Here is a 230,686-nt window from a genome sequence, read left to right as displayed (position 1 = left end):
CGGAAACAGGTTAATTATCCCTAAGTTCACGCTAATAAGCGCAAGAAACGGCAGGTAATAAACAACCCCGAGTTCCGCTGTCATCCCAGCCCCCTTGGCGATAGAGATCGGCCCACTGAGGTTGTTCAGTTTCACATCACCGGTGATCAATTTTCCCAGCATACTGACCGTCAGCTTCATCAACTGCCACGTTTTGTCCGTGGCTTCGACGATGGCGTTGAACGGCCCATACTGGCGTACAACTTTATACTCATCAGGCAAAGGAATGACTTTCGGCTCAATACCGACAAAACCAATCGCTTTACCATTACCCGGTTTACTCTCCGGGATTAATGTCAAAGACAAGGGACTCCCCTGCCTTTCGATTTCTAACGCTAAGGATTTACCCGGGTTATCCCGGACAAGCATCACAAAGGTCACCCACTGCGTTAAGGGCTGACCATCGACTTTAACGATCCTGTCGCCTGCTTGCAAACCTGCCTTGCTTGCCGCCGAGTTTGGCTGCACATTTTCCAGTACAGGTTCAATTTGCGGCCCACGAGGACGAATCCCCAGCGAAGTTACCGGATCTTCTTTATCAGGCTCAAACGCCCAGTGACGTAAATCGAGCTTTACATCTTGCCGTTGGTCGCTGCCAAATGGCGCTACCGTAATGGTGGTGCTTTCATCGCCAATTTTATCGACCAACTGCAAACGCACGGCATCCCAATCAGGCGTTTCGATACCATCTACGGCTTTTAGTTCCGTACCTGGTGCAATTTGTGCTTCCGCAGCTATCGAATTGGCTGCTATTTCGCCAACCACCGGACGTACGCCAGGCACACCAATAATAAAAACCAGCCAGTAGGCAAAGATAGCAAAAATGAAGTTTGCAACCGGACCTGCGGCAATAATCGCCGCTCGTTGGCCGACAGATTTATTATTGAAGGCATGGTGGCGGAGTTCCGGAAGGACCGGTTCTGCGCGCTCATCCAGCATTTTGACATAACCGCCCAACGGGATCAGGGCGATAACATATTCGGTGCCGAGCTTATCAGTTCGCCGCCAGAGCGCCTTACCAAACCCTATTGAGAAACGCTCAACGCGAACACCACAACGCCGGGCAACCCAGAAATGACCAAATTCATGCACGGTGATAAGTACACCCAGTGCAACGATGAACGAAGCCAAATCCCAGAGAAAACTCAGCATATTACCTTCCGTTAAAGCGTCCTGAATACCAGTAACAACAAGCAAGCAAAGACCGGTACCGCAGCCGTCAGGCTATCAATACGATCTAAAATACCACCGTGTCCTGGAATTAAATGACCGCTGTCCTTAATTCCTGCTTCACGCTTAAACATACTTTCGGTCAGATCGCCGAGCACTGAGGCTAACGCTGCGACAATAGAGCAAATGAGTAAGGTGACGGGAGCGACGTCGAGATTCGCCCACATGCCATAACCCCATGAGATTACCGCTGCAGTCGCGAGTCCACCTATAAAGCCTTGCCAGGTTTTACCCGGAGAAACCTTCGGTGCCAGCTTATGTTTACCAAACAATTTGCCAAACATATATGCGCCAGAGTCAGCGCCCCATACCAGGATCATGACATAGAGCAGCCATATTGCGCCACTGTAATGATTCTCGTCGTAGTGCCAGGCCCGTAACGCCAGCATGCCCCAGAAGAAGGGAACAATGGTTAGCACGCCAAAAATAAGGCGCAATGTTTTAGAGTTACGCCAGATTGCTGCGGAACCTGGGTAAAACAGCACCAGCAATAGCGCGACAATCCACCAACCCAGCGAAGCCCAAAGTGAGATTTCAACCAGCGGTTGATGAATATTTCGGTGATATTCCGGCAACAGAAAAAGCATCAGCGCCAACAATAACCCGCATAACACCGCCAACCATACTCGCTGCGAGCGAGTGGTAAAACCGCTAAGCTGTCCCCATTCCCACGCTGCCAGCATGCAGACCACCAGCGTTACAATGGCGAACCCCACCGGCGGCAACAGAAACAACGCCGCGATGACGACGGGTATTAACACAAAAGCAGATATCAGGCGATACTTCAGCAAAAGCGACCCCCATCAGGCTGTTTCATCACCGGGCTCGGTACCGCCGAAACGACGCTCTCGATTAGCAAAGGCATTTAACGCCCCTTCAAAGTCTTGTTCATCGAAATCGGGCCAGAGAACATCTGTAAAGTAAAGTTCGGCATAGGCAATTTGCCAAAGCAAAAAGTTACTAATGCGATGCTCCCCCCCAGTCCTAATTACTAAATCTACAGGGGCCAGTTCATGCATACAGACATGCTGGTTTAGCATCTCTTCATCTATCTGATCTGGTTGCAGGTTTCCTTGCTGCACCTTTTCAGCCAGTTGCCTGACTCCCTGGACTATATCCCAACGTCCACCGTAGTTCGCCGCAATATTCAGCGTCAGACCGGTATTCCCGGCTGTTAGCGCTTCAGATTTACGAATACGTTCTTGCAAACGCGAGTTAAAGCGACTGGTATCGCCAATAATACGCAGACGCACGTTATGTCGGTGCAGACTCTTTACTTCGCTATCAAGCGCCCACACAAACAGTTCCATTAACGCACTGACTTCCTGCGCTGGTCGGTTCCAGTTTTCACTACTAAAGGCATACAGAGTTAACGCCTCAATACCGTTGTTGGCCGCAAAAGAGACAGCCCGGCGGACGGATTTTGCCCCGGCTTTATGCCCAAAGGCACGAATCTTCCCTTGCTTTTTTGCCCAGCGACCATTGCCGTCCATAATGATCGCAACATGACGACAGCCATGCGCTGGCAATTTTTCGCTAAGTGGTTGAGTAGCAGACAACATCACGCGTTTTTTATTCCCTGACAGGGTTTACGGTACTCAGGAATACTGAAGCCTATACAAAAAAAAGCCGTGTAAAACCACGGCATACCTGACCTTATAAAGCCAACTACTTACGATCAGATGGCGCAGACTATATCACTGAAGCCCTACGCTAACAAATAGCGCGACTCTCTGTAGCCGGATTATCCTCAGCTTGCGAGACGCATCACCTCTTTTCTGGCGACTTCACGCGCGTTCGCATCAACAGATAACACATCGTCCACACATTGTGGTTCGCGCATATCCATTTTTTCCAGTACGGATAAATTCAACGCGGCGATATCCGTAAAGCGGATTTGTTGCGCAAGAAAAGCAGCAACGGTGATTTCGTTTGCGGCATTCAATGCTGTCGTCGCTGCCTGGCCTTGTTCGAACGCCTCCATCGCCAGTTTCAGGCATGGATAACGATCATAATCCGGTGCGGCAAATGTCAACGCACTTAGTTTGCAAAAATCGAGCGGCTTCACGCCAGAGTTCACGCGATTCGGCCATGCCATGGTGTGGGCAATTGGCGTACGCATATCCGGTTCCCCCAGCTGCGCCAGAACACTGCCGTCCTGATAGCGCACCATTGAGTGAATCACTGACTGCGGGTGAATCAGCACTTCCATCTGGCTGGCGCTGGCGTTAAACAGCCAACGCGCTTCAATGTATTCCAGACCTTTGTTCATCATGGTAGCCGAATCGACAGAAATTTTACGCCCCATCGACCAGTTCGGATGACGGCAGGCTTGATCCGGCGTCATTGTTGCCAAATCGCGCAATGGCGTCTCACGGAAAGGGCCACCAGACCCGGTAAGTAAAATGGACACCACGCCATTTTGCTCAAGGTCAGCGTATCCCAGATTATGCTGGATAGGTTGCGGTAAACTCTGAAAAATGGCGTTATGTTCGCTATCGACCGGTAACAATTGCGCTTTGCTCTGCTTTACGGCGTCCATAAACAGACGTCCGCAGGTAACCAGTGATTCTTTATTGGCCAGCAAAATGGTTTTACCCGCGCGGATCGCAGCAAGCGTAGGTAACAGCCCAGCAGCGCCAACAATGGCTGCCATCACCTGATCAACATCCTCAAGCGCTGCCATATCGCAAGCGGCTTGTTGCCCACTTAAGACTTCGGTGCGGCTACCCTGTTGCTGTAGCATCGTTTTAAGAAGTTTCGCACTCGCTTCATCGTCCATTACGGCATAGCGGGGAGAGAATTCCAGGCACTGTTCTACCATGCGAGTGACATTTTTGCCTGCCACCAGCGCAACTACGCGGAAGTGTTCGGGATTATGGCGCACCACGTCCAGCGTGCTGCAACCAATCGAGCCGGTCGAGCCCAGAATGGTGAGTTGCTTCATGAAACATCCAGAGTTGAGACAGAATAAAAAGCAAAACGCCGCCAGCCGATCCGCAAGGATCTACTGAGCGGCGTTTTTGTCGTTCAAGAAATCAGAACTGCATCAGTTCTGCTTCTTTGTCTGCCAGCGCCGCTTCAATTTTCTTGATTGCAGCATCAGTCAGTTTCTGTACATCGTCCTGAGAACGGCGATCGTCGTCTTCGCTGATCTCTTTATCTTTCAACAGTGCTTTCACTTTGTCGTTCGCGTCACGACGCACGTTACGTACTGCAACACGCGCTTGTTCTGCTTCACCACGAACGATTTTGGTCAGATCTTTACGACGTTCTTCCGTCAGCGGCGGCAGCGGAACACGGATGTCGCTACCCGCAGAGTTCGGGTTCAGGCCAAGATCGGACGCCATAATCGCTTTTTCAACGGCCGGAGACATTGAACGATCAAACACGTTGATTTTCAGAGTACGGGAATCTTCTACCGTTACGCTTGCCAGCTGACGCAGCGGCGTCGGCGTGCCGTAATATTCCACGACAATGCCATCCAGCAGGCTGGGAGAAGCACGACCCGTGCGTATTTTGCTGATTTGGGTTTTGAACGCTTCTACGCATTTGTCCATGCGTACTTCAGCATCTTTTCTGATATCGCTAATCACGTTACGAATCCTTGAAAACTTGTCTCAGTCAGACCAGACAGTCACACACAGTGGAAGTGTGCTAAGTATAGCCCTGATTAAACATATTACGGGTAATCGTCTGGATTATTAGGCTATTTTATTTGCCATTTTGGCCCCGGGCAGTGCTCGCCATCCTCACGTACTTGTGTACGCTCCGGTTGCTGCGCGCTGGCCGTGACCAAACTGCCTGCAACAATAACGCCTTATAACCAGACTTACGCCCCCGCGATACTTACGCGGAATCTTACCCTTATTTATCCATCACGGGAATTATTCCGTGATTAAAGTCCCTTCTTTTTCACCCATTACCACACGGCGCAGCGCACCCGGTTTGTTCATGTTGAAAACACGAATCGGTAATTTATGGTCACGAGCCAGCGTGAAGGCCGCCAGGTCCATGACTTTCAGCTCTTTTTCCAGCACTTCGCTGTAAGTCAGTTGCTCGTACATGGTTGCAGTTGGATCTTTCGCCGGATCAGCAGTAAACACACCGTCAACTTTGGTTGCTTTCAGCACCACATCGGCTTCAATTTCGATACCACGCAGGCACGCTGCTGAGTCGGTGGTAAAGAACGGGTTACCTGTACCGGCGGAGAGGATCACCACACGGTTGTTGCGCAACAGGCTGATAGCTTCTGCCCAGCTGTAGCTGTCGCACACGCCATTCAATGGAATAGCGGACATCAGACGAGCGTTCACATAGGCGCGGTGCAGTGCATCACGCATTGCCAGGCCGTTCATTACGGTCGCCAGCATCCCCATGTGGTCGCCCACAACGCGGTTCATACCCGCTTTCGCCAGACCAGCGCCACGGAACAGGTTACCCCCACCAATCACCACACCAACCTGAATACCCAGTTCAACCAGTTCTTTGATTTCCTGAGCCATGCGATCCAGTATGCTTGCATCAATACCGAAGCCTTCAGTGCCCTGCAGAGCTTCGCCACTCAACTTAAGCAGAATGCGTTTATAGACGGGTTTTGCATTGGTAGCCATGTTTCTTTCCTGAGACTGTCAACGATTGAAATGAATTAATACTAGCGACATTGTACGTCGCTTTTCAGCGCAGCCCCACAAGGGTTAGCTGAATTTACAAGATGGGCACAAAAAGAAGCCGCCCTCAGGCGGCTCCTTTTCGATAATTAAGACTGCTTGGACATCGCAGCAACTTCTGCTGCAAAGTCAGTCTCAACTTTCTCGATGCCTTCACCCACTTCGAAGCGGATGAAGCCAGTCACTTCAGCGTTATGCTCTTTCAGCAGCTGACCAACAGTTTTGCTTGGTTCCATAACGAACGGCTGACCGGTCAGAGAAACTTCGCCGGTGAATTTCTTCATGCGGCCTTCAACCATTTTCTCTGCGATTTCTTTCGGCTTACCAGACTGCATCGCGATATCCAGCTGTACCTGGTATTCTTTTTCTACCACTTCAGCGGATACGTCTTCTGGTTTGATGAATTCTGGCTTGCTTGCAGCAACGTGCATAGCGATGTGTTTAACCAGCTCTTCGTCAGCGCCTTTAGCAGCAACCAGAACACCGATACGCGCACCGTGCTGATAAGAACCCAGAACGTCGCCTTCCAGCGCAGCAACGCGGCGAATGTTGATGTTTTCACCAATTTTCGCTACCAGCGCAACACGTTCTTCTTCGAACTGTGCTTTCAGAACTTCAACGTCAGTGATTTTGCCAGCAACAGCTGCGTCCAGAACTTTGTCTGCGAACGCCTGGAAACCAGCGTCTTTTGCAACGAAGTCAGTCTGGCAGTTAACTTCCAGAATGATGCCGTAGTTGCCGTCGATTTTGGTTTTGATCACGCCGTCAGCAGCAACGTTGCCTGCTTTTTTCGCTGCTTTAATAGCACCAGACTTACGCATGTTTTCGATTGCCAGCTCGATGTCGCCGTTAGCTTCAGTCAGTGCTTTTTTGCAATCCATCATGCCTGCGCCAGTACGCTCACGCAGCTCTTTTACCAGGGATGCGGTAATTTCAGCCATTCTAAAATCCTCGGAGATGTGATCTGCCCGGCATTAAACCGCACAGATATAAAAGTGAAAAAGGGGGCCATATGCAGGCCCCCTAACCAAACGTGTACTACCTGGTCTATAAGGGCTCTCCCCCTTCATATTTCGCGCCGCAGATGCGTTATCTTCGCTCGCTCATCCCGGTCACTTACTGATGTAAGCTCCCGGGAATTCTCGAGCTTGCCGCCTTTCTGCAACTCGAACTATTTTGGGGGAGTTATCAAGCCTTATTACTCAGCTTCTACGAAGCTTTCTTCCGCCTGGGAAGCCAGATCCTGAGAACGGCCTTCACGTACGGTTGCAGCAACAGCGCCCAGGTACAGGGTCACAGCACGGATTGCGTCGTCGTTACCCGGGATAACGAAGTCAACACCGTCCGGATCAGAGTTGGTATCAACGATAGCAAATACCGGAATACCCAGGTTGTTTGCTTCTTTGATAGCAATGTGTTCGTGGTCAGCATCGATTACAAACAGAGCGTCCGGCAGACCGCCCATGTCTTTGATACCGCCCAGGCTGTTTTCCAGTTTCTCCAGCTCACGAGTGCGCATCAGCGCTTCTTTCTTGGTCAGCTTGTCGAAAGTACCGTCCTGAGACTGAGTTTCCAGGTCTTTCAGACGTTTGATGGACTGACGAACGGTTTTCCAGTTAGTCAGCATACCGCCCAGCCAGCGATGGTTCACGAAGAACTGGTCGCAGCTCAGAGCAGCGTCTTTCACCGCTTCGCTTGCAGCGCGTTTAGTACCAACGAAAAGGATTTTACCTTTGCGAGAAGCAATCTTGTTCAGTTCAGCCAGAGCTTCGTTGAACATCGGTACAGTTTTCTCAAGGTTGATGATGTGAACTTTGTTACGCGCACCGAAGATGAACGGCTTCATTTTCGGGTTCCAGTAACGGGTCTGGTGACCGAAGTGAACACCAGCCTTGAGCATGTCGCGCATGGAAACAGTTGCCATGATTAAAACCTCTATATAAAAGTTGGGGTTATGCCTCCACGTATCCCATATTACCGACCCCAAAGGGCACCCCGGAATATGTGTCGATACGTGTGTGTTGTTACACAAAGTGAGATTGTCGCTTCCGTCCAGTCTGTGTATACGAAATGGATCGGAAGTCCGGCGCGCTTTATACCACAAATACGTCGCGGACACCAATAATTGTTGGCGCTGTGTACAGCATCAGACGTTGAATTTTCTATTATAGAAAACCTTCAGTGGCACGTTTGGCGAAATTCAGAATGATTCTCAATTTGCCCGGGTGTGATACCATTGACGGCACTTACATATATATTGTCGGTATCACCGACGCTGATGGACAGAATTAATGGCTATCTCAATCAAGACCCCAGAAGATATCGAAAAAATGCGCGTCGCTGGCCGACTGGCTGCCGAAGTGCTGGAGATGATCGAACCGTATGTTAAACCGGGCGTCAGCACCGGCGAGCTGGATCGCATCTGTAATGATTACATTGTTAATGAACAACACGCGGTTTCTGCCTGCCTCGGCTATCACGGCTATCCGAAATCCGTTTGCATTTCTATTAATGAAGTGGTGTGCCACGGTATCCCGGACGACGCCAAGCTGCTGAAAGATGGCGATATCGTTAACATTGATGTCACCGTAATCAAAGATGGTTTCCACGGCGATACCTCGAAAATGTTTATCGTCGGTAAGCCGACCATCATGGGCGAACGTCTGTGCCGCATCACGCAAGAAAGCCTGTACCTGGCGCTGCGCATGGTAAAACCTGGCATTAATCTGCGCGAAATCGGTGCGGCAATTCAGAAGTTTGTCGAAGCAGAAGGCTTCTCCGTCGTTCGTGAATATTGTGGACACGGTATTGGTCGCGGCTTCCATGAAGAACCGCAGGTGCTGCACTATGACTCCCGTGAAACCAACGTCGTGCTGAAACCGGGGATGACCTTCACCATCGAGCCAATGGTCAACGCGGGTAAAAAAGAGATCCGCACCATGAAAGATGGCTGGACGGTAAAAACCAAAGATCGCAGCTTGTCTGCACAATACGAGCATACTATTGTGGTGACTGATAACGGCTGCGAAATTTTGACGCTACGCAAGGATGACACCATCCCGGCGATAATCTCGCACGACGAATAAGATGAAGCCGGCGAATGCCGGCTTTTTTAATGCGATAATTTAATCTTATGGGTGGCGCACAATGAATACCCTTCCAGAACAGTACGCAAACACCGCTCTCCCCACCCTGCCCGGTCAACCGCAAAATCCATGCGCCTGGCCCCGTGATGAATTAACCGTCTGTGGGATAAAAGCCCATATCGATACTTTCCAGCGTTGGCTGGGTGATGCCTTTGACAATGGGATCTCCGCAGAACAGTTGATTGAGGCACGTACCGAGTTCATAGACCAGCTCCTGCAACGATTATGGATTGAAGCGGGATTCAGCCAGATTGCCGACCTGGCATTGGTTGCCGTCGGTGGTTATGGTCGTGGCGAGCTGCATCCACTTTCCGACATCGATTTACTGATTTTAAGCCGTAAAAAGCTCCCGGATGATCAGGCGCAAAAAGTGGGCGAGCTGTTAACGCTGCTCTGGGATGTGAAGCTGGAAGTCGGTCATAGCGTGCGCACGCTTGAAGAGTGCATGCTGGAAGGGTTATCGGATTTAACCGTCGCCACCAATTTAATCGAATCCCGCTTATTAATTGGCGATGTTGCGCTGTTCCTCGAACTGCAAAAACATATTTTCAGCGAAGGATTCTGGCCTTCCGACAAGTTCTACGCAGCGAAAGTTGAAGAACAGAACCAACGCCATCAGCGTTACCACGGCACCAGCTACAACCTTGAGCCAGACATCAAAAGTAGCCCCGGCGGCTTGCGCGATATCCACACGCTGCAATGGGTGGCCCGCCGTCATTTTGGCGCAACATCGTTGGATGAAATGGTCGGGTTTGGCTTCTTAACCTCAGCGGAGCGAGCGGAATTAAACGAATGTCTGCATATATTGTGGCGTATTCGCTTTGCCCTGCATCTTGTCGTCAGCCGTTACGATAATCGCCTGTTATTCGATCGCCAGCTTAGCGTCGCCCAGCGTTTGAATTACAGTGGCGAAGGTAACGAACCGGTCGAGCGGATGATGAAGGATTACTTCCGCGTTACACGCCGCGTCAGCGAACTCAACCAGATGCTGCTGCAACTGTTCGATGAAGCCATCCTCGCCCTGCCCGCCGACGAAAAACCACGTCCAATCGACGATGAGTTTCAGCTACGCGGTACGCTGATCGACCTGCGTGATGAAACACTATTTATGCGCCAGCCGGAAGCCATCTTGCGTATGTTCTACACCATGGTGCGCAACAGTGCGATCACTGGCATTTACTCTACCACGCTGCGCCAGTTACGCCACGCCCGTCGCCATTTGCAACAACCGCTGTGTAATATTCCGGAAGCGCGAAAACTGTTTTTGAGCATTCTGCGTCACCCTGGTGCGGTGCGTCGCGGACTATTACCGATGCATCGTCATAGCGTGCTCGGCGCGTATATGCCCCAATGGTCGCATATCGTCGGGCAGATGCAGTTTGACCTGTTCCACGCCTACACGGTGGATGAACATACTATTCGCGTGATGCTGAAACTGGAGAGTTTTGCCAGTGAAGAAACACGCCAGCGCCATCCGTTGTGTGTGGACGTCTGGCCGCGCCTGCCGTCAACTGAGCTGATTTTCATCGCCGCGCTGTTTCACGATATCGCCAAAGGGCGTGGCGGCGACCACTCCATTCTCGGTGCACAAGACGTGGTGCATTTTGCCGAACTCCACGGGCTTAACTCGCGCGAAACACAGCTGGTGGCGTGGCTGGTTCGCCAGCACCTGTTGATGTCGGTGACCGCCCAACGCCGCGATATTCAGGACCCGGAAGTGATCAAGCAGTTTGCCGAAGAAGTGCAAACAGAAAACCGACTTCGTTATCTGGTATGCCTGACAGTGGCCGATATATGCGCCACCAACGAAACGCTGTGGAATAGCTGGAAGCAAAGTCTGTTGCGCGAACTCTATTTCGCCACCGAAAAGCAGCTACGACGCGGAATGCAAAACACGCCGGATATGCGCGAACGGGTTCGCCATCACCAACTCCAGGCGCTGGCACTACTGCGCATGGATAACATCGACGAAGAGGCGCTGCACCAAATTTGGTCACGCTGTCGTGCTAACTATTTTGTCCGCCATAGCCCAAATCAACTGGCCTGGCATGCGCGCCATTTATTACAGCATGATTTAAGCAAACCGCTGGTATTGCTTAGTCCGCAGGCTACGCGTGGAGGCACCGAGATTTTTATCTGGAGCCCGGACCGCCCCTATCTGTTTGCCGCCGTCTGTGCCGAATTAGACCGCCGCAATTTAAGTGTTCACGACGCACAAATTTTCACCACTCGCGACGGTATGGCGATGGATACCTTCATCGTGCTGGAACCCGATGGCAGCCCGCTATCCGCAGATCGTCATGAGGTTATTCGGTTTGGTCTGGAGCAAGTACTGACACAAAGTAGCTGGCAGCCACCACAGCCGCGTCGTCAACCGGCTAAACTACGTCACTTTACTGTTGAAACCGAAGTGACGTTTTTGCCAACCCATACCGACCGCAAATCGTTCCTTGAGCTTATCGCGCTCGACCAGCCAGGACTGCTGGCGAGAGTCGGGAAAATTTTTGCCGATCTGGGAATTTCGCTTCATGGCGCCCGAATTACAACCATTGGCGAGCGAGTAGAAGATTTATTCATAATTGCCACCGCTGACCGGCGTGCGCTTAATAACGAGTTGCAGCAGGAAGTGCATCAGCGGTTGACAGAGGCCCTCAATCCAAACGATAAAGGGTGATGTGTTTACTGATATGAAAAGAGTTTAACAATGCAGCAGTTACAGAACATTATTGAAACCGCTTTTGAACGCCGTGCCGAGATCACGCCAGCCAATGCAGACACCGTTACCCGCGAAGCGGTAAATCAGGTGATCGCCCTGCTGGATTCCGGCGCACTGCGTGTAGCGGAAAAAATTGACGGTCAGTGGGTGACGCATCAGTGGTTGAAAAAAGCGGTGCTGCTCTCTTTCCGTATTAATGATAATCAGGTGATCGAAGGGGCAGAAAGCCGCTACTTCGACAAAGTGCCGATGAAATTCGCTAACTACGATGAAGCACGTTTCCAGAAAGAAGGCTTCCGCGTCGTGCCACCAGCGGCAGTGCGTCAGGGCGCGTTCATTGCCCGTAACACCGTGCTGATGCCGTCTTACGTCAACATCGGCGCATATGTTGATGAAGGCACGATGGTTGATACCTGGGCGACCGTCGGTTCCTGTGCGCAGATTGGTAAAAACGTCCACCTTTCCGGTGGCGTGGGTATCGGCGGCGTGCTGGAGCCGCTGCAGGCTAACCCGACCATTATTGAAGATAACTGCTTCATCGGCGCGCGCTCTGAAGTGGTTGAAGGGGTGATTGTCGAAGAAGGTTCCGTCATCTCTATGGGCGTATACATTGGTCAGAGCACCCGTATTTACGACCGTGAAACCGGCGAAATCCACTACGGTCGCGTTCCGGCGGGATCTGTGGTTGTTTCAGGCAATCTGCCGTCGAAAGATGGCAAATACAGTCTTTACTGTGCGGTTATCGTTAAGAAAGTTGACGCGAAAACTCGCGGCAAAGTCGGCATTAACGAACTGCTGCGTACCATCGACTAAAAGTATGCACACGGGCAGCACGACGCTGCCCGATTGCTTTCTGGTTCAGAATAATTCGTCCTACTCATTCTTCTTCCCCTTTTTTAAATACTTTTTCAGCTTGTTTCGGACTGTCATGTAATTCGCAAAACAAAGATAAATGTGCTAATCCATCCCATGGAATATCGCCACAATAAAGCAGGTAATTTTTTGATTTTTACGCCATGATAGAAGTCTGGAAGAAAAAGGCTTTCTGCGATCACAGTCGAGCCGGGCGGGCCAGGCCAAATGCTAAAATAAGCACAATTTACTGACTCATTTTGAGGTAACGCTATGTACGACAATCTGAAAAGTCTGGGTATTACCAATCCTGAAGAAATTGATCGTTACAGCCTCCGGCAGGAAGCCAACAACGATATTCTGAAAATCTATTTCCAGAAAGACAAAGGCGAGTTTTTCGCCAAGAGCGTGAAGTTTAAATATCCGCGTCAGCGTAAAACGGTGGTCGCTGATGGTGTGGGTCAGGGTTATAAAGAAGTACAGGAGATTAGCCCTAATCTTCGCTATATCATTGATGAGTTAGATCAAATCTGCCAGCGTGACCGCAGCGAAGTTGATCTTAAGCGTAAGATCCTCGACGACTTACGTCACCTGGAGTCAGTTGTAACCAATAAGATCAGCGAGATTGAAGCCGATCTGGAAAAACTAACGCGTAAATAATGCCATTCTGTGGGCCGGGTAAAGTCTCACCCGGCTGTAATTTTGTAATCGACCTACCGCTCTTCATCCAGTTGCAACGCGACATACAGCAGCAACCTGTCATCAAAATTGCCCAAATCCAGCCCGGTCAGTTCCGATATACGATTAAGCCGATACTCCAGAGTATTACGATGAATAAACAGCGCCTTTGACGTAGCCAGCGGTTGCACATTGTGGCGAAACCACGCCGCCAGCGTTCGTCGCAGCAAGCCGTTATTGTCCATCGCTTTCAGCCGCGCCAGCGGTCGCGCCAGTTCGTTGGCCTGCCAGTCGCCACGCAAACTGTCGAGTAACACAGGCAACATCAGATCCTGATAAAAATAGCAGCGACTTTCTGGCATTCGCTGTTTACCCACCACCATCGTCGTTTTCGCCGTACGATAAGAGCGGGCAATACTGCCCGGTCCGGTAAAATAGTTACCCAGCGAAACGCGAAAACGCAGCTGGCCGTACTCTTTCATGCGGGTAATCAGTTGTTCAACTCGCTTACGATGATCTTCTGCATCCCAGCGCCCAAAAGAGTTCAACGCCGGTTTCAACACCACCATTTCGGTCAGCGAAACAATTGCCACCAGATTATTACGCTCAGGCGTAGTCAGCGCGTTTTGCAGTTGCTGTAACTCCGCCATTGCGCTGTCCACGCCAAGCTGACCGCTGTCGACCTCAACAATAGCCACCACTCGCGGTTGATTGAGATCGATCCCCAGCCGTTGCGCCCATTCCGTAAGTGCGGGAGTATTCTCCTCAGCCTGAATCAGGTTCATCACCAGTTCTTCCCGCAAACGGCTATCCTGCGCCAACAGGTGCATCAACCGCGACTGTTCCAGCATCATTTCAGCCGTCATGCAGACCAGTTCGCCATATTTACGCAGGTTCTCTGGTTCACCAGTCAGGCCAATAACGCCGACAATTTCACCTTCCAGCCGTAACGGCAGATTAATCCCCTGCCGCACACCGTGCAGATGACGTGCCACCGCGTCATCGATATCGACGACTCGTCCCTGTGAAAGTACCAGCAATGCTCCTTCGTGCAATTCACCAATACGCTCACGATCGCCGCTGCCGATAATTCGCCCGCGGGCATCCATTACGTTGATATTAGTATCGATGATGCGCATGGTACGTGCCACGATATCCTGCGCCATTTTGGTATCAAGATGCCAGCCAGCCATAAGTCCTCCATTATGCACGGCTTAGCATAAGGAAGTACGTAACGTACGGCATTGTGCAAATGCCCAAAGGATGATGAAGATGTATGGAGTTGTGGCGAAGTTCACAGATTGTAAGGAGAACCCCTTCCCGTATTCAGGAAGGGGTTGAGGGAGATTACTGCATTAACAGGTAGATGGTGCTGTCGCCGCGCTGAATGTTCAGTGCCAGCACAGACGGTTTGCTGTCGAGAACTTTACGCAGTTCAGCGATGTTTTTCACTGCCTGCTGGTTCGCGCCAATAATCACATCACCTTTTTTCAGGCCGATCTGCGCAGCCGGAGTGCCCGTTTTCACGTTGTTCACTACCACGCCCTGATCTTTGCCTTTGTTGCTCATCTCAGCGCCTTCAATGCCGTTGAAGATGGAGCTGGAATCAACCTGATTCTGGCTGCTCTGCTGCAGTTCCAGGTTCACGTTAACCTGCTTACCGTCGCGCAGTAAGCCCAGGGTCAGTTTGCTGCCCACCGGCATAGTACCCACCTGAGCACGCAGTGCGGCAAAGCTGCTGATCGGCTTACCGTTCAGTGAGGTGATCACATCACCCGCTTTAATGCCCGCTTTTGCAGCGGAGGAGTTAGGCAGAACCTGGCTTACGAAAGCACCGCGCTGGGCGTCAACTTTCATCGCTTTCGCCAGTTCGGAGTTCAGCTCAGTCCCCATAATACCCAGCTCACCGCGTTTCACCTGGCCGTATTCCACCATCTGCGAGGTCAGGTTTTTCACCATGTTACTCGGGATAGCAAAACCGATACCGATGTTGCCGCCGTCCGGTGCGAGGATCGCGGTGTTGATACCGATCAGTTCGCCGTTCAGGTTAACCAGCGCACCACCGGAGTTACCACGGTTGATCGCTGCATCGGTCTGGATGAAGTTTTCGTAGTTTTCAGCATTCAGGCCGCTACGCCCCAGCGCAGAGACAATCCCGGAAGTTACCGTCTCGCCCAGACCAAACGGGTTACCAATTGCTACGGTGTAATCACCCACGCGCAGTGCATCAGAATCCGCCATCTTAATTGCGGTCAGATTTTTCGGGTTCTGGATCTGGATCAGCGCGATATCAGAGCGCGGATCTTTGCCAACCATCTTCGCGTCGAACTTACGACCATCGCTCAGCTGGACTTTAATCACCGTCACGTTATCAACAACGTGGTTGTTGGTGACGACATAGCCTTTATCGGCATCAATGATGACGCCGGAACCCAGCGCCATGAATTTCTGTTGCTGGCCGCCGCCATTACCGCCCTGGCCCCCCTGGCAGAACGGAGAGCTCTGGAACGGAGAACCTTCCTGGCAGAACGGAGAATCATCACCGAAGAACTGCTGGAAATTACGCGGCATACGCGGCGTATTAACGGTTGTGCTACCTTCTACGTTAATGCTGACCACTGAAGGCATCACCTTTTCGAGCATCGGTGCAAGGCTTGGCATCTGCTGGGCTGTCGTTGCTGAAGAAGTCTCAGCCGCCGTTGCAGAGAGCGGAGATAACGCCAAACCTAAACTCAGAGCCAGTGCACTCAGTGCTAATGTGGTTTTTTTCATGTATTTCAGTCTCGATTAACAGATAACGCAAAATTGCTGTGTTCTTCAGATTCGTTTTATAGCGCGAAGTTCCGAACTAAAGTTTCTGCAAAAGGTAAAAATTTATTGTTCGTCTTTACAAAAGCCTGGTTATTGTTCTACGGCCATCAGACGTCGGTATTCATCCCAGGCATAGAGGTCGGTCATACCGCTGATATAATCCTGCAGCAGGCGGCAACGGTAATAATATTCCCATAGCGGAAACTCAGGAGAATCTGACGGTAATTTACTGACAGCCTCGACATAGGCCAGCCGATGGCGCGTCGAGAGTTTGTTGAATAAGCGCGATTCAATAGGGAAACGTTTCACCCGTTCTTTTTCTACCAGTTCAGTAAAGTCTGATAACGACAGGCTTAATAAAGGGCGATAAATCTCTAATAATCCGCTAATGACCCGATAGCCCTGCAATTCAAGCTGCTCGACATCTGGATGGCTAAACACATGTTTTACAGCGACATTTTTATATAACTTTAGAAGATCGCTGCATTCGCTGGCATCTTCCAATAATGCATGATTAAACGTTCCGGCGAAAATCGCAGGCAGATTATCAATAAATCGTTGTGCCGCGTAGGGTACCAGTTTATTTAGGGTGTTTACCCGTAAATACATAAAAAACTGATCTTCCGTACTGCGGCTTAAACTATTTGAGCGTGATTTTTCCCAGGCATTTTCAACCACCAGCGAAAAGAGCGAACCTTTCTCATGCTGGCCCCACGCCTCGTGCAAATGATGATAAAGCTGCTCAACGGTAAATATTCTTTTCTCTACCGCATCTTCAAGATCTGCCACACAATAGGAGATGTCGTCGGCAGCTTCCATAATCCACGTTAATGGAAAACGACTGTAAAGCGCCAAATTAAGTTCTTTACGCAACCGGGCAATATAGGCTTCCTCAGAAAGATAATAACCCGGCTTTTTCATTAAATAGTGATGTGTCTCAGGCGTTTCACCACGCCACCACGCCGGACGAGTATATTTTAAAATACCGCCAACCTGTGCCCAGGTGAGATTCATCCGCATCAATGTATGCACCAGACGAATGCCTTGTGCATTCCCCTCAAAATGACATAAGTCCTGACGTATTTTGCGCCGCAGCTCGTTAAGCGGTTCTTCCCCGTCCCGTAAACGTAGTGCTGCCACGCTGCAGCGATCGTCAGTCAGAGGCTGGCTTTCGGCATCTTCCGGGTGTAAACGTTGGCGAAACCAGTCATTTATCGCTGCTTCGCCAAAATGACCAAACGGCGGATTGCCGATATCGTGCATCAGGCATGACATCTCAACAATGCTTTCAAAAGGTCCGGTCAGTTCATCCAGACCGTATGCTTCCAGCAATTTAAGCTCTTTCAGACGGCTTAAAATTTCTTTGGCGATGTAGCGCCCCACCTGCTGGACTTCCATCGAGTGGGTAAGACGCGTGCGCACGGCGGCATTGCGCTCCAGTGGAAAAACCTGGGTCTTTTGTTGCAGACGACGAATTGCCGGAGAGTTGATGATACGCCCGCGATCGCTCTCGAAGATTCGCAGGATCTCATGTTCGGTTTTAACGCCCTGTGGTGAACGGTAACGACGATGCCAGTTTATTTTTTTTCGGAAATCAATCTGTGCCATGTCCTCTCCCGCGTGAGAAATACGCTTCCCCGTAAGCGCATGGTAAACTATGCCTTCAAATCGGGCTTATCGCGAGTAAATCTATGAAAATCGGCATCATTGGTGCAATGGAAGAAGAAGTTACGCTGCTGCGTGACAAAATCGAAAACCGTCAAACTATCAGTCTCGGCGGTTGCGAAATCTATACCGGCCAACTGAATGGAACCGAGGTTGCGCTTCTGAAATCGGGCATCGGTAAAGTCGCTGCGGCGCTGGGTGCCACTCTGCTGTTGGAACACTGCAAGCCAGATGTGATTATTAACACCGGTTCTGCCGGTGGCCTGGCACCAACGCTGAAAGTGGGCGATATCGTTGTCTCGGACGAAGCACGTTATCACGACGCGGATGTCACGGCATTTGGTTATGAATACGGTCAGTTACCAGGCTGTCCGGCAGGCTTTAAAGCTGACGATAAACTGATCGCTGCCGCTGAGGCCTGCATTGCCGAACTGAATCTTAACGCTGTACGTGGCCTGATTGTTAGCGGCGACGCATTCATCAACGGTTCTGTTGGTCTGGCGAAAATCCGCCACAACTTCCCACAGGCCATTGCTGTAGAGATGGAAGCGACGGCAATCGCCCATGTCTGCCACAATTTCAACGTCCCGTTTGTCGTAGTACGCGCCATCTCCGACGTGGCCGATCAACAGTCTCATCTTAGCTTCGATGAGTTCCTGGCTGTTGCCGCTAAACAGTCCAGCCTGATGGTTGAGTCACTGGTGCAGAAACTGGCACATGGCTAAGTCACTGTTCAGGGCGCTGGTCGCCCTGTCTTTTCTTGCGCCACTGTGGCTCAACGCCGCGCCGCGCGTCATCACGCTTTCTCCCGCCAACACTGAACTTGCCTTTGCCGCCGGGATCACGCCGGTTGGGGTCAGCAGCTATTCCGACTATCCTCCACAAGCGCAAAAGATTGAGCAGGTTTCCACCTGGCAGGGGATGAATCTGGAACGCATTGTGGCGCTGAAACCCGATCTGGTGATTGCCTGGCGTGGAGGTAATGCCGAGCGGCAGGTTGACCAGCTGGCTTCGCTGGGAATAAAAGTGATGTGGGTCGATGCGACAAGCATTGAACAAATTGCCAATGCGTTACGTCAACTGGCCCCCTGGAGTCCGCAACCAGACAAGGCCGAACAAGCCGCGCAATCCCTGCTGGACCAGTACGCGCAATTGAAAGCGCAATATGCTGATAAACCTAAAAAACGTGTTTTTCTGCAATTCGGCATTAATCCGCCATTTACCAGTGGAAAAGAGTCGATTCAGAACCAGGTACTCGAAGTTTGTGGCGGAGAAAACATCTTTAAAGATAGCCGGGTTCCCTGGCCGCAAGTTAGCCGCGAACAGGTGTTAGCACGCGCGCCACAGGCGATAGTCATTACAGGCGGACCGGACCAAATTCCTAAAATCAAACAATACTGGGGTGAACAGCTCAAAATTCCCGTTATTCCTCTCACGAGTGACTGGTTTGAACGTGCAAGCCCACGTATTATCCTCGCTGCACAACAGCTCTGTAATGCGCTTTCACAGGTAGATTAGCGCCTGACCTTTTCAGGTGCTCAGTGGGGATTGAACAATGCTCGTCTATTGGCTGGATATAGTCGGCACAGCGGTATTTGCTATCTCTGGCGTTTTGTTAGCCGGAAAATTGCGTATGGACCCTTTTGGTGTTCTGGTACTGGGCGTGGTTACCGCAGTAGGCGGCGGAACAATTCGCGACATGGCGCTGGATCACGGCCCGGTATTTTGGGTGAAAGATCCCACCGATCTGGTCGTTGCAATGGTAACCAGCATGCTGACCATCGTGCTGGTGCGCCAGCCAAGACGCTTACCAAAATGGATGTTGCCGGTGCTGGACGCCGTTGGTCTGGCGGTGTTTGTCGGCATTGGCGTGAATAAAGCCTTTAATGCGGAAGCCGGTCCGTTAATCGCGGTTTGTATGGGCGTCATTACTGGCGTTGGCGGCGGGATCATTCGTGATGTACTGGCCCGCGAAATCCCCATGATTTTACGTACAGAAATCTACGCAACAGCCTGTATTATCGGCGGTATTGTCCACGCTACGGCTTATTACACATTTTCCGTACCACTGGAAACAGCCAGTATGATGGGCATGGTCGTGACGCTATTGATTCGGCTGGCGGCTATTCGTTGGCATCTTAAGCTACCGACGTTTGCGCTGGATGAGAATGGGCGTTGAAGAGAGAAGATGTGCCGGATAGTTTATCCGGCACATGAACAACAGATTAGATGCTAAAGGAAGAACCGCAACCGCAGGTGCTTTTCGCGTTCGGGTTGGTCACGATGAAACGAGAACCTTCCAGACCTTCGGTATAGTCAACGGAACCGCCGACCAGATATTGCAGGCTCATCGGATCAACCACCAGGCCAACGCCCTGTTTTTCGATGGTCATATCGCCTTCGTTCACCTGATCATCAAAGGTGAAACCATACTGGAAGCCGCTGCAACCGCCACCGGTGATATACACGCGTAATTTCAGATTCGGGTTATCTTCGTCAGCGATCAGGCTTTTAACTTTGTTGGCTGCTGCGTCGGTAAACTCCAGCGGCAGTGCTACGTCATCACTCATATTTTGCTCCAAACGACATCGGCAATTGGGCAAATTCTAACCCAATAATAATCGCCATTATCTAATACCCTGGTATTTCGTTCAAGTATTCTCGCTGGCTGATGCGGCCTTGCTTCGCGCCAGTTGCTCAGCTTCCTGTTTTGCCAGCGTGCGCGCAAGAATCGCCGAGTATAGCGGTTTCCCGCCGGTAAATTGCGCTAATAGTGTTGCGCCAAGACCGGTAATAATCATAGGCAAAATGAGCTGGTAGTTATCGGTCATCTCCAGAACCAGAATGATCCCCGTTAACGGCGCGCGAATAGATGCCGCCAGTAATGCCCCCATTCCGGCAATAGCAAACGTCCCCGCCTCAAGGTGGTATTGCGGAAACAGCTCAACGGCAACCATTCCGAAAGCGGTTCCCAGCACAGTACCCAGCGCCAGCATCGGGGCAAAAATACCGCCCGGCGCGCCGGAAGAGAAGCAGAGTAAGGTGGTAATGACCCGAGCGACGAAGATAAACACCAGCATTCCCATGCTGAAATTCCCCGCGGTAGCGATAGGAATCAGGTTAAAACCGCCGCCCGACGTTGCTGGTGCCACAAACCCCAGCAATCCACACAGACCGCCAATCGCACCGCCCATCAGTACCCATTTGGTAATATTGCCACCGTGCACACGGTGCAGCAAATCCTGCATCCCCAGCACCCATTTATTAAAAATAGGGCCGAAAATGCCAAAAATAATACCGAGGATCAGATAAAGCCACAGCGTATTAAGCGGCGCATCAGAAAGTTTACCGACGTCAATCAACGCAACTTCATGATTAAAAATCCGGTACATAATGGTCGACATAATGACGCCAATAAATACCGCTTTAATCGAAATTAACGTATAGCGAAACTGCGGACGCATCTCTTCGATAATAAACAAAATACCCGCCAGCGGGGCGTTAAAGGCCGCAGCCAGCCCCGCCGCAGCACCGGTTGCCAGCAGCGTATGGCGCGCTTCATCACCTTTCAGGCGGAAAATATCAAGCACCATGCGACCGATATTGCCGCCGATCTGTACGGTTGGCCCTTCGCGCCCCAGCACCATGCCTCCGCCGAGTGTTCCCAGCCCGCCAAAGAATTTCACCGGCAACACACGCCACCAGCGAACGGGACGTTGATCTTCCAGCGCCCCTTCAATTTCCGGGATCCCCGAACCACCTGCTTCCGGCGCGTATTTGCGCACCAAAAAGTAGCCGAACATCGCCAGCACCGCCGAACAGAGAAAAGCGACAGTTAACAGAAGCGGATAATTATCAGCAGTATGTACCAGCGCCCCCATACGCTGGTTCTGCAACCAGGCGACACCTTTGTCAAAAGCAACCGCAGCCAGCCCGACAAGCGTGCCGACGACTGCCGCCATAAACAAAATGGCTAACGGGGTTTTATCGCGCTCAAGAAGTTGGCGAATCAGTTGTCTGCGTCGCAGGCGCGCGGCCTGCGGTGTTTCTAAAGAGGGAGTATCAGTTTTCATCCAATGATCACTTATTGGTCATACAAATAAGATGACGGCATTTTACTCGCACGTTCCATGAAAATCCTTTGCAAAGCGTAATGTTTCAAATGCACAAAACTTTTATACTCTAAGAAATCAGGATTGCACCAGTACAAGCAGCCTGATGTTTGACGAGTATTTAACTTGTTATGAATAACATAGAATAGCAGCCATTCACTTTTTCTACGAATCAGGAACCCTCCATGAGTAAGTCTGAAAATCTTTACAGCGCAGCGCGCGAGCTGATCCCTGGCGGTGTGAACTCCCCTGTTCGCGCCTTTACTGGCGTGGGCGGCACTCCACTGTTTATCGAAAAAGCGGACGGCGCTTATCTGTACGATGTTGATGGCAAAGCCTATATCGATTATGTCGGTTCCTGGGGGCCGATGGTGCTGGGCCATAACCATCCGGCGATCCGCAATGCCGTGATTGAAGCCGCCGAGCGTGGTTTAAGCTTTGGTGCACCAACCGAAATGGAAGTGAAAATGGCGCAACTGGTGACCGAACTGGTCCCGACCATGGATATGGTGCGCATGGTGAACTCCGGCACTGAAGCGACAATGAGCGCCATCCGCCTGGCCCGTGGTTTTACCGGTCGCGATAAAATTATTAAATTTGAAGGTTGTTACCACGGTCACGCTGACTGCCTGCTGGTGAAAGCCGGTTCTGGCGCACTCACGTTAGGCCAGCCAAACTCGCCGGGCGTTCCGGCAGATTTCGCCAAACATACCTTAACCTGTACTTATAACGATCTGGCCTCTGTACGCGCCGCGTTTGAGCAATACCCGCAAGAGATTGCCTGTATTATCGTCGAGCCGGTGGCAGGCAATATGAACTGCGTTCCACCGCTGCCAGAGTTCCTGCCAGGTCTGCGCGCGCTGTGCGACGAATTTGGCGCGTTGCTGATCATCGATGAAGTGATGACCGGTTTCCGCGTAGCGCTAGCTGGCGCACAGGATTATTACGGTGTGGAACCGGATCTCACCTGCCTCGGCAAAATCATCGGCGGTGGAATGCCGGTAGGCGCATTCGGTGGTCGTCGTGATGTAATGGATGCGCTGGCCCCGACCGGTCCGGTCTATCAGGCGGGTACGCTTTCCGGTAACCCGATTGCGATGGCTGCTGGTTTCGCCTGTCTGAATGAAGTCGCGCAGCCGGGCGTTCACGAAACGCTGGATGAGCTGACAACACGTCTGGCAGAAGGTCTGCTGGAAGCGGCAGAAGAAGCCGGAATTCCGCTGGTGGTAAACCACGTTGGCGGCATGTTCGGTATTTTCTTTACCGACGCCGAGTCCGTGACGTGCTATCAGGATGTGATGGCCTGTGACGTGGAACGCTTTAAGCGTTTCTTCCATATGATGCTGGACGAAGGTGTTTATCTGGCACCGTCAGCGTTTGAAGCGGGCTTTATGTCTGTGGCGCACAGCATGGAAGATATCAATAACACCATCGATGCTGCACGTCGGGTGTTTGCGAAGTTGTGATGATTTTGCCTCGCCCACCGGGCGAGGCATTCAATTAACGGCTCTGCTTTCTCAACAAATAGATAAAATATGGCGCGCCGATAAAGGTCGACAGCAGCCCCGCTGGGATCTGGAATGGAAACAGCACCATCCGCCCACACCAGTCAGCGAACACCAGCAGTAATCCTCCCACCAGCGCCGAAATTACGATGTGTGGCATCGTCCGTCGAAAGCCCATCATCCGCGCAATATGCGGTGCCATTAAACCAACAAAACTCAACGGTCCAATGGTCATTGTCGCAGTCGCTGTCAGGCAAGCCGCTAACAGCAGCAGCGCAATTCGCGTCGGCGTCAGCGTCATCCCCACGGCTCGTGCGGTATCACCTCCCAGCGGTAAAATGGTCAGCCAGCGGCGGCACAGCGGGGTAATCGCCAGCAAAATCACCATCACAATTCCGGTACGCCAGACCTGCGCATCGGTCGCGTTGTAGGTCGAACCGGAAATCCAGGTCAGCACTTGCGCCATTCGCGGGTCACCACTTGCCTGCAACATCATCAAAAGCATGGTGAACGCGGTACTTAACGCCATCCCCGCCAGTAACATGCGGTGTGGGGAAAATCCACCGCGGCCGGCGGCGATCATAATGATCAACAGCGTCACCGCCGCGCCGAGACTGCCTGCAGGTAACAGCCAGCCAAAGGCATTACCCGGCACCAGAAACAGCATCAACACCACGCCAAACGCCGCGCCGGAGCTAATCCCCAGCACTTCCGGGCTTGCCATCGGGTTGCCGGCCAGCCGCTGAATAATACAGCCCGCCACCGCCAGCATGACGCCCGCAAACAGCGCCGCCATAATTCGCGGCCAGCGCCAGGGCATCAAATCCTCGAGCAACGCCCCGCTCGCCCACGTCCAGCCGTGCGCATCACGGCCAAACGACAGCGCCACCACCACTGCCATCAACAGCAGCACGCCGCCCGCGAGGGCAAACGCCAGCACATGTTGGCGTTCAGCAGCGACACGATCGTTGACCTTCATATCCGGCGCGCTAATGCTGCGTAAACGCGGCAGCAGCCAAAGTAGCAGCGGCGCACCTATCAACGCAGTGACCGAACCGGTAGAAACTTCCATCCACACGCGAGTCAGCCAGAGGATGATTTGATCAGAAAGCCACAGAATTAACGCCCCAATCAGCGACGCCAGCATCAATCGTGGCAACAAACGCCGCGCCCCCAGCATTTTTGCCAGCAGCGGCGCGAACAACCCGATAAAGCCGATAATCCCCACCGCATTCACCAGCAGCGCACTGATGACTATCGCCAGCGTCAGCGCCGCCAGACGCGCGAGCGACAAGGCCAGCCCGAGGTTGCGCGCCACGCCATCATCAAGCCCCATCAGGGTTAACGGACGAAGTAGCAGTAACGTCAGCATCACGCCGCCCAGCAACTGCGGCCATAAACGCTCAACGCCGCCCCAGTCGGTTTGCGTCAGCGTTCCGGTGCTCCACAGGAACATGCTTTGCAACTGGTCATGATGGAAGATAACCAGTAACTGATTGATTGCCCCACAATAAAGGCTCACTACCAGCCCCGCGAGGATCAGCGTTACCGGCGACAGCCGTTTCCCCCACGCGACGCCAAAGACAATTAAGCCAACAACGCAAGCCCCTGCCAGCGCAGCAAACTGGCTCGCCATAGCACCTGGGATCGCCCAGAGCGTAGTGACGGTAATCCCCAGTTGCGCGCCTGTTGCAACGCCCAACGTCGTCGGTTCCGCCAGCGGGTTACGCAGCACTTGCTGAAACAGCACGCCCACCAGCCCCAGGCCCGCGCCCACCAGCAGCGAAATCGCCAGACGCGGCAACAAGCTGTAGTGAAAAATCATCTGCTCGATGACGTCAATATCCGGCGACCAGGCGGCCTGCGCCCACTGGCTGCGCGGCAGCGCTTGCGAAAAGTTCATCCAGGTGAGCGCCGCTGCGACAATCACCAGCAGCGCCAGCAATAACGCCGGGAAAAGCGCAATTCGTTTACTCACGCTTTACCTCCGATGGCGTTATCCAGAATACGCACAAAGTGCATTGCCGAGAGCGTCGCACCATAAAACCAGACTGCAGGTACGCGCTGAAAGCGTCCGGCGCGGACAAACGGCATAGCCTGCCACAGCGGCGTCGCCATTAGGGCGTCCATGTCTTTGCTGTTGTCGTGATCAAAGCAGAGCACATCAACGTCTTTATACGCTGCCAGACGATCAATACTGACGGCGGTACTGCCCCAGAAGTTGGTTTCCCCTTGCCAGGCATTTGGGATGCCGTACTCATCAAGAATTTCCTGGAACAAGCTGTTTGGACCGAAGACCAGCATATGGCGCGGATCGATAAGCGTCGTCAGCAATAACGGGCGCGCTCCACGCTTCACAAAGCGGGGTTTCATGCTGCGGATAAAGTCTTCATATTGCGCTAAATGTGTTTCCGCTGCCCTTTGCAGGTTAAGTAAATCTGCCATTTCCGTCAGCGATTTACGCGCCATCGCCAGCGGCTGTTTGCCGTCACTGAAGTTAAATCCGCGACCCGGCGCAATACGTGCCAGCATTTCTGGTGAAGGGCCATATCCTGCCGACCAGACCATAAACGATGGTTTCATTTCGGTCAGCAGTTCAAGGTTAGGTTCTGTGCGCAAACCGACGTCGATCACTGAGTCCGGCAATGGTGGTTCGCTGACCCACAGGCGATAGTTGATGGTATCCGCCACGCCGTAAGGCACGATGCCGAGCGCCAGCAGTAATTCCACCGGCAACCACTCCAGCGCCACAATACGATTGGGATCAATAGCCGCCGCGTGGGCAGTATTCATCTGCCATAACAACGGAGAAAGCGCCATCGCCGTTAACAGTCGACGGCGCGAAATAAGAGGTAAGCCGCTCATCAATAAACAAAACTCACAGGTGCAGCACCCGCCGGATGCGGCAGAATACCCATCGGGATGCCATAAATCATTTCGAGGGTTTCGCCGCGCATAATTTCCGCAGGCGTTCCCTGAGCAATCATTTCACCGCCGCGCAGGGCGACCAGATAATCACAGTAGCGCGCCGCCATATTAATATCGTGCAGCACGGCAATGACCGTCAGACCACGTTCCTGACTTAAACGATGCACCAGCGCCAGCACGTCAACCTGGTGGGCGATATCCAGCGCCGAGGTCGGTTCGTCGAGCAACAGACAACGGCTATCCTGCGCCACCAGCATGGCGATCCACGCCCGCTGACGTTCGCCGCCAGAGAGACTATCGACCAGCCGATGCGCCAGCGGTTTTAAGCCAACCAGCGAGATAGCTTCCTCGACCTTTTCGCGATCTGCCGCACCAAAGCGCCCTAGTGCGCCATGCCACGGGTAACGACCAATCGCCACCAGTTCACGCACCGTCATCCCTTCTGCCGGAGGAAGCTGCTGCGGCAAATAAGCCACTTTGCGGGCAAACGCTTTGCTGCTCCAGCTTTCCAGCGGTTGGGCATCAAGAAGAATCTCCCCTTCCGACGGTGGCTGGTGACGACCAAGCATTTTGAGCAGAGTGGATTTACCAGAACCGTTGTGACCAATCAGACCGGTCACTTTCCCGGCAGGAAAGGTTAACGACAGCGGATGCAAAAGCGTGCGCCCGGGCACACGAAAGGAGATATTACGCAGTGCAAAAGTGGTATCGGAATGATTCGTGTATTCCTGCATAACAGCCAACTTGTGAAACGGGCACGGAAATCCGTGCCCCAAAAGAGAAATTAGAAACGGAAGGTTGCGGTTGCAACGACCTGACGTTCTGCGCCCCAGAAGCAGCCATAGGTGTTAAAGCAGCTGGCGACGTATTCACGATCGAACAGGTTGTTGACATGCAGCGCCACGTTGGAGCCAGCCATGCCGACTCGTGCCAGATCATAACGCACTAACGCATCCACGACCGTATAACTTCCCACTTTAAAGGAGTTAGCCGGATCACCATAGCTGGAGCCAGTATAACGACCACCGGTGCCCAGCGTCAGACCTGAAAGCGGACCGTCAAAGAAGGTATAGTCAGCCCACAGCGAAGCCATGTGTTTTGGCACCTGTGCAGGCGTATTGCCTTTGTAGGTAGTATCGGTAGTGTATTCCGCATCGGTATAGGTATAAGAACCAACCACGTTAACACTCGCCGACAGCGCCGCTTTTGCTTCCAGTTCTACACCACGAGCGCGAATCTCACCGCCTTCAATCGAGAAATTGGGATTATTCGGATCCGCCATCAGGTTGTTGGTTTTGGTAAGCTGATACAGTGCGCCCGTCAGCACAATTGGGCGATCTTCCGGCACATATTTCACACCAACTTCATACTGTTTGCCTTTCGAAGGTGCAAACAGATCACCGTTTGCATCTGTCAAAGATGCTGGCTCAAACGACTCACTGTAGCTGAAGTAAGGCGTTACCCCGTTGTCGAACAGGTAGTTTACGCCACCACGCCAGGTGAACTGTTTGTCATCACGATCGGATTTATTACCGTAATCACGGTTGAAAGATGACTGTTCCGCCCAGTCATAGCGACCACCCAGAGTCACCAGCACCTTATCCCACTGCGCCTGATCCTGAACATACAGACCGGTTTGTTTCTGTTTAAGCAAAACGCGGTATGGGCCCGACGGATCCGGGTGAGCACCAAAATCAAAGTCACTACGGTCTAAATTATAGATATCAGACGGTGCAACGGAACCGGCGTAACCGAACCAGGAGTCAATATCATTACGCATACGCATAAAGTCAACGCCGGTCAGCAGAGTGTGTTCAACCGAGCCGGTTGCGAATTTACTTTGCAACTGAGTATCAACAGAGAAGTTTTCTAATTTCTCATTATCGATAACGTACTGACGAGTCAGTGTATGATTCCATTCTGACTGCGGGATACTTAAACATGGACTCGCCTTGAGTGCATCGTCGTCTTTGGTATACAGCGGATCCGAGCACATGCCGTAGCCATATACGCTCTTTTGCGAGACTTTATTTTGCGCAAAGCGCAGGTTCTGACGCACAGTAAAGGTGTCGTTAAATTCGTGATCGAAGCTGTAGCCCACCATCTTCTCATTACGTGAATAGGTGTTGTTCTTCGCCCCTTCATTAAAGTCTGTCGGCAGACGCTTACCGTTCGGCAGCGGCTCAACGGTTCCCTCTTTCGGCAACCAGCCGTAATAACCGGTTTCCGGTTCGTTCTGGAAGTAAGAAAGGAAAGTGAAATTGGTTTTATCATCCGGGCGCCAGGTGAACGCTGGAGCAATAGCATAACGCTGCTCTTCTGCCCCCTTCTGCTGAGCATTGGCTGAACGCGCAATACCAGTCAGACGATAAGAGTAAACGCCGTCATCATCCAGCGCATCACTGAAATCAAAACCAGTCTGGAACAGGCTGTCAGTACCGGCTTTAAACTGAATTTCTTTCAGCGGTTCTGTAGTCGGGCGCTTGCTGACCATGTTCAACAGGCCGCCAGGGCTGCTTTTCCCGTACAGCACGGATACCGGACCACGCATGATTTCGGCGCGCTCCAGCATATACGGATCGATAACTGCATCGTTATAGAAGTTGCCCTGCATCTTCAGGCCATTCAGATAGTTGTTCTGGCTTTGGCCGTCAGCGGCGAATCCGCGGATGATCAGGTAATCGTAAGTGTTGGATGCGCCACGAGTTCCCACGGCAACGCCAGGAGTGTAGCTAAGAGCTTCTTTTACCGACTTCGGCTGATGCAGCGCCATCTCTTCGGCGGTCACAACAGAAATAGACTGTGGCACTTTTTGAATCGGCGTATCGGTTTTAGTGCCGGTAGCTGACTGTCGCGCCGCAATAGTTGCAGCTGGCCCCCATGCGCTTTCTTGCGGCGCAGGTGCAGCGGTAACGGTGATAGTGTCTTCTTTCGGTTCAACCGCTGCCTGTGCATAAACAGACATGCCGCTAACCGCTGTGGCTACTACAACTGCGATTTTACGCAGTGAGTGTTTTGGCTGAGCAGTTTTGGAACGCGCCATTGGTATATCTCTGATGTAAAGTGAATGATAACGTAAACGAGAATGATTATTATAAAGATAAGATAATATTCGAAACGCTGGCGGGTTCGCAAGCGGTACGCAATCTGAGCGTTCCTGAAGGGTTAATAAACAACCAGATGAAAAGAAAGGGTTAATACTTTGGGTGGGATGTTATTTTACCGGATGGCTACTCGCCATCCGGTATGTCACGCTTAGACGTTAATTACTACCAAACATATCCTTGATCCAACCGGCTACACCGTCGCTGTCTTTCTGCTCTTGCTGAGCAGGTTGCTGTTGCGGCTGTTGCTGCGGCTGAGAAGACTGATCAAACGGATTGCCTGACGGCTGCTGCTGCATCTCACTCTGCTGGCACAGCGATTGCGGATCGCTGGTCCAGACCGGCAAGACACGCATGCCACCGCTGCAAACAAAGTTGCCGTCGTAGTCCACGCCCATATCTGCAATATCTTCTGGCGGAACAAGATTCAGCGGCGTTGGCGTCTGGTTAGCCAGATAACGCTGATAAATCGACATTGCCCCGCTGGCACCATACAGCTTGGTCGGCTGGTTGTTATCACGGCCTACCCAGGTGATGGTCACCGTGCTGCCGTCAATGCCCGCAAACCAGGTATCTACGTTATTGTTGGTAGTCCCTGTTTTCCCTGCCAGATGCAGGTTCGGGTATTTCGCCCCAAGCTGACGCCCCGTACCACGTTGTACCACCTGCTGCATGGTCCATAGTGTCAGATACGCCGCCTGCGCCGGAACCGCGCGTTCCGCCTGCGGGAAGCTCTGATACAGCACCTTGCCATCTTCCGCGATTACCGAACGCAGTGCAGAAAGCGGTGCACGGTTACCACCGCTGGCGATGGTCTGGAATGCCTGCGCCACTTCGATTGGCGTTAAGTTCAACGCCCCCAGCAGCATTGCCGGAACCGGATGCAGCTGATCTTTCGGTACGCCCAGTTTAATCCAGGTCTCCGTAACCGCAGGCAGCCCCAGCGCCATCCCCAGATTCACCGTCGGCACGTTCATCGAACGGGTCAACGCATCCACCAGCATCACTCTGCCACTTTCGCTATAACGACGGTCATCATTCTGCGGTGACCAGACCTGGCCATTCGGCTGACGCAGCGCGATTGGCGCATCGGCAATCCACGTATTCAAACGATAGATTTTCGGCTGGCTTAAGGCCGTCAGATAAGTCGCTGGTTTTGCAAGGGAACCAATCGAACGACGCGCCTGCATCGCACGGTTGTAGCCCGCAAACTGCGGCTCAGAACCACCGACCATCGCACGAACTTCACCGCTAAAGCGGTCAACAACCACAATCGCGGTTTCAAGATCGCTCAACTTACGCTGTTTCTTCAGTGCCGGAATGCCTTCCACGGCGGCTTTTTCTGCCGCGTCCTGGGCCACCGAGTCAAAGGTAGTGAAGATCTTCACGCCGGAGAGATCTTTTACCTTATCGCCCAGTTTTGCCTGCAGCTCCTGACGCACCAGCTGCATAAAGGCTGGCTGTGGAGAGATTACCCCACCGCGCGGCTGAACGCCCAGCGGACGTGCACTCAACATGTCATAGAGTTCTTGATCAATAATCTGTTGCTGTTGCAGCAGACGCAGTACCAGATTACGTCGCTCCAGCGCCAGTTTCGGGTTACGCCACGGGTTGTAGATGGACGCCCCTTTCACCATACCGACTAACAGCGCCTGCTGGTCGAGGCTTAGCTCTTCTACCGGGCGACCAAAGTAATACAAGCTTGCCAGCGGGAAGCCGCGGATTTCGTTGTCGCCGCTCTGACCGAGATACACCTCGTTCATATACAGCTCAAGAATACGGTCTTTGCTGTAACGCGCGTCCATGATCAGCGCCATGTAAGCTTCGTTCGCTTTACGCCAGTAAGAGCGCTCGCTGGAGAGGAACAGGTTTTTCACCAGCTGTTGCGTCAGCGTACTCGCACCCTGCACCGTGCGTCCGGCTGTCAGGTTTGCCAGCACCGCACGTCCGATGGAGTAGAGACTGATCCCATCATGCTCGTAGAAATGACGGTCTTCTGTCGCCAGCAAAGTATCCACCAGCAAATCAGGGAAACCACTGCGCGGCACAAACAGACGCTGCTCACCGTTTGGCGAAGAGATCATGGTGATCAGACGCGGATCAAGACGGAAGAAACCGAACTGACGGTTGTTCTCCATATTGACGATCGTTGCCAGATGATCGCCATCAAAGGTCAGACGCGCGCGCACCTGCCCTTCTTTGCTGTCCGGGAAATCAAACGGACGGCGGATCATCTCAATGCTGTTGGCCTGCACGGTAAATTCGCCAGGACGGGTCATTTTCGACACCTGACGATACTGGGTCGCCTCCAGCAGCTTCACCATCTCGTTCTTGCTGATGGTCATGTCTGGCTCAAGGTTGACCATCCGGCCATAAACTGCCGCGGGCAATTGCCAGACCTTGCCATCAATACGGCTGCGAATTTTTTGATCGAGATAAACGCCGTAAATGGCGATCAGCACGGCAAAAACGATAGCCAGTTTTAGCAGCAGCCATAGCCAGCCGCGTTTGCCACGAGGCTTACGCCCTTTGCCTTTGCCCTTACCTTTGCGCGGCATCGGTTCTTCATCCTCATAGTCATCATAATCGTCGTAATCATCGTCATCTTCGTAACGACGACGGCTTACCTTTTGTTTGACCGGACGCGTCGGTTTCCCTTTGCGTCCAATTGGCTCGCGGTCATTCCCGGCCATGCTTTTTCTCCGCAATATTCAGGCGCAAAAGCCCGATTTTCTGTTCTTCTGTTGCAAGACAGAAGAAGATATCTCTCAAATTTACTTTGATCTTCACGAATACTTTTTCGTTCGTCGCGTTGGTGCTGTGTTTGCCGGGTCGTCCGGCCAGACATGTTTGGGATAACGCCCTTTCATCTCTTTTTGCACCTCACGGTACGCTCCTTTCCAGAAGGCGCTCAAATCACGCGTGATTTGCAGCGGCCTTTGGGCAGGGGAAAGCAACTCCAGCACCAGCGGCACGCGCCCCTGGGCGATCGTCGGATTGGTGGCCTCACCAAACATCTCCTGCATTCTCACCGCCAGCGCGGGCGGATTATCTTCATGATAACGAATGGCGATCCGGCTTCCCGTCGGCACAGTGTAATGCGCAGGCAATTCACTATCCAGACGTTGCTGCATTCCCCAATCAAGTAATCCGCGTAGTGCCTGATAAATGTCGAGTGATTTCAGGCCGCGTAGTGAATGCACGCCGCTCATATGCGGCAGTAGCCACGTTTCCAGCGTCGCCAACAAACTCTCATCATCAACCGCTGGCCAGTCATATTCCGGCAACCACTTTGCGGCGCATAACAAACGCAAGCGTAGCTGTTCCGCTTCCGCCGTCCAGTTGAGCACGCTTAAACCTTTATCACGAATGCCGTTAAGCATCGCCTGATGCAACTCGTCTTCTGACGGTTTCGCCAGTGGCTGCACTTTCACCGTCAACTGACCGATTTGCAGCCGACGCCAGGCTTTCAGCGTACCTTGCGCGTCATCCCATTCCACGGTGTCAGACTGCTGTACCAGCTGCGGGCAGCGTTGTACTAACTCATCAATATCGACCGGCAGCGCCAGTAAAATCCGCGCATCCGGCGAGGCGCTGCCCTGCAATAATAACGGTGCGATCAACCATTCGTGGCGGCTTAGCGCATCGTCGGCATCGAGCATCGCCCCCATGCCGTTTGCCAGTTGATAGCGTCCATCTTGCCCACGGCGACGAGCAATGCGATCGGCATACGCCCCGGCAAGTAGCGGCGCGATAAGAGAACTGTCTGCCTCACCGCCGCGTACGTTTAAACGTTTTAACAGTTGCTGACTACGTTGCTGCCAGGCTGGTTGATTGCGCGAAAACGCCACGCCCAGGTCACTATTGCCCATCCGTGGCGGCTCTTCGAGAATAGCGGCAATTTTTGCCGCGGTAGCAGCTTCGTCGTCGCTCTTCGCGCTAACCAGCATTGCCGCTAAACGCGGATCGTTACCCAGCGCCGCCATTTTTTGCCCTTGCGCGCTTAGCCGTTCGCCATCCAGCGCCCCCAGCATCCGTAACAGGCGTTTCGCGGCCTGTAAATTCACTGCTGGCGGTTGATCCAGCCAGCTCATCTGCGCCGGATCGCTGCATCCCCATTGCAGTAATTCCATCAGCAAACCGGAAAGATCGCTTTGTAATATCTCCGGTTCACTTTGCGCGGCAGCGCGTTCTGCTTGTTCTTTGGCGATTAAATGCAGGCAGATACCCGGCTCCAGACGCCCGGCGCGCCCGGCACGCTGCGTCATGGATGCCTGACTAACGCGTTGAGTAATCAACCGCGTAAGCCCCGTGCGCGGATCAAAACGCGCCACACGCTCCTGGGCACAATCCACCACCAGACGAATACCTTCGATGGTTAAACTTGTTTCAGCAATATTGGTCGCCAGCACCACTTTGCGCATTCCTTGCGGTGCCGGAAGGATCGCTTTTCGCTGATCGTTCAGCGACAACGCGCCATACAGCGGGCAGAGCAACACATCACTGCCGATGCGCGAAGCCAGTTGTTCCTGCACACGCTGAATTTCTCCGACGCCAGGTAAAAATAACAGTAATGATCCGCTTTCCTGACGCAGCATTTCGGCGGTGGCTACCGCAACGGCTTCGTCAAAACGCTGATGCGTGGGCAGTGGTAAATAACGGCGTTCAACCGGAAACGAGCGCCCTTCTGAGATGATGACGGGCGCTTCTGGCAGCATTTGCTGCAAGCGGTCGTTGTCCAGCGTAGCCGACATAATCAGCAGTTTAAGGTCATCACGCAGACCTTGTTGCACATCGAGTAACAGCGCCAACGCCAAATCCGCCTGCAAGCTGCGCTCATGAAACTCATCGAGGATCACCAATCCAACACCGCTCAGTTCCGGGTCACGCTGGATCATGCGCGTCAGCACGCCTTCGGTAACCACTTCCAGGCGGGTATTCGGCCCGACGCAGTTTTGCGCACGCATCCGGTAGCCAACGGTATCGCCTGGCTTTTCGTTAAGCAGCTCCGCCAGCCGTTGCGCAACGTTACGCGCCGCCAAACGACGCGGCTCCAGGAGGATAATTTTCCCGTTAATGCCGGGATGCGCCAGCAGTTGCAGCGGCAGCCAGGTTGATTTCCCGGCCCCGGTCGGCGCAGTTAATAACACCTGCGGTGCACCATCGAGGGCAGCAAGTAACTCAGGTAAGACGGCAGCAACGGGCAACGACGACACAAAACGCTCCAGAGGGTTAACATTCTTCGCGCCACATTGTAGCATCGCGGTAATTCATAACCGAGTGCCTCACATGTCTGAACCGCAACGGCTGTTCTTTGCTATCGACTTACCTGCAGAAATCCGCGAACAGATTATCCACTGGCGCGCCACACACTTCCCACCTGACGCGGGACGTCCGGTCGCCGCCGATAATTTGCATCTGACTCTGGCATTTTTAGGCGAAGTGAGCGCCGAGAAAGAGAAGGCGCTTTCTCTTTTAGCCGGGCGGATTCGTCAACCGGGTTTCACACTCACGCTTGATGACGCCGGTCAATGGCTGCGTTCGCGTGTGGTGTGGTTAGGGATGCGTCAGCCGCCACGCGGCTTAATCCAGCTGGCGAATATGCTCCGTTCACAGGCTGCCCACAGCGGTTGTTTTCAAAGCAATCGTCCGTTTCATCCACATATTACCTTATTGCGCGACGCCAGCGAGGCGGTGACAATCCCGCCGCCAGGTTTTAACTGGTCGTATACGGTGACGGAGTTCACCCTTTACGCCTCCTCGTTTGCGCGTGGACGCACACGCTACACGCCGCTAAAACGCTGGGCGCTAACGCAATAACAAGGATTGTCGTAATGGAATTTTCTCCCCCTCTACAGCGCGCGACGCTAATTCAGCGTTACAAACGTTTTTTAGCCGATGTGATCACACCCGATGGTCGCGAATTAACGCTACACTGCCCGAATACGGGTGCGATGACCGGTTGTGCAACGCCTGGCGATACCGTCTGGTATTCGACTTCAGACAACACCAAACGGAAATACCCACACACCTGGGAATTGACTCAAAGCCAGAGCGGCGCAATTATTTGCGTCAATACGCTTTGGGCTAACAGGTTGACGAAAGAGGCTATCCTTAATGAATCAATTTCAGAACTGTCAGGCTATAGCTCGCTGAAAAGCGAAGTTAAATACGGCGCAGAACGCAGCCGTATTGACTTTATGTTGCAGGCGGATTCGCGTCCAGACTGCTATATTGAAGTGAAATCGGTTACGTTAGCGGAAAACGAACAGGGATATTTTCCCGATGCGGTCACTGAACGAGGTCAGAAACACCTTCGGGAGTTGATGAGCGTAGCGGCTGAAGGCCAGCGTGCGGTTATCTTTTTTGCCGTGCTGCATTCAGCCATTACACGGTTTTCACCCGCGCGCCACATCGATGAGAAATACGCGCAACTATTGTCAGAAGCTCAACAGAGGGGGGTAGAAATTCTGGCTTACAAAGCGGAACTTTCTGCCGAAGGCATGGCTCTTAAAAAATCACTACCGGTTACATTGTAGTAGAGTAAGTAACTGGTTAATTTACATTCTGGTCGCGTGCGCAAATACGCTTTTCCTCACACAGTTGTCAAGTGTTACGTTTAGATAATTGCTATCCGGAAAAGCATCTGCTATTTATAGCGGCCTCATTTTTCCCCCGAACATGGGGATCGATAGTGCGTGTTAAGGAGAAGCAACATGCAAGAAGGGCAAAACCGTAAAACATCGTCCCTGAGTATTCTCGCCATCGCTGGGGTGGAACCATATCAGGAGAAGCCGGGCGAAGAGTATATGAATGAAGCCCAGCTGGCGCACTTCCGTCGTATTCTGGAAGCATGGCGTAATCAACTCAGGGATGAAGTCGATCGCACCGTTACACATATGCAGGATGAAGCAGCCAACTTCCCGGACCCGGTAGACCGTGCAGCCCAGGAAGAAGAGTTCAGCCTCGAACTGCGTAACCGCGATCGCGAGCGTAAGCTGATCAAAAAGATCGAGAAAACGCTGAAAAAAGTGGAAGACGAAGATTTCGGCTACTGCGAATCCTGCGGTGTTGAAATTGGTATTCGCCGTCTGGAAGCGCGCCCGACAGCCGATCTGTGCATCGACTGCAAAACGCTGGCTGAAATTCGCGAAAAACAGATGGCTGGCTAATTACAGCCGTTCCATCACGTTTACCACAGGCGGGAAATGCTCCCGCCTTATTTTTTGTTCAACGAGATGACAGACACACACTATATTGGCCGCTTTGCCCCCTCTCCTTCCGGCGAGCTTCATTTTGGCTCTCTGATTGCCGCGCTTGGCAGCTATTTACAGGCTCGCGCCCGGCACGGTCGCTGGCTGGTACGCATTGAAGATATCGACCCGCCTCGTGAAGTTCCCGGTGCCGCAGATACTATCCTGCGCCAGCTGGAACATTACGGCCTGCACTGGGACGGCGATGTTCTCTGGCAATCGCAACGTCACCACGCCTATCGCGAAGCACTCGCCTGGTTACATGAGCAAGGATTAAGTTATTACTGCACCTGCACGCGTGCGCGTATTCAAAGCATTGGCGGTATTTACGACGGCCATTGCCGGGAATTGCATCATGGACCAGACAACGCCGCAGTACGTATCCGCCAGCAGCATCCGGTCACCCAGTTTACTGACCTGCTGCGAGGCATTATTCACGCCGACGAAAAACTGGCACGGGAAGATTTTATTATTCATCGCCGTGATGGTTTGTTTGCCTATAACCTGGCGGTGGTGGTGGATGATCACTTCCAGGGCGTGAGCGAAATTGTCCGGGGGGCAGATTTGATCGAACCGACAGTGCGGCAAATCTCGCTGTACCAGCTTTTTGGCTGGAAAGTGCCAGATTACATCCATTTACCGCTGGCGCTTAATCCACAAGGCGCTAAACTTTCCAAGCAGAATCATGCGCCTGCGTTGCCGAAAGGCGATCCACGCCCGGTGTTAATCGCGGCACTTCATTTTCTGGGTCAGCAGGTAGAAACACACTGGCAGGATTTCAGCGTCGAGCAAATCCTTCAGTCAGCCGTCAAAAACTGGCGGCTCACCGCAGTGCCTGAGTCGGCAATTGTAAATTCAACATTCTCAAATGCGTCATGCTGAGCTATGATTAGCCGCTATTTTTTTGTCCTGAATGATGTTTGACACTACCGAGGTGTACTATTTTTACCCGAGTCGCTAATTTTTGCCGCAAGGTGCTAAGCCGCGAGGAAAGCGAGGCTGAACAGGCAGTCGCCCGTCCACAGGTGACGGTGATCCCGCGTGAGCAGCATGCTATTTCCCGCAAAGATATCAGTGAAAATGCCCTGAAGGTAATGTACAGGCTCAATAAAGCGGGATACGAAGCCTGGCTGGTTGGCGGCGGCGTGCGCGACCTGTTACTTGGCAAAAAGCCGAAAGATTTTGACGTAACCACTAACGCCACGCCTGAACAGGTACGTAAACTGTTCCGTAACTGCCGCCTGGTGGGTCGCCGTTTCCGTCTGGCTCATGTGATGTTTGGCCCGGAGATTATCGAAGTTGCGACCTTCCGTGGACATCACGAAGGTAACGTCAGCGACCGCACGACCTCCCAACGCGGGCAAAACGGTATGTTGCTGCGCGACAACATTTTCGGCTCCATCGAAGAAGACGCCCAGCGCCGCGATTTCACTATCAACAGCCTGTATTACAGCGTAGCGGATTTTACCGTCCGTGATTACGTTGGCGGCATGAAGGATCTGAAAGACGGCGTTATCCGTCTGATTGGTAACCCGGAAACGCGCTACCGTGAAGATCCGGTACGGATGCTGCGCGCGGTACGTTTTGCCGCCAAATTGGGTATGCGTATCAGTCCTGAAACCGCAGAACCGATCCCTCGCCTCGCTACCCTGCTGAACGATATTCCACCGGCACGTCTGTTTGAAGAATCTTTGAAACTGCTGCAAGCGGGCTACGGTTACGAAACCTATAATCTGCTGTGTGAATATCACCTGTTCCAGCCGCTGTTCCCGACCATTACCCGCTACTTCACGGAAAATGGCGACAGCCCGATGGAGCGGATCATTGAACAGGTGCTGAAGAATACCGATACGCGTATCCATAACGATATGCGCGTGAACCCGGCGTTCCTGTTTGCCGCCATGTTCTGGTACCCACTGCTGGAGACGGCACAGAAGATCGCCCAGGAAAGCGGCCTGACCTATCACGACGCTTTCGCGCTGGCGATGAACGACGTGCTGGACGAAGCCTGCCGTTCTCTGGCGATCCCGAAACGTCTGACGACGTTAACCCGCGATATCTGGCAGTTGCAGTTGCGTATGTCCCGACGTCAGGGTAAACGCGCCTGGAAACTGCTGGAGCATCCTAAGTTCCGTGCTGCTTATGACCTGTTGGCCTTGCGAGCTGAAGTTGAACGTAACGCTGAACTGCAGCGTCTTGTGAAATGGTGGGGGGAGTTCCAGGTTTCCGCGCCACCAGATCAAAAAGGGATGCTCAACGAGCTGGATGAAGAGCCGTCACCGCGTCGCCGTTCTCGTCGTCCACGCAAACGCGCACCGCGTCGTGAGGGTACCGCATGACAGTGGCGTATATTGCCATAGGCAGCAATCTGGCCTCTCCGCTGGAGCAGGTCAATGCTGCCCTGAAAGCATTAGGCGATATCCCTGAAAGCCACATTCTTGCCGTTTCTTCGTTTTACCGCACTCCACCGCTGGGGCCGCAAGATCAACCCGATTACTTAAACGCAGCCGTGGCGCTGGAAACCTCTCTTGCACCTGAAGAGTTACTCAACCACACACAACGTATTGAGTTACAACAAGGTCGCGTCCGTAAAGCGGAACGCTGGGGGCCGCGCACACTGGATCTCGACATCATGCTATTTGGTAATGAAGTAATAAATACCGAACGCCTGACCGTTCCGCACTACGATATGAAGAATCGTGGATTTATGCTGTGGCCGCTGTTTGAAATTGCGCCGGAGCTGGTGTTTCCTGATGGAACAGTATTAGGAAATTTATTAAAAATAAATAAATTTCATGAATTAAACAAATGGTGATTTAATGATTTCATGAATATAAATAAATTCCGAAAAATAGCCTTACCCCATTGCAATTAATATATTCCCTAAGCTACAACCATAATTAATATTATATACCCCGTTAACACCTTCCGCCTCACATACAATATTTTTCCCGCTTTGTACATTAAGTTTTACTTAAAGATGAATTAAGTGGATATATAAATTTAAATATGCACAATATCCCACTTGGTGATGAACAGATGTTACATTCAGTAAATCTTCACATTCATCATTAACAAAACAATCTATTTTTCTCTATCGGGGTTCTTTGTCTGAAAGCACCCGATTGTAGTTAAACTCATGGAATATAATTCAAGGATTATTATGTCTAAAAAATTAGGTTTTGCCCTGTCTGGTCTTATGCTGGCAATGGTTGCAGGTACTGCTTCTGCTGATATGGACGGTGGTCAGATTAACATCAGTGGCTTGGTTAGCGATAACACCTGTGAAACAAAAGTTGATGGCGGCAAGCAAGATGGCCTGGTTCTTCTGCAAACTGCAACGGTTGCTGAAATTACCGCTGGTGTATCTGAAACTGCTGTCGGTGCCAAAGCGAAACCGTTTAGCATTACTGTAGACTGCAGCAAAGCGACTCCGGGAGGCCAACCGACTCTGACATTCGGTTCAGTTTTCTTTGGTAACAGTCGTGGCACTTTGAATAACGATATGTCCATCACCACCCCGTCATCTGGTGTGAATATCGCCCTGCACAACATTGACGGCACCACTGTTAAACAAGTCAAAATTAATAATGCATCTGATGCTTACACTAAAGCATTAACCAATAATGTTGCAGTCTTTGACTTCAAAGCCTCCTATGTTCGTGAAGACGACTCAACACCAGCAACGGCTGGTTATGTAAGAACCAACACAGCTTACACCATCACCTACAATTAAGTTATTCGTTGGTGATTTAAATTACTACAAGGGTGCGACACCTATTGTCGCCCCCTTGTCTTGAAAACAATTCATGTCATGGATGGTATATTTTGTTAAATAAAAAGAATATTGTCGCATTATGTGTTGCCAGTAGTATGGCATTTAGTATGCCTGTTATGGCTGATATTGTTATTTCCGGTACACGCGTCATTTATAAAAGTGATCAAAAAAGCGTTAGCGTACGCCTGGAGAATAAAGGCAATAGCCATCTGTTAGTACAAAGCTGGCTGGATACCGGTGACGATAACGCTGAGCCGGGAAGCATTAATGTACCATTTACGGCAACACCTCCCGTTTCACGTATTGATGCTAAACGCGGTCAAACCATCAAATTGATGTATACCGGCAGCACCGTACTCCCCAGCGACAAAGAAAGCGTATTCTGGTTTAACGTGCTGGAAGTGCCCCCAAAACCAGATGCTTCAAAAGTAGAGAATCAGAGCCTGTTACAACTGGCTTTCCGTACCCGTATCAAGCTGTTCTATCGTCCGGCAGGATTAAACGGTAACCCGTCTGAAGCACCATTAGCCCTGAAATGGAAATGGGCTGAAGGGAAGTCTGGCCTGAGTGTATATAACCCAACATCTTATTACGTCTCTTTCAACAGTGCAGAGTTAATCGCTGGCGGTAAGTCGAACCCGCTCAATGTAAAAATGGTTGCACCGAAAAGCGAAGAGATTTTCACCATAAGCGGTTCAGGCGGGAAAGCAACGTCAGGAAAGGTACATTTCTCCGCGATTAATGATTTTGGCGGCGCAATTGAAGGCGATGTCAATTTGTAAGACCAGGGACCTTATGCAGCAGGAAGCCAATGTAATGAAAACAAAGACATCGACTAAACGCCATAATCTTACGCGTATCGCAATGTATTGCTCAATCATGTATAGCGGCGCTACCATCGGAGCCGAAAGTGTTGAGTATGACCCTACCTTTTTAATGGGTGGCAACGCTTCCAGTATTGATGTTAGCCGCTATAGCGATGGCAACCCGACTTTGCCTGGTGTTTACGATGTTAGCATCTATGTTAACGAGCAACCTGTTGCTAACCTGGAGATCCCCTTTATCGCGATCCCCGATAAAAAGAATGCTCAAGCCTGTATTACCCTGAAAAATCTACTACAACTGCATATCAAGACACCCCCGGCAGACGAGGAAAATACTATCCTTCTTCCACGGGATGAAACGCTTGGCAACTGTCTTGACCTGTCGTTAGCCATACCTAAATCCTCAGTGAACTATGACCCCTCTGAACAACGTCTGGATATCAATGTTCCCCAGGCATGGGTGATGAAGAATTATCAAAACTATGTGGACCCATCACTTTGGGAAAATGGCATTAACGCGGCTACGCTGTCTTATAACATCAACGCTTATCGCAGTGAAAATTCAAATTATACAAATGATAGCGTTTATACATCGTTCAATGGTGGCGTCAATTTAGGGGCCTGGCGTCTGCGTAGCAGCGGTAACTATAGCTGGAGAAACGACGCGGGAAGCAATGTTGAGTTTATGAATCGCTACGTCCAGCGCGACATTACCGCTATCCGCTCGCAGCTCATTATGGGGGAATCCTACACCACAGGTGAAACGTTCGACTCCGTTAGTATCCGCGGCATTCGCTTATACAGCGACAGCCGAATGCTGCCGCCTGTATTGGCAAACTTCGCCCCGACAATTCGTGGTGTAGCAAATACTAACGCCAAAGTCAGCATCACCCAGAGTGGATACAAAATTTATGAAACCACTGTTCCACCGGGACCTTTTGTCATTGATGATCTCAGCCCGTCAGGGTATGGCAGCGATCTTATCGTAACCATTGAAGAAGCTGATGGCAGCAAGCGTACATTTTCTCAGCCATTTTCTTCAGTAATTCAAATGCTGCGCCCGGGTGTTTCTCGCTGGGATATCAGCGGCGGGCAAATTAATAAAGACGACTTGCATCATGAACCAAACTTACTACAAGCGACCTATTACCGTGGTTTAAGTAACCTGTTCACTGGCTATACTGGTTTTCAGGTCACAGATAATCATTATGCTGCAGGTTTACTTGGCATTGGGATGAATACTTCAGTCGGCGCAATTTCCTTCGATGTCACCCACTCCAGTGTCGATATACCGGATGATAAAAGGTACCAGGGGCAAAGCTATCGCATCTCCTGGAACAAATTTTTTGACCTGACAGATACATCATTAAACATCGCGGCTTACCGCTACTCCACGCAGGACTATCTGGGCCTGAATGATGCATTAACACTTATTGATGAAGTTGAACATCCCACTCAGGATCTTGATCCCAAAACTATGCGCAACTACGGGCGCATGAAAAACCAGTTCACCGTAAGCATTAACCAACCGCTACGCTTTGGGAAGGATGATTATGGCTCGTTCTATACCTCTGGAAGCTGGTCTGATTACTGGGGGGGCAGTAAGAGCCGTAGCAACTATTCGGTCGGCTACAGTAACAGCGCTTCATGGGGAAGCTACAGTATCAGCGCTCAACGATCCTGGGATGAGTACAGCCAAACAGAAAACAGTATTTACCTCAGCTTTTCGATACCTATCGAAAAGCTGATGGGTACGGAGCACCGTGATTCCGGTTTCCAAAGTATTGATACACAACTTAGTACCAATATGGATGGTAATAATCAGTTCAACATGAGCAGTAGCGGTTATAGCAACGATAACCGCGTGAGCTATAGCGTGAACGCGGGTTATGGGATGAATAAAACCGGCAAAGATCTCAGCAACATCGGGGGTTATGCCAGCTATGAATCGCCATGGGGAACGCTAGCTGGGTCAGTCTCTGCTACCAGCGATAATAACCGCCAGTACTCCGTTAATACAGATGGTGGATTTGTGTTGCACAGCGGAGGACTGACGTTCAGCAACGACAGTTTCAGTGATAATGACACCATTGCTTTGGTTAAAGCACCGGGTGCAAAAGGGGCGCGTATTAACTACGGCAACAATACCGTTGACCGTTGGGGATATGGCGTAACCAGTGCTCTTTCACCATACCAGGAAAACAAAATTGCTCTGGACACTGAAAACCTGGAAAACGACATCGAAATGAAGAGCACCAGTACGGTTGCCGTACCACGCCAGGGCTCGGTTATCTTTGCTGGTTTTGAAACCAATCAGGGACAATCTGCGATTATGAATATCAAACGCAGTGACGGAAAAGGTATCCCCTTCGCCGCCGATATTCATGATGAAACAAATGCAATCATTGGCAACGTTGGGCAGGGCGGGCAGGCATTTGTTCGCGGTATTCAGCAGCAGGGCACGATAAAAATCACCTGGCTGGAAGCCAGCATGCCCAAAACCTGTATTGCGCAGTACCAGCAACCCAATGTGACATCGGAGAAAATCCAGCAAACGATTATTCTCAATAATATTCTTTGCCAGCTCCAATAATACGAAAGAGAGATGACAATGATAAAAAACACACGGTATAAAATAGTACTCCTGGCAGGCATTTTTTTACTGCCCGGCGCACTGGCACAAGATATTAATGTTGATTTTGTTGCCACAATCAAAGGCACGACATGTAATATCACTCTGGAAGGGACACGCGTCACCGCTGATGGCAATAATCAGTACACGCTACGGATATTAAATGTTGCTCTGGATAAAATCATAAACAAGATGCCAGAAGCACAAGCCGACTTTAAACTGGTCGCTAATTGTGATGGTAACATAGGCAAGATTACGACATCGCTGGCAGGGAATCCTTCAGTAGAGTTACCCTATTTAATTTCTCCATTAACTTCAGATAATTCATCCACCACAGAATATATTGCTATGGGGATTAAACTTCGAAATGCCTCTGACACTGAATTTATTCCCCCAGATGGTTCTAAAAAGATTTCCTGGGGAGAGGGATTAACAAAACCGGAACTTGAGATGACGGTAGCACTTCGCGAAACCCGACCAGGTTCAGGAAGAGCAGGTAATTTTAAAGCACTTGCGACATTCAATTTCACCTACGAATAAAAGGATAATAATAATGCAGATGAAATCATTACATTATGGGATATTTGCAAGCATTACTCTGAGCTTATTATTATTCAGCACGTTTTCTATAGCCATCACGGATAACATTGGCCTAAACGTTATGACCACTGTTGAAAACAGAACTTGTCAAAGCGAAATCAGCAACCAGGGGTTGGTTAACCTTGGCACTGTTGGAGTGGGATATTTTGCCAGTAATGTTAGTGCGGAAGATAATTATCCAGGCGGAAAGACCTTTACTGTGACAGTAAAAGATTGCCCCTCCGCTGGCACAACATCAAGCCAGTTGCATATAGAATTTAAACCTGTCAGTGGTGTAATGGCCACTGGTAGCCAACAGATATTCGCCAATAATCATGTCGGCGGTGCACAAAATGTAGGAATCGTGATTTTTAGCCAAAATAATCAGTCATCGGACACAGTGAATGTGCTGTCACCAACAGGGCAGTTTCGCACAGTCTGGCCAGTTGCCTCTGCAAACATGAATAATTCATCGTGGCAATTTTATACACGAATGCAAAAAATTGATCCGTTACTTCCCGTTGGTGCAGGATTTGTCACCAGCAATGTATTAGTTGATATTTATTATCAATAAATGCCAGACATAACGCATCTACAAATATTATTTTTTCAAAGGAGTGATAAGATGAAGTCAGCGTTCCGATACTTTCTTTTTTTATGGATTATCACAGCCAGCATTAATAATGTAAATGCTGAAAATCTTACTTTTATGGTCGGTGACGATGCTGGCGTAGGAAACCTTAATGGCCCATCAGGCGATAAACTAATATCATTTTCCTATCCGGTTGGTGGAGTAAACAATATTGTATTTTATAATCCAACATCCACCACACCGACCAATGCAAAAATAAAATTATATTGGAGTGAACTGGACACATCAAGTAGCCGTGGGTTTGTATATTGTACTTCAAAAAATAATTCCAGCGGTATGCCAATTACTGTCCGGCATAACATGGTTGACTCAGGAAAAATGGCAGATGGGCACAGATTATATGAAACTAATGTAACCGGTCTATATTATACGTTAATGCTCAATAGATTCTGGTCGTATGAACTTCGCTCAAGCTCTCCAGATATATACGTTGGAGACGATGGCTGGCACACTGTACAATTTTCTATTACGGGTGATTATATACGAGGTCAATGTAATACTTCCAGGTATCAAGCAGTCGGAGGTCTTTTGCACGATGCCACGGTGGAATTCTATACCGACAGCAGTTTTAACCCTGCTCCAAATACTAACGTGCAATTAAAACATACTGGTGATTATTTGTATTCATTCGCAAATGAAGGGCCAGGGGTTCCAAATGTAAGTGCATCTAAGATGCTAAAAATCAATTTTAATTTAACAGACATCAATATCCAACTGCCAACATGCTTTACGTCTATCCTTTTGGGTGAGAGCGTAACGCGATCAACCGTAAATCTCGGGGAATATACTGTTGGACAGATCACCTCAGATTCTGCAACACCTGTTAATTTTCAGATCTCGCTACAAAATTGTGTTCGTATAAGCAGTATTAAAACAAAACTAAAATCTAATGTAGTAGGAGTGAATAATCCTCTGTTGCTTGGTAATACTTTGACAGGAACCGATGATGCAAAAGGTGCCGGAGTACTTATTGAAGGGTTACCCAACAGCAAAAATTCACAAAATTTCACGCTTAAGCCAAATGATGAGACATCAAGCTATAACGATGCTGAAGATGATCCTGGAGAAAACAATGGAATTTATAACCCAGATTATCCTAATGCCAACGGTCGTACTACAACCCAGGACCTGAAATTTCAGGCAACATTAAAACGCGATGGTAATGCAACTGTGAAACCCGGCGGATTTAAGGCTACCAGTACATTCCAGGTCACCTACGAGTAACAGGTTTAACCGCACCGCCATCATCTGGCGGTGCTGTAATTGATAAATCATTGCCCCCACCAATGTGACTGATAAAATGCCAGACAGCACGACATTACTTATCAGGATACGTTATGAAACCAACCACTATTGCTTCATTGCAAAAATGCAAACAAGAAAAAAAACGTTTCGCGACCATCACCGCTTACGACTATAGCTTCGCAAAACTGTTTGCCGATGAAGGGCTTAACGTCATGCTGGTTGGCGATTCACTGGGCATGACGGTTCAGGGGCATGACTCAACTCTGCCAGTTACCGTTGCCGATATCGCCTACCACACTGCTGCTGTACGTCGCGGTGCGCCAAACTGTCTGCTGCTGGCTGATCTGCCGTTTATGGCGTATGCCACACCAGAACAAGCCTTTGAAAACGCCGCGACTGTCATGCGTGCCGGTGCCAACATGGTCAAAATTGAGGGCGGTGAGTGGCTGGTAGAAACCGTACAAATGCTGACCGAACGTGCCGTTCCTGTTTGTGGTCACTTAGGTTTAACCCCACAGTCAGTGAATATTTTCGGTGGCTACAAAGTCCAGGGGCGCGGCGATGAAGCGGCCGATCGACTGCTCAGCGATGCATTAGCTTTAGAAGCTGCTGGGGCACAACTGCTGGTACTGGAGTGCGTGCCGGTTGAACTGGCAAAACGTATTACCGAAGCACTGGCGATCCCGGTTATTGGCATTGGCGCAGGCAACGTCACTGACGGGCAAATTCTCGTGATGCACGACGCATTCGGCATTACCGGCGGTCATATTCCTAAATTCGCCAAAAATTTCCTCGCCGAAACGGGCGACATCCGCGCGGCTGTGCGGCAGTATATGGCTGAAGTGGAGTCCGGCGTTTATCCGGGCGAAGAACACAGTTTCCATTAAGGAGTGACGTTGTGTTAATTATCGAAACCCTGCCGCTGCTGCGTCAGCAAATCCGCCGCCTGCGTATGGAAGGTAAGCGCGTGGCGCTGGTGCCCACCATGGGTAACCTGCACGACGGCCATATGAAGCTGGTCGACGAAGCCAAAGCCCGCGCCGATGTGGTCGTCGTCAGTATTTTCGTTAACCCGATGCAGTTCGACCGCCCGGAAGATCTGGCACGTTATCCACGGACCTTGCAAGAGGACTGCGAAAAGCTGAACAAGCGCAAAGTGGATTTAGTTTTCGCCCCTTCGGTAAAAGAGATCTACCCGAACGGTACAGAAACCCACACCTATGTTGATGTTCCCGGTCTTTCTACCATGCTGGAAGGTGCCAGCCGTCCGGGACATTTTCGCGGCGTTTCGACTATCGTCAGCAAGCTGTTCAATCTGGTCCAGCCGGACATCGCCTGCTTCGGTGAAAAAGATTTTCAGCAACTGGCGCTGATCCGCAAAATGGTTGCTGATATGGGCTTTGATATTGAGATTGTCGGTGTGCCAATTATGCGCGCCAAAGACGGTCTGGCGCTGAGTTCCCGTAACGGTTATCTGACGGCGGAACAACGCAAAATTGCGCCTGGTCTGTACAAGGTTTTAAGTTCGATTGCCGACAAATTGCAGGCTGGCGAACGGGATCTCGATGAAATTATTACTATTGCCGGGCAAGAACTGAATGAAAAAGGCTTCCGCGCCGATGATATTCAGATTCGTGATGCCGACACCTTGCTGGAGGTCTCTGAAAACAGCAAACGTGCAGTGATTCTGGTAGCCGCCTGGCTTGGCGATGCCCGCCTGATCGACAACAAAATAGTCGAGCTGGTGTAATACTTAACTGGCGCTACGGCTGATGGCGCCAGTTATTCATTGCCATGTTATCTGTAAGCGATAATTCATAACGCAGACAACTTAGTTAGAGTTAATTAGCTTATCAACCTCTGTAAGAGATAAAGTTGCCATCTCTGCAACGTCTTCCCGAGACATTCCTTTACTCAGAAGACGCTGTGCCAGCCTTACCTTCCGGAGTCCCTCTTTATATCCCTTCTGAAATCCCTTCTGAAATCCCTTCTCTTCAAACCACTGCGCCAACGTCTGCCTGGTTTCTCTCCGTGTCTTTATTTCCATAGGTTCCCTTAATTATCTGGTCAGTTAACAATAACAATTATCTGGCTATAACTGATGATGCAGACAACTTAGTTAATCAGCTTATCAATCTCGGCAAGGGGTAAATTTGCCATCTCTGCAACGTCTTCCCGAGACATTCCTTTACTCAGAAGACGCTGGGCGAATTCCTGACTTACTTCCTGTGTTACTTCCTGTATTACCTCTTGTCTTACCTCTTGTCTTACCTCTTGTCTTACCTCCTGTCTTCCTTCCTGTCTTCCCCTCTCTTCAAACCACTGCGCCAGCGTCATCATAGACTCCCCTCCCGTTTCCCTGTCTCTCAGCACACCATAAAACAAATCCGCTTGTTCAGTATGACCGCGTTGCAGCATATAGTTTTGCATGGCAACTAACTGACTTCCGCTAGTGTACCCTTCGTCAATCAGCGTGACCAGTTGCTCCAGCAATAACATTAAGTCGCGCTGGCGAATATGTTTTTGCAGTAGTTCGAGAATCGCAATCCGCCGATGCTGCATGATTTCGTCATCCGGTGTGATGGTGATATCCACCAGCGGGAAAGGGTTGTTGTAAACGCGTCGCGCCAGCTCCGGCGAGTAAAACATATCAAACCAGCACATTGAGAGCGGATAAGGTGTGGCCTCGCCCTGATAAAACAGAATCGGCACCACCAGCGGCAGCTTATCGTGATCCGCCTCCAGATGCCGGTGCATGGCAGCAATAGAATAACGCATCATGCGAAAGGCCATTTTCTTATCCGGCTTGCTTTGATGTTCAATCACCACATGCAAATAACCGGGATTACCCTGCATTTGCACGGAATAGAGCACGTCAGTGCTGTGCCCTTTCAGGCTTTCTTCAATAAAACTCCCCGACTCAAGATGCAGCGTGTCGAGGTCACACAGTTCGCGTAGTTCCGCTGGCAAATGGATATCCAGAAAGTCACGAGCCGTTTCCGCATGCATTAAAAATTGTTTAAATACCGCGTCATGCGGTGTGGTACTCGGTGCATCCATCTTCCCTGCCTTCCGTGTTGTCTTGCGTGAAGGCAGTATCCAGTCAAGGCGCGCCGTCGTCAGCCGCCTCTTTATTGTTTACCGAGCAGCGTTCAGAGAAATTTCAATTGGTTACAGGCGTTACATGGCACGCTTCGGCACGGTACGCAAACTGCTGATGCAAATGCCGTCAGATGAGTAGACACTAAACAAAAATCGGGCAATACTGCGTGAGAATTTCCTCAAAGCAGGCATCGCCTGCTTCGTTAACGACAGGGTAGAAAGGTAGAAGTTATGATTCGCACGATGCTGCAGGGCAAACTCCACCGCGTGAAAGTGACTCATGCGGACCTGCACTATGAAGGTTCTTGCGCCATTGACCAGGATTTTCTTGACGCAGCCGGTATTCTCGAAAACGAAGCCATTGATATCTGGAATGTCACCAACGGCAAGCGTTTCTCCACTTATGCCATCGCGGCAGAACGCGGTTCGAGAATTATTTCCGTTAACGGTGCGGCGGCCCACTGCGCCAGCGTCGGCGATATTGTCATCATCGCCAGCTTCGTTACCATGCCAGATGAAGAAGCTCGCACCTGGCGGCCCAACGTCGCCTATTTTGAAGGCGACAACGAAATGAAACGTACCGCGAAAGCCATTCCGGTACAGGTTGCCTGATAATCACCCCTGCGGCTGGTTACTCACCAGCCGCGACATTGTCTCCAGCGAATCCGTTCTTAAGATATAAAGTCGTTTTAGTAACAACGGATTATCCCCCGGTTTTACTTTGCCTTTCATGGTTGTCACCGCCAGGTGAAATCCGGCTTCTTTTGCTGCCTTCACGGCTTTGTCATTAAATCCGCCAAACGGATACGAAAGATACCAGACATGCGGATTAAATTGCGCCAGAGCGCGGCGTGAACGTGCAAAATCAAACAGGATATTGTGCTCACTACGGCTCAGTAATATGGGTCGGCGATAACCATCCACCCGATGCAAAAAATGGGTATGTGACTGGAAATCAAATACATCGCGAATTTCGTTAAGTTCAGAAACGCTCATAAATTGCAGCGATTTTGGGTCCCACTTCTGCGGGTGACGTTTGATGCGCGAGGTAACAATAAACGCCGTCGCCTTCATGCCATATTGTTTCAACACAGGATACGCATAGCGGCTCACCGACTTTAGGCCATCATCAAAGGTAATCACCACCGCTCGCGCAGGGAGATTGATCTTATTCTTCACGTAACCTTCCAGTTGCGCCATGCTCAGTGTCACGTATCCCCTGTCGCGCAGCCAGGCCATCTGGTTATTGAAAGCGCGTACCGAGGTGGTCGTCGAAGTATGGCGAAAACGGGTATTTTCTTCGTCGCGCAGAATATGGTGATAGGTTAGCACCGGCAGGCCATTATCGGGTTGGGCATCCAGCGCGCTGATATAGGCCAGTCGATCGCCAATACGGATCTGATACCAGGTTTGATTTAACCTGTCTTTCAGTTTATGCAAAATTGGGTAGCGCAAATTGTCCGCCAGTACCCCAAACGGCGCACTGCCCGCACTCGGCGCGTTGAAGACCGGCGTATCTTTCCAGGTTATTAAGTTCTGATTACTCAGCGGCTTGTTGAGGTCACCCAAACCATCTTCAACTTTTTGTCGCCCCTGAACCGGCTCGAGATGACCTTTATCGATAAACCCTTTACCAAAGCCAAAATTAAATGCGTAATAACTTGCGGCAGTGGGCTCCACGGCAATGATTTGTCCGGCCCGAATATTCCCCACCGTCACCATCTTGTCGCCAATTTGCGCCCAGACCGCAGCATTTTCGATGGTTTGCATATAACGGGCAGGTAACGCGGCACTGACACTTGCGGTAAACAGCATCAGCAGGAGAATAACAGCTTGTTTGTACATGAAAAAATAACCGAGGGTGAAACAACGCTTTTATTGTAGCAAAAGCGTCATCAGAATCGCGGGTTAATACTCATACAAATTATGTTTGAGGACGAAAGGCGGATTTTTTTGTTGCTGGTGCCAAAGACTACTCACCTCCGGCGCACCCAGTTCGACAATACGCTCGCGAAACTCTGCGCTGGATAACGTTTCACGGTAGACCAGCATCTGTTCAATTAACGGTAACGTGACGCCAGAAATCACTTCGCAACGGGAGTGTTTGTGGCTTAATAATGAAGCCACGCGATACGGTGGCGCTCCGGCTATATCGGTTAAGAAGATGACACCCTCACCAGAGTCCGCTTCATGCAGAGCATCGCACATCATGCGGCTGAGCATATTAGAGCTTAATCCGCGCCAAAAATTCACGGCCCGGCACTGAAGAAGCACCCCATGTTTTTTCTCCAGCGCATCCAGTATCTCTTGCGCCCGGTCATCGTGACAGGTAATTACCCAACCTAACATCGCCTTCCTCCTTAGCCGAAAATCAGTCTACCCTGACCATTGTTGATAAAGGGTGATAGCCGTCAAAACTCCTCTCCCCCAAATCCAGAGGAGAGGAAATAGCCTTAGCTACGCAAACCACGTCCACGTTGGATCAGCGACCAACAGATCAAATAAAACGCCACAATAAAGACCACCAGTACGCCAAAGGTAGTGACCAGCGGAACATCATTGATACCGAGGAAGCCGTAGCGGAAACCACTGATCATATAAACGATTGGGTTCAGGTGCGACAGCCCTTGCCAGAACGGCGGCAACAAAGTCAGTGAGTAAAACACCCCGCCCAAATACGTAAGTGGCGTTAACACAAAGGTTGGCACCAGGCTGATGTCATCGAACGTTTTGGCAAACACGCCGTTCAGCAAACCCGCAAGGGAGAACAACACCGCCGTGAGCACCAGCGTTAAAGCGACAAATACCCACGAATGCACCTGAAACGGCACAAAAAACAGTGAAATTGCCGTGACCAGAATGCCAACAAACAGACCACGCGCCACGCCACCGCCGACATATCCGGCAATAATGACGTGAGTCGGAACCGGCGCTACCAGCAGCTCTTCAATATTACGCTGGAACTTGGCACCAAAAAATGATGACGCGACGTTAGCGTAGGCGTTGGTAATCACCGACATCATGATCAGCCCCGGTACAATGAACTGCATGTAGCTGAAGCCATGCATATCGCCAATACGCGAACCAATCAGGTTACCGAAGATAATAAAGTAAAGGGTCATGGTGATGACTGGCGGCACCAGCGTCTGCACCCAGATACGCATAAAGCGATGGATCTCTTTCGCCCAGATGCTTTTTAGTGCCACCCAGTAAAGATGCATCATGCGCGATCTCCTTGTTTTTCATTAACCAGTGAAACAAACAGCTCTTCCAGACGGTTAGCTTTGTTACGCATACTTAATACCTGAATGCCCTGCTCACTTAACTGCGTAAATACGCTGTTGATCCCCTGCTCACGCAGCACTTCAACTTCCAGCGTCGCGGTATCGACCAGTCGATACTGATAGCCATCGAGCTTCGGTAACGGGCTTTTCGGTGCGAGATCGAGAATAAAGGTTTCCGATTTCAGCTTCGCCAGCAGCGCCTTCATCGAAGTATTTTCTACCAGCTCACCGTGCTGAATAATGCCGATATTGCGGCACAGCATTTCTGCTTCTTCCAGGTAGTGTGTGGTGAGAATGATGGTGGTGCCTTTGTCGTTTAAATCCTTCAAAAAGCCCCACATTGAGCGGCGAAGTTCGATATCCACGCCTGCGGTCGGTTCGTCGAGAATCAGTAGTTTAGGTTCATGCATTAACGCACGGGCAATCATTAAACGGCGCTTCATCCCGCCAGATAACATGCGCGCACGTTCGTTGCGTTTCCCCCATAGATCGAGCTGTTTAAGATACTTTTCGCTGCGGATGTACGCTTCTTTGCGCTCCACACCGTAGTACCCTGCCTGATTCACCACAATTTGCTGTACGGTTTCAAACGGGTTGAAGTTAAATTCCTGCGGCACCAGTCCCAACTGACGTTTAGCGTTCACGACATCCTTCTCGAGATCGTAACCAAATACGCTGACCCGCCCGGAGGTTTTATTTACCAGAGAGCTGATAATACCGATAGTGGTCGATTTCCCGGCCCCGTTCGGCCCGAGAAGCGCATAAAAATCACCCGCTTCGACCTGCAAATCTATTCCACGAAGCGCCTGAACGCCGCCTGGATAGGTTTTTTTAAGCTGTTGAAGTTCCAGTGCAATGGTCATAAATTTTTACTTACCTTACGTTCTTACACTTTATCTGTGGTTTAAATCGTCCCGGAGTTGCCCTATATTAGCCAAACGTAATTATTTGGTTACAGGTCGTTAACCTCCATGAAAGACATAGATACACTCATCAGCAACAATGCACTATGGTCAAAAATGCTGGTGGAAGAGGATCCCGGGTTTTTTGAGAAACTGGCACAAGCGCAAAAACCGCGCTTTCTATGGATTGGATGTTCCGACAGTCGCGTTCCTGCAGAACGTTTAACCGGTCTTGAGCCGGGCGAACTCTTTGTTCACCGTAATGTTGCTAACCTGGTCATTCACACCGACCTGAACTGCCTTTCCGTGGTTCAGTATGCAGTGGATGTACTCGAAGTTGAACACATTATTATCTGTGGTCACTACGGTTGCGGCGGCGTACAAGCCGCAGTTGAAAACCCGGAACTGGGGCTTATCAACAACTGGCTGCTGCATATCCGCGATATCTGGTTCAAACATAGCTCATTGCTCGGCGAAATGCCGCAAGAGCGCCGTCTGGATACCTTGTGTGAACTGAACGTCATGGAACAGGTGTATAACCTGGGCCACTCCACCATTATGCAATCAGCGTGGAAACGCGGGCAGAAAGTCACCATTCACGGCTGGGCCTACGGCATTCACGACGGCTTGCTGCGTGATCTGGATGTCACAGCGACCAACCGCGAAACTCTTGAGCAACGTTACCGTCACGGGATTTCCAATCTCAAGCTGAAACACGCCAACCACAAATAAAAATGCCATGCCGGATGCAACACATCCGGCAACTTCACACTTACTCGTCCAGCAGAATCACTTTGCCGATATACGGCAGATGACGGTAACGCTGTGCGTAATCAATGCCGTAACCCACCACAAACTCATCCGGGATCGAGAAACCGATGAATTCTACCGGGACGTTCACTTCACGACGGGACGGTTTATCCAGCAGCGTACAAATCGCCAACGACTTCGGTTCGCGCAGGCTTAAGATCTCACGCACTTTCGACAGTGTATTACCCGAGTCGATGATATCTTCAACAATCAGCACGTCCTTGCCACGGATATCTTCATCCAGATCTTTGAGGATTTTCACATCACGGGTGGTGGACATGCCGCTACCGTAGCTGGAGGCGGTCATAAAATCGACTTCATGAGATACCTGAACTTCACGACACAGGTCCGCCATAAACATAAATGAGCCACGCAGCAGACCCACCAGCACCATATCGCTGCCGCTGTCTTTGTAACGCTCAGTAATCTGACGACCCAGTTCGGCGATACGCGCTTTAATCTCCGCTTCGGGGATCATTACTTCTACAGTATGTTTCATATCTCTAACCATATGATTTAAAAACAAATCACTTCGCACGGGCAGGTTTTGGCACCGCAACAAAGCGCAAGACACGCAGTATACCAGTAAAACTATTCATTCGCGGAATCTGTTAATAAAGCTCGAATTGTGATGACGATCACACATGTTAAAACCTATAATTAATTGCTACTAAAATATTAATGAATTGAAATGGTGTCTCTTTATGGCAATTAACAATACAGGCTCGCGACGATTACTCGTCACGCTAACAGCCCTTTTTGCAGCGCTTTGCGGGCTGTATCTACTCATTGGCGGAGGCTGGCTGGTCGCGATTGGCGGCTCCTGGTACTACCCTATCGCTGGCCTTGTGATGCTCGGCGTCGCCTGGATGCTGTGGCGCAGTAAACGCGCCGCGCTTTGGCTATACGCCGCCCTGCTGCTCGGCACCATGATTTGGGGCGTCTGGGAAGTTGGTTTCGACTTCTGGGCGCTGACTCCGCGCAGCGACATTCTGGTCTTCTTCGGCATCTGGCTGATCCTGCCGTTTGTCTGGCGTCGCCTGGTCATTCCTGCCAGCGGCGCAGTTGCCGCTCTGGTGGTGGCGTTGCTGATTAGTGGCGGAATCCTCACCTGGGCGGGATTTAACGATCCGCAGGAAATCAACGGCACCTTAAGCGCCGATGCCACACCTGCCGAAGCAATCTCCCCCGTTGCCGATCAGGACTGGCCTGCCTATGGTCGTAATCAGGAAGGTCAACGCTTTTCACCTCTGAAACAAATTAACGCCGATAACGTTCACAAGCTGAAAGAAGCCTGGGTGTTCCGTACTGGCGATGTGAAGCAGCCGAACGATCCGGGTGAAATCACCAATGAAGTGACGCCAATTAAAGTGGGCGACACCCTTTACCTGTGTACTGCGCACCAGCGCCTGTTTGCGCTCGATGCCGCCAGCGGTAAAGAGAAATGGCATTACGATCCTGAGCTGAAAACCAACGAGTCCTTCCAGCATGTAACCTGTCGTGGCGTCTCTTATCATGAAGCCAAAGCAGAAACTGCCTCGCCAGAAGTGATGGCGGATTGCCCGCGTCGTATCATTCTTCCGGTGAATGATGGTCGTCTGATTGCGATTAACGCTGAAAACGGCAAGCTGTGCGAAACCTTCGCTAATAAAGGCGTGCTCAATCTGCAAAGCAATATGCCGGACACCAAGCCGGGTCTGTATGAGCCGACTTCGCCGCCGATTATCACCGATAAAACCATCGTGATGGCCGGTTCAGTCACCGACAACTTCTCAACCCGCGAAACGTCTGGCGTGATCCGTGGTTTTGATGTCAACACCGGGGAGCTGTTGTGGGCTTTTGATCCTGGTGCGAAAGATCCTAACGCAATCCCGTCTGACGAACACACCTTTACCTTTAACTCGCCAAACTCGTGGGCACCAGCGGCCTATGATGCGAAGCTGGATCTGGTGTATCTGCCGATGGGCGTGACCACGCCGGATATCTGGGGCGGTAATCGCACACCGGAACAGGAACGTTATGCCAGCTCGATTCTGGCGCTGAATGCCACTACCGGGAAACTGGCGTGGAGCTACCAGACCGTTCACCACGACCTGTGGGATATGGATCTTCCGGCACAGCCGACGCTGGCGGACATCACCGTTAACGGTCAAAAGGTTCCGGTCATTTATGCTCCAGCGAAAACCGGCAACATTTTTGTGCTCGATCGTCGTAATGGTGAACTGGTGGTTCCGGCCCCGGAAAAACCGGTTCCCCAAGGTGCAGCGAAAGGCGATTACGTCACCCCGACCCAACCGTTCTCTGAACTGAGCTTCCGTCCGACGAAAGATTTAAGCGGTGCGGATATGTGGGGAGCCACCATGTTTGACCAGCTGGTGTGCCGCGTGATGTTCCACCAGATGCGCTATGAAGGCATTTTCACCCCGCCATCTGAACAGGGTACGCTGGTCTTCCCTGGTAACCTGGGGATGTTCGAATGGGGCGGGATTTCCGTTGATCCGAATCGTGAAGTGGCAATTGCCAACCCAATGGCACTGCCGTTTGTTTCGAAACTGATCCCACGCGGTCCTGGTAACCCGATGGAGCAGCCGAAAGACGCCAAAGGCACGGGTACGGAATCCGGCATTCAGCCGCAGTACGGTGTACCGTATGGCGTCACGCTCAATCCGTTCCTCTCACCTTTTGGTCTGCCGTGTAAACAGCCAGCATGGGGCTATATTTCGGCGCTGGATCTGAAAACCAACGAAGTGGTGTGGAAGAAACGCATTGGTACTCCGCAGGACAGTATGCCGTTCCCGATGCCGGTTCCGGTGCCGTTCAATATGGGGATGCCGATGCTGGGCGGGCCAATCTCCACGGCGGGTAACGTGCTGTTTATCGCCGCTACGGCAGACAACTACCTGCGCGCTTACAACATGAGCAACGGTGAAAAACTGTGGCAGGGTCGTTTACCAGCGGGTGGTCAGGCTACGCCAATGACCTATGAAGTGAATGGTAAGCAGTATGTGGTGATCTCCGCAGGCGGTCACGGTTCATTTGGTACGAAGATGGGCGACTATATTGTGGCTTATGCGCTGCCGGATGATGTGAAGTAACCATAATGCCCGGAGAGATCCGGGCATATTTCCGAATACGGTCTTTTTATACCGTAAACCCTAACATCATCCCCGTATCTTCATGCTCCAGCAGATGGCAGTGCGCCATATAAGCATGTTCTTTCGGTGCCTCGTGATTAAACTTCACCAGCACTTCGCTGACATTACCTTCTACCTTAACGGTATCTTTCCAGCCCGCGCGATGAGTCGCTGGCGGTTTGCCATTTTCTGACAAGATACGGAACTGCGTACCGTGGATATGGAACGGATGCAGCATCATGTCGCCCACGCCAGAGATAACCCAACGTTCGTATTGCCCTTTCGCCGCCGCAAACATCGGCTTGTTCATATCAAACGCCTGACCGTTGATTTTATTGGCATGGTGGAAATCGAACTTCCCGCCGTGGTTCATATGATTCATATTGCCGTGCCCCATATGGCCCATCATCTGGCTGTGATCCATTCCGGCCATCGCCTGATCGCCATATTTCTCCATTAGCATCTGCATCCCCATCATATCGAGCATCGGGTCCATAGAAAGTTGCAGCTTGCGTACCGTCAGCCCTTCCAGCGAAGGTAACGCAGGCAGGCTACTTAATGTGTCTGGCAAAGCACCGGAGGCACTAATAGCAATCGGCTGAATCCGCATTACCGGATGCGGCTTGTCAAACGGTGCAATCGCCATCCCCATCTGGCTGACCGGCAGCGTCACCAGGTCAAAGGGTTTGTTGTCGTTAACCTCCACCAGCACTTCAAAACGCTCGCCCATCAGCACCGGCAGTTCGCTCACCTTCACCGGTTCAGGTAGCAGACCACCGTCGCTGGCAATCACATAAAGCGGGCGATTGTCGCTGGTGGCGAAATTGAGCGAGCGGGCGTTACAGCCATTGAGCAAACGCAGGCGCAGCCAACCACGCGGGGCAGCGTGTTGTGGGTAGATTGCACCGTTGGTCAGCAACGTATCGCCAAACCAGCCCACGGCGGCGGTCATCACATCCAGTTGATAATCAATCTGCCCGTCAGCGCTAAATTTCTTATCCTGAACGATCACCGGAACATCATCGATACCCCACTGTTTTGGCAGCATTAATTTCAGGATCTCGTCATCTTCAATCACCACCAAACCAGCCAGCCCCATCGCCACCTGACGTCCGGTCTTGCCGTGCTGATGCGGATGGAACCAGCAGGTAGCGGCAGGTTGATCAACGTTCAACGTCACCGAGCGCTTGCCACCTGGCGGAATAATTCCCTGCGGGCCGCCGTCCACTTCACCCGGTACTTCCAGCCCGTGCCAGTGCAACGTCGTCTCTTCCGTCAGTTGGTTATAGATATCAACCGTTACTGCTTTGCCGCGCTGTAATTTCACCGCCGGCCCCAGCAGATTGCCGTTATAGCCCCAGGTAGTTGCGGTTTTCCCGCTAAAGGTGGACTGGCCTGCGCCAATAGTTAACTGAATGCGATTACGGGCATCGGTCGTGAGCAAATCAGGGATCGGTAACGTTGGGCGTTCTGCCGCAAATACTGCGCGGCTCCACAGCGGCAAAGCCGAAGCCACGCCCAGCGCGACGGAATATTTTAAGAAATCACGACGTTGCATAGTTATTTCCTTATTCTTAAGCAGGTGAAACAAAATCAAACGTTGAGCATAGTCCTTCCCCTTACGGGAAGGTCAAGCCGCAGACACAATTTAATCGACAATAATGGTCGTCGCCTCGCTCGCAGTGTGCTAACGTTTATCTTCTTTAAGCCCCTGGTAGAAGCAATGAAGACGTTTTTCAGAACAGTGTTATTCGGCAGCCTGATGGCCGTCTGCGCAAACAGTTACGCGCTCAGCGAGTCTGAAGCCGAAGATATGGCCGATTTAACGGCAGTTTTTGTCTTTCTGAAGAACGATTGTGGTTACCAGAACTTACCTAACGGGCAAATTCGTCGCGCACTGGTCTTTTTCGCCCAGCAAAACCAGTGGGATCTCAGTAATTACGACACCTTCGACATGAAAGCCCTCGGTGAAGACAGCTACCGCGATCTCAGCGGCATTGGCATTCCCGTCGCTAAAAAGTGCAAAGCCCTGGCTCGCGATTCCTTAAGCCTGCTTGCCTACGTCAAATAATCCCTGATACCTTTTTGTAGAAATATTGACCGTGCATCCGCGGTCAATGTTAGCTATTATGTTGCGCCCTTTTTTTACGGGTGTTAACAAAGGAGGTATCAACCCATGGCCGAAAAAAAACAGTGGCATGAAACGCTACACGACCAGTTTGGGCAGTACTTTGCGGTAGATAACGTTCTGTATCATGAAAAGACCGATCACCAGGATCTGATCATTTTTGAGAACGCCGCATTTGGCCGCGTAATGGCGCTGGATGGCGTAGTACAAACCACCGAGCGCGACGAGTTTATCTATCATGAGATGATGACCCATGTTCCGCTACTGGCCCACGGTCACGCGAAACATGTGCTGATTATCGGCGGCGGCGACGGTGCCATGCTGCGTGAAGTAACCCGACATAAAAACGTTGAGTCAATCACGATGGTGGAAATCGATGCGGGTGTCGTGTCGTTCTGCCGTCAGTATCTACCCAACCATAACGCCGGTAGCTACGACGATCCGCGCTTTAAACTGGTGATCGACGATGGCGTCAATTTCGTTAATCAAACCAGCCAGACCTTTGATGTCATTATCTCCGACTGCACCGATCCTATCGGTCCCGGCGAAAGTCTGTTCACCTCAGCATTTTATGAAGGCTGCAAACGTTGCCTGAATCCTGGCGGTATCTTCGTCGCACAAAACGGCGTCTGCTTTTTACAGCAGGAAGAGGCTATCGACAGTCATCGCAAACTCAGCCATTACTTCAGCGACGTTGGCTTTTATCAGGCGGCGATCCCGACCTATTACGGCGGCATCATGACCTTTGCATGGGCGACAGATAACGACGCCTTACGCCATCTCTCAACCGAAATTATTCAGGCGCGTTTTCTCGCTTCTGGCCTGAAATGCCGTTATTACAATCCGGCAGTCCATACGGCAGCTTTTGCCTTACCCCAGTATCTGCAAGACGCACTGGCTTCACAGCCGTCCTAAGGAGAAGATAAGAAATTGAAAAAACTGAAACTGCATGGCTTTAATAATCTGACCAAAAGTCTGAGTTTTTGTATTTACGATATCTGCTACGCCAAAACTGCCGAAGAACGCGACGGTTATATTGCTTATATCGATGAACTCTATAATGCCAACCGTCTGACCGAAATCCTGTCAGAAACCTGTTCCATTATCGGGGCCAATATTCTTAACATCGCCCGCCAGGATTACGAACCACAGGGTGCCAGCGTCACTATTCTGGTGAGTGAAGAACCGGTCGATCCGAAACTTATCGACAAAACAGAACACCCCGGACCACTGCCAGAAACGGTCGTTGCCCATCTCGATAAAAGTCATATTTGCGTACATACCTACCCGGAAAGTCATCCTGAAGGTGGTTTATGTACCTTCCGCGCCGATATTGAAGTCTCTACCTGCGGCGTGATTTCTCCGCTGAAGGCGCTGAATTACCTGATCCACCAGCTTGAGTCCGATATCGTAACCATTGATTATCGCGTGCGCGGTTTTACTCGCGACATTAACGGTATGAAGCACTTTATCGACCATGAGATTAATTCGATTCAGAACTTTATGTCTGACGATATGAAGGCGCTGTATGACATGGTGGATGTAAACGTCTATCAGGAAAATATCTTCCATACCAAGATGTTGCTTAAAGAGTTCGACCTTAAGCACTACATGTTCCACACCAAACCGGAAGATTTAACCGACAGCGAGCGCCAGGAAATTACCGCTGCGCTGTGGAAAGAAATGCGCGAGATTTATTACGGGCGCAATATGCCAGCTGTTTAACGGCTCTGGCGGAGCTCCCAGGCTCCGCCAGATTTATTTACTTCTGCTGCACGAAATTGCGGTAAGCCGCCACGACCTGCAGAAAATCCTCAACGCCGCATAGCGACAGGCTTTCTTCGTCGTAGTAGTTCATCCCCTCTTCCATTTCATCGCCAGCGAATTCCAGTTGATTGGCGCGAACCATCACCTCTTCACCGTCCATCCACAGGGTGTATTCATGCCCTGCCCGTTGCCAGGACCGTTCGCTACCTTTCAGTGCGTGCGCTGCTTGTTCCACTTCATCAAGCAAGGCCAGGTTTTCTTTCACCTCTTCATTAAACCAGTGCCCGACCACTTCATGCCCCATGGACATACGCACCTTTACCACTCCGGTAATATCACGCAGAAATTCGTAATCCATAGTGTGTTCCTCTGCTCCCGGCAATGCGCCATTACTGCATTGCACCTTAGGTTTAATTATCGCAGCACTATGCAAGATTAAAAGGTGGAAAAGAATAAGGAATAAAAATAAACCCCCTTTCCTTGAGCAGAAAGGGGGTTTAAAGAAGTGTTACTTGTCAGGTATTCAGGAGAACACCTGAGCTATTTTCAGGCTGTTACACCGCAGTCTGGAAAATCACCCCGTCCGCTTTTTCGGTGTACTGAGAAAGCTGGTTGAAGTTCAGGTAACGGTAAGTATCAACGGCAGTTTTATCCACCTGTGCCACGTAGGTCTGGTACTCTTCCGGCGTCGGTAGTTTGCCAATCAGCGCCGCAACAGCAGCCAGTTCCGCAGAAGCCAGGAAGACATTCGCGCCAGTACCCAGACGGTTCGGGAAGTTACGGGTAGAGGTGGAAACCACCGTCGCACCGTCTGCTACACGCGCCTGGTTACCCATACACAGGGAACAGCCAGGGATCTCGATACGCGCACCGCTCTTACCGAAGACGCTGTAGTAGCCTTCTTCGGTCAACTGCGCGGCGTCCATACGGGTTGGCGGTGCCACCCACAGGCGGGTCGGCAACTGGCCTTTATGCGCATCCAGCAGTTTACCCGCAGCACGGAAGTGACCGATGTTGGTCATGCAGGAACCGATAAACACTTCGTCGATCTTCTCACCCTGTACCGCAGACAGCGGACGTGCGTCATCCGGATCGTTCGGAGCACACAGGATTGGCTCTTTAATATCCGCCAGATCGATGTCGATCACTGCCGCGTATTCCGCATCTGCATCGGCTTCCAGCAGCTCAGGATTCGCCAGCCATTTTTCCATGCCCTGAATACGACGTTCCAGGGTACGACGATCGCCGTAACCTTCCGCGATCATCCACTTCAGCAGGACGATGTTGGAGTTCAGGTATTCGATGATCGGTTCTTTGTTCAGCTTGATAGTACAACCAGCGGCAGAACGCTCGGCGGACGCATCGGTCAGCTCAAAGGCCTGCTCAACTTTCAGATCCGGCAGACCTTCAATTTCCAGAATGCGACCAGAGAAGATGTTTTTCTTGCCTTTCTTCTCAACGGTCAGCAGACCTTGTTTGATCGCATACAGCGGAATAGCGTGTACCAGATCGCGCAGGGTGATGCCCGGCTGCATTTTGCCTTTGAAGCGCACCAGAACGGATTCCGGCATATCCAGCGGCATTACGCCTGTTGCGGCTGCAAATGCCACCAGACCAGAACCCGCCGGGAAAGAAATGCCGATCGGGAAACGGGTATGGGAGTCACCACCGGTACCGACGGTATCCGGCAGCAGCATACGGTTCAGCCAGGAGTGGATTACGCCGTCACCCGGACGCAGCGACACACCACCACGGTTCATAATGAAGTCCGGCAGCGTGTGGTGCGTGTTCACGTCAACTGGCTTCGGATACGCCGCGGTGTGGCAGAAAGACTGCATCACCAGGTCAGCCGAGAAGCCCAGGCACGCCAGGTCTTTCAGTTCATCACGGGTCATCGGGCCGGTGGTGTCCTGGGAACCTACAGAAGTCATTTTCGGTTCGCAGTACGCGCCCGGACGAATGCCTTTCACGCCGCAGGCACGACCTACCATTTTCTGCGCCAGCGAGAAGCCGCGGTCGCTCTCAGCGACATCTTTCGCCTGACGGAACACATCGCTGTGCGGCAGACCAAGTGCTTCACGCGCTTTGGTGGTCAGGCCACGCCCGATAATCAGCGGAATACGACCACCGGCACGCACTTCATCAATCAGCACGTCGGTTTTCAGTTCGAAGGTCGCCAGCAGTTCGCCGGTTTCGTGGTTACGCACTTCACCTTTGTACGGGTAAACGTCAATTACGTCACCCATGTTCAGGTTAGAGACGTCCACTTCAATTGGCAGTGCACCCGCATCTTCCATCGTGTTAAAGAAGATGGGTGCAATTTTACCGCCGAGGCACAAACCACCGCCGCGTTTGTTCGGCACATGTGGAATATCATCGCCCATAAACCACAGAACGGAGTTCGTGGCGGATTTACGCGATGAACCCGTACCCACAACGTCACCGACGTACGCCAGCGGGAAACCTTTCTGTTGCAGAGCTTCAATCTGTTTGATCGGACCAACAACACCAGGCTGATCTGGCTCAATACCTTCACGGGCGTTTTTCAGCATCGCCAGCGCGTGCAGTGGGATATCCGGGCGTGACCACGCATCCGGTGCCGGAGAAAGGTCATCGGTGTTGGTTTCGCCTGTGACTTTGAAGACGGTAACGGTCAGTTTTTCAGCCAGTGCCGGGCGATTCAGGAACCATTCGGCATCCGCCCAGGACTGCATTACCTGCTTCGCATATTCGTTGCCTGCTTTGGCTTTCTCTTCTACGTCATAGAAGTTATCGAACATCAGCAGCGTGTGAGAAAGTGCTTTGGCAGCGATCGGTGCCAGTTTGGCATCATCCAGCGCGTCGATCAGCGGATGAATGTTGTAACCACCCTGCATAGTGCCCAGCAGTTCGATGGCTTTTTCCGGAGTCAGCAGTGGGGATTTGGCTTCGCCTTTCGCGACAGCAGCCAGGAAGCCTGCTTTGACATAGGCGGCTTCATCGACGCCAGGGGGAACACGGTTGGTTAACAGATCTAACAGGAATTCTTCTTCGCCCGCGGGCGGGTTTTTCAGCAGCTCTACAAGTGCGGCCATTTGGTTTGCATCCAGGGGTTTGGGCGCAATCCCCTCAGCGGCACGCTCAGCTACGTGCTTACGGTATTCTTCTAGCACGACGGTTCTCCTCGCTCTCATTGTCATAGTGCGGCAGGCGATTCTCTTCACGCTCCTGTGAGACAGCAGTTTGTAGGGTAAATGCCCAGTACCGCAACGGGCAGAATAGCAGGATTTTGACGATGTGTTAATCTGTTTACAAAAAAGCAACATAAAAAAGTGGCTGAATCGTTAAGGATGGTCTAGAGATTGTTTCCCTCCGTAAAAACTTCGTTAATTCGCATGGTGATAATCACCTTTCTCAACGAATCCCAAGATTAGTCAAAATTTAAACTACCGCCTCTTTATACTCGGATTCTCAGCACCTGCGGGTGGCAGTTCGCCGACCATTGCGATTTCCTTGAGATCCGAATTATGAAAATGACTTTGCCGTTTAAACCCCATGTGCTGGCGCTAATTTGCAGTGCCGGGCTTTGTGCCGCCTCTGCCGGGCTATATATAAAAAGCCGCACAGTGGAAGCGCCTGTGGAAGCGCAATCGACACAACAGAATGCGCCTGACATCTCCGCAGTTACGCTTCCTGCAACGGTTTCCGCACCTCCCGTAACACCCGCCGTCGTCAAATCTGCATTCAGCACTGCACAAATAGATCAATGGGTCGCGCCCGTCGCGCTGTATCCCGACGCCCTACTTTCGCAGGTGCTGATGGCATCAACCTATCCGACAAACGTTGCTCAAGCAGTGCAATGGTCGCACGATAATCCACTTAAACAAGGCGATGCTGCTATTCAGGCGGTATCTGACCAGCCCTGGGACGCCAGCGTCAAATCACTGGTGGCCTTTCCACAGTTGATGGCATTGATGGGCGAAAACCCGCAATGGGTGCAAAACCTGGGCGATGCTTTTCTGGCGCAGCCGCAGGACGTGATGGACTCGGTACAGCGATTGCGGCAACTGGCGCAACAAACCGGCTCGCTGAAGTCATCAACTGAACAAAAGATCATCACGACAACGAAAAAAGTCGTACCGGTAAATCAGCCCGCCAACGCCCCTGTCACACAATCAAATACCGTTTCTACGTCCAGCCCCGTCGTCGCAGAACCTGCACCGACCGTAATAACCATTGAGCCAGCCAATCCGGATGTGGTTTATATTCCGAACTACAACCCAAACGTGGTTTACGGCAGTTGGGCCAATACCGCTTATCCGCCAGTTTATCTGCCACCACCAGCCGGAGAACCGTTTGTTGACAGCTTTGTGCGCGGATTCGGCTATAGCATGGGCGTTGCTACCACGTACGCGCTATTCAGCAGCATCGACTGGGATGACGACGATCATGACCATCATCATCATGACGATGATGATTATCACCACCACGATGGCGGTCATCGTGACGGTAATGGCTGGCAACACAACGGCGACAACATCAATATCGACGTAAACAATTTCAACCGTATCACCGGTGAGCATCTTACTGATAACAATATGGCATGGCGGCACAATCCAAACTACCGTGATGGTGTGCCCTATCATGATCAGGATATGGCAAAGCGGTTTCACCAAACCGATGTCAACGGCGGCATGAGCGCCACGCAGTTACCTGCTCTATCGCGCGACAGTCAGCGTCAGGCAGCAGCAAGTCAGTTTCAGCAACGAACACACACTGCGCCAGTCATTACGCGAGATACTCAACGTCAGGCTGCGGCACAGCGATTTAATGAAGCGGAACATTATGGGAGCTATGACGACTTCCGCGAGTTCAGCCGTCGCCAACCACTGACCCAGCAACAAAAGGACGCCGCTCGTCAGCGTTATCAGTCGGCCTCTCCTGAGCAGCGCCAGGCAGTCCGCGAGAAAATGCAGACTAACCCGCAGATCCAGCAGCGAAGAGAGGCAGCGCGTGAGCGTATTCAGTCCGCCTCGCCTGAGCAGCGCCAGGCGGTTCGCGAGAAAATGCAGACTAACCCGCAGAACCAGCAGCGAAAAGAGGCAGCGCGTGAGCGTATTCAGTCCGCATCACCAGAGCAGCGCCAGGTGTTTAAGGAAAAAGTACAGCAGCGCCCACTGAACCAACAGCAACGTGATAACGCCCGCCAGCGTGTTCAATCAGCATCACCTGAGCAACGTCAGGTTTTTCGGAAGAAAGTTCAGGAGAGCCGCCCGCAACGTCTAAACGACAGTAACCGTACTGCCAGGCTGAATAACGAGCAACGGTCAGCGATACGGGAACGGTTGTCTGAGCGTGGAGCAAGGAGAATGGAAAGGTAAAATGCAGGCGTAAAAAAAGCGGCGTGGTTAGCCGCTTTTTTAATTGCCGGATGTTCCGGCAAACGAAAAATTACTTCTTCTTCGCTTTCGGGTTCGGCAGGTCGGTAATGCTACCTTCGAACACTTCTGCCGCCAGGCCCACAGACTCGTGCAGAGTCGGGTGCGCATGGATGGTCAGTGCGATGTCTTCAGCATCACAACCCATTTCGATTGCCAGGCCGATTTCACCCAGCAGCTCGCCGCCGTTAGTACCGACAATCGCACCACCGATCACACGGTGAGATTCTTTGTCGAAAATCAGCTTGGTCATACCGTCTGCGCAGTCGGAAGCGATCGCACGACCAGAAGCAGCCCACGGGAAGGTGGCAGTTTCATAGCTGATGCCTTTCTCTTTCGCTTCTTTCTCGGTCAGACCCACCCATGCAACTTCTGGTTCGGTATAGGCGATGGACGGGATAACTTTCGGATCGAAGTAGTGTTTCTTACCGGCGATAACTTCAGCGGCAACGTGACCTTCGTGAACACCTTTGTGTGCCAGCATCGGCTGACCGACAATATCGCCGATAGCAAAGATGTGCGGTACGTTAGTGCGCAGCTGTTTGTCAACGCGGATGAAACCACGGTCGTCCACTTCCACGCCAGCTTTGCCTGCGTCGAGGTTTTTACCGTTCGGCACACGACCAATCGCTACCAGCACGGCGTCGTAACGCTGCGGTTCAGCGGGTGCTTTTTTGCCTTCCATCGTCACATAAATACCGTCTTCTTTCGCTTCAACGGCGGTAACTTTGGTTTCCAGCATCAGGTTGAATTTCTTGCTGATACGCTTGGTGAAGACTTTAACGATGTCTTTGTCAGCTGCCGGGATAACCTGGTCGAACATTTCAACCACGTCAATCTGTGAACCCAGCGCGTGGTATACGGTCCCCATTTCCAGACCGATGATACCGCCACCCATTACCAGCAGGCGTTCTGGTACTTCTTTCAGTTCCAGCGCGTCAGTGGAGTCCCAGATACGCGGATCTTCATGCGGAATAAACGGCAGTTGGATCGGGCGAGAACCCGCTGCAATGATCGCGTTGTCGAAGTTGATCACGGTTTTGCCGTTCTCACCTTCAACTTCCAGGGTGTTAGCCCCGGTAAATTTACCCAGACCGTTGACCACTTTGACTTTGCGGCCTTTCGCCATACCAGCCAGACCACCGGTCAGCTGATTGATCACTTTCTCTTTCCAGGTACGAATCTTGTCAATATCGGTTTTCGGTTCGCCGAAGACGATACCGTGTTCAGCAAGCGCTTTGGCTTCTTCGATAACTTTTGCTACGTGCAGCAGTGCTTTAGAAGGGATACAGCCGACGTTCAGGCAAACACCGCCAAGGGTGTTGTAACGTTCTACGATTACGGTTTCCAGACCTAAATCAGCGCAACGGAAGGCAGCGGAGTAACCTGCGGGGCCTGCCCCAAGTACCACGACCTGAGTTTTGATTTCAGTACTCATCATGACCTCTATATATTTATCTCCGGCGGGTCTGACGTTTTTTTTATGACGCCCATTATCCACCGGGTCGTTCTATCCGTCGGTATTTTACAAAATTGTTAACAATTTTTAAACAACAAACGGCAACCGATTTGTCTATTCGCTAATAACCTCAATACATTCATGAGATTACCAGAAAAAAGCCGGCCGTTGGGCCGGCTCTTTTACTTACATCACCAGACGGCGAATGTCAGACAGCGTGTTGTTAATGATGGTAATGAAACGGGCACCATCAGCACCGTCGATCACGCGGTGGTCGAAGGAGAGAGAAATCGGCAGCATCAGACGCGGCACGAACTCTTTACCATTCCACACCGGCTCCATCGCGGACTTGGAAACGCCGAGGATAGCCACTTCCGGCGCGTTCACAATCGGCGCGAAGTGGGTAGTACCCAGGCCGCCGATGCTGGAGATGGTGAAGCAACCGCCCTGCATTTCGCCCGCAGTCAGCTTACCGTCACGCGCTTTCTTAGAAATAGTCATCAGCTCGCGAGACAGCTCGATGATGCCTTTCTTGTTGACGTCTTTGAATACCGGAACAACCAGACCGTTCGGGGTATCCACCGCCACACCGATGTTGATGTATTTCTTCAGGGTCAGACGCTGACCGTCTTCCGACAGCGAACTGTTGAAGCGAGGCATCTGCTCAAGAGCTGCAGCAACCGCTTTCATGATGAAGACAACTGGGGTTATCTTCACATCCAGCTTACGTTTCGCCGCTTCTTCGTTCTGCTGTTTACGGAACGCTTCCAGCTCGGTGATATCGGTTTTGTCGAAGTGAGTAACATGCGGGATCATCACCCAGTTACGGCTCAGGTTCGCACCAGAAATTTTCTGGATACGGCCCAGTTCCACTTCTTCGATTTCACCAAACTTGCTGAAGTCCACCTTCGGCCACGGCAGCATGCCTGGGATACCGCCGCCAGTCGCCGCCGGAGCCGCTTCTGCACGTTTGATAGCTTCTTTCACGTAAGCCTGAACGTCTTCGCGCAGGATACGACCTTTACGGCCAGTGCCCTTCACTTTCGCCAGGTTAACGCCAAACTCGCGTGCCAGACGGCGGATCAGCGGAGTCGCGTGAACGTAAGCGTCGTTTTCAGCAAATTCAGATTTGCCTTCCGCTTTCGCAGCCGGTGCTGCTGCCGGAGCTTCAGCTTTTGCTGCCGGAGCCGGCGCTGCCGCTTCCTGTTTCGCAGGAGCTGCCGCAGGCGCTGCGCCTTCAACTTCGAAGATCATAATCAGCGAGCCAGTTTTCACTTTATCGCCAACGTTGACTTTCAGTTCCTTCACGACGCCTGCAAACGGAGCCGGGACTTCCATAGAAGCTTTATCGCCTTCTACGGTGATCAGTGACTGTTCAGCGGCAACTTTGTCGCCCACTTTCACCATCACTTCGGTCACTTCAACTTCGTCACCGCCGATATCCGGAACGTTAACTTCTTTCACGCCAGCTGCTGATGCAGGGGCCGCTGCCGGAGCTGCTTCCTGTTTAGCCGCCGGAGCTGCCGCGCCTGCTTCACCCGCGACTTCGAAGACCATAATCAGCGAGCCGGTAGACACTTTGTCACCCACGTTCACTTTGATCTCTTTCACGGTGCCTGCAAACGGAGCCGGAACTTCCATAGAAGCCTTGTCGCCTTCTACGGTGATCAGCGACTGTTCAGCTTCAACTTTATCGCCAACTTTCACCAGGATTTCGGTCACTTCGACTTCGTCGCTGCCGATATCCGGAACGTTAACGTCTTTTGCCGCCGCAGCCGCTGGTGCTGCTGCCGGAGCTGCTTCTTTCTTCTCTTCTGCCTGAGCAGGTGCAGCGTCAGCTGCACCGTCGGCGGAATCGAAAATCATAATCAGTGCGCCGGTCTGGGTTTTATCGCCAACAGAGACTTTGATCTCTTTAACGATACCCGCCTGCGGAGATGGTACTTCCATAGAGGCTTTGTCGCCTTCTACGGTGATCAGCGACTGTTCGGCTTCAACTTTGTCGCCCACTTTGACCAGGATCTCGGTGATTTCAACTTCATCAGCCCCGATGTCCGGTACTTTGATTTCGATAGCCATTATTCTTTTACCTCTTAAGCCAGACGCGGGTTAACTTTATCTGCATCGATGTTGAATTTGGCGATTGCGTCAGCAACCACTTTCTTATCGATTTCGCCACGTTTAGCCAGTTCGCCCAGCGCCGCAACCACGACATAAGAAGCATCAACTTCGAAGTGGTGACGCAGGTTCTCACGGCTGTCGGAACGACCGAAGCCATCAGTACCCAGTACGCGATAGTCGTCAGCCGGTACGTAAGTACGGACCTGCTCAGCGAACAGTTTCATATAGTCGGTAGATGCCACTGCCGGAGCGTCATTCATCACCTGAGCGATATACGGAACGCGCGGTGTTTCCAGCGGGTGCAGCATGTTCCAGCGTTCACAATCCTGACCATCACGCGCCAGCTCGGTGAAGGAGGTCACGCTATAAACGTCAGAACCTACGCCGTAATCTTTCGCCAGGATCTCTGCCGCTTCACGGACGTGACGCAGGATAGAACCGGAGCCCAGCAGCTGAACTTTACCTTTGCTACCTTCAATGGTTTCGAGTTTGTAGATACCTTTACGGATACCTTCCTCAGCACCTTCCGGCATTGCCGGCATGTGGTAGTTTTCGTTCAGCGTAGTGATGTAGTAGTAAACGTTCTCTTGTTTTTCACCGTACATACGCTCCAGACCGTCATGCATGATGACAGCAACTTCGTAAGCGTAAGCCGGGTCGTAAGAGATACAGTTCGGGATAGTCAGCGACTGAATGTGGCTGTGACCATCTTCGTGCTGCAGACCTTCGCCGTTCAGGGTGGTACGACCGGAAGTACCGCCGATCAGGAAGCCACGCGCTTGCTGGTCGCCAGCCGCCCAGCACAGATCGCCGATACGCTGGAAGCCGAACATCGAGTAATAGATGTAGAACGGAATCATCGGCAGATTGTTGGTGCTGTAAGAGGTCGCCGCTGCCAGCCAGGAACACCCTGCGCCCAGCTCGTTGATCCCTTCCTGCAGAATCTGACCTTTCTCGTCTTCTTTATAGTAAGCAACCTGCTCGCGGTCCTGCGGGGTGTACTGCTGACCGTTCGGGCTGTAAATACCAATCTGACGGAACAGACCTTCCATACCGAAAGTACGCGCTTCGTCGGCGATGATCGGTACCAGACGATCTTTGATCGACTTGTTCTTCAGCATCACGTTCAGAGCACGAACGAAAGCGATAGTGGTAGAGATCTCTTTGCTCTGCTCTTCCAGCAGCGCGCCGAAGTCTTGCAGGCTCGGCAGCTCAAGCTTCTCGGTGAAGTTCGGCTGACGGCTTGGCAGATAACCGTGCAGTTTCTGACGCTGAGCGTGCAGATAGGTATGCTCTTCAGAACCTTCCGGGAAGGTGATGTACGGCAGTTTTTCGATATCTGCATCAGACACCGGCACATTGAAACGGTCGCGGATATGACGCACGCCGTCCATGTTCATTTTCTTAACCTGGTGCGCGATGTTTTTACCTTCAGCCGCGTCGCCCATGCCGTAACCTTTAATGGTATGAGCAAGGATTACCGTCGCTTTGCCTTTGGTTTCCTGCGCTTTCTTGAATGCAGCGTAGATTTTCTTCGGATCGTGACCGCCACGGTTCAGCGCCCAGATCTGCTCGTCAGTCCAGTCTGCAACCAGAGCTGCGGTTTCCGGATATTTACCGAAGAAGTGTTCACGAACGTACGCACCATCTTTCGATTTGAAGGTCTGGTAGTCGCCGTCAACGGTTTCGTTCATCAGCTGGATCAGTTTACCGCTGGTATCTTTACGCAGCAGTTCATCCCAACGGCTACCCCACATCACTTTGATCACGTTCCAGCCAGCACCTTCGAAGATGCCTTCCAGTTCGTTGATGATCTTGCCGTTACCGGTGACCGGGCCGTCAAGACGCTGCAGGTTACAGTTGATAACGAAGACCAGGTTATCCAGTTTTTCACGGGTAGCGATGGTGATCGCACCTTTGGATTCCGGTTCGTCCATTTCACCGTCGCCGAGGAAGGCGTAAACGGTCTGTTTAGAGGTATCTTTCAGGCCACGGTGTTCCAAATATTTCAGGAATTTAGCCTGGTAAATAGCACCAATCGGACCCAGACCCATAGATACGGTCGGGAACTGCCAGAATTCCGGCATCAGTTTCGGGTGCGGATAGGAAGAGAGGCCATTGCCGTGAACTTCCTGACGGAAGTTATCCAGCTGCTCCTGAGTCAGACGACCTTCCAGGAAAGCACGAGCGTAAACGCCCGGGGAGATGTGGCCCTGGAAGTAAACCAGATCGCCGCCATCCTGCTCGTTGCGTGCACGGAAGAAGTGGTTAAAGCACACATCATAAATGGTTGCGGAAGACTGGAAGGACGCCATGTGGCCGCCCAGTTCGAGGTCTTTTTTCGACGCACGCAGAACCGTCATGATGGCGTTCCAGCGGATAGCTGAACGAATACGGCGTTCCAGTTCCAGATTACCCGGATACTCCGGTTGTTCTTCAACGGGGATGGTGTTGATGTAGTTGCTGATACCGGTGCCTGCGGCTACGTTGACACCGCCTTTGCGGGCTTCAGCAAGCAGTTGGTCGATCAGATACTGAGCACGCTCAACACCTTCTTCACGGATGACCGATTCGATCGCCTGGAGCCAGTCGCGAGTTTCGATCGGATCCACGTCATTTGGGAAACGTTCTGACATGGGTTATTCCTTATCTATCTAATAACGTTGAGTTTTCTGGAACCTGTCCCATTGAACTCTCGCCGGAAAGCTCAATAAGACAGGTTCTACGTTTAGTTGCCGCGCTTTTATATGCGCTTGATTTACAACATCTTCTGGATAATTTTTACCAGAAAAATCACTAATTCTTTCGTTGCTCCAGACGACGCAGAGAACGCTCACGGCGACTCTCTTCGCGGCTTCTGTCGAGCAAAATTTCTTCGATAAAGGCCAGATGGCGATGCGATGCTTCGCGCGCTTCTTCCGGCTTACCGGCCATAATCGCTTCAAATATGCGGGTGCGGTGACTACTCACCAGCGGCAGCATCTCGCGACGCGAATAGAGCAATTCGAAGTTCTGGCGGACATTCTGGGCCAACATCGGCTCCATACACCTTAGCAGATGAAGCAGAACCACATTGTGGGCCGCTTCGGTGACGGCAATCTGATACTGGAGTACGGCATTTGATTCCGCGTCCAGATCGCCAGACTGCTGCGCCAGCTCTATGGCGTGGTGGAGTTCACGGATGCGTTCCTTGTCTTCATCGGTACTACGCAGCGCGGCGTAATAAGCGGCGATACCTTCCAGGGCGTGTCGTGTTTCGAGCAAGTCATACTGTGATTCAGGATGGTCGGAGAGCAGCTCCACCAGCGGATCGCTGAAGCTTTGCCATAGGCTGCTCTGGACAAAAGTGCCGCCACCCTGGCGACGAAGCAACAAGCCCTTCGCTTCGAGACGTTGAATCGCCTCACGCAAGGAGGGACGGGAGACGTCGAACTGTTTCGCCAGTTCGCGTTCCGGTGGGAGTTTTTCGCCCGGGCGGAGTGTGCCTTCGAGGATCAAAAACTCCAGTTGCTGCTCAATCACATCGGAGAGTTTTGGTTGGCGGATTTTGCTGTAGGCCATGAGTTCCTGTCTTAAGCCACTTGCCGAAGTCAATTGGTCTTACCAATTTCATGTCTGTGACGCTAAAGTAACAAAGTATTCACCTTATGTCCATATAGGTTTTGATTGAAATCATGAAACTGTGCACATTTTAACAACTTGACATATATAACGTTTCAAAGTTGTAACTATGCACAAATGTAGACTTTACGTAGGAAAGGGGTTTTTTAACGATTATTAAACTATAAAAATCCGAATTGAACCGATTCACTTACCAATTTTGTGATTTTTAATTCAATTAAAACGAATTTAAATTCATTATACATATTGAGAGGGGTTGAGGCTGAGCTTTACAAACGGTTTCTTTTTAAGCAACTCATCTTCAACCATGCATAAAGCGGGTGCATTCGCTGCCGCATACCATTATTCTTGATCTGACGGAAGTCCTTTTGTAACAATTCAAACTTCTTTGATGTAAACAAATCAATACAACAAACGGAATTGAAAACTTACACACGCATCACTGCGTAGATCAAAAAAACAATCACCGCACGAGGTTTCATGATGGAAGGTCAACAGCACGGCGAGCAGCTAAAGCGCGGCCTTAAAAACCGCCACATACAGCTTATCGCGCTGGGAGGCGCGATAGGGACAGGGCTATTCCTGGGTAGCGCCTCCGTAATACAGTCCGCAGGGCCAGGGATTATCCTGGGTTACGCCATTGCTGGTTTTATCGCCTTTCTGATCATGCGTCAGCTAGGTGAAATGGTGGTCGAGGAACCTGTCGCAGGCTCCTTTAGCCACTTTGCTTATAAATACTGGGGCAGTTTTGCCGGTTTCGCCTCTGGCTGGAACTACTGGGTACTGTACGTTTTAGTTGCCATGGCTGAGCTGACTGCCGTGGGTAAATACATTCAGTTCTGGTATCCGGAAATCCCCACCTGGGTTTCTGCCGCCGTGTTCTTTGTGGTGATCAACGCCATCAACCTGACAAACGTAAAAGTGTTTGGCGAGATGGAGTTCTGGTTTGCCATTATCAAAGTTATCGCGGTGGTAGCGATGATCATCTTCGGCGGCTGGCTGCTATTCAGCGGCAACGGCGGCCCGCAGGCGAGCGTTAGCAACCTGTGGGATCAGGGTGGTTTCCTGCCGCACGGCTTCACCGGGCTGGTGATGATGATGGCGATTATCATGTTCTCTTTCGGTGGTCTGGAACTGGTGGGCATCACCGCAGCAGAAGCAGATAACCCGGAGCAAAGTATTCCAAAAGCGACTAACCAGGTTATCTACCGCATCCTGATTTTCTATATTGGTTCGTTAGCCGTTCTGCTCTCGCTGATGCCGTGGACCCGCGTTACTGCTGATACCAGTCCGTTTGTACTGATCTTCCACGAATTGGGCGATACCTTTGTGGCTAATGCGCTGAACATCGTGGTACTGACTGCTGCGCTCTCCGTGTACAACAGCTGCGTATATTGCAACAGCCGTATGCTGTTTGGTCTGGCACAACAGGGCAACGCGCCAAAAGCGCTGGCGTCTGTCGACAAACGCGGTGTACCGGTTAACACTATTCTGGTGTCTGCGCTGGTTACGGCATTGTGCGTACTGATTAACTATCTTGCTCCGGAATCCGCATTTGGCCTGTTAATGGCGCTGGTGGTATCTGCACTGGTAATCAACTGGGCGATGATTAGCCTGGCGCATATGAAATTCCGTCGCGCCAAGCAGGAACAAGGCGTGGTAACTCGCTTCCCTGCTCTGCTTTATCCGCTGGGTAACTGGATCTGCCTGCTGTTTATGGCGGCGGTACTGGTGATTATGCTGATGACCCCAGGAATGGCGATTTCGGTATACCTGATCCCGGTATGGCTGATCGTGTTAGGTATCGGCTATCTGTTTAAAGAGAAAACCGCCAAAGCCGTAAAAGCGCATTAATCTCTCTACGCCCTCACCCGTGCAGGGTGAGGGCAATAATCTTTACACCAACGCCCCGTAAATCGTCAGTAGCGCAATTACCACCACGACCACGAACGAGGTTTTCTTCGCCATGGAAACCGCTGCCTTCGGCGTCTCCACCTTATCGACATGCGGTTCACGCGCCAGAGAGAACTGTGCCAGACGCGTTAATACCTGATATTGCGAAGTATGGAAATCACCCAGCGAAGCAAACCAGGCCGGTAACGCTTTCTCACCATGACCGATCAAGGCATATACCACACCCGCAAGACGAACCGGCACCCAATCCAGTACATGAAGCACGGCATCAATGCCGGACTGTAAACGATGATGCGGCGTCTGGTAACGCGCCAGCCAGTATTGCCATGCACGCAAAAACGCATACCCCATCAGCGTAACGGGTCCCCAGGTTCCCCCCACAATCAGCCAGAACAGCGGTGCAAGATAAAAACGAAAGTTAATCCACAGCAATGCATTTTGCAGCTCACGCAAATACTCACGTTCATCGCAGCCTGCCGGGACGCCGTGAATCATGGTGAGTTCGCCAGCCATCGTGGCACGGGCATGGCTATCATTACGTGAAGCAGCTGTCAGATAAGCATGATAATGAAGACGAACTTTACCTGCGCCAATACACAGCAAACCAATCAGCAGCCACACCAGCAGCGTGGGAACGTTGAACAATACTCCCTGCAATGCGCGTAACAGTAAAAAAGTCACGCCCATCGCAATAATGGTCATGCCTAATGTGCGCCCGAGAGAAAAATGTTTCACCCGCCGAAAGAACGCTTCAAGACGATGATCAAGCTGCCAGTGCTCGCCCAACTTAAACAGGCGCTCGAAAATTAACACCAGTAAGGTTGTAAATAGCGTCATGTTGTCTCCTTGCTGACCAGTGCACGAAACCGTGCCCAATCAAATGCAGGACCGGGATCGGTTTTCCGATCCGGCGCGATATCACAATGGCCCGTCATGTTATTAGCGATATCTGGATAGCGATCAATCAGTGCCCGCGTAACCGCCGCAAGCTGTTGATACTGCGCATCGGTATACGCCAGCGTATCGGTGCCTTCCAGCTCAATCCCAATAGAAAAATCATTGCAGCGTTCGCGCCCCTGATACTGAGAGACTCCGGCATGCCAGGCACGTTTATCGAAAGGAACATACTGGACTATTTCACCATCGCGGCGAATCAAACAGTGAGCGGAGACGCGCAAATGGGCGATCTCAGCAAAGAAAGGATGTGCCTGCGGATCAATAGTTCCAGTGAATAATGCGTCGATCCACGGACCGCCAAACTCGCCTGGCGGCAGGCTAATATTGTGCACCACCAGCAGGGTGGGTGTTTCGTCATCCGGGCGGCAATCGTAATGTGGTGAGGGAACGCGGCGCGCGCCAACCAGCCACCCCTGTTCTAACAACATGCAGGATCTCCTTATATGTGGTGCTAATACCCGGTTCAGAGTAGCATGTTTCTACCTTATGATTCGTTAGCTATCTGGAGTTTTAACATGCCGCCTCGCCGCTATAACCCTGACACCCGACGTGACGAGCTGCTGGAACGCATTAATCTCGATATCCCCGGCGCGGTGGCCCAGGCGCTGCGGGAAGATTTAGGCGGAACAGTCGATGCCAACAATGACATTACGGCAAAACTTTTACCGGAAAACTCTCGCTCTCATGCCACAGTGATCACCCGCGAGAATGGCGTATTTTGCGGCAAACGCTGGGTTGAAGAGGTGTTTATTCAACTGGCAGGCGACGATGTCACCATAATCTGGCATGTGGATGACGGCGATGTCATCAACGCCAATCAACCCTTGTTCGAACTTGAAGGCCCATCCCGCGTGCTGTTAACGGGCGAACGCACTGCGCTTAATTTTGTGCAAACCCTTTCAGGGGTTGCCAGTAAGGTACGCCACTATGTCGAATTACTGGAGGGCACCAACACGCAGTTGTTGGATACGCGCAAAACCTTACCCGGCCTGCGTTCAGCTCTGAAATACGCGGTACTTTGCGGCGGCGGAGCGAATCACCGTCTGGGGCTTTCTGATGCCTTTCTGATCAAAGAAAACCATATTATTGCCTCCGGCTCAGTGCGCCAGGCGGTCGAAAAAGCATCCTGGCTGCACCCGGATGCGCCAGTAGAAGTCGAAGTAGAGAATCTGGAAGAACTTGATGAAGCCCTGAAAGCAGGTGCCGATATCATCATGCTGGATAACTTCGAAACAGAACAGATGCGCGAAGCCGTCAAACGCACCAACGGCAAGGCGCTACTGGAAGTGTCTGGCAACGTCACTGACAAAACACTGCGCGAATTTGCCGAAACGGGCGTGGACTTTATCTCCGTCGGTGCGCTAACTAAACACGTACAGGCACTCGACCTATCAATGCGTTTTTGCTGATTGCTGACAGATTTATCCGCTCCATCGCGGGCGGATAATCTCCCCTTTCCCAACTTTCTTCGTAACGCCTCGCAAATTTCTTGTCTTTCGCTGCAACATAATAAAAAACTCCGGAAGCTGCTTTCCCGTTTCGTTTTTTGCCCCTCGCTTGTGCTGATGGCGTTTGCCAAAGTAGCGCCAACCAAATCAAGGAGCGAAACAAATGGACAAGCAACGCGGTTTTACACTTATCGAACTGATGGTGGTTATTGGCATCATTGCCATTTTAAGCGCCATTGGTATTCCCGCTTATCAAAACTACCTGCGCAAAGCCGCACTCACCGACATGCTACAAACCTTTGTGCCTTACCGTACCGCCGTAGAGTTGTGCGCGCTGGAACATGGTGGATTAGATACCTGCGACGGTGGCAGTAATGGCATCCCCTCGCCTACCACCACCCGCTATGTTTCAGCCATGAGTGTGGCAAAGGGCGTGGTGTCGCTGACCGGGCAAGAAAGTCTCAATGGGCTAAGCGTCGTCATGACGCCGGGTTGGGATAACGCAAACGGCGTCACCGGTTGGACGCGCAACTGCAATATTCAAAGTGACAGCGCATTGCAGCAAGCCTGCGAAGATGTCTTCCGCTTTGATGACGCCAACTAAGGAGCGGCAATGAATATTCCACAGCTCACCGCCCTGTGTCTGCGTTATCAGGGAGTCTTGCTGGATGCCAGCGAAGAGGTGGTTCATGTTGCGGTGGTCGATGCCCCTTCGCATGAGCTACTAGACGCATTGCATTTCGCTACCACCAAACGTATTGAGATCACCTGCTGGACGCGCCAACAAATGGAAGGTCACGCCAGTCGCACACAACAGACATTGCCCGTAGCTATTCATGAGAAGCATCAGCCCAAAGCAGAGTTGCTGACTCGAACGCTACAATCTGCGCTGGAACAACGCGCGTCTGATATTCATATCGAACCAGCGGACAATGCCTACCGCATCCGCTTGCGTATCGACGGCGTATTGCATCCTTTACCGGATGTTTCACCGGATGTCGGAGTCGCATTAACCGCCAGATTAAAAGTGCTGGGCAACCTGGATATTGCGGAACATCGCCTGCCGCAGGACGGGCAATTCACTGTCGAACTGGCAGGAAACGCCGTCTCATTTCGTATTGCGACCTTACCATGTCGGGGTGGTGAAAAGGTGGTATTAAGGTTGTTACAGCAGGTGAGTCAGGCACTGGATGTCAACACGCTTGGAATGCAGCCGTTACAACTGGCGGACTTTGCTCATGCCTTGCAACAACCACAGGGACTGGTGCTGGTAACAGGCCCTACAGGCAGCGGCAAAACGGTCACGCTTTATAGTGCCCTGCAAACGCTGAATACCGCTGACATTAATATTTGTAGCGTCGAAGATCCGGTTGAGATCCCCATAGCCGGACTAAACCAGACGCAAATCCATCCGCGTGCCGGACTCACCTTTCAGGGCGTTTTGCGTGCGTTATTGCGCCAGGACCCTGACGTCATTATGATCGGAGAGATCCGCGATGGCGAAACAGCAGAGATCGCTATTAAAGCGGCGCAAACCGGTCACCTGGTGTTGTCTACCCTACACACCAATTCCACCACTGAAACGCTGGTACGTTTACAGCAAATGGGAGTCGCCCGCTGGATGCTCTCATCAGCGCTTACACTGGTAATAGCCCAGCGTCTGGTACGCAAACTTTGCCCACATTGTCGCCTGCAGCAAGGGGAGTCCATCCATATTCCAGACAATGTATGGTCGTCGCCGCTGCCCCGCTGGCAAGCACCCGGTTGTGTACATTGCTACCACGGTTTTTATGGTCGTACGGCCTTATTTGAAGTTCTACCCATAACACCGGTCATACGCCAGCTTATTTCCGCTAATACCGACGTTGAATCGCTGGAAACGCACGCCCGACAGGCGGGTATGCGTACGCTTTTTGAAAACGGCTGCCTGGCCGTGGAGCAAGGCTTAACCACCTTTGAAGAGTTAATCCGCGTATTGGGGATGCCGCATGGCGAGTAAGCAACTCTGGCGCTGGCGTGGCATAACCGGCGACGGCAATGCGCAAGATGGGATGCTATGGGCAGAGAGCCGTGCTTTGCTGCTTATGGCACTACAGCAACAGATGGTTACCCCACTAAGCCTGAAGCGAATCGCCATCAATTCTGCGCAGTGGCGAGGAGATAAAAGCGCGGAAGTCATTCATCAACTGGCGACGCTACTCAAAGCCGGGTTAACGCTTTCTGAAGGGCTGGCACTGCTGGCGGAACAGCATCCCAGTAAGCAATGGCAAGCGTTGCTGCAATCGCTGGCGCACGATCTCGAACAGGGCATTGCTTTTTCCAATGCCTTATTACCCTGGTCAGAGGTATTTCCGCCGCTCTATCAGGCGATGATCCGCACGGGTGAACTGACCGGTAAGCTGGATGAATGCTGCTTTGAACTGGCGCGTCAGCAAAAAGCCCAGCGTCAGTTGACCGACAAAGTGAAATCAGCGTTGCGTTATCCCATCATCATTTTAGCGATGGCAATCATGGTGGTTGTGGCAATGCTGCATTTTGTGCTGCCGGAGTTTGCTGCTATTTATAAGACCTTCAACACCCCACTACCGGTACTAACGCAGGGGATCATGACGCTGGCAGACTTTAGTGGCGAATGGGGCTGGCTGCTGGTGTTATTCGGCTTTCTGCTGGCGATAGCCAATAAGTTGCTGATGCGCCGCCCGACCTGGCTTATCGCGCGGCAGAAATTGCTGTTACGCATCCCGATTATGGGTTCACTGATGCGGGGACAAAAACTCACGCAGATCTTTACGATTCTGGCGCTGACTCAAAGTGCAGGCATTACTTTTTTACAGGGCGTAGAGAGCGTCAGAGAAACAATGCGCTGCCCGTACTGGGTGCAACTTCTGACACAAATCCAGCACGATATCAGTAACGGTCAACCCATCTGGCTGGCGCTAAAAAATGCCGGTGAGTTTAGCCCACTCTGTTTGCAATTAGTGAGAACAGGAGAGGCATCCGGCTCGCTGGATCTCATGTTAGACAACCTCGCCCATCATCATCGGGATAACACAATGGCGCTGGCGGATAACCTCGCAGCCTTACTGGAACCGGCGTTGCTGATCATAACGGGAGGAATTATCGGTACGCTGGTGGTGGCAATGTATCTGCCCATTTTCCATTTAGGCGATGCGATGAGTGGAATGGGATAACGCTGGCGTGTTGCTCCACGCCAGCGTTGGGAGATTACAGGTTGTTGAAGATGCGGTTTTCTTGTTCCAGCACACGGATAAATGTGGTGCGCTTGGTCAGCTCTTTCAGGCGTGAAGCCCCAACGTATGTACAAGCTGAACGCAGGCCGCCCAAAATATCACGCGCGGTATTTTCAACCGGGCCTCGCAGCGGCAGCTTAACGGTTTTACCTTCTGCTGCGCGGTATTCCGCAACGCCGCCAACGTGACGTTTCATCGCAGACTCGGAGCTCATGCCGTAGAACAGCATAAATTTCTCGCCGTTCTCCTCAACGATGCGACCGCCGCTCTCTTCGTGGCCCGCCAGCATGCCGCCAAGCATGACGAAATCGGCACCGCCGCCAAAGGCTTTCGCGACATCGCCCGGCGTGGTGCAGCCACCGTCGCTGACGATCATTCCGCCCAGACCGTGCGCAGCATCGGCACATTCGATCACCGCAGAAAGTTGCGGATAACCGACGCCTGTTTTGACGCGAGTTGTACAAACAGAACCTGGGCCAATGCCAACTTTAACGATATCAGCACCGGAGAGGATAAGCTCCTCACACATTTCACCAGTCACTACGTTGCCAGCACAAATGGTTTTGGTCGGCCACGCTTCACGCGCTTTCGCAACGAACTGCACGAAGTGTTCGGAATAACCATTCGCCACATCAATACAAACGAAGTTTAATGCCGGGTTCAGGTCGAGAATCTGTTTAGTTTTTTCGAAATCCGCATCAGACGTGCCAGTAGAAACCATCACATGTTTCAGCACATCAGCGGAAGAATTGTTGATAAACGCTTGCCACTCTTCGACAGAATAGTGTTTATGCACAGCAGTCAAAATATCAAAAGAAGCCAGCGCAGAGGCCATAGAAAATGTGCCTACGGTGTCCATATTTGCGGCTATAATCGGCACGCCGGACCAGCTCTGACCTGAATGTTTGAAGGTGAATTGACGTTCCAGTTCAACATCGGAACGGCTTTTAAGAGTGGAGCGTTTAGGGCGGATGAGAACGTCTTTAAAACCTAACTTCAGATCTTCTTCAATACGCATGTGCGGATTCCTGGGGTTAATGGCTATAAGGGTAAGAGCGCAACTCCAGTGACGCTATCATACGCACTAATCAATGCGGCGCAAGACTGCGAAATTGTCTTTTTTTACGCTACAATCCCATAAATTTACCTGGTAAATAGTGAGCGAACGTTTCATCAATTTCGCTTTCGTGCGCTCATTTTTAACGTTTTGATAATCATGATGAATTCCCGGGAATATAAATTATGAGGTATATAGTTGCCTTAACGGGAGGCATTGGCAGTGGCAAGAGTACCGTTGCCAATGCGTTTGCTGATCTCGGAATTAACGTCATTGATGCCGATATTATTGCGCGTCAGGTGGTTGAACCAGGTGCACCTGCGCTACATGCCATTGCTGATCACTTTGGCGCTAACATGATTGCTGCTGATGGAACATTGCAGCGCCGGGCCTTGCGCGAGCGGATCTTCGCCAACCCGGAAGAGAAAAACTGGCTTAACGCCCTGCTGCATCCGCTGATTCAGCAAGAGACGCAACACCAGATCCAGCAAGCAACTTCCCCCTATGTACTGTGGGTTGTGCCATTGCTGGTAGAAAACTCACTGTATAAAAAAGCGAATCGAGTGCTGGTGGTGGATGCCAGCCCAGAAACGCAACTTAAGCGCACCATGCAGCGCGATGATGTAACTCGCGAGCATGTCGAACAAATCCTTGCTGCTCAGGCACCGCGCGAAGCTCGCCTTGCCGTGGCAGATGACGTCATTGATAATAACGGCGCACCGGATGCTATCGCATCGGATGTTGCCCGCCTGCACGCACACTATTTGCAGCTTGCGTCGCAGTTTGTCTCACAGGAAAAACCGTAATGCAGACCCAGGTCCTTTTTGAACATCCACTAAATGAAAAAATGCGTACGTGGCTGCGCATTGAGTTTTTGATTCAGCAACTCACCGTTAATTTACCCATCGCTGACCACGCTGGCGCACTGCATTTCTTCCGTAATGTCAGTGAATTACTGGATGTTTTCGAGCGTGGCGAAGTCCGCACTGAGCTGTTGAAAGAACTTGACCGGCAGCAACGTAAACTCCAGACCTGGATTGGCGTGCCTGGCGTGGACCAGAGCCGTATTGAAGCATTAATTCAGCAGTTAAAAGCGGCGGGGAGCGTATTAATTTCCGCGCCGCGTATCGGGCAATTTCTGCGTGAAGATCGTTTGATTGCTCTGGTGCGTCAGCGACTGAGCATCCCAGGCGGCTGTTGCAGCTTTGATTTACCTTCATTGCACATTTGGCTGCATCTACCCCAGGCGCAGCGCGACAGCCAGGTAGAAACCTGGATTGCCAGCCTGAACCCGCTCACCCAGGCACTTACCATGGTGCTGGATTTAATTCGCCAGTCGGCCCCCTTCCGTAAACAAACCAGCCTGAATGGTTTTTATCAGGATAACGGTGGCGATGCCGACTTGCTGCGCCTGAATCTGTCGCTCGATTCACAGCTTTATCCGCAAATTTCCGGTCATAAGAGCCGTTTTGCCATTCGTTTTATGCCGCTGGACAGTGAAAACGGACAGGTACCGGAACGTCTGGATTTCGAATTGGCCTGTTGCTAAGGAGTAAAAATGTCAGAAACTATTACGGTGAATTGCCCAACCTGCGGGAAAACGGTGGTATGGGGTGAAATCAGCCCGTTTCGGCCATTTTGCTCCAAACGTTGTCAGCTGATCGACCTCGGAGAATGGGCTGCTGAAGAAAAACGAATCCCCAGCAGTGGCGATCTTTCCGAAAGCGATGACTGGAGCGAAGAGCCAAAGCAGTGACATTTTGTCTGATGCGACGCTGGCCTGATAAGACGCGCCAGCGTCGCATCGGGCATCTTGTGCAAATGTTGGATGCGGCATAAACACCTATCCGACATACACACGCTTAAGCTTCGCAATTACCGGTTCATTGGCTGGCGGAAAATCATCGGCAATCAGACCGACCAGCGACATCCACTCACCGGGTTGCCCTTCTTTACCCCACGGCTCCCCTTCCCAGCTTTCGACCAGCCAGAACCACAGAGTTATATGCCTGTCCGGGAATTCATATTCCAGTTTTTCAAATAGCGAAAAATGTTGTGGGGTAATCCCGACCTCTTCCTGAAGTTCACGCACCACCGCCTGTTCCGGCGTTTCGCTCATTTCAATTTTACCGCCGGGAAACTCCAGTTTATTCGCCATGTGCGCATCTGCTGCGCGACGGGTTATAAAGATTTCATTGTTCTCGTTGCGAATAATACCTACCGCAATTTGCAGCTTTTTCATTGTCTTAAACCTATAAAAAAGGCGCAGAATCCTGCGCCTTTTACTTCAACTGTTAGCTTTTATTGCAGGCGACCATGGCACTGCTTGTATTTTTTACCAGAACCGCACGGGCAAGGATCGTTACGTCCTACTTTGCGTTCACCGGTTTGCGCCGCCAGTGCAGCTGCGGCTGCAGAGTCGTCATCCTGATGGCTAAGCTGCTGCATTTGCGCTAAACGCTCGGCTTCCATACGACGCTGTTGTTCCAGCTCCTCAACCTCTTCAGGCATACGTACCTGAACTTTGCTCAGCGTGCTGATAACTTCATATTTCAACGACTCCAGCATCGCTGCAAACATGGAGAACGATTCACGTTTGTATTCCTGCTTCGGATCTTTCTGTGCATAGCCACGCAGGTGGATACCCTGACGCAGATAGTCCATCGCTGCCAGGTGCTCTTTCCACAGAGAGTCGAGAGTTTGCAGCATGACGCCTTTTTCGAAGTGACGCATCATCTCAGCACCAACCACTTCTTCTTTACGCTGATACACTTCGATGGACTGCGCCAGAATGCGCTCACGCAGCGTCTCTTCATGCAGTTCTGGTTCTTTATCCAGCCACTCGGCAATTGGCAAATCGAGGTCGAAATCGTTCTTCAGACGTTCCTGCAGCCCCGGAATATCCCACATTTCTTCCAGCGACTGTGGCGGAATGTAGGCATCAATGGTCGCTTTGAACACATCTTCACGAATGCTGTTGATGGTTTCGCTCACATCGCTGACATCCAGCAGTTCGTTACGCTGGGAGTAAATGGCGCGACGCTGATCGTTAGCCACGTCATCATATTCCAGCAGTTGCTTACGAATGTCGAAGTTACGACTTTCAACTTTACGCTGGGCATTGGCAATCGCTTTAGTCACCCACGGGTGTTCAATGGCTTCGCCTGGCTTCATACCCAGTTTACGCATCATGCCGGATACTCGGTCGGAAGCAAAAATACGCATCAGCGCATCTTCCATCGACAGGTAGAAACGGGAAGAACCAGCATCCCCCTGACGACCAGAACGACCGCGCAACTGGTTATCGATACGACGGGATTCGTGACGCTCGGTACCGATGATATGCAGGCCACCTGCTGCCAGTACCGCATCGTGACGTACCTGCCAGTCGGCTTTAATTTTTTCAATTTGCTCTGCGGTCGGATTTTCCAGCGCGGCAACTTCTGCCTGCCAGCTACCACCGAGCACAATATCTGTACCACGACCCGCCATGTTGGTCGCGATAGTCACCGCAGCCGGATAACCTGCCTGAGCAACAATCGCCGCTTCGTTGGCGTGGAATTTGGCGTTCAGGACGTTGTGCTTAATACCGGCTTTGGTCAGTTCGTTTGATACCAGCTCCGATTTTTCGATGGAGATAGTACCCACCAGCACCGGCTGGCCTTTCGCAGTACGTTCTTTGATATCTTCAATGATCGCCTGAATTTTTTCCGCTTCAGTCATGTAGACCAGGTCCGGCAGATCTTTACGAATCATTGGACGGTTGGTCGGAACAACGACGGTATCCAGCTTGTAGATGGAGCTGAATTCGAAAGCTTCGGTATCAGCAGTACCGGTCATCCCCGCCAGTTTTTCATACAGACGGAAGTAGTTCTGGAAGGTGATCGACGCCAGCGTCTGGTTTTCGTTCTGGATCTGTACACCTTCTTTCGCTTCCACTGCCTGATGCAGGCCATCGGACCAACGACGTCCCTGCATGGTACGACCGGTGTGTTCGTCAACGATGATAACTTCACCATCTTTAACGATGTAGTCGACGTCTCGGGTAAACAGCGCATGAGCGCGCAGCGCCGCCGTTACGTGGTGCATCAGCATGATGTTGGCCGGAGAGTACAGAGACTCCCCTTCATCCATGATGCCTTCTTTCACCAGCAGTTCTTCAATCAGCACCAGACCACGTTCGGTCAGGTTCACCTGGCGAGATTTTTCGTCCACCGAGAAGTGGCCTTCGCCCTGGAAGGTTTCGGAGTCTTCTTTTTCCTGACGGATCAGGTGCGGAATAATTTTATTCACGCGTTTATACATTTCCGAGCTGTCTTCTGCCGGGCCGGAAATGATCAGCGGTGTACGAGCTTCATCGATCAGGATGGAGTCCACTTCGTCCACCAGCGCATAGTGCAGTTTACGCTGTACACGTTCTTCAGGGCTGAACGCCATGTTATCGCGCAGGTAGTCAAAGCCGTATTCGTTGTTCGTACCGTAAGTGATGTCAGCTGCGTAAGCTTCACGCTTCGCCGGTGCTGGCATGCCCGGCAGGTTGATACCGACAGTCAGGCCAAGGAATTCAAACAGCGGACGGTTGTTTTCGGCGTCACGTTGCGCCAGGTAGTCGTTGACGGTAACAACGTGTACGCCCTTACCGGTTAATGCGTTCAGGTAAGCAGGCAGCGTTGCGGTCAGGGTTTTACCTTCACCGGTACGCATTTCGGCGATGCAGCGTTCGTTAAGAACCATACCGCCGAGTAACTGAACGTCGAAGTGACGCATACCAAAGACGCGCTTACTTGCCTCACGCACCACGGCGAACGCTTCCGGGATCAGATTTTCCAGCACTTCGCCTTTTTCCAGACGCGCACGAAACTCTGCGGTTTTCCCTTTCAGTTCTTCGTCGGAGAGTTTTTCCATCTCCGGTTCCATGGCATTGATGATGTTGACCACTTTGCGCATCCGGCGCAGGGTGCGATCGTTACGACTACCGAAAACTTTAGTTAATAATTTGATTAGCATAATAAAATCTCAAACGCCCCGCGTTGCGGAGTCAATAAAATGAAGTAAAGGTTTATTGTTGTTAGCTGAGGCGTTGAGGGCCAGCACGGATGCCTTGCGCCTGGCTTATCCAGACGGGCGTGCTGAATTTTGCTTGCGGGGTAAAATGCGCATAATCAATGCGATAACCCTTTTCAGACGGCGTGCCTTCCTGGGTCAACAGCGCGCTGAGCGTATCCAGTAATGCAAGATGTTGCGCCTGAAGAGGCAAAGATTCTTCAGCAACGGGCAGCGTTTGCGGTGCCATTGCGAAGGAAAGATGACGGATTACCGTGCGAATGGCATGTTGATGCCAGTAATCAACGGAATAGTTCGAATTCGGGCGGCGCGTGTTCGCTTCCAGCAAGGCCAATTGACCAAAGTTAACTTTGGCTGAAGGCTCGTGGTTGCGGGTTGTCGCTTTTGCGGGCGCGTTTGGTTCGGCGGCGTTGCTGAGCGCAGGCAAACCTAAACTCGCCGCGACCATCCCTAATAAGAGATGCGGCCAGAAGTAGCGTTTACCAAACTGTCGCCAGCGCGTCAGTATTCCACTCACGTTATTGCCATCCCGATCGTATTCAAACGTATTTAGCGCACAAATCTTATCATTAAAGCCTGAAGTCCACAGCACGAATGAAGATAAGTTGTGCGTAAAAGTGCTTAAGAAAACAGCGTTCGCACCGTTTTTTATCGTTCTTATAAAATTCAAAAAAAAACGACTGGTTCACCTGGCCGGAGAGAGTGCCAGATTTGCCAGTCGAATTTTATACGACAGTATAAATGTCGTTATGCCAGTACGGCTGAAGGCGCTTTGAAGGCCAACGGCAGTTCTGCGTCGTCCTGGAAGGTCACATATTCCCAGGCTTCCTGTTTTGCAAGGACAGCCTGCAGCAGTTTGTTATTCAGTGCATGACCGGATTTATAAGCGGTAAATGCACCAATAATATTGTGACCACACATGAACAAGTCACCGATCGCATCGAGCATTTTGTGACGCACAAATTCGTCTTCAAAACGCAGGCCGTCTTCGTTCAGTACGCGATAATCGTCAACAACGATGGCACAATCGAAGCTACCGCCCAGGCACAAACCACGGGACTGCAGATATTCGATATCACGCATGAAACCGAACGTACGCGCACGGCTGATCTGGCGCATAAACGCATCAGCGGAGAAGTTCATCGCATAGCGCTGGTTGCTGGAATCAATAGCCGGATGGTTAAAATCGATGGTGAAATCCAGCGAAAAACCATTGTACGGCTTAAATTCAGCCCACTTATCGCCATCTTCGACACGAACAGTCTCTTTGATGCGAACAAATTTCTTGGCGCAGTTCAACTCGTCGATACCGGCGTCAAGCAGCAGGTATACAAACGGAGCGGCGCTGCCGTCCATGATCGGGATTTCCGGCGCGTTAACTTCGATAACAATGTTATCGATGCCCAGGCCCGCGAGAGCAGCATTGAGGTGCTCTACGGTTGAAATCCGTACATCATGCTCGTTGACCAGACACGTACAGAGCATGGTATCACGCACAGATTTGGCATCGGCCGGGAAATCTACCGGTGGATTCAAGTCGGTGCGACGATAGATGACCCCGGTGTTGGCCGGCGCAGGGCGTAACGTCAGGGTGACTTTCTTGCCGGTATGTAAACCGACACCCGTCGCCTGAACGATACGTTTAAGTGTCCTTTGTTTGATCATCGTATTATCTCGCCAAATTACCTATCCAACCGAAGTGTACTATACATTCGGCGGGCCAGTTTAGCACAAAGAGCCTCGAAACCCAAATTCCAGTCAATTCTTAATCAGCTTGCTTACGCAGGAATGCTGGGATATCCAGATAATCCGGCTCTTTCGCAGTTTGCGGTGCATTGTCATTCACGACTTTAGCAACCGGCTTCTGCTCCTGGGTCAGCGGAGCCATCCCGTGCTGCTGGTAGCGATCCATCACTGGCTGCTGAACCTGCTTATTGGTCACCAGAGTGATTTCAGGACGTTTGTCCATGCCGATACCTGTCGCAACAACAGTTACGCGCAGCTCGTCATTCATATCCGGGTCAAGAGAAGTACCGATAACCACAGTCGCGTTGTCGGAAGCAAATGCACGGATGGTGTTACCTACCGTTTCGAACTCATCCAGACGCAGGTCGAAGCCCGCCGTGATGTTAACCAGCACGCCGCGTGCGCCAGACAGGTCGATATCTTCCAGCAGCGGAGAAGAGATAGCCATTTCAGCAGCTTCTTCCGCACGGTCTTCACCGCTCGCCACGCCAGAACCCATCATTGCGTAGCCCATTTCAGACATTACGGTGCGTACGTCTGCAAAGTCCACGTTCATCAAACCCGGACGAGTAATCAGTTCGGCGATACCTTGCACAGCGCCTTTCAGTACATCGTTCGCTGCGCCAAACGCATCCAGCAGGGAGATACCGCGGCCCAGAACTTTCAGCAGTTTGTCGTTCGGGATAGTGATCAGAGAGTCCACATGCTTGGACAGTTCAGTGATCCCCTGCTCGGCGAATGCCATACGCTTCTTGCCTTCAAAGTTGAAAGGCTTAGTGACGACAGCAACGGTCAGGATACCCAAATCTTTTGCCACTTCAGCGACGACTGGTGCTGCACCTGTACCGGTACCACCCCCCATACCCGCAGCAATAAAGACCATGTCTGCACCTTCCAGCGCCGCACGCAGTGCATCGCGATCCTCATCAGCCGCATTGCGGCCAACTTCTGGATTAGCGCCTGCGCCCAGTCCTTTGGTGATACCGCTACCGATTTGAATCGTCTGTCCAACCGCTGTTTTACGCAGCGCTTGTGCATCGGTATTTACCGCGAAGAATTCAACACCTTCAATGCGCTCGCGCACCATGTGTTCAACAGCATTACCGCCGCCGCCGCCGACGCCGATGACTTTAATCACCGCGTCATTGGTAAGTTCCATTGGTTCAAACATAGTTTCTCTCCGATTTGTGCCTGTCGCCTGAGGCCGTAATCATCGTCGGCCTCATAAAAATTAAAACTCTTTTCGCAGCCAACTATTGAGTCGCTTGATCCACGAGCCAACTGATGCTGTAACACGTTTTTCTACTTCAGCTTCACCGTTAAGATGTGACTCTTTTCCATAGTGAAGCAATCCCACCGCCGTCGAATAATACGGCTCCTGAGCATAATCCGTTAAACCGGTAATGTTCAGCGGCGCGCCGATACGCACTTGCGTATGAAACACGCGCTGAGCACAGGCTGCAAGACCTTCGATCTGCGCTGCGCCACCAGTTAATACAATGCCTGCCGCCAGGTGATGTTTAACCCCTTGTTGGCGAAGCTTTTCCTGCAACTGCAATATCTCTTCGTTGACCAGGTTGAGCAGCTCGGTATAGCGCGGCTCGATCACCTCTGCCAGGGTCTGACGTTGCAGACTCCGCGGCGGACGACCGCCTACGCTCGGCACTTCCACGCTCTCATCTTTTCCAACGATGGAACCCAGCGCACAACCGTGGCGAACTTTAATCGCTTCGGCGTCGCTTGGCGGCGTGCCAAAGGCGTAAGCGATATCACTGGTCACGACATTGCCAGCATAAGGAATTACCTTAGTGTGGCGCAATGCCCCACCGGTATAAACGGCGATATCCATTGTACCACCACCGATATCGACGACGCAGACACCCAGTTCACGTTCATCTTCCGTCAATACCGAATAACTTGATGCCAGTCCGGCAAATATCAGTTGGTCAACTTTCAGCCCACAACGTTCAACCGCTTTGACGATGTTTTTCGCCATATCGTTGTGACATGTGATCAGGTGCACTTTTGCCTGCATCCGCACGCCCGAAAGTCCTACCGGATTCTTGATCCCTTCCTGATAGTCAATCGCATACTCTTGCGGGATCACATGCAGCACACGATGCTCATCGCGCACACGCACCGATTTCGCGGTATGGACGACATTTTCCACATCTTCTTGCGTCACTTCTTCTTCAGAAATAGGCACCATACCAATTTCATTCTGGCAGCTGATGTGCTTACCAGAAAGCGCCAGATATACCGAAGAGATCTGACAATCTGCCATCAATTCTGCCTGGTCAATGGCGCGTTGTACGCACTTGACCACGGATTCGAGGTCGTTCACCCCGCCTTTATCCATACCACGCGACGGGCAGCTGCCCACGCCAATGATATTGACCATACCGTCGGGCAGAACTTCCCCTACTAAAGCGGCAACCTTCGCGGTACCAATCTCCAGTCCTACTACCAGTTTTCTGTCCGTCGCCTTGATCATTGTTGTTCTGCCTGTGCCTGATTTTGTTGCTGAGTAGATTCCTCTGGCGGCAAGGGCGCCCAGCCTACTGCCGCTCCAGAGTCATAACGCAAATCAACGTAGCTAATCCGTTTGCCATCGGTTTGCGCCTGCTGCTGTAAAACCGGATAAAGTTCTACAAAGCGAGCCAAACGTTTCATCGTATCGCCCCGGCCAAGATTGAGCTTAATATCGTTATTCAGCGTCAACTGCCAGGAACGCCGCGCGGTCATCGCCGCTTCCTTCAGAGTAAATCTGTCCTTTGCCAGCATCTGCCCCATTTCGCGATAGCCCTGCAACACTTCATTGGCGCTGCCTTCCGGGCCATACAGCATTGGAAGCACCTGCTTGCTGGTGCGATCTGGCGGCACGCTGAAAGTGTTTCCTTCCGCGTCTACCATATGTTGATCATTCCACCGCGCAATCGGCACATATTCAACCAGATGAATCTTCAATTCATCAGGCCACTGCTTTCTGACGCTCACCTGCTTAATCCACGGCAGGCGTTGTTCTATTTGCGTCTGGATGATGTTGACATCCTGGGTCATAAAGGTACCTGGCTCACCCAATGCCAGGATCGACTGCCGGATATCGTCATTACGCGTGTAATGGCGTTCACCGGTCAACACCAGCTTTGAGAGCGGCAGGCGTTGCGCATCTTCCATCCAGCCCAACACGACCCAGCCGCTCACCAACACTGTCGTTAAAACGGTCAGCAGGAAAAGGATCCCCGCCAGACGCGTTCCATTATTGCGGCGAGAAGAAACCTCTTCTTCGCTGTTTCGCGTGTTCAGAGCAGCCTGCGACATATTAGTCCGCCAGTTCCAGAATTCGTACTACCAACTGCGAGAAGCTCATACCTGCCTGACGTGCCGCCATCGGCACCAGGCTGTGGCTGGTCATACCCGGTGAGGTATTGGCTTCCAGCAGATAAAACTGTCCATCGCTGTCCAGCATAACGTCAATACGTCCCCATCCTTTGCAACCTAACGTCGTCCATGCTTTCAGCACTAATGCCTGCAAATTGGCCTCTTGTGACGCTTCCAGACCTGCGGGGCAGAAATACTGTGTCTCATCAGAGAGATACTTCGCCTCATAATCATAGAAGGTTCCGGACGGTTGAATACGTATTGACGGTAAAATTTCTTCACCGAGTATCGCAACCGTGAACTCCGGCCCACTTAGCCATTTTTCAATCAATACTTCTTCATCGTGCTGAAATGCCAATCTTAATGCATCTTGTAGAGCATTTTCTGCTACTACTTTTGACATTCCCACACTGGAACCTTCGCGGCTCGGCTTAACGATAACCGGCAAACCCAGAGCAGAAATTTCTGCTAACTGCTTATCACTCAGGCCTTTTTCAAACTCTGCGCGGGTTAACGCTACCCACGGAGCGACCGGTAAACCGGCACCTTGCCACAGAAGTTTGCTGCGTAGTTTATCCATTGAAAGCGCAGATGCCATCACTCCGCTGCCGGTATAAGGCAAGCCCATCAGCTCGAGCATGCCCTGCAGCGTGCCATCTTCACCGCCGCGACCGTGTAGCGCGATAAACACTTTCTGAAAGCCCATCGACTTCAGTTGCGTCACGTCGACTTCTTTCGGGTCGACAGGATACGCGTCAATACCGCCTTCACGCAGCCCGGCTAACACCGCTGCGCCAGAATTCAGAGAAACTTCCCGCTCAGCGGAGGTCCCACCCAACAGGACCGCGATTTTATCAGTCATGTTGTGCTTCCTCCGGAGTTTGCGGCTTCAGTTTGATTTCAGCTAAAGAACGGGCAATTTTTCCAATATTACCAGCCCCCTGAACGAGAATCAGGTCGTTACCGGTTAATACCGGTGCCAGCATCTCGGCTACCTGCGCCGGGTCAGGCACCAGAATGGGATCAATTTTCCCACGTCCACGAATTGTGCGACACAGCGAACGGCTGTCCGCTCCCGGAATTGGCGCTTCGCCAGCCGGATACACTTCCAGCATTAACAGGGTATCAACCTGCGTCAGCACATTGGCGAAATCATCATACAGGTCGCGTGTACGGGTAAAACGGTGCGGCTGAAACAGCATTACCAGGTTTTTATCCGGCCAGCCTGCACGCGCCGCTTTAATAGTGGCGTCCACTTCCGTCGGGTGGTGGCCGTAGTCATCGACCAACATCGCCGTACCGCTTTTACCATTCACTGGCTCCAGCGGGAATTCACCGAGGAAATCAAAACGGCGACCAGTCCCCTGGAAGCTCTCCAGCGCACGCAAAATAGCCTCGTCGTCAATGCCCTCTTCCGTAGCAACCGCAACCGCAGCTGCGGCGTTCAGCGCGTTATGACGACCTGGCGCATTCAGGGTGACGCGCATCGGCTCTTTGTCCTGGCGCAGCAGCGTAAAGTGCCCCTGCGGGCCAATCTGCTGATAATCTTCTACACGCACGTCGGCATCTTCGCTGAAGCCGTAAGTCGTGGTCTGACGTCCCACACGCGGTAACAATTCGCGGATCACCGGATCATCAACACACATCACTGCACGACCGTAAAACGGCAGGTTGTGCAGAAAATTAATAAAGGTCTGTTTTAAATTCTCAAAGTCGCCCTGGTAGGTATCCATGTGGTCGGCTTCGATATTGGTGACAATCGCCACCATCGGTTGCAGATGCAGGAACGATGCATCACTCTCATCTGCTTCGGCAATCAGGTACCGACCATGCCCCAAACGCGCATGAACGCCCGCCGCTTTTACCAGCCCACCGTTAACGAAGGTTGGGTCGAGTCCCGCTTCTGCGTAGATGCTGGAAACCATCGCAGTGGTTGTCGTTTTGCCGTGCGTTCCGGCAATGGCGATGCCATGACGAAAACGCATTAACTCAGCCAGCATTTCGGCACGACGGATCACCGGAATACGCGCTTCATGAGCTGCGACAATTTCCGGGTTATCGGCAGAAATCGCGCTGGAAACAACGACCACGCTGGCATCACGTACGTTTTCCGGGCGATGGTTGAAATAAATCGTCGCCCCAAGATTCATTAACTGCTGCGTGACCGGATTTGGCGCTAAATCGGAACCACTGATCTGATAACCTTCATTGGCCAGAACTTCGGCAATACCGCCCATACCGGCACCACCGATGCCGACAAAATGTATGTGCCGAACGCGACGCATTTCGGGCACGATGGAACGCAGTTTTGCCAATTGTTGTGTATTCATTCTTTACGCCATTAACTTCTTAAATTCATACGATGCAAAAGGCATCGCTACAATTACGCCCGGGCAGCCCGGCTCACTTCATTTGCCACTCGCTCGGTGGCATCCGGAATGGATGCAGCGCGGGCGCGTTCTGCCATGGTTAATAAGGTTTCTCGCGACCACCCGGCCAGGGTGTTGGCGACAGCATCCACGCTAAGCTGTGGCTGCTCGATAATTTTGGCTGCGCCCGCTTTTTCCAGCGGTAGAGCATTCCAGTATTGCTGGCGGTCTTTATGTTGAAACGGCACAAACAACGCCGGTAGTCCTGCCGCAGCGATTTCACTCACCGTTAACGCACCGGAGCGGCAAACGACGACATCCGCCCACGCATACGCCGCCGCCATATCATCAATAAATTCCGTCACTTTATGCTGCGGTTGCCCCGCTTCGGCATACGCCTGTTCAACGGATTGTTGCGAACCTTTACCGCTCTGATGCCAGATAGTGACTGAATCACCCAGTTTCGCAGCAACCTGCGGCATTGTCTGGTTAAGAATGCGTGCGCCCTGGGAACCACCCACTACCAACACACGAACCGGACCTTCACGTCCAGCCAAACGTTGCTGCGGCAACGGCAGCGCCAGCACATCGGTACGCACCGGGTTACCCACCACTTCCGCATTAGGGAAAGCGCCTGGAAACGCCTGCATCACTTTGGTGGCAATCTTCGCCAGCCATTTATTGGTTAAGCCCGCAATACCGTTTTGTTCATGAAGCACAACCGGAATGCCTAACGACCACGCGGCCAGACCACCTGGACCTGATACGTAGCCGCCCATTCCGAGCACCACGTCAGGTTTGTACGCTTTCATAATCGCCCGCGCCTGACGCCAGGCGTTGAAGATTCGCAGTGGCGCAGCTATCAGTGCTTTTATACCTTTTCCACGCAGACCAGAGATACGAATGAAATCAATTTCGATGCCATGTTTTGGCACTAAGTCCGCTTCCATACGGTCGGCAGTCCCCAGCCAGCGAACTTGCCAACCCTGAGCCATTAGATGGTGCGCAACCGCCAGTCCCGGGAATACATGTCCACCGGTTCCGCCTGCCATCACCATTAATCGCTTTCCTTGACCACTCATCGTGAACCTCGTACAAACGCCTGTGCTTTCTCCAGACGCGTTTCATAATCAATACGCAACAGCATCATGATGGCTGTCGACATAATCAGTAAGCTCGAACCACCGTAACTGATCAACGGCAATGTCAGACCTTTGGTCGGTAACATCCCCGCGGCCGCGCCTACGTTCACTAGCGCCTGGAAGCTAAACCAGATGCCAATGGAACAGGCGAGAAAACCGGAAAAACGATGGTCAATTTCTAATGCTTTACGGCCAATCGACATCGCACGAAAAGCGACGAAGAATACCATTAAAAGTGCTAGTACCACACCGACATAACCTAATTCTTCGCCGATAATGGCGAAAATAAAGTCAGTGTGCGCTTCCGGCAGATACTCCAGTTTTTGTACGGAGTTACCTAAGCCTTGCCCCCACAGTTCGCCGCGACCAAACGCCATCAGCGATTGCGTTAACTGATAGCCGCTGCCAAAGGGATCTTCCCACGGGTTCCAGAATGCGGTAACACGGCGGATACGGTACGGTTCGGCGAGGATCAGCAACACAACCGCTGAAATGCCCATACCGATAATGGCAATGAACTGCCACAATTTCGCTCCCGCCAGGAATAACATCGCCAGCGTAGTCACAAACAACACCACCACCGTACCAAGGTCTGGCTGTGCCAGCAGTAATACTGCTAACACCAGAATCACGCCCATCGGTTTCAGGAAGCCGCGCAGGTTATTACGTACTTCGTCGCCTTTACGCACCAGATAGTTGGCGATATAGCAAAACAACGACAGTTTTGTCAGCTCCGCAGGCTGGATACGCAGCAAGCCGAGATCGATCCAACGCGATGCCCCTTTAACAGAGCTACCCACTACCAGAACGATCATCAACAGGATGATTGATCCGAGTAGCATCGTAGCGCTGTAACGTTGCCAGAACTCCATCGGCAGACGCAGCGTAATGATCGCCAGAATGAATGCCAGGATCAGATAGACGCCATCACGCTTCGCGAAGAAGAACGGATCGTTGGTTAAGCGTTGCCCTATGGGCATTGACGCCGAGGTCACCATGATAAAGCCAATCGCCGCGAGGCCGAAGGTCAGCCACAGTAAGGTGCGATCGTACATGATCAGGCTGTCGGTATCTTTTTCCCGCGAGCCCATCACCCAGCCCTTTAGCGCCGTGGAGATCCAGACCAGAATACTGAATCCTGGCAGGCGCGGCATTTTCAGGCGAGGGAGAGATAAACGCATCAACCTAACTCCTTCGCCAGACGGGCAAACTCATTGCCTCGTTGTTCAAAGTTCTTGAACTGATCAAGGCTGGCACATGCCGGGGAGAGCAGAACCATATCGCCCGGCTGAACACGCGGAGCCAGCAAGCGCATCGCCTGTTCCATGGTTTCGGTTTGTTCTGCCACTTCCGGGCGTAGCGCCGCCAGCTGCGCGCCGTCCCGACCGAAACAATACAGACGTACGTTATCGCCATTCAGGTAACGCGCCAGTGGGCTAAAATCTGCCGATTTACCATCGCCGCCCAGCAACAAATGCAGCGTGCCGTCTACGTGCAGGCCATTCAGTGCCGCTTCCGTACTGCCGACGTTGGTCGCTTTTGAATCGTTAATCCAGCGCACACCGTTATGCTCCAGCACAACTTCAAAGCGATGCGGCAGACCAGTGAATGTGGTTAACGCTTTCAGGCTGCTGGCGCGCGGCAAACCAGCGGCATCTGCCAGTGCCAGAGCTGCCAGTGCATTGGTGTAGTTATGCTGCCCGGAAAGTTTCATTTCTTTCACGTTCAGCACTTTCTCGCCCTTCACCCGCAGCCAGGTTTCACCCTGCTGATGATTCAGGTGATAGTCACCCATGTTGACGCCAAAGCTGACACAGCGTTCATCCGCACCGCGAATCGGCATTGTTAAGGCATCATCAGCATTAACCACGCAAATTTTTGCGTTTTCGTAAATGCGCAGTTTTGCTGCACGATACTGTTGTAAACCAAACGGATAGCGATCCATATGATCTTCAGTTACGTTCAGAATGGTCGCTGCTACCGCCTGTAAACTGGAGGTGGTTTCAAGCTGGAAGCTCGACAGCTCTAGCACGTACAGTTCGCACTCATCATCCAGCAGCATCAACGCAGGCAGGCCAATATTGCCACCCACACCAACGTTAACCCCCGCCGCTTTCGCCATTTCACCCACTAGAGTGGTGACCGTGCTTTTGCCGTTAGAACCGGTGATCGCCACAATCGGTGCTTGTGCTTCACGACAGAACAGCTCGATATCGCCAACGATTTCGATTCCGGCATCAGCGGCAGCGCTTAAGGATGGATGCGCCAGTGCAATACCGGGACTGGCGACAATCAGATCTGCCGCCATCAGCCATTCATCATTCAGACCGCCCGTGTGGCGTTCTACGGCTTCGGGTAATTTATCCAGGCCAGGCGGTGTCATACGCGTATCCATAACGCGCGGCGTCACACCGCGAGCGAGGAAAAAGTCCACGCAAGAAAGCCCGGTGAGGCCCAGGCCGATAATGACGACATTTTTACCCTGGTAATCAGCCATGATTAACGTACCTTCAGCGTTGCCAGACCAATCAGGACCAGCATCAGCGAAATAATCCAGAAACGCACAATGACGCGCGGTTCCGGCCAGCCTTTCAGTTCATAGTGGTGATGAATCGGTGCCATGCGGAAAATACGTTGTCCGCGCAGTTTAAAGGAGCCGACCTGCAGGATGACGGAAAGTGTTTCTACCACGAACACGCCCCCCATAATCACCAGCAGGAATTCCTGACGCAGCAGTACGGCGATAATGCCTAACGCACCACCTAACGCCAGCGAACCGACATCGCCCATAAAGACCTGCGCCGGATAGGTGTTAAACCACAGGAAGCCCAGCCCTGCCCCGACTATCGCGGTACAGACAATGACCAGTTCCCCGGCGTGTCGTAGATACGGTATGTGTAAATAGCTGGCAAAGTTCATGTTGCCGGTCGCCCACGCCACCAGCGCAAAACCACCGGCGACAAATACGGTCGGCATAATTGCCAGACCGTCGAGACCATCAGTCAGGTTTACCGCGTTGCCAGTACCCACAATGACGAAGTAAGCCAGCAGAATGTAGAACAGCCCCAGTTGCGGCATCACATCTTTAAAGAACGGAACCACCAGCTGCGTTGCGGGCGTGTCTTTGCCGGCAAGGTACAGCGCGAAGGCAACACCCAGCGCGATCACCGACATCCAGAAATACTTCCAACGAGCGATCAACCCTTTGGTGTCTTTACGCACCACTTTGCGATAGTCATCAACAAAGCCAATGATGCCGTAACCTACCAGCACCACCAGTACGCACCAGACGTACGGATTGGATGGGTAAGCCCACAGCAGTACGGATATCACAATCGCCGTCAGGATCATAATCCCGCCCATGGTCGGCGTACCGCGCTTGCTGAAGTGTGATTCAGGACCGTCGTTACGCACTACCTGACCAAAGGAAAGTTTTTGCAAATGAGCAATCATACGCGGGCCCATCCACAATGAGATGAACAGCGCGGTCAGCAGGCTGACGATGGCGCGAAACGTCAGATAGGAAAAGACGTTAAAGCCGGAATAATATTTGACCAAATGTTCGGCCAGCCAAACTAACATGTCCCATTCTCCTGTAAAGCGCGTACTACCTCTTCCATGGCGGCACTACGTGAACCCTTAACTAAAATCGTAATTACCTGTTGCTCAGCAATCAGTGATTTAATACGCGCGATAAGCGCTGTTTTATCTGCAAAATGTTCGCCAACGCCGCTGGCGGTGCTGATAGCATGGCTTTGTTTACCCACGCTTAACACGCGGTCAATACCAGCAGCTTTTGCCGCCTCGCCCACCTGTACATGGCAGGCTTCGCTTTCAGCGCCCAATTCCGCCATATCGCCCACCACCAGCACGCGGTAGCCCGGCATTTCAGCCAGTACCTGGACTGCTGCGGTCATTGAACCGACATTGGCGTTGTAGGAGTCGTCGAGCAGCAACTGGTTTTCCGCCAGTTGGATGGGGAACAGACGGCCTGGAACAGCTTTCAGATTTGCCAGCCCCGCTTTGATAGCATCAAGCGTTGCGCCCACGGACATGGAGAGCGCAGCGGCTGCCAGCGCATTCGCAATATTGTGACGCCCTGGAAGCGGCAGCAGAACATCGACGCTACCTGTTGGGGTTTGGAGGGTAAATTCCGTACCGTGCGAAGTCACATGGATGTTGGTGGCGGTGAAATCGCTGTTGGCGGCATTGGGTGAGAAACGCCACACTTTGCGTGAGCCAATTACGCTCTGCCAGTTCAGCCAGTCGTTGTTGTCAGCGTTCATGATGGCGATACCGTTTTCCGGCAGGCCGCTAAAGATTTCACCTTTCGCTTTCGCGACACCCGCAAGCGAGCCAAAACCTTCCAGATGTGCCGCTGCCAGGTTGTTGACCAGCGCCGCTTCCGGGCGAGTCAGACTCACAGTCCAGGCAATTTCGCCCTGATGGTTCGCGCCAAGTTCAATAACTGCGAAATCGTATTCCGGCGTTAAGCGCAACAGCGTCATCGGTACACCGATGTCGTTGTTGAGATTGCCTGCCGTATAAAGTGTGTTGCCGCACTGGCTTAAAATTGCCGCCGTCATCTCTTTAACAGAGGTTTTGCCGGAGGAGCCCGTCAGAGCAACCACGCGCGCCGGAACTTGCTGGCGAACCCATGCAGCCAGTTCACCAAACGCCAGACGCGTATCCTTGACGATTAACTGCGGCAGATCGATATCCAGCGGACGGCTGACCAGTAGTGCGCCCGCGCCGCCAGCTTTCGCCTGGTCGGCAAAATCATGAGCATCGAAACGTTCGCCTTTCAGGGCAACAAACAGGCAGCCCGGCGTCAGTTTTCGCGTGTCAGTGGTTACAGCATCAAGGGTAATATCTGCACCTTGCAGTTCACCGTTGAGAATATCGGTAAGTTGGCTAAGGGTTACGCTAATCATGCAATCACCCCCAGCAGACGCGCCACCGTGACGCGATCGGAGTAGTCCAGACGCTGATTGCCAACAATCTGGTAATCCTCATGGCCTTTGCCCGCGACCAGTACCACATCATTCTCTTTAGCCTGCATAACGGCGCAAGTCACCGCTTCAGCACGGCCTTCCATCACTTTGGCATGTCCGGCATCTAACATTCCCGCCAGAATATCGTTGATGATGGCACGCGGTTCTTCGGTACGCGGGTTATCGTCCGTTACCACCGCCACGTCAGCAAACTCTTCAGCAATTGCGCCCATCAGTGGACGTTTGCCTTTATCACGATCGCCACCACAGCCAAAGACGCACCACAGCTTGCCCGCACAGTGCAGGCGCGCCGCCTGTAAGGCTTTTTCCAGTGCATCCGGCGTATGCGCGTAATCCACCACTACCGTCGGTTTGCCTGGCGCAGTGAACACTTCCATACGTCCACAAACCGGCTGCAGGCGTGCGGCAGTTTTCAGCAGGTCAGACAACGGATAGCCCAGCGCCAGCAGCGTCGCCAGCGCCAGCAGCAAGTTGCTGACGTTAAAAGCGCCCATCAGATGGCTTTCAATTTCGCCATCGCCCCAACTTGAACTAAAGCGAATCGTCGCACCGCTGTCGTGATAGTTCACGTCGGTCGCTTTCAACCAGCGTCCGTGACAGTTCGGATTGATATGATCTTCCATTGATACCGCAACCGCGTCCGACAGTTTTGCCAGCCAGCGGCGGCCCACTTCATCGTCGGCGTTAATAATCGCCTGACCGCAATGATGCTCAGAATAAAGCAGCCATTTCGCGGCTTCGTAGTGTTCCATATCACCATGATAATCAAGGTGATCGCGGCTTAAGTTGGTAAAGACCGACGCCGCAAATTTCAATGCCGCCACACGGTGCTGTACCAGTCCGTGGGAGGAAACTTCCATTGCGCAAAAAGTCGCGCCCTGATCCACCAGCCCCGCCAGCTCATGCTGAACATCGACTGCCGAACCGGTGGTATTTTCTGTCGGGATCACTTTCCCCAGCAGACCGTTACCAACGGTGCCCATTACCGCGCTGGTTTCGCCAAGCAGTTGGCTCCACTGCGCCAGCAGCTGGGTCGTCGTGGTTTTGCCGTTGGTACCCGTTACGCCTACGAGACGTAAATTGTCAGAGGGTTCATGGTAAAAGCGGCCCGCCAGTGCAGATAAACGCTCATTGAGCTGGCTGAGATAGATGACCGGTACGCCGTGCATTTCACGGATTTCACCGTCGGTCGCCTCATCTTTCGCCTCTGCAATAATGGCAGCCACACCTTGCGCTATCGCCTGCGGGATATATCGACGCCCGTCCGCCTGATGACCTACTACAGCTACAAAGAGATCGCCCGCCGCAGCCACACGGCTGTCGAGTGTCATCTCTCGCAGTGCTCGCGAAGGTGCGTCTGGCACCCACGGAGCAAGAAGGTCGCGCAAATTACGATCTGCCACCTGTCCCCTCGCCTTGATTAATCACAAATTCATTTTTATCGCCCGTTGTCAGCGCATCCGGCTCGATGTTCATGGTACGCAATACGCCGCCCATGATGGCACCAAAGACCGGCGCGGAAACGGCGCCGCCGTAGTATTTACCCGCCTGCGGATCGTTGATAACAACAACCAGCGCGAAGCGCGGCTGACTCGCAGGCGCAACGCCTGCGGTATAAGCAATATATTTATTGATGTAGCGACCGTCCGGCCCGACCTTTTTCGCGGTACCGGTTTTAATGGCGATACGATAGCCCTTAATCGCCGCCTTCACGCCGCCACCACCCGGTAGCGCCACGCTTTCCATCATATGCACCACGGTGCGAACAATGGATTCCGGGAAGACTCGTTCACCGGGAACCGGGGGGTCAACTTTGGTAATCGACAGTGGGCGATAAATGCCGTAGCTGCCGATAGTTGCGTAGACTCGCGCTAACTGTAACGGTGTTACCATTAGCCCGTAGCCGAAAGAGAAGGTGGCCCTCTCTATGTCAGACCACCGTTGTTTTTGAGGATATAAGCCACTGCGTTCTCCGACCAACCCCAAATTGGTCGCTTTTCCCAGTCCAAAACGTGAGTAAGTATCTACTAACGCTGAGGACGGCATCGCTAACGCCAGCTTGGAAACACCGACGTTACTCGACTTCTGTAATACCCCGGTCAGGGTTAATTCGCTGTAGCGTGCCACGTCTTTGATTTCGTGGCCGTTAATTCGATAAGGAATGGTATTGAGTACCGAGTTTTCCCGCACCACGCCACGTTGCAACGCGGTCATCACCACCATCGGTTTAACCGTTGAGCCCGGTTCAAACACGTCGGTGATGGTACGGTTACGCATCGCCTCTTTCGGCGTGCCGCTCAGATTGTTAGGGTTGTATGACGGACTGTTAGCCATCGCCAGCACTTCACCGGTGTTGACATCCACCAGCACGGCGCTACCAGATTCAGCCTTGTTAAAGGCCACCGCGTTGTTCAGTTCGCGATAAACCAGCGCCTGCAAGCGTTCATCAATACTCAGCGCCAGGTTGTGCGCTGCCTGGCTGTCAGTAGAAGAAATATCTTCAATTACGCGACCATAGCGGTCTTTACGCACAATGCGCTCACCCGGCTGCCCGGTAAGCCATTTATCGAAACTCTTCTCGACGCCCTCAATCCCCTGACTATCGACGTTAGTAAAGCCGATGAGGTGAGCAGTCACTTCGCCGGATGGATAATAACGGCGAGATTCTTCACGCAGATGAATCCCCGGCAGTTTCAGTTTTTTGATGTAGTCCGCCATGTCAGGGTTTACCTGACGCGCCAGATAAATAAAGCGCCCTTTCGGGTTGGCGTTAATGCGGGCTGAAAGCTGATCCAGCGGAATATTGAGCGCGTTAGCCAGCGCCTTCCAGCGGTCACCGACGCTGATACCGCCAGCGTCATGCACTTCTTTCGGGTCAGCCCAAATCGCTTTTACCGGCACGCTCACCGCTAACGGGCGACCAGAACGGTCAGTAATCATGCCGCGGGAGGTGGAAACTTGCTGAACGCGAAGAGAACGCATGTCGCCCTCTTTCACCAGCATATCCGGGGAGATAACTTGTAACCACGCTACGCGTCCGAGCAGAAAAGCCAGCGCCAGGAGAATACAGCCGCATAACAACGCAAAACGCCAACTGATAAAGTTGGCATGTTCTTCCTGACGTTTTGGTTTCTGCGTTTTCGCCGCTGCTTTCATGCGTCGCGTTTATCCTTATTTTTGCACTACGATATTTTCTTGTGACGGATCAACATGCTGCATTTGCAGCTTTTCCGTGGCGATCCTTTCCACCCGGCTATGGTCGCCGAGCGCATTCTCTTCAAGGATCAGGTTGCGCCATTCAATGTCTAAAGCATCTCGCTCCAGCACCAGTTGTTCGCGCTGAGCGGTCAGTAAACGGGTATGGTGCGCCGTGGTTACCACGGTCACCGCCGTCAAAATAATGCAAATGAACAGGCAGAGTGGCAGCTTCCCAAATCGCAAAAGATCGTCACCGATAACACCAGGCAATGCATGGCGCTCGTGGCTTCCCATCGATCCTTTAACTTTGCTTAGAGCTTCTGTCACTCTGCTGATCATGCGTTCGTCCTCTCTGCAATACGCAGAACTGAACTACGGGCACGAGGGTTCTCAGCCACCTCTTCTTCGCCCGGCATTAACTTGCCTAGTGCTCGCAGCTGACGGCCACCCAGTTTTTTGAGCTGCTCTTCAGTCATCGGTAACCCTGCCGGAACTTGCGGACCGCGGCTGTTTTCACGCATAAAACGTTTCACAATACGGTCTTCCAGCGAGTGGAAGCTGATGATCGAAAGCCGCCCACCCGGGGCCAGCACGTTGAGCGAGCTTTTTAGCGCCTGCTCTATCTCCTCCAGTTCACTGTTTACCCAAATGCGCACCGCCTGGAAGGTCCGGGTCGCGGGATGTTTAAACTTATCTTTCACCGGCGTAGCGGCAGCCACGACTTCCGCCAGTTCTTTGGTGCGGGTCATCGGCTGTTCGCGGTTACGCTCGACAATGGCGCGGGCAATGCGTTTGGCAAAACGCTCTTCACCATAGGTTTTCAATACCCAGGCGATATCGGCTTCTTCTGCGGTTTGTAGCCATTCAGCGGCTGACTGCCCACGGGTTGGGTCCATACGCATGTCCAGCGGACCATCGCGCATAAAGGAAAAGCCGCGTTCAGCATCATCAAGTTGCGGTGAAGAGACGCCAAGATCGAGGAGAATGCCGTCGATCTTGCCGATAAGATCGCGCTCGGCAACATATTCGCCCAGCGCGGAGAAAGGTCCGTGGATGATGGAGAAGCGCGGATCATCAATAGTCTTCGCAACGGCGATAGCCTGCGGGTCGCGATCGATCGCCAGCAAACGCCCCTCTTCGCCAAGCTGCGAGAGGATCAGACGTGAGTGACCACCGCGACCAAAAGTCCCATCAATGTAGATGCCATCAGGACGGATATTGAGGCCATTAACGGCTTCATCCAGCAGCACCGTAGTATGTTTATAGTTTTCCATCATTTTATAGAGACAAGTCCTGCAGTCGCTCTGATAAGTCTCCAGTAGCCAACTGCTCTGCGTCGATATCTTCCTTGACCTGTTGATGCCAGGTTGTTTCATCCCACAGCTCAAACTTGTTGAACTGTCCAACCAGCATCACTTCTTTTGTCAGCCCGGCATGTTGCCGCAGTACTGGCGCGATTAACAATCGACCTGCGCCATCCATCTGACATTCGCTGGCATGACCTAACAGTAGGCGCTGCACACGGCGCTCAACCGGGTTCATGCTCGACAGACGCGATAATTTTTGCTCGATAATTTCCCATTCAGGCAGGGGGTAAAGCAGCAGGCACGGGTGATGAATGTCAATGGTGCAAACCATTTGACCGGCAGCGTTCTCAAGCAGCTGCTCCCGATAACGGGTAGGCACTGATAAGCGCCCTTTGCTGTCGAGATTGACTAACGTTGCTCCCCGGAACATGCCAGCCTCACCCCTTATTCCCACTTTGCCCCACAATTTCCCACTGAAAGGAGTTTACGGAGCGGAGGAAAAGCTTGTCAAGCCAGTCACAAGGCATACCGAGGTAAAAAACCCGATGTTTACGGCTAATATCAGCGTTGTTTATTTTACGTCCAACGTGCGAAGCAAATTAACGTTATGAATAGCTGTAAGAAAAAATCCCTCATCGTCATCACCGTTTTAAAATGACTAACTATTTTCCACAGCAAATATAAAGTGTCAGTTTGCGACGCGAGCGGCATTTTAGGACATATCTTCCCCGGTTAACAGTCCCTGTTGCGTCTGTGTGGCGCTTGATGCCAGCGGGTTTGCGCAAAAGCAAAGAAAAGTGTTTGTTAAATCGGCAATTCATCTCTGCATGTAACAAAATAATGCAAAAACGCGCTATCGATATCACTTAATTATTGTGAATTTCATCTGGTGAGGTAATTAACGGGCAGGTTTATAAGCATTTATCAATAATAGCCAGGAATAGTCTTATTTACTTTAAGGATATTGATGTCCATTCCCGTACTCAACGCGCCAGAGAGAAATTCACCTGACGCGTATTTTTGTTCGCGGCTTAGCTACGGCTGAGCACGCCGCGGCGATAGAGATTACGTTTAATGCGCGTTAAACCAGGTTTTGGCTTACGCGGTTCGTCCAGGCTTGCCAGGACAATCTCCAGCACACGCTCTGCGACATCGCGGTGACGTTGAGCCACTGCCAGCACCGGGCACTGTAAGAAGTCGAGCAGTTCGTTATCGCCAAAGGTGGCAATTGCCAGGTCAGAAGGCAGTTTGCCGTCACGACGTAGCGTGACATCCATCACCCCTTGCAACAACGCAAACGACGTTGTGAACAGTGCCTGCGGCATCGGATGCGTTTCCAGCCATTTTTCGAATAACTGGGCAGCCGCCTCCCGCTCATAGCTGTTGGCATAAAGGAAATGCACTTCGCGCGGATCATCTTTCCAGGCAGTACGGAAACCTTGTTCACGCAGGAAGCTGACAGAAAGCTCCGGCAGCGCGCCAAGATAAAGTACCGTCTCGGCGGGAAACTTACGTAACTCTTCCGCCAGCATTTCGGCATCATCCTGATCGGCACCAACCACGCTGGTGAAATGTTCACGATCGAGGGCGCGGTCCAGCGCGACAATCGGGAACGGGTCGTTAGCCCAGCGTTGATAAAAAGGATGCTCAGGTGGCAACGACGTCGAAACAATAATGGCATCAACCTGACGCTGCAAAAGATGCTCGATACAACGCATTTCGTTGTCGGGCTGATCTTCCGAGCAGGCAATCAGCAGTTGATAACCCCTTTGCCGCGCCTGGCGTTCAAGATAGTTAGCGATGCGGGTATAGCTGGTGTTCTCCAGATCGGGGATCACAAGACCAATAGAACGTGTGCGTCCAGCACGAAGCCCAGCTGCCACGGCGTTCGGGTGGTAATTGTGCTCACGCACCACAGCCATGACTTTTTCAACGGTTTTGTCGCTCACACGGTATTGCTTCGCTTTGCCGTTAATAACATAGCTTGCAGTGGTCCGCGACACTCCCGCCAGCCGAGCGATTTCATCCAGTTTCACAATTGCCCCTTGCGTAAAATGTAAAAACCATAGCCATTGTACTGGTATGGGTTAAATTCATTAACATCTAAGCGCAGAAAATTAACTGCGGCAACTGCTTTTATTCCAGGTTCCCACTGATTTCGCAAAAAAAGCCCAACGTGACATGTTGGGCTGCAAATTGCGCATTGAGATCATTCTCAACGCATTATTTTATCGCCGCGCGAAAGTCCGACTACACCAGAACGAGCAACTTCCACAATTTTCGCCACATCGCGAATCGATGCTAAAAATGCATCAAGCTTATCGCTGGTGCCTGCTAATTGAACGGTATAAAGCGAGGGTGTGACATCAATAATTTGCCCACGGAATATTTCCGTATTACGTTTAACTTCGTCACGCCCGTAGCCGCTGGCCTGAATTTTCACCAGCATGATTTCCCGCTCAACATGCGCGCCCTGCCCTAACTCGCTCACGCGTAATACATCGACTAGCTTGTGTAATTGCTTTTCGATCTGCTCAAGCACTTTTTCATCGCCCACGGTCTGGATGGTCATACGCGATAATGTCGGATCGTCAGTTGGTGCAACGGTCAGGCTTTCAATGTTGTAGCCTCGCTGGGAAAAAAGGCCAATCACGCGGGATAACGCGCCTGATTCATTTTCGAGTAAGACTGATAATATCCGGCGCATAATCAGGTTCTCTCCGTTTTGCTTAACCACATTTCATCCATTCCGCCCCCGCGAATCTGCATCGGGTAGACGTGCTCACTGCCATCGACGGTGACATCAACAAACACCAGGCGATTATTACGCACCTGTTCCAGCGCCTCGCTAAGTTTGCTTTCCAGTTCTTGCGGATGAGCAATCTGGATCCCGACGTGACCATAGGCTTCCGCCAGACGAACGAAATCGGGTAGAGATTGCATATAAGATTGTGAATGACGGCCGGAATAGATCATGTCCTGCCACTGTTTCACCATCCCCAGATAGCGGTTATTGAGATTCACTACCAGTACCGGCAACTCGTATTGCAACGCGGTAGACAGTTCCTGGATGTTCATCTGAATACTGCCGTCGCCCGTGACGCAAACCACGGTTTCTTCTGGCAACGCCATTTTGACGCCCAGTGCCGCAGGTAAACCAAAACCCATCGTGCCGAGGCCGCCAGAGTTGATCCAGCGACGCGGTTTGTCGAATGGATAATAAAGCGCAGCAAACATCTGGTGCTGCCCGACATCGGACGTCACGTAAGCGTCTCCCTTCGTCAACCGCCAAAGAGTCTCGATCACCGCCTGCGGTTTAATCTTTTCACTGTGAGAGTCATATTTCAGGCACTGACGAGCGCGCCACTGTTCAATCTGCTGCCACCAGTCGCGGATCTCATCCAGCGGTTGATGGACGGATTCTTGCGACAGGAGTTCAAGCATTTGTTCGAGGACCTGGCGAGCATCCCCCACAATCGGGATATCAGCAGTCACGGTTTTAGAAATGGAAGTAGGATCAATATCGATATGCAGAACCGTGGCATTTGGGCAGTACTTCGCCAGATTGTTCGTCGTTCGGTCATCAAAACGTACCCCGACGGCAAAAATCACATCCGCGTTATGCATCGTCATATTAGCTTCGTAGGTGCCGTGCATTCCCAGCATGCCCAGTGCCTGACGATGCGTTGCCGGAAACGCCCCCAGCCCCATTAATGAGGAAACAACGGGCAGATTCAACGCCTCCACCGTTTCTTTTAGCTGCTGATGACAGCCCGCCGTGATTGCCCCACCGCCTACATAGACAACCGGTTTTTTTGCCGCCACCAGCGTTTGCAGAGCGCGCTTAATTTGCCCTTTATGCCCGGAGGTCGTGGGATTGTAAGATCGCATACTGACCGACTCCGGCCAGATGTAGGGTAATTTGTTCGCCGGATTAAGAATATCTTTGGGTAAATCAACGACCACGGGCCCAGGACGACCACTTGCCGCCAGCCAGAAAGCCTTTTTCAGCACCTGCGGAATGTCTTCCGTTTGCTTAACCAGAAAACTGTGTTTAACCACCGGGCGAGAAATCCCCACCATGTCGCACTCCTGAAAGGCATCGTAGCCTATCAACGAGGTCGCTACCTGCCCGGAAAGGACAACTAAGGGAATGGAATCCATATAAGCGGTGGCAATGCCAGTAATCGCATTGGTCGCCCCTGGACCCGACGTTACCAGCACGACGCCGACTTCCCCGGTCGCGCGCGCCAGACCATCGGCCATATGCACCGCCGCCTGCTCATGACGAACTAAAACATGATCGATACCACCCACGGTATGCAATGCATCGTAAATATCAAGGACCGCGCCTCCGGGATAACCGAATACTTGTTTAACGCCCTGATCGATAAGCGATCGGACGACCATCTCGGCTCCAGACAACATCTCCATGGCCTGCCTCACTGTTTGACGGAAAAAATGTGTAAAACACATTAACCGTCCGATCTTGCTTAAGCAATTGGCAGCCTGAGACATAAACACGGGGTAATAAGAATAAACAGGAGGAAAGGTGAAAAGAAACGATAAAATCCTCCATTACAGAGGATTAAATTGATAATAAATCGGCTGAATCCCACAACTTACAGCAATTTCTCTATTTTTTTAATTAATCCTAAAATAGCGAAATCACACATTCAGAATAAAATTCTACATTCAATAAAAAATGCAGAACAAACCAGACATTAATGTCTGACCTATTCTGCATTCAGTTAGCGTTTGCAAATTGAGACTAATTGCTCTTCCATCCACTGATGGCCTTTATCGCGCCCGGCAGCTTCATGCCAGGAGAGATAACAGGTTCTGCTGTTTTGTTTTAACGGCAGCGGTAATACCTGTAATTCTAAGGATTCAGCGAACTCTTCCGCCAGCCAACGCGGCGCAATAGCGACCAGATGCGTTTGCGACACCACGCTAAGTACGCTCATCATTGCCATGCCCTGATACGCGATACTGGCTTGCTTATCTACCGTGTCATACCACGGTTGACTAAATGACGCGAAACGATCGAGCGAAACCGCCGCATGTTGTTCGTTATAAACATCATGTTTCAGTAACGGGCCTTTAATTGTTGGATGATTTTTGCTGGCTACCAGCACCATTTCATCTTTAAATAATGGCACACTGGTAAATTCAGGACGATGGAAGTCTTCATAACTAATCACAAACTCCGTTTCCTGATAACGCAGCTGATGTTCAGTGTTCTGATTTAATGAAGACTTGAACATAACATGTATATTTGGCGCAATCTGCTCAATGTGATTATAAATCTGCGAGGTCAGAATGCTGTCTAACGGGCTGCAGACACAAAGATGAAATACACGTTCACTACTGGCAGGCTCAAAGCCTGAACCTGGTAATTCATTTTGTACTAATTGCAATGCCTGACGAACTGAACCAAAAAGTTGAAATGCGCGAGCAGTCGGTTGAATACCACGGCCATAACGAACAAAAAGCTCGTCATTAAACATCACCTTCAGGCGTGCAACAGCGTTACTGACCGCAGGTTGCGACATTCCCAGAACATGAGCGGCACGGGTAATGTTTTGCTCCTGCATCACGGCATCGAAAACGGTTAATAAGTTGAGATCGACCATGCGTAGCTGTGGCTTGCTTAACTCCGCCGTCTCTGGATGATCTGTTTGTACCTCTGGCATACTTAACTCCACTGTCACACTTAACTCCCTTTCCCTTATTGGAATGCAGAGAAATAATCCTCGAGAATATGATTTATCATGCATATAAAATAAGAAAAAGGAAAATGAGTAAAATTAGGAAAACATAAAGATACGGGTTCTTATAAAAACAGAATCCATTGCCGTGGAAAGCGTCATTTACCACAGCATAATAATCCATAATGTTTTTGTTGCGAAAACAATCTAATCATAACTACCGCGAATACTCAATCATCCACAAAATGGATTAAATGTGCTTTTTTAATAATTAATTTATATGTTTAATGCATTAATCCTTAACATTAATTGATCAATAATATTCACCAAATCAATATCAAAAAATTCGCAAAACATATAATTCAATACAAATCATCAGGATAGGTTTTGTAACGCGTGCATTTTATCCCCCTTTCCCTCGTCGATTAGATGCAAAAATTTATTCTGAAATATGTCAACCGATGAAAAGCGGCGGTGGTTAAGCAGAAATTAATATCGCTTGTTTTAACCACCGCAGCACAATTAGCTAATTTGACGGATGCAGAACTCATGCTGGCGGGACGTTTTTATTACGTCAGGGTTGACATCCGTTTTTGTATCCAGTAACTCTAAAAGCATATCGCATTCATCTGGAGCTGATTTAATGACTCACATCGTTCGCTTTATCGGTCTACTACTACTAAACGCATCTTCTTTGCGCGGTAGACGAGTGAGCGGCATCCAGCATTAAGCCAGCACGCAGTCAAACAAAAAACCCGCGCCATTGCGCGGGTTTTTTTATGCCCGAAGCGAGGCGCTCAAAAAGAGACAAGGACCCAAACCATGAGCCAGCAAGTCATTATTTTCGATACCACATTGCGCGACGGTGAACAGGCGTTACAGGCAAGCTTGAGTGTGAAAGAAAAACTGCAAATTGCGCTGGCCCTTGAGCGTATGGGTGTTGACGTGATGGAAGTCGGGTTCCCCGTCTCTTCGCCGGGTGATTTTGAATCAGTGCAAACCATCGCTCGCCAGGTTAAAAACAGCCGCGTATGCGCGTTAGCTCGCTGCGTGGAAAAGGATATCGACGTGGCGGCCGAATCTCTGAAAGTCGCCGAAGCCTTCCGGATTCATACCTTTATTGCCACTTCGCCAATGCACATTGCCACCAAGCTGCGTAGCACGCTGGACGAGGTGATCGAACGCGCTATCTATATGGTGAAACGCGCCCGTAATTACACCGATGATGTTGAATTTTCTTGCGAAGATGCCGGACGCACCCCAATTGCCGATCTGGCGCGAGTGGTCGAAGCGGCGATTAATGCCGGTGCCACCACCATCAACATCCCGGACACCGTGGGCTACACCATGCCATTTGAGTTCGCCGGAATCATCAGCGGGCTGTATGAACGCGTACCCAACATCGACAAAGCCATTATTTCCGTACATACCCACGACGATTTGGGCCTGGCGGTCGGAAACTCACTGGCGGCGGTACATGCCGGTGCACGCCAGGTGGAAGGTGCAATGAACGGGATCGGCGAGCGTGCCGGTAACTGTTCCCTGGAAGAAGTGATCATGGCGATCAAAGTTCGTAAGGATATTCTCAACGTTCATACCGCCATTAATCACCAGGAAATATGGCGCACCAGCCAATTAGTTAGCCAGATTTGTAATATGCCGATCCCGGCAAACAAAGCCATTGTTGGCAGCGGCGCATTCGCACACTCCTCCGGTATTCATCAGGATGGTGTGCTGAAAAACCGCGAAAACTACGAAATCATGACACCAGAATCTATTGGTTTGAACCAAATCCAGCTGAATCTGACCTCTCGTTCGGGACGTGCGGCAGTAAAACACCGCATGGATGAGATGGGGTATAAAGAAAGTGAATATAATTTAGACAATTTGTACGATGCCTTCCTGAAGCTGGCGGACAAAAAAGGTCAGGTGTTTGATTACGATCTGGAGGCACTGGCCTTCATCGGTAAGCAGCAAGAAGAGCCGGAGCATTTCCGTCTGGATTACTTCAGCGTGCAGTCTGGCTCTAACGATATTGCCACTGCCGCCGTCAAACTGGCCTGCGGCGAAGAAGTCAAAGCAGAAGCCGCCAACGGTAACGGTCCGGTCGATGCCGTCTATCAGGCGATAAACCGCATCACTGACTATAACGTCGAACTGGTGAAGTACAGCCTGACCGCCAAAGGCCACGGTAAAGATGCGCTGGGTCAGGTGGATATTGTCGCCAACTACAATGGTCGCCGCTTCCACGGCGTCGGCCTGGCCACCGATATTGTCGAGTCCTCCGCCAAAGCCATGGTGCACGTACTTAACAATATCTGGCGTGCCACAGAAGTCGAAAAAGAGTTGCAACGCAAAGCTCAACACAACGAAAACAACAAGGAAACCGTGTGATGTCGAAGAATTACCATATTGCCGTTTTGCCCGGAGATGGGATCGGGCCGGAAGTGATGACCCAGGCGCTGAAAGTGCTGGATGCCGTGCGCAACCGCTTTGCGATGCGCATCACCACCAGCCATTACGATGTAGGCGGCGCAGCCATTGATAACCACGGGCAGCCGCTGCCGCCTGCGACGGTTGAAGGTTGTGAGCAAGCCGATGCCGTGCTGTTTGGCTCGGTAGGTGGTCCGAAGTGGGAACATTTGCCGCCAGACCAGCAACCAGAACGCGGCGCACTGTTGCCTTTGCGTAAACACTTCAAATTATTCAGCAATCTGCGTCCGGCAAAACTGTATCAGGGGCTGGAAGCATTCTGTCCGCTGCGTGCTGACATTGCCGCTAACGGCTTCGACATCCTGTGTGTGCGCGAACTGACCGGCGGCATCTATTTCGGTCAGCCAAAAGGCCGCGAAGGTAGTGGACAATATGAAAAAGCGTTTGATACCGAGGTGTATCACCGTTTTGAGATTGAACGTATCGCCCGCATCGCGTTTGAATCTGCTCGTAAACGTCGCCATAAAGTGACGTCTATCGACAAAGCCAACGTGCTGCAATCCTCTATTTTATGGCGGGAGATCGTTAACGAGATCGCCACGGAATACCCGGATGTCGAACTGGCGCATATGTACATCGACAACGCCACCATGCAGCTGATTAAAGATCCATCACAGTTTGACGTTCTGCTGTGCTCCAACCTGTTTGGCGACATTCTGTCTGACGAGTGCGCAATGATCACTGGCTCAATGGGGATGTTGCCTTCCGCCAGCCTGAACGAACAAGGTTTTGGTCTGTATGAACCGGCAGGCGGCTCCGCACCAGATATCGCAGGCAAAAACATCGCCAACCCGATTGCACAAATCCTGTCGCTGGCACTGCTGCTGCGTTACAGCCTGGATGCCGATGATGCGGCTTCCGCCATTGAACGCGCCATTAACCGCGCATTAGAAGAAGGCATTCGCACCGGAGATTTAGCCCGTGGCGCTGCCGCCGTTAGTACCAATGAAATGGGCGATATCATTGCCCGCTACGTGGCAGAAGGGGTGTAATCATGGCTAAGACGTTATACGAAAAATTGTTCGACGCTCACGTAGTGTACGAAGCCGAAAACGAAACCCCGCTGTTATATATCGACCGCCACCTGGTGCATGAAGTGACCTCACCGCAGGCGTTCGATGGTCTGCGCGCCCACGGTCGCCCGGTACGTCAGCCGGGGAAAACCTTCGCCACCATGGATCACAACGTCTCTACTCAGACCAAAGACATTAATGCCTGCGGTGAAATGGCGCGCATCCAGATGCAGGAGCTGATCAAAAACTGCAAAGAGTTTGGCGTCGAGCTGTATGACCTGAATCACCCGTATCAGGGGATCGTCCATGTAATGGGGCCGGAACAGGGCGTCACATTGCCGGGGATGACTATTGTCTGCGGCGACTCGCATACCGCCACCCACGGCGCGTTTGGCGCACTGGCCTTTGGTATCGGCACTTCCGAAGTTGAACACGTACTGGCAACGCAAACCCTGAAACAGGGTCGTGCGAAGACCATGAAAATTGAAGTCCAGGGCAAAGCCGCGCCGGGCATTACCGCGAAAGATATCGTGCTGGCGATTATCGGTAAAACTGGCAGCGCAGGCGGCACCGGGCATGTGGTGGAGTTTTGCGGCGAAGCAATCCGTGATTTAAGCATGGAAGGTCGTATGACCCTGTGCAATATGGCAATCGAAATGGGCGCGAAAGCCGGTCTGGTTGCACCGGACGAAACCACCTTTAACTATGTCAAAGGCCGTCTGCATGCGCCGAAAGGCAAAGATTTCGACGACGCCGTTGCCTACTGGAAAACTCTGCAAACCGACGAAGGCGCAACTTTCGATACCGTTGTGACTTTGCGGGCAGAAGAGATTTCACCGCAGGTCACCTGGGGCACCAATCCAGGTCAGGTGATTTCCGTGAACGACAATATTCCCGATCCGGCTTCGTTTGCCGATCCGGTTGAACGCGCGTCGGCAGAAAAAGCGCTGGCCTATATGGGGCTGAAACCGGGTATTCCGCTGACAGAAGTGGCTATCGACAAAGTGTTTATCGGTTCCTGCACTAACTCGCGTATTGAAGATTTACGCGCGGCGGCTGAAATCGCCAAAGGACGGAAAGTCGCGCCAGGCGTGCAGGCACTGGTGGTTCCCGGCTCTGGCCCGGTAAAAGCCCAGGCGGAAGCGGAAGGTCTGGACAAAATCTTTATTGAAGCCGGTTTTGAATGGCGCTTGCCAGGTTGCTCAATGTGTCTGGCGATGAACAACGATCGCCTGAATCCGGGTGAGCGTTGTGCCTCCACCAGCAACCGTAACTTTGAAGGCCGCCAGGGGCGTGGAGGGCGCACGCATCTGGTCAGCCCGGCAATGGCTGCCGCTGCTGCGGTGACCGGACATTTCGCCGACATTCGCAACATTAAATAAGGAGCACACCATGGCAGAGAAATTTATCAAACACACAGGCCTGGTGGTTCCGCTGGATGCCGCCAATGTCGATACCGATGCAATCATCCCGAAACAGTTTTTGCAGAAAGTGACCCGTACTGGTTTTGGCGCGCATCTGTTTAACGACTGGCGTTTTCTGGATGAAAAAGGCCAACAGCCAAACCCGGACTTCGTGCTGAACTTCCCGCAGTATCAGGGCGCTTCCATTTTGCTGGCACGAGAAAACTTCGGCTGCGGTTCCTCGCGTGAGCACGCGCCGTGGGCATTGACCGATTACGGTTTTAAAGTGGTGATTGCCCCGAGTTTTGCTGACATCTTCTACGGCAACAGCTTTAACAACCAGCTGCTGCCGGTGAAATTAAGCGATGCCGAAGTGGACGAACTGTTTGCGCTGGTGAAAGCCAATCCGGGGATTCATTTTGATGTAGACCTGGAAGCGCAAGAGGTGAAAGCGGGAGAGAAAACGTATCGCTTTACCATCGATGCCTTCCGCCGCCACTGCATGATGAACGGTCTGGACAGCATCGGCCTGACATTGCAGCACGACGACGCCATTGCGTCTTATGAAGAGAAGCAACCGGCATTTATGCGTTAGTTTGTAAACCGTCCGGCACTCAATCGCCAAAAAGAAAAAAGCCAGCAGATAATCACTGCTGGCGTGGCGATTAACACCAATACTCAGTCACACATGATGTCCGCAAATCAGTAGTCAGAATGACTCCCCTCCCACTGCATCAGTTCTTCAAGCATAGTTAATCGTTGTGGGACGCTTAACCAACGCAACCAGCACAACTTCGCTGTCGCGGTAAAATAGTGCTGATAAAACTGACGCATGGGGCACCTCCTTGCTTCATCGTTAGGAATTATTGACTTAATATAGGGAAAATAAAATTGCTGTCTTTTGCGCAGGAGTTCCCCTTTTATGCCATCTGCTCGTCTGCAACAACAGTTCATCCGCCTGTGGCAATGCTGCGAGGGTAAATCGCAGGACACAACGCTCAACGAACTGGCAGCGTTATTGAGCTGCTCGCGTCGTCATATGCGTACCCTGCTCAACACCATGCAGGATCGCGGCTGGCTGACGTGGGAAGCGGAAGTCGGGCGCGGTAAACGCTCGCGTCTGACATTCCTCTATACCGGGCTGGCGCTTCAGCAACAGCGGGCGGAAGACCTGCTGGAGCAGGATCGTATCGACCAACTAGTGCAGTTGGTTGGCGACAAAGCGACTGTGCGGCAAATGCTGGTTTCTCATCTGGGCCGCAGCTTCCGCCAGGGGCGGCACATCCTGCGCGTGCTCTACTATCGTCCGTTGCGTAATCTGCTACCTGGCAGCGCATTGCGCCGTTCCGAAACCCATATTGCCCGGCAAATCTTCAGTTCGCTAACGCGCATAAATGAGGAAAATGGGGAACTGGAAGCAGACATCGCCCACCACTGGCAGCAAATTTCACCGCTTCACTGGCGTTTCTTTTTGCGTCCAGGAGTCCATTTTCATCATGGTCGTGAACTGGAAATGGACGACGTGATCGCCTCTTTAAAACGAATCAATACGCTGCCGCTCTATTCGCATATTGCTGACATTGTGTCGCCGACGCCCTGGACGCTGGATATCCATCTCACGCAACCGGACCGCTGGTTACCGTTACTGCTGGGGCAAGTTCCGGCGATGATCCTGCCGCGCGAATGGGAAACCCTCAGCAACTTTGCCAGCCATCCCATCGGAACGGGTCCTTATGCGGTGATCCGCAACAGCAGCAATCAACTGAAAATTCAGGCATTCGACGACTTCTTTGGTTATCGGGCATTAATCGACGAAGTTAACGTCTGGGTCTTGCCGGAAATTGCTGATGACCCCGCGGGAGGCCTGATGCTGAAAGGACCGCAAGACGAGGAAAAAGAGATTGAAAGCCGCCTTGAAGAAGGTTGTTACTATTTACTGTTCGACAGCCGTACCCATCGCGGGGCGAATCAGCAAGTCAGAGACTGGATAAGCTATGTGCTTTCGCCGACCAATCTGGTTTATTTCGCCGAGGAACAGTACCAGCAGCTGTGGTTTCCGGCCTATGGGCTGCTTCCCCGTTGGCACCATACCCGCACCATAAAGAGCGAAAAACCGGCTGGTCTGGAAAGCCTCACCCTGACCTTTTATCAGGATCACAGTGAGCATAGGGTGATTGCCGGGATCATGCAGCAGATTCTGGCAAGTCACCAGGTCACGCTGGAAATCAAAGAGATCAGCTACGATCAGTGGCATGAAGGAGAGATCGAGAGCGATATCTGGCTTAACAGCGCCAACTTTACGCTGCCGCTGGATTTTTCGCTATTCGCGCACCTGTGCGAGGTGCCGCTGCTCCAACACTGTATTCCGATCGACTGGCAAGCCGACGCCGCCCGCTGGCGCAATGGCGAAATGAACCTGGCGAACTGGTGCCAGCAACTGGTCGCCAGCAAAGCAATGGTGCCGCTTATCCACCACTGGCTGATTATTCAGGGACAACGCAGTATGCGCGGCCTGCGCATGAACACCCTCGGCTGGTTCGATTTTAAATCAGCGTGGTTTGCGCCGCCGGATCCAGAGTAGCTTGCGCCTTTTGGCGGTCATGAGCGCATTTTTTATATTTAGACGGAATGAATAAAATACATTACTTTTATATTTTCTCTGTTTTATGCATCGTCTGATTAGAGTCGCAAATAAGATTATCTCGAATCGTGTGCGATTCATTGTCTGAAAAATGACGACTCCGCACTCCCTGAAAACAAGGCAGAGTCTGGATTCGACTCCAGACTCCAACTCAAATTTCTTTTGCCAGAATAAAAATACACGCTCATAATTTCAGTAACACGCTGTTGTTTGAGGCTAATCAGACGAGATTTTATCTTGCGTGGGTGTGGGATGTTGATGTTAAGTGACAGGCATATGAAAATTAGCATACCGGGTAGAATTCAGTATTTCTGCGCAATATTGTTTTATATAAAAAATAAGTCAGTGTGTTTTTTACCTTATTTTATATATAGTGGTCAGCACCAACTTAAAAAAGAAAGGGCGTTCCTGCCCCTTCCCTATTTATTATTCTGGCTCAATCAATAATTGCGCCACGACTGCGCAATTTAGCGCTATCCTGGCCGGAAAGGTCAGCCTTGCTCAGGTTAATCCCGCGCACGTTAGTATCTTCCATATAAGCATTGTTCAGGATGGTATTGTCCATTTTTGCATTGCGCAGGAGTGTATCGTCCAGGTCAGTATCGGACATGTCAGTATCGGACAGGTTAGTATCGGACAGGTCAGAGCTAATAACTTTGGCATTGTTCATTTTAGCACCGTGCAGGTCAGCACCGAGTAGGTTAGAACTGCACAGACTGATCTTGTCCATTTCAGCATTGCTCAGGTCAGCCTTGCGAAGGCAAGCACCATTAAGGGAAATCCCGGAAAGGTAAGCATTACTCAGATCAATGCCCCCGGTACTGGGGCTTATTCCCAATTGCAACTTCTGAGTATATATCTCTATATTTCCAATATAAAAACTGACACATAACATATTATCTGGCGAGATTGAGCCCCTCGCCTGCATCATTTCCGGATCTTTTGCGTGTTCTTTGAGTTCATTAAATTTTTTTAGCCGGTGGGTAAACCTATCACGCGCCTTCTCGTCGACAGCCCCGGTAAAGTATTTTGAGTAGCCATCACAATTCTGGAAATAAAATGCATCCTTCAGAATTTGCCTTGCCGCAGTCTGGGAATGTTTATCTGACCGGAAGAGATTGCGTAACGTCTCCCATAGCTCTTCAAAGATATTCATATTCTCGGTCTTTTTGACCAGGTTAACCATCCTGATAATCTGAGAGTGAGTAAGGCCTGGATCTTTAGTGGTATTACTTGCAGGGATACTAATCTGTTCTGGGTTTCTTACTTTCATGCTGATAGCTCCACTATGAGTTAAAAACTCAGAATAAGCGTCCTGAATAAGAATACTGTCAAAAATCGCTCATTCACGCAATAAGCCGTTGCATTACCGATTTTGACTGTGCTAAGGGATTCTTTCGGTTCAAAGCTTCCCAGCTATGCAAATACGTCCTTGATAGCTGAACGAATATTGGCTTTTTTAATACGCCTTCTCTATGGATTGCTGGTTGATAACAAAATCACTACACTAACGCCGTTCTCAACGGGGTGCCACGCAGACGCGTGCGCTGAGAAAATACCCGTCGAACCTGATCCGGATAACGCCGGCGAAGGGATTTGAGGCTCCTTCTCAAGTCCTTTGCCACTCTTTTTTGAGGTGCAAAGTGTTAAAAAAATATCTTCCCCTGCTGTTGCTGTGCACAGCGCCCGTTTTCGCGAAACCTGTTCTGACTGTTTATACCTACGATTCCTTCGCCGCTGACTGGGGGCCAGGCCCAGTGGTAAAAAAAGCCTTTGAAGCCGACTGTAATTGCGAACTGAAACTGGTAGCGCTGGAAGATGGCGTTTCGCTTCTCAACCGTCTGCGGATGGAAGGCAAAAACAGTAAAGCTGATGTGGTGCTGGGGCTGGATAACAATCTGTTAGACGCCGCCAGCAAAACCGGACTGTTTGCCAAAAGCGGTGTGGCAGCAGATGCGGTAAATGTACCCGGCGGCTGGAATAATGACACTTTCGTACCGTTTGATTACGGCTATTTCGCCTTCGTCTATGACAAGAACAAACTGAAAAATCCGCCGCAAAGCCTGAAAGAATTGGTTGAGAGCGATCAAAACTGGCGGGTGATTTATCAGGATCCGCGCACCAGTACGCCGGGGCTGGGCCTGCTGTTGTGGATGCAAAAAGTCTATGGCGATGACGCCCCACAAGCCTGGCAGAAACTGGCGAAGAAAACGGTCACGGTCACCAAAGGCTGGAGCGAAGCCTACGGCCTGTTTTTAAAAGGCGAAAGCGATCTGGTACTGAGTTACACCACCTCTCCGGCTTATCACATTCTCGAAGAGAAGAAAGATAACTACGCCACCGCGAACTTCAGCGAAGGTCACTATTTGCAAGTGGAAGTCGCCGCCCGCACCGCTGCCAGCAAGCAGCCAGAGCTGGCGCAAAAATTCCTCCAGTTTATGGTTTCTCCGGCTTTCCAGAATGCGATCCCAACCGGCAACTGGATGTATCCGGTGGCAAATGTCACGCTGCCTGCCGGGTTTGAACAATTGACCAAACCGGCAACCACGCTGGAGTTCACGCCAGCCGAAGTGGCGGCACAACGTCAGGCATGGATTAGCGAATGGCAACGCGCCGTCAGCCGTTAATTCCCGGCTGGTTAATTCCAGGTGTAAGCGCCGCTACGCTTGTGGTGGCGGTTGCGCTGGCGGCGTTTCTCGCCCTGTGGTGGAACGCGCCGCAGGGTGACTGGGTGGCAATCTGGCAGGACAGCTACCTGTGGCATGTGGTGCGCTTCTCCTTCTGGCAGGCGTTTCTCTCGGCGCTACTCTCTGTCGTACCCGCGATATTCCTCGCCCGCGCGCTCTATCGCAGGCGCTTTCCGGGTCGGCTGGCGCTGTTGCGTCTGTGCGCAATGACCTTGATCCTCCCGGTGCTGGTTGCTGTTTTCGGCATTCTTAGCGTCTATGGTCGCCAGGGCTGGCTGGCATCGCTCTGCCAATCGCTCGGTCTGGAGTGGACCTTTTCGCCCTACGGCCTGCAAGGCATTTTGCTGGCCCATGTGTTTTTTAATCTGCCGATGGCGAGCCGTTTATTACTTCAGGCACTGGAAAACATTCCCGGCGAACAACGTCAACTTGCCGCCCAGCTTGGGATGCGTGGCTGGCACTTCTTTCGTTTCGTCGAATGGCCGTGGTTACGGCGACAAATCCCGCCAGTTGCTGCGCTTATCTTTATGCTCTGTTTCGCCAGCTTCGCCACCGTGTTGTCGCTGGGGGGCGGTCCGCAGGCGACCACTATCGAACTGGCTATTTATCAGGCGCTGAGTTACGACTACGATCCCACCCGCGCGGCGATGCTGGCGCTGATCCAGATGGTGTGTTGCCTTGGGCTGGTGCTGTTGAGTCAGCGATTGAGTAAGGCCATTGCGCCCGGCACCACGCTGCTGCAAGGCTGGCGCGACCCGGACGATCGTCTGCATAGCCGCATTTGCGACACGGTGTTAATTGTGCTGGCGCTGTTGCTGTTGCTGCCACCGTTACTGGCGGTGCTCGTCGATGGGATAAATCGCCAGTTGCCGGAAGTGCTGGCGCAGCCGGTGCTGTGGCAGGCGCTGTGGACCTCGTTGCGTATTGCGCTGGTGGCAGGCGTATTATGCGTAGTGCTGACCATGATGCTGCTATGGAGCAGTCGCGAACTGCGGGCGCGGCAAAAAATGCTGGCGGGTCAGGCGCTGGAGATGAGCGGTATGTTGATCCTCGCCATGCCGGGGATTGTGCTGGCAACGGGCTTCTTTTTGCTGCTCAACAACACCATTGGCCTGCCACAATCTGCTGACGGCATTGTGATTTTCACCAATGCGTTAATGGCGATCCCTTATGCGCTGAAGGTGCTGGAAAACCCGATGCGCGATATCACCGCGCGTTACAGTATGTTGTGTCAGTCGCTGGGCATTGAAGGCTGGTCACGCTTAAAAGTGGTGGAGCTGCGCGCCCTGAAACGCCCACTTGCGCAGGCACTGGCCTTTGCTTGTGTGCTATCGATTGGTGATTTTGGCGTGGTGGCGTTGTTCGGTAACGATGATTTCCGCACCCTGCCGTTTTATCTCTACCAGCAAATTGGCTCCTATCGCAGCCAGGACGGCGCGGTCACCGCGTTAATTCTGCTGCTACTCTGTTTTCTGCTGTTTACCGTGATTGAAAAACTACCGGGGCGAAATGTTAAAACTGACTGATATCACCTGGCTTTACCACCATTTGCCGATGCGTTTTAGCTTAACGGTGGAACGGGGCGAGCAGGTGGCGATCCTCGGGCCAAGCGGCGCGGGTAAAAGTACCCTGCTGAATTTGATCGCCGGTTTTCTGACGCCAGCCAGCGGTTCGCTGACTATCGACGGCGTTGATCACACCTCTACGCCGCCGTCACGCCGTCCGGTGTCGATGCTGTTTCAGGAGAACAACCTGTTCAGTCACCTGACGGTCGCGCAGAACATCGGGCTGGGGCTTAATCCAGGATTGAAGCTGAACGCGGCACAACAGGAGAAAATGCACGCTATCGCCCGCCAGATGGGGATTGATAATTTAATGGCGCGATTACCGGGCGAGCTTTCTGGCGGTCAACGACAGCGCGTGGCGTTAGCGCGTTGTCTGGTGCGCGAACAGCCGATTTTATTGCTCGATGAACCGTTCTCTGCGCTCGATCCGGCGTTACGTCAAGAGATGTTGACGCTGGTGAGCACGAGCTGCCAGCAGCAAAAAATGACGCTATTGATGGTGTCGCACAGTGTGGAAGATGCGGCGCGGATCGCCACACGCTCGGTGGTGGTCGCCGACGGGCGCATCGCCTGGCAGGGTATGACCGATGAGTTGTTGAGCGGTAAGGCGAGTGCTTCAGCACTATTGGGGATTACGGGTTAGTATGCACTGTCGGATGCGGCGTGAACGCCTTATCCGACCTACGGACAGTGCGTTTTGTAGGCCTGATAAGACGCGGCAAGCGTCGCATCAGGCAACCCGCACAAGGCTATCCCCTAACCCCCAACCACTTTACGCAAAATATCGATATACATCGGCATCAACGGGTGGCGAATTAACACCACCAGCGCCACTACACCGACGGCAGAAATCAACGGCGTCAGCCACAACAAACGACCGCGCGACAAATAATGACTTAAACGATCGGTTGCTTTACCGCTGCGCCATAACCGCCAGCACAGCCAGCCACCAACCCACAAAAATACCGCCGTCGCCAGCAGCAACCATTTAAACTCGCCGCTCTGCATTCCGGCTGGAATATCGATCGCCGCACCCGCCAGAATCCCCGGCAGGAAGTAAAACGGTGGCCACAGCAGGCAGCCGATAATATTCGGCGTAATAAATTTTGCCACCGGGAGATCCAGCATTCCCGCCACCATTGGCACCAGCGGACGCGTCGGGCCAACAAAACGACCGACCAGAATGGTGAACATGCTGTGTTGATGCAACGCATGTTCAGTTTTATCAAGTAGTGCTTTGTTTTTCTTCAGAAATGACCAGCGATGCAATGGCTTTTTAAAACGCCAGCCCAGCCAGAAAGAGATCCAGTCGCCCAGCAGGCAACCGACGATCCCTGCCAGCCAGGCGTGCCAGAAACTTAACTCGCCACTGCCAATCAGCGCCCCCAGTCCCGCCATTAGCACCGTACCGGGTAAAATCAAACCGACCAGCGCCAGCGACTCCAGAAAGGCCACCAACACCACCGCTATCAATGAATACACGGTGGATTGGGTAATAAAGTGTTCCAGCAATGCTTGCATAATGTGCCTGTCAAATGGACGAAGCAGGGATTCTGCAAACCCTATGCTACTCCGTCAAGTCGTCAATTGTCTGATTCGTTACCAATTATGACAACTTGACGGCTACATCATTCACTTTTTCTTCACAACCGGCACGGAACTCGCTCGGACTGGCCCCGGTGCATTTTTTAAATACTCGCGAGAAATAGAGTTGATCGTCAAAACCAACATTGCGACCGACGGTAGCAATAGGCATCCGGGTGGTGCTCAAAAGCAGCTTCGCCTGACTAATGCGTTGGTCCTCGCGCCAGCTTAAGACGCTAATTCCTAACTGCTGGCGGAACAGATGCGACAGACGCGACGGCGACAGGCAAACATGCTGTGCGACGCTGGCGATATCAAAATTGCTGTCTGCCAGGTGATCGCTGATGTACTGACAAGCCTCGCGTACCCGATTATCCATCGGTGGATGGAGCGACTCGTTAATCGCTTCCATGCGCCGCAGTAACAATTGCTCAAGCAGATTTATCGCCAGCAGCTCCGAATAGCGCCCTTCCCCTTGCCCGGCGTTAATGATTTGCCCAAACAGGTCGCTGAAATGCGGCTGGTGCGCTTCATCCGGGCGAAAGAAACCCGTATTGGCAAATATTGACGGCCAGTTAAGCCATTCATGCCAGTAGGCGCGCGGACGAAAGTAAACCCACTGGTGATACCATTCGCGAGCCTCCGGATGACGACCGTAGTGATGAATCTCTCCTGGCGGGAACAGCAAAATATCACCCGGTCGGCAGACAAATTCTCGTCCCTGATTTTTCACCACCCCCTGGCCGCGTATGGTGAGATTGAGAATATAACCCTTCATTCCCAGTGGTCGGTCGATAAAAAAATCGAGATAACCGTTGGCCTCAATCGGCGTTAAACCCGCCACCAGATGGGCGTTAAACGAGTATCCCGGCAGCAGGGGATCATTTTGCGCTTCAGCCATACTTTTCATACTCCCGCCATTCAGAGAAGAAACCAATTGTCCATATTGCATCAGACATTGCCGTCACTGCGTCTTTTACTGGCTCTTCTCGCTAATCCAACCGGTAACCCCGCTTATTAAAAGCATTCTGTAACAAAGTGGGACCAAAGCCATGACAAAAACGCGTAACAAAAGTGTCTATAATCACGGCAGAAAAGTCCACATTGATTATTTGCACGGCGTCACACTTTGCTATGCCATAGCATTTTTATCCATAAGATTAGCGGATCCTACCTGACGCTTTTTTTCGCAACTCTCTACTGTTTCTCCATACCCGTTTTTTTGGATGGAGTGAAACGATGGCGATTGCAATTGGCCTCGATTTTGGCAGTGATTCTGTGCGAGCTTTGGCGGTGGACTGCGCCACCGGTGAAGAGATCGCCACCAGCGTAGAGTGGTATCCCCGTTGGCAGAAAGGGCAATTTTGTGATGCCCCAAATAACCAGTTCCGTCATCATCCGCGTGACTACATTGAGTCAATGGAAGCGGCGCTGAAAACCGTGCTTGCAGAGCTTAGCGCCGAGCAGCGCGCAGCTGTGGTCGGGATTGGCGTTGACACAACCGGCTCGACGCCCGCACCGATTGACGCGGACGGTAACGTCCTGGCGCTGCGCCCGGAGTTTGCCGAAAACCCGAACGCGATGTTCGTATTGTGGAAAGACCACACCGCGGTTGAAGAAGCGGAAGAGATTACCCGCTTATGTCACACGCCAGGCAACGTTGACTACTCCCGCTATATTGGCGGTATTTATTCCAGCGAATGGTTCTGGGCAAAAATACTGCATGTAACTCGCCAGGACAGCGCCGTGGCGCAATCTGCCGCATCGTGGATTGAGCTGTGCGACTGGGTGCCAGCTCTGCTTTCCGGTACCACGCGCCCGCAGGATATTCGTCGCGGACGTTGCAGCGCCGGGCATAAGTCGCTATGGCACGAAAGCTGGGGCGGCCTGCCGCCAGCCAGTTTCTTTGACGAACTGGACCCGATCCTCAATCGCCATTTGCCTTCCCCGCTGTTCACTGATACCTGGACTGCCGATATTCCGGTGGGCACTTTATGCCCGGAATGGGCGCAGCGTCTCGGCCTGCCTGAAAGCGTGGTGATTTCCGGCGGCGCGTTTGACTGCCATATGGGCGCAGTTGGCGCAGGCGCACAGCCTAACGCTCTGGTAAAAGTTATCGGTACTTCCACCTGCGACATTCTGATTGCCGACAAACAGAGCGTTGGCGAGCGGGCAGTGAAAGGTATTTGCGGTCAGGTTGATGGCAGCGTGGTGCCTGGATTTATCGGTCTGGAAGCAGGCCAATCGGCGTTTGGCGATATCTACGCCTGGTTCGGTCGCGTACTCGGCTGGCCGCTGGAACAGCTTGCCGCCCAGCATCCGGAACTGAAAGAGCAAATCAACGCCAGCCAGAAACAACTGCTTCCGGCGCTGACCGAAGCATGGGCCAAAAATCCGTCTCTGGATCACCTGCCGGTGGTGCTCGACTGGTTTAACGGCCGCCGCACACCGAACGCTAACCAACGCCTGAAAGGGGTGATTACCGATCTTAACCTCGCTACCGACGCTCCGCTGCTGTTCGGCGGTTTGATTGCTGCCACCGCCTTTGGCGCACGCGCAATCATGGAGTGCTTTACCGATCAGGGGATCGCCGTTAATAACGTGATGGCGCTGGGCGGCATCGCGCGGAAAAACCAGGTCATTATGCAGGCCTGCTGCGACGTGCTGAATCGCCCGCTGCAAATTGTTGCCTCTGACCAGTGCTGTGCGCTCGGTGCGGCGATTTTCGCTGCCGTCGCCGCGAAAGTGCACGCAGACATCCCATCAGCCCAGCAAAAAATGGCCAGTGCGGTCGAGAAAACCCTGCAACCGCGCAGCGAACAGGCACAACGCTTTGAACAGCTTTATCGCCGCTATCAGCAATGGGCGATGAGCGCCGAACAACATTATCTTCCAACTTCCGCCCCGGCACAGGCTGCCCAGGCCGTTCCGACTCTATAAGGACACGACAATGACGATTTTTGATAATTATGAAGTGTGGTTTGTAATTGGCAGCCAGCATCTGTATGGCCCGGAAACCCTGCGTCAGGTCACCCAACATGCCGAGCACGTTGTTAATGCGCTGAATACGGAAGCGAAGCTGCCCTGCAAACTGGTGTTGAAACCGCTGGGCACCACGCCGGATGAAATCACCGCTATTTGCCGTGACGCGAATTACGACGATCGTTGCGCCGGCCTGGTAGTGTGGCTGCACACCTTTTCCCCGGCCAAAATGTGGATCAACGGCCTGACCATGCTCAACAAACCGTTGCTGCAATTCCACACCCAGTTTAACGCGGCGCTGCCGTGGGATAGCATCGATATGGACTTTATGAACCTGAACCAGACTGCACATGGCGGTCGCGAGTTCGGCTTCATTGGCGCGCGTATGCGTCAGCAACATGCCGTCGTTACCGGTCACTGGCAGGATAAACAAGCACATGAGCGTATCGGCTCCTGGATGCGTCAGGCGGTATCTAAACAGGATACCCGTCATCTGAAAGTCTGCCGTTTTGGCGATAACATGCGTGAAGTGGCGGTCACCGATGGCGATAAAGTTGCCGCACAGATCAAGTTCGGTTTCTCCATCAATACCTGGGCGGTTGGCGATCTGGTGCAGGTAGTGAACTCCATCAGCGATGGCGATGTTAACGCGCTGGTCGATGAGTACGAAAGCTGCTACACCATGACGCCTGCCACACAAATCCACGGCGAAAAACGCCAGAACGTGCTGGAAGCGGCGCGTATTGAGCTGGGGATGAAGCGTTTCCTGGAACAAGGTGGCTTCCACGCGTTCACCACCACCTTTGAAGATTTGCACGGTCTGAAACAGCTTCCTGGTCTGGCCGTACAGCGTCTGATGCAGCAGGGTTACGGCTTTGCGGGCGAAGGCGACTGGAAAACTGCCGCCCTGCTTCGCATCATGAAGGTGATGTCAACCGGTCTGCAGGGCGGCACCTCCTTTATGGAGGACTACACCTATCACTTCGAGAAAGGCAATGACCTGGTGCTCGGCTCCCACATGCTGGAAGTCTGCCCGTCGATCGCCGCAGAAGAGAAACCGATCCTCGACGTTCAGCATCTCGGTATTGGTGGTAAGGACGATCCTGCCCGCCTGATCTTCAATACCCAAACCGGCCCAGCCATTGTCGCCAGCTTGATTGATCTCGGCGATCGTTACCGTCTGCTGGTTAACTGCATCGACACAGTGAAAACACCGCACTCCCTGCCGAAACTGCCGGTGGCGAATGCGCTGTGGAAAGCGCAACCGGATCTGCCAACTGCTTCCGAAGCGTGGATCCTTGCTGGTGGCGCGCACCATACCGTTTTCAGCCATGCGCTGAACCTCAACGATATGCGCCAGTTCGCCGAGATGCACGACATTGAAATCACGGTGATTGATAACGACACCCGCCTGCCAGCGTTTAAAGACGCGCTGCGCTGGAACGAAGTGTATTACGGATTTCGTCGCTAAGTAGCTGCATCAGGTATGTAACGCCTGATGCGACGCTGGCGCGTCTTATCAGGCCTACACGCTGCGATTTTGTAGGCCGGATAAGCAAAGCGCATCCGGCATTCAACGCCTGATGCGATGCTGGCGCGTCTTATCAGGCCTACGCGCTGCGATTTTGTAGGCCGGGTAAGCAAAGCGCATCCGGCACGAAGGAGTCAACATGTTAGAAGATCTCAAACGCCAGGTATTAGAAGCCAATTTGGCGCTGCCAAAACATAACCTGGTCACGCTCACATGGGGCAACGTCAGCGCCGTTGATCGCGAGCGCGGCGTCTTTGTGATCAAACCTTCCGGCGTCGATTACAACGTCATGACCGCTGACGATATGGTCGTGGTCAGCATCGAAACCGGTGAAGTGGTTGAAGGAACGAAAAAGCCCTCCTCCGACACGCCAACTCACCGGCTGCTCTATCAGGCATTCCCGTCCATTGGCGGCATTGTGCATACGCACTCGCGCCACGCCACCATCTGGGCGCAGGCGGGCCAGTCAATTCCGGCAACCGGTACCACCCACGCCGACTATTTCTACGGCACCATTCCCTGCACCCGCAAAATGACCGACGCAGAAATCAACGGTGAATATGAGTGGGAAACCGGTAACGTCATCGTAGAAACCTTCGAAAAACAGGGTATCGACGCAGCACAAATGCCCGGCGTTCTGGTCCATTCTCACGGCCCGTTTGCATGGGGCAAAAATGCCGAAGATGCGGTGCACAACGCCATCGTGCTGGAAGAAGTCGCTTATATGGGGATTTTCTGCCGCCAGCTTGCTCCGCAGTTACCGGATATGCAGCAAACGTTGCTGGATAAGCACTATCTGCGTAAGCATGGCGCAAAAGCCTATTACGGGCAGTAATGACTGTATAAAACCACAGCCAATCAAACGAAACCAGGCTATACTCAAGCCTGGTTTTTTATTGGATTTTCAGCGTGGCGCAGGCAGGTTTTATCTTAACCCGACACTGGCGGGATACCCCGCAAGGGACAGAGGTCTCCTTCTGGCTGGCAACGGACAACGGGCCGTTGCAGGTTACGCTTGCACCGCAAGAGTCCGTGGCATTTATTCCCGCCGATCATGTTCCCCGCGCTCAGCATATTTTGCAGGGTGAACAAGGCTTTCGCCTGACGCCGCTGGCGTTAAAAGATTTTCACCGCCAGCCGGTGTATGGCCTTTACTGTCGCGCCCATCGCCAGTTGATAAATTACGAAAAGCGCCTGCGTGAAGGTGGCGTTACCGTCTACGAGGCCGATGTGCGCCCGCCAGAACGCTATCTGATGGAGCGGTTTATCACCTCTCCGGTGTGGGTCGAGGGTGATATGCGCAATGGCGCTATCGTTAATGCCCGTCTGAAACCGCATCCCGACTACCGTCCGCCGCTCAAGTGGGTTTCTATTGATATTGAAACCACCCGCCACGGTGAGCTGTACTGCATCGGCCTGGAAGGCTGCGGGCAGCGCATCGTTTATATGCTGGGGCCAGAGAATGGCGACACCTCCGCGCTCGATTTTAAACTGGAATATGTCGCCAGTCGCCCGCAGCTACTGGAAAAACTCAACGCCTGGTTTGCGACTCACGATCCCGATGTGATCATCGGCTGGAACGTGGTGCAATTCGATCTACGAATGCTGCAAAAACATGCCGAGCGTTCTCGTATTCCGCTGCGGCTGGGGCGCGATAACAGTGAGCTGGAGTGGCGCGAGCACGGCTTTAAAAACGGCGTCTTTTTTGCCCAGGCCAAAGGGCGACTGATTATCGACGGTATCGAGGCGCTGAAATCCGCGTTCTGGAATTTCTCTTCATTCTCGCTGGAAACCGTCGCTCAGGAGTTATTAGGCGAAGGAAAATCTATCGATAACCCGTGGGATCGGATGGACGAAATTGACCGCCGTTTCGCCGAAGATAAACCTGCGCTGGCAACTTATAACCTGAAAGATTGCGAGCTGGTGACGCAGATCTTCCACAAAACTGAAATCATGCCATTTTTACTCGAACGAGCGACGGTGAACGGCCTGCCGGTGGATCGGCACGGCGGTTCGGTGGCAGCGTTTGGTCATCTCTATTTTCCGCGAATGCATCGCGCTGGTTATGTCGCGCCTAATCTCGGCGAAGTGCCGCCACACGCCAGCCCTGGCGGCTATGTGATGGATTCGCGGCCAGGGCTTTATGATTCGGTACTGGTGCTGGACTACAAAAGCCTGTACCCGTCGATCATCCGCACCTTTCTGATTGATCCCGTCGGGCTGGTGGAAGGCATGGCGCAGCCTGATCCAGAGCACAGCACCGAAGGTTTTCTCGATGCCTGGTTCTCGCGGGAGAAACATTGCCTGCCGGAGATTGTGACTAACATCTGGCACGGGCGCGATGAAGCCAAACGTCAGGGTAATAAGCCGCTTTCGCAGGCGCTGAAGATCATTATGAATGCCTTTTATGGCGTGCTTGGCACCACCGCCTGCCGCTTCTTCGATCCGCGCCTGGCGTCGTCGATCACCATGCGTGGTCATCAGATCATGCGGCAAACCAAAGCGTTGATTGAAGCGCAGGGCTACGACGTGATCTACGGCGATACCGACTCAACGTTTGTCTGGTTGAAAGGCGCACATTCGGAAGAAGAAGCGGCGAAAATTGGTCGTGCACTGGTGCAGCACGTTAACGCCTGGTGGGCAGAAACGCTGCAAAAACAACGGCTGACCAGCGCATTAGAACTGGAGTATGAAACCCATTTCTGCCGTTTTCTGATGCCAACCATTCGCGGAGCCGATACCGGTAGTAAAAAGCGTTATGCCGGGCTGATTCAGGAGGGCGATAAACAGCGGATGGTGTTTAAAGGGCTGGAAACCGTGCGCACCGACTGGACGCCGCTGGCCCAGCAGTTTCAGCAGGAGCTGTACCTGCGTATCTTCCGCAACGAGCCATATCAGGAGTACGTCCGCGAAACCATCGACAAACTGATGGCGGGTGAACTGGATGCGCGGCTGGTTTACCGTAAACGCCTTCGCCGTCCGCTGAGCGAATATCAGCGTAATGTTCCGCCTCATGTACGCGCTGCACGCCTTGCCGATGAAGAAAACCAAAAGCGCGGTCGCCCCTTGCAATATCAGAACCGCGGCACCATTAAGTACGTATGGACCACCAACGGCCCGGAGCCGCTGGACTACCAACGTTCACCACTGGATTACGAACACTATCTGACCCGCCAGCTACAACCCGTGGCGGAGGGAATACTCCCTTTTATTGAGGATAATTTTGCTACACTTATGACCGGGCAACTTGGGCTATTTTGAGCAAAAAAAGAGTTCGCCAGATACCATTTTGATGCGTGACGAATGCTTTGCCATCCAGTACCATAGCGCCCTTTCCATTCCTGGACCTGAATAACACCACTACCTCATAAGCACGGTAGCGGGTGGTTATTGCCTGCAATTAAAGATATAGAGCCGAACACATATGCCTTTTACACTTGGTCAACGCTGGATCAGCGATACAGAAAGCGAATTGGGACTTGGAACCGTTGTCGCGGTGGATGCGCGAACTGTCACTTTACTTTTCCCATCTACTGGTGAAAACCGTCTGTACGCACGCAGTGATTCCCCCGTGACCCGCGTGATGTTCAACCCTGGTGATACCATTACCAGCCATGACGGCTGGCAGATGCAAGTCGAAGAAGTAAAAGAAGAAAATGGCTTGCTGACTTATATCGGTACTCGCCTGGATACTGAAGAGTCCGGCGTAGCCCTGCGTGAAGTTTTCCTTGATAGCAAACTGGTGTTCAGCAAACCGCAGGACCGTCTGTTTGCCGGGCAGATTGACCGAATGGACCGCTTTGCGCTGCGTTATCGCGCGCGTAAGTATTCCAGCGAACAGTTCCGTATGCCGTACAGCGGCCTGCGCGGTCAGCGTACCAGCCTGATCCCTCATCAGCTCAACATCGCTCATGATGTTGGTCGCCGCCACGCGCCGCGCGTCCTGCTGGCTGACGAAGTGGGTTTAGGGAAAACCATTGAAGCCGGGATGATCCTGCATCAGCAACTGCTCTCTGGCGCTGCTGAACGTGTGCTGATTATCGTCCCGGAAACCTTACAGCATCAGTGGCTGGTAGAAATGCTGCGCCGTTTCAACCTGCGCTTTGCTCTGTTTGATGATGAGCGTTATGCCGAAGCTCAGCACGATGCTTACAACCCGTTCGATACCGAACAACTGGTGATTTGCTCGCTGGATTTTGCCCGTCGTAGCAAACAGCGTCTGGAACATCTCTGTGAAGCCGAGTGGGACCTGCTGGTGGTCGATGAAGCCCATCATCTGGTGTGGAGCGAAGATGCGCCGAGCCGCGAATATCAGGCCATTGAACAACTGGCAGAGCACGTGCCGGGCGTTCTGCTGCTGACCGCAACCCCGGAACAGCTGGGGATGGAAAGCCACTTCGCCCGTCTGCGTCTGCTGGACCCGAACCGTTTCCACGATTTCGCGCAGTTCGTTGAAGAGCAGAAAAATTATCGTCCGGTTGCGGACGCCGTTGCCATGCTGCTGGCAGGTAACAAGCTGAGCAATGACGAACTGAACATGCTTGGCGAAATGATCGGCGAGCAGGATATCGAGCCGCTGTTACAAGCAGCAAACAGCGACAGCGAAGATGCCCAGAGCGCCCGTCAGGAGCTGGTTTCGATGCTGATGGATCGCCACGGCACCAGCCGCGTGCTGTTCCGTAACACCCGTAACGGTGTGAAAGGCTTCCCGAAACGCGAGCTGCACACCATTAAGCTGCCGCTGCCGACGCAGTATCAGACGGCTATTAAAGTCTCCGGCATTATGGGCGCACGCAAAAGTGCGGAAGATCGCGCTCGCGATATGCTCTACCCGGAGCGTATTTATCAGGAATTTGAAGGTGATAACGCCACCTGGTGGAACTTCGATCCGCGCGTTGAGTGGCTGATGGGCTACCTGACCAGCCATCGCTCTCAGAAAGTGCTGGTGATCTGCGCCAAAGCCGCTACCGCGCTGCAACTGGAGCAGGTACTGCGCGAGCGTGAAGGTATTCGCGCCGCGGTGTTCCACGAAGGTATGTCGATTATTGAACGTGACCGCGCTGCCGCCTGGTTTGCCGAAGAAGACACCGGCGCGCAGGTACTGCTGTGCTCGGAAATCGGTTCTGAAGGACGTAACTTCCAGTTCGCCAGCCACATGGTAATGTTTGACCTGCCATTCAACCCGGATCTGCTGGAGCAGCGTATTGGTCGTCTGGATCGTATCGGTCAGGCGCACGATATTCAGATCCATGTGCCTTATCTGGAGAAAACCGCTCAGTCGGTGCTGGTGCGCTGGTATCACGAAGGTCTGGATGCATTCGAGCACACCTGCCCGACCGGACGCACTATTTACGATAGCGTATACAACGATCTGATTAACTATCTGGCTTCACCGGATCAAACCGAAGGCTTTGACGATCTGATCAAAAACTGCCGCGAGCAACATGAAGCGCTGAAAGCACAACTGGAACAGGGTCGTGACCGCCTGCTGGAAATCCACTCCAACGGTGGCGAAAAAGCCCAGGCGCTGGCAGAAAGCATTGAAGAGCAGGATGACGATACCAACCTGATCGCCTTCGCCATGAACCTGTTCGATATTATCGGTATCAATCAGGACGATCGCGGCGACAACATGATCGTGCTGACGCCGTCCGATCATATGCTGGTGCCGGACTTCCCTGGCCTGTCGGAAGATGGCATCACCATCACCTTTGATCGTGAAGTGGCGCTGGCGCGTGAAGATGCGCAGTTTATTACCTGGGAGCATCCGCTGATCCGCAACGGTCTGGATCTGATCCTTTCTGGCGATACCGGTAGCAGCACGATTTCACTGTTGAAAAACAAAGCGTTGCCGGTAGGTACGCTGTTGGTGGAACTGATTTACGTGGTCGAAGCCCAGGCTCCGAAGCAGTTGCAGCTCAACCGCTTCCTGCCACCGACGCCGGTACGTATGCTGCTGGATAAAAACGGCAACAACCTGGCGGCGCAGGTGGAGTTTGAAACCTTTAACCGTCAGCTTAACGCGGTTAACCGTCACACCGGCAGCAAACTGGTTAACGCCGTGCAGCAGGATGTTCACGCTATCCTTCAGTTGGGTGAAGCGCAGATCGAGAAATCTGCCCGTGCACTGATTGATGCCGCACGTAACGAAGCCGACGAAAAACTGTCTGCCGAGCTGTCTCGTCTGGAAGCTCTGCGTGCAGTGAACCCGAACATTCGTGACGACGAACTGACCGCCATTGAGAGCAACCGTCAGCAGGTAATGGAAAGCCTGGATCAGGCAGGCTGGCGTCTGGATGCCCTGCGTTTGATCGTTGTAACGCATCAGTAACGGAGCCGAAAATGGGGATGGAAAACTACAATCCACCGCAGGAACCCTGGTTGGTTATCCTGTATCAGGATGACCATATTATGGTGGTCAACAAGCCGAGCGGTTTGTTGTCTGTGCCGGGTCGTCTGGAAGAGCACAAAGACAGCGTGATGACGCGCATTCAGCGTGATTATCCGCAGGCAGAATCGGTGCATCGTCTGGATATGGCTACCAGTGGCGTGATTGTAGTGGCGCTGACCAAAGCCGCGGAGCGGGAGTTAAAACGCCAGTTCCGCGAGCGCGAGCCAAAAAAGCAGTATGTGGCCCGCGTCTGGGGGCATCCATCCCCTGCGGAAGGTCTGGTGGATTTGCCGCTGATTTGCGACTGGCCAAACCGCCCGAAACAGAAAGTCTGTTACGAAACGGGTAAACCTGCGCAGACGGAGTATGAAGTGGTGGAGTATGCGGCGGATAACACGGCAAGAGTGGTGTTAAAACCGATTACCGGGCGTTCGCATCAATTGCGTGTGCATATGCTGGCGCTGGGTCATCCGATTCTCGGCGATCGTTTTTATGCATCACCAGAAGCGAGAGCGATGGCACCACGTTTATTGCTACATGCAGAGATGCTGACGATTACCCATCCGGCGTATGGCAATAGCATGACGTTTAAAGCGCCAGCGGATTTTTAACCTTTCCTGTACGTTTATACCCTCATCCTAAGGGCTGCCTCTTGTACATAAATCCCCGAGTCCGGGGATTTTTTGTTTCTGCCAAACTGCTTTCAGTTGTTGCGTGTGGCTACGCTTTCCATTCGGTAATTCCCTTCCTGCTCCACAGCGAATTTTTGAACTTTTTCTTCACCCGTTGATCGTCTCTATTATTTCATTTTATCGGGTCTGTTATGGTCCTTTCTGATTGTTATTCATGGGCTAATTAGCAGTCTGGTTGGCGATGCCCATCTCGGTAATCCGCGTCGTGCACGACGCCTTGCATCACCAGCCTCTTCTCTAGCTCATCATGCAGGTCTTTCTAATTGTGAAATCATCCCACGCTACTGCTAAGGTTGAAGGGGCGTTCCAGCCCCTTCAACCTTAGCTTATTCTGGATCATTCAATAATTGCGTTGGCAATAATTTTTCAGCAGTACTTTGTTTAGTGGTAATTTCTTCAGTAGCAATTTTTTTGGTGGTGATTTTATTAATAATAATTGCGTCAGTACCGTCCAGGATAGCACCTTCCAGGTTAGCACCGTCCAGGTTAGCATTCCACCCAGGTTCCAAGTAAAGGGATTTATCGTTACCTTTCATTATGTTGGGACCAAGGTAACAATTCCTCATGTCAACGCCGGGAAGGTAAGCCTTTCTAAGATCAACGCCCAAGCTACCGAGGCCCTTGCACAGCTTCAACGTCTGAGTACATATCTCATTTTTTTCAATTAAAAAAGTGACACTTAACTCAATATCACCGTAGATCTGAGTGTCCCAGCACATATTAGCCTTTGCGACCATCTCATCCGGATTTTTTGCGCATGTTTTGAGTTTATTGAATAATTCCAGGCTATTGATAAACTTTTCTCTCTCATTCTCGTCGATAGCCCCAGTAAAGTATTCTGAGGCGTTGATGTTGCCAACCTTGTTATTCACGAAATTGAACAGAAGTGTATAAGCCTCAGGCTGTTTATCTGACCAGAACAGATGACGTAACGTCTCCCACAAGCGTTGAAAGATATTCATCTTCACGTCTATCTTGTCCCCGCTCACCATCTTATAAATATCGTTATTGCTCATATTTAAAAGTGTAGCCGGCATGCCTGGAACTGATACTTTCATGGTAATAGCCTCGCATTGAGTTAAAAACTCATCATGCGCACTCTGAATAAATATACTTTCAAAAATCGCTCATTCAGATATGTGTTTTTTATTTTTAAGACGTAAAAATATAATTCCGCTCGTCGTAAAGCTCTCAACCTTAAGCAGGGTCAACGCGATAAAACCAACAGAACCCCTCCCGTAAACCGTGCATTGAGCCTGTCCACCATTCTGAGTAAACACCTTTTCTCAAAGAAGTGACCGCCAGGGCGGCCACCTTTAATCGTGGGCAGTTACTCAGCATCATTTACAGGGTCATTTAAACCCTTTCTGCTGCTTAATCAGCTCATAGGCCTGCTGAATTTCCTGCGCTTTCTGCTTCGCCATCTCCATCATCTCAGGCGGCAAACCTTTCGCCACCAACTTATCGGGATGGTGTTCACTCATCAGCTTACGGTAGGCACGTTTGATGGTGGTCGCATCATCCGTCGGCTTCACGCCCAGCACATTACAGGCATCTTCCAGCGTCGGGCCACGCTGCGCTTGCTGCCAGTTACCACCGCCAGATTGCTGCTGATAACCGCCGCCAAACTGTGCACCGCCCTGCATCATGCGCAAAAACTGGTCAAACTGGGCGCGGGAGATCCCTAATTCTTCAGCAATGACATACAGCACCGCCCGTTCATTCGGGTGCAGTGAACCATCAGCAAACGCCGCCTGAATCTGGATCTCCAGAAACATACGAATTAAGTCAAAACGACCAAAGCAGACACTGCGAAACTGGCGCATCTTTTCGCGCAGCGGGTAATTGTCTGATTTTCCCACCCGGAACGCGTTTTGCGCCGCAGTACGGGAAGCGCCATGCAGGTTCATTCGGTCCATCAACTGGCTGGCGATATGAATATCAGCCTCCGTGACGCGACCTTTGGATTTGGTTAAATGCCCCATCACTTCAAAAGTGGTGGCAAAAAACAGCGCCTGACGCTCACGCTGGTTGGCGAACCACGCCATTTTACGGCTACGGGCTTTATCAAACATATGGCCAATTAACAGGCCTAACACTACGCCCCAAAAGCCGCCGCCCATCAGTAAGGCCACGGCCACGCCAATGATTTTTCCCCAATACTGCATATATTCCCCAAATCGACACACGGATATCAGGGCTATCTCCCACAATATAAAGGTGCTTTTACCGTTTTCCGGCTGCGGTCAATTGTGGGACATCGCCTATAATTTGCATTATCATACCTGTCATTCAATGCCGTGCCTAACACCACTGACGCTATTCGGACAGGATTAACACTAGCGTAGAGATGACGAGTACGTTAGTCTCTGACCGTTTGTCACGCGCAACGTTACCGATGATGGAACAATAAAATCAACGTATGAAAAAACGTATCCCCACTCTCCTGGCCACCATGATTGCCACCGCCCTTTATAGTCAACAGGGACTGGCAGCCGACCTCGCCTCACAGTGCATGTTGGGCGTGCCAAGCTATGACCGTCCTCTGGTACAGGGCGATACCAATGACTTACCCGTGACTATCAATGCTGACCACGCGAAAGGGGACTACCCGGATGACGCCGTGTTTACTGGCAGCGTGGATATCATGCAGGGTAACAGCCGTCTGCAGGCCGACGAAGTGCAGCTCCATCAAAAAGAGGCACCAGGACAACCGGAGCCGGTACGTACCGTTGATGCGCTCGGTAATGTCCATTACGACGATAACCAGGTGATCCTCAAAGGGCCGAAAGGCTGGGCGAATCTGAACACCAAAGATACCAATGTCTGGGAAGGTGATTACCAGATGGTGGGTCGTCAGGGCCGCGGTAAAGCGGACCTGATGAAACAACGTGGCGAAAACCGCTATACCATTCTGGATAACGGTAGCTTTACCTCCTGTCTGCCGGGTTCTGACACCTGGAGCGTGGTAGGTAGCGAAATTATTCATGACCGCGAAGAACAAGTTGCGGAGATCTGGAACGCCCGCTTTAAGGTGGGTCCGGTACCGATCTTTTATAGCCCCTATTTGCAGTTGCCGGTGGGTGACAAACGTCGCTCTGGTTTCTTGATCCCGAACGCTAAGTACACCACTACCAACTACTTTGAGTTCTACCTTCCATATTACTGGAACATCGCGCCAAATATGGATGCCACCATCACGCCGCATTATATGCATCGTCGTGGCAATATCATGTGGGAGAACGAATTCCGCTACCTCTCCCAGGCGGGCGCTGGCTTGATGGAACTGGACTATCTGCCTTCAGATAAAGTCTATGAAGATGAACACCCGAACGATGACAGTTCACGTCGTTGGTTATTCTACTGGAACCACTCCGGGGTCATGGATCAGGTGTGGCGTTTCAACGTCGACTACACCAAGGTCAGCGATCCTAGCTACTTCAATGATTTCGATAACAAGTACGGTTCCAGTACTGACGGCTACGCAACGCAAAAATTCAGCGTTGGCTATGCGGTGCAAAACTTCAATGCCACCGTTTCAACCAAGCAGTTCCAGGTCTTCAGCGAGCAGAACACCAGTAGCTACTCGGCAGAGCCGCAGTTAGACGTTAACTACTACCAGAATGATGTTGGTCCGTTTGATACGCGTATTTACGGCCAGGCAGTGCACTTTGTTAACACCAGAGACGACATGCCTGAAGCAACCCGTGTTCACCTGGAACCGACCATCAATTTGCCGCTCTCTAATAACTGGGGCAGCATCAATACCGAAGCGAAGTTGCTGGCAACCCATTATCAGCAAACTAATCTTGACTGGTATAACTCCAGAAACACAACCAAGCTGGACGAATCCGTTAACCGCGTAATGCCGCAATTTAAAGTTGACGGCAAAATGGTCTTCGAACGTGATATGGAAATGCTGGCTCCGGGTTATACCCAAACGCTGGAACCGCGCGCGCAGTATTTATACGTGCCGTATCGCGATCAGAGCGACATCTATAACTACGACTCGTCTCTGCTGCAATCTGACTACTCTGGCCTGTTCCGGGACCGGACTTACGGCGGTCTTGACCGTATTGCCTCCGCTAACCAGGTGACGACCGGTGTCACATCTCGCATATATGATGATGCTGCCGTTGAACGTTTTAATATTTCCGTTGGTCAAATCTACTATTTCACGGAGTCTCGCACTGGCGATGACAACATAACATGGGAGAATGACGACAAAACGGGCTCACTGGTGTGGGCAGGCGATACTTACTGGCGTATCTCCGAGCGTTGGGGATTGCGTGGCGGGATTCAGTACGATACACGTCTGGATAACGTAGCGACCAGTAACTCCAGCATTGAATACCGTCGGGATGAAGACCGTCTGGTACAGCTGAACTACCGTTACGCCAGCCCGGAATATATTCAGGCTACGCTGCCTAAGTACTATTCCACGGCTGAGCAATATAAGAATGGTATTTCGCAGGTAGGTGCCGTCGCCAGCTGGCCAATTGCCGATCGTTGGTCAATTGTTGGGGCCTACTACTACGACACCAATGCGAACAAGCAAGCCGACTCTATGTTAGGTGTGCAATACAGCTCCTGCTGCTATGCAATTCGCGTCGGTTACGAGCGGAAGCTGAACGGTTGGGATAACGATAAACAACATGCGGTATATGACAACGCAATCGGCTTTAACATCGAACTTCGCGGCCTGAGCTCCAACTACGGTCTGGGTACGCAAGAGATGCTGCGTTCGAACATTCTGCCGTATCAAAACACTTTGTGATTTGTTGATTTACCACGTAATCCGCAGTGCGGTTAATTGAAATGGAAAAAGTATGAAGAACTGGAAAACGCTGCTTCTCGGTATCGCCATGATCGCGAATACCAGTTTCGCTGCCCCCCAGGTAGTCGATAAAGTCGCAGCCGTCGTCAATAACGGCGTCGTGCTGGAAAGCGACGTTGATGGATTAATGCAGTCGGTAAAACTGAACGCTGCTCAGGCAAGGCAGCAACTTCCTGATGACGCGACGCTGCGCCACCAAATCATGGAACGTTTGATCATGGATCAAATCATCCTGCAGATGGGGCAGAAAATGGGAGTGAAAATCTCCGATGAGCAGCTGGATCAGGCGATTGCTAACATCGCGAAACAGAACAACATGACGCTGGATCAGATGCGCAGCCGTCTGGCTTACGATGGTCTGAACTACAACACCTATCGTAACCAGATCCGCAAAGAGATGATTATCTCTGAAGTGCGTAACAACGAGGTGCGTCGTCGCATCACCATCCTGCCGCAGGAAGTCGAATCCCTGGCGCAGCAGGTGGGTAACCAAAACGACGCCAGCACTGAGCTGAACCTGAGCCACATCCTGATCCCGCTGCCGGAAAACCCGACTTCTGATCAAGTGAACGAAGCGGAAAGCCAGGCGCGTGCCATTGTCGATCAGGCGCGTAACGGCGCTGATTTCGGTAAGCTGGCGATTGCTCATTCTGCCGACCAGCAGGCACTGAACGGCGGCCAGATGGGCTGGGGCCGTATTCAGGAGTTGCCGGGGATCTTCGCCCAGGCATTAAGCACCGCGAAGAAAGGCGACATTGTTGGCCCAATTCGTTCCGGCGTTGGCTTCCATATTCTGAAAGTTAACGACCTGCGCGGCGAAAGCAAAAATATCTCGGTGACCGAAGTTCATGCTCGCCATATTCTGCTGAAACCGTCGCCGATCATGACTGACGAACAGGCCCGCGTGAAACTGGAACAGATTGCTGCCGATATCAAGAGTGGTAAAACGACTTTTGCTGCCGCAGCGAAAGAGTTCTCTCAGGATCCAGGCTCTGCTAACCAGGGCGGTGATCTCGGCTGGGCTACACCAGATATTTTCGATCCGGCCTTCCGTGACGCCCTGACCCGCCTGAACAAAGGTCAAATGAGTGCACCGGTTCACTCTTCATTCGGCTGGCATTTAATCGAACTGCTGGATACCCGTAATGTCGATAAAACCGACGCGGCACAGAAAGATCGTGCGTACCGCATGCTGATGAACCGTAAGTTCTCGGAAGAAGCAGCAAGCTGGATGCAGGAACAACGTGCCAGCGCCTACGTTAAAATCCTGAGCAACTAATGGTTAAAACCCAACGTGTTGTGATCACTCCCGGCGAGCCCGCCGGGATTGGCCCGGACTTAGTTGTCCAGCTTGCACAGCGTGAGTGGCCGGTCGAACTGGTTGTTTGTGCCGATGCCACTCTCCTTACCAACCGGGCAGCGATGCTCGGTTTGCCGCTCACCCTCCGCCCTTATTCCCCCAACTCCCCTGCACAACCGCAAACTGCGGGCACATTAACGCTACTTCCTGTCGCGCTACGTGAATCTGTCACTGCGGGGCAGTTAGCGGTTGAAAATGGGCATTATGTGGTGGAAACGCTGGCGCGAGCGTGTGATGGCTGTCTGAACGGTGAATTTGCTGCGCTGATCACAGGCCCCGTGCATAAAGGCGTCATTAACGACGCAGGCATTCCGTTTACCGGTCATACCGAGTTTTTCGAAGAGCGTTCGCAGGCGAAAAAAGTGGTGATGATGCTGGCGACCGAAGAACTTCGCGTGGCGCTGGCAACGACGCATTTACCGCTGCGCGATATCGCAGATGCTATCACCCCTGCGCTTTTGCACGAAGTGATTGCTATTTTGCATCACGATTTGCGGACCAAATTTGGTATTGCCGAACCGCGCATTCTGGTCTGCGGGCTGAATCCGCACGCGGGCGAAGGCGGTCATATGGGTACGGAAGAGATAGACACCATTATTCCGGTGCTCGACGAGCTGCGGGCGCAGGGGATGAAACTCAACGGGCCGCTGCCTGCCGATACCCTGTTTCAGCCGAAATATCTCGATAACGCCGACGCCGTGCTGGCGATGTACCACGATCAGGGTCTTCCCGTGCTAAAATACCAGGGCTTCGGGCGCGGTGTGAACATTACGCTGGGCCTGCCCTTTATTCGCACATCAGTGGACCACGGCACCGCGCTTGAACTGGCGGGACGTGGCAAAGCCGATGTCGGCAGTTTTATTACGGCGCTTAATCTCGCCATCAAAATGATTGTTAACACCCAATGAATAATCGAGTCCACCAGGGCCACTTAGCCCGTAAACGCTTCGGGCAAAACTTTCTCAACGATCAGTTCGTGATCGACAGCATTGTTTCTGCCATTAACCCGCAGAAGGGCCAGGCGATGGTCGAAATCGGCCCCGGTCTGGCGGCATTGACCGAACCGGTCGGCGAACGTCTGGATAAGCTCACGGTCATCGAACTTGACCGCGATCTGGCGGCACGTCTGCAAACGCATCCATTCTTAGGCCCGAAACTGACTATTTATCAGCAGGATGCGATGACCTTTAACTTTGGTGAACTGGCCGAGAAAATGGGTCAGCCGCTGCGTGTTTTCGGCAACCTGCCTTATAACATCTCCACGCCGTTGATGTTCCATCTGTTTAGCTATACTGATGCCATTGCCGACATGCACTTTATGTTGCAAAAAGAGGTGGTGAATCGTCTGGTTGCAGGACCGAACAGCAAAGCGTATGGTCGATTAAGCGTCATGGCGCAATACTATTGCAACGTGATCCCAGTGCTGGAAGTACCGCCGTCAGCCTTTACACCACCACCCAAAGTGGATTCCGCCGTCGTGCGCCTGGTTCCTCATGCAACGATGCCTCACCCGGTTAAAGATGTTCGCGTGTTGAGCCGCATCACCACCGAAGCCTTTAACCAGCGTCGTAAAACCATTCGTAACAGCCTCGGCAACCTGTTTAGCGTCGAGGTGTTAACCGGAATGGGGATCGACCCGGCGATGCGAGCGGAAAATATCTCTGTCGCGCAATATTGCCAGATGGCGAACTATCTGGCGGAGAACGCGCCTTTGCAGGAGAGTTAACGATGATCAATTCGCCCCGAGTGTGTATTCAGGTTCAAAGCGTCTACATTGAGGCACAATCTTCACCTGATAATGAACGTTACGTTTTTGCTTATACCGTAACCATACGCAATCTGGGGCGAGCGCCAGTGCAGTTGTTGGGGCGTTACTGGCTGATCACCAATGGCAATGGCCGTGAAACCGAAGTCCAGGGCGAAGGAGTGGTTGGCGTCCAGCCACTTATCGCGCCTGGCGAAGAGTACCAGTACACCAGCGGTGCAATCATTGAAACCCCGCTGGGCACCATGCAGGGTCACTACGAAATGATCGATGAAAATGGCGTCCCTTTCAGCATCGACATTCCCGTATTCCGACTCGCCGTTCCCACACTCATTCATTAAAAGAATATGGCGACATACCTTATTGGCGACGTTCATGGTTGTTACGATGAACTGATCGCATTGCTGCATAAAGTAGAATTTACCCCTGGGAAAGATACCCTCTGGCTGACGGGCGATCTGGTCGCGCGCGGCCCGGGTTCGCTGGATGTTCTGCGCTATGTGAAATCCTTAGGCGACAGCGTACGTCTGGTGCTGGGCAATCACGATCTGCATCTGCTGGCGGTATTTGCCGGGATCAGCCGCAATAAACCGAAAGATCGCCTGACACCGCTGCTGGAAGCGCCGGATGCCGACGAGCTGCTTAACTGGCTGCGTCGCCAGCCTCTGCTGCAAATCGACGAAGAGAAAAAGCTGGTGATGGCCCACGCCGGGATCACGCCACAGTGGGATCTGAAGACCGCCAAAGAGTGCGCGCGCGATGTAGAAGCGGTGCTGTCGAGTGACTCCTATCCCTTCTTTCTTGATGCCATGTACGGCGATATGCCAAATAACTGGTCACCGGAATTGCGGGGGCTGGGAAGACTGCGGTTTATCACCAACGCCTTTACCCGTATGCGTTTTTGCTTCCCGAACGGTCAACTGGATATGTACAGCAAAGAATCGCCGGAAGAGGCCCCTGCCCCACTGAAACCGTGGTTTGCGATTCCTGGCCCTGTCGCTGAAGAATACAGCATCGCCTTTGGTCACTGGGCATCGCTGGAAGGCAAAGGTACGCCGGAAGGTATTTACGCGCTGGATACTGGCTGCTGCTGGGGTGGTACATTAACCTGCCTGCGCTGGGAAGATAAACACTATTTTGTCCAGCCGTCGAACCGGCATAAGGATTTGGGCGAAGCGGCGGCGTCTTAAACACAGCCTGATACAGGAAGGCCGGATAAGACGCGACCGGCGTCGCATCCGGCACTAGCCGTAAATTCTATACAAACTTACCGCCGCTCCAGAATCTCAAAGCAATAGCTGTGAGAGTTCTGCGCATCAGCGTCGTGGAATTCGCTGAATACCGATTCCCAGTCATCCGGCTCGTAATCCGGGAAATGGGTGTCGCCTTCCACTTCTGCGTCGATATGCGTCAGATACAGTTTTTGCGCTTTTGGCAGGAACTGCTCATAAACGCGACCACCGCCAATCACCATGATTTCTGGTACGTCACCACACGCCGCGATGGCTTCATCCACCGACTTCACCCACGTTACGCGATCGTCCGTACCCGGTTGACTGCTGAGGATAATATTTTTGCGTCCTGGCAGCGGACGACCGATGGATTCCCAGGTATGGCGGCCCATAATTACGGGTTTATTTAAGGTGTTGCGTTTAAACCAGGCGAGATCGGCAGGCAGGTTCCACGGCATGGCGTTTTCCATGCCGATAACGCGATCTACCGCTAACGCCGCAATCAGACTGATCATTGAGATTTCCCGATAAAAAAAATTGTCGCCACTATACGTAAAGCGTAAACCGTCGTCGACTGGTGCGAGGATGATGTTGAGGAAAATTTTATATTCTGCTGGCGAGTCCACGCTCTCCCACTGGACTCGCCGCATTACAATGAAATAAAAACAATTAGTTAGCTGTAAAGTGTGATTTACGTCACTCTTTATTAGGATGAGGGTTTCGTTTCCGGTTCATCCGCCATGTTGCCGGTATGTTTCCCTTCTTCGGTTCCCTGCCAGCCATGTCGTTGAATTAATGACAGATGTTCGCGGTCTTCGGTAATGATCTCACTTAACATCGCGCTGGTGCGTTTATAGACCGCCGCGCGGGCTTTGGTGTCGTTCTCAACCATTGCCATCTCTTCTACCATCTGAATATTAAAGCGGCGGAACACATCGGCACGTTCTCGCGCTTCATACGGCCCCAGACCTAAACTTTCCAGTGCCAGACGCCCGGTTTTCAGCGCACCTTCGAAGGTTTCACGCTCCGGCTTTTCAACGCCTGCCTGACGCAAACGAATGTAGTGGTCGACATCGCGGGCGCGGGCAATAATCTGCAAATGCGGGAAATGTTCTTTCACCATCTCCGTCAGTTGCAGGTTGGTTTGCGGATCGTCGATGGCGTTAATCAGCACTTCCGCTTTCGCCGCTCCGGCAGATTCCAGTAAATCCATCCGCGTGGCATCGCCATAAAACACTTTCATACCAAATTTACGCAAGGTTTCGATATGGTCCGGATCGTGATCGAGCACCACCATTTTCACCCCGCTCGAGAGCAGTAAACGTCCGGTGATCTGCCCAAAACGACCGAATCCGGCAATGATTACCCGCGGCTGTTCTTCGTCGATCTCATCGGCTTCACGCGCCTCTTCACTAGAAGATTGCTCAAGGCGATTGAGGATCACCAGCAGAATCGGCGTTGCCGCCATCGACAGCGCCACCGCCAGGGTCAGCGATTTCGCCCACTCCGGCTCCAGCACATTCGCCATCTGCGCCGCACCAAATACCACAAAGGCAAACTCACTACCCTGCCCTAACAACACCGCAAACCAGCGACGCTGTTTATTTGGCACCTGCAACGGTCGGGCAATCAGCCACAGCATGGCGATTTTGATGATGAGGAAACCGAGCAGCAGAATGACAATACGCAATGGGTTTTCAATCAGCGTGCCAAAGTCTATCGACATGCCAACGCCAATGAAAAACAGCCCCAGCAGCAAACCTTTAAAGGGTTCGATATCGCTTTCCAGCGCATGACGATATTCCGAGCTTGCCAGCAGTACGCCCGCCAGAAACGCGCCCATCGCCATCGACAAGCCAACCTCTTCCAGCAGCAAACCAAAGCCAAACACGAGGAATAACGCCACGGCACTAAACACTTCCCGCAAGCCAGAGCGGGCGACAAAGCGCAGCGCCGGACGCGTGACATAGCGCCCCAGCAGTACCACCAGCACCAGCGCACCCGCCACTTTTAACGCCGAGAGAGCAAATGCGCCCATCGTCGTCGAGGCACTGCTCGCCGCCAGTAGCGGGATCATCGCCACCAGCGGGATCGCCGCGATATCCTGGAACAGCAGCACCGCAAAGGCACTGCGACCCATTTGCGTCATCATCAGATTGCGTTCATTCATCGCCTGCATGGCAATCGCCGTAGAGGAGAGCGCCAGCGTCATGCCGATCAATTCCGCGACCTGCCAGCGCAGCCCAAGCAACATACAGAACAGCCCCAGCAGGCCGCCGCAAATCACCATCTGCAATGCGCCACCACCGAACACCGCCGCACGCAGCTTCCACAGCCTTTGTGGATCGAGTTCGAGGCCGATAATAAACAGCATCAGCACCACGCCAATCTCGGCAAAGTGCAGAATAGATTCGGCATCGGTCACCAGTCGCAGCCCCCACGGGCCAATAATGCAGCCAGCGATCAGGTAGCCAAGTACCGATCCCAGACCAAGACGTACCGCAATGGGTACAATCAGCGCCGCCGAACCGAGATAAATCAGCGCCTGAATCAGCGTATGGCTATCCATGATGTGCCTCCTGCCATTCCAGCAGACGTTGCTTATAGTGCCGCGCCTGCCCTTCGAGGGTTTCGTCGTCACAAATAAAGGTGCAGTGCATGGCAAACGGTGGCAGCCAGTTCAGCCCGCAGTAGATTGCCGTCGCCTGTAGCGGCTGTGACAGCACATCAAAGCCCGGATGCGCACCAATCTCAAAATGGCTTTCTCCGCCGCCGGTCGTCACCGCCCACAGCAAATGTTTGCCATGCAGCGCCGTACCGCCGTGACCGTAAGCCCAGCCGTGCGAGAAAACTTTATCGATCCAAAGTTTGAGGAGCGGTGGAATGCTGTACCACTGCATCGGGTGCTGCCAGACGATCAGATCGGCGCGAGACAGCGCCTCCTGCTCGGCGGCAATATCGATATTGAAGTCAGGATAGAGTTGATAAAGAGAGCGAATTTCGACGCCTTCCAGCGTCCTTGCCTGTTCAAGCATCCGTTTATTCGCATGGGAATGATGCGGATACGGATGCGCATAAATTATAAGAATCATAGGTAGCCCGCGTGATTACGCCTTTGTTTTCCCACAAAGTGTAGTCATATATTCACGCGGCTTATAGTCAATAATATTGATTCAGAAAAGAGAGAAATCTGAACAAATTATCCCATTCTCTGCCCGCGGATCGTCATATTGCTGGTCTGCGCCAGTGACATCCCTCGAGTCTCCGGGGCAAACGCTACGGAAATCAACAAGCCAAACAGCGAGATACCCGCCCCCATTAACATCGTGTTACTGATACCGTAATTATTGATAAAGATCGGCAGTGCCCAGGTCGAAACAATAGTGCCAATACGGCTTAAGGACATAATCACGCCCACGGCAGAGGCGCGGATATCCGTCGGGAAGAGCTCATTAGGATAGAGCCACTGCAAATTACCCGGCCCGCCAGAGAAAAAGGCATACACCGCAAATGCCATCACTACCAGCCAGATCCCCATATCCGGGATCAGCCCCAAAACCGCCAGCGCCAGCGTCATCATGGCAAAGCTGCCAATCAACAATGGACGCCGTCCGGCAGTGTTTAACCACAGCATCGGTGGAATACAGCCGAGCATAAAGAACAGGCTAATCACCACGTTCCCCAGTGCCGCGTTTTTGCCAACACCCAATCCCAACAAACCAACGATTTGCGGGCCAAAGGTGTAGATGGCGAACATCGGGATCACCTGGCAGGTCCAGATGGCGGCAACAAACAGAACAAAAGGAAAATGGCGGCGATTAAACAGATCGCGAAAACGGGTTTGCTGCGGCTGCTCTTCATCGAAAGCCACCGGTTCGCCAAACAGTTTGATCATCATCTCTTCGCACTCTTTTACTCGCCCTTTGCGTAACAACCAGCGGGGAGATTCAGGCAGTTCGAATCGACCAATCAAAATCAACAAACAGGGGATCGCTGCGCTACCCAGCATCCAGCGCCAACCACCTTCCACATCATAAAGCCAGTAACCGACCAGATCGGCGCAGGTCGCGCCGACATACCACATCGCGGCAATAAAGCTGATGGAAAACGCCCGCTGACGGGTACTGGAGAACTCAGTGATCATCGAAGTGGCGATGGGATAATCTGCACCGATGACAATGCCGATGAGTACCCGCATCACTAACAGTTCGACGGGGGATGAGACAAACATCGTCGCCACCGATATCACGCCGATGGCGATGATATCGATGAGGAACATTTTGCGCCGTCCGACTTTATCGGAGATATAGCCAAACAGCGATGTGCCAACGAACAGCCCGGCGAGCGTTCCCGCGCCCAGCAAGCCAATCCAGTCAGCGTCCAGTTTCAGCGCCGGCGTCAGTTGCTCCAGCGCCACGCCAATCATTACCAGTACATAACCATCCAGAAACGGACCACCGCTTCCCCACAGCAAAATGCGGCGGTGAATAGAAGAGAATTTAAGATCGTCAAAGTTTCTGGACGGTTGCATGGGTTATTCCTGTTTTTTTGCAATGAGAGTCAGTACGGCGTTACGTATCAAACCAACATCAGCCGTAACGGAACTCCACACCAAAGGTGCCGCGCGGGTATTCCCACTGTTCCAGCGCCGACCCCAGCCCCAGAATGCGACAGGTGCCGCACTCCAGACATCCGGCGTAATCGAAGCGCACACTGCCGTCATCCTGCTTCTTGTACAGACCTGCGGGGCACGCTTTCACCAGCAGCTCCAGCGCCTGTTTATCGGCATCGGCCTTCACAACAATGTGCGGATGCTCTTCATCGACATTGAATTTATTGACGCCCAGTTTGACGTCCACATTGACGGGAGAAGTCATAAAACGGTCACTCCTTTCATGCCATCCTTGATCAGATTGATGAAGCCCACTTTCTTACCGTGGCGGAGGATTTTCTTGCGCATCAGTTCCGGCACGCTGCCGTCAATGGTGAACAGGTCACGCGCCACGCCCACCGCCAGTTCCGGGTAGCCGCTAAACATGCGTGGGTTATCAAGGAACGCCGGTAGTTTCTGGTACATACGCATATCGCGCAGCGGGCCACTCTCAAGATGCTGACGATATTCCGCCAGTTTTTGCTTACTGAAATCGTCGCTTTTCATCGCTGAAAGCACGGTTTTTGCTGCGGCTTCCCCGGCGGCAATCGCCAGATCCATACCGCGAATGGTAAAACCGAGGTTCATACACATTCCGGCGGCATCACCGGCAATCAGTACGCCGTCACCGACCAGCTCCGGCAGCATGTTGATGCCTGCTTCCGGCACTACGTGAGCGGAATATTCCACCAGCTTGCCGCCCGCGATCAGCGGTGCAACGGCCGGATGTTGTTTGAAATCTTCCAGCATTTGCGGCACCGATTTTTTTGCGTCATGCAGATGATGGAGACCACAAACCAGCCCCAGCGACAGGGTATTTTCATTGGTATAAAGGAAGCCGCCGCCCATCAGGCCATCGGTGGGGGAACCCGCAAACAGGCAAGCCGCACCCTGATTACCCTGCAACTGAAAACGGTCTTCGATAACCGACTTCGGTAACTCGATCAGTTCCTTCACGCCAACCGCCACATCCGTCGGTTTGACGCGTTTTGCCATCCCCAACTTTTCGGCAAGGATGGAGTTCACTCCATCAGCAAGGATCACCGTTTTCGCTTCAATCACATCACCATCGGCTTCTACGCCGACAACTTTGCCATCGCGCTGTACGAGGTTATCGACGCGGATCCCGGTAATTAACTGCGCGCCCGCTTCTTCGGCCTGCTCCATCAGCCAGGCATCAAATTTACTGCGCAAAACGGAGTAAGAACGCTGGGATGGCGAGGTTTCGTCGCCATTGCAGTAGTCCATAGTCATCGCTGACTTTTCCGTCATAAACGCGAGTTTTTCATGGGTGATCAGGCGTTCTACGGGGGCGGATTCGGCGAAACCTGGAATAATGTGTTCCAGACTGTGGGCATAGAGACGCCCGCCAGTAACGTTCTTGGCACCTGCGGAATTGCCACGCTCGATAACTAACACTTGCGCCCCTTCGCGGGCGAGCACCAGTGCGGCAACCGAACCGGCAAGCCCAGCACCGACGATGATGGCGTCAAAGATATCTTCGGACATAAGAGCTCCCTGTCAGCGGCAGGGCCGTAATGCAGCCCTGCCAGAGTGGATCAACGCGCTAAAGCTGCGGTCAGTGCCGGAAGGATCTTCACGGCGTCGCCAACAATACCGTAATCCGCGTACTGGAAGATCGGCGCATTTTTATCTTTGTTGATGGCGAAAATGGTTTGCGACGCATTAGCACCAACCATGTGCTGGATCTGCCCGGAGATCCCCACCGCCAGGTACAGTTCAGGTTTCAGCATCAGGTTGGAGATACCGACATAGCGTTCGTGCTCCATCCATTTTTCGTTTTCCGCCACCGGACGAGAACAGGCCAACTCCGCACCTATCGCCTTACAAAGCTGTTCTGCCAGCGCAATGTTATCTTTGCTGCCAATGCCGCGACCGACGCTGACCACCAGACGGGCTTTGTCGAGATCGACGCTGTTGCTCTGGCGCGCCTGGGTTGCCGTGCGGGTAATCGCCACAGCCGGAGCCTGCCACTCCACGGTGTGCGTTTCGCCAGTGCGTGACGCGTCTGGCTGAGCCGCATCAAACGTGCCGCTGCTGATGGTCAGTACCGCATACGGCGTGGCAATGCGTTCTTCGCCAATCGCCAGACCGCCGTAAACCATGTGTTTCACTGTCGCTTTACCGTCCTGTACGCTGACGGTGCTGGCATCGTTAGACACCGCCGCTTTAAGGCGATAACCCAGTTTTGCCGCCAGTAATTTGCCGCGACGAGTATTCGGCAACAGCACCAGACCGTCTGCTCCGTGCTGGCGAATAGTGTCAGCCATGACACCGGCGTAATCTTCGATCATCCGATCGTCCGGTTTGCCGTTTAATTTCCAGACATGATTAGCGCCTAGCTGGATTGCCTGTGCGCCGTCGGCATCATTGAGGACAAAGGCATTGATTTGATTAGCTAAAGCCTGCGCACCGTTCATCAGTTCCGGCAGACGAGAAGGGGTATCGCTGAATACCCAGACTTGAGAAAACGTGTTCATAGCATCCCCTGTAATTAAATGACTTTGCGAAGATTTTCAGCAAATGCGGCGATCTGTTCTTCGCCGTCGCCTTCAATCACGATGCGCTGACGCTCGCGCTGTTTCGGCGCGGCAACCTGTTGTTCTGACCAGGCTGCCTCTGCGTTAAAACCGATATCCGCCGCCGACCATACCTGGACTGGCTTTTTCGCCGCGCCGAGAATGGCTTTCATCGAAGGAATTTGTGGGGAGTTGATATCAGTGGAAACAGCAACAACCGCAGGCAGCGGAATGCTTAAGGTTTCTGTTTCATCTTCCAGTTCGCGCTCAACGGTGAGGGTATCTGCCGTCAGGGAGATAATTTTGCTGACGCCGTTAACTGCCGGAATATTGAGGATTTCGCCTACCAGCAAACCAACCTGCTGGGCATAAAGGTCGGAAGAACCATCGCCACAGAGGATCAAATCAAAGCCTGCTTTCTGGGCGGCAGCAGCCAGTGCGGTCGCTGTTTGTTGCGGCAGTGCCCGCTCGAACTGGTCATCAATCACCACAATCAGTTCATCCGGGCCGCGCGATAGCACATCTTTACGCCCTTTGGCGTTGGTCAGGGCTTTACCGCCCACACTTAGGGCCGTCACCTGCGCCTCTGCTGCCTGTTGCTTTAGCTGGCAAGCCGCTTCAATAGCGTTGAGATCGTATTGGCTTATTTTGGCATCGGCTTTACTGAAGTCTAACGAACCATCAGCATTATTGACCGCAATATCCTGTTCATCAGGCACGCACTTATAGCAAGTAATAATCTTCATTGCATCTCCAGAAATCATGAAGGAAACGTCGTTCATATCGGTGGTGTTAATTACAGATATCACGCCCTTTAATTTGGAAATAAAACTTTAATCACCAATATTGAAAATGTCACACGCAGATAAATCCAACTTTCAATATTGTTAAGTCCCTCACCAATATTGAAAACATGGCGTAGCAAAAAGAAATTTTCAATATTGCTTTATGGATCACCAATATTGAAAGTCAGATGCTATTTTTTTACTCACAATCAAACTCATCACATTGATAAACAATGAATATTTACACAAAGACGCCCTGTTTTTACCCGATAAAAAACTGTGACTAACATCACAGAACGCAGCCAATTGAATACCCATTATGAGTTAGCCATTAACGCGTCCACGAGGTTAATAATAATTATATTAAATGTTAACAAAAATAAAACAAACGGGAACGCAAAATAAATATTCGTTTTCACAGTGGAATTAACTCATGAAGAATGAAAAGAGAAAAACGGGAATAGAACCGAAGGTTTTCTTTCCGCCGTTAATAATCGTCGGCATACTTTGTTGGCTTACAGTCAGAGATCTGGATGCGGCGAATGTCGTTATTAATGCTGTATTCAGTTACGTCACCAATGTATGGGGATGGGCATTTGAATGGTATATGGTGGTGATGCTTTTCGGTTGGTTCTGGCTGGTGTTTGGCCCGTATGCCAAAAAGCGTTTAGGTAACGAACCACCAGAATTTAGTACCGCCAGTTGGATCTTTATGATGTTCGCCTCCTGTACGTCTGCTGCCGTACTGTTCTGGGGATCGATTGAGATCTACTACTACATCTCCACCCCGCCGTTTGGCTTAGAACCGAACTCGACAGGGGCGAAAGAGTTGGGGCTGGCTTACAGCTTGTTCCACTGGGGACCTCTGCCGTGGGCCACTTATAGCTTCCTTTCTGTCGCCTTCGCTTACTTCTTCTTTGTCCGCAAAATGGAAGTGATTCGCCCCAGCTCCACCCTGGTGCCGCTGGTGGGTGAAAAACACGCCAAAGGGTTGTTCGGTACCATCGTCGACAACTTCTATCTCGTCGCCTTGATTTTCGCGATGGGTACCAGTCTGGGCCTTGCCACGCCGCTGGTGACCGAGTGTATGCAATGGTTGTTTGGCATTCCGCATACCCTCCAACTGGACGCTATCATCATTACCTGCTGGATTATCCTCAACGCCATTTGCGTCGCCTGCGGTCTGCAAAAAGGGGTACGTATCGCCAGTGACGTGCGTAGTTACCTGAGCTTCCTGATGCTGGGTTGGGTGTTCATTGTCAGCGGTGCCAGCTTCATCATGAACTACTTCACCGATTCGGTGGGGATGTTGCTGATGTATCTGCCGCGCATGTTGTTCTATACCGATCCCATCGCTAAAGGCGGCTTCCCGCAGGGCTGGACCGTGTTCTACTGGGCATGGTGGGTGATTTACGCTATCCAGATGAGTATCTTCCTCGCCCGCATCTCCCGTGGTCGTACCGTGCGTGAACTGTGCTTCGGCATGGTGCTGGGGCTGACAGCGTCAACCTGGATCCTGTGGACTGTACTCGGTAGTAACACTCTGCTGTTGATAGATAAAAACATCATCAACATTCCAAATCTGATCGAACAGTACGGTGTGGCGCGCGCCATCATTGAAACCTGGGCCGCTCTGCCACTCAGCACCGCCACCATGTGGGGCTTCTTCATCCTCTGCTTTATTGCCACCGTTACGCTGGTTAACGCCTGCTCTTATACCCTGGCGATGTCCACTTGCCGCGAAGTACGCGATGGTGAAGAACCACCGCTGCTGGTGCGTATCGGCTGGTCAATTCTGGTTGGCATTATCGGTATTGTTCTGCTGGCGCTCGGCGGCCTGAAACCGATTCAAACCGCCATTATCGCCGGAGGATGCCCGCTGTTCTTCGTCAACATTATGGTGACGCTCTCCTTTATTAAAGACGCGAAACAGAACTGGAAAGATTAATTAACCCCCAAAATATCAAGAGGTTGAAAGATGGATTTTAATTTAAATGATGAGCAGGAACTGTTTGTCGCCGGTATCCGCGAACTTATGGCCAGCGAAAACTGGGAGGCCTATTTTGCCGAGTGCGACCGTGACAGCGTCTACCCGGAACGTTTTGTCAAAGCACTGGCGGATATGGGGATCGACAGTCTGCTGATCCCTGAAGAGCACGGTGGTCTGGACGCGGGGTTTGTTACTCTCGCCGCCGTGTGGATGGAGCTGGGACGTCTGGGGGCACCAACCTATGTACTGTACCAGTTGCCGGGCGGGTTCAACACCTTCCTGCGCGAAGGCACACAAGAGCAGATCGACAAGATTATGGCTTTCCGCGGCACCGGTAAGCAGATGTGGAACTCAGCGATTACCGAACCGGGCGCGGGCTCCGACGTGGGTAGCCTGAAAACGACTTATACCCGTAGAAATGGTAAGATTTATCTTAATGGTAGTAAGTGTTTTATTACCAGCAGCGCCTACACCCCGTACATCGTTGTGATGGCGCGCGACGGGGCTTCTCCGGACAAACCTGTCTACACCGAATGGTTTGTTGATATGAGCAAACCGGGCATCAAAGTGACCAAACTTGAAAAGCTCGGTCTGCGTATGGATAGCTGCTGTGAAATCACCTTTGACGACGTGGAACTGGACGAGAAAGACATGTTCGGTCGGGAAGGTAACGGCTTTAACCGCGTCAAAGAAGAGTTCGACCATGAACGTTTCCTGGTAGCCCTGACCAACTACGGTACGGCGATGTGCGCCTTTGAAGATGCGGCGCGCTACGCCAACCAGCGCGTGCAGTTTGGCGAGGCTATTGGTCGTTTCCAGTTGATTCAGGAAAAATTCGCCCACATGGCGATCAAATTAAACTCCATGAAAAACATGCTGTATGAAGCAGCGTGGAAAGCAGACAACGGCACCATCACCTCTGGCGATGCAGCGATGTGCAAATACTTCTGCGCCAATGCGGCATTTGAAGTGGTGGATAGCGCAATGCAGGTGCTGGGCGGTGTCGGGATTGCGGGCAACCACCGCATCAGCCGCTTCTGGCGTGATCTGCGTGTAGACCGCGTCTCCGGGGGATCTGACGAAATGCAGATCCTGACGCTGGGTCGCGCGGTGCTGAAGCAATACCGCTAAGTCCGTGCGCTGCCTGATGCGACGCTGACGCGTCTTATCAGACCTACGGGAGCACGAATGTAGGCCGGATAAAGCGTTTACGCCGCATCCGGCAGTCATGCGCTACATAAATTTTTCAGGAGCTAATAATGGATCATCTACCCATGCCGAAATTCGGACCGCTGGCCGGATTGCGCGTTGTCTTCTCCGGTATCGAAATCGCCGGACCGTTTGCCGGGCAAATGTTCGCAGAATGGGGTGCGGAAGTTATCTGGATCGAGAACGTCGCCTGGGCCGACACCATTCGCGTTCAACCGAACTACCCGCAGCTCTCCCGCCGCAATTTGCACGCGCTGTCGTTAAATATTTTCAAAGATGAAGGCCGCGAAGCGTTTCTGAAATTAATGGAAACCACCGATATCTTCATCGAAGCCAGCAAAGGTCCGGCCTTTGCCCGTCGTGGCATTACCGATGAAGTCCTGTGGCAGCACAACCCGAAACTGGTTATCGCTCACCTGTCCGGTTTTGGTCAGTACGGCACCGAGGAGTACACCAATCTTCCGGCCTATAACACCATCGCCCAGGCCTTCAGTGGTTACCTGATTCAGAACGGTGATGTTGACCAGCCAATGCCTGCTTTCCCGTATACCGCCGATTACTTTTCTGGCCTGACCGCCACCACGGCGGCGCTGGCAGCACTGCATAAAGCGCGTGAAACCGGTAAAGGCGAAAGTATCGACATCGCCATGTATGAAGTGATGCTGCGTATGGGCCAGTACTTCATGATGGATTACTTCAATGGCGGCGAAATGTGCCCGCGCATGACCAAAGGTAAAGATCCCTACTACGCCGGTTGCGGTCTGTACAAATGCGCCGACGGCTACATCGTGATGGAACTGGTGGGCATTACTCAAATTGAAGAGTGCTTTAAAGATATTGGCCTCGCGCACCTGCTTGGTACGCCGGAAATCCCGGAAGGCACTCAGCTTATCCACCGTATCGAATGCCCTTACGGCCCACTGGTAGAAGAGAAACTCGATGCCTGGCTGGCGGCACATACCATCGCAGAAGTTAAAGAACGCTTTGCCGAACTGAATATCGCCTGTGCCAAAGTACTGACCGTACCGGAACTGGAAAGCAATCCACAATATGTGGCTCGCGAATCAATCACTCAGTGGCAAACGATGGATGGTCGCACCTGCAAAGGGCCGAACGTGATGCCTAAATTCAAAAATAACCCCGGACAAATCTGGCGCGGAATGCCCTCACATGGCATGGACACGGCTGCCATTTTGAAAAATATCGGCTACAGCGAAAACGACATTCAGGAGTTGGTCAGTAAAGGTCTGGCCAAAGTTGAGGACTAAACGCGTGGCGTCAGTCGGCTTGCCTGACTAGCGCCCGCCCAATAACAAACGAACAACAATGGATAGAGGTGCAATGGATATCATTGGCGGACAACATCTACGTCAAATGTGGGACGATCTGGCGGACGTTTACGGTCATAAAACGGCGCTGATTTGTGAATCCAGCAGCGGAGTCGTTAACCGGTATAGTTATCTTGAGTTAAATCAGGAGATTAACCGCACGGCAAACCTGTTTTATACGCTGGGGATTCGCAAAGGCGACAAGGTTGCTCTACATCTCGACAACTGCCCGGAATTTATCTTTTGCTGGTTCGGGCTGGCAAAAATTGGCGCGATTATGGTGCCGATTAACGCCCGCCTGTTACGCGAGGAAAGCGCGTGGATCCTGCAAAATAGCCAGGCGTGCCTGCTGGTGACCAGTGCGCAATTTTATCCTATGTATCAACAGATTCAGCAGGAAGATGCCTCTCAGTTGCGGCACATTTGCCTGATAGATATGGCACTTCCCGCTGATGATGGCGTGAGTTCGTTTACTCAACTGAAAAATCAACAACCTGCCACCTTGTGCTATGCACCGCCGCTATCGACTGACGATACGGCGGAAATTCTCTTCACCTCCGGCACCACCTCCCGACCGAAAGGTGTGGTGATTACCCATTACAACCTGCGCTTCGCTGGATATTACTCCGCCTGGCAATGTGCACTGCGTGACGATGACGTCTACCTGACGGTAATGCCTGCGTTTCATATTGACTGCCAGTGTACTGCGGCGATGGCGGCGTTTTCTGCCGGGGCCACCTTTGTGCTGGTCGAGAAATACAGCGCCCGCGCCTTCTGGGGACAGGTGCAGAAGTACCGCGCCACCATTACCGAATGTATTCCGATGATGATTCGTACGTTGATGGTCCAGCCGCCTTCAGCCAACGATCGGCAACACTGCCTGCGGGAAGTGATGTTTTATCTCAACCTGTCGGAGCAGGAAAAAGACGCGTTTTGTGAACGCTTCAGCGTTCGCTTGCTGACGTCTTATGGGATGACGGAAACCATTGTGGGCATTATCGGCGATCGCCCTGGCGATAAACGACGCTGGCCGTCGATTGGTCGGGCGGGCTTTTGCTACGAAGCGGAGATCCGCGACGATCACAATCGTCCCCTCCCGGCTGGTGAGCTCGGTGAAATCTGTATTAAAGGCGTACCAGGGAAAACCATCTTCAAAGAGTATTTTCTCAACCCGAAAGCCACTGCGAAAGTGCTGGAAGCCGATGGCTGGCTACATACCGGCGATACCGGATACCGCGACGAAGAGGGCTTTTTTTATTTCGTCGATCGCCGCTGCAATATGATCAAACGCGGTGGCGAGAATGTCTCCTGCGTGGAGCTGGAAAATATTATCGCCGCGCACCCGAAAATTCAGGACATCGTGGTTGTGGGTATTAAAGATTCGATACGCGATGAAGCCATCAAAGCATTTGTGGTGCTGAATGAAGGTGAAACATTGAGCGAAGAGGAATTTTTCCGCTTCTGCGAACAAAATATGGCGAAATTTAAAGTGCCCTCTTATCTGGAGATCAGAAAAGATCTGCCACGTAATTGCTCGGGGAAAATAATTAGAAAGAATCTTAAATAAATGAAACGGCAGGGAACTACCCTGCCAGCTAATAATCACGCTCTAAAATAATATGCATTTTTTGCAGAGATGTTGTCGTCCCTGAAAAAGCAAAAATGGAGAAAAGGAATGAGTGAATCATTACATCTGACCCGCAATGGATCAATTCTGGAAATTACCCTTGATCGCCCAAAAGCGAATGCTATTGATGCAAAAACCAGCTTTGAAATGGGCGAAGTATTTCTAAATTTCCGTGACGATCCGCAATTACGTGTCGCCATTATTACCGGTGCCGGAGAGAAATTCTTTTCCGCGGGCTGGGATTTAAAAGCGGCAGCAGAAGGCGAAGCACCGGATGCTGACTTTGGCCCGGGTGGTTTTGCGGGATTAACCGAAATTTTCAATCTCGACAAACCAGTTATCGCCGCTGTGAACGGCTATGCCTTTGGCGGCGGCTTTGAACTGGCACTGGCGGCAGATTTTATTGTCTGTGCCGATAACGCCAGCTTCGCCCTGCCGGAAGCCAAACTGGGCATCGTTCCTGACAGCGGCGGCGTGCTGCGTCTGCCGAAGATCCTGCCGCCTGCCATCGTCAATGAAATGGTGATGACCGGCAGACGAATGGGCGCAGAAGAGGCGCTGCGTTGGGGGGTAGTCAACCGCGTGGTTAGCCAGGCGGAACTGATGGATAACGCCCGCGAACTGGCGCAGCAGCTGGTTAACAGCGCTCCGCTGGCGATTGCGGCGCTGAAAGAGATCTACCGCACCACCAGCGAAATGCCGGTAGAAGAAGCGTATCGCTATATTCGCAGCGGCGTGTTGAAACACTATCCGTCGGTTCTGCATTCGGAAGATGCCATTGAAGGGCCGCTGGCGTTTGCCGAGAAGCGCGATCCGGTGTGGAAAGGACGTTAACAACCGTGAGCTATTACGCCTTTGAGGGGTTAATTCCGGTGGTTCACCCGACGGCGTTTGTCCATCCCAGTGCAGTCTTGATTGGCGATGTGATTGTGGGAGCCGGTGTCTACATCGGCCCACTCGCCTCACTGCGTGGTGACTACGGGCGGTTGATCGTGCAAGCGGGAGCCAATATTCAGGATGGCTGCATTATGCATGGCTACTGCGACACTGACACCATCGTTGGGGAAAACGGCCATATCGGGCACGGAGCGATCCTGCATGGTTGTGTGATTGGTCGCGATGCATTGGTCGGGATGAACAGCGTGATTATGGATGGCGCGGTCATTGGCGAAGAGAGCATTGTTGCCGCCATGAGCTTTGTCAAAGCGGGCTTTCGCGGCGAGAAACGCCAGTTGTTGATGGGTACGCCAGCCCGCGCTGTACGCAGCGTGAGTGACGACGAGTTACACTGGAAACGGTTGAATACCAAAGAGTATCAGGATCTTGTCGGGCGCTGTCATGCATCGTTACATGAAACGCAGCCACTGAGGCAAATGGAGGAAAATCGCCCCCGTTTGCAGGGGACGACGGATGTGATGCCGAAACGGTGATCTTTCCGGATGCGGCGTAAACGCCTTATCCGACCTGGCTGGAAAGCAATCGTAGGCCAGGTAATGATTTACAGCGGCAAGTTTTACTTCAAATGAATGTTTCATAAACTGCACCTTCAGATGTCAGATTATGTCCAACATTTGGGGTGCAGTTCAGCCAGCATCGCATCCGGCGATCAGGTCGCACGGTATCAACGAAATGACATTAACGACGCATACTCTTTGACAACATCATCTGCCACTTCTGCTCGCGGTTAAGTTCCGTGAGCGGAACGGCAGGAATACGCGGCGTCTTTCTTACGCCGACTAATTTTTCCCGACTGTTATTGCGCAGGCGCGCGTAAATTTGCTCATCGATATCGACCACTTTAACCAGTCGCTGACACTGGCATCCCCGCCCTTCCAGCTTATTAGGGATCATCTTAACTTCGCAGCTTATTTCTGTGACTTCCGACAGAATATAAGTCAGGGTATTAACCGCCTTGCTGTGTTCAATATCGAAATGAATAGAGATCTCTCTTGCTATCACCCACCGATTTTCAGCCATCATCCATTCGGCGATTAACAAGTAGAGTGGTTTTTCAACATATCCTTCACACATACGAACTCCAGTTTCACAAATTAAAAGTCTGGCTATGACTCGTTTTGAAGCAATTAAACAAGGCCATATTAAAATTGTGGATATATCGATAGTATGCAACTTCACCGTCGATAAGTGTGAGCTAAATCCTGCTTATGTCATCAAAAATATCGATTCCCCAAAAGATTTACTTAATGGGCAAAAAAAACGGTCCTCATCAGAGAACCGTATTAGTTATTCGATCAAATTAGCGGATGAAAAATATCCGCCATGACACGCTATTATTTGATCTGCGCGTGCATTTCCTGCACCGAAATTACTTTTTCAGTCGCATCGGCATTCAGCGCCATCGCGGTAGCGAAACCACCGTTCAGGGTGGTGTCATAATGCACTTTATATTGCAGCGCACTGCGACGGATCACGCGGGAGTCTTCAATCGCACGACGGCCTGAGGTGGTGTTGATGATGTAGGTATATTCGCCATTCTTGATACGGTCCTGAATGTGCGGACGACCTTCATGCACCTTGTTCACCAGACGCGGATTAATGCCTGCTTCGCCCAGCACAATCGCCGTGCCGTGGGTCGCATCCAGCTCGAAGCCCTGTTTCAGCAGTTTTGCCGCCAGGTCCACCACGCGTTCTTTGTCGCCTTCGCGCACGGAAAGCAGCGCACGACCGTGTTTCTTCATGGTGGAGTTGCTGCCCAGCTGCGCTTTGGCGAACGCTTCAGCGAAGGTGCGGCCCACGCCCATGACTTCCCCGGTAGAGCGCATTTCTGGCCCTAACAGCGGGTCAACGCCCGGGAATTTATTGAACGGCAGCACCACTTCTTTCACCGAGTAGTACGGAGGGATAACTTCTTTGGTTACGCCCTGCTCGGCCAGCGTTTTGCCTGCCATCACGCGCGCCGCCACTTTCGCCAGCGGTACGCCGGTGGCTTTGGAGACGAACGGAACGGTACGCGCTGCACGCGGGTTAACTTCAATCAGGTAGACTTCGTTGTTTTTCACCGCAAACTGCACGTTCATCAGGCCGCGTACCTGCAATTCGAAGGCCAGTTTCTGCACCTGCTGGCGCATCACATCCTGAATTTCCTGACTTAAGGTGTAGGCTGGCAGCGAACATGCGGAGTCACCGGAGTGCACGCCCGCCTGCTCAATATGCTCCATGATGCCGCCAATCAGCACCATTTCGCCGTCGCAGATAGCATCCACGTCAACTTCTACTGCGTCATCAAGGAAGTGGTCCAGCAACACTGGCGCATCGTTAGATACGCTGACCGCTGTCTGGAAGTAGCGACGCAGGTCAGCTTCGTCATAGACGATTTCCATCGCCCGACCGCCGAGAACGTAAGACGGACGCACCACCAGCGGGTAGCCAATCTCTTTCGCTTTCTCAACCGCCATTTCGATGGTGGTAACGGTGGCGTTCGCCGGTTGTTTCAGTTTCAGACGCTCAACCGCATGCTGGAAGCGTTCACGGTCTTCCGCACGGTCGATGGCATCCGGGCTGGTACCGATAACCGGTACGCCAGCAGCTTCCAGCGCGCGCGCCAGTTTCAGCGGGGTCTGACCGCCGTACTGGACGATAACGCCTTTCGGCTTCTCAATACGCACAATTTCCAGCACGTCTTCCAGAGTTACCGGCTCGAAGTAGAGGCGGTCGGAAGTGTCGTAATCAGTGGAGACGGTTTCCGGGTTACAGTTAACCATAATGGTTTCGTAACCGTCTTCGCGCAGCGCCAGTGAGGCGTGTACGCAACAGTAGTCGAATTCGATACCCTGACCGATACGGTTCGGGCCGCCGCCGAGGACCATGATTTTTTCACGGTCAGATGGGTTGGATTCGCACTCTTCTTCATAAGTGGAGTACATATAAGCGGTGTCGGTAGCGAACTCTGCCGCACAGGTATCCACGCGCTTGTAAACCGGGTGCAGGTCATACTGGTCACGCAGCTTACGGATTTCTGCTTCACGCACGCCCGCGAGTTTTGCCAGACGCGCGTCGGCAAAGCCTTTGCGTTTCAACTGGCGCAGGAAGTCAGCGTTCAGGCCAGTGATGCCCACTTCCGCCACTTTCTCTTCCAGACGCACCAGCTCTTCAATCTGTACCAGGAACCAGCGGTCAATGTTGGTCAGGTTGAAGACGCCGTCTACGGACAGGCCCGCGCGGAAAGCATCGGCGATATACCAGATACGCTCTGCGCCAGCGTCTTTCAGCTCGCGGCGGATTTTAGTCAGCGCTTCCGGGTCGTCGAGACTCACTTTCGGATCGAAGCCGGTCGCGCCCACTTCCAGGCCGCGCAGCGCTTTTTGCAGGGATTCCTGCTGCGTGCGACCAATCGCCATCACTTCGCCAACCGATTTCATCTGAGTGGTCAGACGGTCGTTCGCCCCGGCGAATTTCTCGAAGTTGAAGCGAGGAATTTTGGTGACCACGTAGTCGATGGACGGCTCGAAGGAGGCCGGAGTACGCCCGCCGGTGATGTCGTTCATCAGCTCGTCGAGGGTGTAACCCACCGCCAGTTTCGCCGCCACTTTGGCAATCGGGAAACCAGTGGCTTTCGACGCCAGCGCCGAAGAACGCGACACGCGCGGGTTCATTTCGATAACAATCAGGCGACCGTTTTTCGGGTTCACCGCAAACTGGACGTTGGAACCACCGGTTTCAACGCCGATTTCACGCAGCACCGCCATCGAGGCGTTACGCATGATTTGATATTCTTTGTCGGTCAGCGTTTGGGCTGGTGCGACAGTGATGGAGTCACCGGTGTGGATGCCCATTGCATCGAAGTTTTCGATAGAGCAGACGATGATGCAGTTGTCGTTTTTATCACGCACCACTTCCATCTCGTACTCTTTCCAGCCGATCAGCGACTCATCAATCAGCAGTTCTTTGGTCGGAGAGAGATCCAGACCGCGGGCGCAAATTTCTTCAAACTCTTCGCGGTTATAAGCGATACCGCCACCGCTACCACCCATGGTAAAGGATGGGCGAATAATGCACGGGAAGCCCACGTCAGCGGCAACCGCCAGCGCTTCTTCCATCGTGTGTGCGATACCGGAACGCGCGGTTTCCAGACCAATTTTCTTCATCGCTACGTCGAAACGACGGCGGTCTTCTGCTTTATCAATCGCATCGGCAGTGGCACCAATCATGGTGACGCCGAACTCTTCCAACACGCCCTGACGTTCCAGCTCCAGCGCACAGTTCAGCGCCGTCTGACCGCCCATCGTTGGCAGCACCGCGTCCGGGCGCTCTTTTTCAATAATCTTGCGTACCACTTCCCAGTGAATCGGCTCGATGTAGGTCGCATCAGCCATTTCCGGGTCGGTCATGATGGTCGCCGGGTTGGAGTTCACCAGAATGACGCGGTAACCCTCTTCACGCAGGGCTTTACACGCTTGCGCGCCAGAGTAGTCAAACTCACACGCCTGACCGATAACAATCGGGCCCGCACCCAGAATCAGGATACTTTTTATATCTGTACGTTTTGGCATGGCTCTTTTACTCCTGATTACTTAGCGGTTTTACGGTACTGCTCAATTAACTCGATAAAGTGGTCGAACAACGGCGCTGCGTCGTGTGGCCCAGGGCTGGCTTCAGGGTGACCCTGGAAGCTGAACGCCGGTTTATCGGTGCGATGAATGCCCTGTAACGTACCGTCGAACAGGGATTTATGCGTGACACGCAGGTTTGCAGGTAATGTTGCTTCATCCACCGCAAAACCGTGGTTCTGGGCGGTGATCATCACCACGTTTTTCTCCACATCTTTAACCGGATGGTTGCCGCCGTGGTGACCAAATTTCATTTTGACAGTCTTCGCACCGCTCGCCAGCGCCAGCAGCTGATGACCGAGACAGATGCCGAAGACCGGAATATCGGTTTCGAGGAATTTCTGGATGGCGGTAATGGCGTAATCGCACGGGGCCGGGTCGCCAGGACCGTTGGAGAGGAAGATGCCGTCTGGATTCATTTTCAACACATCTTCCGCAGAAGTTTGCGCCGGAACGATGGTCAGGCGGCAGCCTCTATCCACCAACATGCGCAGGATGTTGCGCTTGGCGCCAAAATCATAAGCCACAACATGGAACGGCAGCTCGTCTTCTTTCTTCGCTTCTGGCAGGCCGCCGGTCAGCGTCCAGCTCCCTTGTGTCCAGCTATACGTTTCTGCGGTGGTCACTTCTTTTGCCAGATCCATGCCGTTCAGACCTGGGAACGCGCGGGCTTTTTCTAATGCCAGCACCGCATCCGGGTTATCGCCTGCGATAATGCAGCCATTCTGTGCGCCTTTCTCGCGCAGTAAACGCGTCAGCTTACGGGTATCGATATCGGCAATCGCCACGATGTTATGGCGCTTCAGGTAAGAAGAGAGGTCTTCGGTATTACGGAAGTTGCTGGCAATCAGCGGCAGGTCGCGAATCACCAGACCTTGTGCATGTACCTGAGAAGATTCTTCATCGGCGTCATTAGTGCCGACATTACCAATATGGGGATAAGTAAGAGTAACGATTTGACGAGAATAGGAAGGATCAGTGAGGATTTCTTGATAACCGGTCATTGAAGTATTGAAAACGACTTCCCCAACCGCCGAACCTGTTGCCCCTATGGCCCGACCGTGAAACTGGGTTCCGTCTTCCAGAACCAATAGCGCTGACTTAATCAAAACACCCTCCAGAGAATATTCACTCACTTTATTTGCATATTAATTCACAATGATGACGTAAATCAATGCAAATCTGCTTACCGACGAATTTCTGGCAAACGGCGGCATTCTGGAGATATGGGCGCTAAAAGTCAACTTAATGGCGGGATTTTTTATATTATTTTGTGGCTCATGCATGTTTTACAGGCATTAAGCGACAAAAAGATCATATAACATGTTCTGGAAAACGCTTGCGCAGCAAGAAGATTGCATGAAATCAAAATGAGCAGAAAAAAGTGGACCAAATGGTCAAAATTTACATTAAAACAACAAAAACAGAATACAAAACATGTAATTTTCAGCACTTGCATTAAATTTAAAAGCATAACACCAAAAATAAAAGGGCCAAAAATTAAAGCCCTTTATATTCAATGCATTAAATGTGTTATTTTTGAATCACTATAAATATTTTGTGGTTACAGATTATTGAGATCAAGCACATCTCGCATATCAAAAAGACCACTTTCCTTACCACTCAACCACAAAGCCGATCTTACCGCACCGTTAGCAAATGTCATGCGGCTGGATGCCTTATGGGTGATCTCCAGACGCTCGCCAATATCGGCAAACATCGCGGTATGTTCACCAACGATGTCACCTGCACGCACGGTGGCAAAACCAATGGTGCCAGGCACACGTTCACCGGTATGGCCTTCACGACTGTAGACCGCGCAATCTTTCAGATCTTTATCAAGAGCGTGGGCGATCGCCTCTCCCATTGCCAGTGCGGTGCCTGACGGCGCATCAACTTTATGTCTATGATGTGCTTCAATAATTTCGATATCGGTGTAGTCCCCCATCACTTTGGCTGCTTTCTCCAGCAGTTTAAGCATGACGTTAACGCCAACGCTAAAATTGGCTGCAAAGACAATCGCAATATCGGCGGCTGCGTCACGAATCGCCTGTTTACCGGCTTCGTCAAACCCCGTAGTGCCGATCACCATCCCTTTGCCATGCTGGCGACAAAAAGCGAGATGATTCAGCGTACCTTCCGGACGGGTAAAATCGATAAACACATCAAAATCATCTTTTACCGCATCGAGGCTGCTTTGCACGGTAACGCCTGTTTTCCCTGCTCCAGCCAGCTCACCGGCGTCGCTGCCCAGTAAAGAAGATCCTTCGCGCTCCAGCGCCGCGCCAAGCTGCACGCCCTCTAATGCCAGCGCCGCCTGAATCAACTGGCGGCCCATACGGCCCCCGGCTCCCGCGATGGCAACGCGGATGTTTGCATCATGCATAGCTATTCTCTTTTGTTAATTTGCATAGACCGTTTTCAGAGTAACCAGCGCATCGCTACGCCGCCAGCCAAAAACGCTGATAATTAGAAATTAATGATAAACAGGGAGGGATATCAGTGAAAGGCATGAGTCGATGAATGACTGCATGCCGATAACATGTGACAGGTTACGGCACCAGAGCCAGCACCTCAGCTACCCACTGCTGGAAGCCTTTTACATTCAGATCCAATGCCACCTGTACATTGGCTGGTTTGCCCAGGCAACCGTCGATATCAACCACCGTCGTGCCTGAGGTAAATTCGCCTTGAGTTTCTACCGCGACAAAACACGGCTTGAGGGTGAATAAGTCCGGGCGCACCAGCCAGGCGATGGCGCAGAGATCGTGCATTCGCAGACCGCTTTGCATACTGCCGCTACGGTAGTGGCTAAACAGGGCGTGGAGCATTTTTCCGGTGCGATTCAACTCCGGCAAAGTAGCGAGATAGTCAGGGGTTAATATTGCCTGATTGGTGACATCCAGACCGCACATGACGATTTCGATGCCGCTACGGAAGACACAGGCAGCCGCTTCTGGATCGGCGGCGATATTAAACTCGGCATTTGGTGTACAGTTGCCGCGACCAGCAGAACCGCCCATGATCACCAGACGACGAATATACGGTTTACATTCCGGGCATTGTGAAAGTAACAGCGCAATATTGGTTAACGGGCCAATGGCCACCAGGGTAACAGGCTCTGGTGCACGCATCAGGGCATCACGAATCGCCAGAAACGCTGGTATCCCGAGTGGCTTTCGGTTGTGCTCAACAAAGTCGTAGCCAGCCATTCCCGATTCGCCGTGCACAGATGCTGCATCACGCGGTGCGCGTACCAGCGGCACAGCGGCTCCCTGGGCGAGCGGAATCTCCGCATTCCAGAAATGCAGCAGTTGCAGGGCGTTGCGGGTCGTTTTCTCAACCGAGACATTACCCGCGACGGTGGTCATCAGTTGCAGGTCGAGTTCGGGGGCAAAAATCGCGGCAGCAATGGCGACGGCATCGTCAATGCCGGGGTCAGTATCGAGGAAGATAGGTAAACGCATGTTTTCTCCATAAAAAATGCCGGTAACAAGACCGGCATTTTCGCATAACTTAGGCTGCTAATGACTTAATCGACTTCACGAATATCGACACGCAGCTCTTTCGGCACTTCGAAAACAATGTTTTCTTCACGGCCTTCCAGCGGAATGGCTTCACCACCACCCAGCTGCTGCAAACGTGCCACCACATTCTGCACCAGAATATCCGGAGCCGATGCGCCCGCAGTCACGCCGACGCATTTAACCTCTTTCACCCACTCTTCCTGGATATCTTTCGCATCGTCAATCAAAAACGCGCGTTTGCCCATCCGCTGGGCCAGCTCCGCCAGACGGTTGGAGTTGGAGGAGTTTTTCGAACCGACCACCAGCACAACTTCCGCCTGTTCTGCCAGGGCGCGTACCGCTTCCTGACGGTTAGTCGTGGCGTAGCAGATGTCATCTTTGCGCGGACCGACAATTTTCGGGAAGCGTTTACGCAGCGCGTCGATCACATCAGACGTGTCATCCACCGACAGAGTGGTTTGGGTCATAAAGGAGAGCTTCTCTTCGTTTTTGACCGTCAGTTTCCACACATCGTCTGGCGATTCGACCAGATACATTCCCCCTTCCGGGTTACTGTACTGGCCCATCGTACCTTCCACTTCCGGGTGCCCGGCGTGGCCGATGAGAATAGATTCTTCGCCACGGCGACTGGCGCGGGCGACTTCCATATGCACTTTGGTCACCAGCGGGCAGGTGGCGTCGAATACCGTTAAATCACGGCTTTTCGCTTCGTTACGTACCGCCTGAGAAACACCGTGTGCGGAGAAAATCAGGATCGCGCCGTCCGGCACTTCGCTAATCTGCTCAATAAAGATAGCCCCACGCTCGCGCAGGCTATCGACCACGTAGCGATTATGCACCACTTCGTGACGGACATATATCGGTGCGCCGTAAATGGCCAGCGCGTTTTCAACAATGCTGATAGCGCGGTCTACCCCGGCACAAAAACCACGCGGGTTGGCCAACAGGATCTGCATGTTACGCCTCCAGTGCCGGATCGATTTCCAGCACTTCAATATCAAAATGAACGGTCTGCCCGGCCAGCGGATGGTTGAAATCAACGGTAATGGAGTCGCCGTTAATTTCGCGGATCACGCCAGGCATCTCACTGCCATCCATTGCGGTAAAAAGCATGATTGCGCCAATTTCTGGCTCGCCTGCATCCATAAACTCACGGCGGGAGAAGTACTGAATCAGATCCGGTGACGGCACGCCAAACGCCGCATCTGGCTCCAGCGAGAAAGTGGTTTTATCGCCCACTTTCAGCCCCAGCAGGTGTTGCTCCAGCCCTTCGGAAAGAGAAGCATCGCCCAGGCGGAATAGCGCCGGTTTACCGTTGTTGCGGGTAGACTCGGCGGTGGTGCCATCGTCGAGTTTTAGCGTGAAGTGCACCAGGACGGCGCTATTGCTCTGTACAGATTCAGACATGCAGGTTTGCTCTTATTTTTGAGGATTTTTGCCGGATGCGGCCTACGATTTCGTAGCAATCTGTAGGCCGCATCCGGCAGGGTTTATTATTGTTTTTTCGCTTTAGAAGGTAAAAACCCTTCCAGCACGATCAGTGCCGCACCGACACAAATGGCAGTATCGGCAAGGTTGAAGGTGGCGAAGTGCCAGTCGCCGACGTAGAAGTCGATCATATCGACAACGAAGCCGTGCCACAGGCGGTCGAACAGGTTGCCCAGCGCGCCGCCAATAATCAGCGCGTAAGCGATATTGTTTAGCTTCTGCGTGGCCTTCGAGCGATACATCATCACTGCCAGGATCACGCTAATACCAATCGCAATACCGGCAAAGAACCAACGCTGCCAGCCGCCGCTATCGGCAAGGAAACTAAACGCCGCGCCATAGTTACGCGCATAATGCAGATTAAGCGACGGGAACAGCGGGACCGTATCCCCCAGAGCAAAGTTCTGGAGGATCAGGTACTTGCTGCCCAGATCGATAATCAGCACGACTACCACCAGCCACAGCCAGCGTAGCCCTGTTGAACAGATCGATTGACTCATCAGGCAAACTTACGTTTTTCACCGTCACCGGCGACGTTGCTGACACAGCGGCCGCAGATTTCTGCGTGTTCCGCTACCTTGCCGACATCCTGGGTGTAGTGCCAGCAGCGTGGGCACTTCTCACCTTCGGCTTTACTCAACGCGACTTTCAGCCCTTTGAGTACTTCGCTCTGCTGGGCATCAGCAGGTGCGTCGTTATAGTCTGCAACGGTAGCGCCGGAGGTCAACAGGACAAATCGTAATTCATCGCCCAGCGCGGTCAGTTTCGCCGCCAGTTCCGGTTCTGCGAACAAGGTCACTGCCGCTTCCAGCGAGCCACCCACTTTCTTGTCGGCACGCGCTTGCTCAATGACTTTGTTCACTTCGCCACGCACTTTCAACAGCTCGTCCCAGAACGCATCGTTCATCGCTTCACTGTCTGCCAGACCAAACAGGCCTTCGTACCACTCGCCGGTGAAGACGTATTTTTCACGTTCACCCGGCAGGTAGCCCCACACTTCATCAGCGGTGAAGGAGAGGATTGGTGCCATCCAGCGCACCAGCGCTTCCGCGATGTGATACAGCGCTGTCTGGCAGCTACGACGCGCCACACTGTCCGCTTTGGCGGTGTACTGACGGTCTTTGATGATGTCGAGGTAGAAGGAACCCATCTCAACGGAGCAGAAGCGCATCAGACGCTGTACCACTTCGTGGAAATCGTATGCTTCGTACGCCTTGAGGATGTCTTCCTGTGCCGCTTTCGCACAACCTACGGCCCAGCGATCCAGTACCACCATCTCTTCCGGTTTCACCATATCTTTTGCCGGATCAAAACCGTTCAGGTTTGCCAGCAGGAAGCGCGCGGTGTTACGGATACGACGATAGCTGTCGGCAGCACGTTTCAGGATCTCGTCAGAAACGGCCATTTCACCGGTGTAGTCAGTTGATGCCACCCACAGACGCAGAATATCCGCGCCCAGTTTGTTCATCACATCCTGCGGCGAAACGGTGTTGCCGATGGATTTAGACATCTTGCGGCCCTGACCATCCACGGTAAAGCCGTGGGTCAGTACCTGACGATACGGTGCTTTGCCCTTCATCGCGGTAGAGATCATCAGAGAGGACATGAACCAGCCACGGTGCTGGTCTGAACCTTCCAGATACATGTCCGCAGCGTGACCGGCAAATTCCGGACGCACGTCAACAACGGAAGAGTGGGTAGATCCGGAGTCAAACCATACATCCAGCGTATCCGGCACTTTCACGTACTGATCAGCTTCGTCGCCGAGGAGCTCTTTCGCATCGAGATCCCACCACGCCTGGATGCCGTCAACTTCAACGCGTTTAGCCACTTCTTCCATCAGTTCGAGGGTACGCGGATGCAGCTCTTCCGTGTCTTTATGCACGAACAGTGACATCGGTACGCCCCAGGTGCGCTGACGGGAGATACACCAGTCAGGACGGTTAGCAACCATCGACTCGATACGCGCCTGGCCCCAGTCCGGGATCCACTGCACGCCTTTGATCTCTTTCAGTGACTGCGCACGCAGACCTTTCTGATCCATGCTGACGAACCACTGCGGCGTCGCGCGGAAGATGATCGGCGTTTTGTGACGCCAGCAGCACGGATAGCTGTGCTGCATTTTCTCAACGTGCAACAGCGCGCCTTTTTCCTGCAGCAGCGCAACAACGATGTCGTTCGCTTTGAAAACGTTCACGCCATCCAGCGTCGGGTAAGTACCCGGCAGATAAGTGCCGTCCGGGCCAACCGGGTTAGCGGTTTCCAGGCCGTATTTCTGACCGATCACATAGTCGTCCGGGCCGTGGCCAGGCGCGGTGTGAACGGCACCGGTACCGGCATCCAGGGTAACGTGATCGCCGAGGATTGCCGGAACGTCGAAGCCCATAAACGGATGGGTAAAGCGCAGCAGCTCAAGCTCCGCACCTTTTACCGTGCCGAGAATGGTGTAATCGGTCACGCCGATACGCTGCATTACGCTTTCAACCAGATCTTTCGCCAGAATCACGGCCTGACCGTCGATCTGCACCAGCGCATAGTCGAAATCAGGTGCAATAGAGATTGCGCGGTTCGCAGGCAGAGTCCACGGCGTGGTGGTCCAGATCACCAGCGAGATTGGGCCGTTAACGTTGCTTACGGCAAATTTTGCTTTCAGTGCATCCTGATCGACCGCCTGGAAAGCAACGTCGATGGACGGAGAAGTTTTGTCGTAATACTCAACTTCCGCTTCCGCCAGCGCAGAACGGCAGTCAACGCACCAGTGTACCGGCTTCGCGCCTTTGTGCAGGTGACCGTTGCCGATGATTTTGCCCAGCGCGCGGATGATATTGGCTTCAGTTTTGAAATCCATGGTCAGGTACGGGTGGGACCAGTCACCCAGCACGCCCAGACGGATAAAGTCTTTGCGCTGACCGTCAACCTGGGTCGCAGCGTATTCGCGGCACTTGGCGCGGAACTCAGCGGCGGTGAATTTCTCACCCGGCTTACCGTATTCTTGCTCTACTTTCAGCTCGATCGGCAGACCGTGGCAGTCCCAGCCAGGCACATACGGCGAGTCATAACCGGAAAGCCCTTTGGACTTCACGATAATGTCTTTCAGAATCTTGTTAACCGAGTGACCAATATGAATGCTGCCATTCGCATAAGGAGGGCCATCATGCAGAATGAAGGTTTTTTTGCCTTTTTTAGCCGCACGGATGATGCCGTACAGATCATCATCAGTCCAACGCGCCAGCATTCCCGGTTCGCGCTTGGCGAGATCGCCACGCATCGGGAACCCTGTTTCCGGCAAATTCAGGGTTGATTTATAGTCACTCATCAGATTCTCGGTTCCGTGTTTCGGTTTGATTACATAACAGGCTTAAGCCGGTTTTGTTAGCCCAAAAAATTCGCGGGCGGTTAATTCATCACGCGCAATCTGCGCTTTCAGTTCGTCCAGCGACGCAAATCGCTGCTCATTGCGTATTTTTTTACGCAGCACTACTTGTATATGGCGACCGTAAAGGTCCATTGCAACATCTAACAAATGCACTTCCAGCTGCTGGCGAATACCGGCAACCGTTGGGCGTGTTCCGATGTTTGCCACGCCGGGTAACGGCTTTTCACCGAGGCCCAGCACTTCTACCGCATAAACCCCTTTCACCGGGGAAACCTGACGGCGCAGCGGTACATTCGCCGTCGGGAAACCTATAGTGCGCCCTAATTCATCACCGTGGACTACACGCCCGGAGATGGCAAACGGGTGCCCCAGTAAACTTTCTGCCAGAGCCAGATTGTCATCCGCAAGGGCCTGACGCACGGCGGTGCTGCTGATACGCACGCCACCTTCGCAAAAAGTTTGCGTACTGGTGATATCGAAGCCGTATTCCATGCCAGCTTTCTGTAATAACAAGAAATCGCCTTCACGACCAGCGCCAAAGCGGAAATCATCCCCTACAGCAAGAAATTTTACGCGCAAATGCTTCACCAGAAGATCGCTGATGAAATTTTGCGCGGTTAACGCCGCGAAACGCCTGTCGAAACGTACGCACAGCACGTAATCAACGCCACACTCTGCAAGGTAACGTAGTTTTTCCCGCAGCCGGGTCAGTCGTGCCGGGGCTTTATCGGTTGCAAACAGTTCCAGTGGTTGAGGTTCAAAAAGCATCACCATCACCGGTAAGTTGCGCTTGCGCCCTTCTTCCTGCAAGCCCTGTAACAGCGCGCGATGACCGCGATGCACGCCGTCGAAATTACCAATAGTCAGCACACACCCTTCTTGCGGGGCCTGGCTGAGATTATGTATGCCGCGTATCAGCTTCATGTCTGGCTCAAAACAGTGAAAATCGTCCGAGTATACCTTGTACAGCGGTCAAGGTTAACCGGCGATTGAGTACCGAAATCAGAAAGAAGTGGCTTTTCATTGCCATGGCGCAAATCACGGGAAGAAACTGACCACCTGCTGCAATTTTTATCGCGGAAAAGCTGTATTCACACCCCGCAAGCTGGTAGAATCCTGCGCCATCACTACGTAACGAGTGCCGGCACATTAACGGCGCTTATTTGCACAAATCCATTGACAAAAGAAGGCTAAAAGGGCATATTCCTCGGCCTTTGAATTGTCCATATAGAACACATTTGGGAGTTGGACCTTGGCTAATATCAAATCAGCTAAGAAGCGCGCCATTCAGTCTGAAAAGGCTCGTAAGCACAACGCAAGCCGTCGCTCTATGATGCGTACTTTCATCAAGAAAGTATACGCAGCTATCGAAGCTGGCGACAAAGCTGCTGCACAGAAAGCATTTAACGAAATGCAACCGATCGTGGACCGTCAGGCTGCTAAAGGTCTGATCCACAAAAACAAAGCTGCACGTCATAAGGCTAACCTGACTGCACAGATCAACAAGCTGGCTTAATCGCCAATTTGCTGAAGCTTTGTGAAAAAGCCCGCGCAAGCGGGTTTTTTTATACCTGCTGCTTTGTGATGTGTTAGAAAACACACTGCCGGTTGCCAGATAGTCAAAAGATGCTGGTTCTTGCAGACATGCAGTTACACTCTCTGAACTCTTCGTGACTTAAAAATCGTAGAATCATCGGTTGATACATTCTGAATAAGAATATCTACTCAATCTTCAGACTCCCCCTACACAGAATGTGGAGATTGTGATACACATTGAGGTATTAAACTTAAGACCACTCTATTTTTGAATTAAATTCCTATACACTTTAACCATTCATAAATATCTCCTTATTAGACCTTGTAAATTATTAACAGCAATCAACACAGGTTATCTACCTATTTATATTGTACTTCTTAAAATTAATGAGCGATTTTTGATAGTCCTCACATTCACTCATAAATTAAATTAATAAAAATTCATCAACTTCAAGGACTGATAATGACAGATGGTATCTCAACTTCGCCACATTGTCTTTATAAATCAAATATAGCAGATGATGTAATAATAAATAAAACAAGACAAAATGAGTTAGTAAAAGTGTTTTGCGAGTATAAAACAGAGTTCTTAATTTTGTTTGATGACTTTTTTAGAAGCCAGGATTTGCCTAAACCATCTCCAGTCCTTCATCATTTTTTTCAATACACTCATCTAAGAGATGCGCATTTTTATAGATGTAAACTCATAGAACATACAGTTCAATTTTCTTTTTTTAAACACAAAGAAATCACATTACTTAGATTGGATGTTTTTGATGACAGAACAAGCGAATGTCTTTCTGAAGAAATTAAGATATATCAAGAATGCTATGAAAAATTCGTTAAGTTTTTAAAGGCAAACTTCAACCAAGAAATATACCCACAGCTATATACTCCTGAAATATTTTATGAGGCCTGCAGAAACCTCCAGTCATTTTATGATCATCAGGAGACGTCACAAAACGCTAATTACAGTGCAATAGACAAGAAAAAAAGTTATTTTAATAAGGAAATCAAAAATCTAATTAAAAAGAATATTTATCCTGAGCTATACAATGAACAATGCTTGAAAATCCCCGCCTCATCGACAGATGATAACCAGGAAATAACATGGCGGAATTTTAAAACTAGCAATGCGGCATATTCACAACTATGTGAAAAATTATCTTTATTTAAAAGCGTGCCCAGTCGGTTAATAGAAAAATCAGCTTACTGCTCAATTGAAAACATGATCACCAATAAATTTGATGTTGTCTTTTCTTTCTGCGGAGATGATATAAAGGAATTTATACTTTTATTACCCTATAATAAATCACTGGAGATGTATGAACTTAACGAGCAAAAGATCCAGTATTTGACTACCCCTAATATTAATATAAATAAACTATTGCTATCAAATATAACAATAGAAAAGAGCAACCTTTCATATGGGTATTATTTTGGTTGTGTATTATCCAATATATCATGTTTTGAAAGCGACTTATCAAACACCATCTTTTCAAATGGAGAAATAAATAATCTCTTCATTAAAAAAAGCAACATATTTGGAACATCGTTCACTAATACCAGGATAAAAAATTTGCGCTGTGAAGATATTATGCCTGGTCGATGGAACACTCAACTTGTCAATAAGCACTTAGGTTACAGATACACAGGAGTATTCAAAACCCTGGCAAGTATTGATGACAAACCGTCCCGTTTCGAAATTTTGATACCATTGATACAAACTTTAGTTCGCGACAATGTAAAGCTAAATAATGATGTGTATAAAGAACTTAATAATTTTATGCTCGATTACGACAAAACATCCTCAGAAATGAGAAAATACCTTAAAAGCATCAACGAGTGTATGTTCCTTATGAAAAACATAGTTCATCAAGATTAAAACACTCCCAAAAGAAGTAATTTCAGAATGAAATTATCTGTGATGATTATTAATTCACTGCAGAGAAACAAAAAATAATCTGAAGCATGATCTTAAACATCCCACTCTGTCACTCTAATGATGGCACCTTGCTCTTCTTATAAAGAAGGGAATAATTAAGAATATTAAATTTTCAAAGTTTCATCAACTTCACATCAAGAAATTAAAAAATTTAAACATTAATCTAAATAATAACAACCTGATCACATAATCGGGTTTGACAACGAGTGACCTTCCATACCAGTTAATTAAGGATGATTTATGAAAAAGTATATTATTCCCTTCGTTGCGACAACGTTGATGTTTAGCGCAACAACCTTCGCCAAGGATGTCGATCAAGGAACGCTAACCATTAGAGGAGAAGTTGTTGATACAACGTGTTACTTTGTTAATGGTGATTCGACAACAGATATCGTTGTCGAAGATGTTGTAACCAGTGCAATGAATCAACTTATCAATAATGAAATCTATACTTTAAAAACCGGTTCAACCTCTCATGACTTAGAAATTCAGTGTGACGGCAATACAGCCCCAAGTATCGAAGTGCTAGCATCAGAGTTTGATGCTAATAACTTTACGCTGAATAAAGGAACTGCTGAGAACATTGGCTTTGCCATTTTCCTCGATGATGGAACTTTGACCAGAATGAGACCGGGGTTAAAAACACCGCTGAAAGATAATGGCTCTGGTCAATATTTTCTTAATTTAAGTGCACAATATGCCCGCACAAGTGGCAATCCTGTTACAAAAGGCTCCGTAGAGTCAACCGTAACGATTAAAATCAGTGCAGATTAACGTTTTTTGCCGGTAGCTCTGCTACCGGTATTATTTACGGAGTGATTACGTGAGAATAATAACAGCATTACTGATGTCATTTTTTATTTTACCTGTTCATGCCGGTGTGGTCATCTATGGTACGCGCATTATTTATCCGGAAAAAAACAGAGAAGTTCTCGTACAGTTAATGAATCAAAGTAAAAATGCCTCTTTGATTCAGGCATGGATCGATGATGGGAACACCACTATCGCGCCAGAAAAAATTCAGGTCCCATTTATTCTCACACCGCCAGTAAGTCGTGTAGCAGGTGGTTCTGGCCAACAACTTAAAATAAGAAAAATGCCAAACAATTTGCCTCACAATAAAGAAAGTTTATTTTATCTAAATGTTCTGGATATCCCTCCAAACAACCCACAAAATGCAGGAAAAAACAAAATTAAACTTGCATTGCAAAACCGTATAAAGTTACTTTGGCGTCCAAGCGGAATAGCTCCGGTAGATAAAAAAAGCCTTTCTCAATTAAATATCAAAAAGAAAAATAACGCCATCTCAATAAACAACGAAACAGCCAACTGGATAACGGTTACAACTATCAAAGCACAAAACGTGAAAGTTAATAATGAAAGTATCTTACTGCCTCCATTTTCGAATAACGACATTACATTAAAAAATAACCACGCATCAGAATATGAACTAACGGTAGTTGATGATTACGGGAATAACATCCATAGTAAAATCGCCGCACGATAACAGGAAAAAGTCATGTTAAGGACGACACGATGGGTCGCTGCTATTATTTTTTTGTATTCTTTTCCGGGTTATGCTGAAGAAACTTTTGATACACACTTTATGATCGGCGGCATGAGAGGAGAAAAAGTTTCCGAATATCGTTTCGATAATAAACAACCTCTTCCGGGAAACTACGAACTTGATGTTTATGTAAACCACCAGTGGCGTGGGAAACAAGATATCACGATCCCAGAGTCACCAGCCAAACCATGTCTGCCTAAGGTGCTACTAACCACACTGGGGGTAAAGACCGATAATCTCAATACAGAAGATAATTGTATTTTACTGGATGAAGCGGTTCATGGTGGACAATATCAGTGGGATATCAGTGAACACCGACTAAATTTAACGATCCCACAGGCGTATATCAATGAACTTGAAAGAGGTTACGTTCCCCCGGAAAGTTGGGATCGCGGCATTGATGCTTTTTATACCTCCTATAATTTAAGTCAGTATCGCTCTTATGACAGCAATAATAACAGTAATACAGCCAGTTATGGCCGGTTCAACAGCGGATTAAATTTATTTAGTTGGCAGTTACACTCTGATGCCAGTTATAGCAAACCTGATGATATGAAAGGCAAATGGCAAAGTAATACTCTTTACCTGGAACGTGGCTGGTCGCAAATATTAAGCACAGTTCAGATAGGAGAAAATTACACATCCTCACTCATATTCGACTCTCTGCGATTTAGCGGAATACGCTTATTTCGCGATATGCAAATGCTACCTGATTCTATGCAAAGCTTTACACCTTTAGTACAAGGTGTTGCGCAAAGTAACGCCTTGATAACGGTTTCGCAAAATGGCTATACCATTTACCAAAAAGAGGTTCCCCCAGGACCATTTACTATCGCAGATTTGCAACTTTCGGGCAGCGGCTCTGATCTCGATGTCAGCATTAAGGAAGCAGATGGTAGTGTTCGTTCCTTTTTGGTGCCCTACTCTTCCGTGCCCAATATGCTGCAACCTGGTGTTTCAAATTTCGATTTTATCGCCGGACGCAGTCAGATATATGGTGTCAAGAATCAGGAGGACTTTCTCGAGGCAAATTATATATATGGCCTCAACAATCTTTTGACACTTTATGGCGGTACGATTTTATCCGATAACTATAATGCTATAACTCTGGGAAATGGTTGGAATACACCGCTGGGAGCAATCTCTTTTGATGCTACCCGATCGAGTAGTAAGTTAAATAATGATACCAGACACGAAGGTACGAGCTATCAGGTCGCCTATAATAAATATCTATTGCAAACGGCTACTCACTTTAGCGTGGCCGCCTGGCGTTATGCTTCGCAGGATTACAGGACATTCAGCGACCATCTTTACGAAAATGATAAAATAAATCATCAGAGTGATGATGACGATTTTTATGATATTGGCAGAAAAAATAGCCTTTCTGCCAATATCATGCAACCTTTATCCAATAATCTGGGAAATGTATCATTAAGTGCACTTTGGCGGAATTACTGGGGGCGAAGTGGAAATGCTAAAGATTACCAATTCAGTTATTCCAATAGCTGGCAACGCATCAGTTATACTTTCTCTGCCAGCCAATCCTATGATGAAAACGACAAAGAAGAGGAGCGTTTTAATCTGTTTATCTCCATTCCTTTCTACTGGGGGGATGATATTGCCAAAACACGTCACCAAATTAACTTATCGAATTCGACCTCATTTTCCAAAGATGGCTATTCCTCCAACAATACTGGAATTACTGGCATAGCCGGTGAACATGATCAGTTAAATTATGGTATATATGTTAATCAGCAACAACAAAATAATGATACCTCGCTTGGTACGAATTTAAGCTGGAGAACTCCCATCGCCACAATAGATGGCAGCTATAGCCATTCTAAAAACGCCTGGCAAAGTGGTGGAAGTATTAGTAGTGGATTAGTTGTCTGGCCCGGTGGTATTAATATAACTAACCAGTTATCCGATACATTTGCAATTCTGGATGCGCCTGGGTTAGAAGGCGCGCATATTAATGGACAAAAATACAACCGAACAAACAGCAAAGGCCAGGTTGTTTACGACCTGATGATACCTCATCGTGAAAACCATCTGGTACTTGATATAGCAAACAGTGAAAGTGAAACAGAATTGCAGGGCAATCGTCAAATTATTGCGCCTTACCGTGGAGCAGTTTCTTATGTGCAGTTTACAACTGACCAACGTAAGCCCTGGTATATACAGGCACTGCGTCCCGATGGTTCGCCATTAACCTTTGGCTATGACGTACTGGATCTCCAGGAAAACAATATTGGAGTCGTTGGCCAGGGTAGTCGCCTTTTTATTCGCGTAGATGAAATTCCCACTGGCATCAAAGTTGCTCTCAATGATGAACAGAACTTATTCTGTACTATTACTTTTCAACACGTTATCGATGAAAACAAAACATATATATGCCAGTAAAAGGAGTTTACTATGAAGTGGCTTTTATTAATCACCTTGAGTCTATATTCTTTTATTGTGCAAAGTGCTCCCTGTGCAGTGACCAATGTCGGTGAACAACGTGGAACATATATACTCAAGCCACTGAGTATGAAAGGTAATCTAACTGCCGAGAAAATTGAAAACCCCGGGAATATCATTGAGTGTGCAGACTTGCAAGAGACGACCAACGCCATTAAAGTTCATTTTTTAACACAGAACGCTTTAAGGTTTAAAGTCGGAAGTCGTCATTACATTATTAATTTCCCCTTTGAATCTGACGGTAAAAAAATAGAGCTTCCAGGGAAGTTATCTTATAATTTAGAAGAAATGCTATCTGCGATAAATTTCACCATTCCATATTCTATCGCATCTGTATCAGATAGTTCTGACACCGCAGATATTTTTCCAGGAACTCCTTTTCCTTTGCTGTTCGAAATTGAAGTGAGTTCATGCACAGGGAATAATACTAATTGTAATAGCGTCCGCTTTAATTTTAATTTAAATACTATTTTACAGGTAAATTTAATGACCTGTGGTTTTGAAGATCAATCCATCGACACTGGACGATTTGTACTGTCTCGTATCAATAATGAAAATTATCAGTTTCATCATATAAGATTTGACTGTATCCAGGGTGAGCAAGGTGAATTAGTTTTTGAACCCAGTGATGTTGAATATTACTTTGAGCCAGTGACGATACAGGAGTCAGGAACCAGCATATTAAAAAATGATTTAGAAAACAGTGAGGACGGTGCGGGTCAAATAGGCTTTCAACTCTCCAATGATGGTACGAATGAAATCCAGTATGGTAAAAGCAATTACTACTCTTTTCAGCATCCCCATGAAGGAAGTAATCAGATTCCTCTATTTATTCGCCCGCGTACATATGGAAACAATGTCTCAAGCGGGCAAATAATGAGCCGAGTCAAAATCGTGGTAATGTACAACTAATCTATCTCCCCCACCTTAACTTTGGGGGAGCTGCCGATTAACGTGCCGCTGGGCTAAAAAGCGCAGAATAATCCGTATTGCAGATTCGCTGTACCGCCGGGTGCTGAATCATCCGCTCAGCAAAAATAGCATGGTACTCTTCCATCACATTTTCGACGCGACCAATTTCTACGACAGTTTTATCGGCATAAAAGTCATATGCATAAAGCGTTGGGGCAACGAAGATTGCATTGTGCATCGCACCAAAAGCTTTCATCAACGCGGCATCATCAAACTCGCCGAGGATTTCTACGTTTAATCCCTGGGAGTTAAACCAGTTAAGCAATTTGCGCCCTAACATTGAACGTCGCCCAGGAATCAAAAGCCGCCGTTCTTCCAGACAAGCCGGGAACGGTTTTTCCGGTGGTGGATTTGTACACCAGAAACTCACGCCACATTCGCCAATTCTCACGGAGAACAGACCTTCCTGCTGCGTAGAATCTATCGGACAGTCGGAAATGATCATATCCAGTTTATGCTGACTTAATTGCTCCAGCAGCATTTCGTGGGTGGATTCGAAGCAGCGAAGATGAATCGGCTCGCCTTCTACCACTGCGGCGTTAAGTACGCTACTGACCAGGCGTTTAGAAAGTGCATCAGCCACGCCAACGTCAAACAATAAATTGGATTCTTTGCGATAGTTCACGATATCCAGCATTTCCTGGCTTAAGGTGAACATTTTATCGGCATAGCGATAGACCAGCTCTCCCAGCTCGCTGGGCTCGAGGCCACGTCCCTTGCGCTTAAATAATTTGCCTTGCAGGCGCTCTTCCAGCGCCCGAATCTGTCCGGTAATGGTTTGTGGTGTTAAATAAAGCGCCTCCGCTGCGCCAACCACGGAACCTTCTTTATAGACATGCCAGAAGTAATACAAGTGGTTGTAATTGATATGAGACATGCTCATTTCTCTCCCTGATAACAATGAAAAGGGAGCCGTTTATGGCTCCCCGGTAAACCGTCCTGTCAAACTGATGGACGCAAACGAACGCGTAACCAGCTGTATCCAATTACCGCCGAAGAGATAGAACCGACCAGGATACCGAGTTTCGCCCAGTTAATCAGTTCTGGATCTACGCTACCAAAGGCCAGGCTGGCAATAAAGATAGACATAGTAAAACCGATACCGCACAGGATCCCCACCGCCATAATTTGCTGATAAGTCGTTCCCTCAGGCAGATGCGCCAATTTCAAACGCAGCGCCAACCAGCAGAACAGACTAATCCCCAGCGGTTTGCCAATCAGCAAGCCAGCGATGATCCCCAATGGCAGAATGGAGGTCAAGCCATCCAGCGTGACGCCTTGCAGTGAAACGCCAGCATTAGCAAATGCAAACAGCGGTAAAATCAGATACGCCACCCACGGGTGCAACACATGCTCCAGTCGCTTCGCTGGAGAACGCCCATGCTTCTCTTTCAAAGGAATAAAGAAGCCGACAATTACCCCCGCCAGGGTTGCGTGAACCCCCGATTTCAACACCGCAGTCCACAACACCACGCCAACCAGAATATAGACGCCCGTGCGGCGTACACCACACAGATTCAATACCGCGAGTACCGCAATTGCTACAGCCGCGACACCAAGAGAGGCCATCGATAAGTCATTAGTGTAGAACAATGCGATGATAATGATGGCCCCAAGATCGTCGATAATAGCCAGAGCCATCAAAAAGATCTTCAGCGCTAACGGAACACGACTTCCCAACAGCGCCAGCACACCAAGTGCAAAGGCAATGTCAGTAGCCGCCGGGATCGCCCACCCTTCGCGGGTAATCGGATCGGCATAGTTAAAGGCCAGATAGAGCAATGCCGGCACAATCATCCCACCAATAGCGGCGATAACTGGAAATGCGGCCTGGCGTAAGCTGGCTAGCGATCCTTGCATCAGTTCACGTTTAACTTCCAAACCGACTAACAGGAAAAATACCGCCATCAGCGCGTCATTTATCCATAACAGCATGTTTTTGTTGATTTCGAGTGAACCAACCCGGAGCTGAACCGGCGTCTCCAGAAAGTCGTGATACCATCCACTGGTTGCGCCGCTATTGGCCATAATCATCGCCAGGATAGCGGCAATGATAAGAATAATGCCTCCCGAGGCATCACTGCTAAAGAATCGATGCAGATGTTTCACTTTTTATTTCTCTTTCAGGTGAATAGATCGTTTTTACTATTTTACCCCGCACGAATCATCGTTAAAATCAGATTATAGTGTAGGAATAATTCGTTTTTTACGAACCATTGAAGGATTTGCGTCATCAGTGATGAGATGAGTTTTTGACGGCTGTAAGCGCTGACGTGTGACCCTAAGCCCTGATAATCATAGCTTAAGGTCAGGATTTCTGAGGGATTAATTAGGAAAAGTAATAATTAATTTGTTGTCAGTCTGCGATGTTTGTTAGGCCAATATTTCAAAAATAATCCAGTTTGTCGACAATAATTGCGATGAAGAGATAAATTAAAGTTAAATAATTAAATCATTAAAAAATTACGCCATAAAAATGCGAGGCGTCTTCAGGATTAGAATCGATAAAACAGAATGGGTTAAAGAGAGCGATATAATAGCGGCGGGTGCTTGAGGCTGTCTGTCTCAGGCATTAGCTGAACGGCAGATAGAGAAAAGCCCCGAGTGATATTTTACCATCAACCCGAGGCCCCCTATATGCTGAACACATGTAGAGTGCCTCTTACTGACCGTAAGGTCAAGGAGAAGAGAGCAATGAAGCAGCATAAGGCGATGATTGTCGCCCTGATCGTCATCTGTATCACCGCCGTAGTGGCGGCGCTGGTAACGAGAAAAGACCTCTGTGAGGTTCACATCCGAACTGGCCAGACGGAGGTTGCTGTTTTCACGGCTTACGAATCCGAGTAAGAGCAACGGCGGGGAGTGATCCCCGCCACTTTACAGGTGCTCGCATATCTTCAACGCACCCTATTTTTACCCAAGCCTGCCCACGGGCAGGCTTTTGGGGAGGTTAGCGAGTCAGGTCGTCGAAAAACTTCTTCACACCATCAAAGAAGCTCTTTGAACGCGGGCTGTTGTGCTCGCCGGTTGGGCCACCGAAGCTTTCCTGCAGCTCTTGCAGCAGCTGTTTCTGCTTCTCGTTCAGACCTACCGGTGTTTCGACGACAACGCGGCACAGCAAATCACCCTGTGCGCCACCGCGGACAGACTTGACGCCTTTACCGCGCATACGGAACAGCTTACCGGTCTGGGTTTCGCCAGGCACTTTCAGTTTGACGCGACCATCAAGGGTCGGTACTTCGATTTCGCCACCCAGCGCCGCCATAGCGAAGTTGATCGGGACTTCGCAATAGAGGTTGTTGCCTTCACGCTCGAAAATCGGGTGCTGTTTAACCTGAACCTGAACGTACAGATCGCCTGCCGGTGCGCCATGCTCGCCCGCTTCACCTTCGCCCGCAAGACGGATGCGGTCTCCAGTGTCCACCCCTGCCGGGATTTTAACGGACAGCGTTTTGCTGCGCTCAACACGACCATGACCATGACATTTGTTGCACGGATCTTTGATCAGCGTACCCCGGCCCTGACAGTGTGGACAGGTCTGCTGCACGGCAAAGAAACCCTGGCGCATCTGCACCTGACCAGAACCATGACAGGTCGGACAGGTCTGCGGCTGTGTACCTGGTTTTGCACCGCTACCGTGGCAAACGTCACACTCTTCCAGAGTCGGAATGCGGATCTCTTTGGTCACGCCACGTACAGCTTCTTCTAGGGTGAGCTCCATGTTATAGCGTAAATCAGCACCGCGCGCCGCACGTTGACGACCACGTCCGCCGCCAAAAATATCGCCGAAAACGTCACCAAAAATATCGCTGAAGTCTGCGCCGCCGCCAAAACCGCCGCCGCCCATGCCGCCTTGCTCAAACGCAGCATGACCATACTGATCGTATGCCGCACGTTTTTGCGAGTCGGTCAGAACTTCATAAGCTTCCTTGATCTCTTTAAATTTCGCCTCGGCCTCTTTGTCACCCTGGTTACGGTCCGGGTGGTATTTCATGGCCAGGCGTTTGTAGGCCTTTTTGATTTCACGCTCTTCCGCTGTTTTGGAAACGCCTAAAATCTCGTAATAATCTTGCTTAGCCATCTTTTTTAAATTGCCCCTAGATGAATGCACGGGCGGAGAGGAAATACCCCTTCGCCCGTGTCAGTATAATTACCCGTTTATAGGGCGATTATTTTTTGTCTTTGACTTCTTCAAATTCAGCGTCGACAACATCGTCATCTTTCGCGTTGTTTGCAGAAGCATCAGCACCGGCAGTCTGCTGCTGGGCATGTTGCTGCTGGGCGATTTCCATCAGTTTCTGGGAAACCTGTGCCAGTTCCTGCATTTTCGCTTCGATAGCGGCTTTGTCTTCACCTTTCAGAGCAGTTTCCAGTGCAGTCAGTGCAGACTCGATAGCAGTTTTGTCGTCAGCCGGCAGTTTGTCGCCTGCTTCTTCAACCTGCTTACGGGTGCTGTGCAGCAGATGGTCGCCCTGGTTGCGAGTCTGTACCAGCTCTTCAAACTTACGGTCAGCTTCGGCGTTAGCTTCTGCGTCGCGTACCATTTTCTGGATTTCATCTTCGTTCAGACCAGAAGAAGCCTTGATGGTGATCTTCTGCTCTTTACCGCTGTTTTTATCTTTCGCGGAAACGTGCAGGATACCGTCAGCATCGATATCGAAGGTAACTTCGATCTGCGGCATGCCGCGCGGTGCCGGGTTGATACCATCCAGGTTGAACTGACCCAGAGATTTGTTATCAGCTGCACGTTTACGTTCACCCTGCAGCACATGGATGGTTACCGCAGACTGGTTGTCTTCAGCGGTAGAGAACACCTGGCTGTGCTTGGTCGGGATAGTGGTGTTTTTCGCGATCAGCGTCGTCATCACACCGCCCATGGTTTCGATACCCAGAGACAGCGGGGTAACGTCCAGCAGCAGTACGTCTTTTACGTCACCAGTCAGAACACCACCCTGAACAGCAGCACCGATTGCTACAGCTTCGTCCGGGTTAACGTCTTTACGCGGCTCTTTACCAAAGAACTCAGCAACTTTCTTCTGAACCATTGGCATACGAGTCTGACCACCAACGAGGATAACGTCGTCGATATCAGATACGGACAGGCCAGCGTCCTGCAGTGCAACTTTCAGCGGCTCAATGGAACGGTTTACCAGATCTTCAACCAGGCTTTCCAGTTTCGCACGAGTCACTTTGATGTTCATGTGTTTCGGACCGGTCGCGTCTGCAGTGATGTACGGCAGGTTAACGTCGGTCTGCTGAGCGGAAGACAGCTCAATTTTCGCTTTTTCTGCCGCTTCTTTCAGGCGCTGCATTGCCAGCGGATCGTTGCGCAGGTCAATGCCCTGATCTTTCTTGAATTCTTCAACCAGGTAGTTGATCAGACGGCTGTCGAAGTCTTCACCACCCAGATGGGTATCACCGTTGGTTGCCAGAACTTCGAAGGTTTTTTCGCCGTCAACTTCGTCGATTTCGATAATAGAAATATCGAAAGTACCACCACCCAGGTCATAAACCGCGATAGTACGGTTGCCAGTACCTTTGTCCAGACCGTAAGCCAGCGCAGCTGCGGTCGGTTCGTTGATGATACGTTTTACTTCCAGACCAGCGATACGGCCTGCGTCTTTGGTTGCCTGACGCTGAGCATCGTTAAAGTATGCCGGTACGGTGATAACAGCTTCAGTTACCGGTTCACCCAGGTAATCTTCAGCGGTTTTCTTCATTTTTTTCAGCACTTCAGCAGAGATCTGCGGCGGTGCCATTTTCTGGCCTTTAACTTCGACCCATGCGTCGCCGTTATCAGCAGCAATAATTTTGAACGGCATGATGGAAACATCACGCTGTACTTCTTCGTCCTGGAAGCGGCGGCCAATCAGGCGTTTAATCGCAAACAGGGTATTTTGCGGGTTCGTCACTGCCTGACGTTTAGCCGGCTGACCAACCAGAGTTTCACCATCCTGGGTATAGGCAATGATAGAAGGCGTGGTGCGATCGCCTTCGGCGTTCTCCAGTACACGAGGAGTGGTGCCATCCATAATCGCTACACAAGAGTTGGTAGTACCCAGGTCGATACCAATTATTTTACCCATCTAAACGTCTCCACTATATATTCGGTCATCATGTGGTTGTGAGTCTGTAATAGGGGCGAAACGTCTGGTTTCAACTGCCCAATTTCATTTTTTTGCAGACTCACTCACTGCGGTTGACTACTAAATGGGGTCGTAACCCACGTCATCAAGGGGGAGATGCAAAAATTTTTTGTGCTTTTGCGCAGAAATTTCGCGATATGCCAGAACAAGACATGAAACTGACAGCAATTTTATTCATATAGAGAATGAATAGCAGCCAAGACATTCATAGAAAAATTGTAATAAAAAGAAAATATTACGTACCTGAATCTTCTCTTTATCAGCAGTAAACTAGTGGGTATTCATCCCCTACCTCTCCCCACTAAGAGAATCCTTATGAAATCCGTTTTTACGCTTTCCGCCAGCCTGGCGATTAGCCTGATGCTGTGCTGCACGGCGCAGGCAAACGACCATAAAATCCTCGGCGTCATTGCAATGCCACGTAACGAAACCAACGATCTGGCGCTGAAACTTCCTGTTTGCCGAATTGTTAAACGCATACAACTCTCAGCCGACCATGGCGATTTGCAGTTAAGCGGTGCATCGGTTTATTTCAAAGCCGCCCGTAGCGCCAGTCAGAGCCTGAATATTCCTTCAGAAATAAAAGAAGGGCAAACCACTGACTGGATCAACATTAACAGCGATAACGACAATAAACGCTGCGTCTCAAAAATCACCTTTTCCGGCCATACGGTGAACTCATCGGATATGGCCACGCTGAAAATTATCGGCGACGACTAACGCCAGAATATAGAAGCCACAAAAAATGAATGTTAATTACCTGAATGATTCAGATCTGGATTTTCTCCAGCATTGTAGTGAGGAACAATTGGCAAATTTCGCCCGGCTGCTCACCCATAATGAAAAAGGCAAAACTCGCCTCTCCAGCGTACTGATGCGCAACGAACTGTTTAAATCGATGGAAGGACATCCCGAGCAACACCGCCGCAACTGGCAGCTGATTGCCGGAGAATTACAACATTTTGGTGGCGATAGTATCGCCAACAAACTGCGCGGACACGGTAAATTGTATCGGGCCATTTTGCTCGATGTTTCAAAACGATTGAAGCTGAAAGCCGACAAAGAGATGTCTACGTTTGAAATTGAGCAACAGTTACTGGAACAATTTCTGCGTAATACCTGGAAGAAAATGGACGAGGAACATAAGCAGGAGTTTCTGCACGCGGTCGATGCCAGGGTGAATGAGCTGGAAGAGCTGCTGCCGCTGCTGATGAAAGACAAATTATTGGCAAAAGGCGTGTCGCATTTGCTTTCCAGCCAATTGACCCGCATTTTACGCACCCACGCAGCAATGAGCGTACTTGGGCATGGTTTGCTTCGCGGCGCGGGGCTGGGAGGCCCTGTAGGCGCGGCACTAAATGGGGTTAAAGCGGTCAGCGGCAGCGCCTATCGCGTGACGATTCCAGCCGTACTGCAAATCGCCTGCCTGCGCCGGATGGTTAGTGCCACTCAGGTCTGATACCAGAAACCGGGGAAAATTTTCATTTTCCCCTCAAAAGATCGTAGACACTGCCCCACTGGCTGATTATTATGCCGCGCCCTGAAAACACTACAGTTATTCAGGGAAATTATTTCACCATTCATTCGATGATGATTTTTGAGGAATTATGGGCAACACTAAGTTGGCTAATCCGGCACCGCTGGGCCTGATGGGCTTCGGCATGACCACCATTCTGCTTAACCTGCACAACGTGGGTTATTTCGCTCTTGACGGTATTATTCTTGCCATGGGCATTTTCTACGGCGGCATCGCGCAAATTTTTGCTGGTCTGCTGGAGTACAAAAAAGGCAACACTTTCGGTTTAACCGCATTCACCTCTTACGGTTCTTTCTGGCTGACGCTGGTTGCGATTCTGCTGATGCCGAAACTGGGTCTGACCGATGCGCCAAATGCACAGTTCCTTGGTGTCTACCTGGGTCTGTGGGGCGTATTTACGCTGTTTATGTTCTTCGGCACGCTGAAAGGCGCACGCGTTCTGCAATTCGTTTTCTTTAGCCTGACCGTGCTGTTTGCCCTGCTGGCGATCGGTAACATTGCCGGTAACGCCGCAATCATCCACTTTGCCGGCTGGATTGGTCTGATCTGCGGTGCCAGCGCAATCTATCTGGCGATGGGTGAAGTGCTGAACGAGCAGTTTGGTCGCACCGTTCTGCCGATTGGTGAATCGCACTAATTGTTTTGAGATCCCCCCGCTCGGGGGGATTTTTTTATTCGCTAACTTCGCGTCTTGCACTCTTCGGTCTGAATGCAGCAACCACTTCCGGTGCCGTTTCAACGTATGGCCCTTCCAGCAACTGAATGCAGTACGGTACGCTGGCAAAAATACCGTGCACCACAACGTTACCCTCAGCGTCCTTTACACCTTCCAGCGTCTCTTTAATCGACTTCGGCTGACCGGGTAAGTTAAGGATCAGCGCCTGTTTGCGAATCACACCCACCTGACGCGAAAGGATCGCAGTTGGTACAAAATGCAGGCTGATCTGGCGCATCTGTTCACCAAAGCCTGGCATCTCGCGGTCCGCTACTGCCAGCGTCGCATCGGGCGTTACGTCACGACGCGCCGGGCCAGTTCCGCCCGTGGTGAGCACCAGATGGCAACTCATTTCATCCACCAGCTCACACAACGTTTGCTCGATGATCGCCTGCTCGTCGGGGATTAAGCGGGTTTCCAGTTCAAACGGCGTGGTTAGCGCCGATGTCAGCCATTCTTCCAACGCAGGGATGCCTTTATCCTGATAAACGCCGCTGGATGCGCGATCAGAGATGGAAACTAAGCCAATACGTAAAGTATTCATCAAGATTTTTCCGTTTAAACAGTCTCGTTAAACAGAATGATACACTGCGAAGGGAGTGACAGACAGGCTTCAGAAGAGGTAGCGTGACCGACTTCCCGGTCACGCTAAGAATGATTACAGCAGATCGCCGATCATTTTTTCCAGTTTTTCTTGGTCAACAGCAAACTTACGGATACCTTCCGCCAGTTTATCTACTGCCATTGGATCCTGGTTGTGCTGCCACAGGAACTCGGACTCAGTGATACGCGCCGGACGCGCTTTCACTTCGCCGGTGTAAGACAGTTTACGTTCGATAGCCCCTTCGCTCTCAGCCAGCTCTTTCAGCAGTGCCGGAGCGATGGTCAGACGGTCGCAACCTGCCAGTTCCAGAATTTCGCCGATGTTACGGAAGCTTGCGCCCATAACCACGGTTTCATAACCGTGCTCTTTGTAGTACTGGTAGATTTCAGATACAGAAACCACGCCCGGATCTTCTGCCGGAGCGTACTCTTTCTTGTCGGTATTCGCTTTGTACCAGTCAAGAATACGGCCAACAAATGGCGAGATCAGGAACACGCCCGCTTCCGCACAAGCACGAGCCTGAGCGAAGGAGAACAGCAGTGTCAGGTTACAGTTAATACCTTCTTTTTCCAGCTGTTCTGCAGCACGGATACCCTGCCAGGTAGAAGCCAGTTTGATCAGAATACGATCGTTGCTAATCCCTGCATCGTTGTAGAGTTTGATCAGGCGTTTTGCTTTCGCAATTGACGCTTCGGTGTCATAGGAAAGACGCGCATCAACTTCAGTTGAGATACGGCCCGGAACCAGTTTCAGGATTTCCAGACCAATATTTACTGCCAGTTTGTCGGTCGCGTCCACGATCTGCTGCGCGCGATCGTTGCTCTGCTGTTTCGCCCAGGCGACAGCATCATCAATCAACTTACGGTATTCCGGAATCTGCGCTGCGTTAAGAATGAGAGAAGGGTTGGTTGTGGCATCCTGCGGTTGATACAGCTTCATTGCCGCGATGTCCCCAGTGTCGGCCACTACGGTGGTGTACTGACGAAGGGAGGTCAATTTGTCCGTCATGATAGTATTTCTCTTTAAACAGCTTGTTAGGGGGATGTAACCGGTCTGCCCTGATGATATCACGACGCAACGTCAGCGCAACCGCCGACAAGACGGTTATCGCCAGGCGAGACTGTTTCGGATTTCTGACACTGCGTTGATATCGCCCGCCATTTTTATACAAAACCTCATGTATGCTACGCAGAAGTTATCAAGTACCTCGTAGCGTATATACTTCTTAAACAATTGGTAACGTTTACACAGGAAAGTCATCGCGACCGGCAATAAGAGGGATATGCATGCCAGATTTTTTCTCCTTTATTAACAGCGTCCTTTGGGGATCGGTAATGATTTACCTGCTCTTCGGCGCAGGTTGTTGGTTCACTTTTCGCACCGGATTTGTGCAGTTTCGCTACATCCGCCAGTTTGGCAAAAGTCTTAAAAATAGCATTCATCCACAGCCAGGCGGTTTAACCTCATTTCAATCATTGTGTACCAGTCTTGCGGCGCGCGTGGGTAGCGGCAACCTGGCTGGCGTTGCGCTGGCTATTACCGCCGGTGGACCAGGTGCCGTCTTCTGGATGTGGGTTGCCGCGTTTATCGGCATGGCGACCTCGTTTGCCGAATGTTCCCTTGCACAACTTTATAAAGAACGTGACGTTAATGGGCAGTTTCGTGGCGGACCGGCATGGTATATGGCGCGCGGGCTGGGGATGCGCTGGATGGGCGTTCTGTTCGCCCTCTTTTTGCTCATCGCCTACGGCATAATTTTCAGCGGAGTTCAGGCGAACGCCGTTGCCCGAGCCCTGAGTTTTTCTTTTGATTTTCCCCCGCTGGTGACAGGCATTATTCTTGCTGTCTTTGCTCTGCTGGCAATCACTCGCGGTCTTCATGGCGTCGCCCGGCTCATGCAGGGGTTTGTCCCGTTGATGGCGTTAATCTGGGTACTGACCAGCCTGGTAATTTGCGTAATGAATATCGGGCAACTTCCCCACGTCATTTGGTCTATTTTTGAGAGTGCTTTTGGCTGGCAGGAAGCGGCAGGCGGCGCGGCGGGATATACCTTAAGCCAGGCGATTACTAACGGTTTTCAGCGCAGTATGTTTTCCAATGAGGCAGGAATGGGGTCGACGCCAAACGCGGCAGCGGCGGCTGCGTCCTGGCCTCCGCATCCCGCAGCGCAAGGAATTGTCCAGATGATTGGCATTTTTATCGACACCCTGGTCATCTGTACGGCAAGCGCCATGCTGATATTACTGGCGGGTAACGGCACAACCTACATGCCGCTGGAAGGTATTCAGCTTATCCAGAAGGCGATGCGGGTGTTAATGGGTTCCTGGGGTGCGGAGTTTGTTACCCTCGTGGTTATTCTGTTTGCCTTCAGCTCCATCGTTGCCAACTACATTTATGCCGAAAACAATCTCTTCTTCTTACGCCTGAACAACCCTAAAGCGATCTGGTGTCTGCGAATCTGCACCTTCGCAACGGTCATCGGCGGCACCTTGCTAAGTCTTCCGCTGATGTGGCAACTGGCAGATATCATTATGGCCTGCATGGCTATTACCAATTTGACCGCCATATTACTGCTCTCGCCTGTGGTTCATACCATTGCCAGTGATTATCTACGCCAGCGTAAACTCGGCGTGCGCCCGGTGTTTGATCCGTTGCGTTATCCGGATATCGGTCGCCAGCTTTCTCCGGACGCGTGGGATGATGTTTCGCAGGAGTAATCACAACTATCGATCAACTCATTCTCTTTTTTTGCTAAAGTCGGCATAAATTTCCTGCAAGGACTGGATATGCTGATTCTTATTTCACCTGCAAAAACGCTCGATTACCAAAGCCCATTGCCCACCACGCGCTATACGCTGCCGGAGCTGTTAGACAATTCCCAGCAGTTGATCCATGAAGCGCGGAAACTGACGCCTCCGCAGATTAGCACGCTGATGCGCATCAGCGACAAACTGGCGGGTATCAACGCCGCTCGCTTTAATGACTGGCAGCCAGATTTCACGCCGGAGAATGCCCGCCAAGCGATTCTGGCGTTTAAAGGTGATGTCTACACCGGCTTGCAGGCCGAAACCTTCAGCGAAGACGATTTCGATTTTGCCCAACAGCATTTGCGAATGCTTTCCGGCTTGTATGGCGTACTACGCCCGCTCGATTTAATGCAGCCTTATCGTCTGGAAATGGGGATCCGTCTTGAGAATGCCCGAGGGAAAGATCTGTATCAATTCTGGGGAGATATCATCACCAACAAGCTGAACGAGGCGCTCGCAGCACAAGGCGATAATGTGGTGATAAATCTGGCGTCAGATGAGTATTTTAAATCGGTGAAGCCGAAGAAATTGAATGCCGAGATTATCAAGCCAGTGTTCCTCGATGAGAAGAACGGCAAATTTAAGATCATCAGCTTCTACGCTAAGAAAGCACGCGGTCTGATGAGTCGTTTCATTATTGAAAATCGGCTGACCAAACCAGAGCAACTGACTGGTTTTAATAGCGAAGGTTACTTCTTTGATGAAGCTTCCTCCAGCAATGGTGAACTGGTGTTTAAACGCTACGAGCAGCGTTAAGTTTGCAGTAAATGCCGGATGCGGCGTGAACGCCTTATCCGGCCTACAAAAGCATGCAGATTCAATATATTGCAGAATTAACGTAGGCCTGATAAGACGCGCCAGCGTCGCATCAGGCGCTGAATGCCGGATTGTTACCCGGCATTTGTCATTTAGCGGTGATGTTTGCCTGGACCATGACCGCCGTGATGATCATGAGGAGCTTTCTTATGGTGGCGCGGCGGTGGCGGCGGTCCATATGGGTGCCAGCGATTGCCTCGCCATTCATAATGTTGTTTCCACCAGCCGTGGTCGCGCCAGTGACCGCCATCCCAGTAATAGCCACGATTATCACGATCGCCTATCTGTAATTTTACTGACGGGACTAGCGTAATTTCCGCAGCCTGCGCTGCCATGGGAGCGACCAGAACCAGGGAAAGTGCGAGTACGATAGATTGCATCTTTTTCACAGGTTACTCCTTTTATCATTGCCCGTTATGGGTCGATATCCGGAGATTACGCGATGAGAACGGCAGTTGTTATTCTCCGCAATCCTAATCTCTAAGTTACCGCATTTATTGAGAATTTCTCCTTTTTCCCTGTCGTTTTTCTCCATATTTTCTTCATAAAAAAGCCGGGCTGCATAAAAGCAAACCCGGCCTGATTGAGATAATGAATAGATGTTACTGATGATTCATCATCAATTTACGCAACGCAGCAAAATCGGCGGGCAGGTTATGCGAAAGCAAGGGTAAATCAGCACGTTCTGCCAGCTCTTTTGGCAGATCCAACGTTTCACCGAGAATCGCTTCCACGCTCTCTTTAAATTTCGCCGGATGCGCGGTGCCGAGGAACAAGCCATATTCGCCTGGATGCAACTGGTCACGCAGCGCACGATAAGCTACGGCAGCGTGCGGCTCCGAGGTGTAGCCCAGTTCTTTTAACTCACGCATTGTCTGTTGCGTGGTTTCATCATCCACGGCTGCATAACCCAGCTCTTTCAGTTGCCAGATTTTGCGGCGGAACAACTCTTCCACACGCGGCCAGTTGTTCGGCTGACTCACGTCCATCGCGTTGGATAACGTCGCCTGAGTCGCTTTGGGTAACCACTGACCGTCGTGCAGGAAACGTGGCACGGTATCGTTCACGTTGGTCGCAGCAATAAAACGTTTCACCGGCAGACCGAGTGACTTCGCCAGCAGACCCGCCGTCAAATCGCCGAAGTTTCCGCTTGGCACCGAGACAACCAGCTGGTTGCGCGCTTCCTGCGGCAACTGCGCCACGGCTTCAAAGTAGTAGCAAATCTGCGCCAGCAAACGGCTGATGTTAATCGAGTTAGCTGAGTTTAACCCCAGCGCCACTTTCAGTTCTTCATCATCAAACGCCTGCTTCACCAGCGCCTGACAGGCATCGAAATCGCCGTCGATGGCAACAGTTTCAATATTGCCGCCCAATGTACAGAACAGTTTTTCTTGCAGTGGACTGATTTTGCCTCGTGGATAGAGGATAACCACTTTCACATTCGGCAAACCGTAGAAAGCATGAGCCACTGCCGCTCCGGTATCACCGGAGGTCGCGGTCAGAATGGTCACTGGCTTATCGCCCGCAATATGGGTCAGCATTTGTGCCATAAAGCGACCGCCGAAATCTTTAAATGCAAGCGTTGGCCCGTGGAACAACTCCAGACAACCGACATCGCTTTCAACATTGGCGACCGGAGCCGGGAAGGCAAACGCCGCGCGTACGCGCTCTTCCAGGATTTCCTGCGGGATTTCATCACCAATAAACGCCGAGAGGATCTTCGCACTGCGGGTGACAAAATCCAGCTTCAGCATCTCATCAATTTCAGTCAGGCTGAATTCCGGCAGGTCGTGCGGGAAAAACAGCCCCTGATTTTTGCCCAACCCCTGGGTTACGGCTTGCGCAAAGCTGACCTGCTCATTGTGATCTTTAAGATTGTAGAGTTTCATTTAGTTTTCCAGTACTCGTGCGCCCGCCGTATCCAGCCGGCAAATATGAACAAAACCTTCCTGATTTTGCAGGTAGTTCTTACCCAACCAGTCGGCAACGCGCTGGGCGGTATCCGGCTTGTCACACAGAGCGAACAAAGTCGGGCCGGAGCCGGAGATACCGCTCGCTACCGCGCCGATTTCCGCGACCGCCTGCCGCGCCTGCCGGAAGCCTGGCAGTAACCGTTCACGGTAGGGTTCAGCGATAACATCTTTCATCAGCTTCGCGGCAAGCTCAGGCTGACGGGAATAGCAGGCGTGAATAAAGCCTGCCAGATGTCGCCCGTGCGCAATGCAATCCTGGCGGCGATACTGCGCCGGTAAAATAGCCCTGGCTTCTGCCGTCGAGACTTTAATCCCCGGATACGCCAGCACCCACAGCCACTCATCAAACCCTGGCACTTGCTGGCTGATGATGTCGTTTTCTTCGATCATCAACTGCATACCACCAAGAAAACACGGTGCCACGTTGTCGTAATGAATGCTGCCGGAGATACGCCCTTCCAGCTCGCCCATCAAAGCCAGCAAACGGGTGTCATTAAGCGGCTTGCCGCAGTGTTCATTCATCGCCATCAGCGCCGCGACCACTGAGCAGGCGCTGGAGCCTAAGCCCGAGCCGATCGGCATATTCTTTTCCAGGGCCATCGCCACTGGAATTTGCTTACCCAGCTCCTGGCAAAAACGCTCCCAACACTGATAAACGATATTTTCCCGAGGTTCTGACGGCAGCTTATCGGCAAAGCGTCCGAGGTTATTGAGACTGAATGTCTCTGCCGCCTCAACCGTGACTACATCTCCGAGCAATGCACCATCAACGGGTGTCACCGCCGCCCCGAGCACATCAAACCCGACGCTCATATTGGCACTGGAAGCCGGGGCATAAACTTTAACCATGTCAGACTCCTAACTTCCATGAGAGGGTACGTAGCAGATCGGCAAAAACACCGGCAGCTGTAACGTCATTGCCCGCACCATATCCGCGCAGCACCAACGGCAGCGGCTGATAATAGTGGCTATAGAAGGCCAGGGCGTTTTCGCCGTTTTTCACTTTGAACAGCGGATCGTTGCCATCCACTTCAGCAATCTTCACGCGGCAGACGCCATCTTCATCAATATTGCCAACATAGCGCAAAACTTTTCCTTCATCACGGGCCTTCGCCACGCGCGCGGCAAAGAGATCGTCGAGCTGTGACAGATTCGCCATAAAAGCGGCAACATCACCCTCGGCGTTAAACTCTGCGGGCAGCACAGGTTCAATTTCAATATCCGCCAGCTCCAGTTCACGTCCCGTTTCACGAGCGAGAATCAATAGTTTACGCGCCACATCCATACCAGAAAGATCATCTCGCGGGTCCGGTTCGGTATAACCCATTTCCCGCGCCAGCGTGGTCGCCTCGGAGAAACTCATGCCTTCGTCTAACTTGCCGAAGATATAAGAAAGCGAACCAGAAAGAATGCCGGAGAACTTCATCAATTCATCACCTGCATTGAGTAGATTTTGCAGGTTCTCAATAACCGGTAATCCAGCCCCAACGTTGGTGTCATAGAGGAATTTACGCCGCGATTTTTCCGCCGCATGACGCAACAGATGGTAGTAATCCATCGACGAGGTGTTAGCCTTTTTGTTCGGCGTAACAACGTGGAAACCTTCGCGCAGGAAGTCGGCATATTGATCCGCCACTGCCTGGCTGGAGGTGCAGTCAACAATGACCGGGTTCAGCAGATGATATTCTTTCACGAGGCGAATTAAGCGCCCGAGATTAAACGGCTCTTTGGCTTGCGCCAGTTCTTCCTGCCAGTTTTCCAGATTAAGGCCATGTACATTGGTGAGCAGAGCCTTCGAGTTGGCAACACCACAGACACGTAAGTCGATATGTTTATTCTTCAGCCAGCTTTGCTGACGCTTCAGTTGCTCCAGCAGCGCACCGCCAACGCCACCGACGCCAATCACAAACACTTCGATAACCTGATCGGTATTGAACAGCATCTGATGAGTAACGCGCACGCCAGTGGTCGCATCATCGTTATTTACCACGACAGAGATTGAGCGTTCAGAAGATCCCTGAGCAATGGCGACAATGTTGATATTGGCGCGGGCCAGCGCGGCAAAGAATTTCGCCGAGATCCCACGCAAGGTGCGCATACCATCACCTACCACCGAGATAATGGCCAGCCGTTCCGTCACTGCCAGCGGCTCCAGTAAGCCTTCTTTCAGTTCCAGGTAGAACTCTTCCTGCATTGCCCGTTCAGCTCGCACACAGTCGCTTTGTGGAACGCAGAAACTGATACTGTATTCGGAAGATGATTGCGTAATCAGCACCACGGAAATACGGGCGCGTGACATCGCTGCAAAGACGCGCGCCGCCATGCCAACCATTCCTTTCATCCCCGGGCCGGAAACGCTGAACATTGCCATGTTATTCAGATTGGAAATGCCCTTGACCGGTAATTCGTCTTCATCACGGCTGGCACCAATGAGCGTACCTGGTGCTTGAGGATTTCCGGTATTTTTAATCAGGCAAGGGATCTGGAACTGGGCGATGGGGGTAATGGTGCGGGGGTGAAGAACTTTAGCGCCGAAGTAGGAAAGCTCCATCGCTTCCTGGTAGGACATCGACTTCAACAACCTCGCATCGGGCACCTGACGCGGGTCGCAGGTATAGACCCCGTCAACGTCTGTCCAAATCTCGCAACAATCGGCGCGTAAACAGGCAGCCAGCACCGCAGCAGAGTAGTCGGAACCGTTGCGTCCAAGCACCACCAGTTCGCCTTTTTCATTACCGGCGGTGAAACCTGCCATCAGCACCATGTGATCAGCCGGAATACGACTTGCCGCAATACGGCGGGTGGACTCAGCAATATCGACGGTAGATTCGAGGTAATGCCCCACTGCCAGCAGTTTTTCGACCGGATCGATAACGGTAACGTTGTGACCGCGCGCTTCTAATACGCCGGCCATAATGGCGATCGACATTTTCTCGCCACGGCAAATCAGCGCAGCGTTGATGCTATCCGGGCACTGCCCCAACAAACTAATGCCATGCAGGACATGTTTTATTTGGGCAAATTCCTGGTCGACGAAAGTTTTCAGTTGCGCCAGCGGGAATCCCGGCTGGGCGGCGGCGAGTCCCGTCAGAAGTTCGGCAAAAATACGTTCGGCATCGCTGATATTGGGTAAAGCATCCTGGCCGCTAATGGTTTTTTCAATCATCGCCACCAGGTGGTTGGTGATTTTGGCGGGGGCAGAGAGGACGGTGGCCACCTGCCCCTGCCTGGCATTGCTTTCCAGAATATCGGCAACCCGCAGAAAACGTTCTGCATTTGCCACTGATGTACCGCCGAACTTCAACACTCGCATGGTTGTTACCTCGTTACCTTTGGTCGAAAAAAAAGCCCGCACTGTCAGGTGCGGGCTTTTTTCTGTGTTTCCTGTACGCGTCAGCCCGCACCGTTACCTGTGGTAATGGTGATGGTGGTGGTAATGGTGGTGCTAATGCGTTTCATGGATGTTGTGTACTCTGTAATTTTTATCTGTCTGTGCGCTATGCCTATATTGGTTAAAGTATTTAGTGACCTAAGTCAATAAAATTTTAATTTACTCACGGCAGGTAACCAGTTCAGAAGCTGCTATCAGACACTCTTTTTTTAATCCACACAGAGACATATTGCCCGTTGCAGTCAGAATGAAAAGCTGAAAAATACTTACTAAGGCGTTTTTTATTTGGTGATATTTTTTTCAATATCATGCAGCAAACGGTGCAACATTGCCGTGTCTCGTTGCTCTAAAAGCCCCAGGCGTTGTTGTAACCAGTCGACCAGTTTTATGTCATCTGCCACTGCCAGAGTCGTCAGCAGTGCCATGGCTCGTTCGCGTAAAGCTTGCAGTTGATGTTTGTCTGCCGTTGTGTCACTTTTCGCCGGTTGTTGTATTAATGTTGCTAATTGATAGCAATAGACCATCACCGCCTGCCCCAGATTGAGCGAAGGATAATCCGCCACCATCGGCACACCAGTAAGAACGTCAGCCAACGCTAACTCTTCGTTAGTCAACCCGGAATCTTCGCGACCAAACACCAGCGCGGCATGGCTCATCCATGAAGATTTTTCCTCTAACAGCGGCACCAGTTCTACTGGCGTAGCGTAGTAATGATATTTCGCCCGACTGCGCGCAGTGGTGGCAACAGTGAAATCGACATCGTGTAACGATTCAGCCAGTGTCGGGAAAACTTTAATATTATCAATAATATCACCAGATCCATGTGCGACCCAGCGAGTAGCTGGCTCCAGATGTGCCTGACTATCGACAATCCGCAGTTCGCTAAACCCCATCGTTTTCATAGCCCGCGCCGCTGCCCCAATATTTTCTGCTCTGGCGGGTGCGACCAGAATAATCGTTATACGCATATTGCCACTCTTCTTGACCAAATAACCGCGAACAGGGTGATCACTGTCAACTTATTATGCGGTGCGAATTTACAAATTCTTAACGTAAGTCGCAGAAAAAGCCCTTTACTTAGCTTAAAAAAGGCTAAACTATTTCCTGACTGTACTAACGGTTTAATTGTTAAAAAATGCTACATATCCTTCTGTTTACTTAGGATAATTTTATAAAAAATAAATCTCGACAATTGGATTCACCACGTTTATTAGTTGTATGATGCAACTAGTTGGATTATTAAAATAATGTGACGAAAGCTAGCATTTAGATACGATGATTTCATCAAACTGTTAACGTGCTACAATTGAACTTGATATATGTCAACGAAGCGTAGTTTTATTGGGTGTCCGGCCCCTCTTAGCCTGTTATGTTGCTGTTAAAATGGTTAGGATGACAGCCGTTTTTGACACTGTCGGGTCCTGAGGGAAAGTACCCACGACCAAGCTAATGATGTTGTTGACGTTGATGGAAAGTGCATCAAGAACGCAATTACGTACTTTAGTCATGTTACGCCGATCATGTTAATTTGCAGCATGCATCAGGCAGGTCAGGGACTTTTGTACTTCCTGTTTCGATTTAGTTGGCAATTTAGGTAGCAAACATGCAGACCCCGCACATTCTTATCGTTGAAGACGAGTTGGTAACACGCAACACGTTGAAAAGTATTTTCGAAGCGGAAGGCTATGATGTTTTCGAAGCGACAGATGGCGCGGAAATGCATCAGATCCTCTCTGAATATGACATCAACCTGGTGATCATGGATATCAATCTGCCGGGTAAGAACGGTCTTCTGTTAGCGCGTGAACTGCGCGAGCAGGCGAATGTTGCGTTGATGTTCCTGACTGGCCGTGACAACGAAGTCGATAAAATTCTCGGCCTCGAAATCGGTGCAGATGACTACATCACCAAACCGTTCAACCCACGTGAACTGACTATTCGTGCACGCAACCTGCTGTCCCGTACCATGAATCTGGGTACTGTCAGCGAAGAACGTCGTAGCGTTGAAAGCTACAAGTTCAATGGTTGGGAACTGGACATCAACAGCCGTTCGTTGATCGGCCCTGATGGCGAGCAGTACAAGCTGCCGCGCAGCGAGTTCCGCGCCATGCTTCACTTCTGTGAAAACCCAGGCAAAATTCAGTCCCGTGCTGAACTGCTGAAGAAAATGACCGGCCGTGAGCTGAAACCGCACGACCGTACTGTAGACGTGACGATCCGCCGTATTCGTAAACATTTCGAATCTACGCCGGATACGCCGGAAATCATCGCCACCATTCACGGTGAAGGTTATCGCTTCTGTGGTGATCTGGAAGATTAATCGGCTTTACCACCGTCAAAAAAAACGGCGCTTTTTAGCGCCGTTTTTATTTTTCAACCTTATTTCCAGATACGTAATTCATCGTCCGTTGTAACTTCTTTACTGGCTTTCATTTTCGGCAGTGAAAACGCATACCAGTCGATATTACGGGTCACAAACATCATGCCGGCCAGCGCCACCACCAGCACACTGGTTCCCAACAACAGCGCGCTATCGGCAGAGTTGAGCAGTCCCCACATCACACCATCCAGCAACAACAGCGCGAGGGTAAACAACATGCTATTGCGCCAGCCTTTCAATACCGCCTGCAAATAAATACCGTTCATTAACGCCCCAATCAGACTGGCGATTATCCATGCCACGGTAAAACCGATATGTTCAGAAAGCGCCAGCAAGAGCAAATAAAACATCACCAATGAAAGCCCCACCAGCAAATATTGCATTGGGTGTAAACGTTGCGCGGTGAGCGTTTCAAAAACAAAGAACGCCATAAAAGTCAGTGCAATCAGCAGAATGGCGTACTTAGTCGCCCGGTCCGTTAATTGGTATTGATCGGCTGGCGTCGTCACTGCGACGCTAAACGCGGGGAAGTTTTCCCAGCCGGTATCATTGCCTGAAGCAAAACGCTCACCGAGATTATTAGCAAACCAGCTGCTTTGCCATTGCGCCTGAAAACCTGACTCGCTAACTTCCCGTTTGGCTGGTAGAAAATCACCTAAAAAACTGGGATGCGGCCAGTTGCTGGTTAAGGTCATTTCGCTATTACGCCCGGCAGGCACCACAGAAAGATCGCCGGTACCGCTTAAATTCAGTGCCATATTCAGCTTCAGGTTCTGCTTCCGCCAGTCCCCTTCGGGTAAAGGGATATGCACGCCCTGCCCGCCTTGCTCTAAGCCGGTGCCAGGTTCAATGGTCAGCGCCGTTCCGTTAACTTCAGGCGCTTTCACCACACCAATACCACGCGCATCCCCGACGCTAATCACAATAAAGGGCTTGCCTAAGGTGATATTTGGCGCGTTGAGTTCGCTAAGACGCGAAACATCGAAATCGGCTTTTAGCGTTAAATCACTGTGCCAGACCTGACCGGTATAAATCCCTATCTTGCGTTCTTCCACGTTCTGATTGCCATCAACCATCAATGACTCAGGTAACCAAAAATGGATAAAACTTCGTTTCCGCTCCACGGTTTTATCCTCTTCCTGCACCGTATAAAGCTCGGTCACAGGAATAGCGATGAGCGGCCCAACGAGTTTTTGCGGCCCGCTGGTACTTTGGCGAATCGCATCTTCCACATCGCTACGGTAATCAGCACGTTCGACAATCACCTGCCGAATCAGCATTATCGGAATCAACAACAGCAATACTGCACCAAACAGGGTGGTCATTTTCCAGAACAGGGGGGATTTCAACATAGTCTTCTCCTTTGCAATGGCAGCAGGATACGAAGGCTATGTGGGAAGAATTTGAAGCTATGTGAAGTGACGGTGAAGTCGAAGCGAAGCCAGCACGCCACCTTCTTGCACGTTGCGCAGCGTGACTTCGCCGTTAAACAAACGGGCGACCTCACTGACGAACGCCAACCCCAGACCGCTGCTTTTTTGCCCATTTGCACGCGGCAAAGAGTAAAAGCGTTCAAAAATACGTGAAAGCGCGTAGTCAGGAATACCACTACCGGTATCCAGCACCTTAAGCGTGACGTGTTCCTGCTCCACTTCGGCGCTTAGCATGATGCAACCGCTCTCGGGGGTAAAATCGATGGCGTTATCCAGTAAATTTCCCAGCGCCTGCTCCAGTAACGCCGGTTCAGCAGCAACGTTAACCTCGGTGGGCGTAACATGCAGAGTGATTTTTTTTTCTGCCAACTGCACGGTGCGCGCTTCGCTGACGCGGCGGAATAATGCCGCCACATCAACAGCAGTCAGAACGACTTCCTGACAATTCTCCAGTCTTGCCTGGCGTAGTAACGTTTCCACCAGCGCCTGCATACGCGCATTTTGCGTCAGAATGTTGTCAGTAAAACGAGCCACCACTTCCGGCGGCGGACCTTCGCGTAAAATTTCCGCCGCTCCACGAATCGCCGCCAGTGGGCTTTTTAGCTCATGAGTTAACGCGTAAACATACTGCTCAATATAGTTTTTCCCTTCCAGCTTCACGCGCATACTTTCCAGCGCCTGCGCGAGTTTACGCAGCTCGCTACTACCGAGATCGGGAAGAGGAACGGGCTTATTGTCAGTGACGGAATCAGCATAGCGAGTGAGCCGGGCAATGGAGCGGTTGATCCACCAAACCATGCATGCGCCAATCACCAGTGCAATCCCCAACAAAATGGCGCTGGCCCATAAAATTCGCCGCTCGCTGCGCTTAATGACCGGAGCCATCGCCGCGTTCGGTTTGCCTACGCTCAAAACGCCAATAAGCCGCGAGCCGTCCATAATCGGCGCGGCAACATACATCACAGAACTTTCGGGATCGGCAGGATTTTGCAACGTGCTGCGCGCACCATACTGACCACGCAACGTTAGCCAGACGTCATTCCAGCGCGAATAATCCTGTCCAACGGCTTTATTTGCCGAATCGAACAATACTTTGCCCTGCGCATCGGTCATATAGACATGATATTCATTGCGCACTTTGTTAATGCCACCGATATTGGCGCGAAACGGGCGATGTTGTAGCTGATTAAACGCCTGCGCCAGTTGCCCATGCGTTGGGTCCCCAGAGAGCAAATCGGGACGCGCCAGCTCCGCCAGCAACGTTGCGGTGTCGATTAACGTCCCCTCCGTTGCTCTTCGCACGCCCGGTTTAACTTCTTTGACAAAAATAGCCAGTACGAACCAGGCCGCCACCGCCACCAGTAAAAAATAGCCCAGCAACAACCGCATGCCGATACGCATTACAGGCCCCTCAGGCTATATCCCATGCCGCGATGAGTATTAATCGGTGAAAGATCGGGGTTGATGGCGCGCAGCTTGGCACGCAGCGTTTTAATGTGGGTATCGACGGTGCGATCGTAGGTGTCCTGCGCATCTTCCCACACGCTATCCATCAGTTGCTGGCGGGACCAGACGCGGCCTGGCGACTTGAGTAACGTCTTCAGCAATAAAAACTCATACCGCGTCAGCGTTAATGGCGTGTCAAACCAGCTGATCTGCGCCGCGGGTTCATTCAATTCAAAATGACCAATACGGATGACGGGAGACGGCGTCGAGAACTTCTTCACCCGACGCAGTAAGGTGCGCACCCTGGCGCACACTTCGCGGGGTGAAAACGGTTTAGCCACGTAGTCGTCAGCGCCTATTTCCAGCCCAAGCAGGCGATCGACCTCTTCACTTCGGGCCGTCAGGAACAGTACAGGTAACGCCGGATGGAGCGCCAGTAACTGGCGGCACAATTCAAAGCCGCTAATATCCGGCAGACCAACATCGAGAATCATGACGTCGGGTACCTGCTGGCGAGCTTTATCCAGCACCGGCAAGCCTCGCTCAAAGACCTCGACGGCAAAACCTTCCTGCTGCAACATGTAGACCAGCGTGTCGGCTATCCCTTGCTCATCTTCCACTAACCAGACCGTTTCCCGTTGCATAAATCGCCTCTGTTATTGCCGCCACGGCATGACAGGAACCGCGCTAATCGCGTTTTTCGGCGAACCTTCTACAACTTTGTCGGAGTAAGCCAGATAAGCGAGCGCGTTTCGTTTGGCGTCATAAAAGCGCACGACCTGTAACGACTTAAAGACCAGGGACGTGCGTTTTTTGAATACTACCTCGCCCTGAGCTTTGCCGTTTTTAATACGATCCGACAGTTCAATCGGCCCGACTTGCTGACAAGAAATGGCCGCATCGGAGGTATCTTCTGCCAGGCCCAATCCCCCTTTAATACCACCGGTTTTCGCCCGGCTCACATAACAGGTGACATTTTTCACATCGGGATCGTCAAAGGCTTCCACAACAATTTTGTGATCCGGGCCGATCATTTTAAATACGGTGTCGACCGAACCAATCTCTTCTGCATGAGCCAATGGCCCCAGCATTATCAGGCTTAAAGACAGGATCAAATGCTTGTATTTCATATTGTTACCATTTTTATCTATTACACGAGCAATTAGTTCGTTACGGTAAATAACATATTGATTAAGAACAAAATCTCAATACTTTTATTTCCGTCAAGCCCTAAAACATACTCTACTAAGAAAAAAACACTGAATGCTAAAACAGCAAAAAATGCTATTATCCAATTACCTGATGTCAGGTGCTCGTTGTTGAAAGGATGAGGATATTTTATGGATCAGGCCGGCATTATTCGCGACCTTTTAATCTGGCTGGAAGGTCATCTGGATCAGCCCCTGTCGCTCGACAATGTAGCGGCGAAAGCAGGTTATTCCAAGTGGCACTTACAGAGAATGTTTAAAGATGTCACTGGCCATGCTATTGGCGCGTATATTCGTGCTCGTCGTTTGTCGAAATCGGCGGTCGCACTACGCCTGACTGCGCGTCCGATTCTGGACATCGCGCTGCAATACCGCTTCGACTCTCAACAGACATTTACCCGCGCATTCAAGAAGCAGTTTGCCCAGACTCCTGCACTTTACCGCCGTTCTCCTGAATGGAGCGCCTTTGGTATTCGCCCGCCGCTACGTCTGGGTGAATTCACTATGCCAGAGCACAAATTTGTCACCCTGGAAGATACGCCGCTGATTGGTGTTACCCAGAGCTACTCCTGTTCGCTGGAGCAAATCTCTGATTTCCGCCATGAAATGCGTTATCAGTTCTGGCACGATTTTCTCGGCAACGCGCCGACCATTCCGCCGGTGCTCTACGGCCTGAATGAAACGCGTCCGAGTCAGGATAAAGACGACGAACAAGAAGTATTCTATACCACCGCGTTAGCCCAGGATCAGGCAGATGGCTATGTACTGACGGGGCATCCGGTGATGCTGCAGGGCGGCGAATATGTGATGTTTACCTATGAAGGTCTGGGAACCGGCGTGCAGGAGTTTATCCTGACGGTATACGGGACGTGCATGCCAATGCTCAACCTGACGCGCCGTAAAGGTCAGGATATTGAGCGATACTACCCGGCAGAAGATGCCAAAGCGGGAGATCGCCCAATTAATCTGCGCTGTGAACTACTGATTCCGATCCGTCGTTAACGCTGCAGCTCATCTAATGCAGGGGCGTCCAGATGCGAGATGTCCCCTGCGGTTTCAACGACCCAGCCAGACGCCAGCCACAGGCTTTCCTGATAATCCACGCGCGAAATAGAACAGTTACGCAGACGTAAGCGACGCTCTGCCCATGCTGGTAATCCGAGAATCGTACTCACCAGGCATCCCAGTGCAATACCGTGGCTCACCAGCAGCGGTCGGCTTCCCTGCGGTAAGTCCCGGCAAGATTCCAGTGCCGCATTGACGCGATCGCTGAGCTCCTGCATTGACTCGCCTTCAGGAATACGCCCGTCAACGGTGCCATTGACCAGCTGCCGACGCCAGTTCTCTTCTTCTTCGGTCAGAGAATCGATATGTCTTTTTTCCAGCACACCCATGTTTAATTCACGCAGGCGAGAATCAAAGATGATGTCACAGCCGCAGGCCTGGGCGATGATTTCCGCCGTACGCCGGGTGCGCCCTAAATCGCTACTGATGATATGCGTAATGCCAAGCTCTTTGGCACGGGTTGCCACCTGCATCGCCTGTTGCTCACCTTTGGCGGTCAGCGGGCTGTCAGACTGGCCCTGAATACGTCGCTCGGCGTTCCACTGCGTTTCACCGTGGCGGACTAGGTATACCTGTAACATGCTTTTTTTCCGTATACTGCTGTAACGTTAATTTTCTGAGTAATGCTGATTATGCACCAAGTTGTCTGTGCGACCACCAATCCCGCTAAAATTCAGGCCATTCTGCAGGCATTTCACGAGATCTTCGGCGAAGGATCCTGCCATATTGCATCCGTTGCCGTCGAGAGCGGTGTACCGGAACAGCCCTTTGGCAGTGAGGAAACGCGCGCTGGCGCACGAAATCGGGTAGCAAATGCCCGCCGTTTACATCCAGAGGCTGATTTTTGGGTGGCGATTGAAGCTGGCATTGATGGCGACAGCACTTTCAGTTGGGTGGTGATTGAAAACACCAGCCAGCGCGGCGAGGCGCGTTCGGCTACTTTGCCGTTACCTGCGGTGATTTTGCAGAAAGTGCGTGAAGGCGAGGCGCTCGGTCCCGTGATGTCGCGTTATACCGGTATTGATGAGATTGGTCGTAAGGAAGGGGCGATCGGCGTGTTTACCGCCGGGAAACTTACCCGCGCCAGCGTCTATCACCAGGCGGTGATCCTGGCGCTGAGTCCGTTTCATAATGCGGTGTATCAGTGATCTTTCAGCAACACCTCTTCCAGCCACTGGCGCAGCTCAACGGGCGCGGCTTTCAGGCTGTTAGATCCACGCGTAATCGTCGCGATGCCCGCGCCGAGTTCATTTTTTAACTCACGCTGGCTCATTTCGCCGCGCAGCAGCTCTTCGACAATACGCACGCGAGTCCCCAACGCTTCGCGCTCATCTGGCGTCAGCATCAGGTTTAACAACGGTAAATGGAGATCGTTTTGGTAGGCATTCTTAAGCAGGTCGACAAAACGTAACCACTCCTGGTGACGCTGTTCTGCCATCGCTGCTGAATAGGGTGATTGTTGGGCCATAATATGTCGCCATTGTTAGCGGGGGAAGCAAAATGCCTCCCCCGGTTGTACTCGCTAAAGAGTACGATAGCATATCATAAACGTGCGGATCAGTAACGACGTCCCCATTCCGTGGCGCTCATCAATGTCGGTTTATCCCCCATGAAATAGCGGTAGTAAGCGTCATAAGCCAGCACGTTCTTCACATAACCGCGCGTCTCGGAGAACGGAATACTCTCGACAAATGCCACTGCGTCGATACGCCCGGCGCTGTTGCCAAGCCAGGTTCGCACCCGTCCTGGTCCGGCGTTATAAGCTGCTGAGGAGAAAATACGGTTATTACCAAACTGCTGATAAACATATTGCAGGTAACTGGTGCCAATGTTGATGTTTGTTTCCGGATCCAGCAATTGCCCAGGGCTGCTATAACCGGGAATAGAGAACATCTTCACCGTATGGGTCGCTGTACCCGGCATAATCTGCATCAGGCCGCTGGCCCCTACCGGTGATTTCACTTTCGGATTCCAGGCGCTCTCCTGACGGGCAATCGCCATCGCATAGCTTTGCGGGATCTCCTTCCCACTGGTGTAACGTTTGAAAAGATCGTTGTAAGCCAGCGGGAATCGCTCTTCCAGATGATCCCATAGCTTCCCGGCGATCGTTGCCTGAACGCTAAGATCCCACCATTGGTTATTGAAAGCATACCGAGCCAGTTGAGCCTGCTCTGTTTTTGACTTGCTCTTCACCAGATTGGCCCACTCGCTACGCGCGGTATTATCGAGATTCCAGTACATCAACTCGCGCACGCGCGCCATCTCCGGCCCCTGAGTCAGGGCGCTGTCAACATTCTGCGGCGCTTTATCAATCTTCAGCTCATACTCTTCGCCGATGCGTTGTGCTGCAACCATCGGGTAGAAACCACGCTGTTGCATGAGTTGATGCAAAATCTCTTTTGCTTCAGCTTCACGTCCGCGTTCCAGCAGTAAATCCGCCTGCCAGTAACGCCATTCATCTTTCTCTTTCGCCTCCATCGGCAAACGCGCCAGCCAGGTATTCAGGCCGCGACGATCGCCGGTGCCAAGCGCCATTCGCACACGGCGTTCAATAAGCGAAGTAGATTGCGAACGCATAATGGCGTCATCACGCCATTTCGCCTGTTCGTCGGTGACATCGTTGCCCATCAAACGCCAGGCGACGATATCGCGCAGCTCCTGAATCTGATCTTCATTAAGCTGCTGCGCCTGGGCAAGCGACGGGATCATCAGCCGTGCATTTTCAGCATCCTGCCGCGCCACACTGGCAAACGCCACCGCCGCCATTTGACGGGTAAAATCGGTCGCTCCGGTTGTACGCGCGAAGGTCAGTACCGTATTAGGATTGTTTGCCAGTGAAATGATTGCCGAAGCGATAGTCTGGTAATCGGCAGGCATCTGCCCTGCCAGCACTGTTACCAGGCCAGTGTTACCCGCTTTCATCGCCAGACGGATACGCTCTAAATACGCCAGCGGATCTTGTTTACCTGACGCACGCCAGACGCTAAATAACTTGTCACAGGCGTTAGGCTGGCTCTTGCCGGTTAGCCACAGCTCTTTCGCCCCTTGCCAGGCTTCTTCACTCTGCCCGGTGTTCCATTTCGCATAGTAGTAATTACATTGCGCTTCGGTAGTTCCGGGCTTTTCCGGACTAAAGGCTAACAAGCCACGCCAGTCTTCACGCCGCGCCAGTTCATTGACGAAACGAGATTGCAGCGTGCGAGCGGGAGGAAGCGTGGGGTTAGCGCGAACAAAGTTAGTGACCGTCACCGCCGGTTGATTCATCAGGTCATCGGTGATCTGGCGGTATTCCAGGTAGGGATAAAGCGGATAATCCTTCAGTCCAGGCATCATTTGTTCGACCACGTCCATTTGTCGATTATCCCAGGCCTGCTTGATTTGCGCGTAACGACTACGCTGCTCATCCAGTGAGTCGGCTCGCGCCACACTGCTGACCGTCAGCAGACAGACACCGGCAGCCAACAGCCGCCAGGTAACGTGTTTGGCTTTTTCCACAAGCGCATCCTCTAAGTGTAAATACATCAATGCAGCGTCATGCCACGTAATAGATTTATGCTAACCAGTCATTGCCGTTTACGCCACGTTACGGACACTTTTTTACTTTTACTGCGAGGGTGATCGACCGGCTGGGATTAGATAAGGAAACAGGCTACACTTCGCCTTTGAAAACTCATCATCACGATAAACATAGAGGCGAAGTCCAACGTGGCTCAATTCGTTTATACCATGCATCGTGTCGGCAAAGTTGTTCCGCCGAAACGTCATATTTTGAAAAACATCTCTCTGAGTTTCTTCCCTGGGGCAAAAATTGGTGTCCTGGGTCTGAACGGCGCGGGTAAGTCCACCCTGCTGCGCATTATGGCGGGCATTGATAAAGACATCGAAGGCGAAGCGCGTCCGCAACCGGATATCAAGATTGGTTATCTGCCGCAGGAACCGCAGCTGAACCCGGAACACACCGTGCGTGAGTCCATTGAAGAAGCGGTTTCTGAAGTGGTTAACGCCCTGAAACGCCTGGATGAAGTGTATGCACTGTACGCCGATCCGGATGCCGATTTTGACAAGCTGGCCGCTGAACAAGGCCGTCTGGAAGAGATCATTCAGGCTCACGACGGTCACAACCTGAACGTTCAGCTGGAGCGTGCGGCGGATGCGCTGCGTCTGCCGGACTGGGACGCGAAAATCGCTAACCTCTCCGGTGGTGAGCGTCGTCGCGTAGCGTTGTGCCGCCTGCTGCTGGAAAAACCAGACATGCTGCTGCTCGACGAACCGACCAACCACCTGGATGCCGAATCCGTGGCCTGGCTGGAACGCTTCCTGCACGACTTCGAGGGCACCGTGGTGGCGATTACCCACGACCGTTACTTCCTCGATAACGTTGCAGGCTGGATCCTCGAACTGGACCGCGGTGAAGGTATTCCGTGGGAAGGCAACTACTCCTCCTGGCTGGAGCAGAAAGATCAGCGCCTGGCGCAGGAAGCTTCACAAGAAGCTGCGCGTCGTAAGTCGATTGAGAAAGAGCTGGAGTGGGTACGTCAAGGTACTAAAGGCCGTCAGTCGAAAGGTAAAGCACGTCTGGCGCGTTTTGAAGAGCTGAACAGCACCGAATATCAGAAACGTAACGAAACCAACGAACTGTTTATTCCACCGGGACCGCGTCTTGGCGACAAAGTGCTGGAAGTCAGCAATCTGCGTAAATCCTATGGCGATCGTCTGCTGATTGATGACCTGAGCTTCTCGATCCCGAAAGGAGCGATCGTCGGGATCATCGGTCCGAACGGTGCGGGTAAATCGACGCTGTTCCGTATGATCTCTGGTCAGGAACAGCCGGACAGCGGCACCATCACTTTGGGTGAAACGGTGAAACTGGCATCGGTTGATCAGTTCCGTGACTCAATGGATAACAGCAAAACCGTTTGGGAAGAAGTTTCCGGCGGGCTGGATATCATGAAGATCGGCAACACCGAGATGCCAAGCCGTGCCTACGTTGGCCGCTTTAACTTTAAAGGGGTTGATCAGGGTAAACGCGTTGGCGAACTCTCCGGCGGTGAGCGCGGTCGTCTGCATCTGGCGAAGCTGCTGCAGGTTGGCGGCAACATGCTGCTGCTCGACGAACCAACCAACGACCTGGATATCGAAACCCTGCGCGCGCTGGAAAACGCCCTGCTGGAGTTCCCGGGCTGTGCGATGGTTATCTCGCACGACCGTTGGTTCCTCGACCGTATCGCCACGCACATCCTGGACTACCAGGATGAAGGTAAAGTTGAGTTCTTCGAAGGTAACTTTACCGAGTACGAAGAGTACAAAAAACGCACGCTGGGCGCAGACGCGCTGGAGCCGAAGCGTATCAAGTACAAGCGTATTGCGAAGTAATGCGTAAAATGCCGGGTGCGGCGCGCCAGCATCGCATCCGGTATTAGTTAAATGATTAGTCCCCGGAAAAAGGCAGAATTTTCTTTAAGCGTATTAGCTCAGATGCGGACTGACACCTCAAATCAAGCGGGAACTCATGGTTCCCGCTTAACGTTTTATTCACCGCGCAGGATCTGGCGGAAATGGGAAACCAGCGGACGTTGGTTGGCTTTATGCCAGGCTGCCCATAATTGCGTTGAATAATTCATCCACGGCAATTCACGTAATACCACCCCTTCCGGCGCATTATGACGCAGACTATGTTGAATTAAGGCCAGACCTAATCCCGCAGCGACCAAACCTAATGCCGTGAGGGGTTCACCCGCTTCCAGGCGAATATCAGGATTAAACCCGGCGTTAACACAGGCGGCGACAAAATGATCGCGAGAATGCGCATCGTCGTTATGAATCACCGCAATCCACTGCTCATCGCCAAGTTGTGACGCGACAAGGTTTTCCTCCTGCGCCAGAGGATGATTTTGCGGTAAGGCCAACAACATTCGATCATCCAGAACCTGAATATATTCCAGATCCTGCTCGCTGTCGGTGGGCGGCGTGTCGACCAGAGAAAAATCGAGACTGCGCTGGCGCAGGCCTTCAATCTGGGTAGCCGGTGGTTGGCTGTAAAGTGCGATATGCACATTCGGACGCGATACACGTAACGTACGTAGCGCCGTAGAAAGCACACCGGAATGCATGGCGTTTTCGATATAGCCAATACACAAGCCACCATCTTCCCCCCGTCCCAGGCGTTTGCCTAACGACTCCAGGCGGTTGGCGTGTGTCAGCAACGAACGTGTTTCGGCAAGGAATGTCTGTCCATCAGCGGTCAGGCGAATGCGCTGCTGATTACGCTCAAACAGCGTCAGCCCCAGCCGTTCTTCCAGTTGTGCAATCTGGCGGCTCAGCGGTGATTGCGAGATATGTAATCGCTCGGCTGCGCGTCCCACGTGCTCTTCTTCTGCGACCACCACGAAGTACTTCAGTTGGCGTAAATCAATCATGTTAGACCTCAAAGGACTTAAGTCAGACGAATTATGTCCTATCAAGTCACAACCTCGCAAGGTATTGTGATCCACGTCACAGGGCGATAGCAAAAAAACGCCCTAACCCAAACCGAATAATTGAGGACATCTTATGAGCATCAAAAATTTACTTCCCGGCAAAATTGGCTTAGGTGGCGCACCACTCGGCAACATGTTCCGTGCCATTCCGGAAGACGAGGCCCACGCCACCGTGAGCGAAGCCTGGAACCTGGGCGTGCGTTACTTTGATACCGCGCCGCTGTATGGCTCTGGCCTTTCTGAAATCCGCATGGGTGAAGCGCTGTCTCAGTATCCACGCGATGAATACGTTCTGAGCAGCAAAGTCGGTCGCATCATGCTGGACGAAATGGAAGATCCGGCAAAACGTGATTTCGGTGAAAAAGGTGGCCTGTTCGAACACGGCCTGAAAAACAAAATTCTGAATGACTACTCTGCTGACGCCACGCTGCGCTCGATTGAAGACAGCCTGAAACGCCTGAAAACAGACCGTCTGGATATTGTCTGGATCCACGACCCGGCACAGGACTTCTACGGTGACAGCTGGCTGGAACAGTTCAACATAGCCCGTACCGGTGCGTTTCGTGCGCTGACGCGTTTGCGTGACGAAGGTGTGATTAAAGCCTGGGGACTGGGTGTGAATCGCGTCGAACCTTGCGAACTGACGCTGGCGCTGGACGAACCGAAGCCGGATGCGTTCCTGCTGGCGGGGCGTTATTCCCTGCTGGATCACGAACGTGCGCTGCAACGCCTGATGCCAGAAGCACTGGAACAGAACGTGGATATTGTTGTGGGCGGTCCGTACAGCTCTGGCGTACTGGCAGGCGGCGAGCACTTTGAATATCAGAAAGCTTCTGCGGCCATCCAGCAGAAAGTGGCGCAAATTAACACCATTGCCACACGTTTCAATGTGAACGTTAAAGCAGCTGCGCTGCAGTTCGCGCTGGCAAACCCGGCCGTTGCGGCGGTTATTCCTGGCTCCAGCCGTCCTGGCCGTATGGCAGAAGATCTGGCTGCACTGAATGCGCCTGTTCCGGCTGAATTCTGGGCAGAAATGCGCCGTCAAAATCTGGTTGCGGAAAACGCTCCGCTGCCGACCCGTTAATCAACCTGGTGAGAAAACGATGAAACTGGATCTGACAGGTAAAGTCGCGGTGGTCAGCGGCTCAACCTCCGGCATTGGGCAGGGTATCGCCGCCGGACTGGCAAAAGCAGGCGCAACGGTGGTTGTCGTCGGCCGTAAACAGAGCGGCGTTGATGACGCCATGGCTGCGATTGCGGCACAAACTCCCACGGCGTCACTGCGCGGCGTGGTGGCCGATCTCAGCACCGAAGACGGCGTGACTGCGCTGATCGCTGCAGTCCCAACGGCTGATGTGCTGGTCAATAATCTGGGCATTTTCAACGATAAAGATTTCTTTAGCGTTCCGGATGATGAGTGGATGCACTTCTATAACGTCAACGTCCTTTCCGGCGTTCGTCTGGCGCGTCACTATGCGCCAGGCATGACGGAACAGGGCTGGGGGCGGATTATCTTTGTCTCGTCCGAATCCGGCGTGGCAATCCCTGGCGACATGATCAACTACGGCGTCACCAAAGCCGCGAATCTGGCGGTCTCTCATGGTCTGGCGAAACGACTGGCGGGGACCGGTGTGACCGTCAACGCCATTCTGCCAGGGCCAACCTTTACCGATGGCCTGAAAGAGATGCTGGCGGATGCCGCTGCGCAGTCGGGACGCAGTGCGCGTGAACAGGCCGATGAGTTTGTTAAAACCTCGCGTCCGAGCTCCATCATCCAGCGTGCGGCAGATGTGGAAGAAGTGGCGAATCTGGCGGTTTATCTCGCGTCACCGCTTTCCTCGGCAACCACAGGGGCAGCCCTGCGCGTCGATGGCGGCGTCGTCGACACCCTAACAATGTAACCCTATAAATTAAGAGAAAATTATCATGGCTAAAACAACTGTATCGATCGAAATTCCGGCTTCTGCCGACGCCGTATGGCAATTGATGGGCGGCTTTGATGCGCTGCCAGACTGGCTGCCGTTCATCCCGAAAAGCGTAGTGACAGAAGGCGGTCGCGTTCGTTCGCTGACAACCTCTGACGGCGGCACTGTGGTTGAACGTCTGGAAGCGTTTGATAACCGTCAACGCAGTTATACCTATTCCATTATTCAGGCACCGTTCCCGGTGGTGGATTACCTCTCCACCATTACCGTTCATGAAACCGCCGACAGCCAGGTTTCTCGTGTGGAATGGTTCGGTGAATTCACCCCGGTGAATGTGACGAACGAAGAGGCCGAAGCGCTGTTTACCGGCATCTATCGGGATGGTCTCAAGGCGCTGAAGGACAACTTTGTTGCCTGATGCAATCGACAGGCGTCGGAACGTCCGGCGTCTGATTATTAACAAAATCAGAATAGTCTATTGTCATTTGTATCATTTATGTTATCAGGCAGCAGGCGTATTCTATCCCCATCGCGTTAATAAACGCCAAACAATTAAGACACTCTGGAATATAAACATGAAAACGATCATCGCAATTTTTACAGCTTCTCTTTTCTCTGTCGCGGCGTTTAACGCATCGGCGCAAAGCGTAACAGCAACCGGTACAACACTGGATTCTGCGGAAGCAGTTATTGCGCAGAAAGCGAAAGAGATAAACGCCTCTGAATACAAAATCACCAGCGCTCGCATGGGCAATACCGTCACCATGAGTGCCGAACTGTACAAATAACCGCGCAAGGGACCCATTACGTAATTTGCTAAATATGCGCTGAATGCGTTGCCATTAAAAAACCGTATTGTAATGCCACCGATGACGCGTTCCCGCGCGGGTGACGTTGCGACTGACATAATGGCGGACTATTACGCGCAGCACGCTAGTGCAGGACTTATCATCAGCGAAGGTACGCAAATCAGCAGAAGCGCTGCGCATAATTTTCCACGGCACGCTGATTTACTCCGGTAAATACACCAAAGCGCGCGCCGAAGCGGACTGTCAGATTTGATTGCATTCTGGCTACGCAACTGGTCGGTTGGAGTATGAAGTTGCTCACGAATAGCCTTAGCATCTGCAATTTCGTAGCGGGTCACCCGTGCAGGTTCTTTCTAATCTCAACAGCCTCTTCCAGAGAGTTTTTCAACTCATCAAAAAAACTCAATTTATACCTCGCCTTTGAGCCGTTTCGTCACGGTTATCTCTGCTCGCCCATCATCTCCCGCACCAGCTCCACACAGCGCAGGAAACGGCTGTCGTAATCGTCCTCTTCAACACGCACAAATTCGATATTGTTCTCTTCCAGCATCTCCACCAGCAAGTTCTGGAACTCTTTGCGATCCACCGAACTACCGAGGCTGCGTAAACCATCCGCCACCCACGGCGTGTTGTTCTCCAGCAAGATAACCAGATCAAAACGGTATTCATCAATCAGCGCCTGCACGAACGGATGCTCACGCCCTTCGTACTTTTTGCAGAACGCCTGGGTAGTGACAAAATCAGTGTCGATAAACGCCACTTTATTGGCGTATTTCACTGCAAAATCAATATATTGCGCGTGTCCTAGCGCGATTTTATCGTAGTCGGAATACTGCAATGCGATCTCATCACCGCCAAGGTGTGAAAAGACATAATCGCGACCATATTCCCACGCACTGGTGGTATTGAAGATATTGGCAAGTTTGTTTACCAGGGTGGATTTACCGCTCGACTCGCCGCCAAGGATCGCCACGGTACGCACAAAGAACGGCTTCACTTCGGTGGGAATATATTCCCAGTAGCGGAACGGGTTTTCGCGGATCTGCGCACCGCTGATACTCATAAAGGTGCGTTTCGGATCGACCAGCACCGTTTCGATCCCCAGATGTTCCATATACTGTGGCGCATCGGCTTCTTCCGAGGTGTAGATCAGGTCCGGCTGGATCCCCTTTTCAGCCATAAACTTTTTGATGCCGTTGCTCCATACATCCCAGCCGTGCGGATATGGCTCCATGCCCTCTTCATTGAAAGCATGAATACGGATATTTTTCTGATATTTAAAGGTTTGCAATAACCAGCGCAGACGATCCGGCACCGTGGGCTGCTGCGACATGGCGCTGTCTTCAAACAACGCACGGTCACGGGTATCGTCAAAGCCCATAATGATATGCAACTCGTCAACCTGGCTACAGGCGCGCTGGATAAGGTAGATATGTCCGGTATGCAACGGGTAGAACTTACCGAATACCACGCCAATGGTTTTCTTTTGGCGGGGAAACTCAAGCCCCAAAAAACGGTGCAATGCCTCCAGTTTTTGCGCGCTGGGGCTTTTAATTTTGGCATTCAGTAACTGGCTTAAATACCCTTTGGTCATACCGCTGGCATCAGCTACCTGCTGTAGCGTGCAGCCCTGTTGCTTGATGGCAGTTTTCAGGTAATCAAATGACGACATATCTCCCTCCGTATCTCTCATTATAAGTCGTCGAACACGCTAAGCGCGTCGGAGAGTTTTTTAACGCCAAAAATCTGCATCCCTTCCGGCGCTTTTTTCGGCACATTAGCCGCCGGAACAATCGCCCGCCGAAAACCGTGTTTCGCCGCTTCAGAGATTCGTTCCTGGCCGCTGGGCACCGGGCGGATCTCCCCTGCCAGCCCGACTTCACCAAACACCACCAGATCCTGTGGCAGCGGTCTGTCACGCAGGCTGGAAACCATCGCCAGCAGTAACGCTAAGTCGGCGCTGGTTTCGGTTACCTTCACGCCGCCGACCACGTTCACAAACACATCCTGATCGGCCATTTGCAGACCACCGTGACGGTGCAAGACAGCCAGCAGGATTGCCAGACGGTTTTGCTCCAGCCCTACTGCGACGCGGCGTGGATTCGCCATCATCGAGTGATCGACCAGCGCCTGGATCTCCACCAGCAGTGGACGCGTTCCTTCCCATACCACCATCACTGAGCTACCGGAGGTCACTTCATCACCGCGGCTTAAAAAGATGGCGGAAGGGTTGCTAACTTCACGCAGCCCCTGTTCGGTCATCGCGAAGACGCCCAGCTCATTCACCGCGCCGAAGCGGTTTTTATGGCTGCGCAAGGTGCGAAAACGGGAGTCGGCATCGCCATCCAAAAGCACCGAACAGTCGATACAGTGTTCCAGCACTTTAGGGCCAGCCAGCGAGCCATCTTTGGTTACGTGCCCGACCATGACAATCGCCACGCCGCGCGTTTTGGCGAAGCGCGTCAGATAAGCCGCCGTTTCACGCACCTGCGCCACGCTACCAGGCGATGATTGTACATCCGCCATATGCATCACCTGGATCGAGTCAATTACCATCAGCTTCGGTTGCTCTTCTTCGGCAATCAGGCAGATCTGCTCGATGCTGGTTTCCGACAGCATATTAAGATTGTCAGTCGGCAGGCCAAGGCGATGAGCGCGCATTGCCACCTGTTGCAGCGACTCTTCGCCGGTGACATACAGCGTTTTCATCTGCTGCGCCAGTTTGCACAGCGTTTGCAGTAGCAACGTGGATTTCCCCGCACCAGGGTTACCGCCAATCAGAATGGCACTTCCCGGCACCACGCCGCCGCCTAATACGCGGTCGAACTCTTTAAATCCGGTGGAAAAACGCGGCAGCTCTTCAAGGCTGATGTCGGAAAGTTTCTGGACTTTTGCCACCCCGGCGCTACCGGCATAGCCGCTGAGACGCTCGTTACGCGCCACCGTTGGCGACGCTGCAAGACGCACCTCGGTGATGGTGTTCCAGGCATGACAGGCACTGCACTGCCCCTGCCAGCGCGGATAATCGGCCCCGCATTCATTACAAACAAAGGCGCGTTTTGGAGCTTTTGCCACGATGTACCTCGTTAATGCTGTGCCGCCCGCAGGATGACGGGCGGGCAATTACTTCTGATTCAGGCTGCCGGAGAGGATGCAGAATACCCCCATCAGGTCAGCGTGACGGATGGTGACTTCCGTCTTTTCATTCACTTTTGGCTTGGCATGGTAGGCAATCCCCAGCCCTGCCGCTTTGATCATCGGCAGGTCATTGGCTCCATCGCCAATCGCCACGGTCTGCGCCAGCGGGATTTCATACTCCTGCGCGAGGCGGGTCAGGGTTTTCGCTTTATATTGCGCGTCAACGATGTCGCCGATCACATTGCCGGTAAATTTACCGTCCATGATCTCCAGTTCATTGGCTACCACGGCTGTCAGGCGCAGCTTGTCGCGCAGGTATTCAGCAAAGAAAGTAAAGCCACCGGAGGCAATCGCCACTTTCCAGCCCAGCGTTTCCAGCTTGAGTACCAGCTGCGTTAAGCCTGGCATCAGCGGCAGATTTTCACGCACCTGTTGCAGAATATTGGCGTCAGCGCCTTTCAGCGTCGCCACGCGGCTGCGCAGGCTGGCGGTAAAATCGAGTTCGCCGCGCATCGCCCGTTCGGTTACCTCCGCCACCATCTCGCCCGTTCCGGCCAGTTTGGCAATTTCATCAATACATTCAATCTGGATGGCGGTGGAATCCATGTCCATCACCAGCAAACCCGGCGTGCGCAGGTGTGGGATTTTCCCCAGCGGCGCGACATCCAGTTGCGCTTCATGGGCCAGGCGCGTAGCCCGCGCGGTGAGTGAACCTGCCAGACGAATCACCTGATAATCTTCCACGCACCAGGCGGCAACAATCACCATCGCCGCGCCCAGTTTGCTCTGGTATTGGGTCAGACGTTGTTTATCCAGCCCACGACCATACAGCAGCCAGCCGCTACGACCTGCGTGGTAATCCAGTGGCATCACTTCATCACCACTTAATGAAAGAGGCAGACCCGGCCATAAAGAGACATCTTCAGGCAGGTCGCACCAGGTAATGTTAGGCATTAAGGCTCCTGTAAAATCGTTCGAAGCAGGGAAAATAACGCATGAGGCTACCTTGTATCCATTGCTTCTGGCAACATTAAGTCTCAAATTTTCAAAGGGTGGAAGATGGCTCGCACAAAACTGAAATTCCGGCTGCATCGGGCAGTGATTGTCCTGTTCTGTCTTGCCTTGTTAGTGGCGCTGATGCAGGGGGCGTCATGGTTTAGTCAAAACCACCAGCGACAGCGTAATCCACAGCTGGAAGAACTAGCCCGCACCCTGGCGCGTCAGGTAACGCTGAACGTTGCACCGCTGATGCGTACCGACTCACCGGATGAAAAACGTATTCAGGCGATCCTCGATCAGTTAACGGATGAAAGCCGCATTCTCGACGCAGGCGTATATGATGAACAAGGCGATCTTATCGCCCGTTCTGGTGAAAGCGTCGACGTGCGCGACCGGCTGGCGCTCGACGGCAAAAAAGCGGGCGGCTATTTTAACCAGCAGATTGTCGAACCCATTGCGGGTAAAAACGGACCGCTCGGCTATCTGCGCCTGACGCTCGACACCCATACGCTCGCCACCGAAGCCCAACAGGTGGATAACACCACTAACATTTTACGCCTGATGTTGCTGCTCTCGCTGGCAATCGGCGTAGTGCTGACCCGCACGCTGCTACAGGGTAAACGCACCCGCTGGCAGCAATCGCCCTTCCTGTTAACCGCCAGCAAACCGGTGCCGGAAGAGGAAGAAAGCGAGAAAAAAGAGTGACCCATTACTACAAGAAAGGAAATCGTTATGTCCACATTACGCCTGCTCATCTCTGACTCTTACGACCCGTGGTTTAACCTGGCGGTGGAAGAGTGTATTTTTCGCCAGATGCCCGCCACGCAGCGCGTTCTGTTTCTCTGGCGCAATGCCGACACGGTAGTGATTGGTCGCGCACAGAACCCGTGGAAAGAGTGTAATACCCGGCGGATGGAAGAAGATAACGTCCGCCTGGCGCGGCGCAGCAGCGGTGGCGGCGCAGTGTTCCACGATCTCGGCAATACCTGCTTTACCTTTATGGCTGGCAAGCCGGAGTACGATAAAACCATCTCCACGTCGATTGTGCTCAATGCGCTGAACGCGCTCGGCGTCAGCGCCGAAGCGTCCGGACGTAACGATCTGGTGGTGAAAACCGCCGAAGGCGACCGCAAAGTCTCAGGCTCGGCCTATCGCGAAACCAAAGATCGCGGCTTCCACCACGGCACCTTGCTGCTCAATGCCGACCTTAGCCGCCTGGCAAACTATCTCAATCCGGATAAAAAGAAACTGGCGGCGAAAGGCATTACGTCGGTACGTTCCCGCGTGACCAATCTGACCGAATTGCTGCCGGGGATCACCCATGAGCAGGTTTGCGAGGCCATAACCGAGGCCTTTTTCGCCCATTATGGCGAGCACGTGGAAGCGGAAATCATCTCCCCGGACAAAACGCCAGACTTGCCGAACTTCGCCGAAACCTTTGCCCGTCAGAGTAGCTGGGAGTGGAACTTCGGTCAGGCTCCGGCATTCTCGCATCTGCTGGATGAACGCTTTACCTGGGGCGGCGTGGAACTGCATTTCGACGTTGAAAAAGGCCATATCACCCGCGCCCAGGTATTTACCGACAGCCTTAACCCAGCACCACTGGAAGCCCTCGCAGGACGGCTGCAAGGCTGCCTGTACCGCGCTGACATGCTGCAACAGGAGTGTGAAGCGCTGTTGGTTGACTTCCCGGAACAGGAAAAAGAGCTACGGGAGTTATCGGCATGGATAGCGGGGGCGGTACGGTAACTCGCTCATTAAAATATCCAGGGAAGGAAATATGATCGATCTGGAAAACCAGGAACGGGAGGTTATCAATTTAATGTTCAGCCAGGGTATATCCTGGCTAGCCGCCGTGCGTATCAGGCATAAATTATCGCTTGCTGAAGTAAGTAAAATGTTAGGTATCTCGATTAATTCTCTAAAACGGATCGAAAAGACGGAACGGCTTAGCTCAAACATCAAAAGAAAATGGCAGGAATTTATGGTTGTCCACCAGAGTTGCTGATATACCCTTACTGGATGACGGCTGAACATAAATGAATAGATTCATGAATGGATTTTATTTTCTATCCATATGAAAAATAATAGTAAATCTATAAATCAGTCGCTATTGATGAATAGATACTAAAAAGCCGGAGCAGTCTCCCGTTCCGGCTTCACAAGGCAATCGCCTTTCAGCGAAACACAATTACTCTTTATCGCCCAGCAGAACGGATTCCAGTGCGATTTTGATCATGTCGTTGAAGGTGGTCTGACGCTCAGCGGCAGTGGTCTGCTCGTGAGTACGGATGTGGTCAGACACGGTGCAGATGGTCAGGGCTTTCGCGCCAAATTCTGCAGCGACGCCGTAGATACCAGCCGCTTCCATTTCCACGCCGAGGATGCCGTATTTTTCCATCACGTCGAACATTTCGCCGTCCGGAGAGTAGAACAGGTCAGCGGAGAACAGGTTACCAACGCGAGCATCAATGCCCAGTGCTTTAGCTGCATCTACTGCGTTACGCACCATGTCAAAGTCAGCGATAGCGGCAAAGTCATGGTCTTTAAAACGGATGCGGTTAACTTTGGAATCGGTGCAGGCACCCATACCGATAACGACGTCGCGCAGTTTTACGTGTGGCAGAACAGCGCCACAGGAGCCTACGCGGATAATTTTCTTCACGCCGAAATCGGTGATCAGTTCTTTGGTGTAGATGGAGCAGGACGGGATACCCATACCGTGACCCATTACGGAAATTTTGCGGCCTTTGTAAGTACCGGTGAAGCCCAGCATACCGCGAACGTTGTTCACTTCACGGGCATCTTCAAGGAAAGTTTCAGCAATATACTTCGCACGCAGCGGGTCGCCTGGCATCAAAACTACGTCAGCGAAATCGCCCATTTCTGCATTAATGTGTGGGGTAGCCATTGTTTTATCCTTTTTGTGACATAACAAAGGCGGAGTCAACGCTCCGCCCAAATCCATCAGAACATGGCTTTGCCATATTCCATATCAGAAGTACCAAAATATTTTGCCAGAGTCTGGCCGATATCCGCGAAGGTTTCACGGTGACCCAGTGAGCCCGGTTTTACTTTCGGGCCGTAAACCAGTACCGGAATGTGTTCACGCGTGTGGTCAGTACCGGTCCAGGTCGGATCACAGCCGTGGTCAGCGGTGAGGATCAGGATGTCGTCATCGCGCAGCAGAGACATCAGCTCCGGCAGACGGCGGTCGAACAGTTCCAGACCCGCAGCATAACCGGCGACGTCGCGACGGTGGCCCCAGGAAGAGTCGAAGTCAACGAAGTTGGTGAAGACGATGGTGTTATCACCCGCTTCTTTCATCTCTTTGATGGTGGCGTCAAACAGCGCGTCCAGGCCAGTCGCTTTCACTTTTTTGGTGATACCGCAGTTGGCGTAGATGTCTGCAATTTTACCGACAGAAACCACCTGGCCGTGTTTTTCATCAACCAGTTTCTGCAGCACGGTCGGTGCTGGCGGTTCAACGGCCAGGTCGTGACGGTTACCGGTACGCTGGAAGTTACCGGCTTTGTCGCCGATAAACGGACGAGCGATAACACGACCGATGTTGTAGCCGCCGTTGGTCAGCTCTTCACGGGCGATTTCGCACAGTTCGTAGAGTTTATCCAGACCGAAAGTTTCTTCATGGCAGGCAATCTGGAACACGGAGTCAGCGGAGGTATAGAAAATCGGCTTGCCGGTTTTCATGTGCTCTTCGCCCAGCTGATCCAGAATGACCGTACCGGAAGAGTGGCAGTTACCGAGGTAACCCGGCAGATTAGCGCGTTCGACCAGTTTATCCAGCAGCTCTTGCGGGAAGCTGTTTTCGTGATCGGAGAAGTATCCCCACTCAAACAGAACCGGGACACCGGCGATTTCCCAGTGACCAGACGGGGTATCTTTACCGGATGACATTTCGTGCGCCCATGCGTACGCGCCGATAACTTCAGCGTTGCCGTCCATTCCCGCCGGAATGAAACCGGTAGAACCTTCGTGTGCTTTCGCCAGCCCCAGACGGGTCAGATTTGGCAGATTGAGCGGGCCTTTACGACCGTTATCAGCTTCGCCTTTGGCACAAGCTTCTGCGATATGACCCAGGGTGTCAGCCCCGACGTCACCAAAGCGTTCTGCATCTTCTGTAGCGCCGATGCCGAATGAGTCCAGCACCATAATAAATGCACGTTTCATATGTTCTCCGTACTCAGTGCTTCAAATTTAAATGATCAGATCAGTATACCGTTATTCGCTGATACGGCGATAGACAGTTGGTGTGCTTTCCGGTGCTTTATCGGCAAGTTTAATTGCCGCTTTCACCGCTTTCGCCGCTTCCTGCCAGCTGTTTTCGTCTTTCGCGTGGATAACCGCCAGCGGACGCTGACCGTCTACCTGGTCGCCCAGACGCGCCATATCAGTAAAGCCGACGCTGTAATCGATGGTGTCAGATGCCTGACGGCGTCCGCCGCCCATTGCAACCACTGCCATCCCCAGCGCGCGGGTATCCATTTCACTGACAAAACCTTCGGTATCAGCATAGACTGCTTTCGTCAGCATCGCTGTCGGCAGATACTTCGCGTAGTTCTCAACGAAGTCGGTTGGGCCTTTTTGTGCCGCTACCATACGACCAAAGACTTCTGCCGCTTTACCGTTGTCCAGCACCGCCTGCAATTTCGCGCGTGCTTCGGCGTCATCTTTCGCCAGTTTGCCGGAGATCAGCATCTCCACGCACAGCGCCATCGTGACATCAAACAGACGCGGGTTACGATATTCTCCCGTCAGGAACTGCACTGCTTCACGAACCTCAACCGCGTTACCTGCACTGGAGGCCAGTACCTGATTCATGTCGGTGAGCAGCGCGGTGGTGCGCACGCCAGCGCCGTTAGCCACGCCAACAATCGCTTCGGCAAGGGCTTCAGAGAGTTCGTAGGTCGGCATAAACGCGCCGCTACCCACTTTCACGTCCATCACCAGCGCGTCCAGACCTTCCGCCAGTTTCTTCGCCAGAATCGAGGCAGTGATCAGCGGGATGGAGTCCACGGTTGCGGTAATATCACGGGTCGCGTAGAAACGTTTATCCGCCGGAGCCAGTGAGCTGGTCTGACCGATAATCGCCACGCCGACGTCTTTAATAATTTCGCGGAAACGGTTGTCATCCGGGAAAATGTCGAAGCCAGGAATGGATTCCAGTTTGTCGAGCGTACCGCCAGTATGACCGAGGCCGCGACCGGAGATCATCGGAATATAGCCGCCGCAGGCTGCGACCATCGGCCCCAACATCAGCGAAGTCACATCGCCGACGCCACCGGTGGAGTGTTTATCAACAATTGGGCCATTCAGATGCAGGCTTTTCCAGTCGAGAACGGTTCCTGAATCTCGCATCGCCATGGTCAGCGAGACACGCTCAGGCATTGTCATATCGTGGAAGAAAATGGTCATCGCGAGGGCGGCAATCTGCCCTTCGGAGATAGTGTTGTCGCGAATGCCGTTGATAAAGAAACGAATTTCTTCATCGCTCAGCGCATGACCATCACGTTTTTTACGAATAATTTCTTGTGCGAGAAACAAGGTAACCTCCCGTGGAATAAGTTTGAAGGTGTTGTTGCCAGATGGCGGATGTTGTTATTGCCTGATGCTGACCGATTCTTATCATGCCTACACGGCACTCGCCCGTAGGCCGGATAAGGCGTTCGCGCCGCATCAGGCAGCACTGCTGACTGCCTGATGCGACGCTGACGCGTCTTATCAGGCCTACTGGGGGCATCCGGCATCCACCCTCTGGCAAAAGGCAGCTTAGTAGCTGCTTGCGCTCTTACCGTCGCCGTGGCCCAGCGCTTTCAGCAGGCTTGCCAGCAGGCTGGAAGCGCCAAAGCGGTAGTGACGCGCATCAGCCCAGTCAGCGCCGAACAGTTCATCTGCGATGGCGAGATATTTCTGCGCATCTTCCGCAGTACGCACGCCGCCCGCCGGTTTGAAACCAACGGTTTTTTCTACGCCCATGTCGCGGATCACTTCCATCATGATGCGCGCGCTTTCCGGCGTCGCGTTCACTGCCACTTTACCGGTAGAGGTTTTGATGAAGTCAGCACCCGCTTTGATAGAGATTTCAGACGCTTTGCGGATCAGCGCTTCGTCTTTCAGTTCGCCGGTTTCGATGATCACTTTCAGCAGTACGTTAGCCGCTGCGCAAGCCTCTTTACAGGCTTTCACCAGGTCAAAACCAACCTGCTCGTTACCCGCCATCAGCGCGCGGTACGGGAACACCACGTCAACTTCATCGGCACCGTAGGCGATTGCCGCACGGGTTTCTGCCAGCGCGATGTCGATGTCGTCGTTACCGTGTGGGAAGTTGGTTACCGTAGCGATACGGATTTCCGGGGTACCCTGCTCTTTCAGCGTTTTGCGAGCAATCGGGATAAAGCGAGGATAGATACAGATAGCGGCGGTATTGCCGACCGGAGTTTTGGCCTGATGACACAGGGCGATCACTTTCTCGTCGGTGTCGTCGTCATTCAGGGTGGTCAGGTCCATCAATTTCAGTGCACGCAGGCTGCTTGCTTTCAGATCAGTCATTTCATTCTCCTGGCTTGTCGCCAATAAAATTCACCTTGCGAGTTTGTTAGTATTCTAACATCTACTCCGCAACACACTTCGATATACATCACAATTAAGGAAATCTACTTACAAGTTTGCATCACTGTAATGCGATCTGGTTCAAATAATTCACTTTCAAATGAATGCGTCAGTGGTGGCAAACGCATCAGGATCAAAGTGAACATCACGAAACTTCTTACAATGGCGCATCACCTTCGGCATAAAAGGAAAAGAAGATGCCCACTTCTCATGAAATTGCACTGCAACAACGTTGCCAGCAAATTGTCACCAGCCCGGTACTTAGCCCGGAGCAGAAGCGCCATTTTCTGGCGCTGGAAGCAGAAAACAATCTGCCTTATCCGCAGCTTCCTGCCGAAGCCCGCCGCGCGCTGGATGAGGGTGTAATCTGCGATATGTTTGAAGGTCATGCGCCGTACAAACCGCGCTATGTCTTACCCGATTACGCCCGTTTTCTGGCGAACGGTTCCGAATGGCTGGAGCTGGAAGGCGCGAAAGATCTTGATGATGCACTCTCTCTGCTGACCATTCTTTACCACCACGTACCATCGGTCACATCGATGCCGGTCTACCTGGGGCAACTGGATGCGTTGTTGCAGCCGTATGTTAGAATTCTAACACAGGACGAGATCGATATTCGAATAAAACGTTTCTGGCGTTACCTCGACAGAACCCTGCCAGACGCCTTTATGCACGCCAATATCGGCCCGTCTGATTCGCCCATCACCCGTGCAATCTTACGTGCAGATGCAGAGCTGAAGCAGGTTTCACCGAACCTGACCTTTATCTACGATCCTGAAATCACCCCTGATGATCTGCTGCTGGAAGTGGCGAAAAACATCTGCGAATGTAGCAAACCGCACATCGCCAACGGTCCGGTGCATGATAAAATTTTCACAAAAGGGGGCTACGGGATTGTGAGCTGTTACAACTCACTGCCGCTGGCGGGTGGTGGCAGCACGCTGGTACGCCTTAACCTGAAAGCCATTGCCGAGCGCAGTGAATCGCTGGATGACTTCTTTACGCGCACTCTACCGCACTACTGCCAGCAGCAGATCGCCATCATCGATGCGCGGTGTGAATTCCTCTATCAACAATCACACTTCTTTGAGAATAGCTTCCTGGTGAAAGAAGGGCTGATTAACCCTGAACGTTTTGTGCCAATGTTTGGCATGTATGGGCTGGCGGAAGCAGTTAACTTGCTGTGCGAGAAAGATGGGATTGCCGCGCGCTACGGTAAAGAAGCCGCCGCAAATGAAGTGGGTTATCGCATCAGCGCACAACTGGCGGAGTTTGTCGCCAATACCCCCGTGAAATATGGCTGGCAAAAACGCGCCATGTTACACGCACAGTCGGGGATCAGTTCTGATATCGGCACCACGCCGGGCGCGCGTTTGCCGTATGGTGATGAGCCAGATCCGATTACTCATCTGCAAACTGTCGCCCCGCATCATGCTTATTATTATTCCGGCATCAGCGACATTCTGACGCTCGACGAAACCATCAAACGTAACCCGCAGGCACTGGTACAGCTTTGCCTCGGTGCCTTTAAAGCCGGAATGCGTGAATTTACCGCCAATGTCAGCGGTAACGATCTGGTTCGCGTTACCGGTTATATGGTGCGTTTGTCGGATTTAGAAAAATATCGCGCCGAAGGTTCACGCACCAACACCACCTGGCTGGGAGAAGAAGCCGCACGCAACACTCGTATTCTGGAACGCCAGCCGCGCGTGATAAGCCATGAACAGCAGATGCGCTTTAGTCAGTAAGATTATCCCCTTCTCCTGCGTTGACGGGCCAGGCAGTCGTCTGGCTCTGTTTTTGCAGGGCTGCAATCTGCGCTGCAAAAACTGTCACAATCCGTGGACGATGGGACGCTGCAATGACTGCGGAGAGTGCGTGCCGCAGTGTCCGCATCAGGCGTTGCAGATTGTTAACGGCAAAGTGGTGTGGAACGCTGTGGTTTGCGAGCAATGTGATACCTGCCTGAAGATGTGTCCACAACATGCCACGCCGATGGCGCAATCCATGAGCGTGGACGAGGTGCTTAGCCATATCCGCAAAGCGGTGCTGTTTATTGAAGGGATAACGGTAAGCGGCGGCGAAGCCACGACCCAGCTGCCGTTTGTGGTGGCGTTGTTTACTGCCATCAAAAACGATCCGCAACTGTGCCATCTCACCTGTCTGGTGGACAGTAACGGTATGTTGAGCGAAACCGGCTGGGAAAAATTACTCCCGGTGTGCGACGGCGCAATGCTCGATCTCAAAGCGTGGGGGAGCGAATGTCATCAGCAATTAACCGGACGCGATAATCAGCAGATTAAGCGCAGCATCTGTTTGCTTGCCGAGCGCGGCAAGCTGGCGGAACTGCGTTTGCTGGTAATCCCAGGCCAGGTGGATTATTTGCAACACATCGATGAGCTGGCGGCGTTTATCAAGGGACTTGGCGATGTTCCGGTACGCCTGAACGCGTTTCATGCCCACGGCGTGTATGGCGAGGCGCAAAGCTGGCCGAGTGCCACGCCGGAAGACGTTGAGCCATTGGCTGATGCGTTAAAGGTGCGCGGGGTGAGCCGGTTAATATTTCCGGCGCTATATTTGTGACATGCCGGATACGGCCTATGGTTCGGCACAGACTTGTAGGTCTGATAAGACGCGTCAAGCGTCGCATCAGGCATTGTGCGCCAACTGCCGGATGCGGCGTGAACGCCTTATCCGGCCTACGGTTCGGCACAGAC

The 230,686-nt window shown here is 51.7% G+C and carries 204 protein-coding genes, 5 pseudogenes, 1 riboswitch and 1 other annotated feature (1 of these 211 running past the window's edge); of the genes and pseudogenes, 92 read left to right on the top strand and 117 right to left on the bottom strand.

Annotated elements, in window-relative coordinates; genetic code table 11:
• From rseP to rpsB, 8 genes are all read right to left on the bottom strand, one after another.
• Window positions 1–1,191, bottom strand: partial view of a sigma E protease regulator RseP gene (gene rseP, locus G434_RS05250; protein ID WP_001306222.1) — the 5' portion only. 162 nt of this gene lie to the left of the window's left edge; only the first 1,191 of its 1,353 coding nucleotides appear in the window; the start codon lies at window positions 1,189–1,191; its stop codon lies beyond the left edge, outside the window.
• A gap of 11 nt (window positions 1,192–1,202) precedes the next feature.
• Window positions 1,203–2,060, bottom strand: a complete 858-nt coding sequence (cdsA, locus tag G434_RS05255) for a phosphatidate cytidylyltransferase (RefSeq protein ID WP_000922446.1) — start codon at window positions 2,058–2,060, stop codon at window positions 1,203–1,205.
• A gap of 12 nt (window positions 2,061–2,072) precedes the next feature.
• A complete protein-coding gene (ispU, locus tag G434_RS05260; protein ID WP_001295562.1) occupies window positions 2,073–2,831 on the bottom strand; it encodes a (2E,6E)-farnesyl-diphosphate-specific ditrans,polycis-undecaprenyl-diphosphate synthase in 759 nt (252 codons plus the stop codon).
• A gap of 188 nt (window positions 2,832–3,019) precedes the next feature.
• Window positions 3,020–4,216 carry a 1-deoxy-D-xylulose-5-phosphate reductoisomerase gene (gene ispC / locus G434_RS05265; RefSeq protein ID WP_000811923.1) on the bottom strand — a complete coding sequence of 399 codons (1,197 nt, stop codon included), beginning with the start codon at window positions 4,214–4,216 and terminating at the stop codon, window positions 3,020–3,022.
• Window positions 4,217–4,307: 91 nt separating this feature from the next.
• Window positions 4,308–4,865, bottom strand: coding sequence for a ribosome recycling factor (gene frr, locus G434_RS05270; RefSeq protein ID WP_000622418.1), 558 nt, complete (start codon window positions 4,863–4,865; stop codon window positions 4,308–4,310).
• Window positions 4,866–5,156: 291 nt separating this feature from the next.
• Window positions 5,157–5,882, bottom strand: a complete 726-nt coding sequence (gene pyrH, locus G434_RS05275; RefSeq protein ID WP_000224573.1) for a UMP kinase — start codon at window positions 5,880–5,882, stop codon at window positions 5,157–5,159.
• A 146-nt stretch (window positions 5,883–6,028) separates the two neighbouring features.
• The gene (tsf, locus tag G434_RS05280; protein ID WP_000818114.1) at window positions 6,029–6,880 is read right to left on the bottom strand and encodes a translation elongation factor Ts; all 852 of its coding nucleotides are present in this window, start codon (window positions 6,878–6,880) and stop codon (window positions 6,029–6,031) included.
• Window positions 6,881–7,137: 257 nt separating this feature from the next.
• Window positions 7,138–7,863, bottom strand: a complete 726-nt coding sequence (gene rpsB, locus G434_RS05285; RefSeq protein ID WP_000246882.1) for a 30S ribosomal protein S2 — start codon at window positions 7,861–7,863, stop codon at window positions 7,138–7,140.
• Between the two features lie 367 nt (window positions 7,864–8,230).
• On the opposite strand from rpsB, the gene map reads away from it, so the two are divergent.
• From map to G434_RS05305, 4 genes are all read left to right on the top strand, one after another.
• Complete coding sequence (gene map, locus G434_RS05290) at window positions 8,231–9,025, top strand: type I methionyl aminopeptidase (RefSeq protein ID WP_001018194.1); 795 nt, start codon at window positions 8,231–8,233, stop codon at window positions 9,023–9,025.
• Between the two features lie 61 nt (window positions 9,026–9,086).
• Entirely contained in the window at window positions 9,087–11,759 is a 2,673-nt protein-coding gene (glnD, locus tag G434_RS05295) for a bifunctional uridylyltransferase/uridylyl-removing protein GlnD (protein WP_001094548.1), read from the top strand.
• A gap of 30 nt (window positions 11,760–11,789) precedes the next feature.
• Window positions 11,790–12,614: a 2,3,4,5-tetrahydropyridine-2,6-dicarboxylate N-succinyltransferase gene (gene dapD / locus G434_RS05300; RefSeq protein ID WP_001186656.1), complete on the top strand. Its 825-nt coding sequence runs from the start codon at window positions 11,790–11,792 to the stop codon at window positions 12,612–12,614.
• Between the two features lie 312 nt (window positions 12,615–12,926).
• Window positions 12,927–13,313, top strand: a complete 387-nt coding sequence (locus G434_RS05305; protein ID WP_000272188.1) for a DUF3461 family protein — start codon at window positions 12,927–12,929, stop codon at window positions 13,311–13,313.
• A 53-nt stretch (window positions 13,314–13,366) separates the two neighbouring features.
• Here G434_RS05305 and cdaR read toward each other — a convergent pair whose 3' ends face one another.
• The 3 genes from cdaR to dgt form a co-directional block, all read right to left on the bottom strand.
• Window positions 13,367–14,524 (bottom strand): DNA-binding transcriptional regulator CdaR, encoded by a 1,158-nt coding sequence (cdaR, locus tag G434_RS05310; protein ID WP_000929439.1) that lies wholly within the window; start codon window positions 14,522–14,524, stop codon window positions 13,367–13,369.
• A gap of 154 nt (window positions 14,525–14,678) precedes the next feature.
• A complete protein-coding gene (gene degP, locus G434_RS05315; RefSeq protein ID WP_016238982.1) occupies window positions 14,679–16,103 on the bottom strand; it encodes a serine endoprotease DegP in 1,425 nt (474 codons plus the stop codon).
• 129 nt (window positions 16,104–16,232) lie between these two features.
• The gene (gene dgt, locus G434_RS05320) at window positions 16,233–17,750 is read right to left on the bottom strand and encodes a dGTPase (RefSeq protein ID WP_000057068.1); all 1,518 of its coding nucleotides are present in this window, start codon (window positions 17,748–17,750) and stop codon (window positions 16,233–16,235) included.
• Window positions 17,751–17,833: 83 nt separating this feature from the next.
• On the opposite strand from dgt, the gene mtnN reads away from it, so the two are divergent.
• Genes mtnN through G434_RS05335 form a run of 3 tightly spaced genes read left to right on the top strand, consistent with a single transcriptional unit; the run spans window position 17,834 to window position 19,986 of the window.
• Window positions 17,834–18,532, top strand: coding sequence for a 5'-methylthioadenosine/S-adenosylhomocysteine nucleosidase (mtnN, locus tag G434_RS05325; RefSeq protein ID WP_000689844.1), 699 nt, complete (start codon window positions 17,834–17,836; stop codon window positions 18,530–18,532).
• Window positions 18,525–19,325: a vitamin B12 ABC transporter substrate-binding protein BtuF gene (gene btuF, locus G434_RS05330; RefSeq protein WP_001306218.1), complete on the top strand. Its 801-nt coding sequence runs from the start codon at window positions 18,525–18,527 to the stop codon at window positions 19,323–19,325. Before mtnN ends, btuF begins: the two co-directional genes overlap by 8 nt.
• Before the next feature lie 37 nt (window positions 19,326–19,362).
• Complete coding sequence (locus G434_RS05335; RefSeq protein WP_000964221.1) at window positions 19,363–19,986, top strand: TRIC cation channel family protein; 624 nt, start codon at window positions 19,363–19,365, stop codon at window positions 19,984–19,986.
• A 46-nt stretch (window positions 19,987–20,032) separates the two neighbouring features.
• Here the strand turns inward: G434_RS05335 and erpA are convergent, their stop codons facing one another.
• Genes erpA through yadX form a run of 4 tightly spaced genes read right to left on the bottom strand, consistent with a single transcriptional unit; the run spans window position 20,033 to window position 21,939 of the window.
• Window positions 20,033–20,377 (bottom strand): iron-sulfur cluster insertion protein ErpA, encoded by a 345-nt coding sequence (erpA, locus tag G434_RS05340; protein WP_001295564.1) that lies wholly within the window; start codon window positions 20,375–20,377, stop codon window positions 20,033–20,035.
• Window positions 20,370–20,435 (bottom strand): small protein YadW, encoded by a 66-nt coding sequence (gene yadW / locus G434_RS30020; RefSeq protein ID WP_120795373.1) that lies wholly within the window; start codon window positions 20,433–20,435, stop codon window positions 20,370–20,372. The genes erpA and yadW overlap by 8 nt, the downstream gene beginning before the upstream one ends.
• A 23-nt stretch (window positions 20,436–20,458) precedes the next feature.
• Complete coding sequence (gene clcA / locus G434_RS05345; protein WP_000845394.1) at window positions 20,459–21,880, bottom strand: H(+)/Cl(-) exchange transporter ClcA; 1,422 nt, start codon at window positions 21,878–21,880, stop codon at window positions 20,459–20,461.
• Window positions 21,881–21,891: 11 nt separating this feature from the next.
• The gene (gene yadX / locus G434_RS30545; RefSeq protein WP_211180485.1) at window positions 21,892–21,939 is read right to left on the bottom strand and encodes a protein YadX; all 48 of its coding nucleotides are present in this window, start codon (window positions 21,937–21,939) and stop codon (window positions 21,892–21,894) included.
• Window positions 21,940–22,104: 165 nt separating this feature from the next.
• On the opposite strand from yadX, the gene hemL reads away from it, so the two are divergent.
• Window positions 22,105–23,385 carry a glutamate-1-semialdehyde 2,1-aminomutase gene (hemL, locus tag G434_RS05350; protein WP_000045291.1) on the top strand — a complete coding sequence of 427 codons (1,281 nt, stop codon included), beginning with the start codon at window positions 22,105–22,107 and terminating at the stop codon, window positions 23,383–23,385.
• A 34-nt stretch (window positions 23,386–23,419) separates the two neighbouring features.
• Here the strand turns inward: hemL and fhuB are convergent, their stop codons facing one another.
• From fhuB to hrpB, 6 genes are all read right to left on the bottom strand, one after another.
• A complete protein-coding gene (gene fhuB / locus G434_RS05355) occupies window positions 23,420–25,402 on the bottom strand; it encodes a Fe(3+)-hydroxamate ABC transporter permease FhuB (RefSeq protein ID WP_000044043.1) in 1,983 nt (660 codons plus the stop codon).
• Window positions 25,399–26,289, bottom strand: coding sequence for a Fe(3+)-hydroxamate ABC transporter substrate-binding protein FhuD (gene fhuD / locus G434_RS05360; protein WP_001309226.1), 891 nt, complete (start codon window positions 26,287–26,289; stop codon window positions 25,399–25,401). Before fhuD ends, fhuB begins: the two co-directional genes overlap by 4 nt.
• Entirely contained in the window at window positions 26,289–27,086 is a 798-nt protein-coding gene (gene fhuC / locus G434_RS05365; RefSeq protein ID WP_001158929.1) for a Fe3+-hydroxamate ABC transporter ATP-binding protein FhuC, read from the bottom strand. The genes fhuD and fhuC overlap by 1 nt, the downstream gene beginning before the upstream one ends.
• A gap of 50 nt (window positions 27,087–27,136) precedes the next feature.
• Window positions 27,137–29,395 (bottom strand): ferrichrome porin FhuA, encoded by a 2,259-nt coding sequence (fhuA, locus tag G434_RS05370; RefSeq protein ID WP_000124395.1) that lies wholly within the window; start codon window positions 29,393–29,395, stop codon window positions 27,137–27,139.
• A gap of 219 nt (window positions 29,396–29,614) precedes the next feature.
• Window positions 29,615–32,149, bottom strand: coding sequence for a bifunctional glycosyl transferase/transpeptidase (gene mrcB / locus G434_RS05375; protein ID WP_000918166.1), 2,535 nt, complete (start codon window positions 32,147–32,149; stop codon window positions 29,615–29,617).
• A 93-nt stretch (window positions 32,150–32,242) separates the two neighbouring features.
• Window positions 32,243–34,672 (bottom strand): ATP-dependent helicase HrpB, encoded by a 2,430-nt coding sequence (gene hrpB, locus G434_RS05380; RefSeq protein WP_001309224.1) that lies wholly within the window; start codon window positions 34,670–34,672, stop codon window positions 32,243–32,245.
• Between the two features lie 73 nt (window positions 34,673–34,745).
• Here hrpB and thpR point away from each other — a divergent pair, with 73 nt between their 5' ends.
• The 14 genes from thpR to panC all read left to right on the top strand — a co-directional run bounded on the left by thpR (window position 34,746) and on the right by panC (window position 48,169).
• Window positions 34,746–35,276: an RNA 2',3'-cyclic phosphodiesterase gene (gene thpR / locus G434_RS05385; RefSeq protein WP_001294685.1), complete on the top strand. Its 531-nt coding sequence runs from the start codon at window positions 34,746–34,748 to the stop codon at window positions 35,274–35,276.
• Window positions 35,277–35,290: 14 nt separating this feature from the next.
• Window positions 35,291–35,995 carry a DNA/RNA nuclease SfsA gene (gene sfsA, locus G434_RS05390; RefSeq protein ID WP_000396050.1) on the top strand — a complete coding sequence of 235 codons (705 nt, stop codon included), beginning with the start codon at window positions 35,291–35,293 and terminating at the stop codon, window positions 35,993–35,995.
• A 177-nt stretch (window positions 35,996–36,172) separates the two neighbouring features.
• On the top strand, window positions 36,173–36,628 hold the full coding sequence (gene dksA / locus G434_RS05395; RefSeq protein ID WP_001155227.1) for an RNA polymerase-binding protein DksA: 456 nt from the start codon (window positions 36,173–36,175) through the stop codon (window positions 36,626–36,628).
• A 66-nt stretch (window positions 36,629–36,694) separates the two neighbouring features.
• The gene (gluQRS, locus tag G434_RS05400; protein WP_001309223.1) at window positions 36,695–37,591 is read left to right on the top strand and encodes a tRNA glutamyl-Q(34) synthetase GluQRS; all 897 of its coding nucleotides are present in this window, start codon (window positions 36,695–36,697) and stop codon (window positions 37,589–37,591) included.
• A gap of 59 nt (window positions 37,592–37,650) precedes the next feature.
• Entirely contained in the window at window positions 37,651–39,048 is a 1,398-nt protein-coding gene (gene pcnB, locus G434_RS05405) for a polynucleotide adenylyltransferase PcnB (RefSeq protein ID WP_071604883.1), read from the top strand.
• The gene (folK, locus tag G434_RS05410) at window positions 39,045–39,524 is read left to right on the top strand and encodes a 2-amino-4-hydroxy-6-hydroxymethyldihydropteridine diphosphokinase (protein ID WP_000215130.1); all 480 of its coding nucleotides are present in this window, start codon (window positions 39,045–39,047) and stop codon (window positions 39,522–39,524) included. The genes pcnB and folK overlap by 4 nt, the downstream gene beginning before the upstream one ends.
• A gap of 348 nt (window positions 39,525–39,872) precedes the next feature.
• Window positions 39,873–40,445: a fimbrial protein gene (locus tag G434_RS05415; RefSeq protein WP_000038432.1), complete on the top strand. Its 573-nt coding sequence runs from the start codon at window positions 39,873–39,875 to the stop codon at window positions 40,443–40,445.
• A gap of 89 nt (window positions 40,446–40,534) precedes the next feature.
• Window positions 40,535–41,269: a fimbrial chaperone gene (locus G434_RS05420; RefSeq protein ID WP_024174652.1), complete on the top strand. Its 735-nt coding sequence runs from the start codon at window positions 40,535–40,537 to the stop codon at window positions 41,267–41,269.
• Window positions 41,270–41,303: 34 nt separating this feature from the next.
• Window positions 41,304–43,904, top strand: coding sequence for an outer membrane usher protein (locus tag G434_RS05425; protein WP_001309220.1), 2,601 nt, complete (start codon window positions 41,304–41,306; stop codon window positions 43,902–43,904).
• Between the two features lie 18 nt (window positions 43,905–43,922).
• Window positions 43,923–44,483: a fimbrial protein gene (locus G434_RS05430; RefSeq protein WP_000594819.1), complete on the top strand. Its 561-nt coding sequence runs from the start codon at window positions 43,923–43,925 to the stop codon at window positions 44,481–44,483.
• 13 nt (window positions 44,484–44,496) lie between these two features.
• Window positions 44,497–45,096: a fimbrial-like protein gene (locus tag G434_RS05435; RefSeq protein ID WP_001178095.1), complete on the top strand. Its 600-nt coding sequence runs from the start codon at window positions 44,497–44,499 to the stop codon at window positions 45,094–45,096.
• Window positions 45,097–45,147: 51 nt separating this feature from the next.
• A complete protein-coding gene (locus G434_RS05440) occupies window positions 45,148–46,398 on the top strand; it encodes a fimbrial-like adhesin (RefSeq protein ID WP_000833494.1) in 1,251 nt (416 codons plus the stop codon).
• A gap of 113 nt (window positions 46,399–46,511) precedes the next feature.
• Complete coding sequence (gene panB, locus G434_RS05445) at window positions 46,512–47,306, top strand: 3-methyl-2-oxobutanoate hydroxymethyltransferase (protein WP_000805471.1); 795 nt, start codon at window positions 46,512–46,514, stop codon at window positions 47,304–47,306.
• Window positions 47,307–47,317: 11 nt separating this feature from the next.
• On the top strand, window positions 47,318–48,169 hold the full coding sequence (gene panC / locus G434_RS05450) for a pantoate--beta-alanine ligase (RefSeq protein WP_000905382.1): 852 nt from the start codon (window positions 47,318–47,320) through the stop codon (window positions 48,167–48,169).
• 81 nt (window positions 48,170–48,250) lie between these two features.
• On the opposite strand, the gene G434_RS30825 is transcribed toward panC, so the two are convergent.
• Complete coding sequence (locus tag G434_RS30825; RefSeq protein WP_000404121.1) at window positions 48,251–48,466, bottom strand: RpnC/YadD family protein; 216 nt, start codon at window positions 48,464–48,466, stop codon at window positions 48,251–48,253.
• Between the two features lie 68 nt (window positions 48,467–48,534).
• Window positions 48,535–49,479: an Rpn family recombination-promoting nuclease/putative transposase gene (locus G434_RS05460; RefSeq protein ID WP_000339900.1), complete on the bottom strand. Its 945-nt coding sequence runs from the start codon at window positions 49,477–49,479 to the stop codon at window positions 48,535–48,537.
• 273 nt (window positions 49,480–49,752) lie between these two features.
• On the opposite strand from G434_RS05460, the gene panD reads away from it, so the two are divergent.
• Window positions 49,753–50,133 (top strand): aspartate 1-decarboxylase, encoded by a 381-nt coding sequence (gene panD / locus G434_RS05465; RefSeq protein WP_000621515.1) that lies wholly within the window; start codon window positions 49,753–49,755, stop codon window positions 50,131–50,133.
• A gap of 3 nt (window positions 50,134–50,136) precedes the next feature.
• Here panD and G434_RS05470 read toward each other — a convergent pair whose 3' ends face one another.
• The 4 genes from G434_RS05470 to G434_RS05485 all read right to left on the bottom strand — a co-directional run bounded on the left by G434_RS05470 (window position 50,137) and on the right by G434_RS05485 (window position 53,668).
• Window positions 50,137–51,366 (bottom strand): polysaccharide deacetylase family protein, encoded by a 1,230-nt coding sequence (locus G434_RS05470; RefSeq protein ID WP_000277889.1) that lies wholly within the window; start codon window positions 51,364–51,366, stop codon window positions 50,137–50,139.
• Window positions 51,367–51,429: 63 nt separating this feature from the next.
• On the bottom strand, window positions 51,430–51,870 hold the full coding sequence (locus tag G434_RS05475; protein ID WP_000901998.1) for a PTS sugar transporter subunit IIA: 441 nt from the start codon (window positions 51,868–51,870) through the stop codon (window positions 51,430–51,432).
• A gap of 104 nt (window positions 51,871–51,974) precedes the next feature.
• The gene (locus G434_RS05480) at window positions 51,975–52,745 is read right to left on the bottom strand and encodes an ABC transporter permease (RefSeq protein WP_000972203.1); all 771 of its coding nucleotides are present in this window, start codon (window positions 52,743–52,745) and stop codon (window positions 51,975–51,977) included.
• Window positions 52,742–53,668, bottom strand: coding sequence for an ABC transporter ATP-binding protein (locus tag G434_RS05485; protein WP_000150637.1), 927 nt, complete (start codon window positions 53,666–53,668; stop codon window positions 52,742–52,744). Before G434_RS05485 ends, G434_RS05480 begins: the two co-directional genes overlap by 4 nt.
• Window positions 53,669–53,776: 108 nt before the next feature.
• Between G434_RS05485 and can the strand changes: the two genes are divergently transcribed.
• Window positions 53,777–54,439, top strand: a complete 663-nt coding sequence (gene can, locus G434_RS05490) for a carbonate dehydratase (RefSeq protein ID WP_000651599.1) — start codon at window positions 53,777–53,779, stop codon at window positions 54,437–54,439.
• Window positions 54,440–54,479: 40 nt separating this feature from the next.
• Here the strand turns inward: can and hpt are convergent, their stop codons facing one another.
• Window positions 54,480–55,016: a hypoxanthine phosphoribosyltransferase gene (gene hpt, locus G434_RS05495; RefSeq protein WP_000683335.1), complete on the bottom strand. Its 537-nt coding sequence runs from the start codon at window positions 55,014–55,016 to the stop codon at window positions 54,480–54,482.
• A gap of 205 nt (window positions 55,017–55,221) precedes the next feature.
• Here hpt and gcd point away from each other — a divergent pair, with 205 nt between their 5' ends.
• Window positions 55,222–57,612 carry a quinoprotein glucose dehydrogenase gene (gcd, locus tag G434_RS05500; RefSeq protein WP_001309217.1) on the top strand — a complete coding sequence of 797 codons (2,391 nt, stop codon included), beginning with the start codon at window positions 55,222–55,224 and terminating at the stop codon, window positions 57,610–57,612.
• 46 nt (window positions 57,613–57,658) lie between these two features.
• Here the strand turns inward: gcd and cueO are convergent, their stop codons facing one another.
• Window positions 57,659–59,209, bottom strand: a complete 1,551-nt coding sequence (cueO, locus tag G434_RS05505) for a multicopper oxidase CueO (protein WP_001189657.1) — start codon at window positions 59,207–59,209, stop codon at window positions 57,659–57,661.
• Between the two features lie 165 nt (window positions 59,210–59,374).
• Here cueO and G434_RS05510 point away from each other — a divergent pair, with 165 nt between their 5' ends.
• From G434_RS05510 to speD, 3 genes are all read left to right on the top strand, one after another.
• Complete coding sequence (locus G434_RS05510) at window positions 59,375–59,722, top strand: YacC family pilotin-like protein (protein ID WP_001295568.1); 348 nt, start codon at window positions 59,375–59,377, stop codon at window positions 59,720–59,722.
• A gap of 105 nt (window positions 59,723–59,827) precedes the next feature.
• Window positions 59,828–60,694: a polyamine aminopropyltransferase gene (gene speE, locus G434_RS05515; protein ID WP_000818414.1), complete on the top strand. Its 867-nt coding sequence runs from the start codon at window positions 59,828–59,830 to the stop codon at window positions 60,692–60,694.
• 15 nt (window positions 60,695–60,709) lie between these two features.
• Complete coding sequence (gene speD, locus G434_RS05520; RefSeq protein ID WP_000734287.1) at window positions 60,710–61,504, top strand: adenosylmethionine decarboxylase; 795 nt, start codon at window positions 60,710–60,712, stop codon at window positions 61,502–61,504.
• Window positions 61,505–61,541: 37 nt separating this feature from the next.
• Here speD and yacL read toward each other — a convergent pair whose 3' ends face one another.
• Window positions 61,542–61,904, bottom strand: a complete 363-nt coding sequence (gene yacL, locus G434_RS05525; RefSeq protein WP_000384306.1) for a protein YacL — start codon at window positions 61,902–61,904, stop codon at window positions 61,542–61,544.
• Between the two features lie 196 nt (window positions 61,905–62,100).
• Window positions 62,101–64,698 carry a bifunctional aconitate hydratase 2/2-methylisocitrate dehydratase gene (acnB, locus tag G434_RS05530; RefSeq protein ID WP_001303793.1) on the bottom strand — a complete coding sequence of 866 codons (2,598 nt, stop codon included), beginning with the start codon at window positions 64,696–64,698 and terminating at the stop codon, window positions 62,101–62,103.
• 354 nt (window positions 64,699–65,052) lie between these two features.
• Here acnB and G434_RS05535 point away from each other — a divergent pair, with 354 nt between their 5' ends.
• Window positions 65,053–66,906: a DUF3300 domain-containing protein gene (locus G434_RS05535; RefSeq protein WP_000784407.1), complete on the top strand. Its 1,854-nt coding sequence runs from the start codon at window positions 65,053–65,055 to the stop codon at window positions 66,904–66,906.
• A gap of 70 nt (window positions 66,907–66,976) precedes the next feature.
• Here the strand turns inward: G434_RS05535 and lpdA are convergent, their stop codons facing one another.
• The 4 genes from lpdA to pdhR form a co-directional block, all read right to left on the bottom strand.
• On the bottom strand, window positions 66,977–68,401 hold the full coding sequence (gene lpdA, locus G434_RS05540) for a dihydrolipoyl dehydrogenase (RefSeq protein ID WP_000102485.1): 1,425 nt from the start codon (window positions 68,399–68,401) through the stop codon (window positions 66,977–66,979).
• Between the two features lie 207 nt (window positions 68,402–68,608).
• On the bottom strand, window positions 68,609–70,501 hold the full coding sequence (aceF, locus tag G434_RS05545) for a pyruvate dehydrogenase complex dihydrolipoyllysine-residue acetyltransferase (protein WP_000963535.1): 1,893 nt from the start codon (window positions 70,499–70,501) through the stop codon (window positions 68,609–68,611).
• 14 nt (window positions 70,502–70,515) lie between these two features.
• Window positions 70,516–73,179 (bottom strand): pyruvate dehydrogenase (acetyl-transferring), homodimeric type, encoded by a 2,664-nt coding sequence (aceE, locus tag G434_RS05550; RefSeq protein ID WP_000003820.1) that lies wholly within the window; start codon window positions 73,177–73,179, stop codon window positions 70,516–70,518.
• Between the two features lie 160 nt (window positions 73,180–73,339).
• Window positions 73,340–74,104: a pyruvate dehydrogenase complex transcriptional repressor PdhR gene (gene pdhR / locus G434_RS05555; RefSeq protein WP_000331776.1), complete on the bottom strand. Its 765-nt coding sequence runs from the start codon at window positions 74,102–74,104 to the stop codon at window positions 73,340–73,342.
• 540 nt (window positions 74,105–74,644) lie between these two features.
• Here pdhR and aroP point away from each other — a divergent pair.
• Complete coding sequence (gene aroP, locus G434_RS05560) at window positions 74,645–76,018, top strand: aromatic amino acid transporter AroP (protein ID WP_000969912.1); 1,374 nt, start codon at window positions 74,645–74,647, stop codon at window positions 76,016–76,018.
• Between the two features lie 42 nt (window positions 76,019–76,060).
• On the opposite strand, the gene ampE is transcribed toward aroP, so the two are convergent.
• Entirely contained in the window at window positions 76,061–76,915 is an 855-nt protein-coding gene (gene ampE, locus G434_RS05565) for a beta-lactamase regulator AmpE (RefSeq protein ID WP_000172005.1), read from the bottom strand.
• Complete coding sequence (ampD, locus tag G434_RS05570; protein WP_000923726.1) at window positions 76,912–77,463, bottom strand: 1,6-anhydro-N-acetylmuramyl-L-alanine amidase AmpD; 552 nt, start codon at window positions 77,461–77,463, stop codon at window positions 76,912–76,914. Before ampD ends, ampE begins: the two co-directional genes overlap by 4 nt.
• A gap of 87 nt (window positions 77,464–77,550) precedes the next feature.
• On the opposite strand from ampD, the gene nadC reads away from it, so the two are divergent.
• The 4 genes from nadC to hofC all read left to right on the top strand — a co-directional run bounded on the left by nadC (window position 77,551) and on the right by hofC (window position 81,674).
• Window positions 77,551–78,444, top strand: a complete 894-nt coding sequence (gene nadC / locus G434_RS05575) for a carboxylating nicotinate-nucleotide diphosphorylase (RefSeq protein ID WP_001135167.1) — start codon at window positions 77,551–77,553, stop codon at window positions 78,442–78,444.
• A gap of 202 nt (window positions 78,445–78,646) precedes the next feature.
• Entirely contained in the window at window positions 78,647–79,087 is a 441-nt protein-coding gene (gene ppdD, locus G434_RS05580; protein ID WP_000360904.1) for a prepilin peptidase-dependent pilin, read from the top strand.
• A gap of 9 nt (window positions 79,088–79,096) precedes the next feature.
• Window positions 79,097–80,482 carry a type II secretion system protein GspE gene (gspE, locus tag G434_RS05585; protein ID WP_001025168.1) on the top strand — a complete coding sequence of 462 codons (1,386 nt, stop codon included), beginning with the start codon at window positions 79,097–79,099 and terminating at the stop codon, window positions 80,480–80,482.
• Window positions 80,472–81,674, top strand: a complete 1,203-nt coding sequence (hofC, locus tag G434_RS05590) for a protein transport protein HofC (protein WP_000157287.1) — start codon at window positions 80,472–80,474, stop codon at window positions 81,672–81,674. Before gspE ends, hofC begins: the two co-directional genes overlap by 11 nt.
• A gap of 34 nt (window positions 81,675–81,708) precedes the next feature.
• Here hofC and guaC read toward each other — a convergent pair whose 3' ends face one another.
• On the bottom strand, window positions 81,709–82,752 hold the full coding sequence (gene guaC / locus G434_RS05595; RefSeq protein ID WP_001217337.1) for a GMP reductase: 1,044 nt from the start codon (window positions 82,750–82,752) through the stop codon (window positions 81,709–81,711).
• 155 nt (window positions 82,753–82,907) lie between these two features.
• Window positions 82,908–82,952 (bottom strand): protein YacM, encoded by a 45-nt coding sequence (locus G434_RS30365; RefSeq protein WP_120795372.1) that lies wholly within the window; start codon window positions 82,950–82,952, stop codon window positions 82,908–82,910.
• 24 nt (window positions 82,953–82,976) lie between these two features.
• Here G434_RS30365 and coaE point away from each other — a divergent pair, with 24 nt between their 5' ends.
• Genes coaE through yacG form a run of 3 tightly spaced genes read left to right on the top strand, consistent with a single transcriptional unit; the run spans window position 82,977 to window position 84,547 of the window.
• Window positions 82,977–83,597 carry a dephospho-CoA kinase gene (gene coaE, locus G434_RS05600; RefSeq protein WP_001269513.1) on the top strand — a complete coding sequence of 207 codons (621 nt, stop codon included), beginning with the start codon at window positions 82,977–82,979 and terminating at the stop codon, window positions 83,595–83,597.
• Window positions 83,597–84,340, top strand: a complete 744-nt coding sequence (gene zapD, locus G434_RS05605; protein ID WP_001194720.1) for a cell division protein ZapD — start codon at window positions 83,597–83,599, stop codon at window positions 84,338–84,340. Before coaE ends, zapD begins: the two co-directional genes overlap by 1 nt.
• Window positions 84,341–84,349: 9 nt before the next feature.
• The gene (gene yacG, locus G434_RS05610; RefSeq protein ID WP_000005042.1) at window positions 84,350–84,547 is read left to right on the top strand and encodes a DNA gyrase inhibitor YacG; all 198 of its coding nucleotides are present in this window, start codon (window positions 84,350–84,352) and stop codon (window positions 84,545–84,547) included.
• 87 nt (window positions 84,548–84,634) lie between these two features.
• Here the strand turns inward: yacG and mutT are convergent, their stop codons facing one another.
• The 23 genes from mutT to ilvI form a co-directional block, all read right to left on the bottom strand.
• On the bottom strand, window positions 84,635–85,033 hold the full coding sequence (gene mutT / locus G434_RS05615) for an 8-oxo-dGTP diphosphatase MutT (protein WP_000736038.1): 399 nt from the start codon (window positions 85,031–85,033) through the stop codon (window positions 84,635–84,637).
• A 59-nt stretch (window positions 85,034–85,092) separates the two neighbouring features.
• Window positions 85,093–87,798, bottom strand: a complete 2,706-nt coding sequence (gene secA / locus G434_RS05620) for a preprotein translocase subunit SecA (protein WP_000905780.1) — start codon at window positions 87,796–87,798, stop codon at window positions 85,093–85,095.
• Between the two features lie 61 nt (window positions 87,799–87,859).
• Window positions 87,860–88,372: a secA translation cis-regulator SecM gene (gene secM / locus G434_RS05625; RefSeq protein WP_000014320.1), complete on the bottom strand. Its 513-nt coding sequence runs from the start codon at window positions 88,370–88,372 to the stop codon at window positions 87,860–87,862.
• 230 nt (window positions 88,373–88,602) lie between these two features.
• A complete protein-coding gene (gene lpxC / locus G434_RS05630; RefSeq protein WP_000595482.1) occupies window positions 88,603–89,520 on the bottom strand; it encodes a UDP-3-O-acyl-N-acetylglucosamine deacetylase in 918 nt (305 codons plus the stop codon).
• 100 nt (window positions 89,521–89,620) lie between these two features.
• Window positions 89,621–90,772: a cell division protein FtsZ gene (gene ftsZ / locus G434_RS05635; RefSeq protein WP_000462776.1), complete on the bottom strand. Its 1,152-nt coding sequence runs from the start codon at window positions 90,770–90,772 to the stop codon at window positions 89,621–89,623.
• 60 nt (window positions 90,773–90,832) lie between these two features.
• Window positions 90,833–92,095, bottom strand: a complete 1,263-nt coding sequence (gene ftsA, locus G434_RS05640; RefSeq protein ID WP_000588474.1) for a cell division protein FtsA — start codon at window positions 92,093–92,095, stop codon at window positions 90,833–90,835.
• Window positions 92,092–92,922 carry a cell division protein FtsQ gene (ftsQ, locus tag G434_RS05645; RefSeq protein WP_000075744.1) on the bottom strand — a complete coding sequence of 277 codons (831 nt, stop codon included), beginning with the start codon at window positions 92,920–92,922 and terminating at the stop codon, window positions 92,092–92,094. Before ftsQ ends, ftsA begins: the two co-directional genes overlap by 4 nt.
• Before the next feature lies 1 nt (window position 92,923).
• The gene (gene ddlB / locus G434_RS05650; RefSeq protein ID WP_000130056.1) at window positions 92,924–93,844 is read right to left on the bottom strand and encodes a D-alanine--D-alanine ligase; all 921 of its coding nucleotides are present in this window, start codon (window positions 93,842–93,844) and stop codon (window positions 92,924–92,926) included.
• The gene (gene murC / locus G434_RS05655; protein WP_001096047.1) at window positions 93,837–95,312 is read right to left on the bottom strand and encodes a UDP-N-acetylmuramate--L-alanine ligase; all 1,476 of its coding nucleotides are present in this window, start codon (window positions 95,310–95,312) and stop codon (window positions 93,837–93,839) included. Before murC ends, ddlB begins: the two co-directional genes overlap by 8 nt.
• A 53-nt stretch (window positions 95,313–95,365) precedes the next feature.
• On the bottom strand, window positions 95,366–96,433 hold the full coding sequence (gene murG, locus G434_RS05660; protein WP_000016559.1) for an undecaprenyldiphospho-muramoylpentapeptide beta-N-acetylglucosaminyltransferase: 1,068 nt from the start codon (window positions 96,431–96,433) through the stop codon (window positions 95,366–95,368).
• On the bottom strand, window positions 96,430–97,674 hold the full coding sequence (gene ftsW, locus G434_RS05665; protein ID WP_001295532.1) for a cell division protein FtsW: 1,245 nt from the start codon (window positions 97,672–97,674) through the stop codon (window positions 96,430–96,432). The genes murG and ftsW overlap by 4 nt, the downstream gene beginning before the upstream one ends.
• A complete protein-coding gene (gene murD, locus G434_RS05670; RefSeq protein WP_000796455.1) occupies window positions 97,674–98,990 on the bottom strand; it encodes a UDP-N-acetylmuramoyl-L-alanine--D-glutamate ligase in 1,317 nt (438 codons plus the stop codon). The genes ftsW and murD overlap by 1 nt, the downstream gene beginning before the upstream one ends.
• 2 nt (window positions 98,991–98,992) lie before the next feature.
• Window positions 98,993–100,075 carry a phospho-N-acetylmuramoyl-pentapeptide-transferase gene (gene mraY, locus G434_RS05675; protein ID WP_000964122.1) on the bottom strand — a complete coding sequence of 361 codons (1,083 nt, stop codon included), beginning with the start codon at window positions 100,073–100,075 and terminating at the stop codon, window positions 98,993–98,995.
• Window positions 100,069–101,427 (bottom strand): UDP-N-acetylmuramoyl-tripeptide--D-alanyl-D-alanine ligase, encoded by a 1,359-nt coding sequence (gene murF / locus G434_RS05680; protein WP_000626670.1) that lies wholly within the window; start codon window positions 101,425–101,427, stop codon window positions 100,069–100,071. Before murF ends, mraY begins: the two co-directional genes overlap by 7 nt.
• Window positions 101,424–102,911 carry a UDP-N-acetylmuramoyl-L-alanyl-D-glutamate--2,6-diaminopimelate ligase gene (murE, locus tag G434_RS05685; protein WP_000785130.1) on the bottom strand — a complete coding sequence of 496 codons (1,488 nt, stop codon included), beginning with the start codon at window positions 102,909–102,911 and terminating at the stop codon, window positions 101,424–101,426. Before murE ends, murF begins: the two co-directional genes overlap by 4 nt.
• On the bottom strand, window positions 102,898–104,664 hold the full coding sequence (ftsI, locus tag G434_RS05690; protein ID WP_000642196.1) for a peptidoglycan glycosyltransferase FtsI: 1,767 nt from the start codon (window positions 104,662–104,664) through the stop codon (window positions 102,898–102,900). The genes murE and ftsI overlap by 14 nt, the downstream gene beginning before the upstream one ends.
• 15 nt (window positions 104,665–104,679) lie before the next feature.
• Window positions 104,680–105,045: a cell division protein FtsL gene (gene ftsL / locus G434_RS05695; RefSeq protein WP_000625658.1), complete on the bottom strand. Its 366-nt coding sequence runs from the start codon at window positions 105,043–105,045 to the stop codon at window positions 104,680–104,682.
• Window positions 105,042–105,983 (bottom strand): 16S rRNA (cytosine(1402)-N(4))-methyltransferase RsmH, encoded by a 942-nt coding sequence (gene rsmH, locus G434_RS05700; protein ID WP_000970479.1) that lies wholly within the window; start codon window positions 105,981–105,983, stop codon window positions 105,042–105,044. Before rsmH ends, ftsL begins: the two co-directional genes overlap by 4 nt.
• Before the next feature lies 1 nt (window position 105,984).
• Window positions 105,985–106,443 (bottom strand): division/cell wall cluster transcriptional repressor MraZ, encoded by a 459-nt coding sequence (gene mraZ / locus G434_RS05705; RefSeq protein ID WP_001295770.1) that lies wholly within the window; start codon window positions 106,441–106,443, stop codon window positions 105,985–105,987.
• A gap of 601 nt (window positions 106,444–107,044) precedes the next feature.
• On the bottom strand, window positions 107,045–108,049 hold the full coding sequence (gene cra / locus G434_RS05710; protein WP_000762401.1) for a catabolite repressor/activator: 1,005 nt from the start codon (window positions 108,047–108,049) through the stop codon (window positions 107,045–107,047).
• An 81-nt stretch (window positions 108,050–108,130) separates the two neighbouring features.
• A complete protein-coding gene (locus G434_RS0125950; protein WP_001303787.1) occupies window positions 108,131–108,217 on the bottom strand; it encodes a fruR/shl operon leader peptide in 87 nt (28 codons plus the stop codon).
• A gap of 11 nt (window positions 108,218–108,228) precedes the next feature.
• On the bottom strand, window positions 108,229–108,720 hold the full coding sequence (gene ilvN, locus G434_RS05715) for an acetolactate synthase small subunit (RefSeq protein ID WP_001252744.1): 492 nt from the start codon (window positions 108,718–108,720) through the stop codon (window positions 108,229–108,231).
• A gap of 2 nt (window positions 108,721–108,722) precedes the next feature.
• Entirely contained in the window at window positions 108,723–110,447 is a 1,725-nt protein-coding gene (gene ilvI / locus G434_RS05720) for an acetolactate synthase 3 large subunit (RefSeq protein ID WP_000425632.1), read from the bottom strand.
• Window positions 110,448–110,565: 118 nt separating this feature from the next.
• Between ilvI and G434_RS30010 the strand changes: the two genes are divergently transcribed.
• Window positions 110,566–110,610 (top strand): protein YabR, encoded by a 45-nt coding sequence (locus G434_RS30010; protein WP_120795371.1) that lies wholly within the window; start codon window positions 110,566–110,568, stop codon window positions 110,608–110,610.
• A 154-nt stretch (window positions 110,611–110,764) separates the two neighbouring features.
• On the opposite strand, the gene leuO is transcribed toward G434_RS30010, so the two are convergent.
• Window positions 110,765–111,709 (bottom strand): transcriptional regulator LeuO, encoded by a 945-nt coding sequence (gene leuO, locus G434_RS05725; protein ID WP_001115472.1) that lies wholly within the window; start codon window positions 111,707–111,709, stop codon window positions 110,765–110,767.
• Between the two features lie 658 nt (window positions 111,710–112,367).
• Here leuO and leuL point away from each other — a divergent pair.
• The 5 genes from leuL to leuD all read left to right on the top strand — a co-directional run bounded on the left by leuL (window position 112,368) and on the right by leuD (window position 117,228).
• A complete protein-coding gene (leuL, locus tag G434_RS0125945) occupies window positions 112,368–112,454 on the top strand; it encodes a leu operon leader peptide (RefSeq protein WP_001300467.1) in 87 nt (28 codons plus the stop codon).
• A 92-nt stretch (window positions 112,455–112,546) separates the two neighbouring features.
• Window positions 112,547–114,118: a 2-isopropylmalate synthase gene (gene leuA, locus G434_RS05730; RefSeq protein ID WP_000082847.1), complete on the top strand. Its 1,572-nt coding sequence runs from the start codon at window positions 112,547–112,549 to the stop codon at window positions 114,116–114,118.
• On the top strand, window positions 114,118–115,209 hold the full coding sequence (leuB, locus tag G434_RS05735) for a 3-isopropylmalate dehydrogenase (protein WP_000042357.1): 1,092 nt from the start codon (window positions 114,118–114,120) through the stop codon (window positions 115,207–115,209). The genes leuA and leuB overlap by 1 nt, the downstream gene beginning before the upstream one ends.
• A gap of 2 nt (window positions 115,210–115,211) precedes the next feature.
• On the top strand, window positions 115,212–116,612 hold the full coding sequence (gene leuC / locus G434_RS05740; RefSeq protein WP_001140662.1) for a 3-isopropylmalate dehydratase large subunit: 1,401 nt from the start codon (window positions 115,212–115,214) through the stop codon (window positions 116,610–116,612).
• Window positions 116,613–116,622: 10 nt separating this feature from the next.
• Window positions 116,623–117,228 carry a 3-isopropylmalate dehydratase small subunit gene (gene leuD / locus G434_RS05745; protein WP_000818231.1) on the top strand — a complete coding sequence of 202 codons (606 nt, stop codon included), beginning with the start codon at window positions 116,623–116,625 and terminating at the stop codon, window positions 117,226–117,228.
• Window positions 117,229–117,335: 107 nt separating this feature from the next.
• Here the strand turns inward: leuD and sgrT are convergent, their stop codons facing one another.
• The gene (gene sgrT / locus G434_RS05750) at window positions 117,336–117,467 is read right to left on the bottom strand and encodes a glucose uptake inhibitor SgrT (RefSeq protein ID WP_001248768.1); all 132 of its coding nucleotides are present in this window, start codon (window positions 117,465–117,467) and stop codon (window positions 117,336–117,338) included.
• An 88-nt stretch (window positions 117,468–117,555) separates the two neighbouring features.
• Between sgrT and sgrR the strand changes: the two genes are divergently transcribed.
• Complete coding sequence (gene sgrR / locus G434_RS05755) at window positions 117,556–119,214, top strand: DNA-binding transcriptional regulator SgrR (protein WP_001138620.1); 1,659 nt, start codon at window positions 117,556–117,558, stop codon at window positions 119,212–119,214.
• 496 nt (window positions 119,215–119,710) lie between these two features.
• Here sgrR and G434_RS31125 read toward each other — a convergent pair.
• Together G434_RS31125 and G434_RS05760 are read right to left on the bottom strand one after the other, a co-directional pair.
• A pseudogene (locus G434_RS31125) lies at window positions 119,711–119,860 on the bottom strand (pentapeptide repeat-containing protein); the annotation flags it as partial.
• 18 nt (window positions 119,861–119,878) lie between these two features.
• A pseudogene (locus tag G434_RS05760) lies at window positions 119,879–120,547 on the bottom strand (pentapeptide repeat-containing protein); the annotation flags it as partial.
• A 240-nt stretch (window positions 120,548–120,787) separates the two neighbouring features.
• Window positions 120,788–120,887: riboswitch (TPP riboswitch) on the top strand.
• A gap of 30 nt (window positions 120,888–120,917) precedes the next feature.
• Here G434_RS05760 and thiB point away from each other — a divergent pair.
• From thiB to thiQ, 3 genes are read left to right on the top strand one after another with little or no spacing between them, the layout of a single operon-like run.
• Window positions 120,918–121,901 (top strand): thiamine ABC transporter substrate binding subunit, encoded by a 984-nt coding sequence (thiB, locus tag G434_RS05765; protein ID WP_001306203.1) that lies wholly within the window; start codon window positions 120,918–120,920, stop codon window positions 121,899–121,901.
• Window positions 121,877–123,487: a thiamine/thiamine pyrophosphate ABC transporter permease ThiP gene (gene thiP / locus G434_RS05770; protein WP_000235671.1), complete on the top strand. Its 1,611-nt coding sequence runs from the start codon at window positions 121,877–121,879 to the stop codon at window positions 123,485–123,487. Before thiB ends, thiP begins: the two co-directional genes overlap by 25 nt.
• Window positions 123,471–124,169, top strand: coding sequence for a thiamine ABC transporter ATP-binding protein ThiQ (gene thiQ, locus G434_RS05775; protein WP_000916278.1), 699 nt, complete (start codon window positions 123,471–123,473; stop codon window positions 124,167–124,169). Before thiP ends, thiQ begins: the two co-directional genes overlap by 17 nt.
• 113 nt (window positions 124,170–124,282) lie before the next feature.
• Here thiQ and G434_RS05780 read toward each other — a convergent pair whose 3' ends face one another.
• Window positions 124,283–125,047, bottom strand: coding sequence for a DedA family protein (locus tag G434_RS05780; RefSeq protein WP_001148377.1), 765 nt, complete (start codon window positions 125,045–125,047; stop codon window positions 124,283–124,285).
• Between the two features lie 85 nt (window positions 125,048–125,132).
• Window positions 125,133–126,011 carry an arabinose operon transcriptional regulator AraC gene (gene araC, locus G434_RS05785; protein WP_001300811.1) on the bottom strand — a complete coding sequence of 293 codons (879 nt, stop codon included), beginning with the start codon at window positions 126,009–126,011 and terminating at the stop codon, window positions 125,133–125,135.
• A 338-nt stretch (window positions 126,012–126,349) separates the two neighbouring features.
• Between araC and araB the strand changes: the two genes are divergently transcribed.
• From araB to G434_RS30005, 7 genes and pseudogenes are all read left to right on the top strand, one after another.
• On the top strand, window positions 126,350–128,050 hold the full coding sequence (araB, locus tag G434_RS05790) for a ribulokinase (RefSeq protein ID WP_000951845.1): 1,701 nt from the start codon (window positions 126,350–126,352) through the stop codon (window positions 128,048–128,050).
• 10 nt (window positions 128,051–128,060) lie between these two features.
• Entirely contained in the window at window positions 128,061–129,563 is a 1,503-nt protein-coding gene (gene araA / locus G434_RS05795; protein WP_000151722.1) for an L-arabinose isomerase, read from the top strand.
• Window positions 129,564–129,762: 199 nt separating this feature from the next.
• Window positions 129,763–130,458, top strand: a complete 696-nt coding sequence (gene araD / locus G434_RS05800; RefSeq protein WP_000888652.1) for an L-ribulose-5-phosphate 4-epimerase — start codon at window positions 129,763–129,765, stop codon at window positions 130,456–130,458.
• A gap of 74 nt (window positions 130,459–130,532) precedes the next feature.
• A complete protein-coding gene (polB, locus tag G434_RS05805; protein WP_000035619.1) occupies window positions 130,533–132,884 on the top strand; it encodes a DNA polymerase II in 2,352 nt (783 codons plus the stop codon).
• A gap of 163 nt (window positions 132,885–133,047) precedes the next feature.
• Window positions 133,048–135,954, top strand: coding sequence for an RNA polymerase-associated protein RapA (rapA, locus tag G434_RS05810; RefSeq protein WP_001117011.1), 2,907 nt, complete (start codon window positions 133,048–133,050; stop codon window positions 135,952–135,954).
• A gap of 11 nt (window positions 135,955–135,965) precedes the next feature.
• Complete coding sequence (rluA, locus tag G434_RS05815; protein ID WP_000525176.1) at window positions 135,966–136,625, top strand: bifunctional tRNA pseudouridine(32) synthase/23S rRNA pseudouridine(746) synthase RluA; 660 nt, start codon at window positions 135,966–135,968, stop codon at window positions 136,623–136,625.
• A 212-nt stretch (window positions 136,626–136,837) separates the two neighbouring features.
• Window positions 136,838–137,016 (top strand): annotated as a pseudogene (locus G434_RS30005) (transposase DNA-binding-containing protein); the annotation flags it as partial.
• A 16-nt stretch (window positions 137,017–137,032) separates the two neighbouring features.
• Here the strand turns inward: G434_RS30005 and G434_RS05820 are convergent.
• Both G434_RS05820 and djlA read right to left on the bottom strand, forming a co-directional pair.
• Window positions 137,033–137,764 carry a pentapeptide repeat-containing protein gene (locus G434_RS05820; protein ID WP_000868891.1) on the bottom strand — a complete coding sequence of 244 codons (732 nt, stop codon included), beginning with the start codon at window positions 137,762–137,764 and terminating at the stop codon, window positions 137,033–137,035.
• 294 nt (window positions 137,765–138,058) lie between these two features.
• A complete protein-coding gene (djlA, locus tag G434_RS05825) occupies window positions 138,059–138,874 on the bottom strand; it encodes a co-chaperone DjlA (protein ID WP_001200573.1) in 816 nt (271 codons plus the stop codon).
• A gap of 254 nt (window positions 138,875–139,128) precedes the next feature.
• Here djlA and lptD point away from each other — a divergent pair, with 254 nt between their 5' ends.
• The 6 genes from lptD to apaH are packed head-to-tail and all read left to right on the top strand — an operon-like array spanning window position 139,129 to window position 145,858.
• On the top strand, window positions 139,129–141,483 hold the full coding sequence (lptD, locus tag G434_RS05830) for an LPS assembly protein LptD (protein ID WP_000746151.1): 2,355 nt from the start codon (window positions 139,129–139,131) through the stop codon (window positions 141,481–141,483).
• Between the two features lie 52 nt (window positions 141,484–141,535).
• A complete protein-coding gene (surA, locus tag G434_RS05835) occupies window positions 141,536–142,822 on the top strand; it encodes a peptidylprolyl isomerase SurA (RefSeq protein WP_000800457.1) in 1,287 nt (428 codons plus the stop codon).
• Window positions 142,822–143,811, top strand: a complete 990-nt coding sequence (pdxA, locus tag G434_RS05840; protein WP_000241280.1) for a 4-hydroxythreonine-4-phosphate dehydrogenase PdxA — start codon at window positions 142,822–142,824, stop codon at window positions 143,809–143,811. Before surA ends, pdxA begins: the two co-directional genes overlap by 1 nt.
• Entirely contained in the window at window positions 143,808–144,629 is an 822-nt protein-coding gene (rsmA, locus tag G434_RS05845) for a 16S rRNA (adenine(1518)-N(6)/adenine(1519)-N(6))-dimethyltransferase RsmA (protein ID WP_001065361.1), read from the top strand. Before pdxA ends, rsmA begins: the two co-directional genes overlap by 4 nt.
• A 2-nt stretch (window positions 144,630–144,631) precedes the next feature.
• Complete coding sequence (gene apaG / locus G434_RS05850; protein ID WP_000610901.1) at window positions 144,632–145,009, top strand: Co2+/Mg2+ efflux protein ApaG; 378 nt, start codon at window positions 144,632–144,634, stop codon at window positions 145,007–145,009.
• A 6-nt stretch (window positions 145,010–145,015) separates the two neighbouring features.
• A complete protein-coding gene (gene apaH / locus G434_RS05855; protein ID WP_000257178.1) occupies window positions 145,016–145,858 on the top strand; it encodes a bis(5'-nucleosyl)-tetraphosphatase (symmetrical) ApaH in 843 nt (280 codons plus the stop codon).
• Between the two features lie 77 nt (window positions 145,859–145,935).
• Here the strand turns inward: apaH and folA are convergent, their stop codons facing one another.
• From folA to G434_RS05890, 8 genes are all read right to left on the bottom strand, one after another.
• Window positions 145,936–146,415: a type 3 dihydrofolate reductase gene (gene folA, locus G434_RS0125940; protein WP_000624375.1), complete on the bottom strand. Its 480-nt coding sequence runs from the start codon at window positions 146,413–146,415 to the stop codon at window positions 145,936–145,938.
• A gap of 191 nt (window positions 146,416–146,606) precedes the next feature.
• Window positions 146,607–148,469 carry a glutathione-regulated potassium-efflux system protein KefC gene (gene kefC, locus G434_RS05860; protein WP_000377105.1) on the bottom strand — a complete coding sequence of 621 codons (1,863 nt, stop codon included), beginning with the start codon at window positions 148,467–148,469 and terminating at the stop codon, window positions 146,607–146,609.
• Entirely contained in the window at window positions 148,462–148,992 is a 531-nt protein-coding gene (kefF, locus tag G434_RS05865) for a glutathione-regulated potassium-efflux system oxidoreductase KefF (RefSeq protein ID WP_000600725.1), read from the bottom strand. Before kefF ends, kefC begins: the two co-directional genes overlap by 8 nt.
• Before the next feature lie 107 nt (window positions 148,993–149,099).
• Window positions 149,100–150,431: an MFS transporter gene (locus tag G434_RS05870; RefSeq protein WP_001183198.1), complete on the bottom strand. Its 1,332-nt coding sequence runs from the start codon at window positions 150,429–150,431 to the stop codon at window positions 149,100–149,102.
• Between the two features lie 58 nt (window positions 150,432–150,489).
• Window positions 150,490–150,777 (bottom strand): ferredoxin-like protein FixX, encoded by a 288-nt coding sequence (gene fixX / locus G434_RS05875; RefSeq protein WP_000203741.1) that lies wholly within the window; start codon window positions 150,775–150,777, stop codon window positions 150,490–150,492.
• Window positions 150,774–152,060, bottom strand: a complete 1,287-nt coding sequence (locus G434_RS05880) for an FAD-dependent oxidoreductase (protein ID WP_001287740.1) — start codon at window positions 152,058–152,060, stop codon at window positions 150,774–150,776. Before G434_RS05880 ends, fixX begins: the two co-directional genes overlap by 4 nt.
• A gap of 50 nt (window positions 152,061–152,110) precedes the next feature.
• A complete protein-coding gene (locus G434_RS05885) occupies window positions 152,111–153,052 on the bottom strand; it encodes an electron transfer flavoprotein subunit alpha/FixB family protein (RefSeq protein WP_001091478.1) in 942 nt (313 codons plus the stop codon).
• Window positions 153,053–153,066: 14 nt separating this feature from the next.
• Complete coding sequence (locus G434_RS05890) at window positions 153,067–153,837, bottom strand: electron transfer flavoprotein FixA (protein WP_000692223.1); 771 nt, start codon at window positions 153,835–153,837, stop codon at window positions 153,067–153,069.
• Window positions 153,838–154,309: 472 nt separating this feature from the next.
• Here G434_RS05890 and caiT point away from each other — a divergent pair, with 472 nt between their 5' ends.
• From caiT to caiE, 6 genes are all read left to right on the top strand, one after another.
• On the top strand, window positions 154,310–155,824 hold the full coding sequence (caiT, locus tag G434_RS05895) for an L-carnitine/gamma-butyrobetaine antiporter (RefSeq protein WP_000787103.1): 1,515 nt from the start codon (window positions 154,310–154,312) through the stop codon (window positions 155,822–155,824).
• Window positions 155,825–155,854: 30 nt separating this feature from the next.
• Window positions 155,855–156,997, top strand: a complete 1,143-nt coding sequence (gene caiA, locus G434_RS05900) for a crotonobetainyl-CoA dehydrogenase (protein WP_000347117.1) — start codon at window positions 155,855–155,857, stop codon at window positions 156,995–156,997.
• A gap of 128 nt (window positions 156,998–157,125) precedes the next feature.
• Window positions 157,126–158,343 carry an L-carnitine CoA-transferase gene (caiB, locus tag G434_RS05905; protein WP_000349928.1) on the top strand — a complete coding sequence of 406 codons (1,218 nt, stop codon included), beginning with the start codon at window positions 157,126–157,128 and terminating at the stop codon, window positions 158,341–158,343.
• Between the two features lie 73 nt (window positions 158,344–158,416).
• Window positions 158,417–159,970, top strand: coding sequence for a crotonobetaine/carnitine-CoA ligase (gene caiC / locus G434_RS05910; RefSeq protein ID WP_001309938.1), 1,554 nt, complete (start codon window positions 158,417–158,419; stop codon window positions 159,968–159,970).
• Window positions 159,971–160,078: 108 nt separating this feature from the next.
• A complete protein-coding gene (gene caiD / locus G434_RS05915; RefSeq protein WP_000004399.1) occupies window positions 160,079–160,864 on the top strand; it encodes a crotonobetainyl-CoA hydratase in 786 nt (261 codons plus the stop codon).
• Between the two features lie 5 nt (window positions 160,865–160,869).
• A complete protein-coding gene (caiE, locus tag G434_RS05920) occupies window positions 160,870–161,460 on the top strand; it encodes a carnitine operon protein CaiE (protein ID WP_000122881.1) in 591 nt (196 codons plus the stop codon).
• A gap of 205 nt (window positions 161,461–161,665) precedes the next feature.
• Here caiE and caiF read toward each other — a convergent pair whose 3' ends face one another.
• From caiF to G434_RS0125925, 11 genes are all read right to left on the bottom strand, one after another.
• Window positions 161,666–162,061, bottom strand: coding sequence for a carnitine metabolism transcriptional regulator CaiF (caiF, locus tag G434_RS05925; RefSeq protein ID WP_000333125.1), 396 nt, complete (start codon window positions 162,059–162,061; stop codon window positions 161,666–161,668).
• Between the two features lie 260 nt (window positions 162,062–162,321).
• Window positions 162,322–165,540 carry a carbamoyl-phosphate synthase large subunit gene (carB, locus tag G434_RS05935; protein ID WP_001126366.1) on the bottom strand — a complete coding sequence of 1,073 codons (3,219 nt, stop codon included), beginning with the start codon at window positions 165,538–165,540 and terminating at the stop codon, window positions 162,322–162,324.
• A 17-nt stretch (window positions 165,541–165,557) separates the two neighbouring features.
• Window positions 165,558–166,706, bottom strand: a complete 1,149-nt coding sequence (gene carA, locus G434_RS05940) for a glutamine-hydrolyzing carbamoyl-phosphate synthase small subunit (RefSeq protein ID WP_001309937.1) — start codon at window positions 166,704–166,706, stop codon at window positions 165,558–165,560.
• Between the two features lie 455 nt (window positions 166,707–167,161).
• A complete protein-coding gene (dapB, locus tag G434_RS05945) occupies window positions 167,162–167,983 on the bottom strand; it encodes a 4-hydroxy-tetrahydrodipicolinate reductase (RefSeq protein ID WP_000543604.1) in 822 nt (273 codons plus the stop codon).
• 166 nt (window positions 167,984–168,149) lie between these two features.
• Window positions 168,150–169,064, bottom strand: a complete 915-nt coding sequence (gene rihC / locus G434_RS05950) for a ribonucleoside hydrolase RihC (protein ID WP_001239137.1) — start codon at window positions 169,062–169,064, stop codon at window positions 168,150–168,152.
• Window positions 169,065–169,129: 65 nt separating this feature from the next.
• On the bottom strand, window positions 169,130–170,080 hold the full coding sequence (gene ispH / locus G434_RS05955; RefSeq protein ID WP_001166395.1) for a 4-hydroxy-3-methylbut-2-enyl diphosphate reductase: 951 nt from the start codon (window positions 170,078–170,080) through the stop codon (window positions 169,130–169,132).
• Window position 170,081: 1 nt separating this feature from the next.
• Window positions 170,082–170,531, bottom strand: coding sequence for an FKBP-type peptidyl-prolyl cis-trans isomerase (gene fkpB / locus G434_RS05960; RefSeq protein WP_000004655.1), 450 nt, complete (start codon window positions 170,529–170,531; stop codon window positions 170,082–170,084).
• 86 nt (window positions 170,532–170,617) lie between these two features.
• Window positions 170,618–171,112 carry a signal peptidase II gene (gene lspA / locus G434_RS05965; RefSeq protein ID WP_000083369.1) on the bottom strand — a complete coding sequence of 165 codons (495 nt, stop codon included), beginning with the start codon at window positions 171,110–171,112 and terminating at the stop codon, window positions 170,618–170,620.
• Window positions 171,112–173,928 (bottom strand): isoleucine--tRNA ligase, encoded by a 2,817-nt coding sequence (gene ileS, locus G434_RS05970; protein WP_001286869.1) that lies wholly within the window; start codon window positions 173,926–173,928, stop codon window positions 171,112–171,114. The genes lspA and ileS overlap by 1 nt, the downstream gene beginning before the upstream one ends.
• A 42-nt stretch (window positions 173,929–173,970) precedes the next feature.
• Window positions 173,971–174,912 (bottom strand): bifunctional riboflavin kinase/FAD synthetase, encoded by a 942-nt coding sequence (gene ribF, locus G434_RS05975; RefSeq protein ID WP_000767329.1) that lies wholly within the window; start codon window positions 174,910–174,912, stop codon window positions 173,971–173,973.
• A 7-nt stretch (window positions 174,913–174,919) separates the two neighbouring features.
• Window positions 174,920–175,138, bottom strand: a complete 219-nt coding sequence (locus G434_RS0125925; RefSeq protein WP_001300728.1) for a DUF2575 family protein — start codon at window positions 175,136–175,138, stop codon at window positions 174,920–174,922.
• Between the two features lie 102 nt (window positions 175,139–175,240).
• Here G434_RS0125925 and rpsT point away from each other — a divergent pair, with 102 nt between their 5' ends.
• The 6 genes from rpsT to G434_RS06005 all read left to right on the top strand — a co-directional run bounded on the left by rpsT (window position 175,241) and on the right by G434_RS06005 (window position 182,411).
• Window positions 175,241–175,504, top strand: coding sequence for a 30S ribosomal protein S20 (gene rpsT, locus G434_RS05980; protein WP_001274021.1), 264 nt, complete (start codon window positions 175,241–175,243; stop codon window positions 175,502–175,504).
• A 483-nt stretch (window positions 175,505–175,987) separates the two neighbouring features.
• Complete coding sequence (gene espX1, locus G434_RS05985; RefSeq protein ID WP_000129324.1) at window positions 175,988–177,409, top strand: type III secretion system effector EspX1; 1,422 nt, start codon at window positions 175,988–175,990, stop codon at window positions 177,407–177,409.
• Window positions 177,410–177,709: 300 nt separating this feature from the next.
• Window positions 177,710–178,243 carry a fimbrial protein gene (locus G434_RS05990; protein ID WP_000759929.1) on the top strand — a complete coding sequence of 178 codons (534 nt, stop codon included), beginning with the start codon at window positions 177,710–177,712 and terminating at the stop codon, window positions 178,241–178,243.
• A gap of 49 nt (window positions 178,244–178,292) precedes the next feature.
• Complete coding sequence (locus tag G434_RS05995) at window positions 178,293–178,976, top strand: fimbria/pilus periplasmic chaperone (protein ID WP_001306194.1); 684 nt, start codon at window positions 178,293–178,295, stop codon at window positions 178,974–178,976.
• A 12-nt stretch (window positions 178,977–178,988) separates the two neighbouring features.
• A complete protein-coding gene (locus G434_RS06000) occupies window positions 178,989–181,439 on the top strand; it encodes a fimbrial biogenesis outer membrane usher protein (protein WP_000946605.1) in 2,451 nt (816 codons plus the stop codon).
• A gap of 12 nt (window positions 181,440–181,451) precedes the next feature.
• The gene (locus tag G434_RS06005; RefSeq protein ID WP_000871674.1) at window positions 181,452–182,411 is read left to right on the top strand and encodes a hypothetical protein; all 960 of its coding nucleotides are present in this window, start codon (window positions 181,452–181,454) and stop codon (window positions 182,409–182,411) included.
• A gap of 37 nt (window positions 182,412–182,448) precedes the next feature.
• Here G434_RS06005 and nhaR read toward each other — a convergent pair whose 3' ends face one another.
• Both nhaR and nhaA read right to left on the bottom strand, forming a co-directional pair.
• Entirely contained in the window at window positions 182,449–183,348 is a 900-nt protein-coding gene (nhaR, locus tag G434_RS06010; protein WP_001300855.1) for a transcriptional activator NhaR, read from the bottom strand.
• Window positions 183,349–183,413: 65 nt separating this feature from the next.
• Window positions 183,414–184,580: a Na+/H+ antiporter NhaA gene (gene nhaA, locus G434_RS06015; RefSeq protein ID WP_000681360.1), complete on the bottom strand. Its 1,167-nt coding sequence runs from the start codon at window positions 184,578–184,580 to the stop codon at window positions 183,414–183,416.
• Window positions 184,581–185,165: 585 nt separating this feature from the next.
• On the opposite strand from nhaA, the gene mokC reads away from it, so the two are divergent.
• Complete coding sequence (gene mokC / locus G434_RS0125920; protein WP_000809168.1) at window positions 185,166–185,318, top strand: type I toxin-antitoxin system toxin MokC; 153 nt, start codon at window positions 185,166–185,168, stop codon at window positions 185,316–185,318.
• A 103-nt stretch (window positions 185,319–185,421) separates the two neighbouring features.
• On the opposite strand, the gene dnaJ is transcribed toward mokC, so the two are convergent.
• Together dnaJ and dnaK are read right to left on the bottom strand one after the other, a co-directional pair.
• Window positions 185,422–186,552 (bottom strand): molecular chaperone DnaJ, encoded by a 1,131-nt coding sequence (dnaJ, locus tag G434_RS06020; RefSeq protein ID WP_001118464.1) that lies wholly within the window; start codon window positions 186,550–186,552, stop codon window positions 185,422–185,424.
• Between the two features lie 88 nt (window positions 186,553–186,640).
• Window positions 186,641–188,557, bottom strand: coding sequence for a molecular chaperone DnaK (gene dnaK / locus G434_RS06025; protein WP_000516135.1), 1,917 nt, complete (start codon window positions 188,555–188,557; stop codon window positions 186,641–186,643).
• 375 nt (window positions 188,558–188,932) lie between these two features.
• On the opposite strand from dnaK, the gene G434_RS06030 reads away from it, so the two are divergent.
• The 3 genes from G434_RS06030 (at window position 188,933) to satP (ending at window position 190,791) form a co-directional block, all read left to right on the top strand.
• The gene (locus G434_RS06030; RefSeq protein WP_000843584.1) at window positions 188,933–189,337 is read left to right on the top strand and encodes a DUF2541 family protein; all 405 of its coding nucleotides are present in this window, start codon (window positions 188,933–188,935) and stop codon (window positions 189,335–189,337) included.
• 25 nt (window positions 189,338–189,362) lie between these two features.
• Window positions 189,363–190,076 carry an acidic protein MsyB gene (gene msyB, locus G434_RS06035; protein WP_001102367.1) on the top strand — a complete coding sequence of 238 codons (714 nt, stop codon included), beginning with the start codon at window positions 189,363–189,365 and terminating at the stop codon, window positions 190,074–190,076.
• Between the two features lie 148 nt (window positions 190,077–190,224).
• A complete protein-coding gene (gene satP / locus G434_RS06040) occupies window positions 190,225–190,791 on the top strand; it encodes an acetate uptake transporter (protein ID WP_000528538.1) in 567 nt (188 codons plus the stop codon).
• A 34-nt stretch (window positions 190,792–190,825) separates the two neighbouring features.
• Here the strand turns inward: satP and mog are convergent, their stop codons facing one another.
• A complete protein-coding gene (gene mog, locus G434_RS06045; RefSeq protein ID WP_001094685.1) occupies window positions 190,826–191,413 on the bottom strand; it encodes a molybdopterin adenylyltransferase in 588 nt (195 codons plus the stop codon).
• 114 nt (window positions 191,414–191,527) lie between these two features.
• Window positions 191,528–192,481, bottom strand: a complete 954-nt coding sequence (gene tal, locus G434_RS06050) for a transaldolase (protein ID WP_000130187.1) — start codon at window positions 192,479–192,481, stop codon at window positions 191,528–191,530.
• Between the two features lie 278 nt (window positions 192,482–192,759).
• Here tal and G434_RS06055 point away from each other — a divergent pair, with 278 nt between their 5' ends.
• Window positions 192,760–194,190 (top strand): alanine/glycine:cation symporter family protein, encoded by a 1,431-nt coding sequence (locus G434_RS06055; RefSeq protein WP_001112575.1) that lies wholly within the window; start codon window positions 192,760–192,762, stop codon window positions 194,188–194,190.
• A 69-nt stretch (window positions 194,191–194,259) separates the two neighbouring features.
• Entirely contained in the window at window positions 194,260–195,036 is a 777-nt protein-coding gene (yaaA, locus tag G434_RS06060; protein WP_000906180.1) for a peroxide stress protein YaaA, read from the top strand.
• Window positions 195,037–195,188: 152 nt separating this feature from the next.
• Here the strand turns inward: yaaA and G434_RS06065 are convergent, their stop codons facing one another.
• From G434_RS06065 to yjjY, 7 genes are all read right to left on the bottom strand, one after another.
• Window positions 195,189–195,485: a DUF2502 domain-containing protein gene (locus G434_RS06065; RefSeq protein ID WP_000738732.1), complete on the bottom strand. Its 297-nt coding sequence runs from the start codon at window positions 195,483–195,485 to the stop codon at window positions 195,189–195,191.
• 213 nt (window positions 195,486–195,698) lie between these two features.
• Complete coding sequence (gene thrC / locus G434_RS06070; RefSeq protein ID WP_000781055.1) at window positions 195,699–196,985, bottom strand: threonine synthase; 1,287 nt, start codon at window positions 196,983–196,985, stop codon at window positions 195,699–195,701.
• Complete coding sequence (gene thrB, locus G434_RS06075) at window positions 196,986–197,918, bottom strand: homoserine kinase (RefSeq protein ID WP_000241652.1); 933 nt, start codon at window positions 197,916–197,918, stop codon at window positions 196,986–196,988. It abuts the gene before it with no gap.
• Window position 197,919: 1 nt separating this feature from the next.
• Window positions 197,920–200,382: a bifunctional aspartate kinase/homoserine dehydrogenase I gene (gene thrA / locus G434_RS06080; protein WP_001264698.1), complete on the bottom strand. Its 2,463-nt coding sequence runs from the start codon at window positions 200,380–200,382 to the stop codon at window positions 197,920–197,922.
• Window positions 200,383–200,407: 25 nt separating this feature from the next.
• Window positions 200,408–200,527, bottom strand: a sequence feature (Thr leader region).
• Window positions 200,463–200,528 (bottom strand): thr operon leader peptide, encoded by a 66-nt coding sequence (gene thrL, locus G434_RS0125910; RefSeq protein ID WP_001386572.1) that lies wholly within the window; start codon window positions 200,526–200,528, stop codon window positions 200,463–200,465. Its footprint overlaps the feature before it by 65 nt.
• A gap of 213 nt (window positions 200,529–200,741) precedes the next feature.
• The gene (locus G434_RS06085; RefSeq protein WP_001223149.1) at window positions 200,742–201,428 is read right to left on the bottom strand and encodes a tRNA/rRNA methyltransferase; all 687 of its coding nucleotides are present in this window, start codon (window positions 201,426–201,428) and stop codon (window positions 200,742–200,744) included.
• Between the two features lie 399 nt (window positions 201,429–201,827).
• Window positions 201,828–201,968 carry a YjjY family protein gene (gene yjjY / locus G434_RS0125905; protein ID WP_001303782.1) on the bottom strand — a complete coding sequence of 47 codons (141 nt, stop codon included), beginning with the start codon at window positions 201,966–201,968 and terminating at the stop codon, window positions 201,828–201,830.
• 95 nt (window positions 201,969–202,063) lie between these two features.
• Here yjjY and arcA point away from each other — a divergent pair, with 95 nt between their 5' ends.
• Window positions 202,064–202,780 (top strand): two-component system response regulator ArcA, encoded by a 717-nt coding sequence (gene arcA / locus G434_RS06090; protein ID WP_001194358.1) that lies wholly within the window; start codon window positions 202,064–202,066, stop codon window positions 202,778–202,780.
• 59 nt (window positions 202,781–202,839) lie between these two features.
• On the opposite strand, the gene creD is transcribed toward arcA, so the two are convergent.
• From creD to creA, 4 genes are read right to left on the bottom strand one after another with little or no spacing between them, the layout of a single operon-like run.
• A complete protein-coding gene (gene creD / locus G434_RS06095) occupies window positions 202,840–204,192 on the bottom strand; it encodes a cell envelope integrity protein CreD (protein ID WP_000920350.1) in 1,353 nt (450 codons plus the stop codon).
• Between the two features lie 57 nt (window positions 204,193–204,249).
• Entirely contained in the window at window positions 204,250–205,674 is a 1,425-nt protein-coding gene (gene creC / locus G434_RS06100) for a two-component system sensor histidine kinase CreC (RefSeq protein ID WP_001219570.1), read from the bottom strand.
• Window positions 205,674–206,363: a two-component system response regulator CreB gene (creB, locus tag G434_RS06105; RefSeq protein WP_001188679.1), complete on the bottom strand. Its 690-nt coding sequence runs from the start codon at window positions 206,361–206,363 to the stop codon at window positions 205,674–205,676. The genes creC and creB overlap by 1 nt, the downstream gene beginning before the upstream one ends.
• A 12-nt stretch (window positions 206,364–206,375) precedes the next feature.
• A complete protein-coding gene (gene creA / locus G434_RS06110) occupies window positions 206,376–206,849 on the bottom strand; it encodes a protein CreA (protein ID WP_000875487.1) in 474 nt (157 codons plus the stop codon).
• Between the two features lie 210 nt (window positions 206,850–207,059).
• Here creA and robA point away from each other — a divergent pair, with 210 nt between their 5' ends.
• Window positions 207,060–207,929: an MDR efflux pump AcrAB transcriptional activator RobA gene (gene robA / locus G434_RS06115; RefSeq protein ID WP_000371666.1), complete on the top strand. Its 870-nt coding sequence runs from the start codon at window positions 207,060–207,062 to the stop codon at window positions 207,927–207,929.
• Here the strand turns inward: robA and gpmB are convergent.
• Window positions 207,926–208,573 carry a 2,3-diphosphoglycerate-dependent phosphoglycerate mutase GpmB gene (gene gpmB / locus G434_RS06120; RefSeq protein ID WP_000942344.1) on the bottom strand — a complete coding sequence of 216 codons (648 nt, stop codon included), beginning with the start codon at window positions 208,571–208,573 and terminating at the stop codon, window positions 207,926–207,928. The two genes, robA and gpmB, sit on opposite strands and share 4 nt — an antisense overlap.
• Before the next feature lie 51 nt (window positions 208,574–208,624).
• Between gpmB and yjjX the strand changes: the two genes are divergently transcribed.
• Window positions 208,625–209,140 (top strand): inosine/xanthosine triphosphatase, encoded by a 516-nt coding sequence (gene yjjX / locus G434_RS06125; protein WP_001309202.1) that lies wholly within the window; start codon window positions 208,625–208,627, stop codon window positions 209,138–209,140.
• On the opposite strand, the gene trpR is transcribed toward yjjX, so the two are convergent.
• Complete coding sequence (gene trpR, locus G434_RS06130; protein ID WP_000068678.1) at window positions 209,134–209,460, bottom strand: trp operon repressor; 327 nt, start codon at window positions 209,458–209,460, stop codon at window positions 209,134–209,136. The two genes, yjjX and trpR, sit on opposite strands and share 7 nt — an antisense overlap.
• Window positions 209,461–209,549: 89 nt before the next feature.
• Window positions 209,550–211,487 carry a murein transglycosylase gene (gene sltY / locus G434_RS06135; RefSeq protein ID WP_000409419.1) on the bottom strand — a complete coding sequence of 646 codons (1,938 nt, stop codon included), beginning with the start codon at window positions 211,485–211,487 and terminating at the stop codon, window positions 209,550–209,552.
• A gap of 210 nt (window positions 211,488–211,697) precedes the next feature.
• On the opposite strand from sltY, the gene ettA reads away from it, so the two are divergent.
• Window positions 211,698–213,365 carry an energy-dependent translational throttle protein EttA gene (ettA, locus tag G434_RS06140; RefSeq protein ID WP_000046749.1) on the top strand — a complete coding sequence of 556 codons (1,668 nt, stop codon included), beginning with the start codon at window positions 211,698–211,700 and terminating at the stop codon, window positions 213,363–213,365.
• A gap of 155 nt (window positions 213,366–213,520) precedes the next feature.
• Here ettA and G434_RS06145 read toward each other — a convergent pair whose 3' ends face one another.
• Window positions 213,521–214,408 (bottom strand): LysR substrate-binding domain-containing protein, encoded by an 888-nt coding sequence (locus tag G434_RS06145; protein ID WP_000566334.1) that lies wholly within the window; start codon window positions 214,406–214,408, stop codon window positions 213,521–213,523.
• 133 nt (window positions 214,409–214,541) lie between these two features.
• Here G434_RS06145 and G434_RS06150 point away from each other — a divergent pair, with 133 nt between their 5' ends.
• From G434_RS06150 to G434_RS30815, 5 genes and pseudogenes are all read left to right on the top strand, one after another.
• Window positions 214,542–215,552 (top strand): aldo/keto reductase, encoded by a 1,011-nt coding sequence (locus tag G434_RS06150; protein ID WP_000023619.1) that lies wholly within the window; start codon window positions 214,542–214,544, stop codon window positions 215,550–215,552.
• A gap of 19 nt (window positions 215,553–215,571) precedes the next feature.
• Complete coding sequence (locus G434_RS06155; RefSeq protein ID WP_000762718.1) at window positions 215,572–216,369, top strand: SDR family NAD(P)-dependent oxidoreductase; 798 nt, start codon at window positions 215,572–215,574, stop codon at window positions 216,367–216,369.
• Between the two features lie 25 nt (window positions 216,370–216,394).
• On the top strand, window positions 216,395–216,811 hold the full coding sequence (locus tag G434_RS06160; RefSeq protein ID WP_001140838.1) for an SRPBCC family protein: 417 nt from the start codon (window positions 216,395–216,397) through the stop codon (window positions 216,809–216,811).
• A 157-nt stretch (window positions 216,812–216,968) separates the two neighbouring features.
• Window positions 216,969–217,181 (top strand): YdgH/BhsA/McbA family protein, encoded by a 213-nt coding sequence (locus tag G434_RS06165; protein WP_000848790.1) that lies wholly within the window; start codon window positions 216,969–216,971, stop codon window positions 217,179–217,181.
• A 72-nt stretch (window positions 217,182–217,253) separates the two neighbouring features.
• Window positions 217,254–217,370 (top strand): annotated as a pseudogene (locus G434_RS30815) (hypothetical protein); the annotation flags it as partial.
• Between the two features lie 271 nt (window positions 217,371–217,641).
• On the opposite strand, the gene nadR reads toward G434_RS30815, so the two are convergent.
• Genes nadR through serB form a run of 3 tightly spaced genes read right to left on the bottom strand, consistent with a single transcriptional unit; the run spans window position 217,642 to window position 221,294 of the window.
• The gene (gene nadR / locus G434_RS06170) at window positions 217,642–218,874 is read right to left on the bottom strand and encodes a multifunctional transcriptional regulator/nicotinamide-nucleotide adenylyltransferase/ribosylnicotinamide kinase NadR (RefSeq protein WP_000093813.1); all 1,233 of its coding nucleotides are present in this window, start codon (window positions 218,872–218,874) and stop codon (window positions 217,642–217,644) included.
• 20 nt (window positions 218,875–218,894) lie between these two features.
• Window positions 218,895–220,277 (bottom strand): DNA repair protein RadA, encoded by a 1,383-nt coding sequence (gene radA / locus G434_RS06175; RefSeq protein ID WP_001029698.1) that lies wholly within the window; start codon window positions 220,275–220,277, stop codon window positions 218,895–218,897.
• A gap of 48 nt (window positions 220,278–220,325) precedes the next feature.
• Window positions 220,326–221,294 (bottom strand): phosphoserine phosphatase, encoded by a 969-nt coding sequence (serB, locus tag G434_RS06180; protein ID WP_001132956.1) that lies wholly within the window; start codon window positions 221,292–221,294, stop codon window positions 220,326–220,328.
• A gap of 105 nt (window positions 221,295–221,399) precedes the next feature.
• Between serB and G434_RS29995 the strand changes: the two genes are divergently transcribed.
• From G434_RS29995 to G434_RS06195, 3 genes and pseudogenes are all read left to right on the top strand, one after another.
• The gene (locus G434_RS29995) at window positions 221,400–222,044 is read left to right on the top strand and encodes a YtjB family periplasmic protein (RefSeq protein WP_000124608.1); all 645 of its coding nucleotides are present in this window, start codon (window positions 221,400–221,402) and stop codon (window positions 222,042–222,044) included.
• Between the two features lie 27 nt (window positions 222,045–222,071).
• A complete protein-coding gene (gene lplA / locus G434_RS29990; protein ID WP_000105844.1) occupies window positions 222,072–223,088 on the top strand; it encodes a lipoate--protein ligase in 1,017 nt (338 codons plus the stop codon).
• 31 nt (window positions 223,089–223,119) lie between these two features.
• Window positions 223,120–223,382, top strand: a pseudogene (locus G434_RS06195) (helix-turn-helix domain-containing protein).
• Window positions 223,383–223,530: 148 nt separating this feature from the next.
• On the opposite strand, the gene deoD reads toward G434_RS06195, so the two are convergent.
• The 4 genes from deoD to deoC all read right to left on the bottom strand — a co-directional run bounded on the left by deoD (window position 223,531) and on the right by deoC (window position 227,909).
• On the bottom strand, window positions 223,531–224,250 hold the full coding sequence (gene deoD / locus G434_RS06200; protein ID WP_000224877.1) for a purine-nucleoside phosphorylase: 720 nt from the start codon (window positions 224,248–224,250) through the stop codon (window positions 223,531–223,533).
• A gap of 56 nt (window positions 224,251–224,306) precedes the next feature.
• Complete coding sequence (gene deoB, locus G434_RS06205) at window positions 224,307–225,530, bottom strand: phosphopentomutase (protein WP_000816471.1); 1,224 nt, start codon at window positions 225,528–225,530, stop codon at window positions 224,307–224,309.
• A gap of 51 nt (window positions 225,531–225,581) precedes the next feature.
• The gene (deoA, locus tag G434_RS06210; RefSeq protein WP_000477811.1) at window positions 225,582–226,904 is read right to left on the bottom strand and encodes a thymidine phosphorylase; all 1,323 of its coding nucleotides are present in this window, start codon (window positions 226,902–226,904) and stop codon (window positions 225,582–225,584) included.
• A gap of 225 nt (window positions 226,905–227,129) precedes the next feature.
• Window positions 227,130–227,909: a deoxyribose-phosphate aldolase gene (gene deoC, locus G434_RS06215; RefSeq protein WP_001298497.1), complete on the bottom strand. Its 780-nt coding sequence runs from the start codon at window positions 227,907–227,909 to the stop codon at window positions 227,130–227,132.
• Window positions 227,910–228,166: 257 nt separating this feature from the next.
• On the opposite strand from deoC, the gene G434_RS06220 reads away from it, so the two are divergent.
• Both G434_RS06220 and G434_RS06225 read left to right on the top strand, forming a co-directional pair.
• Window positions 228,167–229,717 carry a YjjI family glycine radical enzyme gene (locus G434_RS06220; RefSeq protein ID WP_001143200.1) on the top strand — a complete coding sequence of 517 codons (1,551 nt, stop codon included), beginning with the start codon at window positions 228,167–228,169 and terminating at the stop codon, window positions 229,715–229,717.
• A complete protein-coding gene (locus G434_RS06225; RefSeq protein WP_001088427.1) occupies window positions 229,689–230,552 on the top strand; it encodes a YjjW family glycine radical enzyme activase in 864 nt (287 codons plus the stop codon). Before G434_RS06220 ends, G434_RS06225 begins: the two co-directional genes overlap by 29 nt.
• Window positions 230,553–230,686: the final 134 nt, after the last annotated feature.

This window comes from Escherichia sp. KTE172, from assembly GCF_000408845.1.
GTDB classification, from domain to species: Bacteria; Pseudomonadota; Gammaproteobacteria; order Enterobacterales; family Enterobacteriaceae; genus Escherichia; species Escherichia coli.
This window is presented reverse-complemented; position numbering and strand designations above follow the sequence as displayed.

Excerpts from the sequence above, each read along its gene's own strand:
- ispU (WP_001295562.1), bottom strand. The coding sequence starts at position 2,831 with ATGTTGTCTGCTACTCAACCACTTAGCGAAAAATTGCCAGCGCATGGC.
- ispC (WP_000811923.1), bottom strand. The coding sequence starts at position 4,216 with ATGAAGCAACTCACCATTCTGGGCTCGACCGGCTCGATTGGTTGCAGC.
- pyrH (WP_000224573.1), bottom strand. The coding sequence starts at position 5,882 with ATGGCTACCAATGCAAAACCCGTCTATAAACGCATTCTGCTTAAGTTG.
- tsf (WP_000818114.1), bottom strand. The coding sequence starts at position 6,880 with ATGGCTGAAATTACCGCATCCCTGGTAAAAGAGCTGCGTGAGCGTACT.
- rpsB (WP_000246882.1), bottom strand. The coding sequence starts at position 7,863 with ATGGCAACTGTTTCCATGCGCGACATGCTCAAGGCTGGTGTTCACTTC.
- map (WP_001018194.1), top strand. The coding sequence starts at position 8,231 with ATGGCTATCTCAATCAAGACCCCAGAAGATATCGAAAAAATGCGCGTC.
- glnD (WP_001094548.1), top strand. The coding sequence starts at position 9,087 with ATGAATACCCTTCCAGAACAGTACGCAAACACCGCTCTCCCCACCCTG.
- dapD (WP_001186656.1), top strand. The coding sequence starts at position 11,790 with ATGCAGCAGTTACAGAACATTATTGAAACCGCTTTTGAACGCCGTGCC.
- G434_RS05305 (WP_000272188.1), top strand. The coding sequence starts at position 12,927 with ATGTACGACAATCTGAAAAGTCTGGGTATTACCAATCCTGAAGAAATT.
- cdaR (WP_000929439.1), bottom strand. The coding sequence starts at position 14,524 with ATGGCTGGCTGGCATCTTGATACCAAAATGGCGCAGGATATCGTGGCA.
- degP (WP_016238982.1), bottom strand. The coding sequence starts at position 16,103 with ATGAAAAAAACCACATTAGCACTGAGTGCACTGGCTCTGAGTTTAGGT.
- dgt (WP_000057068.1), bottom strand. The coding sequence starts at position 17,750 with ATGGCACAGATTGATTTCCGAAAAAAAATAAACTGGCATCGTCGTTAC.
- mtnN (WP_000689844.1), top strand. The coding sequence starts at position 17,834 with ATGAAAATCGGCATCATTGGTGCAATGGAAGAAGAAGTTACGCTGCTG.
- btuF (WP_001306218.1), top strand. The coding sequence starts at position 18,525 with ATGGCTAAGTCACTGTTCAGGGCGCTGGTCGCCCTGTCTTTTCTTGCG.
- G434_RS05335 (WP_000964221.1), top strand. The coding sequence starts at position 19,363 with ATGCTCGTCTATTGGCTGGATATAGTCGGCACAGCGGTATTTGCTATC.
- erpA (WP_001295564.1), bottom strand. The coding sequence starts at position 20,377 with ATGAGTGATGACGTAGCACTGCCGCTGGAGTTTACCGACGCAGCAGCC.
- clcA (WP_000845394.1), bottom strand. The coding sequence starts at position 21,880 with ATGAAAACTGATACTCCCTCTTTAGAAACACCGCAGGCCGCGCGCCTG.
- hemL (WP_000045291.1), top strand. The coding sequence starts at position 22,105 with ATGAGTAAGTCTGAAAATCTTTACAGCGCAGCGCGCGAGCTGATCCCT.
- fhuD (WP_001309226.1), bottom strand. The coding sequence starts at position 26,289 with ATGAGCGGCTTACCTCTTATTTCGCGCCGTCGACTGTTAACGGCGATG.
- fhuC (WP_001158929.1), bottom strand. The coding sequence starts at position 27,086 with ATGCAGGAATACACGAATCATTCCGATACCACTTTTGCACTGCGTAAT.
- fhuA (WP_000124395.1), bottom strand. The coding sequence starts at position 29,395 with ATGGCGCGTTCCAAAACTGCTCAGCCAAAACACTCACTGCGTAAAATC.
- mrcB (WP_000918166.1), bottom strand. The coding sequence starts at position 32,149 with ATGGCCGGGAATGACCGCGAGCCAATTGGACGCAAAGGGAAACCGACG.
- thpR (WP_001294685.1), top strand. The coding sequence starts at position 34,746 with ATGTCTGAACCGCAACGGCTGTTCTTTGCTATCGACTTACCTGCAGAA.
- sfsA (WP_000396050.1), top strand. The coding sequence starts at position 35,291 with ATGGAATTTTCTCCCCCTCTACAGCGCGCGACGCTAATTCAGCGTTAC.
- dksA (WP_001155227.1), top strand. The coding sequence starts at position 36,173 with ATGCAAGAAGGGCAAAACCGTAAAACATCGTCCCTGAGTATTCTCGCC.
- gluQRS (WP_001309223.1), top strand. The coding sequence starts at position 36,695 with ATGACAGACACACACTATATTGGCCGCTTTGCCCCCTCTCCTTCCGGC.
- folK (WP_000215130.1), top strand. The coding sequence starts at position 39,045 with ATGACAGTGGCGTATATTGCCATAGGCAGCAATCTGGCCTCTCCGCTG.
- G434_RS05415 (WP_000038432.1), top strand. The coding sequence starts at position 39,873 with ATGTCTAAAAAATTAGGTTTTGCCCTGTCTGGTCTTATGCTGGCAATG.
- G434_RS05425 (WP_001309220.1), top strand. The coding sequence starts at position 41,304 with ATGAAAACAAAGACATCGACTAAACGCCATAATCTTACGCGTATCGCA.
- G434_RS05430 (WP_000594819.1), top strand. The coding sequence starts at position 43,923 with ATGATAAAAAACACACGGTATAAAATAGTACTCCTGGCAGGCATTTTT.
- G434_RS05435 (WP_001178095.1), top strand. The coding sequence starts at position 44,497 with ATGCAGATGAAATCATTACATTATGGGATATTTGCAAGCATTACTCTG.
- G434_RS05440 (WP_000833494.1), top strand. The coding sequence starts at position 45,148 with ATGAAGTCAGCGTTCCGATACTTTCTTTTTTTATGGATTATCACAGCC.
- panB (WP_000805471.1), top strand. The coding sequence starts at position 46,512 with ATGAAACCAACCACTATTGCTTCATTGCAAAAATGCAAACAAGAAAAA.
- G434_RS30825 (WP_000404121.1), bottom strand. The coding sequence starts at position 48,466 with ATGGAAATAAAGACACGGAGAGAAACCAGGCAGACGTTGGCGCAGTGG.
- G434_RS05460 (WP_000339900.1), bottom strand. The coding sequence starts at position 49,479 with ATGGATGCACCGAGTACCACACCGCATGACGCGGTATTTAAACAATTT.
- panD (WP_000621515.1), top strand. The coding sequence starts at position 49,753 with ATGATTCGCACGATGCTGCAGGGCAAACTCCACCGCGTGAAAGTGACT.
- G434_RS05470 (WP_000277889.1), bottom strand. The coding sequence starts at position 51,366 with ATGTACAAACAAGCTGTTATTCTCCTGCTGATGCTGTTTACCGCAAGT.
- G434_RS05475 (WP_000901998.1), bottom strand. The coding sequence starts at position 51,870 with ATGTTAGGTTGGGTAATTACCTGTCACGATGACCGGGCGCAAGAGATA.
- G434_RS05480 (WP_000972203.1), bottom strand. The coding sequence starts at position 52,745 with ATGATGCATCTTTACTGGGTGGCACTAAAAAGCATCTGGGCGAAAGAG.
- G434_RS05485 (WP_000150637.1), bottom strand. The coding sequence starts at position 53,668 with ATGACCATTGCACTGGAACTTCAACAGCTTAAAAAAACCTATCCAGGC.
- can (WP_000651599.1), top strand. The coding sequence starts at position 53,777 with ATGAAAGACATAGATACACTCATCAGCAACAATGCACTATGGTCAAAA.
- hpt (WP_000683335.1), bottom strand. The coding sequence starts at position 55,016 with ATGAAACATACTGTAGAAGTAATGATCCCCGAAGCGGAGATTAAAGCG.
- gcd (WP_001309217.1), top strand. The coding sequence starts at position 55,222 with ATGGCAATTAACAATACAGGCTCGCGACGATTACTCGTCACGCTAACA.
- cueO (WP_001189657.1), bottom strand. The coding sequence starts at position 59,209 with ATGCAACGTCGTGATTTCTTAAAATATTCCGTCGCGCTGGGCGTGGCT.
- G434_RS05510 (WP_001295568.1), top strand. The coding sequence starts at position 59,375 with ATGAAGACGTTTTTCAGAACAGTGTTATTCGGCAGCCTGATGGCCGTC.
- speE (WP_000818414.1), top strand. The coding sequence starts at position 59,828 with ATGGCCGAAAAAAAACAGTGGCATGAAACGCTACACGACCAGTTTGGG.
- yacL (WP_000384306.1), bottom strand. The coding sequence starts at position 61,904 with ATGGATTACGAATTTCTGCGTGATATTACCGGAGTGGTAAAGGTGCGT.
- G434_RS05535 (WP_000784407.1), top strand. The coding sequence starts at position 65,053 with ATGAAAATGACTTTGCCGTTTAAACCCCATGTGCTGGCGCTAATTTGC.
- lpdA (WP_000102485.1), bottom strand. The coding sequence starts at position 68,401 with ATGAGTACTGAAATCAAAACTCAGGTCGTGGTACTTGGGGCAGGCCCC.
- aceF (WP_000963535.1), bottom strand. The coding sequence starts at position 70,501 with ATGGCTATCGAAATCAAAGTACCGGACATCGGGGCTGATGAAGTTGAA.
- aceE (WP_000003820.1), bottom strand. The coding sequence starts at position 73,179 with ATGTCAGAACGTTTCCCAAATGACGTGGATCCGATCGAAACTCGCGAC.
- pdhR (WP_000331776.1), bottom strand. The coding sequence starts at position 74,104 with ATGGCCTACAGCAAAATCCGCCAACCAAAACTCTCCGATGTGATTGAG.
- aroP (WP_000969912.1), top strand. The coding sequence starts at position 74,645 with ATGATGGAAGGTCAACAGCACGGCGAGCAGCTAAAGCGCGGCCTTAAA.
- ampE (WP_000172005.1), bottom strand. The coding sequence starts at position 76,915 with ATGACGCTATTTACAACCTTACTGGTGTTAATTTTCGAGCGCCTGTTT.
- ampD (WP_000923726.1), bottom strand. The coding sequence starts at position 77,463 with ATGTTGTTAGAACAGGGGTGGCTGGTTGGCGCGCGCCGCGTTCCCTCA.
- nadC (WP_001135167.1), top strand. The coding sequence starts at position 77,551 with ATGCCGCCTCGCCGCTATAACCCTGACACCCGACGTGACGAGCTGCTG.
- ppdD (WP_000360904.1), top strand. The coding sequence starts at position 78,647 with ATGGACAAGCAACGCGGTTTTACACTTATCGAACTGATGGTGGTTATT.
- gspE (WP_001025168.1), top strand. The coding sequence starts at position 79,097 with ATGAATATTCCACAGCTCACCGCCCTGTGTCTGCGTTATCAGGGAGTC.
- hofC (WP_000157287.1), top strand. The coding sequence starts at position 80,472 with ATGGCGAGTAAGCAACTCTGGCGCTGGCGTGGCATAACCGGCGACGGC.
- guaC (WP_001217337.1), bottom strand. The coding sequence starts at position 82,752 with ATGCGTATTGAAGAAGATCTGAAGTTAGGTTTTAAAGACGTTCTCATC.
- coaE (WP_001269513.1), top strand. The coding sequence starts at position 82,977 with ATGAGGTATATAGTTGCCTTAACGGGAGGCATTGGCAGTGGCAAGAGT.
- zapD (WP_001194720.1), top strand. The coding sequence starts at position 83,597 with ATGCAGACCCAGGTCCTTTTTGAACATCCACTAAATGAAAAAATGCGT.
- yacG (WP_000005042.1), top strand. The coding sequence starts at position 84,350 with ATGTCAGAAACTATTACGGTGAATTGCCCAACCTGCGGGAAAACGGTG.
- mutT (WP_000736038.1), bottom strand. The coding sequence starts at position 85,033 with ATGAAAAAGCTGCAAATTGCGGTAGGTATTATTCGCAACGAGAACAAT.
- secA (WP_000905780.1), bottom strand. The coding sequence starts at position 87,798 with ATGCTAATCAAATTATTAACTAAAGTTTTCGGTAGTCGTAACGATCGC.
- lpxC (WP_000595482.1), bottom strand. The coding sequence starts at position 89,520 with ATGATCAAACAAAGGACACTTAAACGTATCGTTCAGGCGACGGGTGTC.
- ftsZ (WP_000462776.1), bottom strand. The coding sequence starts at position 90,772 with ATGTTTGAACCAATGGAACTTACCAATGACGCGGTGATTAAAGTCATC.
- ftsA (WP_000588474.1), bottom strand. The coding sequence starts at position 92,095 with ATGATCAAGGCGACGGACAGAAAACTGGTAGTAGGACTGGAGATTGGT.
- ftsQ (WP_000075744.1), bottom strand. The coding sequence starts at position 92,922 with ATGTCGCAGGCTGCTCTGAACACGCGAAACAGCGAAGAAGAGGTTTCT.
- ddlB (WP_000130056.1), bottom strand. The coding sequence starts at position 93,844 with ATGACTGATAAAATCGCGGTCCTGTTGGGTGGGACCTCCGCTGAGCGG.
- murC (WP_001096047.1), bottom strand. The coding sequence starts at position 95,312 with ATGAATACACAACAATTGGCAAAACTGCGTTCCATCGTGCCCGAAATG.
- murG (WP_000016559.1), bottom strand. The coding sequence starts at position 96,433 with ATGAGTGGTCAAGGAAAGCGATTAATGGTGATGGCAGGCGGAACCGGT.
- ftsW (WP_001295532.1), bottom strand. The coding sequence starts at position 97,674 with ATGCGTTTATCTCTCCCTCGCCTGAAAATGCCGCGCCTGCCAGGATTC.
- murD (WP_000796455.1), bottom strand. The coding sequence starts at position 98,990 with ATGGCTGATTACCAGGGTAAAAATGTCGTCATTATCGGCCTGGGCCTC.
- mraY (WP_000964122.1), bottom strand. The coding sequence starts at position 100,075 with ATGTTAGTTTGGCTGGCCGAACATTTGGTCAAATATTATTCCGGCTTT.
- murF (WP_000626670.1), bottom strand. The coding sequence starts at position 101,427 with ATGATTAGCGTAACCCTTAGCCAACTTACCGATATTCTCAACGGTGAA.
- ftsI (WP_000642196.1), bottom strand. The coding sequence starts at position 104,664 with ATGAAAGCAGCGGCGAAAACGCAGAAACCAAAACGTCAGGAAGAACAT.
- ftsL (WP_000625658.1), bottom strand. The coding sequence starts at position 105,045 with ATGATCAGCAGAGTGACAGAAGCTCTAAGCAAAGTTAAAGGATCGATG.
- rsmH (WP_000970479.1), bottom strand. The coding sequence starts at position 105,983 with ATGATGGAAAACTATAAACATACTACGGTGCTGCTGGATGAAGCCGTT.
- mraZ (WP_001295770.1), bottom strand. The coding sequence starts at position 106,443 with ATGTTCCGGGGAGCAACGTTAGTCAATCTCGACAGCAAAGGGCGCTTA.
- G434_RS0125950 (WP_001303787.1), bottom strand. The coding sequence starts at position 108,217 with ATGCGCAATTTGCAGCCCAACATGTCACGTTGGGCTTTTTTTGCGAAA.
- ilvN (WP_001252744.1), bottom strand. The coding sequence starts at position 108,720 with ATGCGCCGGATATTATCAGTCTTACTCGAAAATGAATCAGGCGCGTTA.
- ilvI (WP_000425632.1), bottom strand. The coding sequence starts at position 110,447 with ATGGAGATGTTGTCTGGAGCCGAGATGGTCGTCCGATCGCTTATCGAT.
- leuO (WP_001115472.1), bottom strand. The coding sequence starts at position 111,709 with ATGCCAGAGGTACAAACAGATCATCCAGAGACGGCGGAGTTAAGCAAG.
- leuL (WP_001300467.1), top strand. The coding sequence starts at position 112,368 with ATGACTCACATCGTTCGCTTTATCGGTCTACTACTACTAAACGCATCT.
- leuA (WP_000082847.1), top strand. The coding sequence starts at position 112,547 with ATGAGCCAGCAAGTCATTATTTTCGATACCACATTGCGCGACGGTGAA.
- leuB (WP_000042357.1), top strand. The coding sequence starts at position 114,118 with ATGTCGAAGAATTACCATATTGCCGTTTTGCCCGGAGATGGGATCGGG.
- leuC (WP_001140662.1), top strand. The coding sequence starts at position 115,212 with ATGGCTAAGACGTTATACGAAAAATTGTTCGACGCTCACGTAGTGTAC.
- leuD (WP_000818231.1), top strand. The coding sequence starts at position 116,623 with ATGGCAGAGAAATTTATCAAACACACAGGCCTGGTGGTTCCGCTGGAT.
- sgrT (WP_001248768.1), bottom strand. The coding sequence starts at position 117,467 with ATGCGTCAGTTTTATCAGCACTATTTTACCGCGACAGCGAAGTTGTGC.
- sgrR (WP_001138620.1), top strand. The coding sequence starts at position 117,556 with ATGCCATCTGCTCGTCTGCAACAACAGTTCATCCGCCTGTGGCAATGC.
- thiP (WP_000235671.1), top strand. The coding sequence starts at position 121,877 with ATGGCAACGCGCCGTCAGCCGTTAATTCCCGGCTGGTTAATTCCAGGT.
- thiQ (WP_000916278.1), top strand. The coding sequence starts at position 123,471 with ATGTTAAAACTGACTGATATCACCTGGCTTTACCACCATTTGCCGATG.
- G434_RS05780 (WP_001148377.1), bottom strand. The coding sequence starts at position 125,047 with ATGCAAGCATTGCTGGAACACTTTATTACCCAATCCACCGTGTATTCA.
- araC (WP_001300811.1), bottom strand. The coding sequence starts at position 126,011 with ATGGCTGAAGCGCAAAATGATCCCCTGCTGCCGGGATACTCGTTTAAC.
- araB (WP_000951845.1), top strand. The coding sequence starts at position 126,350 with ATGGCGATTGCAATTGGCCTCGATTTTGGCAGTGATTCTGTGCGAGCT.
- araA (WP_000151722.1), top strand. The coding sequence starts at position 128,061 with ATGACGATTTTTGATAATTATGAAGTGTGGTTTGTAATTGGCAGCCAG.
- araD (WP_000888652.1), top strand. The coding sequence starts at position 129,763 with ATGTTAGAAGATCTCAAACGCCAGGTATTAGAAGCCAATTTGGCGCTG.
- rapA (WP_001117011.1), top strand. The coding sequence starts at position 133,048 with ATGCCTTTTACACTTGGTCAACGCTGGATCAGCGATACAGAAAGCGAA.
- rluA (WP_000525176.1), top strand. The coding sequence starts at position 135,966 with ATGGGGATGGAAAACTACAATCCACCGCAGGAACCCTGGTTGGTTATC.
- G434_RS05820 (WP_000868891.1), bottom strand. The coding sequence starts at position 137,764 with ATGAAAGTATCAGTTCCAGGCATGCCGGCTACACTTTTAAATATGAGC.
- djlA (WP_001200573.1), bottom strand. The coding sequence starts at position 138,874 with ATGCAGTATTGGGGAAAAATCATTGGCGTGGCCGTGGCCTTACTGATG.
- lptD (WP_000746151.1), top strand. The coding sequence starts at position 139,129 with ATGAAAAAACGTATCCCCACTCTCCTGGCCACCATGATTGCCACCGCC.
- surA (WP_000800457.1), top strand. The coding sequence starts at position 141,536 with ATGAAGAACTGGAAAACGCTGCTTCTCGGTATCGCCATGATCGCGAAT.
- pdxA (WP_000241280.1), top strand. The coding sequence starts at position 142,822 with ATGGTTAAAACCCAACGTGTTGTGATCACTCCCGGCGAGCCCGCCGGG.
- rsmA (WP_001065361.1), top strand. The coding sequence starts at position 143,808 with ATGAATAATCGAGTCCACCAGGGCCACTTAGCCCGTAAACGCTTCGGG.
- apaG (WP_000610901.1), top strand. The coding sequence starts at position 144,632 with ATGATCAATTCGCCCCGAGTGTGTATTCAGGTTCAAAGCGTCTACATT.
- apaH (WP_000257178.1), top strand. The coding sequence starts at position 145,016 with ATGGCGACATACCTTATTGGCGACGTTCATGGTTGTTACGATGAACTG.
- folA (WP_000624375.1), bottom strand. The coding sequence starts at position 146,415 with ATGATCAGTCTGATTGCGGCGTTAGCGGTAGATCGCGTTATCGGCATG.
- kefC (WP_000377105.1), bottom strand. The coding sequence starts at position 148,469 with ATGGATAGCCATACGCTGATTCAGGCGCTGATTTATCTCGGTTCGGCG.
- kefF (WP_000600725.1), bottom strand. The coding sequence starts at position 148,992 with ATGATTCTTATAATTTATGCGCATCCGTATCCGCATCATTCCCATGCG.
- G434_RS05870 (WP_001183198.1), bottom strand. The coding sequence starts at position 150,431 with ATGCAACCGTCCAGAAACTTTGACGATCTTAAATTCTCTTCTATTCAC.
- fixX (WP_000203741.1), bottom strand. The coding sequence starts at position 150,777 with ATGACTTCTCCCGTCAATGTGGACGTCAAACTGGGCGTCAATAAATTC.
- G434_RS05880 (WP_001287740.1), bottom strand. The coding sequence starts at position 152,060 with ATGTCCGAAGATATCTTTGACGCCATCATCGTCGGTGCTGGGCTTGCC.
- G434_RS05885 (WP_001091478.1), bottom strand. The coding sequence starts at position 153,052 with ATGAACACGTTTTCTCAAGTCTGGGTATTCAGCGATACCCCTTCTCGT.
- G434_RS05890 (WP_000692223.1), bottom strand. The coding sequence starts at position 153,837 with ATGAAGATTATTACTTGCTATAAGTGCGTGCCTGATGAACAGGATATT.
- caiT (WP_000787103.1), top strand. The coding sequence starts at position 154,310 with ATGAAGAATGAAAAGAGAAAAACGGGAATAGAACCGAAGGTTTTCTTT.
- caiA (WP_000347117.1), top strand. The coding sequence starts at position 155,855 with ATGGATTTTAATTTAAATGATGAGCAGGAACTGTTTGTCGCCGGTATC.
- caiB (WP_000349928.1), top strand. The coding sequence starts at position 157,126 with ATGGATCATCTACCCATGCCGAAATTCGGACCGCTGGCCGGATTGCGC.
- caiC (WP_001309938.1), top strand. The coding sequence starts at position 158,417 with ATGGATATCATTGGCGGACAACATCTACGTCAAATGTGGGACGATCTG.
- caiD (WP_000004399.1), top strand. The coding sequence starts at position 160,079 with ATGAGTGAATCATTACATCTGACCCGCAATGGATCAATTCTGGAAATT.
- caiF (WP_000333125.1), bottom strand. The coding sequence starts at position 162,061 with ATGTGTGAAGGATATGTTGAAAAACCACTCTACTTGTTAATCGCCGAA.
- carB (WP_001126366.1), bottom strand. The coding sequence starts at position 165,540 with ATGCCAAAACGTACAGATATAAAAAGTATCCTGATTCTGGGTGCGGGC.
- dapB (WP_000543604.1), bottom strand. The coding sequence starts at position 167,983 with ATGCATGATGCAAACATCCGCGTTGCCATCGCGGGAGCCGGGGGCCGT.
- rihC (WP_001239137.1), bottom strand. The coding sequence starts at position 169,064 with ATGCGTTTACCTATCTTCCTCGATACTGACCCCGGCATTGACGATGCC.
- ispH (WP_001166395.1), bottom strand. The coding sequence starts at position 170,080 with ATGCAGATCCTGTTGGCCAACCCGCGTGGTTTTTGTGCCGGGGTAGAC.
- fkpB (WP_000004655.1), bottom strand. The coding sequence starts at position 170,531 with ATGTCTGAATCTGTACAGAGCAATAGCGCCGTCCTGGTGCACTTCACG.
- lspA (WP_000083369.1), bottom strand. The coding sequence starts at position 171,112 with ATGAGTCAATCGATCTGTTCAACAGGGCTACGCTGGCTGTGGCTGGTG.
- ileS (WP_001286869.1), bottom strand. The coding sequence starts at position 173,928 with ATGAGTGACTATAAATCAACCCTGAATTTGCCGGAAACAGGGTTCCCG.
- ribF (WP_000767329.1), bottom strand. The coding sequence starts at position 174,912 with ATGAAGCTGATACGCGGCATACATAATCTCAGCCAGGCCCCGCAAGAA.
- G434_RS0125925 (WP_001300728.1), bottom strand. The coding sequence starts at position 175,138 with ATGTGCCGGCACTCGTTACGTAGTGATGGCGCAGGATTCTACCAGCTT.
- espX1 (WP_000129324.1), top strand. The coding sequence starts at position 175,988 with ATGACAGATGGTATCTCAACTTCGCCACATTGTCTTTATAAATCAAAT.
- G434_RS05990 (WP_000759929.1), top strand. The coding sequence starts at position 177,710 with ATGAAAAAGTATATTATTCCCTTCGTTGCGACAACGTTGATGTTTAGC.
- G434_RS06000 (WP_000946605.1), top strand. The coding sequence starts at position 178,989 with ATGTTAAGGACGACACGATGGGTCGCTGCTATTATTTTTTTGTATTCT.
- G434_RS06005 (WP_000871674.1), top strand. The coding sequence starts at position 181,452 with ATGAAGTGGCTTTTATTAATCACCTTGAGTCTATATTCTTTTATTGTG.
- nhaR (WP_001300855.1), bottom strand. The coding sequence starts at position 183,348 with ATGTCTCATATCAATTACAACCACTTGTATTACTTCTGGCATGTCTAT.
- mokC (WP_000809168.1), top strand. The coding sequence starts at position 185,166 with ATGAAGCAGCATAAGGCGATGATTGTCGCCCTGATCGTCATCTGTATC.
- dnaJ (WP_001118464.1), bottom strand. The coding sequence starts at position 186,552 with ATGGCTAAGCAAGATTATTACGAGATTTTAGGCGTTTCCAAAACAGCG.
- dnaK (WP_000516135.1), bottom strand. The coding sequence starts at position 188,557 with ATGGGTAAAATAATTGGTATCGACCTGGGTACTACCAACTCTTGTGTA.
- G434_RS06030 (WP_000843584.1), top strand. The coding sequence starts at position 188,933 with ATGAAATCCGTTTTTACGCTTTCCGCCAGCCTGGCGATTAGCCTGATG.
- msyB (WP_001102367.1), top strand. The coding sequence starts at position 189,363 with ATGAATGTTAATTACCTGAATGATTCAGATCTGGATTTTCTCCAGCAT.
- satP (WP_000528538.1), top strand. The coding sequence starts at position 190,225 with ATGGGCAACACTAAGTTGGCTAATCCGGCACCGCTGGGCCTGATGGGC.
- mog (WP_001094685.1), bottom strand. The coding sequence starts at position 191,413 with ATGAATACTTTACGTATTGGCTTAGTTTCCATCTCTGATCGCGCATCC.
- tal (WP_000130187.1), bottom strand. The coding sequence starts at position 192,481 with ATGACGGACAAATTGACCTCCCTTCGTCAGTACACCACCGTAGTGGCC.
- G434_RS06055 (WP_001112575.1), top strand. The coding sequence starts at position 192,760 with ATGCCAGATTTTTTCTCCTTTATTAACAGCGTCCTTTGGGGATCGGTA.
- yaaA (WP_000906180.1), top strand. The coding sequence starts at position 194,260 with ATGCTGATTCTTATTTCACCTGCAAAAACGCTCGATTACCAAAGCCCA.
- thrC (WP_000781055.1), bottom strand. The coding sequence starts at position 196,985 with ATGAAACTCTACAATCTTAAAGATCACAATGAGCAGGTCAGCTTTGCG.
- thrB (WP_000241652.1), bottom strand. The coding sequence starts at position 197,918 with ATGGTTAAAGTTTATGCCCCGGCTTCCAGTGCCAATATGAGCGTCGGG.
- thrA (WP_001264698.1), bottom strand. The coding sequence starts at position 200,382 with ATGCGAGTGTTGAAGTTCGGCGGTACATCAGTGGCAAATGCAGAACGT.
- G434_RS06085 (WP_001223149.1), bottom strand. The coding sequence starts at position 201,428 with ATGCGTATAACGATTATTCTGGTCGCACCCGCCAGAGCAGAAAATATT.
- yjjY (WP_001303782.1), bottom strand. The coding sequence starts at position 201,968 with ATGACTAAAGTACGTAATTGCGTTCTTGATGCACTTTCCATCAACGTC.
- arcA (WP_001194358.1), top strand. The coding sequence starts at position 202,064 with ATGCAGACCCCGCACATTCTTATCGTTGAAGACGAGTTGGTAACACGC.
- creD (WP_000920350.1), bottom strand. The coding sequence starts at position 204,192 with ATGTTGAAATCCCCCCTGTTCTGGAAAATGACCACCCTGTTTGGTGCA.
- creC (WP_001219570.1), bottom strand. The coding sequence starts at position 205,674 with ATGCGTATCGGCATGCGGTTGTTGCTGGGCTATTTTTTACTGGTGGCG.
- creB (WP_001188679.1), bottom strand. The coding sequence starts at position 206,363 with ATGCAACGGGAAACGGTCTGGTTAGTGGAAGATGAGCAAGGGATAGCC.
- creA (WP_000875487.1), bottom strand. The coding sequence starts at position 206,849 with ATGAAATACAAGCATTTGATCCTGTCTTTAAGCCTGATAATGCTGGGG.
- robA (WP_000371666.1), top strand. The coding sequence starts at position 207,060 with ATGGATCAGGCCGGCATTATTCGCGACCTTTTAATCTGGCTGGAAGGT.
- gpmB (WP_000942344.1), bottom strand. The coding sequence starts at position 208,573 with ATGTTACAGGTATACCTAGTCCGCCACGGTGAAACGCAGTGGAACGCC.
- yjjX (WP_001309202.1), top strand. The coding sequence starts at position 208,625 with ATGCACCAAGTTGTCTGTGCGACCACCAATCCCGCTAAAATTCAGGCC.
- trpR (WP_000068678.1), bottom strand. The coding sequence starts at position 209,460 with ATGGCCCAACAATCACCCTATTCAGCAGCGATGGCAGAACAGCGTCAC.
- G434_RS06145 (WP_000566334.1), bottom strand. The coding sequence starts at position 214,408 with ATGATTGATTTACGCCAACTGAAGTACTTCGTGGTGGTCGCAGAAGAA.
- G434_RS06150 (WP_000023619.1), top strand. The coding sequence starts at position 214,542 with ATGAGCATCAAAAATTTACTTCCCGGCAAAATTGGCTTAGGTGGCGCA.
- G434_RS06155 (WP_000762718.1), top strand. The coding sequence starts at position 215,572 with ATGAAACTGGATCTGACAGGTAAAGTCGCGGTGGTCAGCGGCTCAACC.
- G434_RS06160 (WP_001140838.1), top strand. The coding sequence starts at position 216,395 with ATGGCTAAAACAACTGTATCGATCGAAATTCCGGCTTCTGCCGACGCC.
- G434_RS06165 (WP_000848790.1), top strand. The coding sequence starts at position 216,969 with ATGAAAACGATCATCGCAATTTTTACAGCTTCTCTTTTCTCTGTCGCG.
- nadR (WP_000093813.1), bottom strand. The coding sequence starts at position 218,874 with ATGTCGTCATTTGATTACCTGAAAACTGCCATCAAGCAACAGGGCTGC.
- serB (WP_001132956.1), bottom strand. The coding sequence starts at position 221,294 with ATGCCTAACATTACCTGGTGCGACCTGCCTGAAGATGTCTCTTTATGG.
- G434_RS29995 (WP_000124608.1), top strand. The coding sequence starts at position 221,400 with ATGGCTCGCACAAAACTGAAATTCCGGCTGCATCGGGCAGTGATTGTC.
- lplA (WP_000105844.1), top strand. The coding sequence starts at position 222,072 with ATGTCCACATTACGCCTGCTCATCTCTGACTCTTACGACCCGTGGTTT.
- deoD (WP_000224877.1), bottom strand. The coding sequence starts at position 224,250 with ATGGCTACCCCACACATTAATGCAGAAATGGGCGATTTCGCTGACGTA.
- deoB (WP_000816471.1), bottom strand. The coding sequence starts at position 225,530 with ATGAAACGTGCATTTATTATGGTGCTGGACTCATTCGGCATCGGCGCT.
- deoC (WP_001298497.1), bottom strand. The coding sequence starts at position 227,909 with ATGACTGATCTGAAAGCAAGCAGCCTGCGTGCACTGAAATTGATGGAC.
- G434_RS06220 (WP_001143200.1), top strand. The coding sequence starts at position 228,167 with ATGCCCACTTCTCATGAAATTGCACTGCAACAACGTTGCCAGCAAATT.
- G434_RS06225 (WP_001088427.1), top strand. The coding sequence starts at position 229,689 with ATGAACAGCAGATGCGCTTTAGTCAGTAAGATTATCCCCTTCTCCTGC.